226 protein-coding genes, 4 tRNA genes and 2 pseudogenes (1 of these 232 cut by a window edge) are annotated in these 230,686 nt (G+C 43.2%); 164 read left to right on the top strand and 68 right to left on the bottom strand.

Translation table 11 applies throughout. From position 1 onward, the window contains the following. Positions 1–862 carry the 3' portion of a non-homologous end-joining DNA ligase gene (gene ligD / locus BM056_RS09130; protein WP_092470906.1) on the top strand. It extends 95 nt beyond the left edge of the window, so only the last 862 of its 957 coding nucleotides appear in the window; its start codon lies beyond the left edge, outside the window; the stop codon is at positions 860–862. Positions 863–866: 4 nt separating this feature from the next. On the opposite strand, the gene BM056_RS25855 is transcribed toward ligD (BM056_RS09130), so the two are convergent. Then, entirely contained in the window at positions 867–1,151 is a 285-nt protein-coding gene (locus tag BM056_RS25855; RefSeq protein ID WP_131820746.1) for a hypothetical protein, read from the bottom strand. Here BM056_RS25855 and ligD (BM056_RS09125) point away from each other — a divergent pair, their 5' ends adjacent. The 8 genes from ligD (BM056_RS09125) (at position 1,152) to codY (ending at position 10,834) form a co-directional block, all read left to right on the top strand. Then, positions 1,152–2,117, top strand: a complete 966-nt coding sequence (ligD, locus tag BM056_RS09125; protein ID WP_238456378.1) for a non-homologous end-joining DNA ligase — start codon at positions 1,152–1,154, stop codon at positions 2,115–2,117. It begins immediately after the preceding gene. A gap of 84 nt (positions 2,118–2,201) precedes the next feature. After that, complete coding sequence (gene dprA, locus BM056_RS09120) at positions 2,202–3,296, top strand: DNA-processing protein DprA (protein WP_092470904.1); 1,095 nt, start codon at positions 2,202–2,204, stop codon at positions 3,294–3,296. 142 nt (positions 3,297–3,438) lie between these two features. Continuing rightward, positions 3,439–5,586: a type I DNA topoisomerase gene (gene topA, locus BM056_RS09115; protein ID WP_092470902.1), complete on the top strand. Its 2,148-nt coding sequence runs from the start codon at positions 3,439–3,441 to the stop codon at positions 5,584–5,586. 15 nt (positions 5,587–5,601) lie between these two features. After that, on the top strand, positions 5,602–6,924 hold the full coding sequence (gene trmFO / locus BM056_RS09110; RefSeq protein WP_092470901.1) for a methylenetetrahydrofolate--tRNA-(uracil(54)-C(5))-methyltransferase (FADH(2)-oxidizing) TrmFO: 1,323 nt from the start codon (positions 5,602–5,604) through the stop codon (positions 6,922–6,924). A 12-nt stretch (positions 6,925–6,936) separates the two neighbouring features. Then, positions 6,937–7,845, top strand: coding sequence for a tyrosine recombinase XerC (gene xerC / locus BM056_RS09105; protein ID WP_092470899.1), 909 nt, complete (start codon positions 6,937–6,939; stop codon positions 7,843–7,845). A 143-nt stretch (positions 7,846–7,988) separates the two neighbouring features. Beyond that, positions 7,989–8,519: an ATP-dependent protease subunit HslV gene (hslV, locus tag BM056_RS09100; protein ID WP_092470898.1), complete on the top strand. Its 531-nt coding sequence runs from the start codon at positions 7,989–7,991 to the stop codon at positions 8,517–8,519. A gap of 16 nt (positions 8,520–8,535) precedes the next feature. After that, positions 8,536–9,936: an ATP-dependent protease ATPase subunit HslU gene (hslU, locus tag BM056_RS09095; protein WP_092470896.1), complete on the top strand. Its 1,401-nt coding sequence runs from the start codon at positions 8,536–8,538 to the stop codon at positions 9,934–9,936. Between the two features lie 115 nt (positions 9,937–10,051). Then, complete coding sequence (gene codY / locus BM056_RS09090) at positions 10,052–10,834, top strand: GTP-sensing pleiotropic transcriptional regulator CodY (protein WP_092470894.1); 783 nt, start codon at positions 10,052–10,054, stop codon at positions 10,832–10,834. Between the two features lie 42 nt (positions 10,835–10,876). On the opposite strand, the gene BM056_RS25850 is transcribed toward codY, so the two are convergent. Continuing rightward, positions 10,877–11,065: a hypothetical protein gene (locus BM056_RS25850; protein ID WP_131820745.1), complete on the bottom strand. Its 189-nt coding sequence runs from the start codon at positions 11,063–11,065 to the stop codon at positions 10,877–10,879. Positions 11,066–11,290: 225 nt separating this feature from the next. Here BM056_RS25850 and rpsB point away from each other — a divergent pair, with 225 nt between their 5' ends. The 26 genes from rpsB (at position 11,291) to BM056_RS08960 (ending at position 35,337) form a co-directional block, all read left to right on the top strand. After that, positions 11,291–11,989, top strand: coding sequence for a 30S ribosomal protein S2 (gene rpsB, locus BM056_RS09085; protein ID WP_092470892.1), 699 nt, complete (start codon positions 11,291–11,293; stop codon positions 11,987–11,989). Positions 11,990–12,109: 120 nt separating this feature from the next. Next, positions 12,110–12,763, top strand: coding sequence for a translation elongation factor Ts (gene tsf / locus BM056_RS09080; protein ID WP_092470890.1), 654 nt, complete (start codon positions 12,110–12,112; stop codon positions 12,761–12,763). Between the two features lie 65 nt (positions 12,764–12,828). Next, on the top strand, positions 12,829–13,572 hold the full coding sequence (gene pyrH / locus BM056_RS09075; RefSeq protein ID WP_092470888.1) for a UMP kinase: 744 nt from the start codon (positions 12,829–12,831) through the stop codon (positions 13,570–13,572). After that, positions 13,544–14,119: a ribosome recycling factor gene (gene frr, locus BM056_RS09070; RefSeq protein WP_092470886.1), complete on the top strand. Its 576-nt coding sequence runs from the start codon at positions 13,544–13,546 to the stop codon at positions 14,117–14,119. The genes pyrH and frr overlap by 29 nt, the downstream gene beginning before the upstream one ends. Before the next feature lie 209 nt (positions 14,120–14,328). Then, positions 14,329–14,496: a 4Fe-4S ferredoxin gene (fdxA, locus tag BM056_RS09065; protein ID WP_092470884.1), complete on the top strand. Its 168-nt coding sequence runs from the start codon at positions 14,329–14,331 to the stop codon at positions 14,494–14,496. Between the two features lie 132 nt (positions 14,497–14,628). Then, complete coding sequence (gene uppS / locus BM056_RS09060; protein WP_337833498.1) at positions 14,629–15,354, top strand: undecaprenyl pyrophosphate synthase; 726 nt, start codon at positions 14,629–14,631, stop codon at positions 15,352–15,354. Positions 15,355–15,373: 19 nt separating this feature from the next. After that, positions 15,374–16,162 carry a phosphatidate cytidylyltransferase gene (locus BM056_RS09055; protein ID WP_092470880.1) on the top strand — a complete coding sequence of 263 codons (789 nt, stop codon included), beginning with the start codon at positions 15,374–15,376 and terminating at the stop codon, positions 16,160–16,162. Positions 16,163–16,174: 12 nt separating this feature from the next. Next, the gene (gene ytvI / locus BM056_RS09050) at positions 16,175–17,254 is read left to right on the top strand and encodes a sporulation integral membrane protein YtvI (RefSeq protein ID WP_092470878.1); all 1,080 of its coding nucleotides are present in this window, start codon (positions 16,175–16,177) and stop codon (positions 17,252–17,254) included. A 115-nt stretch (positions 17,255–17,369) separates the two neighbouring features. Then, the gene (locus BM056_RS09045) at positions 17,370–18,530 is read left to right on the top strand and encodes a 1-deoxy-D-xylulose-5-phosphate reductoisomerase (protein ID WP_092470876.1); all 1,161 of its coding nucleotides are present in this window, start codon (positions 17,370–17,372) and stop codon (positions 18,528–18,530) included. A 26-nt stretch (positions 18,531–18,556) separates the two neighbouring features. Further along, positions 18,557–19,597: an RIP metalloprotease RseP gene (gene rseP / locus BM056_RS09040; protein WP_092470875.1), complete on the top strand. Its 1,041-nt coding sequence runs from the start codon at positions 18,557–18,559 to the stop codon at positions 19,595–19,597. A gap of 13 nt (positions 19,598–19,610) precedes the next feature. Continuing rightward, the gene (gene ispG / locus BM056_RS09035) at positions 19,611–20,675 is read left to right on the top strand and encodes a flavodoxin-dependent (E)-4-hydroxy-3-methylbut-2-enyl-diphosphate synthase (RefSeq protein WP_092470873.1); all 1,065 of its coding nucleotides are present in this window, start codon (positions 19,611–19,613) and stop codon (positions 20,673–20,675) included. Next, the gene (locus tag BM056_RS09030) at positions 20,675–22,390 is read left to right on the top strand and encodes a proline--tRNA ligase (RefSeq protein ID WP_092470871.1); all 1,716 of its coding nucleotides are present in this window, start codon (positions 20,675–20,677) and stop codon (positions 22,388–22,390) included. The genes ispG and BM056_RS09030 overlap by 1 nt, the downstream gene beginning before the upstream one ends. A 367-nt stretch (positions 22,391–22,757) precedes the next feature. Continuing rightward, positions 22,758–23,252 carry a ribosome maturation factor RimP gene (rimP, locus tag BM056_RS09025; RefSeq protein WP_092470870.1) on the top strand — a complete coding sequence of 165 codons (495 nt, stop codon included), beginning with the start codon at positions 22,758–22,760 and terminating at the stop codon, positions 23,250–23,252. A gap of 202 nt (positions 23,253–23,454) precedes the next feature. Beyond that, positions 23,455–24,537: a transcription termination factor NusA gene (nusA, locus tag BM056_RS09020; protein WP_092470868.1), complete on the top strand. Its 1,083-nt coding sequence runs from the start codon at positions 23,455–23,457 to the stop codon at positions 24,535–24,537. Between the two features lie 12 nt (positions 24,538–24,549). After that, positions 24,550–24,819: an RNase P modulator RnpM gene (gene rnpM, locus BM056_RS09015; protein WP_092470866.1), complete on the top strand. Its 270-nt coding sequence runs from the start codon at positions 24,550–24,552 to the stop codon at positions 24,817–24,819. After that, positions 24,816–25,145: a L7Ae/L30e/S12e/Gadd45 family ribosomal protein gene (locus BM056_RS09010; protein WP_092470864.1), complete on the top strand. Its 330-nt coding sequence runs from the start codon at positions 24,816–24,818 to the stop codon at positions 25,143–25,145. Before rnpM ends, BM056_RS09010 begins: the two co-directional genes overlap by 4 nt. A gap of 16 nt (positions 25,146–25,161) precedes the next feature. After that, complete coding sequence (gene infB, locus BM056_RS09005; protein WP_092470862.1) at positions 25,162–27,873, top strand: translation initiation factor IF-2; 2,712 nt, start codon at positions 25,162–25,164, stop codon at positions 27,871–27,873. A 17-nt stretch (positions 27,874–27,890) separates the two neighbouring features. Further along, on the top strand, positions 27,891–28,241 hold the full coding sequence (gene rbfA, locus BM056_RS09000) for a 30S ribosome-binding factor RbfA (protein ID WP_174549945.1): 351 nt from the start codon (positions 27,891–27,893) through the stop codon (positions 28,239–28,241). Continuing rightward, positions 28,234–29,223 (top strand): DHH family phosphoesterase, encoded by a 990-nt coding sequence (locus BM056_RS08995; RefSeq protein ID WP_092470857.1) that lies wholly within the window; start codon positions 28,234–28,236, stop codon positions 29,221–29,223. The genes rbfA and BM056_RS08995 overlap by 8 nt, the downstream gene beginning before the upstream one ends. Then, positions 29,220–30,143: a tRNA pseudouridine(55) synthase TruB gene (gene truB / locus BM056_RS08990; protein ID WP_092470855.1), complete on the top strand. Its 924-nt coding sequence runs from the start codon at positions 29,220–29,222 to the stop codon at positions 30,141–30,143. Before BM056_RS08995 ends, truB begins: the two co-directional genes overlap by 4 nt. A 23-nt stretch (positions 30,144–30,166) precedes the next feature. Further along, entirely contained in the window at positions 30,167–31,105 is a 939-nt protein-coding gene (locus BM056_RS08985; RefSeq protein WP_092470853.1) for a bifunctional riboflavin kinase/FAD synthetase, read from the top strand. Between the two features lie 119 nt (positions 31,106–31,224). Continuing rightward, the gene (locus BM056_RS08980) at positions 31,225–31,452 is read left to right on the top strand and encodes an SH3 domain-containing protein (protein ID WP_092470851.1); all 228 of its coding nucleotides are present in this window, start codon (positions 31,225–31,227) and stop codon (positions 31,450–31,452) included. 5 nt (positions 31,453–31,457) lie between these two features. After that, on the top strand, positions 31,458–31,685 hold the full coding sequence (locus tag BM056_RS08975; RefSeq protein ID WP_092470849.1) for a hypothetical protein: 228 nt from the start codon (positions 31,458–31,460) through the stop codon (positions 31,683–31,685). Positions 31,686–31,775: 90 nt separating this feature from the next. Then, positions 31,776–32,045, top strand: a complete 270-nt coding sequence (gene rpsO, locus BM056_RS08970) for a 30S ribosomal protein S15 (RefSeq protein WP_092470847.1) — start codon at positions 31,776–31,778, stop codon at positions 32,043–32,045. A gap of 299 nt (positions 32,046–32,344) precedes the next feature. After that, positions 32,345–34,591 (top strand): polyribonucleotide nucleotidyltransferase, encoded by a 2,247-nt coding sequence (locus BM056_RS08965; protein ID WP_092470845.1) that lies wholly within the window; start codon positions 32,345–32,347, stop codon positions 34,589–34,591. Positions 34,592–34,650: 59 nt separating this feature from the next. After that, on the top strand, positions 34,651–35,337 hold the full coding sequence (locus tag BM056_RS08960; RefSeq protein ID WP_092470843.1) for a class I SAM-dependent methyltransferase: 687 nt from the start codon (positions 34,651–34,653) through the stop codon (positions 35,335–35,337). Positions 35,338–35,346: 9 nt separating this feature from the next. On the opposite strand, the gene BM056_RS27635 is transcribed toward BM056_RS08960, so the two are convergent. Further along, a complete protein-coding gene (locus BM056_RS27635) occupies positions 35,347–35,613 on the bottom strand; it encodes a potassium channel family protein (protein ID WP_165613448.1) in 267 nt (88 codons plus the stop codon). 383 nt (positions 35,614–35,996) lie between these two features. On the opposite strand from BM056_RS27635, the gene BM056_RS08950 reads away from it, so the two are divergent. The 47 genes from BM056_RS08950 (at position 35,997) to guaB (ending at position 80,420) form a co-directional block, all read left to right on the top strand. Continuing rightward, complete coding sequence (locus tag BM056_RS08950) at positions 35,997–36,617, top strand: polysaccharide deacetylase family protein (protein WP_238456377.1); 621 nt, start codon at positions 35,997–35,999, stop codon at positions 36,615–36,617. 25 nt (positions 36,618–36,642) lie between these two features. Beyond that, positions 36,643–37,782, top strand: coding sequence for a D-alanyl-D-alanine carboxypeptidase family protein (locus BM056_RS08945; protein WP_092470839.1), 1,140 nt, complete (start codon positions 36,643–36,645; stop codon positions 37,780–37,782). A 68-nt stretch (positions 37,783–37,850) separates the two neighbouring features. Continuing rightward, the gene (locus tag BM056_RS08940; RefSeq protein WP_238456376.1) at positions 37,851–39,107 is read left to right on the top strand and encodes a M16 family metallopeptidase; all 1,257 of its coding nucleotides are present in this window, start codon (positions 37,851–37,853) and stop codon (positions 39,105–39,107) included. Positions 39,108–39,129: 22 nt separating this feature from the next. Beyond that, positions 39,130–39,579, top strand: coding sequence for a dUTP diphosphatase (dut, locus tag BM056_RS08935; RefSeq protein WP_092470837.1), 450 nt, complete (start codon positions 39,130–39,132; stop codon positions 39,577–39,579). A 459-nt stretch (positions 39,580–40,038) separates the two neighbouring features. Continuing rightward, complete coding sequence (locus BM056_RS08930; protein WP_337833497.1) at positions 40,039–40,374, top strand: hypothetical protein; 336 nt, start codon at positions 40,039–40,041, stop codon at positions 40,372–40,374. 30 nt (positions 40,375–40,404) lie between these two features. Beyond that, entirely contained in the window at positions 40,405–40,674 is a 270-nt protein-coding gene (locus BM056_RS08925; protein ID WP_092470833.1) for a YlmC/YmxH family sporulation protein, read from the top strand. 301 nt (positions 40,675–40,975) lie between these two features. Continuing rightward, entirely contained in the window at positions 40,976–41,980 is a 1,005-nt protein-coding gene (locus tag BM056_RS08920; RefSeq protein ID WP_092470831.1) for an SDH family Clp fold serine proteinase, read from the top strand. A gap of 377 nt (positions 41,981–42,357) precedes the next feature. After that, positions 42,358–43,158: a 4-hydroxy-tetrahydrodipicolinate reductase gene (gene dapB, locus BM056_RS08910; protein WP_092470827.1), complete on the top strand. Its 801-nt coding sequence runs from the start codon at positions 42,358–42,360 to the stop codon at positions 43,156–43,158. Between the two features lie 91 nt (positions 43,159–43,249). Continuing rightward, positions 43,250–44,131, top strand: coding sequence for a dipicolinate synthase subunit DpsA (gene dpsA, locus BM056_RS08905; protein ID WP_092470825.1), 882 nt, complete (start codon positions 43,250–43,252; stop codon positions 44,129–44,131). A 28-nt stretch (positions 44,132–44,159) separates the two neighbouring features. Beyond that, complete coding sequence (locus BM056_RS08900; protein WP_092470823.1) at positions 44,160–44,744, top strand: dipicolinate synthase subunit B; 585 nt, start codon at positions 44,160–44,162, stop codon at positions 44,742–44,744. Between the two features lie 51 nt (positions 44,745–44,795). Further along, positions 44,796–45,815: an aspartate-semialdehyde dehydrogenase gene (locus BM056_RS08895; protein ID WP_092470821.1), complete on the top strand. Its 1,020-nt coding sequence runs from the start codon at positions 44,796–44,798 to the stop codon at positions 45,813–45,815. Positions 45,816–45,820: 5 nt separating this feature from the next. Then, positions 45,821–47,047, top strand: a complete 1,227-nt coding sequence (gene dapG, locus BM056_RS08890) for an aspartate kinase (protein WP_092470819.1) — start codon at positions 45,821–45,823, stop codon at positions 47,045–47,047. 36 nt (positions 47,048–47,083) lie between these two features. Further along, a complete protein-coding gene (dapA, locus tag BM056_RS08885; protein ID WP_092470818.1) occupies positions 47,084–47,968 on the top strand; it encodes a 4-hydroxy-tetrahydrodipicolinate synthase in 885 nt (294 codons plus the stop codon). A gap of 248 nt (positions 47,969–48,216) precedes the next feature. Continuing rightward, a complete protein-coding gene (locus tag BM056_RS08880; protein WP_092470816.1) occupies positions 48,217–49,881 on the top strand; it encodes a ribonuclease J in 1,665 nt (554 codons plus the stop codon). A 114-nt stretch (positions 49,882–49,995) separates the two neighbouring features. Beyond that, complete coding sequence (locus BM056_RS08875) at positions 49,996–50,817, top strand: ClpP family protease (protein WP_092470814.1); 822 nt, start codon at positions 49,996–49,998, stop codon at positions 50,815–50,817. Next, on the top strand, positions 50,814–51,038 hold the full coding sequence (locus tag BM056_RS08870; protein WP_092470812.1) for a YlzJ-like family protein: 225 nt from the start codon (positions 50,814–50,816) through the stop codon (positions 51,036–51,038). Before BM056_RS08875 ends, BM056_RS08870 begins: the two co-directional genes overlap by 4 nt. 229 nt (positions 51,039–51,267) lie before the next feature. Then, the gene (locus BM056_RS08865) at positions 51,268–53,508 is read left to right on the top strand and encodes an FtsK/SpoIIIE family DNA translocase (protein WP_092470810.1); all 2,241 of its coding nucleotides are present in this window, start codon (positions 51,268–51,270) and stop codon (positions 53,506–53,508) included. Between the two features lie 21 nt (positions 53,509–53,529). Beyond that, positions 53,530–54,627, top strand: coding sequence for a tRNA 2-selenouridine(34) synthase MnmH (gene mnmH / locus BM056_RS08860; RefSeq protein WP_238456375.1), 1,098 nt, complete (start codon positions 53,530–53,532; stop codon positions 54,625–54,627). Between the two features lie 19 nt (positions 54,628–54,646). Further along, positions 54,647–55,402, top strand: a complete 756-nt coding sequence (locus BM056_RS08855; protein ID WP_092470806.1) for a helix-turn-helix domain-containing protein — start codon at positions 54,647–54,649, stop codon at positions 55,400–55,402. Positions 55,403–55,441: 39 nt separating this feature from the next. Beyond that, positions 55,442–56,773, top strand: coding sequence for a 30S ribosomal protein S12 methylthiotransferase RimO (gene rimO, locus BM056_RS08850; protein WP_092470804.1), 1,332 nt, complete (start codon positions 55,442–55,444; stop codon positions 56,771–56,773). After that, positions 56,770–57,318: a CDP-diacylglycerol--glycerol-3-phosphate 3-phosphatidyltransferase gene (gene pgsA / locus BM056_RS08845; protein WP_092470802.1), complete on the top strand. Its 549-nt coding sequence runs from the start codon at positions 56,770–56,772 to the stop codon at positions 57,316–57,318. Before rimO ends, pgsA begins: the two co-directional genes overlap by 4 nt. A 165-nt stretch (positions 57,319–57,483) precedes the next feature. Beyond that, entirely contained in the window at positions 57,484–58,035 is a 552-nt protein-coding gene (locus BM056_RS08840) for a hypothetical protein (RefSeq protein ID WP_092470800.1), read from the top strand. A gap of 3 nt (positions 58,036–58,038) precedes the next feature. Then, the gene (locus BM056_RS08835; RefSeq protein WP_092470798.1) at positions 58,039–59,538 is read left to right on the top strand and encodes an AAA family ATPase; all 1,500 of its coding nucleotides are present in this window, start codon (positions 58,039–58,041) and stop codon (positions 59,536–59,538) included. 309 nt (positions 59,539–59,847) lie between these two features. Then, on the top strand, positions 59,848–60,381 hold the full coding sequence (locus tag BM056_RS08830; protein ID WP_238456374.1) for a CinA family protein: 534 nt from the start codon (positions 59,848–59,850) through the stop codon (positions 60,379–60,381). 80 nt (positions 60,382–60,461) lie between these two features. Further along, the gene (recA, locus tag BM056_RS08825) at positions 60,462–61,514 is read left to right on the top strand and encodes a recombinase RecA (RefSeq protein WP_092470796.1); all 1,053 of its coding nucleotides are present in this window, start codon (positions 60,462–60,464) and stop codon (positions 61,512–61,514) included. Positions 61,515–61,520: 6 nt separating this feature from the next. Continuing rightward, entirely contained in the window at positions 61,521–61,985 is a 465-nt protein-coding gene (locus BM056_RS08820; RefSeq protein WP_092470794.1) for a regulatory protein RecX, read from the top strand. A gap of 283 nt (positions 61,986–62,268) precedes the next feature. After that, the gene (gene rny, locus BM056_RS08815; protein WP_092470792.1) at positions 62,269–63,807 is read left to right on the top strand and encodes a ribonuclease Y; all 1,539 of its coding nucleotides are present in this window, start codon (positions 62,269–62,271) and stop codon (positions 63,805–63,807) included. Between the two features lie 193 nt (positions 63,808–64,000). Further along, a complete protein-coding gene (locus BM056_RS08810; RefSeq protein ID WP_092470790.1) occupies positions 64,001–64,519 on the top strand; it encodes a hypothetical protein in 519 nt (172 codons plus the stop codon). 15 nt (positions 64,520–64,534) lie between these two features. Continuing rightward, positions 64,535–65,314: a TIGR00282 family metallophosphoesterase gene (locus tag BM056_RS08805; RefSeq protein WP_092471003.1), complete on the top strand. Its 780-nt coding sequence runs from the start codon at positions 64,535–64,537 to the stop codon at positions 65,312–65,314. Between the two features lie 97 nt (positions 65,315–65,411). After that, complete coding sequence (locus tag BM056_RS08800) at positions 65,412–65,672, top strand: stage V sporulation protein S (protein ID WP_027363759.1); 261 nt, start codon at positions 65,412–65,414, stop codon at positions 65,670–65,672. Positions 65,673–65,752: 80 nt separating this feature from the next. Beyond that, positions 65,753–66,700 (top strand): dipeptidase, encoded by a 948-nt coding sequence (locus BM056_RS08795; protein WP_092470788.1) that lies wholly within the window; start codon positions 65,753–65,755, stop codon positions 66,698–66,700. Between the two features lie 84 nt (positions 66,701–66,784). Beyond that, a complete protein-coding gene (locus tag BM056_RS08790; RefSeq protein ID WP_165613446.1) occupies positions 66,785–67,621 on the top strand; it encodes a PHP domain-containing protein in 837 nt (278 codons plus the stop codon). 124 nt (positions 67,622–67,745) lie between these two features. Beyond that, on the top strand, positions 67,746–68,897 hold the full coding sequence (locus BM056_RS08785) for an LL-diaminopimelate aminotransferase (protein ID WP_435050958.1): 1,152 nt from the start codon (positions 67,746–67,748) through the stop codon (positions 68,895–68,897). Positions 68,898–68,984: 87 nt separating this feature from the next. Then, positions 68,985–69,251: a translation initiation factor 2 gene (locus BM056_RS08780; protein WP_092471001.1), complete on the top strand. Its 267-nt coding sequence runs from the start codon at positions 68,985–68,987 to the stop codon at positions 69,249–69,251. A gap of 94 nt (positions 69,252–69,345) precedes the next feature. Beyond that, positions 69,346–69,762 carry a DUF3842 family protein gene (locus BM056_RS08775; protein ID WP_092470782.1) on the top strand — a complete coding sequence of 139 codons (417 nt, stop codon included), beginning with the start codon at positions 69,346–69,348 and terminating at the stop codon, positions 69,760–69,762. A 270-nt stretch (positions 69,763–70,032) separates the two neighbouring features. Beyond that, on the top strand, positions 70,033–70,614 hold the full coding sequence (gene cobU / locus BM056_RS08770) for a bifunctional adenosylcobinamide kinase/adenosylcobinamide-phosphate guanylyltransferase (RefSeq protein WP_092470780.1): 582 nt from the start codon (positions 70,033–70,035) through the stop codon (positions 70,612–70,614). Continuing rightward, positions 70,614–72,146, top strand: coding sequence for a cobyric acid synthase (locus BM056_RS08765; protein ID WP_174549944.1), 1,533 nt, complete (start codon positions 70,614–70,616; stop codon positions 72,144–72,146). The genes cobU and BM056_RS08765 overlap by 1 nt, the downstream gene beginning before the upstream one ends. A 2-nt stretch (positions 72,147–72,148) precedes the next feature. After that, positions 72,149–73,108, top strand: a complete 960-nt coding sequence (gene cbiB / locus BM056_RS08760) for an adenosylcobinamide-phosphate synthase CbiB (protein ID WP_092470778.1) — start codon at positions 72,149–72,151, stop codon at positions 73,106–73,108. A gap of 91 nt (positions 73,109–73,199) precedes the next feature. Then, positions 73,200–74,561: a cobyrinic acid a,c-diamide synthase CobB gene (locus BM056_RS08755; protein WP_238456372.1), complete on the top strand. Its 1,362-nt coding sequence runs from the start codon at positions 73,200–73,202 to the stop codon at positions 74,559–74,561. 3 nt (positions 74,562–74,564) lie between these two features. Further along, complete coding sequence (gene cobS / locus BM056_RS08750; protein ID WP_092470774.1) at positions 74,565–75,338, top strand: adenosylcobinamide-GDP ribazoletransferase; 774 nt, start codon at positions 74,565–74,567, stop codon at positions 75,336–75,338. Positions 75,339–75,350: 12 nt separating this feature from the next. Further along, entirely contained in the window at positions 75,351–76,436 is a 1,086-nt protein-coding gene (cobD, locus tag BM056_RS08745) for a threonine-phosphate decarboxylase CobD (RefSeq protein ID WP_165613445.1), read from the top strand. Between the two features lies 1 nt (position 76,437). After that, entirely contained in the window at positions 76,438–77,055 is a 618-nt protein-coding gene (gene cobC, locus BM056_RS08740) for an alpha-ribazole phosphatase (RefSeq protein WP_092470770.1), read from the top strand. Between the two features lie 59 nt (positions 77,056–77,114). Then, positions 77,115–77,636, top strand: coding sequence for a peptide deformylase (gene def, locus BM056_RS08735; protein ID WP_092470768.1), 522 nt, complete (start codon positions 77,115–77,117; stop codon positions 77,634–77,636). A 162-nt stretch (positions 77,637–77,798) separates the two neighbouring features. Next, positions 77,799–78,125 carry a YtrH family sporulation protein gene (locus BM056_RS08730; RefSeq protein WP_092470766.1) on the top strand — a complete coding sequence of 109 codons (327 nt, stop codon included), beginning with the start codon at positions 77,799–77,801 and terminating at the stop codon, positions 78,123–78,125. Beyond that, a complete protein-coding gene (locus BM056_RS08725; protein WP_092470764.1) occupies positions 78,122–78,598 on the top strand; it encodes a sporulation membrane protein YtrI in 477 nt (158 codons plus the stop codon). Before BM056_RS08730 ends, BM056_RS08725 begins: the two co-directional genes overlap by 4 nt. Positions 78,599–78,646: 48 nt before the next feature. Beyond that, positions 78,647–78,871, top strand: coding sequence for a hypothetical protein (locus BM056_RS08720; RefSeq protein WP_092470762.1), 225 nt, complete (start codon positions 78,647–78,649; stop codon positions 78,869–78,871). Between the two features lie 91 nt (positions 78,872–78,962). Continuing rightward, complete coding sequence (guaB, locus tag BM056_RS08715) at positions 78,963–80,420, top strand: IMP dehydrogenase (RefSeq protein WP_092470997.1); 1,458 nt, start codon at positions 78,963–78,965, stop codon at positions 80,418–80,420. Between the two features lie 40 nt (positions 80,421–80,460). Here guaB and BM056_RS08710 read toward each other — a convergent pair whose 3' ends face one another. Then, positions 80,461–81,057, bottom strand: coding sequence for a GNAT family N-acetyltransferase (locus BM056_RS08710; RefSeq protein WP_092470761.1), 597 nt, complete (start codon positions 81,055–81,057; stop codon positions 80,461–80,463). A gap of 210 nt (positions 81,058–81,267) precedes the next feature. On the opposite strand from BM056_RS08710, the gene BM056_RS08705 reads away from it, so the two are divergent. The 26 genes and pseudogenes from BM056_RS08705 (at position 81,268) to BM056_RS08585 (ending at position 110,757) form a co-directional block, all read left to right on the top strand. Continuing rightward, positions 81,268–82,668, top strand: coding sequence for a phage-shock protein (locus tag BM056_RS08705; protein ID WP_337833496.1), 1,401 nt, complete (start codon positions 81,268–81,270; stop codon positions 82,666–82,668). A gap of 136 nt (positions 82,669–82,804) precedes the next feature. After that, positions 82,805–84,391 (top strand): ASKHA domain-containing protein, encoded by a 1,587-nt coding sequence (locus BM056_RS08700; RefSeq protein ID WP_092470757.1) that lies wholly within the window; start codon positions 82,805–82,807, stop codon positions 84,389–84,391. Positions 84,392–84,890: 499 nt separating this feature from the next. After that, positions 84,891–86,078 (top strand): pyridoxal phosphate-dependent aminotransferase, encoded by a 1,188-nt coding sequence (locus BM056_RS08695; protein WP_092470755.1) that lies wholly within the window; start codon positions 84,891–84,893, stop codon positions 86,076–86,078. Positions 86,079–86,939: 861 nt separating this feature from the next. Beyond that, on the top strand, positions 86,940–87,116 hold the full coding sequence (locus tag BM056_RS08690; RefSeq protein ID WP_165613444.1) for a M20/M25/M40 family metallo-hydrolase: 177 nt from the start codon (positions 86,940–86,942) through the stop codon (positions 87,114–87,116). Between the two features lie 180 nt (positions 87,117–87,296). Then, positions 87,297–88,448, top strand: a complete 1,152-nt coding sequence (locus BM056_RS08685; protein ID WP_092470751.1) for a 4Fe-4S binding protein — start codon at positions 87,297–87,299, stop codon at positions 88,446–88,448. Positions 88,449–88,534: 86 nt separating this feature from the next. Next, entirely contained in the window at positions 88,535–89,404 is an 870-nt protein-coding gene (locus BM056_RS08680; protein ID WP_092470750.1) for an FAD binding domain-containing protein, read from the top strand. Positions 89,405–90,120: 716 nt separating this feature from the next. Further along, positions 90,121–91,359 (top strand): serine hydroxymethyltransferase, encoded by a 1,239-nt coding sequence (gene glyA, locus BM056_RS08675; RefSeq protein ID WP_092470749.1) that lies wholly within the window; start codon positions 90,121–90,123, stop codon positions 91,357–91,359. Positions 91,360–91,407: 48 nt separating this feature from the next. Further along, positions 91,408–92,874, top strand: a complete 1,467-nt coding sequence (locus BM056_RS08670; RefSeq protein WP_092470747.1) for a pyridoxal-phosphate dependent enzyme — start codon at positions 91,408–91,410, stop codon at positions 92,872–92,874. Between the two features lie 91 nt (positions 92,875–92,965). Continuing rightward, entirely contained in the window at positions 92,966–94,228 is a 1,263-nt protein-coding gene (locus BM056_RS08665) for an ArgE/DapE family deacylase (RefSeq protein WP_207648163.1), read from the top strand. Positions 94,229–94,672: 444 nt separating this feature from the next. Further along, positions 94,673–96,334, top strand: a complete 1,662-nt coding sequence (locus tag BM056_RS08660) for a PucR family transcriptional regulator (protein ID WP_092470743.1) — start codon at positions 94,673–94,675, stop codon at positions 96,332–96,334. Between the two features lie 433 nt (positions 96,335–96,767). After that, on the top strand, positions 96,768–97,637 hold the full coding sequence (locus tag BM056_RS08655; protein WP_165613443.1) for an FAD binding domain-containing protein: 870 nt from the start codon (positions 96,768–96,770) through the stop codon (positions 97,635–97,637). Between the two features lies 1 nt (position 97,638). Beyond that, a complete protein-coding gene (locus BM056_RS08650) occupies positions 97,639–98,109 on the top strand; it encodes a (2Fe-2S)-binding protein (protein WP_092470738.1) in 471 nt (156 codons plus the stop codon). Then, complete coding sequence (locus BM056_RS27230; protein ID WP_092470736.1) at positions 98,106–99,383, top strand: xanthine dehydrogenase family protein molybdopterin-binding subunit; 1,278 nt, start codon at positions 98,106–98,108, stop codon at positions 99,381–99,383. The genes BM056_RS08650 and BM056_RS27230 overlap by 4 nt, the downstream gene beginning before the upstream one ends. Beyond that, a complete protein-coding gene (locus BM056_RS27225) occupies positions 99,380–100,372 on the top strand; it encodes a xanthine dehydrogenase family protein molybdopterin-binding subunit (protein ID WP_092470733.1) in 993 nt (330 codons plus the stop codon). The genes BM056_RS27230 and BM056_RS27225 overlap by 4 nt, the downstream gene beginning before the upstream one ends. A gap of 94 nt (positions 100,373–100,466) precedes the next feature. Next, positions 100,467–101,531, top strand: a complete 1,065-nt coding sequence (locus tag BM056_RS08635) for a TRAP transporter substrate-binding protein (RefSeq protein WP_092470731.1) — start codon at positions 100,467–100,469, stop codon at positions 101,529–101,531. 65 nt (positions 101,532–101,596) lie between these two features. Continuing rightward, positions 101,597–102,121, top strand: a complete 525-nt coding sequence (locus tag BM056_RS08630) for a TRAP transporter small permease (RefSeq protein ID WP_092470729.1) — start codon at positions 101,597–101,599, stop codon at positions 102,119–102,121. A 12-nt stretch (positions 102,122–102,133) separates the two neighbouring features. Beyond that, positions 102,134–103,420, top strand: a complete 1,287-nt coding sequence (locus BM056_RS08625) for a TRAP transporter large permease (protein WP_092470727.1) — start codon at positions 102,134–102,136, stop codon at positions 103,418–103,420. 286 nt (positions 103,421–103,706) lie between these two features. Then, a pseudogene (locus tag BM056_RS27630) lies at positions 103,707–103,811 on the top strand (HD domain-containing protein); the annotation flags it as partial. A gap of 79 nt (positions 103,812–103,890) precedes the next feature. Beyond that, positions 103,891–104,697, top strand: a complete 807-nt coding sequence (yqeB, locus tag BM056_RS08620) for a selenium-dependent molybdenum cofactor biosynthesis protein YqeB (protein WP_092470725.1) — start codon at positions 103,891–103,893, stop codon at positions 104,695–104,697. Between the two features lie 35 nt (positions 104,698–104,732). Beyond that, entirely contained in the window at positions 104,733–105,542 is an 810-nt protein-coding gene (locus BM056_RS08615) for an XdhC family protein (RefSeq protein WP_092470723.1), read from the top strand. Further along, positions 105,539–105,844 carry an XdhC family protein gene (locus BM056_RS08610; RefSeq protein ID WP_092470721.1) on the top strand — a complete coding sequence of 102 codons (306 nt, stop codon included), beginning with the start codon at positions 105,539–105,541 and terminating at the stop codon, positions 105,842–105,844. The genes BM056_RS08615 and BM056_RS08610 overlap by 4 nt, the downstream gene beginning before the upstream one ends. Before the next feature lie 24 nt (positions 105,845–105,868). Continuing rightward, the gene (locus BM056_RS08605; protein WP_092470719.1) at positions 105,869–106,891 is read left to right on the top strand and encodes a molybdopterin-binding protein; all 1,023 of its coding nucleotides are present in this window, start codon (positions 105,869–105,871) and stop codon (positions 106,889–106,891) included. 284 nt (positions 106,892–107,175) lie between these two features. Continuing rightward, positions 107,176–107,502, top strand: coding sequence for a winged helix-turn-helix domain-containing protein (locus tag BM056_RS08600; RefSeq protein ID WP_092470717.1), 327 nt, complete (start codon positions 107,176–107,178; stop codon positions 107,500–107,502). 352 nt (positions 107,503–107,854) lie between these two features. Beyond that, the gene (gene yqeC, locus BM056_RS08595; RefSeq protein WP_092470715.1) at positions 107,855–108,634 is read left to right on the top strand and encodes a selenium cofactor biosynthesis protein YqeC; all 780 of its coding nucleotides are present in this window, start codon (positions 107,855–107,857) and stop codon (positions 108,632–108,634) included. After that, positions 108,622–109,239 carry a nucleotidyltransferase family protein gene (locus BM056_RS08590; protein ID WP_092470713.1) on the top strand — a complete coding sequence of 206 codons (618 nt, stop codon included), beginning with the start codon at positions 108,622–108,624 and terminating at the stop codon, positions 109,237–109,239. The genes yqeC and BM056_RS08590 overlap by 13 nt, the downstream gene beginning before the upstream one ends. Positions 109,240–109,581: 342 nt before the next feature. Beyond that, positions 109,582–110,757, top strand: coding sequence for an aminotransferase class V-fold PLP-dependent enzyme (locus BM056_RS08585; RefSeq protein WP_092470711.1), 1,176 nt, complete (start codon positions 109,582–109,584; stop codon positions 110,755–110,757). A gap of 47 nt (positions 110,758–110,804) precedes the next feature. Here the strand turns inward: BM056_RS08585 and icmB are convergent, their stop codons facing one another. The 8 genes from icmB to BM056_RS08545 form a co-directional block, all read right to left on the bottom strand. Next, a complete protein-coding gene (icmB, locus tag BM056_RS08580; RefSeq protein ID WP_092470709.1) occupies positions 110,805–111,206 on the bottom strand; it encodes a coenzyme B12-dependent isobutyryl CoA mutase small subunit in 402 nt (133 codons plus the stop codon). A 15-nt stretch (positions 111,207–111,221) separates the two neighbouring features. After that, on the bottom strand, positions 111,222–112,889 hold the full coding sequence (locus BM056_RS08575; RefSeq protein WP_092470707.1) for an acyl-CoA mutase large subunit family protein: 1,668 nt from the start codon (positions 112,887–112,889) through the stop codon (positions 111,222–111,224). Then, a complete protein-coding gene (meaB, locus tag BM056_RS08570) occupies positions 112,882–113,844 on the bottom strand; it encodes a methylmalonyl Co-A mutase-associated GTPase MeaB (RefSeq protein ID WP_092470705.1) in 963 nt (320 codons plus the stop codon). Before meaB (BM056_RS08570) ends, BM056_RS08575 begins: the two co-directional genes overlap by 8 nt. A 14-nt stretch (positions 113,845–113,858) precedes the next feature. Beyond that, complete coding sequence (gene cobO / locus BM056_RS08565) at positions 113,859–114,398, bottom strand: cob(I)yrinic acid a,c-diamide adenosyltransferase (RefSeq protein ID WP_238456371.1); 540 nt, start codon at positions 114,396–114,398, stop codon at positions 113,859–113,861. A gap of 326 nt (positions 114,399–114,724) precedes the next feature. Beyond that, a complete protein-coding gene (locus BM056_RS08560) occupies positions 114,725–114,937 on the bottom strand; it encodes a hypothetical protein (protein WP_092470701.1) in 213 nt (70 codons plus the stop codon). Further along, positions 114,934–115,905: an acyl-CoA dehydratase activase gene (locus BM056_RS08555; RefSeq protein WP_092470699.1), complete on the bottom strand. Its 972-nt coding sequence runs from the start codon at positions 115,903–115,905 to the stop codon at positions 114,934–114,936. Before BM056_RS08555 ends, BM056_RS08560 begins: the two co-directional genes overlap by 4 nt. Before the next feature lie 37 nt (positions 115,906–115,942). Continuing rightward, complete coding sequence (locus BM056_RS08550; RefSeq protein ID WP_092470697.1) at positions 115,943–117,034, bottom strand: acyl-CoA dehydratase activase-related protein; 1,092 nt, start codon at positions 117,032–117,034, stop codon at positions 115,943–115,945. Then, on the bottom strand, positions 117,035–118,015 hold the full coding sequence (locus tag BM056_RS08545; RefSeq protein ID WP_092470695.1) for an acyl-CoA dehydratase activase-related protein: 981 nt from the start codon (positions 118,013–118,015) through the stop codon (positions 117,035–117,037). 187 nt (positions 118,016–118,202) lie between these two features. Here BM056_RS08545 and BM056_RS08540 point away from each other — a divergent pair, with 187 nt between their 5' ends. Next, on the top strand, positions 118,203–118,805 hold the full coding sequence (locus BM056_RS08540; RefSeq protein WP_238456384.1) for a DUF3786 domain-containing protein: 603 nt from the start codon (positions 118,203–118,205) through the stop codon (positions 118,803–118,805). Positions 118,806–118,815: 10 nt separating this feature from the next. Next, on the top strand, positions 118,816–119,358 hold the full coding sequence (locus tag BM056_RS08535) for an NUDIX domain-containing protein (protein ID WP_092470691.1): 543 nt from the start codon (positions 118,816–118,818) through the stop codon (positions 119,356–119,358). Here BM056_RS08535 and minC read toward each other — a convergent pair. After that, the gene (gene minC, locus BM056_RS08530) at positions 119,327–119,968 is read right to left on the bottom strand and encodes a septum site-determining protein MinC (protein ID WP_165613441.1); all 642 of its coding nucleotides are present in this window, start codon (positions 119,966–119,968) and stop codon (positions 119,327–119,329) included. The two genes, BM056_RS08535 and minC, sit on opposite strands and share 32 nt — an antisense overlap. Positions 119,969–120,257: 289 nt before the next feature. Between minC and BM056_RS08525 the strand changes: the two genes are divergently transcribed. From BM056_RS08525 to BM056_RS08325, 41 genes are all read left to right on the top strand, one after another. Beyond that, a complete protein-coding gene (locus tag BM056_RS08525; RefSeq protein ID WP_165613440.1) occupies positions 120,258–121,670 on the top strand; it encodes a sigma-54 interaction domain-containing protein in 1,413 nt (470 codons plus the stop codon). Between the two features lie 263 nt (positions 121,671–121,933). Then, positions 121,934–123,073, top strand: a complete 1,140-nt coding sequence (locus tag BM056_RS08520; protein WP_092470686.1) for an acyl-CoA dehydrogenase — start codon at positions 121,934–121,936, stop codon at positions 123,071–123,073. 9 nt (positions 123,074–123,082) lie between these two features. Beyond that, entirely contained in the window at positions 123,083–123,427 is a 345-nt protein-coding gene (locus tag BM056_RS08515; RefSeq protein WP_165613439.1) for a hypothetical protein, read from the top strand. 176 nt (positions 123,428–123,603) lie between these two features. Then, positions 123,604–125,226 carry an AMP-binding protein gene (locus BM056_RS08510; protein ID WP_207648166.1) on the top strand — a complete coding sequence of 541 codons (1,623 nt, stop codon included), beginning with the start codon at positions 123,604–123,606 and terminating at the stop codon, positions 125,224–125,226. A gap of 271 nt (positions 125,227–125,497) precedes the next feature. Then, the gene (locus BM056_RS08505; protein WP_092470681.1) at positions 125,498–127,120 is read left to right on the top strand and encodes an AMP-binding protein; all 1,623 of its coding nucleotides are present in this window, start codon (positions 125,498–125,500) and stop codon (positions 127,118–127,120) included. Positions 127,121–127,642: 522 nt separating this feature from the next. Beyond that, complete coding sequence (locus BM056_RS08500) at positions 127,643–128,782, top strand: acyl-CoA dehydrogenase (RefSeq protein ID WP_092470679.1); 1,140 nt, start codon at positions 127,643–127,645, stop codon at positions 128,780–128,782. A 247-nt stretch (positions 128,783–129,029) separates the two neighbouring features. Next, entirely contained in the window at positions 129,030–129,800 is a 771-nt protein-coding gene (locus BM056_RS08495; RefSeq protein WP_092470677.1) for an electron transfer flavoprotein subunit beta/FixA family protein, read from the top strand. A 40-nt stretch (positions 129,801–129,840) separates the two neighbouring features. After that, on the top strand, positions 129,841–130,815 hold the full coding sequence (locus tag BM056_RS08490; RefSeq protein WP_092470675.1) for an electron transfer flavoprotein subunit alpha/FixB family protein: 975 nt from the start codon (positions 129,841–129,843) through the stop codon (positions 130,813–130,815). 188 nt (positions 130,816–131,003) lie between these two features. Then, the gene (locus BM056_RS08485; protein WP_092470674.1) at positions 131,004–132,185 is read left to right on the top strand and encodes an acetyl-CoA C-acetyltransferase; all 1,182 of its coding nucleotides are present in this window, start codon (positions 131,004–131,006) and stop codon (positions 132,183–132,185) included. Positions 132,186–132,206: 21 nt separating this feature from the next. Beyond that, positions 132,207–133,055: a 3-hydroxybutyryl-CoA dehydrogenase gene (locus tag BM056_RS08480; RefSeq protein ID WP_092470672.1), complete on the top strand. Its 849-nt coding sequence runs from the start codon at positions 132,207–132,209 to the stop codon at positions 133,053–133,055. A gap of 28 nt (positions 133,056–133,083) precedes the next feature. Continuing rightward, entirely contained in the window at positions 133,084–133,866 is a 783-nt protein-coding gene (locus BM056_RS08475) for an enoyl-CoA hydratase-related protein (protein ID WP_092470670.1), read from the top strand. 126 nt (positions 133,867–133,992) lie between these two features. Further along, the gene (gene miaB / locus BM056_RS08470) at positions 133,993–135,336 is read left to right on the top strand and encodes a tRNA (N6-isopentenyl adenosine(37)-C2)-methylthiotransferase MiaB (protein WP_092470668.1); all 1,344 of its coding nucleotides are present in this window, start codon (positions 133,993–133,995) and stop codon (positions 135,334–135,336) included. Positions 135,337–135,352: 16 nt separating this feature from the next. Further along, a complete protein-coding gene (locus BM056_RS08465; RefSeq protein WP_092470666.1) occupies positions 135,353–135,733 on the top strand; it encodes a YlbF/YmcA family competence regulator in 381 nt (126 codons plus the stop codon). A gap of 76 nt (positions 135,734–135,809) precedes the next feature. Next, positions 135,810–138,443 carry a DNA mismatch repair protein MutS gene (gene mutS, locus BM056_RS08460; RefSeq protein WP_092470664.1) on the top strand — a complete coding sequence of 878 codons (2,634 nt, stop codon included), beginning with the start codon at positions 135,810–135,812 and terminating at the stop codon, positions 138,441–138,443. Between the two features lie 38 nt (positions 138,444–138,481). Next, positions 138,482–140,164 carry a hydantoinase/oxoprolinase family protein gene (locus tag BM056_RS08455; RefSeq protein ID WP_092470662.1) on the top strand — a complete coding sequence of 561 codons (1,683 nt, stop codon included), beginning with the start codon at positions 138,482–138,484 and terminating at the stop codon, positions 140,162–140,164. After that, positions 140,164–141,516 (top strand): histone deacetylase family protein, encoded by a 1,353-nt coding sequence (locus BM056_RS08450; protein WP_092470660.1) that lies wholly within the window; start codon positions 140,164–140,166, stop codon positions 141,514–141,516. The genes BM056_RS08455 and BM056_RS08450 overlap by 1 nt, the downstream gene beginning before the upstream one ends. A gap of 7 nt (positions 141,517–141,523) precedes the next feature. Continuing rightward, positions 141,524–143,383, top strand: coding sequence for a DNA mismatch repair endonuclease MutL (gene mutL, locus BM056_RS08445; RefSeq protein WP_092470658.1), 1,860 nt, complete (start codon positions 141,524–141,526; stop codon positions 143,381–143,383). 24 nt (positions 143,384–143,407) lie between these two features. Next, positions 143,408–144,211 (top strand): class I SAM-dependent methyltransferase, encoded by an 804-nt coding sequence (locus tag BM056_RS08440; RefSeq protein WP_092470656.1) that lies wholly within the window; start codon positions 143,408–143,410, stop codon positions 144,209–144,211. After that, positions 144,204–145,235: a tRNA (adenosine(37)-N6)-dimethylallyltransferase MiaA gene (gene miaA / locus BM056_RS08435; RefSeq protein ID WP_238456370.1), complete on the top strand. Its 1,032-nt coding sequence runs from the start codon at positions 144,204–144,206 to the stop codon at positions 145,233–145,235. Before BM056_RS08440 ends, miaA begins: the two co-directional genes overlap by 8 nt. Then, positions 145,217–145,459 carry an RNA chaperone Hfq gene (gene hfq, locus BM056_RS08430; RefSeq protein WP_092470652.1) on the top strand — a complete coding sequence of 81 codons (243 nt, stop codon included), beginning with the start codon at positions 145,217–145,219 and terminating at the stop codon, positions 145,457–145,459. The genes miaA and hfq overlap by 19 nt, the downstream gene beginning before the upstream one ends. A gap of 130 nt (positions 145,460–145,589) precedes the next feature. After that, on the top strand, positions 145,590–146,534 hold the full coding sequence (locus BM056_RS08425) for an AAA family ATPase (RefSeq protein WP_238456369.1): 945 nt from the start codon (positions 145,590–145,592) through the stop codon (positions 146,532–146,534). A gap of 19 nt (positions 146,535–146,553) precedes the next feature. Beyond that, complete coding sequence (locus BM056_RS08420) at positions 146,554–147,786, top strand: methionine gamma-lyase family protein (RefSeq protein ID WP_092470650.1); 1,233 nt, start codon at positions 146,554–146,556, stop codon at positions 147,784–147,786. A 6-nt stretch (positions 147,787–147,792) separates the two neighbouring features. Further along, positions 147,793–148,695, top strand: a complete 903-nt coding sequence (locus tag BM056_RS08415) for a selenium metabolism-associated LysR family transcriptional regulator (protein WP_092470648.1) — start codon at positions 147,793–147,795, stop codon at positions 148,693–148,695. 150 nt (positions 148,696–148,845) lie between these two features. Further along, positions 148,846–150,462 carry an ATP-binding protein gene (locus tag BM056_RS08410; RefSeq protein WP_092470646.1) on the top strand — a complete coding sequence of 539 codons (1,617 nt, stop codon included), beginning with the start codon at positions 148,846–148,848 and terminating at the stop codon, positions 150,460–150,462. Further along, on the top strand, positions 150,455–151,147 hold the full coding sequence (locus BM056_RS08405; protein WP_092470644.1) for a response regulator: 693 nt from the start codon (positions 150,455–150,457) through the stop codon (positions 151,145–151,147). Before BM056_RS08410 ends, BM056_RS08405 begins: the two co-directional genes overlap by 8 nt. Next, positions 151,131–152,318, top strand: a complete 1,188-nt coding sequence (locus BM056_RS08400) for a TRAP transporter substrate-binding protein (RefSeq protein WP_337833495.1) — start codon at positions 151,131–151,133, stop codon at positions 152,316–152,318. The genes BM056_RS08405 and BM056_RS08400 overlap by 17 nt, the downstream gene beginning before the upstream one ends. A gap of 32 nt (positions 152,319–152,350) precedes the next feature. Continuing rightward, positions 152,351–153,388, top strand: a complete 1,038-nt coding sequence (locus tag BM056_RS08395) for a TRAP transporter substrate-binding protein (protein WP_435050955.1) — start codon at positions 152,351–152,353, stop codon at positions 153,386–153,388. 130 nt (positions 153,389–153,518) lie between these two features. Further along, positions 153,519–154,052: a TRAP transporter small permease gene (locus BM056_RS08390; RefSeq protein ID WP_092470640.1), complete on the top strand. Its 534-nt coding sequence runs from the start codon at positions 153,519–153,521 to the stop codon at positions 154,050–154,052. Then, positions 154,030–155,310 carry a TRAP transporter large permease gene (locus tag BM056_RS08385; protein ID WP_092470638.1) on the top strand — a complete coding sequence of 427 codons (1,281 nt, stop codon included), beginning with the start codon at positions 154,030–154,032 and terminating at the stop codon, positions 155,308–155,310. Before BM056_RS08390 ends, BM056_RS08385 begins: the two co-directional genes overlap by 23 nt. 278 nt (positions 155,311–155,588) lie before the next feature. Further along, positions 155,589–157,298 (top strand): sigma-54 interaction domain-containing protein, encoded by a 1,710-nt coding sequence (locus tag BM056_RS08380; protein WP_092470636.1) that lies wholly within the window; start codon positions 155,589–155,591, stop codon positions 157,296–157,298. Positions 157,299–157,515: 217 nt separating this feature from the next. Next, the gene (locus tag BM056_RS08375; RefSeq protein ID WP_174549947.1) at positions 157,516–158,358 is read left to right on the top strand and encodes a fumarate hydratase; all 843 of its coding nucleotides are present in this window, start codon (positions 157,516–157,518) and stop codon (positions 158,356–158,358) included. Between the two features lie 24 nt (positions 158,359–158,382). Further along, positions 158,383–158,937: a Fe-S-containing hydro-lyase gene (locus BM056_RS08370; RefSeq protein ID WP_092470632.1), complete on the top strand. Its 555-nt coding sequence runs from the start codon at positions 158,383–158,385 to the stop codon at positions 158,935–158,937. 106 nt (positions 158,938–159,043) lie between these two features. After that, a complete protein-coding gene (gene sucC, locus BM056_RS08365) occupies positions 159,044–160,156 on the top strand; it encodes an ADP-forming succinate--CoA ligase subunit beta (protein WP_092470630.1) in 1,113 nt (370 codons plus the stop codon). Between the two features lie 41 nt (positions 160,157–160,197). Beyond that, a complete protein-coding gene (sucD, locus tag BM056_RS08360) occupies positions 160,198–161,064 on the top strand; it encodes a succinate--CoA ligase subunit alpha (RefSeq protein WP_092470628.1) in 867 nt (288 codons plus the stop codon). A 30-nt stretch (positions 161,065–161,094) separates the two neighbouring features. Then, complete coding sequence (locus BM056_RS08355) at positions 161,095–162,744, top strand: acyl-CoA mutase large subunit family protein (protein ID WP_092470626.1); 1,650 nt, start codon at positions 161,095–161,097, stop codon at positions 162,742–162,744. 18 nt (positions 162,745–162,762) lie between these two features. Then, entirely contained in the window at positions 162,763–163,161 is a 399-nt protein-coding gene (locus BM056_RS08350; RefSeq protein WP_092470624.1) for a cobalamin B12-binding domain-containing protein, read from the top strand. A 90-nt stretch (positions 163,162–163,251) separates the two neighbouring features. Continuing rightward, complete coding sequence (mce, locus tag BM056_RS08345) at positions 163,252–163,653, top strand: methylmalonyl-CoA epimerase (protein WP_092470622.1); 402 nt, start codon at positions 163,252–163,254, stop codon at positions 163,651–163,653. Between the two features lie 14 nt (positions 163,654–163,667). Next, complete coding sequence (locus BM056_RS08340; protein WP_337833494.1) at positions 163,668–165,191, top strand: acyl-CoA carboxylase subunit beta; 1,524 nt, start codon at positions 163,668–163,670, stop codon at positions 165,189–165,191. A gap of 186 nt (positions 165,192–165,377) precedes the next feature. Further along, positions 165,378–166,304 carry a malate dehydrogenase gene (gene mdh, locus BM056_RS08335; protein ID WP_092470621.1) on the top strand — a complete coding sequence of 309 codons (927 nt, stop codon included), beginning with the start codon at positions 165,378–165,380 and terminating at the stop codon, positions 166,302–166,304. A 42-nt stretch (positions 166,305–166,346) separates the two neighbouring features. Beyond that, the gene (locus BM056_RS08330) at positions 166,347–167,693 is read left to right on the top strand and encodes a pyruvate/oxaloacetate carboxyltransferase (RefSeq protein ID WP_092470619.1); all 1,347 of its coding nucleotides are present in this window, start codon (positions 166,347–166,349) and stop codon (positions 167,691–167,693) included. Positions 167,694–168,236: 543 nt separating this feature from the next. Beyond that, positions 168,237–169,844, top strand: a complete 1,608-nt coding sequence (locus tag BM056_RS08325; protein ID WP_274377534.1) for a gamma-glutamyltransferase family protein — start codon at positions 168,237–168,239, stop codon at positions 169,842–169,844. A gap of 134 nt (positions 169,845–169,978) precedes the next feature. On the opposite strand, the gene BM056_RS08320 is transcribed toward BM056_RS08325, so the two are convergent. From BM056_RS08320 to BM056_RS08270, 12 genes are all read right to left on the bottom strand, one after another. Then, complete coding sequence (locus BM056_RS08320; protein ID WP_092470615.1) at positions 169,979–170,530, bottom strand: DsbA family oxidoreductase; 552 nt, start codon at positions 170,528–170,530, stop codon at positions 169,979–169,981. A 208-nt stretch (positions 170,531–170,738) separates the two neighbouring features. Further along, entirely contained in the window at positions 170,739–171,278 is a 540-nt protein-coding gene (locus BM056_RS08315; RefSeq protein WP_092470613.1) for a DUF2179 domain-containing protein, read from the bottom strand. A 38-nt stretch (positions 171,279–171,316) separates the two neighbouring features. Further along, positions 171,317–172,495: a glycosyltransferase family 4 protein gene (locus BM056_RS08310; protein ID WP_238456366.1), complete on the bottom strand. Its 1,179-nt coding sequence runs from the start codon at positions 172,493–172,495 to the stop codon at positions 171,317–171,319. 39 nt (positions 172,496–172,534) lie between these two features. Further along, positions 172,535–173,410, bottom strand: coding sequence for a radical SAM protein (locus BM056_RS08305; RefSeq protein ID WP_092470611.1), 876 nt, complete (start codon positions 173,408–173,410; stop codon positions 172,535–172,537). A gap of 92 nt (positions 173,411–173,502) precedes the next feature. Then, the gene (locus BM056_RS08300; protein ID WP_092470609.1) at positions 173,503–173,775 is read right to left on the bottom strand and encodes a late competence development ComFB family protein; all 273 of its coding nucleotides are present in this window, start codon (positions 173,773–173,775) and stop codon (positions 173,503–173,505) included. A 48-nt stretch (positions 173,776–173,823) separates the two neighbouring features. Then, on the bottom strand, positions 173,824–174,921 hold the full coding sequence (locus tag BM056_RS08295; RefSeq protein WP_092470607.1) for a 6-phosphofructokinase: 1,098 nt from the start codon (positions 174,919–174,921) through the stop codon (positions 173,824–173,826). Then, on the bottom strand, positions 174,918–175,682 hold the full coding sequence (locus tag BM056_RS08290; RefSeq protein WP_238456383.1) for an alpha/beta fold hydrolase: 765 nt from the start codon (positions 175,680–175,682) through the stop codon (positions 174,918–174,920). The genes BM056_RS08295 and BM056_RS08290 overlap by 4 nt, the downstream gene beginning before the upstream one ends. A gap of 197 nt (positions 175,683–175,879) precedes the next feature. Beyond that, entirely contained in the window at positions 175,880–176,026 is a 147-nt protein-coding gene (locus BM056_RS26140) for a hypothetical protein (RefSeq protein WP_165613438.1), read from the bottom strand. 66 nt (positions 176,027–176,092) lie between these two features. Then, entirely contained in the window at positions 176,093–178,828 is a 2,736-nt protein-coding gene (locus BM056_RS08285) for a UPF0182 family membrane protein (RefSeq protein ID WP_092470987.1), read from the bottom strand. Positions 178,829–178,871: 43 nt separating this feature from the next. Next, positions 178,872–179,057, bottom strand: a complete 186-nt coding sequence (locus tag BM056_RS08280) for a hypothetical protein (protein WP_092470603.1) — start codon at positions 179,055–179,057, stop codon at positions 178,872–178,874. A 110-nt stretch (positions 179,058–179,167) separates the two neighbouring features. After that, a complete protein-coding gene (locus BM056_RS08275; RefSeq protein ID WP_092470601.1) occupies positions 179,168–180,193 on the bottom strand; it encodes a hypothetical protein in 1,026 nt (341 codons plus the stop codon). A gap of 60 nt (positions 180,194–180,253) precedes the next feature. Then, positions 180,254–181,186, bottom strand: a complete 933-nt coding sequence (locus BM056_RS08270) for a D-alanine--D-alanine ligase (RefSeq protein ID WP_092470599.1) — start codon at positions 181,184–181,186, stop codon at positions 180,254–180,256. A 148-nt stretch (positions 181,187–181,334) separates the two neighbouring features. Here BM056_RS08270 and BM056_RS08265 point away from each other — a divergent pair. Continuing rightward, positions 181,335–181,410 (top strand) — tRNA-Trp (locus tag BM056_RS08265). A 193-nt stretch (positions 181,411–181,603) separates the two neighbouring features. Beyond that, on the top strand, positions 181,604–182,011 hold the full coding sequence (locus BM056_RS08260) for a hypothetical protein (RefSeq protein ID WP_131820743.1): 408 nt from the start codon (positions 181,604–181,606) through the stop codon (positions 182,009–182,011). A 56-nt stretch (positions 182,012–182,067) separates the two neighbouring features. On the opposite strand, the gene BM056_RS08255 is transcribed toward BM056_RS08260, so the two are convergent. The 3 genes from BM056_RS08255 to fusA all read right to left on the bottom strand — a co-directional run bounded on the left by BM056_RS08255 (position 182,068) and on the right by fusA (position 184,384). Then, a tRNA-Lys gene (locus BM056_RS08255) sits at positions 182,068–182,143 on the bottom strand. A gap of 5 nt (positions 182,144–182,148) precedes the next feature. Beyond that, positions 182,149–182,223 (bottom strand) — tRNA-Gln (locus BM056_RS08250). 136 nt (positions 182,224–182,359) lie between these two features. Further along, on the bottom strand, positions 182,360–184,384 hold the full coding sequence (gene fusA / locus BM056_RS08245; RefSeq protein ID WP_092470595.1) for an elongation factor G: 2,025 nt from the start codon (positions 184,382–184,384) through the stop codon (positions 182,360–182,362). Positions 184,385–184,625: 241 nt separating this feature from the next. Between fusA and spoVB the strand changes: the two genes are divergently transcribed. Next, complete coding sequence (spoVB, locus tag BM056_RS08240; RefSeq protein WP_337833493.1) at positions 184,626–186,191, top strand: stage V sporulation protein B; 1,566 nt, start codon at positions 184,626–184,628, stop codon at positions 186,189–186,191. Here the strand turns inward: spoVB and surE are convergent. From surE to BM056_RS08220, 4 genes are all read right to left on the bottom strand, one after another. Then, positions 186,186–186,968: a 5'/3'-nucleotidase SurE gene (gene surE / locus BM056_RS08235; RefSeq protein WP_092470591.1), complete on the bottom strand. Its 783-nt coding sequence runs from the start codon at positions 186,966–186,968 to the stop codon at positions 186,186–186,188. The genes spoVB and surE overlap by 6 nt on opposite strands. A 20-nt stretch (positions 186,969–186,988) precedes the next feature. Further along, positions 186,989–187,177 carry a YpmA family protein gene (locus BM056_RS08230; protein WP_092470589.1) on the bottom strand — a complete coding sequence of 63 codons (189 nt, stop codon included), beginning with the start codon at positions 187,175–187,177 and terminating at the stop codon, positions 186,989–186,991. Between the two features lie 17 nt (positions 187,178–187,194). Continuing rightward, complete coding sequence (gene folE, locus BM056_RS08225) at positions 187,195–187,755, bottom strand: GTP cyclohydrolase I FolE (RefSeq protein ID WP_092470587.1); 561 nt, start codon at positions 187,753–187,755, stop codon at positions 187,195–187,197. A 149-nt stretch (positions 187,756–187,904) separates the two neighbouring features. After that, complete coding sequence (locus BM056_RS08220; RefSeq protein ID WP_092470585.1) at positions 187,905–188,972, bottom strand: tetratricopeptide repeat protein; 1,068 nt, start codon at positions 188,970–188,972, stop codon at positions 187,905–187,907. A gap of 186 nt (positions 188,973–189,158) precedes the next feature. Here BM056_RS08220 and BM056_RS27220 point away from each other — a divergent pair, with 186 nt between their 5' ends. Together BM056_RS27220 and BM056_RS08215 are read left to right on the top strand one after the other, a co-directional pair. Beyond that, entirely contained in the window at positions 189,159–189,293 is a 135-nt protein-coding gene (locus BM056_RS27220) for a hypothetical protein (protein WP_274377532.1), read from the top strand. 117 nt (positions 189,294–189,410) lie between these two features. Next, the gene (locus BM056_RS08215; RefSeq protein WP_092470583.1) at positions 189,411–189,809 is read left to right on the top strand and encodes a TIGR04086 family membrane protein; all 399 of its coding nucleotides are present in this window, start codon (positions 189,411–189,413) and stop codon (positions 189,807–189,809) included. A 348-nt stretch (positions 189,810–190,157) separates the two neighbouring features. Here the strand turns inward: BM056_RS08215 and BM056_RS08210 are convergent, their stop codons facing one another. Next, on the bottom strand, positions 190,158–192,932 hold the full coding sequence (locus BM056_RS08210) for a helicase C-terminal domain-containing protein (RefSeq protein WP_092470581.1): 2,775 nt from the start codon (positions 192,930–192,932) through the stop codon (positions 190,158–190,160). 80 nt (positions 192,933–193,012) lie between these two features. Here BM056_RS08210 and BM056_RS08205 point away from each other — a divergent pair, with 80 nt between their 5' ends. After that, the gene (locus BM056_RS08205) at positions 193,013–193,777 is read left to right on the top strand and encodes a hypothetical protein (protein WP_092470579.1); all 765 of its coding nucleotides are present in this window, start codon (positions 193,013–193,015) and stop codon (positions 193,775–193,777) included. Positions 193,778–194,049: 272 nt separating this feature from the next. On the opposite strand, the gene BM056_RS08200 is transcribed toward BM056_RS08205, so the two are convergent. From BM056_RS08200 to trxB, 3 genes are all read right to left on the bottom strand, one after another. Then, entirely contained in the window at positions 194,050–194,316 is a 267-nt protein-coding gene (locus BM056_RS08200) for a hypothetical protein (RefSeq protein WP_092470577.1), read from the bottom strand. Between the two features lie 33 nt (positions 194,317–194,349). Then, the gene (meaB, locus tag BM056_RS08195) at positions 194,350–195,300 is read right to left on the bottom strand and encodes a methylmalonyl Co-A mutase-associated GTPase MeaB (RefSeq protein ID WP_092470575.1); all 951 of its coding nucleotides are present in this window, start codon (positions 195,298–195,300) and stop codon (positions 194,350–194,352) included. Positions 195,301–195,593: 293 nt separating this feature from the next. Further along, complete coding sequence (gene trxB / locus BM056_RS08190) at positions 195,594–196,517, bottom strand: thioredoxin-disulfide reductase (protein ID WP_092470573.1); 924 nt, start codon at positions 196,515–196,517, stop codon at positions 195,594–195,596. A gap of 85 nt (positions 196,518–196,602) precedes the next feature. On the opposite strand from trxB, the gene BM056_RS08185 reads away from it, so the two are divergent. After that, complete coding sequence (locus tag BM056_RS08185) at positions 196,603–196,962, top strand: helix-turn-helix domain-containing protein (protein WP_165613436.1); 360 nt, start codon at positions 196,603–196,605, stop codon at positions 196,960–196,962. A gap of 53 nt (positions 196,963–197,015) precedes the next feature. Here the strand turns inward: BM056_RS08185 and BM056_RS08180 are convergent, their stop codons facing one another. The 7 genes from BM056_RS08180 to BM056_RS08150 form a co-directional block, all read right to left on the bottom strand. Next, a complete protein-coding gene (locus tag BM056_RS08180) occupies positions 197,016–197,720 on the bottom strand; it encodes an ABC transporter ATP-binding protein (RefSeq protein ID WP_092470569.1) in 705 nt (234 codons plus the stop codon). Beyond that, complete coding sequence (locus tag BM056_RS08175; RefSeq protein WP_165613435.1) at positions 197,720–198,484, bottom strand: ABC transporter ATP-binding protein; 765 nt, start codon at positions 198,482–198,484, stop codon at positions 197,720–197,722. The genes BM056_RS08180 and BM056_RS08175 overlap by 1 nt, the downstream gene beginning before the upstream one ends. Positions 198,485–198,488: 4 nt before the next feature. Beyond that, entirely contained in the window at positions 198,489–199,406 is a 918-nt protein-coding gene (locus BM056_RS08170; RefSeq protein ID WP_092470565.1) for a branched-chain amino acid ABC transporter permease, read from the bottom strand. A gap of 12 nt (positions 199,407–199,418) precedes the next feature. Next, positions 199,419–200,315 carry a branched-chain amino acid ABC transporter permease gene (locus BM056_RS08165; RefSeq protein WP_092470563.1) on the bottom strand — a complete coding sequence of 299 codons (897 nt, stop codon included), beginning with the start codon at positions 200,313–200,315 and terminating at the stop codon, positions 199,419–199,421. Between the two features lie 68 nt (positions 200,316–200,383). Next, positions 200,384–201,565, bottom strand: coding sequence for an ABC transporter substrate-binding protein (locus BM056_RS08160; protein WP_092470561.1), 1,182 nt, complete (start codon positions 201,563–201,565; stop codon positions 200,384–200,386). A 357-nt stretch (positions 201,566–201,922) separates the two neighbouring features. Continuing rightward, complete coding sequence (locus BM056_RS08155; RefSeq protein WP_238456364.1) at positions 201,923–202,690, bottom strand: class I SAM-dependent DNA methyltransferase; 768 nt, start codon at positions 202,688–202,690, stop codon at positions 201,923–201,925. 144 nt (positions 202,691–202,834) lie between these two features. Beyond that, positions 202,835–203,479: an adenylate kinase gene (locus BM056_RS08150; protein ID WP_092470559.1), complete on the bottom strand. Its 645-nt coding sequence runs from the start codon at positions 203,477–203,479 to the stop codon at positions 202,835–202,837. 230 nt (positions 203,480–203,709) lie between these two features. Here BM056_RS08150 and BM056_RS08145 point away from each other — a divergent pair, with 230 nt between their 5' ends. The 3 genes from BM056_RS08145 (at position 203,710) to BM056_RS08135 (ending at position 206,469) form a co-directional block, all read left to right on the top strand. Beyond that, complete coding sequence (locus tag BM056_RS08145) at positions 203,710–204,126, top strand: hypothetical protein (RefSeq protein WP_131820742.1); 417 nt, start codon at positions 203,710–203,712, stop codon at positions 204,124–204,126. Then, positions 204,113–205,162 (top strand): phosphodiester glycosidase family protein, encoded by a 1,050-nt coding sequence (locus tag BM056_RS08140; RefSeq protein ID WP_092470556.1) that lies wholly within the window; start codon positions 204,113–204,115, stop codon positions 205,160–205,162. Before BM056_RS08145 ends, BM056_RS08140 begins: the two co-directional genes overlap by 14 nt. A gap of 89 nt (positions 205,163–205,251) precedes the next feature. After that, positions 205,252–206,469, top strand: coding sequence for an IS256 family transposase (locus BM056_RS08135; protein WP_092470554.1), 1,218 nt, complete (start codon positions 205,252–205,254; stop codon positions 206,467–206,469). Between the two features lie 324 nt (positions 206,470–206,793). Here BM056_RS08135 and BM056_RS08130 read toward each other — a convergent pair whose 3' ends face one another. The 7 genes from BM056_RS08130 to BM056_RS08100 form a co-directional block, all read right to left on the bottom strand. Next, positions 206,794–207,975 (bottom strand): stalk domain-containing protein, encoded by a 1,182-nt coding sequence (locus tag BM056_RS08130; RefSeq protein WP_092470552.1) that lies wholly within the window; start codon positions 207,973–207,975, stop codon positions 206,794–206,796. A gap of 179 nt (positions 207,976–208,154) precedes the next feature. Next, a complete protein-coding gene (gene hypD, locus BM056_RS08125) occupies positions 208,155–210,515 on the bottom strand; it encodes a trans-4-hydroxy-L-proline dehydratase (RefSeq protein ID WP_092470983.1) in 2,361 nt (786 codons plus the stop codon). A gap of 36 nt (positions 210,516–210,551) precedes the next feature. Continuing rightward, positions 210,552–211,454 carry a glycyl-radical enzyme activating protein gene (locus BM056_RS08120; protein WP_092470550.1) on the bottom strand — a complete coding sequence of 301 codons (903 nt, stop codon included), beginning with the start codon at positions 211,452–211,454 and terminating at the stop codon, positions 210,552–210,554. A gap of 71 nt (positions 211,455–211,525) precedes the next feature. Continuing rightward, positions 211,526–212,548 carry a proline racemase family protein gene (locus BM056_RS08115; protein ID WP_207648162.1) on the bottom strand — a complete coding sequence of 341 codons (1,023 nt, stop codon included), beginning with the start codon at positions 212,546–212,548 and terminating at the stop codon, positions 211,526–211,528. A 69-nt stretch (positions 212,549–212,617) separates the two neighbouring features. Then, positions 212,618–213,895: a TRAP transporter large permease gene (locus BM056_RS08110; RefSeq protein ID WP_092470548.1), complete on the bottom strand. Its 1,278-nt coding sequence runs from the start codon at positions 213,893–213,895 to the stop codon at positions 212,618–212,620. Continuing rightward, positions 213,892–214,428, bottom strand: coding sequence for a TRAP transporter small permease (locus BM056_RS08105; protein WP_092470546.1), 537 nt, complete (start codon positions 214,426–214,428; stop codon positions 213,892–213,894). Before BM056_RS08105 ends, BM056_RS08110 begins: the two co-directional genes overlap by 4 nt. 107 nt (positions 214,429–214,535) lie before the next feature. Then, on the bottom strand, positions 214,536–215,570 hold the full coding sequence (locus tag BM056_RS08100) for a TRAP transporter substrate-binding protein (RefSeq protein ID WP_165613434.1): 1,035 nt from the start codon (positions 215,568–215,570) through the stop codon (positions 214,536–214,538). A 409-nt stretch (positions 215,571–215,979) separates the two neighbouring features. Between BM056_RS08100 and BM056_RS08095 the strand changes: the two genes are divergently transcribed. After that, complete coding sequence (locus BM056_RS08095) at positions 215,980–217,092, top strand: helix-turn-helix transcriptional regulator (protein ID WP_092470542.1); 1,113 nt, start codon at positions 215,980–215,982, stop codon at positions 217,090–217,092. A gap of 236 nt (positions 217,093–217,328) precedes the next feature. On the opposite strand, the gene BM056_RS08090 is transcribed toward BM056_RS08095, so the two are convergent. Then, positions 217,329–217,405 (bottom strand) — tRNA-Pro (locus tag BM056_RS08090). 137 nt (positions 217,406–217,542) lie between these two features. Between BM056_RS08090 and BM056_RS08085 the strand changes: the two genes are divergently transcribed. Next, complete coding sequence (locus BM056_RS08085) at positions 217,543–217,863, top strand: carbohydrate-binding protein (RefSeq protein ID WP_092470541.1); 321 nt, start codon at positions 217,543–217,545, stop codon at positions 217,861–217,863. Between the two features lie 55 nt (positions 217,864–217,918). On the opposite strand, the gene BM056_RS08080 is transcribed toward BM056_RS08085, so the two are convergent. Next, positions 217,919–218,512: a DUF3786 domain-containing protein gene (locus tag BM056_RS08080; protein ID WP_092470539.1), complete on the bottom strand. Its 594-nt coding sequence runs from the start codon at positions 218,510–218,512 to the stop codon at positions 217,919–217,921. 33 nt (positions 218,513–218,545) lie between these two features. After that, positions 218,546–218,977, bottom strand: coding sequence for a hypothetical protein (locus BM056_RS08075; protein WP_092470538.1), 432 nt, complete (start codon positions 218,975–218,977; stop codon positions 218,546–218,548). A gap of 155 nt (positions 218,978–219,132) precedes the next feature. On the opposite strand from BM056_RS08075, the gene BM056_RS08070 reads away from it, so the two are divergent. Further along, entirely contained in the window at positions 219,133–219,960 is an 828-nt protein-coding gene (locus BM056_RS08070; protein ID WP_092470536.1) for an Asp23/Gls24 family envelope stress response protein, read from the top strand. A gap of 25 nt (positions 219,961–219,985) precedes the next feature. On the opposite strand, the gene BM056_RS08065 is transcribed toward BM056_RS08070, so the two are convergent. The 15 genes and pseudogenes from BM056_RS08065 to BM056_RS26815 form a co-directional block, all read right to left on the bottom strand. Beyond that, positions 219,986–220,657 carry a cell wall hydrolase gene (locus BM056_RS08065; RefSeq protein WP_092470534.1) on the bottom strand — a complete coding sequence of 224 codons (672 nt, stop codon included), beginning with the start codon at positions 220,655–220,657 and terminating at the stop codon, positions 219,986–219,988. A gap of 200 nt (positions 220,658–220,857) precedes the next feature. Next, a complete protein-coding gene (locus BM056_RS08060; protein WP_174549943.1) occupies positions 220,858–221,478 on the bottom strand; it encodes a precorrin-8X methylmutase in 621 nt (206 codons plus the stop codon). Then, positions 221,475–221,846: a sirohydrochlorin chelatase gene (locus BM056_RS08055; protein ID WP_092470532.1), complete on the bottom strand. Its 372-nt coding sequence runs from the start codon at positions 221,844–221,846 to the stop codon at positions 221,475–221,477. Before BM056_RS08055 ends, BM056_RS08060 begins: the two co-directional genes overlap by 4 nt. Then, complete coding sequence (gene cobK / locus BM056_RS08050; RefSeq protein WP_092470530.1) at positions 221,843–222,634, bottom strand: precorrin-6A reductase; 792 nt, start codon at positions 222,632–222,634, stop codon at positions 221,843–221,845. The genes BM056_RS08055 and cobK overlap by 4 nt, the downstream gene beginning before the upstream one ends. Further along, positions 222,631–223,320, bottom strand: coding sequence for a precorrin-3B C(17)-methyltransferase (gene cobJ / locus BM056_RS08045; RefSeq protein ID WP_238456363.1), 690 nt, complete (start codon positions 223,318–223,320; stop codon positions 222,631–222,633). The genes cobK and cobJ overlap by 4 nt, the downstream gene beginning before the upstream one ends. A 29-nt stretch (positions 223,321–223,349) precedes the next feature. After that, on the bottom strand, positions 223,350–224,429 hold the full coding sequence (locus tag BM056_RS08040; RefSeq protein WP_092470526.1) for a cobalt-precorrin 5A hydrolase: 1,080 nt from the start codon (positions 224,427–224,429) through the stop codon (positions 223,350–223,352). Next, on the bottom strand, positions 224,426–225,181 hold the full coding sequence (gene cobM, locus BM056_RS08035) for a precorrin-4 C(11)-methyltransferase (RefSeq protein ID WP_092470524.1): 756 nt from the start codon (positions 225,179–225,181) through the stop codon (positions 224,426–224,428). Before cobM ends, BM056_RS08040 begins: the two co-directional genes overlap by 4 nt. A gap of 127 nt (positions 225,182–225,308) precedes the next feature. After that, positions 225,309–226,013 (bottom strand): precorrin-2 C(20)-methyltransferase, encoded by a 705-nt coding sequence (gene cobI / locus BM056_RS08030; RefSeq protein WP_092470522.1) that lies wholly within the window; start codon positions 226,011–226,013, stop codon positions 225,309–225,311. Between the two features lie 31 nt (positions 226,014–226,044). After that, the gene (gene cbiT, locus BM056_RS08025; protein ID WP_207648161.1) at positions 226,045–226,653 is read right to left on the bottom strand and encodes a precorrin-6Y C5,15-methyltransferase (decarboxylating) subunit CbiT; all 609 of its coding nucleotides are present in this window, start codon (positions 226,651–226,653) and stop codon (positions 226,045–226,047) included. Next, positions 226,646–227,278 carry a precorrin-6y C5,15-methyltransferase (decarboxylating) subunit CbiE gene (gene cbiE / locus BM056_RS08020; RefSeq protein WP_092470520.1) on the bottom strand — a complete coding sequence of 211 codons (633 nt, stop codon included), beginning with the start codon at positions 227,276–227,278 and terminating at the stop codon, positions 226,646–226,648. Before cbiE ends, cbiT begins: the two co-directional genes overlap by 8 nt. After that, complete coding sequence (gene cbiD / locus BM056_RS08015; protein WP_092470518.1) at positions 227,266–228,351, bottom strand: cobalt-precorrin-5B (C(1))-methyltransferase CbiD; 1,086 nt, start codon at positions 228,349–228,351, stop codon at positions 227,266–227,268. Before cbiD ends, cbiE begins: the two co-directional genes overlap by 13 nt. Before the next feature lie 22 nt (positions 228,352–228,373). After that, on the bottom strand, positions 228,374–229,102 hold the full coding sequence (locus tag BM056_RS08010) for an ATP-binding protein (protein ID WP_238456362.1): 729 nt from the start codon (positions 229,100–229,102) through the stop codon (positions 228,374–228,376). 16 nt (positions 229,103–229,118) lie between these two features. Beyond that, positions 229,119–229,907, bottom strand: coding sequence for a DnaD domain-containing protein (locus BM056_RS08005; RefSeq protein WP_238456361.1), 789 nt, complete (start codon positions 229,905–229,907; stop codon positions 229,119–229,121). 219 nt (positions 229,908–230,126) lie between these two features. Further along, entirely contained in the window at positions 230,127–230,438 is a 312-nt protein-coding gene (locus BM056_RS08000) for a YbjQ family protein (RefSeq protein ID WP_092470516.1), read from the bottom strand. A 137-nt stretch (positions 230,439–230,575) separates the two neighbouring features. Then, positions 230,576–230,686: pseudogene (locus BM056_RS26815) on the bottom strand (methylenetetrahydrofolate reductase); the annotation flags it as partial.

Here is a 230,686-nt window from a genome sequence, read left to right as displayed (position 1 = left end):
ATATCGATGCCTGGCTTACCTGGAAAAAGGGATAACACGCTTGCTGTCACGTAATCAAAAAGACCTGACCGGTGCATTTCCCGACTTGGCTGATATGCACGCTATGCTGAGTGACCTGCCCCTGGTGCTGGACGGAGAAATCATTGTGATGGCCGGTGGCAAGCCGTCTTTTGATGCGTTGCAGTCCAGGGCAGGATTAAAGGATAGACTTCAAATTAGCCAAGCTGTGTTAAAACTTCCAGCCTTGTTTATGACTTTTGATATTTTATATCATCAAGGCAAGTCCCTGCTTGATCTTCCGCTGCATAAGCGCCGGGAGGTGTTGGAAACAGTAATCAAATCCCCGGGCAAGGTTGTCGTTTCCGAAACTATTACGGAAGATGGCGTGGATTTTTATCATGCCTGTGTGCAACAAGGCCTGGAAGGTATAATGGCCAAACAGATTAACGGCAGGTACCTGCCGGGGAACCGCTCACCCTTATGGAAAAAGATCCGTCATACATTAGAAGCAGACCTGGTTATCTGTGGCTGCCGGGCAGGCAACGGCAGCCGCATCCTGGGTGCTCTGGTTCTGGGAGCGTGGAACGGAAAAAGCTTTATTTATCAGGGCATGGTGGGAACAGGCTTCAGCAAGGTCGAGGAGCGTAGTTTACTGGAAAAAATGCAGCCTTTAAAGACGGACAGGCCGTGGCTGACAGGTGCTGACATACCCGCGCGGTCCGTGTACTGGACTAGACCCGAACTTGTCTGCCAGGTAGAATATCTGACCCTGACCAGAGAAGGATACCTTCGTCATCCTGTTTACAAGTGGTTGCGTACGGATAAAGACCCTACTGATTGCACACCTTTAAAAAACGAATAGACCATCATGCCGCTAAAACGCCACTGATAACAGAATGTGAAATAGATACCGTAGGCAAGGTGATCCGGTGGCTTCCCGGAGTAAGCGGAGCACTGGATGCGGTCAGCAGCCCGTCAAATCCCAAAAACTTGACCCTTAAAGGGCGTAAAGTGGCGTCGGACTGTCTGACGCAAGCGTTATGCACAAGTAATAGAAATGAGCTATAAGGAAAATTGCGCAGCGCGCGGAGGACACCACCGGAGCGCCAGTTACAAGTAACGTAAAAATTGATCAGAAGGAGGGTTGCCAATTGGGCACCGAAATAAGCGAGATGGTAGAAATAGATGGCCATGTTTTAAAATTATCAAATTTGGACAAGGTTTTCTGGCCGGACGAACAAATTACCAAGGCCCGGTTAATCAAATACTACTTTGATATGGCGCCGTTTATATTGCCGATTATCAGAAACCGTCCACTGGTGCTGAAAAGATATCCACATGGTATCGAAGGGGATTTTTTTTATCAGAAGGAATGCCCTTCCTATGCGCCGGAATGGGTGGAAACTTTTCCCATTAAACACAGCCATAAGGTAATCAATTATCTTGTTTGCAATAATACCGCTACGTTAATTTGGATGGCCAACCAGGGCTGCCTGGAAATCCACGGCTGGTTAAGCAGAGTGGAAAACATAGATTCTCCGGATCTTGCAGTTATAGACCTTGACCCGGCCGAAGGGGCTTCCTTTAGAGATGTCCTTAAAGTAGCCCGGATTATTCGTGAAGCACTGGACGCATTTGGGATTAAAGGTTTTCCCAAAACCTCCGGTTCTGCGGGACTGCACATTTTTATACCGCTGAGCAGCGGGTATACTTTTGAAGATATTACCAAAGCTGTCAAATGCCTGGCTGAGATTATTGTTAACACTTACCCGAACGGGGTTACTATTGAAAGAGCAAAATCAAAACGCACCGGTAAGGTTTATCTGGATTACCTGCAAAACGGCAGAGGAAAAACAATGGCTTTCCCTTATAGTTTAAGACCGCTGCCCGGTGCACCCGTTTCCATGCCTGTTTCATGGGAGGAAGTGGAGCAGATGAAGATTGCAGCAGGCGGGTTTAGTTTGTTAAACGCCAGGTCAAGGGTGGTTATAAGTGAAGAATTAACCAAAATATTTTTTCAGGAAAAGCAAAACATTGATGAGTTGTTAAACCTTGGCCCTTCTGCGCCTGCGACAGGGAACACAAAAATGTATCATCTCGATTTGCCTCTAAGTTAAATCAATTTAGTTGGAACAAGCAGGAAATTATTTATTTTTATTGAACCAAACCATATTGCTAAACTTGCCGGATTGGTGAATTAAATGGATGAGAGAGTATTTTGGCTTGCCTGGCATTATATTTTAGCCGGCCAGTCGCAACGGTTTTGGGAAATAATTAATTATTTTGCAAGCCCTGAGGAAGCCTGGTTTGCTGCTGAAAAGGATTTTTTGTTCCTAAAGGGGTTGCACCGCCGCGACGTATCAAATCTGCTCCTGCGCCGGCAGCGAACTGATTTGTCGGAAGTGGCATCCTGGTTGATGGATAATAGATTCAGCGTCTTATTGTTTAATGACTGCCGGTATCCGGAACAGTTGAAAAATATATTTGATCCCCCGCCAGCTCTATACATGCGTGGAGATGCAAGACTGCTGACCGGAGTCTCTGTCGCTCTGGTAGGTTCCAGAAAGGCTACCGGTTACGGCTTGAACGTCGCTGAAAAATTAGCCAGGGAACTGGCCGAAGCGGAAATTAAAGTAATAAGCGGTATGGCCAGGGGAGTAGATACAGCGGCCCACCGTGGTGCGATTTCCGCGAGTGGAGTCACCATAGCCGTACTGGGCTGTGGTATAGATGTTGTTTATCCAAGGGAAAATGAAAAATTAATGTATGGTATAATTGATAACGGCGGCGCCGTGGTCAGTGAATTTCCGCCGGGCTCGCCACCGGAAGCATGGCACTTTCCCGTACGCAACCGGGTAATTAGTGGTCTTAGCAAAGCCGTGGTTGTTGTGGAGGCCGCTGAAAGAAGCGGTGCTTTGATCACCGCCCATGTGGCCCTTGACCAAGGGCGCGAGGTTATGGCTGTTCCAGGAAATATTACCAATAAATTAAGTCAAGGCCCTAATAACTTAATTAAGCAGGGTGCGGTTCCTGTTACCAGTACGAGCGATATTCTGGAGGGACTGGGATTAGGATTAATCTTTGCTCCTGATGCCGGTAGGGGTGAACAAAATTTGTCGCTTTCCGTAAACGAGAAAAAAATTTTTAGTTTAATTGAATATGAACCGGTTTCTTTGGAGATTCTGGTTCAAAAATCGGGTTTGCCCCCGGGCGAAGTTATGACGGGTTTAATGTTTTTAGAAATTAAAGGTTGTGTGAAGCAAATGCCGGGCAAGCTTTATTATCGTACCGGTTGATGATCAGGTATCAGCAGTCGGAAGTCAAAATTAGCATGTCCAGGGACGGTTCTCTCATGCTGACTCCTGACTCCTAAGTAGTTACATACATGCATATAAATAAAAGAAAACGGCAAGCTCCGTACAGTAGAGGTGAAAAAGCGTGGCTAATACCCTGGTAATAGTTGAATCACCGGCCAAAGCCAAAAGTTTGGGAAAGTTTCTAGGTAGAAGATTTATTGTAAAGGCCTCGATGGGACACGTAAGAGATTTGCCCAAAAGCCAGTTCGGCGTGGATGTTCAGGAATCATTTAAGCCTAAGTACATTACAATTCGTGGCAAGGGCGACATTATTAAAGAATTAAAAGCTGCTACTAAAAAAGCAGATAAAATTTTACTGGCGTCCGACCCTGACCGGGAAGGAGAAGCTATAGCCTGGCACTTGGCTAATGTACTGGCTATTGATGAGAAATCACCATGCCGGATTGAATTTAATGAAATCACCAAACAGGCGGTGCAAAAAGCTGTAAAACAACCACGTCCCATAGACCTGCAAAGAGTTGAGGCGCAGCAGGCCAGACGCATTTTAGACAGGCTGGTGGGTTATAACTTAAGCCCGCTGTTATGGCGAAAAGTTAAAAAAGGATTAAGCGCGGGCCGGGTACAGTCTGTGGCCATGCGTTTAATTTCTGATCGCGAGGAAGAAATCCAGTCCTTTGTTTCTGAAGAGTACTGGTCACTGCTGGCAAAGCTGCTCCGAGGCAAGGGGAGTCATTTTGAAGCCAAACTGCATAGGATTAACGGGGAAAAAGCCCATATTCCGGATGAAAAGACCGTAAAAAAAATCATCAGCGACCTGCAGGGCGCAGCTTACCAGGTTTCCAGCGTTAATAAAAAGGAGAAAAAAAGACAACCGGCCCCTCCGTTTACCACGAGCAGCATGCAGCAGGAAGCATATAGAAAGCTTAATTTTACAGCACGTAAGACCATGATGGTGGCGCAGCAGCTGTATGAAGGTTTGGACCTGGGCAAAGAAGGTCCGGTGGGTTTGGTAACCTATATCCGTACTGACTCAACAAGAATTTCGGAGACAGCTGAACAAGAAAGCAGGGAATATATAGAGGAAAAATACGGTAAGGAATACATCCCTGAGGTAGTTCGAAGAGTTGCGCCAAAAGGGCGCGCCCAGGACGCCCACGAAGCTATTCGCCCAACTGCCGTTGGCAGGGAACCGGACAGCATAAAAGATTTCTTGACCAGAGACCAGTATAAATTATACAAACTGATCTGGCTGAGATTTGTTGCCAGCCAGATGAGTCCTGCTCTTATTGATACTACCAGTATTGACATAGAGGCGGGAAGCTACCTCTTCAGGGCCACGGGCTCGATCATTAAATTCCCGGGTTTTATGCAGGTATATATTGAGGGGCGGGATGAGGGAGATGATAACCCTGACAATGCCTCACTTGATGATAATTTGCTGCCGGAGCTGAAGGAAGGAGAAAAAGTTAAGGTTGTATCTCTGGTTCCCAAACAGCATTTTACACAACCGCCACCGCGGTATACCGATGCAACATTAATCAGAACCCTTGAGGAAAAGGGAATTGGCCGTCCCAGCACTTACGCTCCCATTGTAGACACGATTATCAAGCGTGGTTATGTGATTAGAGAGAAGAAAAACTTTTATCCAACGGAATTGGGGCAGGTAGTTGTAGAATTATTAAAACAATATTTTCCAAACATTATTGACGTGGAATTCACCGCAGACCTGGAAAGAAAGCTTGACGATGTGGAAGAGGGGGATATAGACTGGGCCAAGGTGCTTGAAGATTTTTATTATCCATTCAAGGAAACCTTAACCATAGCCGAAAAGGAAATTGAGCATATTCAAGTGGAAGACGAGGTAACGGACGAAATTTGCGAGCAATGCGGGCGCAACCTGGTAATTAAAATGGGTAGATTTGGTAAATTTCTGGCCTGTCCAGGGTTTCCGGAATGTAGAAACACAAAGCCGCTTCTTGAACCGACAGGAGTTTCCTGTCCGAAATGTGCTGGTGAATTGGTATTGCGCAGAAGCAAAAAGGGTAGAAAGTTTTACGGGTGCAGCAATTACCCCGATTGTGATTTTGTTGTCTGGGACCAGCCCACAAACGAAAAGTGTCCTAATTGCGGAAGCCTGATGGTAAAGAAAGAAAACAAAGGTAAAATCGTATATCGCTGCAGCAACAAGGAATGTAAAAATGAGATAAATGACGTTCAAATGGAGAAGCAAACCGTAAACAGCAATGAAACCAGCATTAGTGTTCACTAACAGGAGTTGTGTCTATTGTCTAAACCAGTAACAATAATAGGCGCCGGACTGGCCGGGGCGGAAGCCGCCTGGCAGGTTGCCAGAAGAGGGGTTCCGGTCAAGCTTTTTGAAATGAGGCCGGAAAAGTGCACTCCAGCCCATCATACCGGCTTATTTGCTGAACTTGTATGCAGTAATTCACTACGTGCGCAGGCGTTGGAAAATGCTGTAGGCTTGCTGAAAGAAGAAATGCGCCGGCTTGATTCCATCATCATGCATTGCGCTGATAAACACAGTGTGCCTGCCGGTGGCGCCCTGGCTGTGGACAGGGCGCAGTTTGCCGCTTGCATTACACAAATACTTGAAGAACACCCGCTTGTGGAGATTAAGAGAGAAGAATGTTTACAATTAGATTATGACAGCGGGATTGTTATTGTGGCCTCCGGACCGCTTACTTCACCGGAGCTGTCTAAAAAAATCAGGGAATTTACCGGGCATGATTATTTCTATTTTTATGATGCGGTGGCACCCATAGTTACTCTGGAGTCAATTGATATGGACAAGGCCTTTTGGTCTTCACGCTACGGCAAGGGTGGAGAAGATTATCTCAATTGTCCGATGAATGAACAAGAGTATGAAAAATTCTGGCAAGAGCTGGCGGCAGCTGAACGTGCTCCACGCAAAGAATTTGAGAACGAAAAAAATTTTGAAGGATGCTTGCCTATTGAAATTCTAGCCAGGCGCGGGCAAGACACCATGAGGTATGGTCCAATGAAACCGGTTGGACTGGTTGATCCAGGTACAGGAAAACGTCCCCACGCGGTGGTCCAGCTTCGCAAAGACAATGCCGCCGGATCTTTGCTCAATATAGTGGGATTTCAAACCCACTTGAAATGGAGCGAGCAAAAAAGAGTATTCAGGATGATATCTGGCCTGGAACAGGCTGAATTCGTTCGTTACGGAGTTATGCACCGTAATACATATGTTAATTCACCAAAATTATTATTCCCTACCTATCAAACCAGGGAAAATTTACAATTATTTTTTGCGGGGCAGATTACCGGTGTCGAGGGTTACGTTGAATCAGCGGCTTCAGGCCTTACAGCCGGACTAAACGCATACTTGATGACCAATGGCATGAAGACGGAGACACTGCCACTCGAAACCGCTCACGGAGCGCTGGCTCATTACATAACTTCAGCAGATCCGGGCAATTTTCAACCTATGAATGTAACGTTTGGTTTATTTCCACCCATGGATGTCAGGATTAAGGATAAAAAAAATCGTTATGCTGCCTACGCCGCCAGGGCGCTGGAGAAACTTGAACAATGGAAAGCAGCTTCGGAATGCTTTAATTAAGGGTAGGTTGTTATGTATAGTTATATAGATGGTTTTTTGATTTACCTCCAAACTGAAAAAAATGCCTCCCGGCATACCATAAAAAGCTACCAAAATGATTTATTTGAAGGATTATCTTTTTTTTCGGGTACACTAAAAAAGGATGATTATACCATCCAGCCTGGTGACGTAAATACAATACTGTTTCGCAGTTACCTGGCCTTGATGCGGCAGAAACAAATGTCTGCTGCCACCATAGCCAGAAGGATGTCAGCCTGGCGCTCTTTTTTTAAGTATCTCTGCCGTGAAGGTGTTATTGAAGACAACCCGCTGCATAGAATCAGCATACCAAAGCGGGACAGAAAATTGCCCAGTTTTTTAACTGAAAACGAAGTAAAAAAACTAGTGGAATCTCCCAATACAGAACAAATTTTGGGATGTCGGGATTTAGCTGTGCTCGAAACTCTATACGGTACCGGTATACGGGTTGGTGAACTGGTTGGATCCAATACCGGGGATGTAGATGTAAAAAAGGCGTTATTAAGGGTTACAGGCAAAGGCAACAGGGAAAGGATCGTTCCGCTGGGCACTTATGCTGTTGATGCTTTAAACGCATATCTTCAGCTGGCGCGTCCTGTTCTGTTAAACAAAAGCGCGGCTTGTCCGGACGCCTTGTTTTTAAACAATAAAGGCGGCCGCCTGACCGATCGTGGAGTCCGCTGGTTGCTGAAACGTTATTCATTACGTATGGAATTTAATAAAAAAACAAACCCCCACGCATTTAGACATTCATATGCAACGCACATGTTGGATAACGGGGCTGATTTGCGGGCGGTCCAAGACTTACTCGGGCATGCACGCCTATCCACTACGCAGATATATACTCATTTAAGCAAAGAACGGATTAGACGAATTTATGAAAAAAGTCATCCACGGGCATAACTCAGGAGTCAGTAGGTAGTAGGCAGAAGTTAGGAGTCAGGATACGTCCAAAACGAGGTGTAAGCATAGAAAACAACTTATTCTTTGGTAGTATTCTGAATTCTGAATACTATTATAATGAATCTTAGGAAGGATATGAGAGAATGTTTCACGCGACAACCATAGTGGCTGTAAAAAGGCGGCAAGAGGTGGCAATGGCCGGTGACGGTCAGGTTACTTTTGGGCAAAATACGATATTAAAGCATAACGCCAGAAAACTGCGGCGCCTGCACGGAGGCAAGGTGCTGGCTGGATTTGCCGGTTCGGTGGCTGACGCTATTACACTGTTTGAAAAATTTGAGGGCAAGCTTGAATCATTTCAGGGTAATCTTAAGCGCGCTGCAGTGGAATTAGCCAAGGAATGGCGCACCGATAAATTTTTACGGCGACTTGAAGCACTGCTTGTTGTGGCAGATAAGGAATGCCTGCTGGTGGTCAGTGGCAATGGTGAGGTAATAGAACCTGACGATGGTGTAGTGGCTATAGGGTCGGGCGGGCCTTATGCGCTGGCGGCAGCAAGGGCGCTGATCAAGAAGACGGATTTGGCTGCAGATGCTATAGTACAAGAGGCGCTGGCCATAGCGGCAGATATTTGTGTATATACTAACGACAGAATAACTGTGGAAAAATTATAGCGGGGAGGGCGCGTAGATGGTTTCATTAACTCCAAAAGAAATTGTAAATGAGCTCGATAAATACATTGTTGGCCAGCATGATGCCAAGAGGGCGGTTGCAATTGCCCTGCGCAACAGATATAGAAGAAGTTTGCTGCCTGAAGATTTAATTGATGAAGTTTTACCTAAGAACATATTAATGATAGGGCCGACCGGTGTTGGTAAAACAGAAATAGCCCGCCGGTTGGCCAAACTGGTTAATGCACCTTTTATTAAAATTGAAGCGACAAAATTTACTGAAGTTGGTTATGTGGGCAGAGACGTTGAGTCCATGGTAAGAGATTTATTAGAAACGTCAATTCGGATGGTGCGCCAGGAAAAAATGACCCAGGTGGAAGAAAAGGCCGGGAAGATGGCCGAAGAGCGGATTATTGAATTGCTCGCACCTCTGCCCAGTCAGGATAAAACTATGCGCAACCCTTTGGAAATGCTGTTTGGTGGCGCGCGCCAGCCTGAACAAACTGAGGAAAAACAATATGATCAGATGGCCAGCAGAATCAGGTTTGAAAGGGAAACACTGCGTGAAAAATTGGCCAAAGGAGAATTGGAAAAAGAAACTGTTGAAATTGAAGTTGAAGATAATAAACCCCCCATTATGGAAGTTTTTACTGGATCCGGCGTAGAGGAAATGGGTATTAATATTGGTGACATGATGGGAAACTTATTTCCTAAAAAGAAACACCGCAGAAGAGTTACCGTCAGTGAAGCGCGCAGAATATTAACTCAGCAGGAAGCCCAAAAACTGATTGATATGGAAGAAGTCATAACCAGCGCAGTTTACCAGGCTGAAAATAACGGTATAATTTTTTTGGATGAAATTGATAAAATTGCTGTACGGGAAGGGGGCGGCGGACCGGATGTTTCCCGGGGCGGCGTTCAAAGAGACATTTTACCTATTGTCGAAGGTTCCACGGTTATGACAAAATACGGGCCTGTTAGAACTGATCATATTTTGTTTATTGCCGCGGGTGCCTTTCACATGTCAAAACCCTCTGATTTGATTCCCGAACTGCAAGGCCGTTTTCCGATCAGGGTGGAACTGTCAAATCTGACCAGAGAAGATTTCTTGCAAATTTTAGTCGAACCGAAAAATTCCTTAATTAGGCAATATATCGAATTATTGCGAACAGAAGGCCTTGAGGTCAATTTTTCACAAAACTCACTTGAGAAAATTGCGGAAATAGCTTATACTGTTAATGAGCATACGGAGAATATCGGTGCCAGGAGGCTTCATACTATTATGGAGAAGCTTTTTGAAGAAATATCTTTTAATGCTCCTGATATGAAAGGCAGTGAATTTACCATAGATGAGCAATATGTCACAAATAAACTTGATATGGTGGTAAAAGACAGGGATTTAAGCAGGTATATTTTGTAAGATGTAAAAAGTGCTTTGTGCTTTTTATTTTTTATTTTGGTTTTGACAGCCAACAAAAGTCTTATTACAATACGATGTTATAACGATGTTATAGTGTAAGAAAGAGGCGATGTAGTTGCGTGGATTATTGGAAAAAACTCGTTCAATTAATAAGGTTTTGCAAAAATCAGCTGGTTACCCTGTAGATTTTAAAGAAATTGCAGCAATTTTGAGCGAAAATATTGTGTGTAGTGTTTACATTTTAGACCGCCGCGGTAAAGTATTAGGCTTTACCTATCTAAAAGGCTTTGTCTGTGAAACCATGGAAGACATCGTTGAGTCACCGGCAGGTTTCCCGGTTGATTACAATCAAAATTTATTGACTATCAATGAAACCCATGCCAATATCTGTCAAACATTAAATGCTTGCGCATTTAATCATGACAAACGTTGCGAATACAACAAGATAACCACAGTAGTACCCATTGTCGGTGCCGGCAGCAGACTCGGCACACTGGTATTGGCCAAGTATACCGATAACTTCACTGACGAGGACCTTATCCTGGCGGAATTAGGTGCAACAGTTGTGGGCATGGAGATACTGAAGGCCCGTCAAGACCGGATGGAAGAAGAGGCGCGGAAACGTGCCGCTGTCCAGATTGCTCTGGGAACTCTTTCCTATTCCGAACTAGATGCCGTACGTCACATTTTTAAGCAATTAGAAGGTGATGAAGGCCTGCTGGTGGCAAGTAAAATTGCTGACCGGGTTGGTATTACCAGATCCGTAATCGTAAATGCACTGCGCAAATTTGAAAGCGCCGGTGTTATTGAATCCAAGTCACTGGGGATGAAAGGCACCTATATCAAAGTTTTAAACGATCGCCTGCTGGAAGAATTGGAAAGATTGCAACAACATTAAAAACAACAAACAATGAAAGAACAGCTTTAGGGCTGTTCTTTTTTATGTTTGAAACTCTGATGACATAGGATGAAGAATCGATACCGTTGGCAAGGCGATCCGGCGGCTTCCCGGAGTAAATGAAGCACTGGATGCGTTCCATAGCCCGTCAAATCCAGAAAGCTTGACCCCGGAAGGGCGTAAAGCTACTCCGGGCTGTTTGTTGTAAGCGTTATACACAAGTAGCTTCACGAACTATAAGGAAAATGCGTAGCGCACGGAGGGATCCACCGGAGCGCCAGATATAAGTAACGTAAGAATTATCCTAGCTTCTTGCCTTTGCGCCAAGTATGTGTTAAAATACTTGCTGGTGTTAAATACACACGTTACCTGATTTCAACAGGTGGTCCCCTGCTTGGGGTCCTGTGAAAAAATGACGGTGGCGGAGGAAAAACCGGTGGGGGAGGAGGTGTAGTAATGGCTGTTATTTCAATGAAACAATTATTGGAGGCCGGGGTTCATTTTGGTCACCAGACTCGTAGATGGAATCCCAAAATGGCTCCTTACATTTTTACAGACCGCAATGGCATTTATATCATTGACTTGCAAAAGACTGTCAAAATGGTTGAGGAAGCTTATAATTTTGTTAAATCCGTCGTTCAGGACGGCGGCAGCATTCTTTTTGTCGGCACCAAGAAACAGGCCCAAGAATCCGTTAAGGATGAAGCTGAACGGTGCGGTATGTATTACGTTAATCAGCGCTGGTTGGGAGGTATGCTTACAAACTTCCAAACCATTCGCAGGCGGATAGACAGGCTGCAAGAGCTCGAAAAAATGGAACAAAATGGGACCATGGAAAAACTGCCTAAAAAAGAAGTTGCTGAGCTCCTGCATGAGAAGGAGAGACTAAACAAGTTCTTAGGCGGCATCAAGGATATGCGCAAGCTGCCCCAGGCAATTTTCATCATTGACCCGCGTAAAGAAAGAATTGCCGTGGCAGAAGGTCGTAAATTGGGTATCCCCATTATTGCGATAGTAGATACAAATTGTGATCCCGATGAAGTTGATTATATCATTCCCGGCAACGATGATGCCATCCGGGCGGTTAAACTCTTAACCAGCAAGATGGCAGAAGCGGTTCTCGAGGGAAAACAGGGAGAACAAATGGCTGAATAATAATGGTGGGGGATATGCCCGTTAGGGTAACCCCTGCCTTTTTTCTGTGTTTTTAACCAGGTAAAATAGGTTATAATATTAGATTATCAGGAAATAAATGGCTAAAGGAGGAGATGTTCTGTGGCAGAAATAACTGCTGCTATGGTTAAAGATTTACGGGAAAAAACCGGTGCTGGTATGATGGACTGCAAAAAAGCGCTGGTAGCCACCGGTGGCGATATGGATAAAGCCGTTGATTTCTTACGTGAAAAAGGTCTTTCTGCGGCCGCGAAAAAATCAGGAAGAATAACAGCCGAAGGTTTGGTTGAATCCTACATCCATGCCGGCGGCAAAATTGGCGTTCTTCTTGAAGTCAACTGTGAAACCGATTTTGTGGCCAAAACCGATGAATTTAAGACACTGGTCAGAGATATTGCCATGCAAATAGCTGCTGCCCGTCCGGAATACGTAAACAAGGAAGAGGTCCCCGAGCCGGTTGTGGCCAAGGAAAAAGAAATCTTAGCCGCTCAAGCGGCAAATGAGGGGAAACCGGAAAAAATCATTCAAAAGATGGTTGAGGGGCGTATTGAAAAATTTTATAAGGAAATCTGTTTATTGGAGCAGCCATTCATTAAAGATTCCGATAAGACTGTGAAACAATTGATCACAGAAAAAATCGCCACTATCGGAGAAAATATTTCTGTGCGCAGGTTTGTTCGCTACGAGCTTGGAGAAGGCCTGGAGAAAAGGAAAGATGATTTTGCAGCAGAAGTTATGGCTCAGGCTCAAAAATAAATTAAGTGGAAAAGGATTTAAAATTTTCTTGTTGAATAAAGGTGGAACGGGAGGTTTTTATCCCTATGGATGTGCCCGAACAGGTTCCCAGCTATAAAAGGGTCATATTAAAACTCAGCGGTGAAGCATTGGCTGGTACCATGGGTTATGGTATTGACCCGGAAGTGGTTTACTCTATAGCCGTTCAAATTAAAGAAGTAGTTCAACTAGGTGTTGAAGTTGCCATAGTAGTTGGCGGCGGAAATATTTGGCGGGGAGTTGCAGGCAGCACCAAAGGTATGGACAGGGCTACCGCGGATTACATGGGAATGCTGGCCACGGTAATTAATTCCCTGGCTTTACAGGATGCATTAAGTAAGCACGAAGTTGATACCAGGGTGCAAACAGCCATTGAAATGCGCGAAGTGGCCGAGCCGTACATTCGCAGGCGAGCAATCCGGCATCTGGAAAAGGGACGGGTAGTTATATTTGCTGCGGGTACCGGTAACCCTTATTTTTCAACCGATACCACTGCAGCGCTCCGGGCGGCTGAAGTAGAAGCTGAAGTAATATTAATGGCCAAGCGGGTGGATGGGGTTTATGATTCTGACCCGCTTAAAAACGTCAATGCCAAGAAATTTGGCAATCTTAGTTATATTGACGTTTTGAATAAAGGGCTTGGTGTAATGGATTCTACCGCTACCTCCCTATGTATGGACAATAAAATTCCACTTATAGTCTTCAATTTAAATGAAAATGGGAATATCAAAAAGGCTGTCTTGGGACAAAATGTCGGAACTTATGTTGGAGGTGGTACAATTGGCGAATAACGCGATTTCCGATGCAGAGAAAAATATGATGAAAACGGTTGAAGTGCTTACCAAAGAATTCGCCACAATGCGGGCAGGTAGAGCCACACCGTCTTTGCTGGAAAAGATAATGGTTCAGTATTACGGAACCCCTACTCCAATAAACCAGCTGGCCAATATCAGTGCCCCGGAAGCCAGATTGCTGGTGGTGCAGCCCTGGGATAAAACTGTTCTGCCGGATCTGGAAAAGGCTATATTAAAATCGGATTTGGGTATAACTCCGGCCAGCGACGGAAACGTTATTAGATTGGCCATACCACAGCTTACCCAGGAAAGAAGAACTGAACTGGTTAAGGTAATTAAGAAGAAGGCTGAAGAAGGTCGCGTGGCTGTGCGCAATATTCGCAGAGATGCCAACGACACCTTAAAAAGCCAGCAAAAAAACGGGGAGATTTCAGAGGACGAACAGCGCCGGCTGCAAGATGAAGTTCAAAAGCTTACGGATAAATACATAAAAGAAATCGATGGCCTGCTTGCAGCAAAAGAAAAAGAAATAATGACCGTATAGCATGAAATGTGAGGGACTCCTGGCATTGGAGCTTAATCAAGCGGTAGACTTATGTCGTTCAGCCGGTATGAATGTAAATATAGCATATACAACCCCTCCTAGAGGTGAACCGGGGGGACATTATAGAGTTGTGCGTTGTAAAATGACTGCCGAAAAGGTATTCTTGATAGCAGCCAGGGAAATTGCAATGAAAGGAGGTGTGGTTAGTAGTGGCCTATAAAATTACAGATGAGTGCTTGGCCTGCGGTACCTGTTTAGAATCCTGTCCCAACGAGGCTATTGTTGAAGGAGATACTTATTCAATCGACCCGGACAAATGTGAGAACTGCGGAACATGTATAGAAGAGTGTCCTACCGGAGCAATTATTGAGGAATAAGCGAATAAACCCCCTCGTTTTCCGGAGGGGGTTGTTTTATAAAAGGAGGAGCGGGGTAAATTGTTTAAACGGTTGCGAGGCATCCTCCGCAAAGGAAACGTTAAAGATGGCATAGATAATTCAGAGGATTATTTGGAAAAATTAGATATTGCAAGGCTTCCCGCCCATGTGGCTATAATCATGGACGGCAATGGACGATGGGCAATAAAAAGAGGAATGCCACGATCGTTTGGACATAGAGCCGGTGTCAAAGCTTTGCGTCAAATCGTTGAAGCCAGCGTGGAATTAAAGCTGAAACATTTAACTGTTTATGCATTTTCAACGGAAAACTGGAAAAGACCCCGGGAAGAAGTAAATATACTTATGAATTTATTGGTTGAATACCTTCATAAGGAGATCGAGTCACTTTGTGAAAATAATGTCAAAATTAATCCGATGGGGATTATCTCTGAACTGCCCCAGCACGCTCGCGACGCTGTTGCTATGGCCATTGAAAGAAGCAAGAATAACACAGGATTATGTTTCAATATCGCCTTAAATTACGGTGGTAGGACGGAATTATTGATGGCGGTTAAGGAAATCGGTCAAAAACTACTAAATGGCGAATTGGAATTTGCAAAAATCGATGAACAAGCGATTGCCAATCATCTGTTTACCGCAGGCCAACCAGATCCAGACTTGTTAATCAGGCCATCCGGTGATTACAGAGTAAGTAACTTTTTACTTTGGCAGCTGGCTTATACCGAGTTTTGGTTAACTGATACAATGTGGCCTGATTTTAACAAAACAGAGTTTTTTAAGGCGCTGTTGGATTATCAAAGACGGGAAAGACGTTACGGCGGTTTGTTGCATAAATAAAAACCTGGTTGGTGATTTGGTGCTCTGGCATAGGATTATTAGTGCTTTTATAGGTATACCATTGTTTCTGGCTGCGGTTTGGTACGGAGGATTACCCCTGCTGGTTTTAACCGCAGCATTAATGTTATTGGGGATCTGGGAAATTAGTAGGATCTTTGCGCGAATTGATTTAAAGGTACCTTGTTTATTGGCAATGTCTAGTTGTCTTTTTCTGCTAGTTTTGGCATATCATTATCAAGAGGGCTATTCCGGCGTGGCGGTCGTTGCGATAATAATAGCTGTTTTTCTTGCAATGGTAATGCAATACCCCCGTTTTACACCTATTGATGCAGCTGTGACTTTGCTTAGTATTTTCTATGTTGGACTTATAATTTATTTATTTTTAATCAGTACATATGATAATGGATTTATATGGTTGCTTATATTGTTGGTATGTACGTGGGCCAGCGATACGTTTGCTTATTTAATCGGACGCAAATGGGGCAAACATCCTCTGGCGCCCGCATTAAGCCCTGGTAAAACACTGGAAGGGTCCGTGGGGGGGATTTTGGGGGGGATTATTACGGCATTTGCTGTTACCGTTTTTACAAGGGATTTACCTTTTCTGCCCGTGCTGTTAATAGGATTTATTATAGGTATTACCGCCCAGGCCGGCGATTTGGTGGAATCAGCAATCAAGCGTCAGGCCGGCATCAAGGATTCAGGAAACCTTATTCCCGGACACGGGGGAATATTGGACCGCTTTGACAGCATGCTTTTTACGGCCCCCTTTGTTTTTTATTATGTAGGCAAGGTGATTTTAAACTGAGGTGAATCTTTCGTGCCACGAACGATAAAAAATATACTCTACGTACTGGCAGCTGCAGTAACGATTTTAGCAGGATATTGCGTTATTAAATATGTACTGCCTGAAGCATTAACCTGGTTAAAATTTATCATTTTGGTTTTGTTTCCCTTTTTACTTGCGGCAATTTTCAGCATGCTCATGGAGCCGTTGGTTGAAATCGTGAGCAGAGGGGGCAGGATTCCTCGCCTGCTGTCTGTCCCAATTGCCATGCTGCTTTTTTTCGGAGGCATTGGCACGGTGCTTACATTTTTTGTTTTAAGACTGGTTCAAGAGCTTAATGACCTGTCGCTGGTGCTGCCGGATAAATTAGAAACCATTGAAAATTTTACAGATTTGTGGTTTAAAAAAGGTGTGCTGTTTTACGGCACTTTGCCCAAAAGCGTAACCAGCAATATGCGTGATACTATAGAAAAATTGACCAATTCCTTGCAACAATGGATAAGCGATCTCATTGCTGTATTAATTCATTTAATCAGTGTTGTCCCTGGTGCTATCATGGTACTGCTGATCAGCATAATTGCAACTTATTTTTTCAGCAAAGACCGGGACAAAATTGTGGAATTTTGGTTAAGAATAATTCCTCACCCTTGGGGAGAAAGGACATTGCAAATTAGCCGGCAGGTGGCCGGGGCTTTCCAGGCTTACGTTCGGGCACAGTTTATTCTCATTTCGATAACCACTGTTATAAGCATTGTGGGATTATATTTAATAGGTACTGAATACGCACTTACTTTAGGTTTATTGGTTGGAATATTTGACATGATCCCGGTATTGGGGCCGGGCACTATTTATATACCGTGGGCGATTTGGGCGTTCGTGACCGGTAATGTCGTTTTAGGTTTAAAACTTACTGCTTTGTATCTATTGGTAATGGTGGTGCGGGCGGTCATGGAGGCCAAAGTTGTAGCTGCCAATCTGGGCTTGCATCCACTGGTGGTGCTTCTGGCCATGTATATAGGATTAAAAATGATCGGGGTAATGGGGCTTGTATTGGGTCCGCTGATAGTTATCGGGGTTCAGGCCACCATTACTGCGCTATCGGCTGAAAAATAATTGCTGAGGAGTCAGTAATCAGTAGTCAGAATGAGAGAATAAGTATTCAAATTCTGACTACTGACTCCTGAATTCTGACTACTGATTAATATTAAATTTCTTAATGGGGAGAATTATGAAACAGATTGTCATTTTGGGTAGCACGGGCTCAATTGGCCGGCAGGCGCTGCAGGTGGTGGATCAATTTGCTGAGGAGATCAGGCCGGTAGCATTGGCCGCCGGTAAAAATCGAGATTTGCTGTTACGGCAGGTGTTAAAGTATAAACCCCGACTAGTCTCTTTGTATAGTAAAGAAGACGCGTGCTGGCTCAGGGACAAAATACCGGATACAAAGGGCATTGATATTCTTTTTGGCCGGGAGGGGCTTATGGCTGCGGCCTCCTTGCAGGGTGCAGACACTGTATTAACCGCCATATCTGGTGCCGTCGGCCTGGAGCCTACAGTGGCAGCCATTGAAAATGGTAAAAATATAGCCCTGGCCAATAAAGAAACCCTTGTAGCTGCCGGACAGTTGGTCATGGAAATTGCCCGGCAGCGTGGGGTAAAGATTTTGCCGGTGGACAGTGAACACTCTGCTGTTTGGCAGTGTTTAAACGGAGAAGATTCTTCCGCTCTCGCAACGATATTGCTTACGGCTTCCGGTGGTCCGTTTCGTAAAACGGATGCAGCTCTGATGGCAGATATAACACCTGCAATGGCGCTGAGTCACCCCAACTGGCAGATGGGTCCGAAAATAACGGTTGATTCGGCCACCTTAATGAATAAGGGTCTGGAAGTTATAGAAGCCAGGTGGTTGTTTAATGTACAGTATGATAATATAAATGTTGTGATACACCCGGAAAGCATTATCCATTCTATGGTGGAATTTGTAGACGGTTCGGTTATCGCGCAAATGGGTGTGCCGGACATGAAACTGCCCATTCAATACGCGCTGTTTTATCCCAAACGGCAGGCTGGAGATGTAACCAGATTGCACTGGCCGGTTCGCAACCTGACCTTTGAGGAGCCCGACTACAAACGTTTCCCGGCACTGGCCCTGGCTTACCAGGCAGGCAGAACAGGGGGGACAATGCCTGCTGTAATGAATGCCGCTAATGAAATTGCGGTGGCTGCATTCCTTGCCAATAAGATTAGCTTTACTTCCATCCCCAGGCTTGTGGAAGAAGTAATGAGTAAACACGATTCTCTGACTTATAACTCCGTGGAAGAAGTTTTGGCGATAGATTCTTGGGCCCGTTCTGCGGCTGAAGGATCCTTGCATCGATATTTAATTTAGATTTTTACCGCAAAGGATGAAGATATATGGCTACTTTTTGGGCGTCTATTTTTGTTTTCGGGATACTGATTTTTTTTCACGAGCTGGGACACTTTGCCGTGGCTAAAGCCGTGGGAATAAAGGTTCACGAGTTCAGTTTGGGTTTCGGGCCTAAACTTGTAGGAGTAGCCCGGGGTGAAACTAATTACAACTTGCGTCTTTTTCCTCTTGGCGGGTTTGTCCGGATGGCCGGAATGGACCCTGAGGAAGAGGAAGTGGAAAAAGGAACAGGTTTTGGGGATAAGACTGTTTTACAGCGGGTTTCGGTAATTGTGGCCGGGCCGATTATGAACTTTTTCCTGGCGATTCTATTGCTGGCGTTGATTTTTATGTTTCAGGGCTATCCGGCGCCAAATACAACAATAAAAAGCATACTCCCCGGCCAACCGGCTGAAATTGCCGGCATTAAAGCCGGTGACAGAATAGACATGATCAACGACAAAAAAATGAACACCTGGGATGATATTACTGCGTCCATTAACAGTCATGCTGGAGAAAAAATAAGCGTATTAGTGATCAGGGAGCAAAAACCTGTCGAAATAACAGTTGTGCCTGAGGCAGGTGAAGGTGGCCGCGGGCTTATCGGCATTATGCCCGAACAGGAAATGAAACGATTAAACCCCCTGGCGGCAATTGCCACTGGTTTTAGCTTTACTGTTAAAGTTACAGTGTTAATCCTCAGTTTTATTGGTAAAATGATCACGGGCCAGGCTCCGGCCGATTTAGGCGGCCCGGTAAGGGTAATCTGGGAAATAGATCAGGCTGTGCAAACTGGTATATTTTATTTGCTGCAGTTGGCTGCATTTTTAAGCATCAACCTGGGATTGTTTAACCTGCTTCCGATTCCTGCGTTGGACGGCAGCAGAATTATGTTTCTGGGGTTCGAAGGTTTGAGAGGACGCCCGGTTGATCCTGCCAAAGAAAATTTTATCCACCTTGTTGGATTTGGCTTTTTACTGCTGTTGATAGTTTTTATCACATATAACGATATACTGCAGCTTTTTATTCAAAACCCGCAGGCCCCGTAAGGAGGAATTTTTAGTGATACGCAGGAAAAGCAGGCCGGTAAAAATGGGTAATGTTACGATAGGCGGCGACGCACCGGTTACCGTACAGTCCATGACCAATACAGATACCCGCAATGCTCTAGAGACAAGGAACCAGATTAACAAACTGGTGCAAGCCGGCTGTGAAATAATCAGGGTTGCAGTGCCCGACCTGGAAGCGGCGAGGGCATTGCCGCAAATTAAAAAAGGCCTGGATATTCCTCTGGTAGCAGATATCCATTTTGATTACCGCCTGGCGCTGGCCTCCCTGGAGGCCGGGGTAGAAGGCCTGCGCATTAATCCCGGCAACATCGGGGGCGCAGATAAAGTAGCGGCGGTGGTCAAGGAAGCAAAACGAAGAAACACCCCGATCAGAATCGGCGTTAATGCCGGTTCGCTGGAAAAGGATTTGGCAACCGGTGGTGCAGTTACACCTGAAGCCATGGTCCAAAGTGCCGTAAGGCATATAGCCATGCTGGAAAAGATGGACTTTTATGATATTAAAGTATCTTTAAAAGCATCCGACGTACCCCTGATGTTGGAAGCATACCGGCTGCTGGCAGGCAGGGTCGATTACCCTTTACATATTGGGGTTACAGAAGCGGGAACATTATTCCGGGGCAGCATCAAGTCAGCGGTGGGAATTGGTATTTTGTTATGGGAAGGTATTGGGGATACCGTCAGAGTCTCCCTTACCGGCGATCCTGTCCACGAAGTCAGGGCTGCCTATGAAATTTTAAAGTCTTTGGGGCTCAGACAGCGTGGCGTTGAAATTATATCATGCCCCACCTGCGGAAGGACGCAAATAGATTTAATTACCATTGCTGGTGAGGTGGAGGAGCGCTTGGCGGCGCTGGACAAGCCCCTGAAGGTTGCTGTTATGGGGTGCGTGGTAAATGGCCCGGGCGAGGCAAAGCATGCTGATGTGGGGATAGCAGGGGGCAAAGGGGAAGGACTAATATTCCGCAAGGGTAAGGTTATCCGAAAGGTTAAGGAAGAGTTTCTTGTAGAAGAACTTATTAAGGAAATAGATCAGATTATAGGCGGGAGGAATCTTTAATGAGGGTATCGCAGTTATTAATGCCGACCCTACGGGAGGTGCCGGCCGAAGCAGAAGTAATCAGCCACCAGCTGTTGCTCAGGGCCGGGTTTATTCGAAAGGCCGCTGCAGGTGTATATACTCTTTTACCGCTGGCCTGGCGTGTAGTCCGTAAAATTGAGCAAATAGTCAGGGAGGAAATGGACCGGCAGGGTGGTCAGGAAATTATGATGCCCATTATTCAGCCTGCGGAACTATGGCAGGAATCGGGGCGCTGGGATGTTTACGGACCTGAATTATTCCGGCTCAAAGACAGGCACGGCAGAGATTTTTGCCTTGGCCCCACTCACGAAGAAATAATCACCGCTCTAATTAGGGGTGAGATAAATTCCTATAAACAATTGCCGCTGTTACTGTACCAAATGCAAAATAAATACAGGGATGAGCGCCGCCCCAGGTTTGGCCTGTTAAGGGGCAGGGAATTTATTATGAAGGACCTTTATTCCTTTGACCGGGATGAAGCCGGGCTGGACGTCAGTTATAATAAAATGTATGAAGCCTACACCAATGTTTTTAACCGCTGTGGTTTAAATTTTCGTCCCGTTGTGGCTGATTCAGGTGCCATAGGCGGAAGCGGGTCACATGAATTTGCGGTGCTGGCGGATTCAGGCGAGGTTAACATATTATATTGTTCAGATGAAGAATGCGGTTATGCTGCCAATGAAGAGAGAGCAGAAGCTGTTCCACCGGCAGCGGGTGAAAAGGAGCCGCTGCTGGAGTTGAAAAAAATCCAGACACCAGGCTGCCGGACAATTGAAGAAATCTGTCTGTATCTGAAGTTGACGCCGCAAAAAATGATCAAAACTATCTTATATCAGACTGAAAAAGAAACCGTTGCGGCCATGGTCAGGGGCGACCGGGAAGTTAATGAAATTAAGCTGTATAACGCCTTAGGCTGCGTCCGGTTGGAGATGGCGGATGAAAAAATAGTCAGGGACGCTACCGGTGCTCAAACCGGCTACATGGGGCCGGTTGGCCTGAATGGAATCAAGCTGGTGGCGGATAATGAAGTTATGCTGATGGTTAACGGCATAGCCGGCGCCAATGAAGATGACCATCACCTGGCCAATGTAAATCCGGATCGGGATTTTAAGCCCCATATGGTTAAAGATATCCGACTGGTTAAAGCAGGAGAGCCATGCCCTAATTGCGGGGAGGCTTTGTTGGAAGCCAGGGGTATCGAAGTGGGCCAAATTTTTAAACTTCGTGATAAATACAGTAAAGTGTTGGGCGCAACTTTTCTTGATGAAAACGGTAAAGCCAAACCTTTCGTCATGGGCTGTTACGGCATTGGCGTAACCAGGACCATGGCGGCCGCAGTTGAACAGAATCACGATGATAAAGGCATCATCTGGCCTGTGCAAATCGCTCCTTATCATGTTATTGTGGTGCCCATCAGCAACAAAGATCAGGAACAGGTGCAGACGGCGGAAAAGCTATATCAAGATCTTGTCGCGGCCGGAATTGAAACGGTATTGGATGATAGACCTGACAGGGCCGGGGTGAAATTTAAGGATGCCGACCTGGTGGGCTATCCCTTTCGCATCACTGTGGGGTCTAAAGGCCTGGCCGAAGGCAAGGTGGAATTTTATTCACGCTGTAAGGGAGAAGTAGCAATGGTACCACTGAACAATATTGTGGAAACTGTTAGGTCCTGGTTGCAAGCGGAAGGTTAACAACTGCCAAACCGTTCAGGTAATGCCCGAATATCATTACCTTGCCAAGTTTTTTCTATTATGATATAATTGTTTTTGTTTAGTGATCCGGTATCTATTTTCACCAGAGAGTATTTTTTAAGGAGTGGGTATTACCCACTCTTTCGTCTTATAATAAGGAAAGGGGACACACCCCTTCGGGGAATGTCCCCCGATTCTGAAGTGATTATATCTTCGCACAGCCTGTAAGATCCCGCCCTCTTAGGTCGAGGATTAACAGGCTGTAAGCTCGAAATAAGTGCGACTAAGGTTCAGATGGGGTCAAAAACCCCACCTGAACCAAGTCTTCTTTATTGGATTACTAAATATTTTGCGAGGAGGTTCTTAATTGAGTAAGGGCAACGTTGTAAAAACTATAGAGGAAATTGTTGCTCCGGTAATTTCTGATGTTGGCTTTGAACTTGTGGATGTTCAGTATGTAAAAGAAGGTGGCAATTGGTACCTTAGGATTTTTATAGATAAGCCGGGTGGCATTGGGCTGGCAGATTGTCAATTGGTATCTGAAAGAATAGACCCTTTGCTGGATGAAAAGGACCCCATCCCGCAATCCTATTTGCTGGAAGTATCTTCTCCGGGTCTTGATCGGCCGCTAAAAAAATTGGCTGATTTTGAACGTTTTACCGGAGAAGGGATTAAATTGACCACGTTTGTGCCTGTTGAGGGGAAACGAAAGTTTACGGGTAAGCTTGTGCATGCAAGCAACCATTCGGTTACCCTGGAATCAGAGGGCCTAAATGTGGTCATTCCTATGGATTCTCTAGCTTCGGCGCGCCTGATCTCGTTAACCGCCGCTAAGACTCCCGCCTCTACAGGCGGGAGTTAAGCGGCGATAAACTCGAAATAAGTGCGACTAAGGTTCAGGTGGGGTCAAAACCCCACCTGAACCAAGTCTTCTTTATGGGGGCAGTCTAAAAGAAACTGAGGGCAACTGCCCAGCTGAAGGGAAGCGATTGTCCAAAAAACAATCGATAATTATTAAGCCGCTTTGCTAATAAAGCTTGCGGCTTTGGAGGGAAACGTTAAAAATGAGCACCGAGTTTTTAGATGCGCTCAAAGACCTGGTAAAAGAAAAAGGTATTACAGTTGAAGTTTTGCTTGAAGCAATCGAAGCGGCATTACTTTCCGCTTATAAAAGAAATTTTGGTTCTTTGCAAAACGCTAAAGTATACATTGACCGGGAGACAGGTGAGTGCAAAGTTTTTGCTCAGCGTACCGTAGTAGAACATGTTGAAGACCCCAGATTGGAAATAGCTGTTGAAGAAGCCAAAACAATAGATCCCAGGTATGAAATTGAAGACATGGTTGAAACCGAAGTCACGCCCAAAAACTTCGGCAGAATAGCGGCGCAAACGGCAAAACAGGTGGTGGTTCAGCGTATTCGCGAGGCAGAACGAAACATTATCTATGAGGAATTTGCCAATCGCGATGGAGATATTATTAATGGTATTGTGCAGCGGATTGAACAAAAAAATGTATTCATAGAGCTTGGGAAGACAGAAGCAATACTGACTCCTACTGAGCAGATGCCCGGTGAAAGCTATAACCAGGGCACCAGGATTAAAGCCTACATTGTTGAAGTCAGGAAAACAACCAAGGGACCCCAAATTTTTGTTTCCCGAACTCATCCCGGTTTGCTCAAAAGACTTTTTGAACTTGAAGTGCCTGAACTGCAAGAGGGTGTGGTGGAGCTAAAGTCTGTGGCCAGGGAGGCCGGGCACCGGTCAAAAATAGCTGTATATTCAAGGGATGAAAATGTCGATCCGGTGGGTGCTTGCGTTGGCCCCAAGGGTATGCGTGTGCAAACCATAGTGAACGAATTAAACGGCGAGAAAATAGATATTATTAAGTGGGATAATGATCCTTCCAAGTTTATTGCCAGTTCGTTAAGCCCGGCCAAAGTTGTTGCTGTAGAAGTTTGGGAAGACGAGAAAATTGCCAGGGTTATCGTGCCTGATTATCAACTTTCGCTCGCCATTGGCAAGGAGGGACAAAACGCCCGTTTAGCAGCTAAATTAACAGGTTGGAAAATAGATATTAAGAGTGAAAGCCAAATGGCGGAATTATATCCGGAATATGAAGATCTGTTTGCCGAGGAATTTATGGAATAGGGGGTGTTGCTATTGCCCAAGATTAAAAAAATACCCCAGAGAATGTGCCTCGGCTGCCAGGAGATGAAATCCAAAAGGGAGTTAATCAGGGTAGTCCGGACACCGGAAGAAACCGTGGAAATCGATCCAACCGGTAAGCGTTCAGGAAGAGGGGCTTATGTCTGTCCAAATAATGAATGTCTGGAAAAGGCAATAAAAGGAAAAAGATTGGAGAAAGCATTAAAACAGCCAATTTCAAAGGAGATTAAAGAAAGTCTCTTTGAAAGGATGAACCGCCCATGACCTGCAAGTTGGCGGATATGCTTGGTTTATGCAGACGCGCCGGCAAGGTTATTAGCGGTGATACGGCGGTGCGCAACGGATTGTTGAAGAATGAAGTCAGACTGATAATAATTGCCAATGATGCAGCCATTAAAAGTAAGGATAATTATTTGCTTTTAGCAAAAGAAAATAATATTCCTGCTTTCTGCTACGCTTCAAAGAATGAGTTGGGTATTTTGTTGGGGAAAGCGCCGCGTACCGTGGTAGCGATTACTGATGAACAATTGGCCCGGGGTGTAGCCGGAGCGATGGAAAGGGGAGATAACGGAATATGTATGCCACAATAATTCGGAGGTGATGTGTATGGTTAAAAAAAGGGTCCATGAAGTTGCAAAGGAGCTTAACATAGAAAGTAAGGAAGTTATTCAACAACTAAGTAAAATGGGGGTTAAGGTGAAATCACACATGAGTACCCTGGAAGATAACGAGGCAGAACAAGTCTTAAACCATTTTAAAAGTCAGGAAAAAAGAGTGGATACAGTTAAGGTTCAACAAAGGAACAACGCTACCAGGGAAAGGGATACCTCCTCCAGGCATAGCGGTAATCAGAACAGAAGGAATAGGGCGGACAGAGGTCCCGGCTTAGTAGATCGTGTACCTTCAAGACCCCCCGACCGTAGATTTACGGAAAAACCGGCTCGTGCCAATGGCCCCGGAGGCGGTGCCGCAAATAATGTCGCCAAGCCCAAGCGGAGAGAAGAGTACTCCAGGCCGGTAAAGCAGGCTAATAATGCGCCTCCTCAGCAAAATCAGCAAACTCAGCCAAATCAAGGCCCTCCAAAGCGTACAGGTAACGCTGCCCACGAGCAGCAGCCCAGGCCTTTTGTGAGAAAACAACAGGAGCAGCAGCCAAGACAGGAACAGCAGAGGCCCGGACAACCAAGACAGCCCAGACCTGCTGAGCAAGCTAGGAGAAATGACCGCAATCAGCCTGCCAGGGATAAAGGCTTCAGCGATAAGCCCCAGCGCTTCCAGAAGAGCTTTGGCCAGCAGGGTGCGCCGGCGACCGGTCCCAAAATAAAAGCTGCTGAAAAGGGAAAACCGGATAAAATAAAAGCTCTGGAGAAAACTAAAGCGCAAGAGCGCATTAAACAAGTTGAAAAGCAAGCTTTCAAAGAGAAAGAAGTTAAAGGCAAGTTTGACAAAGGTAACCGTTTTGATAAATTTGACAACCGAAAAGCGGGTGGCAAGGGGCCCAGAAGGAAAAATTTTGCCCAACAAAAGCAGGCTCCTGTTAAAACTCCGGTCAAGGAGAAAAAACCTATTGTTATCGGCGAAAGCATTATCGTCAAATCACTGGCGGAAAAAATGTCTATCAGCGCCGGGGAAGTAATTAAGAAACTGATGGAGTTGGGGATTCTTGCCACCATCAACCAGGAAATCGATGCTGATACCGCAACACTAGTAGCTAATGATTTAGGTTTTCAGGTGGATATCAAAATCGAAGTTGATAAAGAAACAATGTTGGTTCAAGAGCAGGAAGACGCCCCGGATACACTGTTAGCAAGGCCATGTGTGGTTACGATCATGGGACACGTTGACCACGGTAAAACATCACTATTGGATGCCATTCGAAAAAGTAATGTTATAGCTACCGAGGCGGGAGGCATTACCCAGCATATAGGCGCATATCAGGTTGAACATAAAGGTAAAAAAATTACCTTTGTTGATACGCCGGGGCACGAGGCATTTACCGCAATGCGGGCCAGAGGAGCAAAAATTACCGATATAGCAATTCTGGTTGTGGCCGCAGATGACGGGGTTATGCCTCAGACCATTGAGGCAATTAACCACGCCCGGGCAGCAGAAGTTCCGATCATTGTGGCTGTCAATAAAATTGATAAAGAAGATGCCCAACCGGAAAAAGTTAAACGCCAGCTGACAGAGTACAATCTCGTCGCCGAAGAGTGGGGCGGGGAGACGATATTTGTTGAGGTATCTGCCAGGGAAAAGCAGAATCTAAATGAACTGTTGGAAATGATATTGCTGGTAGCCGAAATTGGCGAATATAAAGCTAATCCAAACCGCGCTGCCAGGGGAACTGTCATTGAGGCGGAACTGGATAAGGGCAGAGGGCCGGTGGCTACAGTTCTGGTGCAAAACGGAACCTTAAAGGTCGGTGATTTTATTATTGCCGGTGTTGCTTACGGTAAAGTGCGGGCTATGATGGATCACACCGGACGCAGGGTTAAGAAAGCCGGACCTTCAATGCCCGTTGAAGTGCTGGGTTTTTCGGAAGTACCGCCTGCGGGGGAACTCTTTTATGCGGTGGAAGATGAGAAACTTGGCAAACAGGTGATCGGAGAACGCCAGGTCAAAAAACGTGAGGAAGATCTTAAGGTAACTGCGCCTAAAGTATCCCTGGATGATTTATTTAATCAAATCCAGGAAGGGCAGGTTAAAGAGCTTAATATTATCATCAAGGCAGACGTTCAGGGCTCTGTTGAAGCCGTTAAACAGGCACTTCAGCAAATCAGTACTGAAGAAGTGCGCGTAAACGCGATCCACGGCGGTGTGGGAGCTGTTACTGAAACGGATATTATGCTGGCTTCCGCATCTAATGCAATAATCATTGGATTTAATGTCCGTCCGGATGTCAATGCCAGAAAGGCCCTCGAGGCTGAAAAAGTGGATATACGGCTTTATCGCGTTATTTACGATGCTATTGAGGACATCAAGGCAGCTATGAGCGGCCTGCTGGAACCGGAATATAAGGAAGTAATACTGGGCCGTGTGGAAGTACGTAAAACATTTAAGGTTTCCAAAGTCGGAACAATCGCCGGCTGTTATGTTACCGAGGGTAAAATTACCAGGGATTCCGGGATCAGGGTTATTCGCGACGGTATAGTTATCCACGAAGGAACTCTGGAGTCATTGAAGAGGTTTAAGGACGATGCGCGTGAAGTTAACCAGGGTTATGAGTGCGGCATGACCATAGAAAAATTTAACGACCTGAGAGAGGGAGACCAACTGGAAGCCTTTACCATGGAAGCTGTAAAACGTGAATTAGCATAAACTACAAGGGGGGATAAATGATGTCCCACCGGCCGGAAAGATTAGCCGAGGCAATTAAAAAAGAAGTGTCTGACCTTTTACGGGAAGAATTAAAGGATCCCCGTATAGGTTTTGCCACATTAACCTGGGTGGAAGTTTCTAATGATCTTAAATACGCTAAAATATTTGTCAGTGTATATGGGAACAAAGAAGAACAGAAAGCCACTATGGCTGCTTTGAAAAAAGCGCAAGGGTATGTTCGAACTGAGCTTGGGCGGCGTATCAGGCTAAGGCATGTTCCGGAGGTTTCTTTTAAGCTTGATGACTCAATTGAACACGGCTCCAAGGTAATTAAGCTGCTGGACGGGGTAATCAGGGACAATGAATAGCAAGGAAATTAAAATCGACCAGATTGCACAAGCAATTGCTAGGGTGAAAACAATTGCAATATGCGGGCATGTAATGCCTGACGGTGATAGCCTGGGATCGGAATTGGCCCTAGGTATAGCACTGCGTAAAATGGGCAAGGAAGTCCTGCTGTTTAGTCCCGACCCCGTACCGGAGGCATACACTTTTTTACCGATGGCTTCGGAGGTAAAGCACCAGCTTGAAGATAATAACCAAAAGTTTGACATGTTTATTTCCGTTGACTGTTCAGTTCCGGACAGGCTTGGAGATTTTATCAAACTGATACAGCTATCAGAACAGGTTGTTATAATAGACCATCATGCCGGTTCTACGGTATTCGGTGATTTGTATCTTAATGATCCCGAAGCTGCAGCGGCGGGAGAAATTATTTATGACATTTTAAAAGTTCTTCCTGTGAATATTGACAGCGACATAGCCCAGTGTTTATATGTGGCTATTGTTACCGATACCGGCTCGTTTCGCTATGATAATACCGGCCCTGAAACGCACCTTAGGGTTGCTGAATTACTGAGGGTCGGTATTCCTGCCGCGCGCATTAATAAGCAGTTATATGAAGAAAAGCCCCTGGTTGGTTTAAAAATATTAAAAGAGGCGCTTGATACATTAACACTGAGCGGGTGTGGCAGAATTGCCTGGATGTGCGTAAAAAGAGAGGTTCTGCAAAAATTAGGTGCGCATGATGAACATGTGGATGGAATTATTAATTACCCCAGAATGATCAAGGGCGTTGAATTAGCCCTGTTTTATCGCGAGATGGGCCAGGACAGGTTTAAGATCAGCTTCAGGTCCAAGTATAACCTTGATGTCAATAAATTAGCGGCTTTGTTTGGAGGTGGCGGGCATTCCCGCGCAGCCGGCTGCATTATTGAGGGTGATTTTGAATCTATTCAAAAGAAAATCCTGGAGGCTGCCTTACAGGTGCTGGAGGATGCGGAAAGGTGAACGGCATTTTAAATGTTTTAAAACCAGCAGGTATGACCAGCCATGATGTGGTAAATTTTATTCGGAGATTAACCGGGCAGAAAAAGGCAGGTCATACAGGGACTCTCGATCCAGGCGCTGCCGGTGTGCTGCCTGTATGCCTTGGTAAGGCTACCAGAATAATAGAGTACCTGTACGATAACAAATCATACAGGGCCGAGGCCACTTTGGGAATTTCGACCACAACCCAGGATGCATTTGGTAAGGTAATCCACAGATCTTCCTGGGATAATATAGACTTAACGTACATACAAGGATGTTTAAGTTCTTTTACCGGTAAAATTGAACAAATACCTCCAATGACATCTGCTATCAAGCATCAGGGAAAAAAACTCTACGAGCTTGCCAGGGCAGGTATTGATGTAGAAAGAGAGCCCCGTACGGTTTACATAGATAAAATAAAAATTGTTCATTATTACCCCGGGAAAATTAATTGCCCACCCAGGATAATTTTCGATGTTGGTTGTTCGGCAGGAACTTATATTAGGACATTATGTAATGATTTAGGAGAAAAGCTGGGCTGCGGTGCTTTTATGTCTTATCTGCTGCGCACCAGGGCAGGAGTATTCAGTATAAATGAAACGCTAACTCTGGAAGAGTTAGTTGAACTAAAGGATAATGGCAGATTGGAAAGCGTACTGGTTTCAATGAGCAGCGCTTTATCACATCTACCGGTTGCTGTTGTACAAAACAGCGATATTAAGCTGGTTAGCTGTGGAAACCGGTTAAGATTGCCGGTTAATTCTTTTAATTGTAAGCCGACCGCTGACCTGCGGGTGCGCATCGAATCTAACGCAGGGTTGCTGGCTATAGGTGCCATATCAGTTCCGACGGATTCCCCGGAACATTATCTTTTACAACCTGTTAAGGTTTTGGTATAGCATACTAGTGGAGGTTTGAAACAGTGCAAGTTTATAACAGCTGGTTGGAGTTAAAGGACAGATACGATAAATTGGTATTAGGGCTGGGAAATTTTGACGGCTTGCATCTTGGCCACCAGAAACTGATCAGCAGCTTGGTGCAAAAGGCCCGGACAATTGGAGGCACTCCCGCGGTATTTACCTTTGTTCCTCACCCCATGGCCGTTTTAAGGCCCGAGGAAGCTCCTCCGTTGATACTATCACCGGAAATTAAACAGAAGATGATTGCTGATTTAGGTGTGGAAGTGCTGATCATGATTCCATTTAACATTGAATTTTCCAGAATGGGCCCGGAAGACTTTATAACTATGGTTTTGCACCAGCACCTGGGGGTCCATTCTGTTTTTGTAGGTTATAACTACACTTTTGGCTACAGGGGTATGGGCACCCCCGAGCTATTAAAAGAGTATGGTGAAAAATTGGGCTTTGAAGTTGAGGTAATAAGCCCGGTGGTATATAAAAATAAACCGGTTAGCAGCACATTAATTAGAGCTTTAATCGCTGAGGGGGACATTGCCGGGGCGAGGGAGTTGCTCGGCTATTGCCCGATTATTGATGGAGTGGTCGTTTATGGTGAGCAGAGGGGGAATACCCTTGGTTTCCCAACTGCTAACCTGCAGCCTGGTTCAGATTATATTGTGCCTCCCAACGGTGTCTATTCAGTGAAAGTTAAAGTTAATAACGATTTATTCCTTGGAGTGGCCAATATCGGGGTAAAGCCCACGTTTCATAATAACTCGATCAATCGAACTATAGAAGTTCACCTGCTTGATTATAACGGAAACCTGTACGGACGCAGAATTATGGTCTATTTTATCCGGCGGATGAGAGCAGAAAAGAGATTTAATTCTGCCGGGGAATTAATCGCTCAGATTCAAAAAGATATTAGTGAAGCCCGGCGGGATGCTTCCGGGCAAGTATAAAAATATCTATGGCCTAATATACATCTTATTAAGTTTACTTGTAAGGCAGATTATGCTACAATTACCTAGTACCTTATCAGTAAACGTCCCGAAAACCGTTGAAGGGAGACGTTTAATTAATGGGGGTACCAAAATTCAATTCACCTGAAGAAGAAATTAAAAAGTGGCTGAATCAAATCGCCCTGATATGTTTGAGTGAGGACTTTCAAAAGCTCAAAAAAGAATTAGAAAAACTATATTTGCAATCAAATGTTGAAAATGTACAAATCGTTGCCTTTCAAGATGCATTATATGCTTTTTTAGCGCAGGAAGAGGATGAACTTTCATTCAGGACCGGGACTAATTAAGCATTATGGATAGTAAAGTTATAGTTACGGAACATGCACGCAAACGCCTTAAGGACTTTCGTCAGGATAAGATTACAACGACTGATATAATGTTAGCTGCCAGCAGTATACCAGGGCGTATCCCCACGGCGACAAGGTTTAGAGGTTTTTTTGCCAAGTCCGGGCGAATGTTTGATATTGTGGCCAAAGATATTCCTTCAGGAAGATTGGTTATTACCATAATTGGTAAATAATAGAGTTATGAACTGTTAGCTAGGGAATGCGTTTATCTCCGACGATTAACTTGGCTAGCAGCGATTATAAAACACAAGGAGGTGAGCACCGTGGCATTGTCAATCAATGATAAACATTCCATTATTGAGAGTTTTAAGCTGCACGAAAATGATACCGGTTCGCCCGAGGTGCAAGTGGCGATTTTGACCAACCGGATTAATCACTTGACGGAACATCTTAAGATTCACAAAAAAGACCATCATTCGAGGCGCGGTTTGCTGAAAATGGTTGGACAGCGCAGAGCTATGTTAAATTATCTCAAAAATAATGATTTTAATCGTTATCGTACTCTGATTGAAAAACTAGGATTGCGTAAATAAAAAAGCGGGGAATACCCCGCTTTTTACATTTTTTGTTATCAGAATAAAAGTCCATGTATTTTTTATCTTTTAGGAAGGATATAATACTAAATATGTAGAATGTCATAATTTTGGTGCTGGCTATATTTTTTTGCCTTAGCCAAAGCTTGACTTTAGTTGGGGACATACCTCCGACCTGGAAGCTTAACCCTAAAGAGGAGGTATGTCCCCGTACCTTAATTAAAGAAAGGAGGTACACCCGTTCTTAATTCGGGCAATCCAGAGATTACCGAAATTTTGAGACCGGATGGAAAACCCGTATGCAACAGCAAAACAAATTGATCAAAGAACTTGAAATTGGCGGCAGAATAATGCAGTTAGAAACAGGAAGGGTGGCCAAGCAGGCAGGGGGTGCCGTATTAGTCCGGTATGGAGATACAGTTGTTCTGGTTAATGCCACTATGGCCAAAAAGGCTAGAGAAGGTTTAGACTTTTTCCCGCTCACCTGTGATTACGAGGAGCGTCTTTATGCGGTAGGTAAAATACCGGGTGGTTTTATTAAGAGAGAAGGGCGTCCCAGTGAAAAAGCCATATTAACCTCGCGTTTGATAGATAGGCCTATTCGCCCGCTGTTTCCCAAAGGAATGCGTAACGAAGTGCAGGTTATTGCGGTGGTTATGTCGGTTGATCAGGATAATCCACCGGAAATGGCAGCTATGGTAGGGGCTTCGGCTGCCCTGCATATTTCCAATATTCCCTTTAACGGACCTATTGGTGGCGTAATTGTTGGGAGGGTAGATAATAAATTTATAATTAACCCGGATGTAACAAATGCTGAAAAAAGTGATATGCATCTTGTCGTTGCCGGAACGCATGATGCAGTTATGATGGTTGAGGCAGGGGCCCGTGAAGTACCTGAAGAAACCATGCTTGATGCTATCATGTTTGGTCATGAACAGATTCGGAAGATTGTAGAGTTTATTGAAGATTTTAGGCGTGAAGCACTGGAGCTGGGCTTGGCTAAAGAAAAGTATATTCCTGCATTGGCTGGAATTGAAGAAGACTTGGAAGCGGCAATAACCCCCAAGGCTTTGGAAGAAGTTAAGAACGCTGTTCAGGAATGTATAGCCAAGCAGCTGTCTAAAAAGGACCGGGAAGCACTGCTTGACCAGGTTAAGGAAAACCTATTGCTGGAGTTTGCTGAAACCTATCCCGAGCAGGAACAATCCATAGTCAACATACTTGAAGTTGTGGAAAAGAAAGTGGTACGCAGGTATATTCTTTTTGACCGCGTCAGAATAGACGGCAGGGCACTAAACGAAGTAAGACCAATATCTGTAGAAGTTGGAGTTTTACCACGCACGCACGGTTCAGGTTTGTTCACCAGGGGACAAACGCAGGTTCTTTCCATTGCAACCCTGGGAGCCATCTCTGAAGAGCAGATTCTTGACGGTCTTGGTGTTGAGGAAACCAAACGCTTTATGCATCATTATAATTTCCCGCCTTTTAGCACTGGTGAAACCAAGCCTATGAGATCACCGGGCAGAAGGGAAATCGGGCACGGGGCGCTGGCTGAACGCGCACTGGAACCGGTTATTCCGCCGGAAGAAAAGTTTCCGTACACAATTAGGCTGGTTTCCGAAGTTTTGGAAAGTAACGGCTCGACATCAATGGGCAGTGTTTGTGGCAGTTGCCTGGCGCTGATGGATTCCGGTGTTCCTATTAAGGCACCTGTTGCAGGTGTTGCCATGGGCTTAATCAAGGAAGATAATGAATTTGCCATATTAACGGATATACAAGGTTTGGAAGACCACCTTGGTGATATGGACTTTAAAGTTGCCGGTACAACCAAGGGTGTAACCGCTTTGCAAATGGATATAAAAATTGCGGGCATTGACAGGGATATTCTACAGCAGGCATTAAGACAAGCCACAGAGGGTAGAATGCATATCCTTGGTGAAATGACCAAAGTGCTCGCGCAGCCTAGAGAGGATCTCTCTCCTTATGCACCAAGAATTATTCACACAGTAATTGACCCGGATAAAATTAGAGATGTTATTGGACCGGGCGGAAAAATTATCAAGAAAATCATTGAAGAAACCGGCGTTGACATTGATATTGAAGATGATGGAAGAGTTTTTATTGCTGCGGTTAATCCCGATGCCGGAAAGAATGCTTTAAGTATAATTCAAACACTGACCAAAGAAGTGCAAAGCGGCGAAATTTATCGCGGCAAAGTTGTCAGGGTGACCGATTTCGGCTGTTTTGTGGAGGTAGTTCCCGGAGTTTTGGGTCTGCCGGGTAAAGACGGTTTAGTGCATATTTCTCAACTTGCCCATGAAAGGGTGGACAAGGTTGAGGACGTGGTTAGAGAAGGAGATATTATAGAGGTTAAGGTTATTGGTTATGACAACCAGGGCAGGCTTAAGCTATCAAGGAAAGATGTCATACCGGTACCCGAAGGTTTCGAAAAGGAAAAGCCAAGGGATAGGGACAGGGATAGAGATACCGGTCGCCGCCCCAGAAACCCCAATAACCGTAGGCCAAATAGCAATAGATCAAGCTAATATTTAAATACCCCTTTTAAACATGGGGTTTATTTTTTGTATCATGGGGGAGGGGCCATATGTCTCTGGAGTTATTTGGCTACAAGAGCGTTAAGGAAAAAGTTGACCGGGAAAAGCAATGGGTTAAAAACAATTTTTCAGATTGCCCGATTCATTACGACCCGGAAGCTTCCTGGCGGGAAAACGCAGTTGTTTGCCGGCTTTCAGTTTTGCTGCCGTACTGCAATTATTTTGGTATTTATCAAATTCTTAACCAAGAGTTTAATGACGCACTGGCAGCGGAAATAATAGAAACCGGATTAAGTCCCGTTTTAGCAGTTGGTGCCGGATGCGGGGAGCTTGCCGCTGTTTTGGAAAAAAGAGGTATCGATATTTATGCAGTTGACAATTCCTCTGAATCGCTGCCCCGGAATCTTACCAGGAGCAGAGAACAACCTCTTCAGACGAATTACCGGTCAGCCATTGATAAATTCAAGCCGGAATTAATTATTTGTAGCTGGATGGCGGAAGAATCAGATTGGATCAAGGATTTTACGCTTTCCGGTTCGGTGAAAGCCTGCATATTAATCGGTGAGGATAATAAGAGAACTGATACCGACTTCGCTGGCTGGCCAAGCGAGGTGCTGAAAGGATCAAATAAGTGGTCTCTGTGCAGGTTGGATCATGGGGTTGACTTTGAAAGACCTGAACTTTGGTGGAGACATTCCAAAGTGGTAATTTTTCGAAATGCTTTAGTACAAGGATAACCCGCTTTTTCAACGGGTTATTTTTTTTATGCGCTTTTCTTGCGGTTGGTTATCCGCTTGAAGTTCAGGTAAACAATTGTGGCAATTAATATAAATCCCTATAATAATTTCACTGGTTACTAAGGCTTTGGCAAAAGCCGTGATGGGGTAAACATCCTCGTAACCAGTCGTAGTAAAAGTGATGTAGCTGAAATAAAAGTAATCAAAAAAATGGCTTTGGGGGGCCAGGCCGATAAAAGATCCAGGAGCAATCCAGATTAAAAGCCAATAAAGCAATGAGTAAAAAACGGGTACTATTGAAGTGAAGATTACTGTTTTTCAAAAAATCTTATTAATATCAAATATAACCCCGCTCTCCAATAACTATTGCTTATTGTTAATTATATAACAATTTCATAACATTAGGAAAGCATACCTGGCCATATTTATGGCGAGAGCTAAAGATTAAGGTATAAAAAAGCGCGCATTTAGGGAACTGATTAAAGCACGCTTTTCTTGTCATTGGGGTACGGAACAGGGAATATATTTAAAACAGTTGGCGATTAGAACGCTTTTAATAGGGGGTGGCTGAGATAATTGTTGTATTCAGGCGTAAGCGTATTTTATTAGGGACTTTAATGTTGATATTTGTGTTAACGCTGGGGGCTTTTATTCTCTCAATGGAAGGAAAAACTTCCACAGTTGCCGCAGAGCCCATTTACCAGGGAAATGAAGATTCTAAATCAATGGCGCTTACTTGTAATGTTTTCTGGGGAGAAGAATACATAGGGCGGATGTTGGAAATTTTAGAGGAGAAGGATGTTAAGGTTACTTTTTATATTGGTGGAACTTGGGCGGAAAAATTCCCCGGTCTTATTAAAAAAATAAAAGAAAAAGGTCATGAAATTGGCAGTCATGGCTATTCCCACCCACACCCGGATCAGTTGTCAGTAGATGGAAATAAAAATGATATAGCACGGGCTGAAAAAATTATCCAGGGGATAACCGGAGAAAAGCCGAAACTATATGCTCCGCCTTATGGGGAAAGGGGGGCGACTGTGCTGCAGGCGGCTGGTGATATGGGTTACCGTACTGTTTTGTGGAGTATAGATACTGTTGACTGGCAGCTTCCTGATCCCGGGGTTATTGAGGAAAGGGTCATTGGTAAAGCTCATAATGGAGGAATTGTGCTGATGCACCCTACCGCTCCTACCATTAAAGCTCTGCCGCGAATAATTGATACCCTCAAGGAAAGGGGATATCAAATTATAACAGTAGGTGAAATGTTAAAAAACCCCTAAAACCAAAATGAAAAGGAGATATTGAATGAGTCGGAAAAATATTTGTAGCATGATCATTCTAACGTTGCTGTTGGTTTTTCATTCATGCTTCTCCCCGCAAGCGGCCATTGCCAACGAACCTAAAATTGGTGCTAAATCAGCGGTTTTAATTGATGTATATAACGGCCAGGTGCTTTATGAAAAAGATGCCTTGCAAAAAAGGCCGATGGCCAGCACGACCAAGGTTATGACCGCTGTAGTGGCCCTGGGCGGTTCGGATTTACATAGCAATAGCAGGGTAAGCAAAAATGCTGATCAAGTCGGCGAATCCTCCATGCATTTGGAGGAAGGGGAAATCTTAACTCTGGAACAATTATTATACGGAGCATTGATGCCTTCCGGTAATGATGCCTGTGTAGCAATAGCCGAACACGTGGCCGGTTCGGAAGGTTTTTTTGTTTTATTGATGAACGAAAAAGCTGCACTAATCGGGGCTGTTGATTCTTGTTTTAAAAATACCAACGGTTTGCCGGAAAAAGGGCATTATTCCACTGCACTTGATTTAGCACTAATAACCAGGTATGCGCTGCATAATCCCGTTTTTTGCGATGTTGTCAAAACAAAGTTTAAAGTTGTAAAAGGACCGGATTCTTTAGATCATTATCTTAAAAATACCAACAAGCTGCTTTGGAGTTATCCCTGGGCTGACGGGGTTAAAACCGGTACAACACTGGAAGCCGGACAATGCCTGATTGCATCTGCCAACAAGGGGGAACGCCGGTTGCTGGCGGTAGTGTTAAAAGATAATAACAGGTTTGCTGATGCTGAAACACTGTTTAATTATGGTTTTAATGAATTTAACCTGGTTAGGAAGCTCTATCAGGGAGAAATATATACTAGAGTGCCGGTGGTAAATGGAGCAAGCAAAGAAGTTCCGGTTATGGTTGCCAATAATATAACAATAAATTTAAGAGATTTGGATTTGGAACATTTGGAGCAGAAGGTGCAAATTCCGCGCCTGGTTAATGCGCCGGTGCAGGAGGGCGAGCGTTTGGGTAATATTGAGTATTATTTGGGGGGGCATGAAGTTGGTTCAGCTGAAATCATTGCAGCTTCATCTGTGCAAGAAGCAAGTGTTATCCAAAAGATTAAGAAAAAAACCATTTTGTACTGGAATTTAATCTAATAAACAAGGAATTTAATCTGATAAACAAGAATGTTAACCAGGAAACTGTAGGATTGGGAGGTAACCGTGTGATCAAAATAGCCGAGATGGCTAATGGTATCAAAATATTAACTGAGCATATCCCCCATGTGCGATCAGTTGCAGTAGGAGTTTGGGTTGATGTTGGGTCCAGAGATGAGGGTGACCAACAGGCTGGTATTTCGCATTTTATTGAACATCTGATGTTTAAGGGAACTGCCCGGCGCAGCGCTAAGGACATCGCTGAAGAACTGGATGCTGTGGGCGGGCAGCTCAATGCATTTACAACCAAGGAATATACTTGCTATTACGCAAGGGTTCTTGATGAACACTTTCCGCTGGCCGTTGATTTATTGAGCGATATGCTTTTAAATTCGCGCTTTGACCAGTCTGATATAGACAGAGAGAGAAATGTAATAATTGAAGAAATAAAAATGTACGAAGACACCCCCGACGAATTGGTTCATGACATTTTGGCCAGGATCATTTGGAGCGAGCACTCATTGGGGAGGCCTATTATCGGAAGCGAGCAAACGGTAGGGGGGCTCTCAAAGGATACTCTGCTTGCTTTTTATAAAAAATATTATAGTTCAAGAAATATTGTCATAGCAGTTGCCGGAAATTTGGATCAACAGCAGGTAATGGAAGGCCTTACAGCCATGTTTGGCAAATTAAGCGGCGATAAGAAAGATGGCCTTTATACTGTGCCTAAACCTAATCACCAAGTGGTGTGCCGGACCAAAGATACCGAGCAGGTTCACATTTGCTTGGGTACACCCGGTCTGCCTATTGATCATGATAATATTTATGTTTTTCAGATTGTTAATACTATTTTGGGTGGAGGATTAAGCTCGCGCCTGTTCCAGGAAATTAGGGAACAAAGGGGACTGGTTTATTCCGTATATTCTTACCACAGCTCTTACCATGATTCCGGCCTTTTTTGTGTGTATGCAGGGTTAAGCAAGAAAAATGTGAGGGCTGCCCTGGAATTAATAGTAAAAGAAATTCGTGACATAGAGAAAAACGGTGTAACTCCGGCTGAATTAGCCCGTGTTAAAGAACAGCTTAAGGGTAACTTGCTGCTCAGCCTGGAAAATGTTAATTCTCGCATGAGCAGGTTGGGTAAATCCCAATTGTATCTTGGAAAAGTGATTCCACCTGATGAACTCGTTAAAAAGGTCATGGCCGTGACAGTGGAAGACATTAAGGATTTAACCAAGAATATATTTAAACCTGAAAATTTTTGTGTTGCCAGTATTGGGCCCTGGGAAGATGAGAACATGTTACTGGAATTAATTGCTAAATAGATTAACCACGGGATGTATTAATATGATAATTAAATTTAAAAAAATAAATCCTACGATCGGAGATACAATTCCTTCTCCTTCATATGTCACCACGGGGGCAGCGGGTATAGATTTGGCCGCTGCCATTGTTGAACCGGTAACCGTTGAACCGGGAGAACGTGTGATGATCCCGACAGGATTGGCAGTAGACATACCTACCACTGAAATTGTTGGGCTGGTTTTCCCCAGGAGCGGGTTGGCTGCCAGGCATGGTCTTGCCCTTGCCAACGCAGTAGGTGTGATTGACAGTGATTATAAAGGAGAAATTTTATGTCCGGTTCAAAACAATGGAGAGCAACCATATCAAATTAAACCAGGTGATAGAATAGCTCAGCTTCTTTTCATGCCGGTCCTGAAGGCCCAAATAGAATTTACAGAAGAATTGTCTGAATCAGAGCGGGGCAAAGGAGGCTTCGGATCGACGGGCAGGTAGAATCAATAAAACTTAATTACTCAGCCAATCAGTTAACAAAAAAAGAGCACACCAGGATTTAAGGCGTGTTCTTTTTTTGTTATTGTTAGGTACTACCGGAGCAGCTGAAGGCCTAACCTGAAAAAAGTTTTTAAGTTACTTATATCTGGCGCTCCGGTGGTTCCCTCCGTGCGCTGCGCAATTTTCCTTGTATCTTTTGGTTACCTATAGCTAACGCTTACACCAGACAGCCCAGAGAAAGTTTACGCCCTTATGGGTCAAGCTCTGGGGCTATGACGGGCTATTTTCCGCATCCAGCTCTATGCTTAATCCGGGAACCACCGGATCACCTTGCCTACGGTATCTATTTTTCATCCTCTGCTAGTACCGCGTTCAGCGAAAGTATTTATGGGACAAAATATGTTCTAGTAAGGAATATTTTGCAAATAAAAAAATATAAATTTGTAACGGAGGTGATTAATGATGAGTATAACCCTGTTGCTTTTCGGTTTAATTGTATTGTTGCTGGTTGTTTTATCAATTAGGGAACGAGTTAGATGGCGCACAATGCGGGATAAGAACTGGGATGCTATTGGGGAGGCCAAAACTTCACCGTTGTCTCAGGCTATTGTTAATCTGGTAGGTACTGCGGGTGGAATATATCTCTCCCTTGTATTGCTGCAAACATTTTTAGAAGTCAACATGCCCCGTTCTATTGCTTTAGCCGGCATGGACCTGGAACCACTGGCGTCTATTGCCATCGCGCTGGCTATCATCCAGCCTTTTATCGCCCGTTTTTGGCTTAAGAAAAGATAAACTGAATAAGGGGGGAGGGAGAAAAGGCTGATGAGATTGGGTGAGCTGGCGGGTAAAGAAATAATTAACGTTAGTGACGGTGCACGTTTGGGGGTAGTTGGTGACACTGATTTAAATGTTGATGCTACAACCGGAGCGATTATATCAATAATTTTGCCACGCAAGGGCAATCTTTTAAATCTCTGGGCAGAAAGGCATGAGCTTGTAATACCCTGGGAATCAGTAAAAAAAATAGGTATGGAAGTTATTTTAGTAGAGTTGGATCAGGCAACGCCGAAGTTCGGAAAATATTTAGTTTGAAATCCGTCCTAGTACGGATTTTTTTATCTACCAGACAAGTAGCTATCAAATATAGGGAAGAGACACTTAAGGGTAAAATACATATCAAGCGCACTGATAAAACTGATTTTAGAATGTGTTTTTATTGACTGTAATATAGATAATGTTATAGTGTATGGGCCATAATACTTTTGTAAACCTCCTCCGGGACAGCCCGGAGACTTTCCCACAGAGGTTTCTCCTGTCATAGGAATAGCGCCTGCTAAAGCGCAGGTTTTCAGAGACGATTTGCCATAAAATGTAATATTGCAAGGAGGCAGCAATGGCCCGGCCACAGAGAATTGACATAATGCAAAAAATAAGCAGAAAAAGAGGTTCCGTTGTTTTAACGTATATCACGGGCGACCGTGAAAATGTTAGCACCAGAATAGCACCGGACGTGGTCCGGGTAATCTACAGGCACCTGGAAATGATCGGGCACCGACCGGCGATAGATTTATTTTTGTATACCAGGGGAGGGGATGTATTAACTCCCTGGAGGCTGGTAAATCTTATTCGTGAATATACCGGGCAGTTTTCCGTTTTGATACCGTTCCGGTCCTATAGTGCCGGCACCTTATTGTGCTTGGGCGCAGATGAAATTATCATGGGCAAAATGGGTGAATTGGGTCCTATAGATCCCAGCGTTGTTAACGCCTTTAACCCCCAGGACCCGGCCAACCCTTCCGCCAGGCTGCCGGTTAATATTGAGGATGTATATTCGTATATGGCCCTGATAGCGCAAAATAATGATATTTGCAGGGATGATACTGAGTCACGGGCATTTTTAATGCTTGCTGAAAAAATTCACCCGCTGGCGCTGGGCAACGTGCATAGAAATTGGATGTTAATAAGATCCCTGGCTAAAAAAATGCTGGGTTTGCGTCAGGAGCCCCTGGGTGAAGAGATGAAACAGAATATTGTGGACCATCTTACTGAAAAGCTTTATGCACATAATCACATGATTGTAAGGAGAGAGGCGGTTGAGGAAATTGGCCTGCCGGTTATTTACGCTGATGATGAATTAAACGGGCTAATGTGGGCTCTTTATGAAGATATTGAGGCTGATCTCAAATTATCCGAGCCCTTTAACCCGAGTGATATATTGCACGGTAGCCGTACGGATTTTAAAGTTGCCAGCGGTCTTGTTGAGTCTGAGAGAGGTATTGACTATTTCGTTTTCTCGGGAACAGTTGAAAGAAAAGACTATCCTGATTCGGGCCAGATCAACGTAAATATTAATAAACAGGGTTGGTGCTCTTCAAATTGTCCTGCAAATTTGCTTTAGCCGGAAACAGAGGTGAGTAGCAAGATGGAAAGGTCTAATGATAATAAAACAGATTGGAAAATAAATTTCAGCACCGTTGGCAGGAAATATTATGTATTCAGTGAAAACTCAGGTATGCCTTCAGCTGATTTTTATATTAGGTCAAAAAAGTCCGCCGGTGGTTTAATAGTGCCACACAAAATGGATAGTTCCGCCGATTTGAAGCCTGAAATATAACTAGTAAAGGTTTTATTCTTGACATACGTTACTGGATATAAGAAAATTAATTTTAATTATCACTATTAGCAAATAATGAGTTAATGGTATTAGAGAGGAGGGAAAGCCGGTTATTTTGAGATAAGGAGTTATTTCCGTAATCTAATTGCCGGTAAACAGGTTTGATTAAGGTTGCTATTTCTGGAGTTTCCGGACGAATGGGAAGAGAAGTGCTGAAAACAGTGCTGCAAACAGAAGATACAGAGCTTTGCGCTGCGGTAGATATCCAAGGCGCAGGCCAGGATGCAGGGCTGCTCATTGGCAGTGAGCAGGTGGGCATTAATATTGCCACTAATTTAAAAGAAGCCCTCACTATTTCAGGCGCTGAAGTTTTAGTGGATTTTACCGGACCTCGTTCTGTGCTCAATAACGTTAAAACTGCTTTGGAAGTTGGCGCACGCCCCGTAGTTGGGACAACTGGTTTATCAAGGGAAGATATAGAGGCAATAGCTGCTCTGGCGGGCCAAAAGCGAGTTGGATGTATTATTGCGCCCAACTTTGCTATTGGCGCGCTGTTAATGATAAAATTTGCCAGTGAGGCCGCTAAATATTTCCCTAACGTTGAAATAATTGAAAAACATCACGATCAAAAGCTGGACGCGCCTTCGGGAACAGCGATCAAAACTGCTGAAGCTGTTATTGAGCATCGTGGTGATTATGAGCAGGGGCTTGCCCTGGAAGAGGAAAAAATTCCGTGCTCCAGGGGGGGAAAAATGCCGGGTGGGATACGTATACACAGTGTTAGATTGCCCGGTTTTGTCGCCCAACAGGAGGTTATTTTTGGCGGGGCGGGCCAGACGCTTACAATTAAACATGATTCCATTTCCAGAGAATCTTTTATGCCTGGTGTAATTACTGCGATTCGCGCAGTTATGCGCCTGGAAGGAGTGGTTTATGGTTTAGAAAACCTGATTTTTGAATAAAATTCCCACCAATTACATACAAGCACCTTAAAATCCAACTCTTCATATATTGGTGTAAGTACAAGAGGTTTGAGGAAGGGGTTGGCCGTCCTTGCTGGATCTGAATAATTTATCTGTAGCAATTATGGGCGGGGATGCAAGGGAAATTGTGTTGGCAGAATACTTATCCAATGCTGGTGCAATTGTTAATACCTTCGGTTTACCTGCTCAAGGTAAAAACATTGTTCCATACCGGGATCCCCGGGAATGTATTTTAGGAGTAGACGCCTTGATTCTACCGGTTCCAGGTGTAAATGAGCAAATGCGGTTACATGCTGCCTACCTGGAACAACCTTTAATCATTACCAGAGACCTAATGGAATTATTGCCGCGCGGGACACCAGTATTTGTTGGTTTGGCCAGAAAACCATTGCGTGAATTAGCCAGTGAAATTGGGCTGGAATTAGTGGAATTAATGAGGCTTGATGAGGTAGCTATTCTAAACGCAATTCCGTCAGCTGAAGGGGCATTGCAGATGGCTATGGAAAAAATGCCCATTACTATTCACGGATGTAACGCATTGGTAGTAGGTTTTGGGCGAACTGGCCAAACGCTGGCGCAATTGCTTTTGGCTATGAATGCAAAAACAACGGTAATTGCCAGAAACCCTGCACAGCAGGCCAGAGCAATAGCAATGGGAGCATTAACCGCTGATTTTGCAGAACTGGTTAATTGCTCAAAAAACGTTGATGTAGTTTTTAACACTGTTCCCGCCTTGGTAATTGATCAAAACATTCTTTCAAGGCTACCGGCGAAAACCCTGATTATCGACCTTGCGTCTGCTCCTGGCGGCACTGATTTTGACAAAGCCCGGGAATTGGGAATTGAGGCTGTATTGGCTCCCGGGTTACCCGGTAAAGTTGCTCCCAAAACGGCGGGTATGATTTTGGCCCGGGTAGTGCCGAGGGAATTAGTGCAGAGGGTTATGAAGTAGTTCGGTTTTCCTGGGAGGTGCTTGTATTATGCGGTTAAAAGGTAAAAAAGTTGGGTTTGCTTTTACGGGTTCACATTGTACACTTGAAGAGGCTCTTGTGGAGATGAAAAAGGTTGCCGATGAGGGAGCCATCCTGTATCCTATTATTAGTTGTTCCGTAAATGAAACCGATACTCGATTCGGAACAACTGATTCTTGGAAAGAACGTATTAAGGAAGTAACAGAAGAAAAAATAATTAAAAGTATCGTAGGGGCGGAACCCATTGGTCCGGAAAAATTACTGGATATTTTGGTTGTCGCCCCCTGTACCGGCAATACCCTGGCTAAATTAGCCAACGGCATAACCGATGGGCCGGTATTAATGGCAGTAAAAGCGCATTTGCGCAACCAGCGTCCGGTGGTGCTGGCGATATCCACTAACGACGGACTTAGCATGAACGCCAAAAATATTGGGTTATTGCTAAATTCAAAGAATATTTACATGGTTCCGTTTGGTCAGGATAGTCCGGCCGGCAAGCCAAATTCATTGAAGGCCAAGATTGATTATTTAGTGGAAACCATTGAATATGCATTGCAAGGCAAACAAATGCAACCCATCTTGATCAGTTATTAATGAAGCAGGTAGCCGGCGGGGGCTTTAATAAATATAATGGAGGGATAAGAAATGGCTCAGTATAAAGTAATTGTTGTTGGCGCGTCCGGTGCAGTAGGACAGGAAATATTACAAGTGCTGGAAGAAAAAAAATTTCCTGTAGGAGATCTAAAACTCTGCGCCACTTCCCGTTCCGCCGGCAAGGAAATGCTTTTCAAGGGCAATACGTATAAAGTGGAAGAAACTACCCCGTCTTCATTTGACGGGATGGATATAGCCTTGTTTGCAGGTGGTGCGGCCAGTAAAGAATTTGGGCCGCTTGCCGCCGAAAAAGGTGTTGTGGTCATTGATAACAGCAGTCATTTTCGCTTAGACCCGGAAGTTCCTCTGGTTGTGCCTGAAGTAAATCCGGAGGATGTCAAATGGCATAAAGGTATTATAGCCAATCCCAATTGTTCTACAATAATTATGGTTGTACCACTGAAAGCCATTTATGATGCGGCGGGGATTAAACGTGTTGTTGTTTCAACGTACCAGGCTGTCAGCGGCGCCGGAGCAGAAGGTATTTCCGAATTAACGGAGCATACCAAGGCGGTGCTGGCCGGTGATGAGGTTGTTCCAGCCAAGTTTCAATACCAGATAGCCTTTAACCTGATACCTCATATTGATGTATTCCAGGAAATGGATTACACTAAAGAGGAATGGAAAATGGTTAAAGAAACTTGTAAAATAATGCATGACGATACCATTGGCATAACAGCAACCACGGTCAGGGTGCCGGTTTACAGAAGCCATTCGGAATCGATTAACGTGGAAACTAAGCGGAAGATGACGGCGGCCGAGGCCAGGGAAGTATTGGCAAAGTTTCCCGGAATTATTCTGGAGGACGATCCCTCCAACAAAAAATATCCGATGCCGCTTTTCTCTTCCAACCACGATGAGGTGTTCGTGGGTAGAATCAGGGAAGACAATTCCCTGGATCATGCATTGAATATGTGGGTAGCTGCCGACCAGTTGCGCAAAGGGGCGGCTACCAACGCGGTTCAAATTGCTGAGCTGGTAATCAAATATGGTTGCCTTGGAAAGAGGTAGTTACAATGAAATTTGTGGTGCTTAAGTTCGGCGGGACTTCACTGGTTGATGTCGATCTTAGGGAGAAAGCTGCAAATAAAATAATCGCGGCCAAAGAAGAAGGTCATATGCCCGTTGTGGTCGTTTCGGCCATAGGCCGAAAAGGCGACCCCTATGCCACGGATACGTTGATAAATCTGGTCAGCCAGTCCTATCGTGAGCTGCCAAATCGTGAAATGGATTTGCTGATGTCCTGCGGTGAGATTATATCGGGCATCATCATGGTGGCTGCTTTGCAGAGCATGGGACATCCGGCGGTTCTTTTAACAGGCGCTCAGGCCGGCATTATAACGGACAATAAATATTCCGAGGCTCGAATCTTGAAAGTTCAACCACAAAAAGTAACCAAATTTGCGCAAGAAGGGTATATAGTAGTTGTAGCGGGCTTTCAGGGGGTAACCGAGGATGGTGATATCACCACGCTCGGCCGTGGTGGAAGTGATACAACGGCTGCGGCACTTGGCGTTGCTTTAAATGCTGTTTGTGTTGATATATATACCGATGTGGAAGGTATTATGACCGCTGATCCTCGCATTGTCAAAGAAGCAAAGGCTCTTGATGTAATTACTTATGATGAGATTTGTCATTTGGCTCACGAGGGTGCCAAGGTAGTCCATCCGCGAGCGGTTGAAATCGCTATGCAAAAGGGAATCCCATTACGCGTTCGTTCAACGTTTACCGATTCGCCCGGCACTCTTGTAACCACGTCCGGTGAGGCTTATAAAGGTACAATTGATATTACCAGGGACAGGATTATAACCGGTATAACCTATATATCAGGTATTGCCCAATTTAAAGTAGGCATTGGAACCGGCATTGAGGGTTTAAAGCAACAGCGGCGTGTGTTCAGGGCATTGGCCCTGGCGGGAATAAGTATTGACTTTATTAACCTGCTTCCTGAGTTTGTATTGTTTACAGTGCTGGATAACGTAGCGGATAAAACCGTTAAAGTTCTGGAAAATACAGGCTATGTGCCGGAAATGATAACCGGGTGTGCCAAGGTTTCCGCAGTTGGAGCGGGAATGTCCGGTGTGCCGGGAGTTATTGCAGATATTGTAGAAGCATTAACCAAGGAAGATATACAAATACTGCAATGTAATGATTCGCACACTACGGTTTGGGTGCTGGTCAGGCGTGAGGATATGGAAAAGGCCGTTATAGCTTTGCACAGGCAATTTAAATTAGGCCAGTAGGCGGATACTGTTTGATTAAAAAGGAAGGTGAAAGTATTGGCAATTGATTTTGGGCGAGTTTTAACCGCCATGATAACCCCCTTTAAAAATGACATGACCGTAGATTTTGACCAGGTTAAAAAATTGGCCCACCATCTTGTGCAATCTGGTACCGACGGTCTGGTAGTAGCCGGCACCACCGGCGAGTCACCCACATTAAGCAAAGAAGAAAAAATTGAACTTTTTCGCGTGGTGGTTGAAGAAGTAGGCGGTGACGCTGTAGTGATCGCCGGAACCGGCAGTAATAACACCGCAGACAGCATAGCGCTGACCCAGGCCGCGGAAAAGCTTGGCGCCGATGGTATAATGCTGGTTTGCCCGTATTACAATAAGCCATCACAAGAAGGTTTATACCAGCATTTTAAAGCCATTGCGGAAAGTACCAATTTACCGGTTATGCTTTATAATGTGCCGGGAAGGACAGCAGCTAATCTGCTGCCCCAAATGGTCGTAAGGCTTTCCGCGATAGAGAATATTGTTGCTATTAAAGAGGCATCGGGAAGTCTTGATCAGGTTAGCGAGCTGCGGCGTAATCTACCGGATCATTTTGCCATTTATAGCGGCGACGATTCTTTAACTTTACCGATTCTTGCGCTGGGCGGTAAAGGTATTGTCAGCGTGGCATCGCATATTATCGGCCCCCAGTTGCAGGAGATGATTAACGCTTTTAATTCCGGGAATGTAACAATTGCTACAAAAATTCATTGCAGTTTGTTCCCGGTTTTTAAAACCCTTTTTATCACTTCCAATCCTGTGCCGCTTAAAGCTGCTCTTAATATGCTTGGCTGGCAGGTAGGCGGTCCGAGGTTACCACTGGTTGAGGCAACTCAGGCTGAAAAAGAGATGATTAAGAAAACTCTTTCCGAAGCTAAACTTGTATAGCATTATTTTTTTAGAACAGGTAAATATATTTAATGAGGATGGATTTATGGAGCCAATAAAGGCTCCTTTTGTTTTCCTAAAATAAAGTAATTTTCCATGCTTCTTGTTCAAAAGAATAAGATACAGTATAATGTACTAGCAAGTTTTAGAGCGGATTGCTTTTAAATGAATATTTTCCCGCCTTCTTCTGCTTCTCACCGATTTTAAATAATACTAATCTTTTACAGGCGAATTGAGGGAGGTGTAATATGGCAAGAGAACCCAAGCTTTATCTAATCCCCCTTGGGGGACTTGGTGAGATCGGGAAAAACATGATGGTGGTGAGATACGGGGAAAATATTCTGGTAATTGATTCTGGGCTGATGTTTCCGGAAGAGGATCTACTGGGAATAGATATGGTGATTCCTGATATCACCTATCTTTTAGAGAATAAAAATATTGTCAGGGGAATAGTGCTGACGCATGGTCATGAAGACCATATTGGAGCACTGCCTTATGTGTTGAGGGAGTTAAATGTGCCGGTTTATGGAACCAGGCTGACTCTTGGCATTTTAAAGGAAAAATTACGCGAACGGCAAATGGCCGATGAAGTTAAGCTTCACTGCGCGAAACCCCGGGATATAATTTCCGTAGGGCCGTTTAAAATTGAGTTTATTCGTGTTTCTCACAGCATACCCGACGCCGTGTCACTGGCAATTGAGACTCCTGTGGGGGTTGTTGTGCATACGGGGGACTTTAAATTGGATCAGACACCCGTTGACGGAGAAGTTACGGATTTTAACCGGCTGGCTCAGCTGGGTGAAAAGGGTGTACTGGTGCTGCTGAGTGACAGTACAAATGTGGAGAGACCCGGATATACCCTGTCGGAAAAGGTTGTAGGGCAGACTTTTGACGATAGCTTCAGGCAAGCAAGTGAGAGAATTATCGTGGCGACTTTTGCATCTAACGTCCATAGATTGCAGCAAGCAATAACCACTGCGCATCGATATAAGAGAAAAGTGGCAGTGGTTGGGCGAAGCATGGTTAATGTTGTAAATATTGCCCGGGAACTTGGTTACTTAAGGGTGCCTGAAGATGTTTTGGTTGAGCTGGACGAAGCGGGCAGATTGCCCAGGAACCGGGTGGTTTATCTAACAACCGGGAGCCAGGGTGAACCAATGAGCGCGCTGACACGAATGGCCAACAGAGACCACCGGCAAGTGGAAATTATGCCAGGGGATACAATAATAATATCCGCCACGCCCATACCGGGTAATGAAAAATTGGTGGCCCGGGTTATTGATCAACTCTTTAAGCAGGGTGCAAATGTTATTTATGAGTCGGTATCCGGCATTCACGTCAGCGGGCATCCCAGCCAGGAAGAACTTAAGTTGATGTTTAATTTGGTCAAACCCAAGTTTTTTATCCCGGTGCACGGTGAATACCGGATGCTGATTAAGCATGCCAATTTGGCGCGGGAAATGGGTATTCCCCCAAATAATATATTTGTGGCGGAAAACGGTCAGGTTTTGGAGATTAGCAGGCGCAGTGGACGTTTTGCGGGTAGGGTTACCGCGGGACGGGTACTCGTAGACGGCCTCGGCGTAGGAGATGTCGGCAATATTGTGCTGCGTGACAGGCGTCAGTTGTCTCAGGACGGGATATTGATCGTTGTGGTGACTATCAGCAAGGAAAGCGGGCAGATAATATCTGGACCGGACATTGTATCACGTGGTTTTGTGTACGTTAGAGAATCAGAAGAATTGATGGAAGATGCCAAAGAGAAGGTCAAATTAGCGCTTGATAAATGTTCAGCAAAAAAAATGTCCGAGTGGGCTTCAATTAAGTCTATGGTCAGAGACGATTTAAGTAGGTTCCTTTACGAGAAAACCAGAAGAAGGCCAATGATTCTACCAATCATCATGGAAATATAATTATCAAGAATTACTCACAAAAAATACACGGATTATGAACCGTGTATTTTTTTATTATTTAGATACAATACTAAAAGTCATTAGGCAATATGAAAAGAAACGGAGAGGATAGAAATGTCTTACTACAAATCATTTGACCAGGTGCCGGGTATATTCCCGTATCAACCACCTGCTCAACCCGGTCCGGGAACAAATCCGGAGCATCACGAACAACCCAATCAGGACCCTAATACCGAAAGAACAAGAATAACCGGTAAATCTAAAAATACGCTGGATACAGTAAAAGAAATCGGGGCTACTCAGGTGCCCGAGGTAAAAAGTAATATCCACTGTTTAACTATAGTCGGGCAAATAGAAGGTCATCTCGTGTTGCCGCCCCAGAATAAAACAACCAAGTATGAGCATTTAATTCCCCAGTTGGTGGCCATTGAACAAAGTCCTGAAATTGAAGGTGTATTGATAATTTTAAATACGGTTGGCGGGGATGTCGAGGCCGGCCTGGCCATCGCCGAAATGATAACAAGCTTGTCCAAGCCCACAGTATCAGTAGTGCTCGGTGGTGGCCACAGCATCGGCGTGCCTATTTCAGTGGCTACGGATTATTCGTTTATTGCAGAAACGGCCAGTATGACTATTCACCCCATCAGGCTTAACGGTCTGGTTATCGGGGTACCGCAAACTTATGAATATCTTGATAAAATGCAAGACCGTGTGGTAAGATTTGTTACTCAACATTCTAAGATTAGCCAGGATAAATTCAGGGATTTAATGTTTCGTACCGGTGAACTCGCCAGAGATATCGGCACCGTACTTATTGGCCAGGATGCAGTGGATTGCGGGCTAATCGATGAGGCCGGAGGCATTAGTAAGGCACTGGCAAAACTAAACAGCATGATGGATGAAAGAAAGCATCGAAATGAGGGACCGCTGCAATGATTCTCTACACGCCTATGCAATTAGAACTTGTATTAGCCGGGCTTGATCAAATGGATCATTCATCAGATCGGAAAGTGACAATTGAAGGTGTTCCCGCTATAGTGCGCAAAAACAGTGCCGGGAAAGAAGAAATTGTGCAGCTGCTTAGTACAGACCCTAATGATTATTTGCGCAAAGACCTATCGCCGGGAACGCAAATCATTCCGGATTGTGTGAATTAAATTTAAGACTATCTAATAATACAGCGTAGGCTGGACCTACGCGTTTTCTTTCACTTTAGGAAAGCATGACCGGCCATATTTTCGGCCAAATCAAAGGATTATGTATAAAAAGCGCGCGCTATGGGAATGATTGAGCGCGCCTTTTTATGGGCAAAGGGCTTTTTTTTATTATCGGTGCAGGAATTATATGTAAACAATGGAATATGTATACTGAAGAGGGGGTGCTTCTGTGCCAACAATTAACTCAAAAGATGAAGTTAAATTTGAGATAAGCGGTATTGTTTTACTGTCGGTAGCAATATTAACTCTGCTTAGCGTTTTAAGTCCCGCTTCAGGTTTAGTCGCCAAATATTTAAACAGCTTGTTGATGAAGCTTGCCGGGGAAGGCAGGTATTTAATTCCTGTTTTATTAGCGACTTTTGGGTTCAGATTATTGCTACGGAAAGAAAAAGTCAAGGTGCAAGTTGATTTGCGCGGGGCTTTAATTATTGCGTTGGTGATACTTACATTATTGCATTTTTCTGTGCCAAGGGAATATATCCTAAAAGCCGGATTAACGGGTGACGGCGGTGGAGTTATCGGTGCTGCGGTTTACTTTTTGCTGTTAAAGGCGTTTGGCGTTTTCGGCATGTATATTGTATTGCTAACACTGTTTTTGGTTGGATTATTATTGCTGACAAATCAATCAATAGCGGAGATTGGTAAAAAGATTGTTCAAAAGATTGCTGAAATATTAAAAAAAACAATTATTTTAATAGATAATTTTCTCTTTACTGACGCGGAAGAGGAGCAGGAGACACCAATAATCATTGACAGCAAGGATGGCGACATAGCCGGCAGCGGTAGTCTTGTAATTGAAGAGATCAATGATGATGAACCTGTGCCTGTGGAAAAGAAGAGTAATGTTGTTTATTACAGGCCACCTCACTCTCAATCACACCCCGGCGGGAAAGAAAGCACCCAGGACAGTCAATGTGATGTCGAAACCTCAGTTGAGCCGGCTAAGGCTGAAGAATTATCTAAAGATTCGTATGTTCTCCCGCCGTTATCCCTTTTGACCAGACCAGTTAGAAGCAAGGTCAACAAAAACAATAAGGATATCACTGAAAATGTCAAAAAGTTAGAAGAAACCCTGGGTAGTTTTGGTATTCGGGCAAAGGTTACACGGGTTTCCAGAGGCCCGGCTATAACCAGGTATGAAGTACAGCCGCCGCCGGGAGTTAAAGTCAGCCGCATTGTCGGGTTGGCCGATGACATTGCGTTAAGCATGGCTTCGCCGGATGTTCGAATTGAAGCCCCCATCCCCGGTAAAGCTGTTGTAGGAATTGAGGTTCCTAATAAGGAGATTGCCACTGTATATCTGCGTGAACTGGTGGAGACGGATGAGTTTCAAAATGTGCCATCTCATTTGACAGTTGCTTTGGGTAAAGATATAGCTGGCGTGCCGGTGGTTGACGATTTGACCAGGATGCCGCATCTGCTTATTGCGGGCGCTACCGGAGCGGGAAAAAGTGTATGTTTGAATACGCTGCTGGCTGGAATTCTATTTAAGTCTACTCCCATGCAAACAAAATTTTTAATTATTGATCCCAAAATGGTTGAGTTATCTGTATTTAATGGTATTCCGCATTTAGTTTCACCCGTTGTGACCAACCCTAAAAAAGCAGCGACGTCATTGCGATGGGCTGTTAAAGAAATGGAATATCGCTATGAATTGTTTGCAGCTGCCGGAGTGCGCGATATTGTGAGATACAACAAATATATACGTGAACAAGGAAAAGATGCTCTGCCGCTTTTAGTTGTTGTGATCGACGAGTTGGCCGATCTGATGATGGTCGCTCCGGCGGATGTGGAAGATGCTATCTGCAGGCTTGCCCAAATGGCCAGGGCTGCGGGAATTCACCTGGTGGTGGCCACACAAAGACCTTCGGTAGATATTATAACCGGCCTGATTAAAGCTAATATTCCTTCCAGGGTAAGCTTTGCAGTATCATCACAAATTGATTCCCGAACCATACTAGACATGGGGGGGGCGGAAAAATTATTGGGGCGTGGTGATATGCTGTTTTATCCTGTGGGAGCGACAAAGCCTATCAGGGTTCAGGGGGCATATCTTTCAGACCGGGAGGTTGAATTGCTGGTTCAACACTGGAAAAAACAGGCTGGACCTAAATACGACGAAGGCTTGGACCATCAGGTAAAGCAGATCAGCGAGCCGGCCGATGCTGAGGATGACTTACTCGCTCAAGCTGTTAAAATCTTTTTGGAGACTGGCCATGCATCAATTTCATTATTGCAAAGGCGTTTGCATATTGGCTATGCCAGAGCAGCCAGGCTAATTGATATAATGGAGAAAAAAGGTTACGTGGGCGGTTACGAAGGAAGCCGGCCCAGAGCTGTTTTAATTACGAAGGAAGAATACGACCGCTTTAACGATCAATCTGAAACAAGAGCAGGAAATGATAATTAAAAAAAGGATAAATAAAGGGATGTGTCGAAGGGAATTTTAAATTTAATTATTTTGTCGCTTTTATCGGAGGATACTATGTACCAGGATATCAGTATAGAAGACGCATTGAATAAAATGGCAGAATTACCGGTTGTTGATCTGCGCTCGCCGGGTGAATTCCGGGAAGCGACAATTCCAGGAGCGCTTAATATACCGCTATTGGATAACGTTGAAAGGGCAATTGTCGGCACTGTTTATAAGCACGAAGGACCGGAAAAAGCTAGATATATGGCTATGGAGCTATTATCTCCCAAATTGCCGGCCTTTGTTTATTCTTTTAAAGAAGTTGCTCTTGAAAAAAAAATTGTTATTTTTTGCTGGCGCGGTGGTGAGCGCAGTCATTTTGCCGCTAGCATACTTGACTTAATGGGTTTTAAGGTTTTTCGGATTACCGGCGGTTTTAAAGCCTACCGAAAACATGTATTACAATTCTTTGACAGGGAGATACTGCCGTACCGGGCGGTGGCTTTGCACGGCTTAACAGGGGTTGGCAAAACCGATGTGCTTTTGGAATTAAAGAGCTGGGGGTTTAATGTGCTTGATTTGGAGGGATTAGCCAGGCACAGGGGGTCGGTTTTTGGTAAAATAGGACAACTTCCGTCACCCGGTCAAAAAATGTTTGAATCTTTGATTGAAAGTGAATTCAGGTTGGTTCAAATTAATAGCTATTTTTTGGTAGAATGTGAAAGTAAGAGAATAGGTAAATTAATTATACCCTCAGCAGTTTTCAACACTATGGGCAAAGGAATTAATATATTATTATATGCAAATGTTAAGTCCAGGACCGAGCGAATTAAAAGAGATTATTTGACCGGAAAGGATGGTAATTTGACTGCCCTTAAAGCAGCTATAGAACGTTTGGCCAAATACATTGGTAATCGTAAAGTCACGGAGCTGACAGATTTATTGGGCAGCGGTAAAATAAGCAGCGTAATTGAATTTTTATTGCTTAACTATTATGATCCGTTATATAAATATCCTAGCGGACCAAGTGATGATTATTTTTTATCAGTAAATACCGAAAATTTGGGTATGGCAGTTAAAGAAATTGCCTGCTTTATAGAAGAATTGTCCCTATAATACGGGGAGGTGATCCGCATTGGCTATCGGTGATACCTTGCGCGAAGCAAGGGAAAAAATGGGATTATCCATGGAAGATGTTGAAGAATCCACAAAGATTCGCAGAAAGTATATTCAAGCCCTGGAGGATAATAAATTTGAAATTATCCCCGGTGATGTTTATGTAAGGGGTTTTTTGCGCAGTTACGCCCGCTTCTTAGATGTGGACGGGGAAAAACTTGTTCAGGAATACAACGAAATGAACGATTATCAGATGGAAAATAATGATCCTCCGCAAGAGACTGTAGTTTCCATACCCAAGAAGACAGGAAAACGGAATGGAAAATATTTTGCAGCCGTTGCCGTGGTTGTGCTGGCTGGTTTTATATATGTGTTGGGTTCCTCTAATGCCGGCTTACAGAATAAATTATCGGACGGTGGTGAAAGTCCAAAATCAACTGAGAATCGGCCGTATGATGGGGCTGCACCGGAAGATAAAGGTTTGCCGACACCGGAGGACAATGCTTCTAATGAAGTGCAGGTAACGGGTATGGACGTAGTGTTGCAGGTAACTGATGCGGAGTGCTGGATGAGGATTATCGTAGACGATCAAAATGCCTTTGAGGGCATGGTTGGGCCCGGGAGCGTAAAAACCTTTAAAGGAGAGGAAAGCGTCCAGCTTAAACTAGGTAATGCCGGGGCGGTTAAGGTTATGGTCAACGGTAGGGATTATGGTTTTTTGGGTGCCAACGGACAGGTAATAACGCGGGCATTTCAAGTTGGGAGCACTGGATAACTACTGCCGCAGGACAAGTATATATGCTGGGGATTATAAATGGATAAGAAAATAGGAATGATTAGTCTTGGTTGTGCCAAGAACAGGGTTGACACAGAAATTATGCTGGGTCATTTACAAAAGGCCGGTTATCAATTAACCGGTGAGGCTGAGGAAGCCGAAGTTATTATTATTAATACTTGCGGGTTCATTACTGCAGCCAAGGAAGAATCCATTAACGCTATTTTTGATGCGGTAAGGCTTAAGGAAACAGGCAGGTGTGCCCGCATAGTGGTAACCGGATGCTTGGCGCAAAGATATGCCACCGAGTTGCTGGAAGAGGTGCCTGAAATAGACGGCATCATGGGCACCGGGTCAGTACCGGAAATAGTTTCCACTGTTAATAAAGTCTTAACGGGGGAAAGACCTGTTTTGGTGGGTACGCCAGGGTATATTCACCACGGTAAAGAGCCGCGGATACTAACCACCCCCCGGCACACCGCTTATTTAAAAATTGCTGAAGGCTGTGAAAACCGCTGTTCATATTGTGCTATTCCAACGATCAGGGGGCCGTATCGCAGCAGGCCTATGGAAGAAATTATCGAAGAGGCCAAGGAACTCTGCTTGCGGGGCACGAAGGAATTAATTGTGGTTGCCCAGGAAACCACTCGCTATGGAATAGATTTATATGGCGGTTATCAGCTTGCGAATTTGCTGCAAGGGCTGGAAAGAATAGAAAACTGCCGCTGGATCAGGTTGATGTACTGCTATCCCACTACGATAACCGGGGAGCTGCTTGAACTAATAAAATCTTCACCAAAAATTTGCCGGTACATTGATTTGCCGTTGCAGCATATTAATAATCGCATTTTAAAAATGATGAACAGGCGTGGAAGCAAAGAGCACATTACCTACCTGATTAGTAAGCTGAGGCGCATGATGCCGGGAATTACCTTAAGAACTACGTTTATAGTGGGCTTTCCCGGAGAAACTGAAGCAGAGTTTAATGAATTGCTTAGTTTTATCGAACAAACAAGGTTTGACCGGGCCGGTATATTCGGGTATTCCCCGGAAGAAGGCACTGCGGCGGAAAAGTTGCCTGGTCGAATCAGTGATCCGGAAATTGCTGCCAGAGTTGAAGCAGCCATGGAACTGCAGCAGGATATTTCAGCTCAAAACAATAGAAAATTTATCGACGCGGAAAAAACTGTCCTGGCCGAAGGTTGGGACAATGATGCCAACATGTACTGGGGGCGGTCAGAAGGTGACGCCCCGGAGATTGACGGAAAAGTTTTTTTTGCTTCGGAGGAATTGGTGCGGGCCGGGGATTTTGTTAAAGTTAAAATTCTCGATTCAACTGAATATGATCTGTCAGGAGTACGTACGAAATGAATCTACCAAACAGGCTTACGCTGCTGAGAATTTTAATGGTGCCTGTCTTCTTGGCAATACTTTCTTTGCGCCTTCCACTTGGAGATTATATCGCCGCAGGTGTGTTTGTGCTTGCAGCATGTACCGACGGGCTTGACGGTTATATAGCCCGAAAGAAGAAAATGATTACAGCGCTGGGTAAGCTGCTTGATCCTCTGGCGGACAAATTGTTGGTTTCATCTGCGCTGATTGCGTTAGTGGAAATGGATCGCCTGTCCGGGTGGGTTGCGGTTATTATTATTGGACGTGAGTTTGCAGTTACGGGATTACGCTCCCTGGCCGCTGCCGAAGGGGTAATTATTTCGGCCAGCAGGTTGGGGAAAATTAAAACAATCACCCAAATAGTTGCCATTGTGGCTATGTTTTTAAGGGATTTCCCATTTAATTTGATTAATGTACCATTTGGCAATATAGCGATGTCTGTTGCAGTTATATTTACTATCTGGTCGGGTATGGATTATTTTCAACAAGCTGGTTTTTTGCTGAAATCCAAAAACAATGGATAAAAAGAAAATTAAAGTATTTAAAAGCGCGCTAAAGGAACTGATATAAGCGCGCTTTTTTGGTTTGGGGACAATTCCCTGTCTAAAGTGCTTATTGAGTATGTTATAATAACTCATTGTGAAAGAAAAATGCAAGCCCGGTTCGTAGCCTTAGAGAGGATGGTAAGAATGCACATTAAAGGCATTAAGATCCATGTGGTAATAATCGCGCTGGTTGCTGGGCTGGCTGCCTTCTTAGGCGCGCAGTGGTTGTATAAAGGACTTAACTTTCAAAAACCGCTGATAGCCAAACTGGAAAATAACCCTGTGGTAATTTCATATAAAATTGATGATTCGGCGGATATTTATAAAATTAACCTGGCACTAAGTGAAAGCGTGGATCTAATGAATTCATACCAGCAGATTTTTCATGATGTTAAACAGGTTATGGGTAAGCGCCCTTTTACAATTGAGCTGACAGACCGGCGGAATAATCAATTGGACAATGTGTATGGCAAAGGGAAATTTGCCATCTATGAGGCGCTGCAAAATGGCGATTTCGTGCAAATGGCCAGTAATTTAAACCTTTACGCCAGTGAAGCCGGAATTGAATCCAAGGTGGATATCGATGACCATAACATTTATTGGCAAATGAAGGATGACCAGCACTATTTATATAGTGTTATCCCCAGGGGCAATACTGAAAGCATTTTTGCTTCGGCTGAGACAGGAGGGAGGTAAAGCGTGATCAAGGAAATAAGCTTAGGAATCGGCCTTGCTGGTGTAATTTTTCTGGCCATTTCCGGTTACGACATAGTTCCCATATTGTTTCTGTTTATGGCCGCGGGTATTCTATTTTATGTTGCCCGCTCCCGTGGAATGCTGACTAAGTCCTTTAACGCGACACCTGCCGCCAATGTCTCCAAGGTTAATTTTGAGGATATTGGCGGACAGGCTACGGCTATTAATGAACTAAAAGAGGCCTTGGATTTTATTATCAACCAGGAAAAAATAATTAATTTGGGAATTAGGCCCCTGAAAGGTATTTTACTGACCGGACCACCCGGTACCGGAAAAACGCTAATGGCTAAAGCTGCTGCAGGGTACACTGAATCGGTTTTTGTTGCTTGCAGCGGATCGGAATTTATTGAAATGTATGCAGGGGTTGGAGCACAACGTGTCAGGCAGCTTTTTCAAACTGCCAGGGACACTGCCGCTAAGCTAAAAAAGGATAGCGCCATAATTTTTATTGACGAAATAGATATCCTTGGCGGGAAGAGGGGACAGAATACCAGTCACCATGAATATGACCAGACATTAAACCAAATGCTGGTTGAAATGGACGGGTTAAAAGTGAATGATAAGGTAAGAATACTGGTTATGGCGGCAACCAACAGGGTGGATATGCTGGACCCGGCGCTTTTGCGCCCGGGCCGTTTTGACCGTCAGGTAAAAGTTGATTTGGCGGATAAATCAGGGCGACTGGAAATTTTAAAGCTTCATTGCAGAAATAAACCTTTGTCGGATGACGTCAGCCTCGATGAAATAGCGAAGCAAACTTTTGGTTTTAGCGGAGCCCATCTGGAAAGTTTGGCCAATGAAGCGGCTATTTTGGCCATGCGGGAGGAGTGTACTGAAATAAAGCAGCATCACTTCCTCGAAGCCATTGATAAAGTTATGATGGGAGAAAAATTGGAAAAAAGGCCGCCTAGAGAAGAACTTGAGCGGGTTGCCGTGCACGAAGTGGGACACGCTCTGGTTGGCGAAAAAGTTCGCCCGGGCTCAGTTTCCATGCTGACAATTGCACCCCGCGGGCAAGCACTGGGCTACATGAGACAGACACCTGAAAATGACAGCTATCTATACACAAGGGAATACCTGGAAAACCAGATTCAGGTGTTATTAGCGGGTTCCATAGCCGAAGAGATCGTACTGGGCAACCGAAGCACAGGCGCAGGTAATGATTTTGAGCAAGCAATAAAAACTGCCGGGCAAATCATTAAGTCAGGCATGTCCGAATTGGGCGTTGTAGATCCGGATATTCTGCCGGCTGATCTCAGGTATAAGGTTATTAGCTCGATCATCAAGGAACAGGAAAAAATGGTTAAAGATTTTCTCGGTTCCTTAAAAGGCGCTATCAAACAGGTGGTAAATGTTTTGCTGACCGAGGAAAAAATAAACGGTGATAGCTTTAGGAAGCTGATTAATAGGTTTAATATCGAGGCTACAGATTTAACTGCATAAGTGATTGTTTACAGGAGCCAGTAGCCAGTAGTTGGAATAAGAGAACGGTTTATCATCTCGAAGTGCTCTGAATTCCGACTACTGACTTCTGGCTATTTTTTTCAAACCTACCTAAAATAACACATATAACCATCAGAGCACTGTTTGGGCATCCCTCTGATGCCGCGTATTTTGGCCATACTAATTTCATGCAAGCAAGGGTTTTCATCCAGATAATACAATAATTAAGGTTGGTTAGACTCTATTATTGAATGAGCGGTTATCAGGCAGGGAATATTTTGATATGACTCGAATATAGGGGTAGGTGAGGTGGTGAGAGAAAAAATGGCTTACTGTTCGAATGATATAACCGGTAGGGACGAGGACGGCGAGGTGCTGGAAGACATGGTAGGGAAACTGTTGCTGGCTAAAGGGATGACCGTTACTTTGGCGGAATCATGCACCGGAGGATTGGTGATGAAGCGATTGTCCGATATCCCGGGCAGTTCGGAATACTTCCTGGGTGGTATTGTTTCATACAGCAATGAAATTAAAATAGACCTACTGGGTGTTGCCAAAGAAATAATTGCGGAATTTGGTGCGGTTAGCGAGCAAACCGCCAGGTCTATGGCCAGTGGGATTAAAAAATTGACCGATTCCTCAATTGGAGTTGGAATTACGGGCATAGCAGGGCCGGGTGGGGGGACACCCCAAAAACCGGTTGGGCTGGTTTATATTGCCCTCGCAGCTGCCAATCAGGTTAGATGTGAAAAATTTAATTTTACGGGAGATCGCAACAGAGTTCGTTTGGAAGCAGCTGATGCTGCATTAAATATGATTCGACAATATATGCTGGGACTGTGAAAAAATTTTATATTGACAGTAACCGGTAATAATATATAGAATTACTATATAATCGAACATGTGTTTTAGGAGGGGTCCTTTTGAGCGAAAGACAAAAAGCTCTGGAAAATGCTCTTTTACAAATTGAGAAGCAATTTGGCAAAGGCTCAATCATGAAACTGGGGGAATCGTCGGCGAAAATCACTGTTGAGACCATTTCTACAGGATGTATTGCTCTGGACGTTGCCCTGGGGGTTGGCGGTGTACCAAGAGGCCGGGTAATTGAAATTTTCGGCCCTGAATCCTCGGGCAAAACGACAGTGGCGCTACACATCATTGCCCAGGCTCAAAAAGCAGGGGGCACTGCTGCATTTATTGACGCAGAACATGCTTTGGATGCCAGTTATGCATCCAGGATCGGTGTGGATATTGAGAATCTTTACGTATCACAGCCGGATACAGGGGAGCAAGCGCTGGAAATTGCTGAGCATTTGGTGCGCAGCGGGGCCATTGACGTGGTGGTAATTGACAGTGTGGCCGCTCTTGTGCCGCGGGCTGAAATAGAAGGTGAAATGGGCGATTCACATGTGGGGCTGCAGGCTCGTTTGATGTCCCAGGCTCTTCGTAAACTGACCGGGGTAATTAGCAAATCACGCTGCACGTCCATCTTTATTAATCAGTTAAGGGAAAAAGTCGGGGTCATGTTCGGAAACCCGGAGACTACGCCTGGCGGCCGGGCCCTGAAATTTTACGCTTCGGTCAGGCTTGACGTGCGCAGAATTGAAAGTATTAAGCAGGGTACCGATGTAGTAGGTAACCGCACCAGAGTTAAAGTCGTTAAGAATAAGGTTGCGCCTCCTTTTAAACAGGCTGATTTTGATATTATGTATGGCATGGGTATTTCGATTGAAGGATCTATTCTTGATTTGGCGGTGGACCTTGGGATTGTTAATAAGAGTGGTGCCTGGTATTCGTACCGGGATGAAAGGTTGGGCCAGGGTCGGGAGAATGTAAAGGAATTGCTAAAAGAAAGACCGGAATTAGCCGGGGAATTTGAATATGAAGTGCGGTGCCGGGTAGGATTGGCTAAACCGGTGGACAAACAGGATCAGCAAGAGCAGAATTCCACTGCCCCTGCTGCGAAGGTTAAATAAAATTCCATGTATGATTTAAAAAAAGCTAAGAATAAGTGCTATCGTCTTTTGGCTCTGAGACCGCGGACGGAGTACGAACTAAGGCAAGCTTTAATAAATACGGACATCAGTGAAGAGGTAATCAATGCAATTATCGCCCAGCTGAAGGATCAAAAACTGATTGACGATGAATACTTTGCTGCAAATTGGGTGAGCTGGCGGCTTGCTGCCAAACCCGTGGGAAAAGATTTTTTAAGGTCCGAGCTTAAATATAAGGGAGTCGACAGGAAAATTATAGAAAAATCCTTATCCGGTTATAATGATGATAGGGAACTGGAAATGGCAATGCTTGCTGCCCGGAAAAAGGCTCATCAGCATGACTGCCAAACATGGCGCAAATTGGCAGGTTTTCTTGCCAGGAGGGGTTTTTCAAGCGATGTGATTAGAAAAGTTGGCTCTATGCTGGCAGGCGGAAGCCTGGATATATCTTGACATTGTATTATATAAAAAGTAAAATTAAATTTGGGAGAAAGTAGAATTGGAAATCATCCGGGTATCGGGTTTATATATATTTTTTCAAATTATATAATTTTTATAAATATATCCACGGTGTCTGTTTAACGGCGCCGTTGCATATGTTTCTTTTCACCGTTGCCGGACAAGGTCTTATAAATCCGATTCTTTTTCTTACCGAGTAATGCTCGGTGTTTTTTTTGTTGAACTGAGCAGGTTTATAATATTATATCTAAATCAGGTTAGGAGGTGACACGATACATTGAATACAAGCCTGGCAATCATTATAATTATTGCAGTAATTATTGCCTTTGGGGCCGGATATCTGGTAAGGAAATTAATTGCAGAATCAAAAATTGCTTCTGCCGAGGCATTGGCCAGGAAAATTTCAGAAGAAGCTCAGAAAGATGCTGAAGCTAAAAAGAGAGAAGCAATATTAGAAGCAAAAGAGGAAATACTTAGGCAAAAAAATGAAATGGAGCGTGAAAATAAGGAGCGCCGGTCAGAGCTTCAAAGACTGGATCGCAGGTTGATGCAAAAGGAAGAATTGCTTGAACGTAAAGTTGAAGGCGTTGAAAAAAAGGAAGAGGCATTGACCCGCAAGGAATCGGAAGTTGAGGCACTGAAAAAGGATCTTTCCACCATGTATGGCAAGCAAGTTGTCGAGTTGGAAAGAATATCCGGACTTACATCAGAAGAAGCGCGCCAAATATTACTGGCAGACATTGAAAAAGAAATTCAACATGAAGCCGCTGTAATGATCAAAGAAATTGAAAACAAGGCCAAAGAAGAAGGAGAAAAACGGGCCAGGGAAATAATAACTTCTGCTATTCAAAGGTGTGCTGCCGATCATGTTGCTGAAACCACTGTGGCAGTGATTCCATTGCCAAATGATGAGATGAAGGGACGCATTATCGGTAGGGAAGGCAGAAATATCAGGGCATTTGAAACCGCTACCGGAATTGATTTAATTATTGATGATACTCCCGAGGCGGTTATCCTTTCAGGTTTTGATCCCATCCGCAGGGAAGTTGCCCGCATATCTTTGGAGAAGCTGATTGTGGATGGCCGGATACACCCGGCCAGGATTGAAGAAATGGTTGATAAAGCCCGTAAAGAAGTTGAGCAGCAAATTCGCGAGGCCGGCGAGCAGGCTATTTTTGAAACAGGCATACATGGCTTGCACCCGGAATTGATTAATTTATTAGGCCGGCTTAAATACCGTACAAGTTATGGCCAAAATGTACTAAAACACTCGATTGAGGTTGCGCATCTGGCTGGCTTGATGGCTGCCGAATTGGGTGTGGACATCCAGTTGGCCAAAAGGGCGGGTTTACTGCATGATATAGGTAAGGCGGTGGACCATGAAGTTGAGGGTCCACACGTTACTATCGGGGTTGAATTAGCTCAAAAATACAGGGAAAACAAAGATGTTATACATGCCATAGCCGCGCATCATGGTGATGAAGAACCGAGAACAATAGTTGCGGGGCTGGTTCAAGCGGCAGATGCGGTTTCTGCTGCCAGACCGGGAGCTAGACGTGAAACACTGGAAGCTTACATCAAACGTTTGCAAAAGCTCGAGGAAATTGCAAGTACTTTTGAGGGAGTAGAAAAATCTTACGCTATCCAAGCGGGTCGAGAGATAAGAATTATGGTTAAACCCGACAAAGTTGATGACCTCGGTGCTATTAAATTAGTACATGAAATCGTTAAAAAGATTGAAAATGAACTGGATTACCCCGGACAGATAAAAGTAATTATTATTAGAGAAACAAGGGTTGTTGATTACGCAAAATAGGAAAAACAGGCGATCTCTTTGGATAAACACCGGTTTTGGCTGCCGCCTAAAAGGTGTTGATTCAGGAGATCGTTTTTTAATTTGGAATAATTTTTATGAGAAATTGAATAAGGTCAATGCAGGAATATAAACGATAATCAAGAAGACTTATTAGATTACATAATCGAAGGAGCCGAAAGGTAGGTGGATTCGTTTGCGGGGCAAATATAAGGGTGGAGATGACGTAACCGACAGTATGGGACTTTTAATATCCATACTTGTCCGCTACCCCGAAGTATCCGCCGTAAATTTCGACCCGTGGGAACAGATGATCCGGTTTAGTTTTATTTGCTCTCGCGTAGCTGAAGAAAAAGAACTCAATGAATTTAATATCTATCTTATGGATTGCATTCAGTCCTTCAATTATCTTGAGGGCAAGGATGCCAGTATCATTGATATTTCATATGAGGTCTGCGACAATTTAACATTGTTTGAAATCAAAAGAGATGTCAGTACCCTGGTTCAGGAAGAGATTGCGCTGGTGGTTCAAGTATTTTACCAATATTGGCAAAGGAATTTAGTGCTTGACTTGAATGATGCGTTAATAGAAGAAGAAATGTTGATGCAGGAAGAGATAATCGACCATATGCTGGAGAGTGTCAAAGGCTCTGAAAACGACAAATATCTTTATGCTTTCAGGGAAGAGGGAAAGGTACTTGTTTTTAATAAATAGGTGGTTTTGGCTTTGATACGTTTATTAATGATCGGAGATATTGTAGGACGTCCAGGGCGACGCGCTGTCAAAGATAATCTGCCGGGACTGGTGCAGGAGCAAAGCATTGATTTTGTTATTGCCAACGGGGAAAATGCGGCCGGAGGCAATGGCATAACCAGAGAAATTGCCAGGGAGCTTTTTGCTTGTGGAATTAATGTTATAACAATGGGTAACCATGTTTGGAATAAAAAAGAAATAATTAATTTTATAGATAACGAAATCCGGTTGATTAGGCCTGCCAACTACCCGCCCGGTACACCCGGCAAAGGGTATGGTATTTATAATGTTAATAATAATGTTAGAATTGGCGTATTTAATTTGTCAGGCAGGATTTTTATGCCTGAACTTGATTGTCCATTCCAAAGTGCCGGCGCAATACTGCCATTACTAAAAGAAAAATGCAATATAATACTGCTTGATTTTCATGCTGAGGCAACCTCTGAGAAAATAGCTCTGGCTTACTATCTTGATAATGCTATATCAGCTTTTTGCGGTACACATACTCATGTGCAAACTGCTGATGAACGCATTTTGCCCGGCGGCACGGCCTACATCACTGATGTAGGCATGACGGGGCCTTATGAATCTGTTATTGGAGTAAAAAAAGAATTGGTTATTGAAAAGTTTTTAACTCAGATGCCCAGAAAGTTTGAGGTTGCTGCCGGTTTATACCAGTTTAACGCGGTTAGAATTGATATTGATGAAGAAACGGGCATTGCTGAAAATATAACCAGAATACAAAATTTTGAATAAAATTTTTTAATTAAAAGGAATCTTAAATGAATTGGAGAATATATCTATTTAAGGGATATATGGAGCAGTCTTTCCAGATAAGAAGGAGGTTCGATGAATGGAAGTGTTAAAAGTTTCAGCAAAATCCAATCCAAATTCTGTAGCCGGCGCCCTTGCTGGAGTACTGAGGGAAAGAGGCTGTGCCGAACTTCAAGCCATTGGTGCAGGGGCTTTAAACCAGGCAATTAAAGCAGTTGCTATCGCCAGGGGATTTGTTGCGCCCAGTGGAGTAGATCTAATTTGTATTCCAGCTTTTACAGACATAATTATCGATGGAGAAGAGAGAACAGCAATCAAGTTGATAGTCGAACCCCGATAAGTCTTTTTTAATTGATTAGTATAGAAGCCTGTTTATTCCAACGTGGATAAGCGGGTTTTTTAATTTTGGAGGTGGATATCATGAGGTATAGCCTGGTGGTTGATGGCCATTGCGACACTCTGACAGCTTTAGAGTCTCAGAATCGTATTCTTGGAGAATATGCACAGGCCGGCCAATTGGATTTGCCCCGGATGCGTTCAACCGGTATAAACGTTCAGCTATTCGCAATATTTATCAATCCTAAAGATAGAGAGATGGCTTTAAAAAAGTGCCTCTATTATATTGATAAGTTTTACGGTGAGTTAAATCAAAACTGTGAAATTATTGAGCATGCGTTAAGCGGGGAGGACATTCTTCGTATCACCGGTGACGGTAAAATTGCCGCAGTTCTTTCAATTGAAGGCGGTGAATGTGTATCCGGTGACCTGGCAGTTTTACGTATGCTATACCGGTTGGGCGTCCGTTCTTTGACTTTAACCTGGAATGCGCGTAATGAGCTGGGAGACGGTGTTGGGGAAGGAGATGCGGGTGGCGGGTTAAGTAAGTTCGGACGTTCGGTAGTGCGGGAAATGAATAACCTTGGTATGTTGATTGACGTGGCACATTTATCCCAAAATGGTTTTTGGCATGTGGCTGAGACGTCGGATCAACCTTTTGCTGCTACACATGCCAATTGCCGCTTCATTTGCGATCACCCCAGAAATCTTGACGACAAACAAATCAAATATTTGGCTAAAACGGGTGGTTTAATGGGACTGACCTTGGTGCCTGAATTTATAGACGATAAACAGCCGGGACTTGATACTTTTCTGCGCCACGTGGATCACATAGCATCAATTGCCGGGACTAAGTGTATTGGTTTGGGCAGTGATTTTGACGGTATGGAGATACCGGCGCCGGGTCTTGAAGATGTAACTTGTATACCGGTTATAGCTGAAGCGCTTTTAAAACGAGGTTACAGCAATGATGATATTTCTGATATAATGGGAGGCAACTGGATACGGCTGCTGAAACAAGTTATTAAATAATTTTTTAGAGCCAACAGGATGGAAGAATTTTTGATAAAATAGTATTTATAATTAAGCTAGGGTTTGATGGGGGCAGGTGATTACATGTTTGCGGATTTGCATGTTCATACAAATGTATCAGACGGTGCCAGTTCCCCCGTGGAAGTAGTTCAATATGCGGCACGGATTAACCTTCGTTGTATTGCAATTACGGATCACGATACGATGGACGGCGTGGATACAGCCAGGGTGGAAGCAGAACTTAATGGCGTGGATTTGTTGAGTGGAGTTGAGTTGAGCACTGAATGTGACGGTATGGAAGTTCACATCCTGGGCTATTGCATTAATCAGGAAAATTCAAACTTTAAAAAGCACCTTATTGCTTTTCAAAATGCCAGGCTCAGCCGTGCCCGCAAAATTATCAGCAAGTTGCGGCATCTGGATATCAATATTGAAATAAATCAGGTTATGGAGCTTGCTGGCGCCGGATCAATTGGCAGGCCTCATATTGCCAAGGTGTTGCTGGCAGAGGGAAAAGTCAACAGTGTTGCAGAGGCATTTGAAAAATATATTGGCATAGGAAGGCCGGCCTATGAGCCAAGAATGAAATACCACCCCTTGGAAATGATTAGTTTAATTAAAGAAGCGGGGGGAGTACCGGTACTGGCACACCCGGGTATTTCCTGTGATGAAAAATTGGTCAGGTGCTTGATCGAGGGTGGGTTGCAGGGTATTGAGGTATACCATCCTCAGCATAACAGGGATATGGAAAAAATGTATCTAAAAATTTGCCGTGAACATAACCTGATTGTTTCCGGAGGGTCGGATTTTCATGGCCTGGGCGTGACAAACCATGGTAAGCTGGGAGAATCCGTTGTACCCTATGAAACGGTCAATGAAATAAGATATACAGCATCTAAAAATCAGGCGGAATTAATATAAAGGAGTCAGGAGACAGAATTCAGGAGTCAGAAGAAAAAATAAAGAAGTGCCGTTTCCTTGTGTTTTAACTCCTGAATTCTGAATACTATTGTAAGATTTATTAGTGGGAGTGATAGTATTGTATGTGTCTAATCGAATCAGAGGATTGGATTCGGCTATTTTTAATGAACTGGAAGTAATCAAGCGCCAAGTGGAGCAAAAAGGAATTGAGGTAATTAATTTGGGTGTTGGAAGTCCCGATCAACCTCCCGCACCGCATATCATAGAAGCTATGCACAGGGCCCTTGACAACCCGGGCAACTACCGTTATCCATTGGAGGGCAAGATTGAACTTCGCCGGGCTATGGCAGCGTGGTACCAAAAAAGGTTTGGGGTCGAGCTTGATCCGGTTACAGAGGTGCTGGTCTTAATGGGTTCCCAGGATGGTTTGGCCCATATAGCGCTGGCCTATATTAATCCCGGTGATACGGCGCTTATCCCTGACCCGGGATATCCTATTTATGCCTGCAGTATCTTACTTGCTGAAGGCGTTATTTATCCCATGCCTCTGTTGGAGGGGCATAATTATTTGCCTGACTTGGGTGCAATACCTGCTGATGTAGCCCGGAAGGCCAAGCTAATGTGGGTTAATTACCCCAATAACCCGGTTGCAGCGTCGGCAGATAGAGAGTTTTTCAGCCGTCTGGTGCAATTCGCCAAAGAATATGATATCCTGGTTTGCCATGACATCGCCTATTGTGAACTTGCTTTTGACGGCTATAAACCAGTTAGTTTTTTAGAAACTCCGGGGGCCCGGGATGTGGGCATAGAGTTTTACTCACTTTCTAAAACGTATAATATGGCAGGTTGCAGGATTGGTTTTGCCCTGGGCAATGCCACCGTGTTGGAAGCCCTAGCCCGCATTAAATCAAATATTGATTACGGTGTGTTTAATGTTGTGCAAGAGGCGGGAATAGCAGCACTGGAAGGGCCGCAGGAAAATGTAAAGAAAAACGCCCAAAACTATAGCAGACGGAGGGATATTCTGGTTGACGGGCTTGTCGCGCTGGGCTGGGATATGCCCAAACCCAAAGCTTCCATGTTTGTTTGGGCGCCCATACCCCAAGGGTACGCTTCCTCCCGGGAATTTGCCATGGAACTGCTGCACCGTACGGGTGTGATGGTGATACCCGGAACAGCATTCGGTGCCCAGGGGGAAGGCTATGTGCGGATAGCATTGGTTCAGAAGGACCATGTACTGCAGGAGGCGGTTAACCGAATCGGCCGTTTTCTCTAAGGAATGGAGACACCCCTGGCAATTGAAAATGTCTATTTACGCGCCACCGGACATATAATAAAAAAAATCAGTCAGGGTGGTGGTGCGATGGCGGATTCTTCGGATATGGAATACTTCCAGCGTAGGATTCAGGAGCTTGAAGAAAAAGTAGATCAGCTCCGGCTCAGCCGGAGAGTTTTAATGAATCTGGTAGAAAAGGTTGAGAGAGAAAAAACATTTTTTCTAACCAAGCTGGAAAAGGAAAACCGCAAATTGCACAAGGACAATTACAAGTATGCCAGATGGCTGCTGAAGAAAAATAAACAAATAGTTGAATTGCAGACCAGACTGGATAGACAGTCCGGTTCAAATTAATTCTAAGACCCTTTTGTGGGGTCTTTTTTTGTGAAACTGATTAAGCGCGCGTTTTTTACGAAATGTGGTATAATGCTTTTGAGGTGTTGATCAAATGAAAATTGCCGTCATTGACGGACAGGGCGGGGGGATTGGCAAGCATATAATGGACAGGCTCAGGCGCGAGCTGCCGGATGGATTTGAATTTTTGGCTCTGGGGACAAATGCCCTGGCTACATCAGTTATGCTGCGTGCAGGGGCAAATGAAGGTGCTACAGGGGAGAACGCTGTCATTTACAATGTATCCCGGGTGGATTTAATTACCGGGCCCATAAGCATCATGTTTCCCAACGCCATGTCCGGCGAGCTTTCACCTGCTATGGCCGAGGCTGTTGCAGCCAGTCCGGCACCGAAGGTGCTGCTTCCTCTTACCCGTTCAGGAGTTAACATAATTGGTTTAAAATCCGAACCCTTGCCTCATTTAATAGAAGATCTGGTAAAAAAAGTAAAGGAAGTTTTAGGCCTCCCATAAAGAAGACTTGGTTCAGGTGGGGTTTTTGACCCATACGTTGGGGACATACCTCGACCCAAAAGTTTGGACCCATAAGCAGAGGTGTGTCCCCTGACCGCTAAACCTTAGTCGCATTTATTTCGAGCTTACAGCCTGTTAATCCCCATAAGTTGGGGACATTCCTGTCTCCAGAGAAATACCCAAACTTCAGCAGGTGTGTCCCCTTTCCTTATGCGAGGGCGGGGTTTTCCAGGCTGTGCGAAGATAAACAAGTATCGGGGGAGATAATTATTGGCCGGATGTGAGATAGTATTGGTAATCGGCGGCGCCAGGAGCGGTAAAAGCGCTGTTGCTGAAAGTTATGCTTCAAACTTGGCCAACAAAGTCGTTTATATAGCTACGGCCGGGGTACAGGATGAGGAAATGGCCAGAAGGGTTAAACTGCACCGGGAAAGAAGGCCGGAAAACTGGTCGACGGTTGAGGAAAAACAATGTTTGGGCGCTGCTTTAACTAAGCTGCAGCCAGGTTCAGTTGTCTTAGTAGATTGTTTGACCATTTGGATCACAAATTGGCTGCTTGATCAAACTGTGGAGGAATTATCAGCCGAGGCAAAGGAAACGCGGATTATGCAAGAAGCTGCTAATTTTATCCAAGCTGCCCAAGACAACAAGCTGAAACTTATTATGGTCAGCAATGAGGTTGGCTACGGTTTGGTTCCAGACAATGAGCTTGGGAGGCTCTTCCGTGACATCTCGGGAAGAGTCAACCAGTATGTGGCTGCTGTGGCAGACAAGGTTTTTTTGGTTATATCCGGGATTCCTTTGGAAATTAAGTCGCTGGCCCTACATAATGCTTTTCAGGAGGGAATTTAATGCTGGCTCATACAATAATGGTGCAAGGAACGGCGTCTCATGCCGGCAAAAGCATTTTGGTTGCGGCACTGTGTAGGATATTTTATCAGGATGGTTTTAAAGTTGCACCCTTTAAATCACAAAATATGGCCCTTAATTCTTATGTAACCGCCCATGGTGGTGAAATGGGGCGGGCTCAGGTGGTTCAGGCTGAAGCTGCGGGAATTGCGCCGGAGGTAAATATGAACCCGATATTGCTAAAGCCCACCGGCAATTCCTCATCTCAGGTAATAGTGTTGGGAAGGCCGCTGGATAATTATTCTGCTCAAAGTTATCATAGTAAGGTTGCGTCGGGTTTATGGGAAGTTGTAACTAAAGCATTGGCCCAACTGCGCCGTGAATACAACGTGGTTGTCATTGAGGGAGCAGGCAGTCCGGCTGAGGTCAACCTTGATGATACTGAAATTGTAAATATGCGGGTTGCCCGTGAGGCTGACGCTCCAGTACTTCTGGTGGCAGATATAGACCGGGGTGGCGCTCTGGCGGCGGTCGTCGGGACGCTTGAATTACTACGTACTGATGACCGGGAACGGGTAAAAGGAATAATTATCAATAAATTTAGAGGAGATGTTGGTATTTTTCAGCCTGCTATTGATTTTCTGGAACAAAAAACCGGAATTCCCGTTCTGGGTGTAATTCCGTTTTTTACTGATTTACGCATACAGGATGAAGACTCCGTGGTAATGGAAGAAAAAAAATACCGTGCGGGTGGCGATGATAATAAAATTCAAATTTGTGTAATCCGGCTTCCCCGGCTGTCTAATTTCACGGATTTTGATCCTTTTGAGACCGATGTTGATGTTGAGTTGCGCTATGTGCGCAGGGTTAATGAGCTGGGCCGTCCGGATTTGGTTATCATTCCGGGAAGTAAGAACACCATTGAGGATCTATTGTACCTTAAAGAAACAGGTCTTGCCGGTGAAATTGTCAGGGCGGCTAAAAGCGGCACGCCTGTGGTTGGAATATGCGGCGGCTTTCAAATGCTGGGCAGCGAGCTGCTGGATCCCGAGAAGACAGAATCAAATATTGCACAACTGTCAGGTTTGGGCTTACTTGAAATGAAAACGGTTTTTGCCAAAGATAAAGTAACCAGTCAGGTTACAGCGGTAATTAACGGTGGAGGCGAGTACCTGAACGGTTATGCAGGCGAATTAACCGGGTATGAAATACATATGGGCCGGACGGAACTAGGAGAAACTCTGGGGCATGCCTTTAACATCCAAACAAGGTCAGGCCTGCAAGTCGCTGTAAAGGACGGGGCAGTGTCCCAAAATGGGAATGTCTGGGGAACTTATATGCACGGTATTTTTGACAACGACGGGTTTAGGAGGCACTTGATCCAAGTTCTAAAGCAGAAAAAAGGAATTATTGAAGAACAATCCAGCCAAGTAATCAGTACTCTCGAAAGAAGACAAAGAGATTACGACCGCCTGGCTGATCATGTGCGCTCAAATTTAAATATGAAATTAGTTTATTCAATACTGGGAATTTAGTTATGGATATTATCGTAATACAGGTATTGCTGGGCTATGTTCTGGACCTGGCTATCGGTGACCCGTCTATGATTCCACATCCGGTAGTGATTATAGGCAACTGGATTGCCAGATTGGAAAAACTGTTCAGGAAACGTGTTTTTTCTCCCACAGGTTTAAGAATAGCCGGTATGGCTGTAGCCATTTTGATAACAGCAGGCAGTTATATCGTAGCAAGCTTGATTTTAATAGCTGCGTTAAAGGTTAGCTTTTTTATTTATATGCTGATTGCTTCGTGGCTTATTTCCACTACAATCGCAACCCGGGGGCTGGCCGGCGCAGCTAAAGAAATCAAAGCCATACTCGTGTCAGGCAACTTAGGTCTGGCCAGGGTAAAGGTAAGTTGGATTGTCGGCAGGGATACGAGTGAAATGGAATCGGGTGATGTAACGCGCGCCACAGTGGAAACTGTAGCGGAAAATCTGGTGGATGCCGTTGTTGCTCCAATTTTTTACGCTATTATTGGCGGACCTGCGCTAGCTATGGCCTATCGCGCTGTAAATACATTAGATTCCATGCTGGGCTATAAAAACGAAAAATACATAGACTTCGGCTGGGCTTCCGCCAGGCTTGATGATATTGCTGGTTACCTACCGGCAAGGTTGGCCGGCATCGCTTTATTGATTGCCGCCTGGATAACCAACAGGGATAACAGAGCGGCTCTGGCAGCCTGGCGCAGGGATGCCAAAATGCATCCCAGTCCCAACAGTGGAGTGCCTGAATCCGTTATGGCCGGTGCCCTGGGGATACGGTTGGGCGGAAGAAATTCTTACGGCGGCGTGGTTTCTTTTCGCCATTACATGGGTGATAGCTGTGAAGCCTTAAGGCCTGACCATATTGCCCGTGCTATTGAAATGCTATACGCAGGTTCTTTGATCAGTGTAATGTGCTGTTGTGTTGTAAGGTTATTGGTAACTGTTTAGTTTTAGCATCTATCGCCAGATACAAGTAACGTAAAAACTTTTTCGGATAACCGGAAGGGAATGAAAATTAGTGTTGAATTTGCCGCGCATAATGATAGCCGGTACGCATAGCGGTGTTGGTAAAACAACTGTGGCCCTGGCGGTTATGGCTATGCTTGACAAATACGGCTTACGCGTTCAGCCATTTAAAGTAGGCCCGGATTATATTGATCCGGGTTTTCATCAAATTGCCACCGGGCGCATATCAAGAAACCTGGATACTTTTTTCCTCGGTCCGGAAGGTGTTCAGGAGGTTTTTACCCGTTCGGCGCGCAGCGCGGACATCAGTGTAATCGAGGGTGTCATGGGATTATATGATGGAATCGGAGCGGGAGATGACGGCAGTTCAGCGCGGGTGGCGCAAATATTAAAATGCCCGGTAATTCTTGTTTTGGATGCCCGCTCTATGGCTCACAGCGCTGCAGCACTGGTTTGGGGTTTTTCCAACTTTCCGGGCGGTGTACCCCTGGCGGGTGTAATTATTAATCGCGCGGGCAGTCCGCGTCATTTTAAGATACTAAAAGAAGCAATAGAAGCGAAAACAGGTGTCCCGGTTTTGGGTGGAATTTTGCGGGAGCAGGACCTGCACCTGCCGGAAAGACACCTGGGCCTGGTTCCATCTTTGGAAAACGAAAAAATCGTCAGTGTGATTGACAAAATGGCGCACAGGATCATGGAGGCTATACCAGTAGACAGAATTTTGAGTCTGGCCGGGCGTGCCCCTGCTTTAAGCAGGTTGGAAAATATTTTTGCGGTGCATAAACAAGTAAAAATTAATCTTGGTGTCGTAAGAGACAAGGCTTTCAATTTTTACTACCAGGATGGACTGGATCTGTTGGAGTGTCTGGGGGCAGAAATCTATACCTGCAGTGCGCTTAATGATGCCAAATTACCTGAAGATCTGGACGGGCTGTATATAGGCGGCGGTTTTCCGGAAGTTTTTATTGAACAGCTGGCGGATAATCATATGTTTATCCGGGATTTGCAGCAGAGCGCCGCCGGAGGTATGCCGGTATACGCTGAATGCGGAGGATTAATGTATCTATGCACTTCAATCAAAGATTTTTCCGGGTGTGAATACAAAGGCGCAGGAATTATACCCGCCAGCTGCCAAATGGGGCATAAGCGGGCGGCACTGGGGTATGTGTCCGCTACCGCTATCAGTTCAAACATTCTGGTGGATAAGGGCTCCAAACTAAAGGGGCATGAATTTCACTATTCCAGCATAAACGCAGATAAGCTAAATAGTGCTTATCTGCTGCAAAAGCCCGGTGATGGCAGTAGTCACCGGGATGGACACGCCGACAGCAATATCCTGGCCACCTACTTGCACATCCATTTCGCCGGATCAACTGCTGCAGCACTCGGACTTTTGCGCTCCTGTGCGGCTTACAGGCGTTACAGGAGGATTTAAGCATTGAAAAGTTTCTTTTTTGCTCTTCAGCACCTGTCCAGGATTAGACTTTATAACGGCGAATTTAATGAAATTGCCTTTGGAAAATCACCTGTTTATTTTCCGGCGGTAGGTTTGATTTTGGGTATCGCCCTGCTGCTCGCCAGGCAAATATTTATCCTGGTATTTCCTGTGCCGGTTGTAGCAGCTCTATTAATTGTTACTATGGCGGCACTAACAGGCGGCATCCATCTTGATGGATTTATGGACACTTTTGACGGGATGTTCAGCGGCCGTTCAAAAGAAAGAAAAATGGAAATTATGAGGGATAGCAGGGTTGGCGCCTTTGGCGTCCTTGGCCTCGCGTGTCTGTTTCTCTTAAAATATTCGGCGTTTACAGCTCTACCGGTGGAGATTTTAACTTCCTTAATCATTCTTGCCACTGTTTTGAGCAGGTGGGCAATGGTCTATTTAATTGTCTTTTTCCCTTACGCGCGCAATGAAGGGCTGGGCACGCTTTATTCCTTGTATGCAGGAAAGCGTGAATTTGCTCTGGCCACTTTGGGAGCAGCACTAATAACAATTTTAACCGCCGGGGTGGCGGGCCTTTTAATCTGGTTGACCCTTTTTATAGTGGTTCATTTTGTGGCACAAAAAGTAAAAGCGGAATTGGGCGGCCTTACAGGTGATATTTATGGTGCAACCTGTGAAGGCAGTGAATTAATTGTTTACCTGGCAGCTTTTCCGGCATACAATATATTGCCGCAATTATTCAGCGCCCCGGTTCGTTTTTGGTAGGAGGTATTTATTTTGGAGTATAAACATGGTGGCGATGTTTTCGGATATTCCCGAAAAGCAAGCTGCCCGGTTCAACAAATTTATGATTTTAGTGCCAATATCAACCCGTTGGGACCGTCCCCCGCGGCTATAAAAGCTATACAAGATAATTTGGATTTAATCAGGCATTACCCGGATCCGAGTTGCAGTGAATTGCGCAGCGCACTTTCTGGCTACCTGGAAGTCTCGCCTGAAAATATGATTTTTGGCAACGGGGCGTCGGAATTAATTTATCTAATTGCCCATGCACTAAAATTCAAGACTGCGCTGGTTGCAGCACCAACCTTTATTGAATACGGGGAAGCGATCAACTGTGCCGGGGGAGAAGTCAAAGAAATTATGTTGCAGGAACAAAATGATTTTGCGCTGCCGGCGGCCCGGGTAATCAAAGCTTTACCCGGTAGTGACGTTATATTCATTTGCAACCCCAATAATCCAACCGGCAGGGTGGAAAACAGGTCAATTATTAAATCAATTATCGAGCATGCAAACAACAACGGCGTTTATACAGTGGTGGACGAAGCCTTTATTGACTTTACCGAGTCCGGCAAACAGCTTTCAGTAATGCCCCTGTTAAACAAATATCCCAGGTTACTGGTGCTCTATTCCCTGACCAAATTTTTCGGCATCCCGGGTTTACGCCTTGGAGCGTTGCTTGGCCCTGCTGAAATTGTGCGCCAACTGGAGGCTGGAAAAGATCCGTGGAATGTTAACATACTTGCTCAAATTGCAGGTAAAGCTGCACTGACAGATTTTGACTATATGGATGAGACGATAGAACTTGTTCACCGGGAACGGGAATTTCTCTACCGGTCTATATCGCGAATTCCCGGGTTGAAGGCTTATCCGGGGAATGCCAATTACCTGCTGGTTAAAATTTTAAAGGAAGGCATGACCTCTACACAATTGGTGACATTCTCGGCCCGAAAGGGTGTTCTTGTCCGTGATTGCTCCAATTTCAGCGGGTTAAACAATTGTTTTATCAGGGTTGCAGTCAGGACGCGCAAAGAGAATGTAATCTTGATTGGGGCGCTTACAGAGGCCATGAAAGGAGATTAGCATGGGCTGTAGGATGTTGCTGATCAGGCATGGTGAAACTGTTTGGAATAAAAACGCAAAATTACAAGGGCAAACCGATATTCCCCTTAGCGATCAGGGTGTACAACAGGCTGTGGCTTTAAGTAAACGGCTGTCCGGCCGGAAAATTGAAGCCTTTTATGCCAGCAACCTAACCCGGGCCATAAAAACGGCTAGCATTGTCGCAGAACCACACCACAGGCAGGTTATAATGCTGCCAGGTTTGCAGGAATTAAACTTTGGCGACTGGGAAGGGCTAACTTTTAAAGAGATTCAGCAAAATTATAGTGATCTGTCGCAAACATGGTGGTCGAACCCCCTGGAAACAAGAATCCCTGGCGGAGAGACTCTGAATGAACTGGCAGAACGTTCAAACCAGGCCATTAAAGACATCGTTTTAAAACACAGTGATCAAACGGTGGCTGTAGTGGCGCATGGAGGGACGATCCGGAGCATTGTTGGTACCGTATTGGGTATTGACCTCAATCAATACTGGAAATTGAGGCAGGATAATGCCTCACTGTCCATTGTTTATTTTCATGCTTGGGATAAAAGTATTCTGGAATTGTACAACGATTGCAGCCATTTGGAAACGATTTAAAATTATGGAACTGCATATGATATTCAGGATATCACTTGTTTTAAAGGGGGAGAACTCAAATGGCAGAGCGTGTGATTGGAAAGCTTGGGGACCCAATCCTGCGAAAGAAATGCAAACATGTTGCCGAAATAACTCAATCTATTTTGCAGTTGCTTGATGATATGGCTGATACTCTTAAAGCGTCCTCTAATGGCGCGGCATTGGCAGCTCCGCAAGTAGGGATTTTAAAAAGAATCGTTGTAATAGATGGTGGGGACGGCTTTATAGAATTAATTAACCCTCAAATAATTGAAAAATCAGGCGAGCAAACCGGACCGGAGGGGTGCTTATCATTGCCCGGCGTTTGGGGCGAAGTAACGAGGGCCCAATACGTTAAAGTAAAGGCTATAAGCAGGGCCGGTGAGGAATTTTTAATTGAAGGCGATGGTTTTATAGCCCGCTGTCTGCAACATGAGCTAGAACATTTAGATGGGATCTTATATATTGATCATGTTGCTGCGGGACAAATTTTTAGCGAAAGCACCAACGAACCTTTAGATGTCTATAACTTAATCAAAGTATCAAGACAAATTAATATTTAATAAATGCAGCTGAAATCCGGGGTATTTCCCCGCTTCTTTTATTGTTGGCAAAATGCTTTGAACCAGGCGGAATAAGCTCAAGATATCCCCGTTGTTTTGTTAATTTCTTAATAGATTGAAACATATACTTGGACAAGAAACAATTACACGGGGGAATTTTTGATGGATGCTTTTCCGAACAAAATGGTATTAATATTTTTCACTGCTTTAGGTATTATTATTGGTGCGGCTTTAATCGGCTCCTTTGCCGCTGTACTGTTCAGGGAACCACCTGTGGGTACCATGTTGAAACTGGCCAGGGAAATAAAGGTATGGGCAATTGTAGCCGCCATTGGGGGCACCTTTTCAACAATTGAAATTCTAGAGTCCGGGTTGTTCCAGGGAGAAGTCCGCGCCGTAGTCAAACAGTTAATCTTTATAATCAGCGCTCTGGCCGGTACCCAGGCGGGCTACTATATTTTGCTGATGCTATCCGGTGATAACCAATGAAACGGGTTCTTTTCTTTACCGCTGTATTCTCTCTGGGCATTTTATTGGGAGCCACTTTATCCGGTGTGCTGGTTGGAATACAAATTGACGCGCTTTACATAGAGAATCGCTCATTAAGGGAAAAAATATCCGTTAATGAAAAAGAAATTAAGGAATTAAAAGAAAACAACGCCAGTTACAGAAGAATCATCACCAAGGTTAGTACAAAAGTATCCTTTGACGACAAATGTAAATATACCGATTACGAAAAAAGCACTATTGAGTTGACTGTGGATAAAAAGGTCAGGGAATGGCTAAAGGTAATAACGGGACAAGAGGTGGAAAGTGTTAATTATCAGCTGGTTCCTGGAATAATAGACAATCGGGAGATTGAAGTCGAAGGGAATAAAATTCGAGTTAAGATTACTATGGTTGTTATTGCAGAAAACGTTTTAGTGTACCTGGAAGTTATCCCTATAAAAAATCCATCCTGATAAAGAAATAAAAGCTGGGCAAAATAAACTAAAAAGGAGTGTCCAGCTGTGGAAGAGTATCTTCGTTCAAGGGTACCTTGGAGTACGGAGACAAGTCTGAAATTTAAGACAGAGGAAGTAGGTATAGATTTTGATGATTTTGTTGAGGGAGTCAAGGAAGGAAAATCAGATTTTGAGATGGCGGAAGAATTCGATGTAACAGAAAAATTGATTCATCATCTGCGTGATCATTTTATGCGGCATGGATTGGGTTCAGTAATGGGGCAAGATTAAAATTAAAGGGTAAAAAAGATGTCCCCCTGCGCTATAAGTATGTTAAAATATTAAAATATATTCACTATAAAGAATGAAAGGGGTGGGGGATATCTTTCCTGACAAATTTAAAAAATTTGGCCTGACTTTTGATGATGTATTATTGATGCCAGCAGCATCTGAAATTTTACCCCGCGATGTAAACACAAAAACCAAGCTTACAAAAAAAATTATCCTGAATATTCCCCTGACCAGCGCCGGTATGGATACGGTGACGGAGTCCAGGATGGCAATAGCTATGGCCCGTGAGGGCGGTATTGGGGTTATTCACAAAAATATGTCAATTGAACGCCAGGCAATGGAAGTTGACCGGGTTAAGCGTTCGGAGCATGGTGTCATTTCTGACCCCATTTTCTTATCACCTGATAGTCCTGTCAGTGAGGCTTTGGTACTAATGGAACGATACCGCATTTCCGGCGTTCCGGTTACTGAAAATGGCAAACTGGTGGGTATCTTAACTAATCGTGATTTGCGTTTTGAAAAAAACTTTAACCAGCAAGTCGGCAGTGTTATGACTAAAAACAACCTTATTACTACTCGCGTTGGGACAACATTAGAAGAAGCCAAGGAAATTCTACAGCAGTATAAGGTTGAAAAGTTACCCATCGTGGATGATGATTTTAACCTTAGGGGTTTAATTACCATTAAGGATATTGAAAAAGCCCGCCAGTATCCCATGTCCGCCAAGGATGCCGGCGGTAGGCTGCTGGTTGCCGCAGCAGTGGGAGTCAGTGCCGATACCATGGACAGGTTGGAGGCGCTAATTGAAGCTAAGGCTGATGCTGTTGTTATTGATTCTTCGCACGGGCATTCCCGTGGAGTTTTAGATACTGTTAATAAAATTAAAAGCAAATATCCGGAATTACAGGTTATTGCAGGAAATGTGGCAACTGCTGAAGGGACTAAAGATTTGATCAATGCAGGTGCCGACGCGGTTAAAGTCGGTATAGGTCCGGGTTCCATTTGCACTACCAGAGTGGTTGCCGGAGCTGGAGTTCCTCAAATTACAGCGGTTTACGATTGTGCACAAGAAGCTGCCAAATACGATATCCCAATTATAGCCGATGGCGGTATCAAATACTCCGGTGATATAACCAAGGCTTTGGCAGCCGGGGCAGATGTAGTTATGCTGGGCAGCTTACTGGCCGGCACGGAAGAAAGCCCTGGCGACCTGGAGATATACCAGGGGCGCAGTTATAAGGTATACCGTGGTATGGGCTCCCTAGGAGCCATGAAAGAAGGCAGCAAAGACAGGTACTTCCAGGAAGACCAGAAAAAACTGGTTCCGGAAGGTGTAGAAGGAAGGGTGCCCTACAGAGGTACTCTGGCTGATACTGTTTATCAGTTGATCGGAGGTTTAAGGGCTGGCATGGGTCTCTGCGGCACTGCTTCAATTCAGGAATTAAAGGAGAAGACCAGTTTTATTCGCATTTCCCCTGCCGGATTGAGAGAAAGTCACTCTCATGATGTGGTGATTACCAAAGAAGCTCCCAACTACAGCTTGCGCTAAATAATCTATAAAGCCGGGTAACCGGCTTTTTTTTACGAAATTATTTATAGTTAAATATACTTCCACCGCAGAATTGCATCTCTTCAAATTTTTTAAGATCTTCTTCAGAGACATTTGACCCGAATCGTGCCATTAGAACGTTGGCGATATGTTCCAGTATTTCCGGGTCGTCCGTTGGAATGCGAACTAAACCGACACTTCCAAAAAGCTTGCTCAGCATTTTTTGGTATTTCCATATATCCAGTCCGGTATTGTCAAGATCCCAATGCCAGCAAAACTCTATGGTGATTACAATCTTTTCTTCCATAATCGGATTTGCAAAAGCATATTCCAATAAGCGGCTGCCCAGTTTATGCCCGCGATAATTGGGGCTTACTTCAATTGCGCCAAGTTCCATAATACCAGGATGATTAGACCAGCGGCTATACTTGTCCGGATTATGAAACGTTACATAACCAATTATTGTATTATTATCTCTGATTAAATAAACCATACCGTCATCTGAGCCGGCAATTTCAGCCAATGCTTTCTGCTGCTTGGGCGGTTCTCTGAAAATGCATAAATCCTGAGACATTTCCAGATTCAATATATATGACGGTTCAACAGGCCCTTCTATCAAAAATTCTGAACTATTCATTCGTTCACCTCTTAAATAACTTAATCTTATTCAGAACATTATCAGATCTTATTTTAATTATATGGTAGTAAAACGGTATTAAACAAGATAATAATCAGAAATAATTTTTTTTAATAAAAAAGATAAAAAATAAAAAATTACCAATTACAGGAAGGATATTGGGTTTGAATAGGGAAATATATAAATACAAAATATGGAAAATGTAAAGAGGTGGGAATTTTGGGCGGCAAATTAAATTCACTTACAGATGTGCTCAAAAAAACATTGTTTTTCTTTGAATCCTTGTCAGTTGCCGAATTGACTAATTATGTCCATAGACAAATGTTGAAGGATTATGCTTCGGAACAAGTGGAAGAAAAAGTTCGTTTGTGTCTGGAACAACACACTTGCTTTACCAATGATCAAAAGCATTCCTGGACTTTGAATTTAGAAGGACAAAAAGATAACGATCAGTTTTATACTATTTTACTAAAAAAGCAAAAACCACTCAGCTTTGCAGATATGACTAAAAGTAATAAAAAGAAAAAAGGCAAGTCTGTTTCTGAACAAGTTGGATTGATCAACGACGGCAGGTTTATACAACTGGCAAACGGTTACTGGGGTTTGACGGAATGGGAAGTAGAAACAGGTCAATACTCACTTAAGCAACTGGTTACCAAAGCGCTGATAATGAACCCAACCGGTTTGTCGCTGGCGCAGCTAAATGAAGTGGTAGGAACATGGAGAGCTACTGATAAAAATGAAATTGAGGGGGTTTTGAGGAAGTTTCCTTATTTTGAGGAAATAGGCAAAGGAGTATGGTGCTATAACCAGGAAGCCAGGGTTATTTACGATAAAATTTTAAAAAGATATCTGCTGGCGCTAAAGCGTCAACGAGATCGGTGGATTATAGACCGGGAAAGATGGACAGAGCGTGCAACAAGCTTGCAAAAGCAGCTTGCTGAGGTTGAATCGGCACATAAGGAAGCTGCTGCAGCTTTAGCACTGCGTCAGAATGATCTAAACAGGTTTGAACAACTAAACACCCAAATGGCAGAGAAGGATTTGCTCCTGGCATTAAGGAAAAAAGAGATTTACCGCTATAAAGAGCACCTTCAGAAGTTGGAATCCAAGGCCAACAGTATCTTGTATCAATGCCGCCTTTGGGTAAAAAGGGCTAGAGATCATGAGCTTGAAAACCAGCAGATAAGAGAGGCTCTGAATAAGAATCAATCTGGGTTGGAAACCATGTTCAGTAAATTGCAGCAATATAAAGAGCGTGACCGGGAGAACAAAACGAAATTACTGGAAATTAAGGAATTACACGCTGAACGGGTTGCTGAATTACAGACGGAAATTGTTAATTTGAAGCAAAGAATAGAAAGACTAAATGAGACCAGGGAGCACGAAGAAAAGATTTGGCGAGAAGAAATAAATACTTTAAGCACAGATCTAAAGCATGCCATGTCTGAAGGGGAAAGGCTGAACAAGTCTCTGCGTTTGTCCCAGCAGGAAATGGCCAAAATTAAAAATGAATACAAATTGTTGGAAAAAACAATGGCGCACCCATTGGTAAGGTTTGTGGCCAAACTGTTTTGCAGATTTAAAAAGACCCCCCAACAGGTAATATAGAGATACCGCAAGGTATCTCTTTTTTACTGCACGCGCGCTTAGGAAACTAATTAAACGGCCGGTTTTTAATGTTTCGTAAATCAACTTACTGTGATATATTAAAAATATTGAATAGATTAAAAAGAGGTGTGCATTTTTGTCTGTAACCGGCACTAATAATACAATTTTACAAAACCGTGTTCTGGTGGATGTAGATATAAAGCCTATTACGCGAAAATTCCATCTTCAGCTTGAACCACCCAGCCTGTTAAACAACCTTGCCGATGTTGACAGGTTGAAGGATAAACTGCCTGAAGGTTTCCACAACGCGTATATGCCATTACCTATTCTAAATAAAGTCAGTGAAGTGCTTTGGGGTGCTAATTGGCAGGTAACCGTCACATTAGCCCAATTTAACGGTATCTGGCAGGTCATTGACGTTGAACCCGGGGACACCAGTTCCCGCCATTACGGAATTGCGGTTGATATCGGAACCACAACAGTGGTGGGCTATCTGGTGGACTTAACTACCGGCAAAACGCTTGGTTCTGCCGCCGATTACAATGGACAGGTTCAATACGGAGAAGATATTTTAACCAGAATATATTTGGCCGCTGATGAGGGCGGAAGAAAAAAATTTCAACAGGCAATTGTTCAAACGTTAAACAGCTTAATTTCACGCCTGATAAATGAATTTAAAATTTCCAAGCATGAGATCAGCGCTGTCACGGTAGGCGCCAATACCACCATGGTGCATTTATTGCTTGGGCTTGATCCCTCCAGAATTTGTATGTTGCCTTATATTCCGGTAGTGAATCACCCCGGGTTTATCAACGCTGCCAGCCTGGGACTGGATATTAACCCACTGGCGTCTCTTTACTGTTTGCCCGGTGTGGGGAGTTACGTGGGGGGAGATATAATCAGTGGTATTTTGGCCAGCGGCATGCATAAGAAAACTGACCTGGCTTTATTTGTAGATATAGGGACCAATGGGGAAATGGTTTTGGGCAATTCCGAATGGCTGACCGCCTGCGCCGGAGCTGCCGGTCCCGCCCTGGAAGGTGGTGTGGCCCGGCATGGCATGCGGGCCGAGCCGGGAGCGGTGTATGAGGTGCGCATAGATGAACAAACGGGTGCAGTGCATTACAAAACCGTTGCCTCTCAAAAGCCTTGCGGTATCTGCGGCTCCGGATTGGTTGACTGCCTGGCCGAATTATTACTAGCGGGAGTTATCAACAGAGCGGGAAAATTTAAAGACAGTAATAAAGAGTTTACTGTTGTTCCGGCTTCGGAAGCAGAAAACAACACTGCCATAACCTTTACTCAAACGGACATTGACAATATCATGCGCACCAAAGGTGCGGTCAACGCCGCCCTGGAATATTTACTGGAAAGTGTGGGCTGCAGATTTGAAGAGATTGAGACCTTTTACGCCGCCGGGGCCTTTGGGCAATACCTGGACCTGGAATCTGCCGTAACCATTGGGTTATACCCGGATCTCCAGCGCGACCGGATGATCAGGTTGGGCAACAGTTCCGGGGAAGGTGCAAGACTGGCGCTGATATCGGAAGATTGCCTGCGTGAAGCCGAGGAAATATCACGCTCCATAACTTATTTTGAACTAAACGCCAGTGAGGTTTTTATGAATAAATTTGTTGGGAGCAGATTTCTACCCCATACTAATTTAGACTATTACCCCACGGTTAAAAAGAAAATGCTTGCGAGAGGCCTTCTGGTGGATTAGAAACAGAACCCCGGGTACATGGGAGTGCACATATCCGGGGCTTTTCTATTCCGAAAAAGTTTTTAGTTACTTGTATCTGGCGCTCCGGTGGTTCCCTCCGTGCGCTGCGCAATTTTCCTTGTATCTTTTATAGTTACCTATAGCTAACGCTTACATCAGACAGCCCGGTGAAACTTTACGCCCTTACGGGGTCAAACTTTGGGGATTTGACGAGCTATAGATCGCGTCCAGTGCTACGCTTACTCCGGGAACCAACGGATCACCTTGCCTACGGTATCTATTTTTCATCCTCTGATGGTGCCGCACTAGCGGCATGAACGTCTAATTGTAACTTTAAATTATCCCCCAAGAGGATACAGTCCCTGCTAAGGCATAAAGATTTTAGCTATTTTCTAATAATATGGGAAGGAAAAATAGACTATTAAACGTAATTAATAATATACTGGTACGACCAAGGTATGAACAATTTAATTATGTTGAAAAGAAAGGTGAAAAAATGATGTCTATAAGCCAAAAAATAACTGAAGATCTTTCTAAACCTTCATGGTTAAGAAAATTGTTTGAAGAAGGGGAGCGTCTAAAAAGTATCTATGGGGAAGACAAAGTTTATAATTTTACTATTGGTAACCCGGGAGTTGAACCTCCTGCCGCTTTTCACGAAGAATTAAAAAGAATAGCTTTAAACCCTACACCGGGCATGCACCGTTATATGAGCAACGCCGGCTATTTAGAAACAAGGGAGGCTATAGCACAAGTATTGCAAGAAAACTGCGGTTTGGATTTCAGTCCCAACCATATCGTAATGTCATGTGGTGCAGGCGGCGGGTTAAATATTCTGTTGAAAACTATCCTCAACCCCGGCGAAGAGGTAATAGTTTTGGTTCCCTATTTTCCTTTATACAGGGCCTATATCGATAACTACGGTGGTGTAATCAAGAAAGTTAAAACAAATGCTGATTTCCAGTTAAATCTAGAATTATTGGCTGAAAATATTACCGCTAAAACCAAGGCCATTATTATAAATTCACCCAATAACCCTACGGGTGTTATTTATCCCGAAAAAAGTATTAAAGAATTGGGACAACTGCTGCGGGCTAAAGAGGAAGAATTTAATAATACCATTTATCTTATTTCCGACGAACCTTATTCCAAGCTGGTTTTTGATGGATTAACTGTACCAAGTATTTTTAAACATGTGCGCAACAGTTTTGTAGTAACTTCTCATAGTAAGGACTTGGCCCTGCCTGGTGAGCGAATAGGTTATGTTGCGATGCATCCTGAGATCAAGGATGCGGATTTAATATTTAAGGGTTTAAATTTTTGTAACAGGGCGCTGGGGTTTGTAAATGCACCGGCATTAATGCAAAGGCTTGTTACAAATTTGCAGAGGGAAGAAGCGGATATAGAAGGGTATTTAGAAAAAAGAAATATGTTATATAACCATTTAACCAGTTTAGGTTTTGATGTTGTTAAACCGGCAGGCACATTTTATCTTTTCCCGCGTTCACCTATGCCCGACGATATTGAATTTATTAAATTTGCTCTCAAATATAACATAGTGGTGGTGCCAGGTATAGATTTTGATATGCCCGGTTATTTTAGGCTTTCCTTCAGTGTATCGTTGGATACTGTGATGAATTCTTTACCTGCATTTACTAAACTGGCCCAAGACCTGAGGCTTAAGTGAACTCGTTCAGCTAAAGCTGAACATCGAGGTCGGAAATGCTTGTACTGCTAAAGCCTTTTACCTTTGCTCTAATAACTCCCTCCGAGCTTGCTTAGAGCTCTTAAAATACCTGGGCTGGGCACCATCCCATCTGCAATTCTATGTCAGACGGTTTTTAAATAACCTAAACCGAATTAAAGTAGGCCTGCGCCAACTTATCCCCGGCATTAGCCTATCACCAGACAAAGACGACAAAAGAAAAGGAGTCAAAGAAGTACTGCGCATTGTAACAACCGGATTCCCCCAAATCCGAACCTTCGCGACAAGGTATTATACACAATGCAGGTACTCATTCATGGCTCAGTGCAGATATCGACTTAATCATGAATTGCAAAAGGCTTTCGCGATAAAGGTGAGAGCCTTTTGACGTATTCACGATGTGATGTTTGGTGCAACTGCTATTTTGTTATTGTGGAACGTAAGCTATTGGTACAAAAATAACAAAAGTACTTTGTGTTTATAATCCAAAGGTTATATGTCGGCCAACGCGAAATGTTAGAGGGCAGTCGGTTCAATGAGGAGGGGGAACCTATGGACCACAGTCAGCTGATGAACCAATAATGGATCGAACGAAATCAGACAACCATCGTTGGCTTTCTCCAGGATCTGATTCGGGTTCCGAGCGTAACTGGAGAGGAGGGGCCAACCAGCAGTTGATTGCCGGCAGCTTAAAGGAAACGGGTCTAACCGTTGACGTTTTTGAGCCCTCCCTGGACGCCTTGTGGAAACATCCCGCTTTCGTAGAAGTCTCCCGCGGGTACGAGGGGCGCCCTAATGTAGTGGGAATCCTTCAAGGCGTGGGGGGGAGGAAAGTCTCTGCTCTTGAACGGCCATGTGGACGTAATCCCGGCGGGTGCGCAGGAAAGCGGGCGGCACGGCAGTTGGTCCGGTGATCTTGCGGATGGCCGTCTCTATGGTCGTGGAGCTTCGGACATGAAGTCGGGGCTTGCGGCCATGACCATGGCTGTAAAGGCAATTTTGGAGTCTGATCTTGTATAATTGCAACAGAAAATTAGACTGCGGTTTAGGTTGTTGGTCCAAAGGATGATGTGCCGGAAAGAGAGAATTAGTCGACATTAGAAATTCTGGTTGCATGGCGTCGTAAGAACCGGATGGCGTGTGGGAACTACAAGAGAACCCAAAAATCACGCGATAATAACAGTTGAAAGGTGGAAAATTATGGCTAACTTAAAAGTGAATTTTGCAGGCGTGGAATTTAAAAACCCGCTGGTTTTGGCTTCTGCCGCACCGAGTTGGGATGGCGAAGGAATGAGGATTGCCGGCTTGGCGGGAATCGGCGGTGTAGTTCCTAAAACGATCGGACCGATTCAAGATTGGGCGGCACATCCGCGTAACGGACGTTTTCAGATTATCCGGCATGGTGGTAAACCCATTGGTATGGTTAATTTAGAGTTGTTCACAACCAAAACCAGAGAAGCCTGGATTAAAGAAGACCTGGCGGTAGCCAAAGAAGGGGGAGCTGTCATTCAGGCCAGTATCCTCGCTATGCCCAATCCAGACGACACCGCTGTATTGGTAGATGAGATTCAAGCTACCGGCATGGTTGACGTCTTGGAACTCAATGTTTCATGCCCCATGCCGGCGCAAGGCGTCGGCATGCATATCGGCAAGAGCCCGGAATTGACATTTAAACAAGCTAAAGCAGCCAAAAGTGCCGCCAAGATTCCGTTGACGGTTAAACTAACTCCCACCGTCTTTGACATGGTTGAAGTAGCGATGGCCGTTAAAGAAGCAGGTGCCGAGGGGGTAACCATCAGCAATTCGATTCGTTCTTTCGCGGGCGTCGACATTGAGACTGGTAAACCTCTCTTACGCGCGTACGGTGGTTATTCCGGTCCGGCCATCAAACCGATTGTTATGCGGCATCTATCGGAAGTAGCCCGTAAGGTCGATCTCCCCATCTCGGCTATCGGCGGAGTGATGAGTTTTAAGGAAATTGTGGAATACATTATGCTTGGCGCCACCACGGTGCAAACCGCAACTGCGATCATGTGGAACGGCTATGGCATAATCGGTAAATGGCTGAAGGACCTTGAAGAATGGATGGATCTGAAAGGTTATCAATCACTCGACGAAATCCGGGGTATCGCTTTGCCATATATCACAACGACGGAAGAATTGGCCAAGTTACCGCCGATGTTTGCCAATATTGATGAAGATAAATGCACCAACTGCGGCATTTGTCAAAAGGTCTGCATGTACCGTGCTATTTCCAGTAATGGAAACGTTTGCCGGGTAAGCAAGTCGGATTGTGACGGCTGCGGCGCATGTGTGCAGTGGTGCCCGAGTGGTTCGGCGGCATTAGCCTAGGTCCCCAACAATACATGTGATCCTTCGATTAAATGTTTTAGGAGGGTGAAATGATATGCTGATTGGAGGGATAAGGAGGGAGCATCATGCGGGTAATGGATTACTATCAGCCGGCGATTGTGGCTGAGGCTGCCGGATATTTGAGTCAAGCTCCACATACAACCAAGATCCTGGCCGGTGGCACGGATCTGATTATTCAACTAAGGGAGGGTGCCATAAAACCGGACTATATCCTGGACTTAGGCTATATCCCAGAGCTGCGGGGGATTACCGAGGATGATGATCGCCTAGTCATCGGCAGTATGACTACTTTTACGCAGATTGAACAGAATCCGTTAATCCGAAAGTACTTGCCCGTATTAGCTCAGGCAGCAAGTTCAGTGGGTTCCCCGCAAATCCGTAATACGGGAACGCTTGGGGGAAATTTGGTTAACGCTGCACCGGCCGCTGATACGGTCATCGCCTTGTTGGCCCTTGATGCCCAAGCAGTTTTGACCAGCAGCCGGGGAGACCGGGAAGTGGCTGTGGTCGACCTGTTGGCCGGCATCAACAAAACGCATGTTGCCAGCGATGAAATCGTTAGCTACATGGTGCTGCCAATCCCTACCCCATCTACCTATAGTACTTTTGTCAAACTGGGAAGACGTAAAGCCCTGGCCATTGCCCGGTTAAACTTAGGTCTGGTGGTCAGCCTGGAGGACAACGGCGAAATTGGCAAGGTTGTTTTGGCTCTGGGGGCTGTCGGAACTACAGCCTACCGTGTCCGCCAAGTTGAAGAGTTTCTCACCGGGAAGCAACCTCAGCCGGAAGTGTTTGCTGCTGCCGGCGAGATAATCAGTCAAGTAGTTGCTGAGAAATTGGGCGCCAGGCCTACGGCCAACTACAAGCGCGCAATTGCCAAAGCCGCTCTTAACCGGGCCTTGGCCCAGATCGGTACAGAGAGCGGGAGGTGGTAAGGTGAGCGCGCCAAGCGAAGCTTGGCAGTTCTTGCACCAATATGTAAAGGAGAAAGGAAACATATGCTGTCTGCTAAGGCAGGGAAGGTTGTATCCGCCGAGGTACAATTTGATATGGTGTTGCTGCTCAGTTTCCATGTCGGGAAATGAGTGGTTTTTTCTTGCCAAGGAAGGCGGTAATCTGAGACAATAATTGACGTGTGCAACTAAAGGCTGCACTGACAATCATTATCTCAGGAGCAGCGAGACCGGAAAAATAAAAAGGAAGACGTTAAGGGCTGCCACCCCGTCTTCCTTTTTCCTATCCGGCTTTCACCTATGAAAATGGTATCGGAAAAGAAGCAGAATGTAAAGCCCAAAAATCTTCATCATGACTTAGTAAGGTTTCTGGATATAGAATTATGGCCAAATTTTTGTTTTATTAGTACAAAGGAAGCTATTTAAAAGTGTTATATATTATTAATCAAATAAAGTTTCCGGTAATATTTCTTTTATCGTGTCATTATATCAGGAGCTAAAGCCAATTGAAATAATAAGGGGGCTTTCAGGAGAAGGAAATATGTAGCTATTATGGCCATTTGGCTGTCTGAGTATGCAAATTATGCAGAACTTATTGAAGTTGATTGTAGATTCCTAATTTAGTGGTGCCCCAAAAAGATTTGCACTGAAAAGCAGGTAGCTTATTAAATCTTTATTGAAGGAGGAAAAGTAAAAGTATGAGTAGTAGGATTAAAGAAACATTCCCGGAACTTTATCAAGCAATAGAAGCGGAAAAGGTCCGTCAAACAAATAAAATCGAGCTGATTGCTTCTGAAAACATTGTCAGCCCGGCAGTGTTGGAGGCAGCCGGCTCAGTATTAACCAATAAATATGCGGAAGGATATCCCGGAAAAAGGTATTACGGCGGTTGTGAGTGTGTTGATGTTGTAGAAGATTTAGCTAGAGATTTGGTGAAAAAAATATATGGAGCGGACCACGCCAATGTGCAGCCCCACTCCGGCTCATCTGCCAACTTGGGTGTATATTTTGCCGCAGTTCCGGTGGGAGCCACAATTTTAGGCTTTGACCTTTCCCATGGAGGACATTTAACCCATGGTAGTCCGGTAAGTATTTCCGGTAAGTATTTTAATTTTGTTCATTATGGGGTTAATAAGGAAAGCGAAAGGATAGATTTTGACCAGGTCAGAACGTTAGCCCATAAACATCGACCAAAGTTAATTGTGGCAGGAGCAAGTTCTTACCCTCGTATTATTGATTTTAATAAATTCCGGGAGATTTGTGATGAAGTAGATGCCTTGTTTTTTGTAGATATGGCTCATATTGCCGGCTTAGTAGCAGCCGGTATTCATCCAAGTCCCGTGCCGTTTGCGGAATTTGTCACATCTACTACTCATAAGACTTTGCGAGGGCCGCGTGGCGGATTAATTCTTTGCCGGGAAAAGTATTCCCGAGACATAGATAAGGCAATTTTCCCCGGAATCCAAGGGGGGCCGTTAATGCATATTATTGCGGCAAAAGCCATGGCGTTTCAAGAAGCATTATTGCCGGAGTTTAAGGAATACCAACAGCAGGTGGTGAAAAATGCCAAGATCTTGGCTGACTCATTGGCTAATTTTGGATTTCATTTGGTATCCGCAGGCACTGACAATCACATGATGCTAATAAACCTTTCCAATATGGGAGTTACCGGGAAAGAAGCGGAAACAGCATTAGATGAAGTGGGTATTACAGTGAATAAGAATACGGTACCTTTTGAGGAGCTAAGCCCCATGATCACCAGCGGGATTAGAATTGGTACACCTGCCATGACTACTAGAGGCATGAAGGAAGTGGAGATGAAAACCATTGCAGATTTAATTTTCCGTACAATCAAAAATCGGAATGATAGTAATAGAATGAAAAAGATCGGTGGTGAAGTGAGAGAACTCTGCAGCATGTTTCCTTTTAAAGATTAAATACTTTCACATATCAATAATTTTTTGAAAAATAGGAGAGAAGAAATTATGATTGATTTAACCGTTAACGAAAAACAATTGCAAAGAACAATAGAAAGAGCAAGAAAAAGAAACATTATCGTGCCAACTTTTAAAGAGATGAAAAACCCGGAACTAATTCCAGAAAAAATTAAGGAAAAGTTAAAGAATATCGGACTTTGGGATATTAATTCATACAACTTATTCCGCATTACCTGGAAAAACCAACCTGTTAAAGAAGGAGGGGTTTTTGGGGCAGTTAATTATTTGGAATTACCCAAAGAACTGACAGGAACAAATGCCAGGATTATTGCCCTGGTGGGCAAGTGGTTTCCCACCGGCTGCCACAAAGTAGGAGCTACTTTTGGGTGTTTGGTGCCTAGGCTGGTAACCGGCCAATTTGATCCCACCTTTCATAAGGCGGTTTGGCCTTCGACGGGAAACTTTTGCCGGGGAGGGGCATATAATGCGGAACTTTTGTCCTGCCAGTCTATTGCTATTTTACCAAAAGAAATGAGTCAAGAAAGGTTTTCCTGGCTATCTCAAGTAGCAGGAGAGGTAATTGCTACTCCAGGTTGTGAAAGCAATGTGAAAGAGATTTTTGATAAAACCTGGGAATTAAGAAATAGCCGGGACAATGTGGTGATTTTTAACCAGTTTGAGGAATTGGGAAATTATTTGTGGCATTATGAAGTAACGGGTCATGCTATCGAAGAAGTACTGAATGGGATTATGGGTACGGAAGACAGGTTTGCCGGGGCGATATTTACCTCCGGATCTGCCGGTACCATGGCATGTGGTGATTATTTAAAAGAAAAGTATCCGTTAAGCAAATTAGCAGTGGGAGAAGCTCTGCAGTGCCCCACCCTTCTGGAGAATGGATTCGGTGGGCATAGAATTGAAGGGATCGGAGATAAGCATGTGCCCTGGATCCATAATGTAAAAAATACTGATCTGGCAGTAGCTGTTGATGATGAGGACAGCATTGGCTTAATAAGGTTGTTTAATGAACCGGCAGGTAAAAAATACTTGGTGGAAGAACAGAGAGTGTCTAAGGAACTGGTCGAAAAATTATCATACCTGGGTATATCGAGTATTGCTAATGTGTTGGGTGCCATTAAGTTTGCCAAATATTATGAACTGACGGAAAGGGATATCGTGGTAACTGTACTTACGGATTCAATGGAGCTTTATCATTCGAGAATGGAAGAACTAAGAGAGAAAAATGGAGAATACAAAGAAATAAATGCAGCGGTAGATTATTACCGTCATTTGATTTCCTTGACAACAGACAATATGCAGGAACTAACCTATACCGATAGGAGAAGAATTCATAACCTTAAGTATTATACTTGGATTGAGCAACAGGGTAAAGAGCTGGACGAGTTAAATGCCCAGTGGTACGATTACGATAATTACTGGGGCAGCATCCGTAAACAAACAGATACGATAGACCAATTAATTAATGAATTTAACGAAAGAACAGGCTTGCTATAGATTATTGGGAGAGCTTTGAACCGTATCGGGTTTACTTTAAACAGTTAAGATGTCAGAGGGATGTGGAGATATTGAAAGGGGAGACTGGTTAATGGATTATAGTCAGCGCATAAATAGATGGATTGAACAAAACCAAACAACCATCATTAGCTTTCTCCAGGATCTAATCCGAGTTCCCAGCGTTACTGGAGAGGAAGGACCAATACAGCAATTTATTGCCGGTCAACTGCAGGAAATGGGTTTGGAAGTTGATGTTTTTGAGCCATCCTTGGATACATTACGGAAACACCCTGCTTTTGTGGAAGTATCACGTGGCTTTGAGGGGCGGCCTAATGTTGTGGGAATTCTAAAAGGCACGGGAGGGGGAAAATCGTTACTTTTCAACGGACACGTAGATGTAATTCCGGCAGGCGCAACGGAAAGCTGGCAGCATGGCAGTTGGTCCGGCGATATTGCGGAGGGACGTCTTTATGGACGAGGGGCATCCGATATGAAATCGGGACTTGCGGCTATGACGATGGCAGTGAAGGCAATTTTAGAATCCGGTATCCGGTTAAAAGGGGATATAATCTTAGAATACACAGTTGATGAGGAACTTTCCGGTAACGGGACTTTGGCTTGTGTGATAAAAGGATATCAGGCTGATGGAGGAATTTGCTGTGAAACTTCCAGTATGCGGGTGCAACCCGGCTCCATCGGACGCATTTGGTTTGAGATTAAGGTCCAAGGTATGGCAGCCGGTATTCAGCGCCGGTGGGAGGGAGTCAACGCTATTGAGAAGGGCTACCTGGTTACCCAGGCTGTAGCCGACTTCGAACGTATCCGGGTTAAGCGGTTGAGTCATCCCTTGTATCCGGACATTCTCGGTGCCATCCCTTGCATGGTGGGAGTATTTGAGAGCGGCTCTTATCACAGTGCCTTTCCGGATAGCTGTTTACTAAAGGGATCTATGGCTACAGTTCCCGGAGAGGATTCAAGCGCGGTCAAGGCGGAGTTTGTTGAGTTTATTCGCGAAAAGGTTGCCGGCGACCCCTGGCTTAAGGAGCATCCTCCTGAAGTTATCTTTACCGGGTACTTCGCCGAACCATCGGAAATCCCTGTGGACAGTGCTATAGTCCGGACTCTCAACCGGAATTTTATTAAGGTTATGGGCAAAGAACCGGTTATCACCGGTCGTGAAGGGGCCGCCGATATTCGTTTTATGAATAAGTACGGCAATACGCCGACAGTTATTTTTGGTCCGGGTCTGACCGAGCAGATGCATGCCAATAACGAATGGGTCAACATAGAAGACCTGATTCAAAGTACAAAGATTTTGGCACATACCATTCTTGAATGGTGTCAAGCGGATTAAATCGAGGAAAATTCTAAGAAAAGACAATAATATTTATAAACCTCCGTGAGAGCGGTAAAAGAAATCTTGGTACGAGGGTTGGATTTCGCACACAAAGAGGGTTATCCTCATAAAAATATAATTGTTGCTGTAGACGTAGAACCCCTTAATATGATGTAGAATAATATGGATGAAAAAAATCACCGCTGAGTTACAGCGGTTTTTTGTTGTGCAAAAATAGGAGTTAAACCATGTATTATTTGTTCACTGAATACAAATAAAATTAAAATATTATGTAACAAAGTAACAAAGGATTATTACCAAATATGTTAAATGGGTTAATAATGAATGTAAAATTAAATAGATGTAAAATTAAATAGATGTAAAATTAAATATATGTAAAATTAGTTAAACTCATTAATAGATCTTATTGGTTAAGTATCAAATTTAATAAGGAGATAGAATATGGGACTAACAGTTCGACAAGCATTAGAAATCGGGAAACTGCAAGAGGCAGTAGTAGTGGCTGGGTGCCAGGGTTTAGACAATCAGATATTCTTTGTAAACATTATGGAGGTCCCGGAGGTCACTAAGTGGATGAAAGGTGGAGAACTGCTGGTTTCGGCAGGGTTTGCATTTAAAAATAATCTGGATTTAAGAAAAAGATTGATTTATGACTTAGCTAAAAAGAAGGTGGCAGCTTTTGGCATTAAACCGGGGCAATATTTTTCTAAAGTCCCTAAAGATATGATTAAATATGCCGATGATGTAGGTTTGCCATTGCTTCAACTGCCGACAGATGTACCATATATGGAGTTTATGCTGCCAATTTTTGAAATTTTAATTAATGATCAACTTTGCCAGTTGAAACGTCATGAACAGATCCACAACTGCATGTTAGAGGCACTTTTGTCAGGCGGCGGTTTCTTAAGTATCTGTCAGGCATTATACAATTTATTAGGAAAGCCAATTTATATGCTAGACCAAGCAGGAAATATTATAAATTGTGTTTTAGGGGTAAAGTCTAAACAATGCTTTTCTTCTGAAGAATTAACAGAAGCTTGGCACCAGTTGCAGAACAGTTTATTGCTTTGTAATTCTAACCGGGTGAACCGGATGACGTTAACATTGAATGAAAAAAATCAAGATATTCAACTGGTGCCGATTCAAATAGATAATCATGTTGCCGGATATTTGCTGGTGCAAGAAACCGGAAAAAGTTTAGACGAGCAAGATTTGCTGGCAATTGAATATGCAGGGACAATTTCCACGTTGGAATTCACTAAAGAAAAAGCGGTATATGAAACAGAGAGAAAAGTTAGAGGCGAATTATTGGAAGATTTGATTTCGGGGAATTTTTCCGTGGAAGAAACAGTAATTCGAAGGGCAAGTTATTTGAATTTTAATTTGAACGCCAAACTGGCTGTTTTTATTATTAATCTTGATCATTTTGAAAATTATGTTATTTATCAGGCAAATCATCGTGAGAATCATATCCAAGAGATAAAAAACCAAACTTTCGAAAACACTCATCATGCATTTTTAAGTCATCCCGGCGGTGTGATGATGCATATTAAAAGTAATAGTATTATCGGACTAATTGGAATGGACGGCGATATTAATGAAAAAAAACTTAGAGAAAAGTTTCAAGAAATTTGTTCCAAAATTAAAAAAAGATTTCCCAAAATAAATATTTCTGTGAGTATGGGCAAGTTCTATAAAGGAGTGCGTAATGTAAAGAAATCTTATGAAGAAGCAGAAATATCTTTGAGAGTTAATCGGTATATGAATGGTGGAGATAAGGTAGTATCTTTCCAGGAATTAGGCCCCTACCGTTTTCTCTATGAGCTAAAAGGATCAGAATCCATGGAGGCCTTTTACGGAGAAATTCTAGGGAAATTAAAGCAATACGATATACAAAATAATGCTATCTTAATAAATACTTTAAGCAGCTATTTTAAAAATGATTGCAGTCTTAAACACACTGCAGAAGAGATGTTCATTCATAAAAACTCAGTAATTTACAGAATTCGCAAAGTAGAAGAAATTACCGGGCTAAAATTAAGTAATCCTGAGGATAGGTTTAATTTACAGTTATGTGTGAAACTCCAATATTTACTCGATTAGAACTTTAGGTTAAAAAACAGTATATTAAACTGCCATAGTATTTTAGAATACAAAATATTTTAGAAATTTTTGTAATTTCAGTCTAAGGGACATTATATTGGAAGCGGAGAATGTAAGTCTCAAGAGATAGGTAAACAAGATAATAATACCGGCAGTCGATGCTCTTTTCATGATCCAATTAATCCAAGCTTATTAAATTAGGGTTTTAAAAGAAGTGGCAAAATTCAGAGAGGTGATTAACTATGGCAAATTTAAGTTAAGGGTGAACTTTGCAGGAGTAGAATTTATAAACCCGTTGGTTTTAGCGTCTGCAACACCAGGTTAGGACGGAGAAGGATTGAAAAAGGCCGGATTAGCCGGTAAAGCTAATCAATGGTGCCCTACAGGAGCAATCCAATTAGAGGAAGGTAAAAATAGTAAGGAGGTGTTGTTATTGCGAGTATTGGACTATTTTCAACCTTTGGCATTAGAAGCTGCGTTTAGTTGCTTGCAGAAATCTCCTGGCACAACTAAACTTTTAGCCGGAGGGACGGATCTGATCATTCAAATGAAAGAAAGGTCTGTTGAAGCAGATTACATCGTTGATTTGGCAAATATCCTTGAACTAAAGGGGATTGTGCAGGATGGTGATAATCTGGTTATTGGCAGTATGGTAACATTCAGCGAAATAGAGCATAATCACTTGATTAACAAGTATATTCCGTTGTTAGCTAAAGCGGCCGGAACTGTAGGGTCGCCCCAAATCAGAAATACCGCCACTATTGGGGGCAATATAGCCAATGCTGCTGTAGCCGCAGATAGTTTACCGGCTCTTCTCGCTTTGGAGGCCAAAGTGAGGCTGCAAAAAATTAATGCCCAGAAGGATGTAGCTATTGAAGATATTTTAGTTGGCGCTAACAAGACATGTATTGCGCCTGATGAAATATTGACGAAAATTATTATCCCAATTCCCCAAGCTAATACTGCCATGACTTTTATCAAGATAGGAAGGCGAAAGGCTTTAGCCATTGCCCGGCTGAATCTGGGTTTGACCTTAAGCATGGATATGGGGAGAAAAACCAAAAAAGCTAGCCTAGCACTTGGGGCAGTAGGAGTAACTGCTTACCGCGTGCCCCAGGTTGAGGAACTATTGATGGGGAAAGCCATAAATGAAGATACCATAACTGCTGCGTGCAACTTAATATCGGAAGTAGTATCGGAGAAGCTGGGGACAAGATCTACGGCATCTTACAAGATGGCAGTTGCCAAAGCAGCATTGTCTAAAGCTTTGGAGAATGTTAAAGCGGAATTGGAGGGGGATTAAAATGCAGAGAATTAGTTTTACTATAAATGGGATAGCACAAGAGGTTGAAGTTTCTCCCACCATGCGTCTACTGGATGTAATTCGTGATGTATTGGGTTTAACCGGAACAAAAGAAGGCTGCAGTGAAGGGGAATGCGGTGCTTGTACAGTTCTCGTGGATGGTAAACCGGTTAATTCTTGCTTAGTTTTGGCAGGGCAGGTACAAGGCAAGACAATTACCACTATTGAAGGCTTAAGCAAGGGACAGGAACCGCACCCTTTACAAAAAGCTTTTATTGAGGCAGGTGCTATTCAATGCGGTTATTGTACTCCGGGCATGGTTTTGTCGGCAAAAGCTTTATTAGACAGTAACCCTAATCCTAGCGCAAAGGAAATTCGTCGTGGTATGTCGGGTAACTTATGTCGCTGTACAGGCTACAAAAAGATAATAGAGGCGGTTCAACTTGCTTGCTCTGGGGGTGATAAGTCATGAATGAATTTCCTGTAGTGGGTCAAGAACTGCAAAGAAAGGATACAGAGGCAAAAGCTATGGGGGAAGCAGTATATACCGGGGATATGAAGTTCCCAGGTTTGCTTCACGGCAAAGCTCTGCGTAGTGCTTATCCCCATGCCAGGATTATTAGCATAGATACTGCCGCCGCCCAAGCAATGCCGGGTGTTCATGCAGTATTAACAGCCAAAGACATTCCCGGGATTAATATCTTTGGTCTGGCAATTCAGGATCAGCCGGTTTTAGCCCAAGATAAGGTAAGGATGATGGGAGATGCGGTAGCCCTTGTTGCTGCTGATTCAGATGATTTAGCAGAAGAGGCACTAGGGAAAATTAAGGTGGAGTATGAAGAATTACCGGGTGTTTTTACAATTGAAGATGCCCTACGAGAAGAGGCGCCAAAAGTTCACGAGAAAGGAAACCTTTTGCAGCATACCCGGTTGAGAAAAGGAAATATAGAGGAAGGTTTTGCTAAAAGTGATTTAGTTGTGGAAAATGTCTATGAGACGCAAAGAGTAGAACATGCCTATATCGAACCGGAAACATCAGTGGCCTATCTGGGCTATGATGGAATATTAAATGTTTGGACTTCCACCCAGTATGTTTTCCGGGATAGACGCCAGATAGCGCCTGTAGTTAATATGCCGGTGAATAAAGTAAGGGTAATTCAAATGGCTACTGGTGGTGCTTTCGGAGGTAAAGACGATATAACCACCGAGATCCAAGCAGCATTGCTGGCCATTAAAACCGGCAGACCTGTAAAAGTTGTGTGGTCAAGACGCGAGTCCATGATCTGTTCCACAAAAAGACATCCCATGAGGATGTTGATTAAAACCGGAGCTACAAAAGACGGTATGTTAATGGCCATGGAAGGAACAGTATATAGTGATAAAGGAGCCTATTGTTCTATCGGACATTTTATCACCAAGAAAACGGGTTTGCATTTGGCCGGACCTTACTACGTACCTAATGTAGCTGTTGATACCTATGCAGTTTATACCAATAACACCATATGTGGACCTTACCGGGGTTTTGGTATTCTGCAGGCATCTTTCGCTCATGAGTCTCAGATGGACATCTTGGCAGAAAAGTTGGGTATCAGTCCTTTGGAGATTCGGATGAAAAATGCTTTGAAACATGGATTAACTAATGCAACCGGTCAATCATTTGAGCATGGAGTAGGTTTTTATGACACCCTTTTAAAAGCAAAAGAACATATGGAGGCTTATGACTTAGAGGAGGTGTCAGGTAGGTGAAAAAAAGAGGCCGAGGGATAGGAAGCTACCTTTATGGAGTAGGTTATGGTTTTAACCGTCCGGACCACTCTGCTGCCTATGTTGAAGTTGCTGATGACGGAACAGTTACTGTCTTAAGCGGAGCGTGTGACTTGGGGCAAGGATCTGATACGGTACTCTGCCAGATTGCTGCGGAAGAACTGGGGATCAGTTACAAAGATGTTCGGATCATTAGCGGTGACACGGCGGTAACCCCTGATGCACTGGCTAGTACAGCCAGCCGTCAAACATATGTTTCGGGAAATGCGGTCAAAAGAGCAGCTGCAGATGTTAAAGAGCACTTTCTTGATTTAGCTGCGGAGATACTCAGATGTGAGCGGGCGGATATGGTAATTATGAACGGTGTAGTAAACTGTAAAACGGATGAAAGTAAAACACTAAAATTCTCTGATCTGGCGCGACAAATGCACCAACGGGGAAAACAATCTATTGGATTTGCCTTTTATGACAATACCACTGCAGATGTTGACCCGGACACAAACCAAGGGGATGCTTATTCTCACTATATTTACGGTACCCAAGTTGCAGATGTGGAAGTAGATACTGATACCGGCGAAGTAACAGTACTTAGGATTGGAGCTGCTCATGACTGCGGAAAGGCAATTAATCCCAAGAATGTTGAGCAGCAGATTGAAGGTGGGGTTGTGCAAGGGATGGGTTATGCCATTATGGAAGAAATGATCCTGAAAGAAGGTAAAACTCTTAATCCTTCTTTTTCCAAGTTTCTCATACCCACATTCCAGGACGCGCCTGAAATAGTAACTTACATTGTTGAAGATCGCGATCCTAGAGGGCCATTTGGGGCCAAGGGGCTTGGCGAAGGGCCCATTATTCCTACTGCACCTGCTATTGTGAATGCTGTTTATGATGCTATTGGGGTTAGAATCACTAGTTTGCCTATTACGCCGGAAAAGATTCTGGCAGAATTAAAAAAACAAACTATATCATAAACCTAATGAAGTAATTTATTAATTAGCAAAGGGGGAGTTTCTGGAAAAGTTTAGTTTCTTATCTATTTTTAGAAAAAAAGGGGGGGCTTTAAGGATGAAAATAGGTTGGTTTAAAAAAGTTTGTATGGTAATAATGTGCATTTTTGTTTTAGGTGTCTTTGCCGGTTGTGGAAATTCCAATGCCCCGGCTCCAGGTGAAAACCAGGAGGGCACTGATACGGCAGTGAATTCAGAGAAGAAGATTGTGCTAAAATTGGGGCATGATCATATGGTAAGTTCTCCGTTCCAAAAGTCGGCAGAGAAATTTAAAGAGTTAGTGGAAGAAAGATCAAATGGAAGAATAGAAGTACAAATTTACCCTGCCCAGCAACTTGGCAGTTCCAGAGAAATGATTGAAGGTATGCAGATGGGGACAGTGGAAATGACCTTGTTGCCCACAGCAAAATTTGGCGGTTTTGACGAAAGATTAACTCTTGTTGACCTGCCGTTTCTATTTCCAAATGAAGATGTTCTTTGGAAAGTCTTAGACGGGGATATTGGAAAAGAGATTATGAGTGGTTTGGACCCGATTGGGATAAAAGGGCTTGCCTTCTATGCAGAAGGGTTTAAAGCTTTAACTGCGAACAAACCTATTCACAAACCTGATGATCTCAAAGGGATGAAAATTCGTACCATGGAAGCCCCGGTAATTATGGGTCAATTTAAAGCCTGGGGAGCGAATCCGGTACCAATTGATTTCGCTGAGGTTTATAATTCTCTTCAACAGAATGTTGTTGATGGACAAGAAAATCCTTTGCTCAGTATTCATGATATGAAGTTTTATGAAGTCCAAAAATATATGATTATGAGTGATCACGCTTATCTTTCGTATATTATGACTGTAAGTAAAAAGTGGTTTGACGGGCTGCCGGAAGATCTGCAAAGTATAATTTCTGAAACTGCGATTGAAGTTGCACAGAATCACAAGCAATTAATGAAAGATGCCAATGACACTTATCTAAAGAATATTAAAGATTTTGGGACTGAAGTTTATTCGCTGACTCCGGAAGAAAAAGAATTATTTAGAAAAGCAAGTGAGCCGGTATATACAGAATTCAGAGACGCCATTGGAGGAGAACTAATAGATAAGACTGTTAAATTTATTGAAGAGAATGAGTAGTATTATTAAGGGGAGTAAGATATACTCTTACTCCCCTCTACTTTTGGGGCAGGAGGAAAATATTAATGGGGAATTTGGATAAAGTGATGACGTCTGTTGAAGAGACAATCAACGGTTCTCTTTTGCTACTTGCAACCGCCGTGCTCTTTGTGAATGTTATACTACGCTATGTATTTCATAACTCAACAACCTGGGCAGAAGAAGCAATTCGTTATTCCATTGTATGGGTCACGTTTTTTGGAGGCAGTATGTGTGCACGTAATAAAATGCATGTGGGTATTGATATTTTTGTTCAAATGGCTCCACCGCTAATTAGAAAAATCTTGATGATACTGGCGCAGCTTAGCGCTGCCTTTTTTACAGCAATGATTACCTACTTTGGGTGGGTATCTACTCATCTGGTTATTGAAAGTGCCCAGAAAAGCCCTGCTATGATGATGCCGATCTGGATTGTATATATCGCCATGCCCCTGGGTAGTGCATTAATGACGATTAGGTTTTTAGCAGCTGCATATGCAATTTTAAAAGATAAGACATTTGGAGTTGAGATGGTTGAAAAAAATGGTTCTGTAGATATTTCCAGACTGTAGGAGGTGACACTGATGATCACATTATTATTTATACTACTTTTTGCCCTCTTGTTTTTGAGCTCTCCGGTTTTTACTGCTTTAAGCTTATCCGCGCTGTTGGCCTTTCTATTATATACTGATATGCCTTTAATGGTTGTTGCACAAAGAATGTTCGGCGGTATTGACAAATTTGCCCTAATGTCAATTCCTTTCTTTATTTTGGGAGCTAATGTCATGAAATTTGGGGGAATAGCCAAGAGAATTCTTGATTGGGCACATACGTTAGTAGGAGGTTTTAAAGGTGGTCTGGCCCTAACTACAGAAGTGGCGTGCATGTTTTTCGGAGCAGTCTCAGGATCTTCACCGGCAACCGTCGTGGCTATAGGCGGGTTAATGCATCCGGCGTTAAAAGAAAAACAGTATGACGGAGGTTTTTCTGTTGGTTTAATAACAGCCAGCGGCTCTGTAGCCCTGTTGATTCCCCCCAGCATTAGTGCCATTATTTATGGTGCTGTCACCGGTGTTTCTGTGGGTGCCCTTTTTATGGCAGGCTTAGGTGCCGGTATTTTATATGGTTTGGTTTACCTTGTCTATTGTTACTGGTATGCACGTAAAGCCGGTGTTCCTGTCGATAAGAAAGCTACTTTTTCCGATAAAATGAAAGCAACTAAAGAAGCCAGCTGGGCTTTAGGCATACCGGCAATCATCATGGGCGGAATTTACCTGGGAGTATTTACTCCTACGGAAGCATCCGGAATTGCCGCAGTTTACGCTATTTTTGTGAGTATGTTCATTTATAAAGAAATGGACTTAAAATCTTTGTTTAAAACCTGTGTTGTCTCTGCCGAATCTACTGCTCAAGTTATGATTTTATTGGCAGCAGCCTCCGTTTTTGCATGGATACTCACTGTTGGTCAGGTTCCCCAAAATCTTGCTAATTTTATTGTCGATGCTCATTTTGGGCCGGTCGCTTTCCTGCTGATGATAAATGTGATCTTAGTCATTGCCGGCATGTTTATCGATGGGTCCTCAGCCATCATTATTATTGCACCATTGGTATACCCTATTGCTATGCAGCTGGGTATCAATCCTATTCATTTAGGAATAATTATGGTAGCCAATGCGTCAATTGGTATGTTCACTCCTCCGTTCGGACTAAACCTTTTTGTAGCCCAACCGGCTACCGGTGAAAATATGACAAGCATTGTCAGAGGTGTTGTTCCATTTGTAATTATTAGCTTACTTGCATTAATCCTAATAACTTATTTGCCGGATATAAGTTTGTTTATCCCTCGGATGGTCTATGGGCCGACAATTTAATGCCGGAGTAATCTGGCGATGGGTGGGGATTTATGATTTAAACGAAAAGAAATTATTAATTTGCCCAGGATAAATGGCTGTTTTTTAATAAAATGGCCATTTATTCATTTATTTTTAAAAATATCCCTTGGTAGGTGATGAGTACAGAATTTTGCCAAAAACTTTGTTTTATTAGTACAAAGGAAATAGTATTAAAATTGTTAAATATTAATCAAATAAGATATCAGGGGGAATATGTCAGGGATGAAATATGAACGGTTAAAAAGACAAATCGAATTCATTAGGGAAACTTATTTTGGTACATGATTTGGTAGAGATTGATGCAGGAGATGTCTATTGTTATGATAAGCGATGGTTTGTGTTGAAATACAGGCATTTAAAAGTCGGTTGAACATTTGACTTGAAAACTTTTTTTATTACATTTCGTTATATATGGTAATGTATAACGCATAAAAAGGAGCGATTACAATATGAATGAGCCTGAATTTGTAATTATTAAAGGAGCCGGGGATTTGGCTAGCGGTGTTGCTTATGTTTTAAAATCAGAAGGATACAACGTAATTATGACCGAAATTGAAAAACCAACTTGTGTACGAAGAAAAGTTTCTTTTGCAGAAGCCGTATATGAAGGTAAAATTTATGTACAGGGAATATGTGGTAAATTAGCTAAAAATGTTGAAGAAGTAAGTGAAATTTTATTGAAAGGAGATATTGCAGTAATTGTTGATCCCTGTTTTGAAGTAAGAAAAGATTTAAGCCCATCAATCCTTATCGACGCAACAATGGCTAAAGTGAATCTAGGCACTAAAAGGAGTGAAGCAAATATAGTAATAGCACTTGGACCGGGTTTTGAGGCTGGAATAGATGCTCATGCAGTAATAGAAACGCATAGGGATGCAAATCCTGGAACCCCCATATTTAGTGGAACGGCTACGCCTAATACCGGTATCCCCGGTAGCGTATTGGGGTACAAGATTGAACGACTTCTTCGTTCACCTGTTGAGGGAACTTTTAAACCTAAACTTGAAATTGGTGATTATGTGGAAAAAGGTGATACTGTAGCAACTGTAAATGGTTTACCGGTTAAAGCTCTAATTGGGGGAGTTGTTCGGGGTTTAATAAAAAGTGGGCTGCCGGTGTACAAGAACATGAAGGTTGGGGATATTCATCCTGAAAAAAATAAAAATGTTTGTTATGTCATAACAGATAAAGCATTAGCCGTTGGTAAAGGGGTGCTAAGTGCACTGCAGATACTAAAGGAACAGACTATAGCTTGAACAGCATTTAATAGAAAAAGGGAGCGAGGTTAAAATTGATTCGAAAGAATGAAATATTTGATAAATTATTCAATGCTATGGAAAAAGGTATCCCGGCTATCCTTTACACACTGATTGATATAGGAGAATATCCCGGATTAGAAGAGGAGTCTCGTTTACTTATAGTCATGGGTGAAGGGCATTATGGCTCACTGGGATTAGCTGAGCTGGATGAATATGTGGAGTCCAGAGTTTCAAATATTTTTAACGGGGCCCTACCCAATACTGGTATTATACAAATTAACCTTCAGAAGCAAACCGGTCACCATTGCATAAAGATTTTAGAAGATCCTTTCTTGCCACAGAAAAAATTACTTGTGTTTGGTGCTGGGCATGTAGCCCAACCTCTCGTAGAAATCGCCTCTATACTGGGATTTAAAATTATAGTGGTTGATGATAGGCCGGAGTTTGTCGACCCAAAGCGATTTCCTGGAGCCAGTGGATTAATCTGCATAGATTACCGGGAAAGGCTACCTCTTGATGAAATTGATTCCTCAACCTGCATTATAATTATTACACGGGGTCATAAGTATGATCAGTCATGTTTATCAGCAGTGCTTGACAGCGGGGCTTTTTATATTGGCATGATTGGTAGTTCCAGTAAGGTAAGGCTTACCTTTCAGCAGCTTTTAAATCAGGGTATTGAAAAAAAAGAATTAGAAAAGGTGTCTGCACCTATTGGCCTGGATCTTGGAGGGCAAAAGCCTGCTGAAATTGCCTTGAGTATTATGGCCGAGATAGTTGCTAAAGTAAACAACGGTAGTTGCAGGCCTTTAAAAGAAATAAAGGCAGGGATGCCGGCATGAACAAGAAAATCCTGGAGAACATCGTTAATATTCTGAAAAATAATAAGAAAGCAGCGCTAATAACACTGTGCCAAACGAGCGGTTCAACCCCTCGTAAGGCAGGTGCCAAAATGCTGGTGTTTCCAAATGGTAAAACAATTGGCACCATCGGAGGTGGACAATTAGAATATCTGGCTGTTCAAAAGGCAAGAGAAGTTATAGATAAAAAAAAGCCAATACTTTTTGAACGTGATTTAGTGGATGAGGGCATGATTTGCGGTGGTAACGGAGTAATCTACATCGAATTTATAGGTAGGCTTTAAAAATTTAGTAGAGAGGGATTTAAAATGAAAGCAATACCTGTAGCAGATAGCGTTGGCATGGTTTTAAGTCACGATTTAACTAAAATAGTTTCGGGAAAATTTAAAGGGCCGGCATTTAAAAAAGGTCATGTGATTCAACCAGAAGATATCCCCGTATTGTTGTCTATGGGTAAAGACCATATATATATTTGGGAACCTCCCGAAGGTCATATCCATGAAAATGATGCCGCTTATAGAATAGCAAAAACAGTAATCGGAAACGGCATTGTCCATACAGAGCCACATGAAGGCAAAATCAGTTTTAAAGCAGATTACGATGGGTTATTCAAAGTAAATAAAAATGCCATTAACCGAATAAATTCAATATTAAATATGTGTTTTAGCACCTTACACAATAACTTTCCGGTCAATCAGGGAAAAACAGTAGCTGCAACCAGAGTAATACCTTTGACAATAGAAGAAAAAGCGGTTATCGAGGTAGAATCTTTAGCCAGGGAATATGAGTGGATTATTAAGGTAACAAAGTTTAAGCCGTTAAAAATTGGGGCTGTAATAACGGGCAATGAGGTTTATTACAAACGTATTGAAGACGCATTTGGGCCGGCTTTAAAGAAAAAACTGGATTCCTTTGGATATAGTATAGAGGAACAAATATATATGCCGGACGATATAAATAGAATTACTGATACAATTTTACAATTAAAGGAAAATGGAAAAGAATTAATTTTAGTTGCTGGTGGTATGTCAGTTGATCCAGACGATAGAACTCCGGGTGCAATTAAAAACACAGGTGCAAGCATAATAACTTACGGTTCTCCTGTACTGCCTGGTGCTATGTTTATGGCTGCAGAACTGGAGGGAACTATAATTCTGGGACTTCCAGCCTGTGTTATATACTCACCGTCAACTATACTAGACATTGTGCTACCACGTATACTTGCTGGTGAATTAATTAATAGAGAAGATATAATCCAATTGGGTGTAGGAGGCCTATGCCAAAACTGTGAAATATGCTTTTACCCGAATTGCGGATTTGGAAAGGGATAATTAATTATATTTAATTAAACTTTTCAGATTGTAGGGGTATTTCCTTATTTAGACAGTAAATATTATCTTATTTGATAAATAGAATTGAAGTTACCCATTACTGGACTAGCCCAAGTGCTTACTGGTCCCCTGATGAATGTGGTAGGGTAGGTTTATATACAACCCATTATTCAGCATCAAGTGCTGCTGTAAGTCAGGTTGATATTCATACAGGTAAATTGAATTGTTGAATTATGTACCTGTTTTTGAAATAATATTATTATGAATAGAGTTGAGGACATTTTATGAACTTCAAATGTAAAATATGGCTTTATAATAACGGTAAAGCTTTTGGTGAAGGACCTTACGATATCCTTAAAAGGATCAATAGGTTAAAATCTTTGAATAAAGCAGCTGCTGAAATACATATGTCTTATAGTCAGGCGTGGAACCTAATAAATACTATGGAAAAGCGATTAAACATCAAACTGATTAGACGTAAAACTGGAGGTAATTCAGGGGGAGGTTCTTATTTGACCCCGGAAGCTAAGGACCTGATGTTGAAATATGGAAATTTTATAGGAGAAGCTGATGAAATATTAAATAATTTGTTTAACAAGCATTTTGGTTAAAAGCTTTGTAGGAGTATATAAGTATGAAAAAATTAACTATTAGCATTACCTTATTGCTTATATTACTTATCAATACTGCATGCGGCAACATTAATAAACAAAGGCACGATGAAACAACCTTATGGAAACTTCTAAAATAGGCTATGCTTAGTTTAAAGTATTTATTTTTTAATAAAAATATTAGTTGTATTAATGATTAAATGTAGAGAATTGTTAACATGGCTTACATTTCTAAACAATTAATTCAAAGCATTGTCTATAGCGTTTGCTGGTTACACTTGAGATATGAAACTAGGTTTTCGCTGTAGACTTGTTTTGTTTATAACGTTCTATCTTTTGGGAGTTGATATAATTGAAGATTAGTGAAGCTCTTGATCTACATAAAGGAGATACGGTTACCGCCGTTGGTGGGGGCGGGAAAACAACTATTATTATCAAACTCGCAGAAGAGTTGGCCGGGGTGGGTTACAAAGTTGCAATTACAACAACGGTTAAAATGTACCTCCCTGAATCACTGATGGTTGTTCTGTCGGGGGAAGAAACTGATTTAAAGGTGGCTGTTGAATCACAACTTGGTTTGTTTAATTGTGTGGTCGTTGGTGGAGAAGTTAATAAAGAAGGAAAACTAACTGCTCTGACTGAAAATGAATTGGCACAGATCAGGTCAATAACAAAGTTGGATTATCTGCTTATTGAAGGCGACGGGTCTAAAGGAAAGCCCTTCAAAGCACCGCGTTGCCATGAACCTGTGGTTCCTGAATTCTCAACCTTAGTTTTGGTTGTTATTGGTGCTGAATGCATTGATCAACCGCTGTCTGAAAAATATTTTCACGCTTTGGAACAAATAAAATTATTGACAGGTTTAGATATGGGAGAAGTTGTTACAGAGAGAACTATTCTGAGGATTATGCTGCATAGCTTAGGTTATAAAAAAAATGTACCTGACAGTGCCCGGTGGACAGTCTTTATTAACAAAGTAGAGAATCAGAAAGACTTAAATAAGTCGTTCAGCCTAGCAGCTAAATTGGAAGCACAAGGTGTTAACAATGTTATTATCGGGGCCGCAGGTAAAAAACCTCCAAAAATTTATTATACATCATCGAAGAGGGTGTTAGATAAATGCTTAGAATAGATGCCATTGTATTGGCGGCAGGCTTATCGAGCAGAATTAGCCAAAATAAGTTGATGCTGGACTTATCAGGCCGCACCGTACTACAGCGCACCCTTGAATCAATTATGGCTTCTAATATAGCGGGGATAATCGTTGTCCTAGGAAACCAAAAAGAAATGATAATAGATACCCTAGCTAATTACAATGTAAAAACTGTTTATAATCCGGATTATACCATGGGAATCAGTTCCTCCCTAAAAAAAGGGATTGCTCACTTGCTCTTTCTTTACCCTGAAACCAGAGCTGCGGCTATCTTTCTGGGGGATATGCCTTTTATTAAAGTTTCAACAATTAATCAAATTATAGCTAAGTATAGTAGCTCAAATGGCCTAATAATCGCGCCGTCCTGCGAGGGGCAAAGCGGGCACCCAGTCCTTTTTGATAAGGCTTTATTTGATCGGTTGCTAAAACTTACGGGGGATATAGGGGCTAAAAAAATATTAAAAGAATATAGTGACGCTACTTACATGGTCGAAGTTGATGATACAGGAATATTCACTGACCTTGATACTTGGCAAGACTACCTAAAACATAAACATCTTATGTATGGAATACCGCCATTTTAACTAACTATACTGAAAAACTTTAAATCGTTAAAAAACTAATTAACCTGAGCTATCCGTTCTTTGTTAAAAGCTCGAAAGCTAAACCTTATATGCAATTAGTTTAATCGTTGAAATGTAGATAATTAGATTTTCAAACACATTTTTCTATTGATTATACTTGATATTGCCCAAAAATGCACTTTTCCACATGGATAAAACATAAATTAGAGCTTTGAATAGCCATGTTTCTGCAATAATAGAGCCAAAATCCTTTTGAACAGTTTTCTTATATACGAGGTATATTAATACCGGTTTCATACATGCTTAAGTATATGTGAAACAGATTCATTGGGAGGGGTTTATGTGATATATTTTGACAATGCTGCCACCACCTGGCCTAAGCCTCCGGAAGTACTGGACGCCATGCGCTATTGTCTTGAAGAAGCCGGAGCCAACCCTGGCCGGTCGGGTCATAAGCTGTCACTGGTTGCTGGAAAACTGGTTGATCGTACAAGACAGGCCATTGCCGATTTATTTAATATTTCTGATCCGGACAGGGTTATCTTTACCCTTAACGCCACAGACTCACTAAACATGGCGATACAGGGAATAACTGAGGCTGGGGACCATATTATTACCAGTTCTATGGAGCATAATTCAGTAACCCGGCCCTTGCACTGCCTTGGAAATAATATTGAAGTTACCAAAATACCATGTAACCAACAGGGATTAATTAACATGGAGGAACTGTCCAGGGCGATACGCTCTAATACCAAAGCGATAGTCATAACTCATGCCTCTAACGTTACCGGTACGATCATGCCCATTAAACTAATCGGAGAATTGGTGCGGGAAGCGGGTAAAATTTTGATTGTTGATGCTGCTCAAACAGCAGGGATTTTGGATATTGACGTTGAGGGAATGAAAATTGATTTATTAGCTATGCCCGGCCATAAAGGGTTGATGGGGCCTACAGGTACCGGCGTGCTTTACGTTGGCGAGCGGGCGGCATTTTTAAAACCGTTCCGCATGGGGGGGACCGGGAGTAAATCAGCGGTGGCCGGCCAGCCTGATATTTTGCCGGAAAAATATGAGAGCGGCACCTTAAATGCCGTTGGTATTGCCGGACTGGGTGCCGGCGTCGATTTTATCAAAAAAACCGGCCTGCAGCGGATAAGGGAGCATGAAAACCGGCTGACGAAGGCATTTATCGAAGGGGCTTCTAAAATTCAGGGCTGGAAAATGTATGGGACCTCAAAAGATGAGGTCAAGGCGCCGGTGGTTTCTTTTTTAATCGAGGGCAAAGACACCGCCGCTCTAGGCGGTGCATTGGACAAGTGGCATGATATTGCCTGCCGGGCAGGTTTGCACTGCGCGCCCGACGCCCACAGGACGATAGGTACATTTGAAACCAAGCTGGTTAGATTTAGCTTTTCATATTTTAATAAAATTGAAGAAGTAGATTATGCGCTCAAGTGCCTGAGCGATTTAAAAGAAAGGGACCTGTCGGAATTTAAGGGGGCAGGCTGCAGCTGTTAAAAAAAGGTCAGGGGACACCCCCCCTTCGGGGAGTGTCCCCAACGTACTCAATCTACTTTAACGTTGGCGTTGATCCAGTCAACTATGGTTTCGATAGTTGTTCCCGGGGTGAACAGCTCAGCTGCCCAACCGCCTTGCTTTAACGCCTTGACGTCAGCTTCGGGAATTGTTCCGCCGCCCATGACCATAATATCTTCGGCGCCATTTTCCTTCAGTAATTCACAGATTCTGGGGAACAAAGTCATATGGGCACCGCTAAGAATTGAAAGACCTACAACATCAACATCTTCTTGAATTGCCGCTTCCACGATTTGCTCCGGGGTTTGATGCAGTCCCGTGTAGACAACCTCCATACCGGCATCCCGGAGTGCCCTGGCAATTACTCTGGCCCCGCGGTCATGACCGTCCAAACCTGGTTTTGCCACTAAAACCCTTATTCTTCTTGCCATCTTAAATTCACCTCACTAGAAAGTCGGTTTTTCTTTATATTCGCCAAATACTTCCCGCAATGTTTGTACTATCTCGCCTTCCGTTGCGTAAGATCTTACACTTTCAAGAATATATGGAATTAGGTTTTCAGTTCCCTGGGCCGCCTTTTTCAGTGCGTCAAGGTTATCCTGAACCGTCAGGTTATTGCGTTCACGGCGTAATTTCTGCACATTTTCAATTTGCTTGCGCTCTATTTCCGGGTCAATGGTCAGGATTTCAAAATCTTCCAGATTTTCATCCGGATCTATAAATTCATTTACTCCAACTTGAATGCGCTGTTTTTTATCAATTGCCCGTTGATATTGATAAGCTGCATCAGCAATTTCCTGCTGGAAGAAGTTTTGATCAATGGCAGCCAGAACACCGCCACGGCGGTCAATTTCCTCGAAATAATTTTCTGCTTCCTCTTCCATTTTATTGGTTAACGCCTCAACAAAATACGATCCCGCCAGAGGGTCCATCACATTGGCGACCCCTGTCTCATAGGCTATGATCTGCTGGGTTCTTAAAGCAATATGAACTGCTTTTTCCGTTGGCAGAGCAAGAACCTCATCCATTGAGTTGGTGTGCAAAGATTGAGTTCCGCCCAAAACTGCAGCTAAAGCCTCATAGGCCGTGCGGACGATATTGTTTTCCGGTTGCTGAGCGGTTAAACTGCACCCGGCTGTTTGGGTGTGGAAGCGTAAAAGCCATGATTTGGGGTTCTTGGCTCCGTATTTTTCTTTCATCCTCCGGGCCCAGATGCGCCTGGCCGCCCGGTATTTGGCTATTTCCTCGAAGAAGTCAATATGTGAGTTGAAGAAGTAAGATAGCCTGGGGGCAAAATCATCGACATCGAGGCCTGCCTCTATACCTGCTTCAACGTAAGCAAAACCGTCGGCCAGGGTGAAAGCGAGCTCCTGAACCGCTGTTGATCCGGCTTCCCTAATATGGTAGCCACTAATGCTGACAGTGTTCCACTTGGGGACTTTTTTTGAGGCATATTCAAAAATATTGGTAATTAGTCTCATTGATGGTTCAGGAGGGAAGATCCATGATTTTTGGGCGATATATTCCTTTAAAATATCATTTTGTATTGTCCCGGTTAATTTTTCCGATGGCACGCCTTGTTTTTCGCCGGTGGCGATATACAGACACCATAAAATTGAGGCCGGGGCGTTGGTGGTCATAGAAGTGCTTACTTTGTCAAGTGGAATACCGTTAAATAATGTTTCCATGTCGGCAAGACTGTCAATGGCTACGCCAACCCTTCCCACTTCACCAAAGGAGCGCGGGTGGTCACTGTCATAGCCCATAATTGTCGGCATATCAAAGGCTACGCTTAAACCTGTTTGCCCTTTTTCCAAAAGAAACCTATAGCGTTGATTGGATTCCTCCGCTGTGGCAAACCCGGCGAACTGGCGCATGGTCCACAAACGTCCCCGGTACATATTAGGCTGGACACCCCTGGTAAAGGGATATTCTCCCGGGAAACCCAGGTCATTAAAATAATCAAAGTCTTTAATGTCTTCCGGGGTGTAAATATCATTTAGCTCCATACCGGAAACTGTTTCAAATTTTACGTCCCGGTCTTTGCGTTTAGATCTGGCAGCCTGCCATTTTTCTTTAGCGGCTCCTATTTCGTTAATATACTTTTCAGACATTAACATTGCTCCTTTCTGTCAAAAATTTTTGAAAAATCCGGTTGGCCTCCGTATATGGATCGATCTTCCGGTCGACCAAATCATCCAGCATTTGCTCTATACCGCCGTTTTGAGTTAATGAATCCCATAAGTAGTTGCTTAGATTTTCTTCGATCATTTCCATTACTTCAGCTTTTAGGCGCTCGCGAACATTAACCCGCAGTTCACCGCTGGCCCGGGAAGCTTCCAGATGTTGCTGAATCAAGGACCATAGCTCTTCTATACCCAGGCCGGCAAGCGTACTTGTTTCCACTACCGGCGGGCGCCATTTGCCATGGTAGCGCGGACTCATATCCAGCATTTGCTCAATATCAGTAACAATTTTTTTGGTATTGCCCAGGTCTGACTTATTGATAACAAAAATATCCGCAATCTCCATAATACCTGCTTTAATCGTCTGGATGTGATCGCCTGCCCCGGGAGTAAGAACAACCAGTGTTGTGTCGGCGTAATGCATAATGTCCAGTTCGCTTTGCCCAACACCTACAGTTTCAATGATGATAATGTCACACCCGTAAGCATCAAGAACCTTAACCACATCTTTAGAGGCGCGGGCCAGGCCGCCCAGGCAGCCTCTTGTGCCCATGCTGCGGATAAAAACGTTTTTGTCCAAAGCATGCTCCTGCATGCGGATTCGGTCACCAAGCAGTGCCCCGCCGGATATCGGGGAAGTTGGATCTACGGCGATAACACCAACCTTTAATTCGTTATTTCGTGCCTGCTTAATTAATACATCGGTCAGTGAACTTTTGCCCGCTCCCGGCGAACCGGTGATGCCGATGACGTGTGCGTTGCCTGTGTGCGGGTAAATCTTGCTTAAAAGTTCACGCTTACCTTCTCCTTCATTTTCAATCAGAGAAATCATTTTTGCTGCTGTACGCTTATTCCCCTGAATTAGTTTACTGACCTCCAACATATTTTTCACCCGCTTTAATATTCAATGCCTTTCCTGGCGGCAACCCCTTGGTAATAAGGATGCTTAATAAGGGAAACCTCACTTACTAGGTCGGCATGATCGAGTATTTTTTTAGGAACATATCTGCCGGTTAATATCAACTCAACATGGTCCGGCTTGGTCTTAATCATTTCTAATACATCATCCAGATCAATAAGATTAAAATCAAGGGCTACGTTGATTTCATCCAGAATCACCAGATCATAATGGCCTTCCTCTATAACTTTTCGCGCAGTAGCCAAACCCTGTTTGGCCAGATCTATGTCGGCCTGTGATGGGTTCTCTTTGCTGACAAACGTCTCAAGGCCGCTTTGTATAATGATCAGGTTGGGTAAATATTTTTCCGCAGTCTGTATTTCTCCATAATCCTTACTGCCTTTCATAAATTGAAGCATAAAGACTTTATATCCATGACCAATAGCCCGTACAGCCTGGCCGAGTGAAGCGGTCGTTTTGCCTTTGCCGTTACCAGTGTAAACTTGAACCAAACCCTTATTTAACCGGGGTCGGGACACGCCGAACACCTCCCTCCATGCTACTTTAAAAAATATATTTATAGAATAAGCAAAAAACATGCCTTAAAAAAAGAGTATTATAAATAATAAAAAACCCTTAATGAAGATAAAAAGGGTTTTGAATTCAGGTATGTCCTTTAAGAGTTTAGGGTCCGGGATTGCCACGTCGCTTCGTTCCTCGCAATGACATTTACGGAGCCCCCAGGCCTTAAACCACAAATATTACAGGTATATATCTTGTAAGTGATCGTTGACAGGTGTCATCATTCAGTATATCCAGACCACCGGAAAACAAATAGCGTATGAGTATATAATTCTTCTAACCGTTAGGATTTGTAAAACCTTTTTTTGAAAAATACATAAAAGATAGGACCAACTACCAGGAACCAGCCAGCAAAGAAGCCCCACATTAATGCTTCAGCTTTATTTCGACCATTCCTGTATGCGTCAAGTCCCACCCAGATACCTGATACAACCATGGCAATAATTATCACTCCATTAAAAAAAACAGCCAGAATTTTTAAATCGTGCTCCGTCAATGCTTTTCCTCCTGAATAATATCCCACCTGGGGCATCTCGCTCCCCAGCGGCCGATGACCTTTTCTTCCTCGTAAATTTCAGCAATTTCGCATGCATTGGGGCATCCGTTGCATTCAAAGCTACCGGTGCGGTAATTAAGGTCTGAGATTAAAAAGCCTTTAAACATTGTTTTTTTATTGGTGGATTGGATTTCTTCACTAGCCAACATGGCTGCTCCTATAGCCCCCATTACATCGTAATGGGGCGGCACCATAACCTTCATGCCCAAGGCCCTTTCAAAAGCGGCCTTAATGCCTGCGTTGGCGGCAACACCGCCCTGAAAAATAACCGGAGACAGTATATCTTTACCTTTCCCCACATTGTTTAAATAATTGCGCACCAGTGCTTCACATAAGCCGTTAATTATATCCTGCAGCGGGTGTCCCATTTGTTGCTTATGGATCATGTCCGATTCCGCGAAAACAGTACAGCGCCCGGCAATTCGCACTGGATTGGTGGAACGCAGGGCGAGTGATCCGAATTCAGCAATAGGTATGCCCAGACGGGAAGCCTGTTGATCCAGAAATGAACCGGTTCCGGCAGCGCAAACGGTATTCATGGCAAAATCAACGACTATACCGTTGCGAAGGATAATTATTTTGGAATCTTGCCCACCGATTTCAAAAACGGTTTGAACTCCGGGCACAAAAAAAGATGCAGCAACGGCATGGGCTGTAATTTCATTTTTAATTACATCCGCCCCTACCATTACTCCCGCAAGATAGCGGCCACTGCCTGTGGTTCCGACACCGCAAATTTCTACATTATCAGTAAGACTTTTGGTGATTTCTTTAAGTCCGTATTGTATGGTCTGAACAGGCCGACCTTTGGTGCGTAAATATAAGTTGGCCAGTACATCTCCATTTTCATCCTGTACGACGACATTAGTGCTAACAGAACCAACGTCAATTCCAAGATAGGCTTTCATAACGTCACTTCCTTGTAGGCTTTCAGATGATCATTGGTCATGAGCTGCTCGCCAAGAGCAATTTTTTTCTTTTCATTAAATCTACAAATGCTTCAAGGCGGGTAACCATTCCTGCTTTTCCTGTTTGCTCGTCCAGGAAAAAAGTTAATACAGGGATGTTATATTCTTTACTAACAGATGTTAATATGGTCCGGGCTACTATTTCAGGAATACAGGTAAACGGGGCCATTTGAATTACTCCGTCAAAATTTCTTTTGGCATAAAGAATAGTATTGCCAATCGAATCCCTGCCATGTCCCCCGACCAGTTCGGGCAGGTAAGGTTCCGCAGCTTCTTTTACGGTCATTCCTTCGACCGTTTCCTTCCAGGTATTGTCCCTGGTCCACCCGGTTAAAAACATGGATCTTTCAACTTCTACTCCCAAATTGCCCAGTGTTTCCTCAATTTCAAGATTGCTGGCCGGTTCAAGCAAAACATAAATTTCGCCCACTATCCCGACTTTTAAAACAATACGCTCCGGATTTTGCGGTACTTTACTTAAATCATCTAACGCGGCTTTTTCAGCTTCAACTATTTGATTGGTTGTATAAGCTTCATCAACCCATTCCAGAACCTTTTTATAGGTTTTAGTCGTGGCCCCAAAATGAGTTTCCCGGGGGCGGATAATATGTGTGGCCTTTTCCAGATTATCCAGAGCTTGCAGCTTGCGCCACGCTCTTTTAATGCATTCAATTATTGCCTTGATAGACAGCCTGGCAGGATTAAGTTTATAAACGTTACGGATGAAATTAAAAGGATATAATCTGGGCGGTTCAAAAACGATCATTTCAATATTATAACCAAGATCATGAAGAATTTTTTTGTGCAGCTCTGCATAAAGGCCGGCTCTGCACGGTCCTACGCCACCTGAAGTGACGATCATATTGGCACCCATTTCAATGGTTTCCAAATAAGTACCCATAAGAATTTTTAGTGGGAAACAAGCAAACTCAGGGGTGTGCTGAACCCCCAGGTTTAAGGTTTTTCTGCTGGGGCGGGGAGGCAGTATTACCTCATTGCCCAAGTCGTTTAACAGCATTTTAAAAGTGCGATATGATTCTCCCATGTGAGGAAAAGTGACGCGACGCATTTATCGTTCACTCCTTTTTTTGCGCCTGACCATATCAACAAAAGCTTCAAGCCTTGTTCCCATGCCTGCTTCGCCGCTGTGTTCGTCTATGGAGAGGCTCATAAAGGGAATACCGTTGGTACCGTTGTCAAATTGGATAAATTTATCTACAATGGAGTCCGGTCCGCAGCCAAAAGCTGTTAAGTGGATAATACCATCCAATTTATTTTTCTGTTTGGAAAAATAACGGGCAGCTCGCAGCGTCCTTTCACTAAAAGTCCAGAACAATCTCTTGCCTGTATTGCAGCGCTGAAGTTTTAGAGTGAGGGATGAAAGATTGTCCGAAGTAACTACATTAACTCCCATACGCCTTAATTTATTTACGATATCAACACTGATATAGAGGTCATGAATTATATATGGATATCCTACAATGGCAAAATTAAGTTGTCCGGGCTGCGATACAAGCATGGGCTTCTTATTATTAAAAATCAAATCAATAGCTTCCGGTGGCTGTAGTCCTTTGCGTAAATATTCTTGATATATCTTTTGAATACGCTTGGCCTTAAAATATGCTTTTATTATCTGTCCCGGTTTTTTATTAAACAGTTGGCCCACAGAGTAATAAGCTGAAAATATTGCATGTAATTTTTTTCTGGTATCAATACGAACGTCAATGACAGTGGGCATGTTTTCCATGCCAAAACGGATCATATCCGGAAGACCCAAAAATTTGGGACAAAATACGGTTTTTTTGTTTAAACAAACAATACGGGGGATAAACAAAAAATCCACTTTGTCTTTTAATGACAAGGCATGACCAAAAAAGACCTTAACGGGAACGCATGCATCCGCCAATGCTTCCCGCACACCGCCGTCCAATAGTTTTTTTGTTGTTTTGCCTGAAGTTACAACCTGTAAACCCAGTTCTTCGAAAAAAACCTTCCACATGGGGAAGTAAACATAATAAAAAAGGGCATTAGGTATACCAACGCGAATCAATTAATATCTCTCCAAATTTATAAATTATGAAAGGATAGGTGTTATTTTTAATATATTCATTTTCTATATTCTTTTTCCATGAAAAAAATCCTTTTGTGAATATTCAAACTACGCAGGGCGTTGCATTTTGCTGTGGTATGATTTATTTTAAGATATATTTGGCTAAGGAGGTTATAACGTGGCTTTTATGAATCTGAAGCCTGCTCATCAAACAGCTTTAAAGGAATTTTACAATATTGTTCCGGAAGCCGTTGCCGAAAAAGCGCTGGTGGAATTTGATGCTGTTGAATTATTTTTTAAAGTACCTTATTTGGGGAAAAAGTATAAAGTATATCATCCTGAAGGACAAGTAGTATGTGAGAACGGAGGGGAAGTGCAGGTTACAGACCAGATTGTTTTGCTGCATTACTTGACTCATTGCAGCAACAGGGTGCTGGAAGGATCAAAAATTGCATTTCAGGAGCTGACCAGTGGTTCGATTTATATTGGCCCATTTACCAATAGGTCTGTAAGGCCGTTGGTTGCAATATTTGGTGAAAATCAAGAGAAGATAGTAGAAGCTGCTAAATTATTGGGCGGCTGGAAAGAAGATCTTGGTGACGTTGCTGTTACGGTGCCGGTATTGCCCAAAATTCCAATTACTTTTGTATTATGGGAAGGTGATGATGAATTTCCACCTTCGGGCAATGTTTTATTTGATGCTTCAGCTTCCAGTCATCTTCATACAGAGGATTATGCTTTATTGCCTGGGTTGGCCTTATGGGAAATGAAGAAGTTAGTTAAAATGTGAGGTGCCATAAATGCAAGAAAAAAAACTTTCATCTGAAAATATTTATGCCGGCAAAATTATGACGGTTAAAAAAGATCAGGTAATGCTGCCGGACGGGCGTCAAGGGTTTAGAGAAATTGTTGAGTTAAGTGATGCGGTGGCGGTCTTGGCGCTTAACGATAACAATGAGGTGCTGATGGTAAGGCAGTTCCGTTACCCTACCGGAGAGAATCTGTTGGAGATTCCGGCCGGCAAGGTAGAAAAGGGTGAACAACCTTTGGATTGCGCCAAGCGGGAACTGGAGGAGGAAACCGGCTGCCGTGCTGCAGTTTGGAAGGAATTATGCTATTTCTTTACTTCTCCCGGTTTTTGCACGGAAAAAATATATTTATATTTAGCCGGTGAACTTTCAATGCATGAGACTAAATTTGATCAAGATGAGTTTATTGAGATTGAAACGGTTAACGTAAATGATGCTTTGGAAATGATAAGAAATGGTAGCATTAAAGATGCTAAGACAATTATAGGTATTTTATTTTTATCTAACCAGGCCGGTCAAGTTTGTAATAAATGATTTTATTGTCTTCAATGCGGGCTACATAAGGCCCGTTGTGCAGATGTTCAGGAGTTTTGAACAGCACTTTGTCGTCGATCCTGATTTGGGCGTTATGTAAACCCAGGGTAATTATATAAGATTTGCGGTTGTTATTTACTCCCGCATGGATAAAACCTGAACAATTACCCATAATAATTATGTTGCCACCGGCCACGACTTCCGCTCCGGGATTAACATCCCCGAGAATAGTGATATGCCCTTCATAAGCAACTCTTTGTCCCGAACGCAAGGTTCGTTTAACAAGTAACGCCAGTTCTCCTGCCACAGGCATGTTGGTAGATTTTATGGGGGATTCTGGCGTTTTTGTGTTATATCGTTCCCTGGGCGATGGCACATCGGCGGAAGGGATCAGGCCGTAGCCCTGACAAATTGCCTCTAGTTGGCTTTTTTCTTCTGGATAAAGGTTCTTAACACCATGCAGGGTAAACTTGGCACCAGAGAAAAAACCACTGGCTTTTTCCATCTTAAAAATTAATTCGGATTTCATTTCATCAAAATTTTTATTAGGGTCAAGTAAAATGGCCAGACCCTGTCTTGTCCCCTTGATATTGATTGCTTCTTTCGCCAAAAGAACTACCCCTTTTCCAAAATCTGCATACTTATTTCGATATGAGGGACTAATTTTCCTCCTTTTTCTTACAAGAAAACTAAATCTTAAACCGGTAAAGATTTTTACGTTTGCAACAAAAGTGTATCCGAATGTGACATTAATGTAAAAAATGAATTAATTAAGACTATCTGTGACTTCATTTATATTTTTAAACAAATTCAGGGCTGTACAGCTTGTTTTAGACTTGTTAAAATATTTTTACAAGTCTAAAAATTTTGAGGTGATGTGGGTGTTTTATCCGGAGGACATGCCAGAAGGTAATTATTCGCCTGAAAAAATTTTAAAAACAATTTTTGAGAATAGTAATGAGGGGCTTTTAGTTATAGGTGAAAATGGTAAAGTATTGCAAATTAATGATTCACTTGCTTTAACATTAAAATCTTCTCCGGATAAAATGATTGGTAAACCACTGACAGACGTATGTAAGCATAGTGGTTTACGAAAATTGATTAAGATTATTAAAAATGGTGTTCCTGAGCTTGGAAAAATAGATAGTATCGACGGCCGAAGTTTTTTAGCTGATTACTTACCTATAAGGAATAATCAGCATATTCAGGGAGCACTGGCTAAAATTAAATTTTTAAACCCCGAGCGTAACGAGAATCAGGATCTAGATGAACATACCACCAAAGCCAAAGCCACAAAAAAGCAAGCTGCAGTTTTTTATTCTGTTGACCAGATCATAGGCAGCAGCCCTCAGTTAATGGATCTAAAGGAAACTTTACTAAAGGTTGCGCCACGTAATTCAAACATTTTAATTACGGGTGAAAGCGGCACCGGAAAGGAACTATTTGCCCAGGCCGTTCATACTGCCAGTTTGAGGCGGTCCGGACCTTTTATAAAAATAAATTGTGCCGCTATACCAGACACACTATTGGAATCGGAATTTTTTGGTTATGAAGAAGGTGCTTTCACCGGTGGTAAAAAAGGCGGGCAGGTCGGTAAACTGGAGCTGGCCAACAGCGGAACTGTTTTCTTGGACGAGATAGGAGATTTGTCCTTTGCCTTGCAAGCAAAACTGCTTAGATTTATACAGGAAAAAGAAATTCAAAAACTTGGTGCCGGTGATGCAAAGATATCAGATGTACGGGTTGTTGTGGCTACAAATGTCAATTTAGAACAAATGGTAAAATATAAAAAATTCCGCGAAGATTTATATTACCGGCTGAACGTTGTTAATTTCTCCATTCCGCCGCTTAGGGAAAGGAAAGAGGAAATATTTGAACTTGTAGAGTGCTTTCTTGAAAAATTCAACCGCTTGTTTGGGTTTCAGGTTACAGCTATTTCGGAAGAAGTTGAGGCAGTGTTTTTAAAATATTCCTGGCCGGGAAATGTTCGTGAATTAGAAAATGTTATCGAGCGTGCATTTAATGTAATCGAAGGTAACGTTATAGAAAAGCAACATTTACCGTCACATTTGATTACTTTATTGGAAAGTGATAACCAGGGGACAGGAAAATCTGTTTTTCAGCAGGAAAATGATTTGGGAATAACTTTTTCCGAAGGGCAAACGCTTGAGGAAATCATGAACCGAACTGAAAAACTAATTATTATCCAGGCTTTAAAAAACAGTAAGGGAAACAAGGCCAAAGCTTCTCAGATGCTTGGTATTTCGAGGCCTGGTCTCTATAAAAAACTGGTTAAATATAATCTGGCATAAACAAAAATAATTCAAAAAGCTTACACGCTTAGTGTAAGCTTTTTTCTTTTTTTAACAATTAAAAGCAGCAAATTGTAAAAACAAGTTAACGCTTTAAGAAAACGAAAAGAAATTCAGAAGTTAAGTTAACCCGTTTAAACCCGTATACGGCATTTCGGATCGGATATTTTACCGCTCGGGGGGTTGAATTGAGCGTTTGCCTGCTAATTGCAACCAAAATTGATTAAACAATAAGAATATTCGGCCAAAAGGAGGGGGAAGACGTGGACTTTTACTTAACTAAAGACCAAAAAATGATCAGAGATGTTGTAAGGGATTTTGCAGAACAAGAAATTGTCCCGCGGGCTTCAGAAATTGATAAATCAGGACAATTCCCTTTAGATATTGTAAATAAAATGGCAGAGATGGATCTTATGGGGTTGCCTTTTCCGGAGGAGTACGGGGGAGCAGGTGCTGATTATACAAGTTACTGTTTGGCAGTGGAAGAAATCACTCGCGGATGCGGTTCAACCGGACTAACATATGAAGCTCATATATCCCTGGGCTGCATGCCAATTTTTCTTTTCGGTACGGAGGAGCAAAAGAAAGAGTATTTAGCTCCACTGTGCCGGGGAGAATGTCTTGGTTCTTTTGGACTTACAGAACCGGAGGCCGGGTCAGATGCAGGAGGTACAAAAACGACCGCAGAGCTGGATGGAGATGAATGGGTAATTAATGGCAGCAAGTGTTTTATTACTAATGCAAGCTACGCCAAGTATGTCACTATAACAGCATTAACTGATAAAACAAAAGGTAAAAAAGGGATCACGGCCGTAATTGTTCCTACAGATACTGCCGGTTTTACAATTAGAGCAGGCTACGAAAAAATGGGTTTACATGGCTCAAATACAACGGAGCTTTTCTTTGATAATGTTCGTGTACCTAAAAACAATTTAGTTGGAAAAATCAACGAGGGTTTTAAACAATTCTTGAAGGTGCTTGATGGAGGAAGGATTGCCATAGCCGCGATGGCAGTCGGATTGGCGCAGGCAAGCCTTGATGCTTCTGTGAAATATGCACAGGAACGGGTGCAGTTTGGGAGAAGTATTTCAAAATTTCAAGCTATCCAGTTTAAGCTTGCCGATATGGCAACTAATATAGAATTAGCGAGATTAATCTACTTAAAAGCGGCATGGCTAAAGGATCATGATCAGCCTTACAGTAAAGAAGCAGCAATGGCTAAGCTATTTGCATCTGAAATGGCTACCAGGGCGGCGTTAGAAGCGATTCAGATACACGGCGGATATGGTTATATGAGGGAGTTTCCAGTGGAAAGGTATATGCGGGACGCCAAACTACTGGAAATTGGAGAGGGAACCTCTGAAGTTCAAAGATTGGTTATAGCCAGGCAATTAGGCTGTTAACACGTACTGTTGAAATTTATGGAACACCGGCCCTCGAAGCACAATTTTCAGGGTAGTTGCGGCACCGGAACTCATAACCAGTGCCGCCCAACCCGACATACGGCAGGTGATAAAATGGGTGGAATCCGCAAACATAAGGAAAACTACATACCTTTAACGGGGATTCTCAGCCGGAGTCAAAAAAATTTAGCCCAAGAGGCAATTGTGTGGTTGCTATCAAAACGTATGCATACTTTGGCCGGCATTGCTGAACATTTTGGTATGCCTTTGGAGGTTGTTGCCGGAATAGTAAATGAAATGGAAAAAAGAGGCAGGGTTTGCAAAGAAGAGCAAGGTTTTAAGCTTCTAAGGTAGGGGTGATGTGCTTAAAAATTAAAGAAAGAATTGGACAAAAAAAAGGTTTTTCAAAAATATTTCAGAATATTATAAACAGACAGATTATTCTAAATCAAATAAATAAAGGAGGTCACTTAGTGAAAGCGCCAGATTATGAAATAGGGAAAGTTACTATTGGGCAGCTTGTAAATTTAATGGCAGATAATCTTGGAGACATGCCGGCGGTTATGTATCCTCAAAAAGAGATCAACTTGAATTACAAACAATTTAAAGATGTTTGCAACCAGGTTGCCAAGGGATTAATGGCTTTGGGTATCCAAAAAGGTGAAAATATTTCGATCTGGGCCAACAATGTTCCGGAATGGATTTATGCCCAATTCGGCAGCGCTAAAATGGGTGCTGTGCTGGTTACGGTTAATACAAATTATCGCTCTTTTGAGCTTGAATATTTATTAAAACAATCAGATTCAACCACAATTATTCTGGTTAATGGTATCAAACAACCAAATGAGTATGTTGATATAATGTACGAACTATGTCCGGAATTAAACAACTGTGAACCAGGTAAATTAAATTCAGCAAAACTGCCCAAGTTAAAAAATGTTATTTACATTGGCAGTGAGAAGCTGCCCGGAATGTACAACTGGGATGATTTGGCGGAGTTGAGCAAGGCAACCAAGGATGAAAAATTATTTGGCAGGGAATCGTCTTTACACCCCGATGATGTTATTAATATGCAGTATACATCCGGCACTACGGGTTTTCCCAAGGGTGTCATGCTTACTCATACCAATATTATTGGCAACGCGCAAAGCATGGCGGAATGTCAAAATTTCACCCCAAATGACTGCCTTTGCATTCCGGTACCATTTTTCCATTGTTTTGGCTGCGTAATAGGCACGTTGGTTTGCCTTGTTTCAGGTGCAACTATGGCACCAGTGGAATCATTTAACGCTAAAGCAGTGTTAAATACGATACAGGAGTGTAAGTGTACGGCTGTTCATGGAGTGCCCACCATGTTTATAGCTGAATTGGAGGAAATGGAAAAAAATACTTATGATACCTCTACTTTGCGTACGGGGGTTATGGCCGGCGCCCCTTGCCCCATTGAAATTATGAAGGCAGTTGTAAACAAAATGGGGGCAAGCGAGATTTGCATTACTTACGGCCAAACGGAAGCTTCTCCGGGTATTACCATGACCAGGTCCTCCGATCCCATTGAATTGAGGGTTAGTACTGTAGGCAGGGCATTATCCAATGTTGAAGTTAAAATTGTTAACCCGGAAACAGGAGAAGATCTGCCGTTTGGTGTTCAGGGAGAGTTGTGCACCCGGGGATACCACGTTATGAAAGGATATTACAATATGCCGGAAGCCACTGCCCAGGCGATTGACAACGATCAATGGCTGCATACGGGGGACCTGGCTGTTATGGATGAAAACGGTTACTGTAAGATAACCGGCAGGTTAAAGGACATGATTATTCGTGGCGGTGAAAACATCTATCCGCGCGAGGTTGAAGAATTTTTATATACCCATCCACAGATAAAAGATGTGCAGGTGGTCGGTGTTCCAAGCAGGAAATATGGTGAGGAAGTAATGGCTTTTATCCAAATTAAACCTGGCGAAACAATCAGTGAAGATGATATTAAAGAGTTTTGCAAGGGTAAAATTGCCAGACATAAAATTCCTGCGTTTATAATGTTTATTAATGAGTACCCTACTACAGCCAGTGGTAAAATTCAGAAATATAAACTGCGCGATATAGCGATTAAGGAACTTGGCCGGGAAGAAGACGCAGAAATTGAAACAGCTTAATGGTTTTTATGTCAACATATAAACAATTGTTTACACTTTTTGCGTTTTTGATTATTGCTTAATTATTTATAAACTAAATGTATTTTTCGTAAACATTAGCTTTGTATAACAATATAAAATGGCTTTGGCGAGGCTCCATGTATGCGGTAATTGCTGACTTTTGTAGTTTTCTGAATAGTGGCTAATTTTTTGCAATAGAGACAATAGCGAAAAGAGGGAATATAAAAACTATGTTCTCAGTATTAAATCTACTATTAAAAGGAGGATAATCATGGGAAATATGCTGGATTATGATAAGACTTACGCGGAATTTAAGTGGGATGTACCCGAATATTTCAATTTCTCCAGAGATGTCCTGGACAAGTGGGCACAAGACTCCGATAAGCTTGCTATCTGGTGGGTTGATGATAATGATAATGAAGTTAAGCAGACATACGCCGGCCTATGTCAAAGGTCCCGCCAATTATGTAACGTTCTGGCTGAACAAGGGGTTAAAAAGGGTGATGTTGTTGTAGTAGTAATGCCCAGGTTGCTTGAATGGTGGGAAATTAATGCCGCTTGCCTGCGGATGGGTGCCGTAATTAGCCCCGGGACCACTCAATTAACGGCTAAAGACTTAAAGTACCGGTTTGAATCTTCTGAGGCGGTTTGTGTAATAACCGACGAGGATATCGCCCCCAAAGTGGACGAGGTACGCAATGAATGCCCTAGTGTGAAAAGCTTTATTTTGGTTGGTTCCAACAGGGAAGGCTGGAGTAATTACGAAGATCTTATTAGTGGTGCTTCAGATCAGTTTGAAGCTGCGAATACGCGCTCAGACGATAACGCTATTTTATATTTTACTTCCGGGACTACAGGGTATCCCAAAATGACTGTACACACCCAGGCCAGCTACGGGATTGGGCACCAGATTACCGGTAAATACTGGCTTGATTTAACTCCGGATGATTTGCACTGGAATCTTTCCGATACCGGTTGGGCTAAAGCTGCCTGGAGTAGCGTTTTCGGACCTTTTAATTGTGGTGCTGCGTTATTTGTTCATCACACTCCGCGGTTCGATATTAAGAAAACTCTTACAAATTTAGAGAAATACCCAGTAACAACACTTTGTGGTCCTCCTACGGCATACCGTATGTTTGTCCTGGAAGATTTGTCCAAGTATCAATTTAAAGCATTGCGCCATGTTGTAGCCGCCGGGGAACCGCTAAATCCTGAAATCATTGATACCTGGGAAAAGTTTACTGGTTTAAAAATCAGGGATGGCTATGGACAAACCGAAACTGTATGTCTATGTGGTACGTTCCCGTGCTTGGAAGTAAGAGCCGGTTCGATGGGCAAACCGTCTCCCGGCTTTATAATTGAAGTTGTTGACGATGAAGGTAACATTCTGCCCAGAGGTCAGGAAGGCGATATCGCTATTAAAGTAGTACCTGAAAGGCCTGTTGGTTTGTTTAAGGAATATTGGAAAAATCCCGATAAAACAGCTTCATCTTACAGAGGTAACTGGTATATAACCGGTGACCGTGCCGTTAAAGATGAGGATGGCTATATGTGGTTCGTTGGCCGCGCTGACGATGTAATTCTCGCGTCCGGCTATCGTATCGGGCCTTTTGAAGTTGAAAGCGCATTGATTGAACACCCGGCTGTTGCTGAGTCAGCCGTTGTATCCAGCCCGGATGAAGTTCGTGGTGAAGTGGTTAAGGCATTTGTAATTCTGGCACCGGGTTACCAGGGCTCGGATGAGTTAGTTAAAGAACTGCAGGATTATGTTAAGAAAGTTACTGCACCATATAAGTACCCGCGTAAAATTGAATTTGTTGAAGCTCTCCCTAAAACAATCAGTGGTAAGATCCGCCGCATTGAGTTGCGCGAAAAAGAATGGGCTAAGAAATAAACGTCGTCATATTAAAGGCTGCTGTTTAATAAAACAGCAGCCTTTTTCTATGTATGCAGGCATGTTTGCCGGGCCGATGGGTTGAAAGAAGTTCTGTCTTGTAACGTTAAAATTTTCAGGAGAGACAACCAGCAGCCAAGGGATAAGTGGGAGCACTGAAATTTTTAGCAAATGAAAATTTTTAAGCAAAAAGTATTGACGATAATCCAAAGTTGAAATAACTTAATAATATAAACTGACTGAACGTTCAATCAGTTTTGGGGTGGCGAATGTCGAAGAAAAGAACGAAGGGGTGATGCCCCCGTACACTTGTCCATTATTGTAGACATATAAAAGTAGCGGGATGGGTTCCCGTATTAAAAGGCCCGGTCTTAAAGCTTGTTAAAAAACTTATTCCGCTGTTTACAGAATTAGTTGCAGGTTGGTATGTTTTTTGCAAAATCATGTGATAAAATTGATGGGGATGTTTCACTTGTTTTTAAGATAATACAAACCCCAGCCAACTAAAAGGAGGAGTAAGTTTTGATTTTTAAATTATCAGAAGAACAGGAAATGATTCGCAAAACAGTACGGGATTTTGCGGAAAAGGAAGTTGCTCCCAAAGCTGGGCCGATGGATGAAGCCGAGGAATTTGATTATTCTTTATGGGATCAGATGGCCGAAATGGGTCTTACCGGTATTCCATTTCCAGAGGAATACGGCGGAGCCGGGATGGACAATCTTTCTTATGCTATAGCTGTTGAAGAATTATCCAGGGTATGTGCATCTACAGGCGTGTTGATTTCAGCCCATACCTCTTTGTGTTCCTGGCCGATTTATTATTTTGGTACAGAGGAGCAAAAGCATAAATATATTGAGCCTCTTGCCAATGGTGAAAAAATTGGAGCACTTGGTTTAACTGAACCCGCAGCTGGATCTGATGCCGGCTCTGTAAAAACAACCGCTGTGCCCGACGGTGATGAATATATTTTAAACGGAAGTAAAATCTTTATTACCAATGGGGAAAAGGCTGACATATATGTGGTTATCGCTTGTACTGATAAGACCAAAGGCAGTAAAGGAACTTCTGCATTTATCGTAGAAAAGGGGACTCCTGGATTTACCTTTGGTAAAAAAGAACACAAAATGGGAATCAGGGCTTCTTCAACTTATGAGCTGGTATTTGAAAACTGCCGGGTGCCTAAGGAAAACATGCTTGGGGAAGACGGCAAAGGTTTTAAAATTGCTTTAATGACACTGGATGGCGGAAGAATAGGGATTGCCTCCCAGGCGTTGGGAATTGCGCAAGGAGCCTTTGACGAAGCGGTTAAATACAGCAAAATCAGGGAGCAGTTTGGTAAATCAATTAGTTCCTTTCAGGGTATACAATGGATGTTGGCTGATATGGCTACCCGTATTGATGCTGCCAGACTTCTTGTTTATCGCGCAGCTTATTTGAAAGATAACGGCCAGCCTTACAGTAAAGAATCGGCGATGGCTAAATTATATGCCTCAGAATGTGCGATGTGGGTAACAACCAAGGCTGTGCAGATATTTGGTGGTTATGGTTATACCAGGGAATACCCGGTGGAACGTATGATGCGCGACGCAAAAATAACGGAGATTTATGAAGGTACCAGTGAAGTGCAGCGCATTGTTATAGCGGCAAATGTTTTAAAATAACAATAAAACCAAAGTCATGTCAGGTGCATATTGGATAAAAGGGATTTAGGCATCAATAAAGAAATGTTACAGACGGTATGGCGGCTTGGCTCCTGCAGAAGCGATATGTTATGCCGAATTTGTGAAGAAAAACAGTTAAACAAAGGGGAAAAGCTCTAATCGCCATTGTCCACCCAGATTTCCGGGCTGAATTACCAAAGAAGCCCGTAAATTAAATCTAATATAATTACAGCAAAGGAGGAAGCGTATGAAAATCCTAGTTTGCCTAAAACAAACGTTTGACACGGAAGCTAAGATTACACTGGACAGCAACGGTAAAATCGAAAGTAAAGGGGTTAGTATGATTATGAACCCCTATGATGAATTTGCTGTTGAAGAAGCTTTACGGATTAAGGAAAAAGGAGAAGGCGAAGTAACTGTAGTTAGCGTAGGGGGGCAGCAAACCCAGGATGCGCTAAGACAAGCGCTGGCGATGGGCGCCGATAAAGCAGTATTGGTTGATCCCGGTGCAGGTGAAATGGATGAGTATTCAACTGCAACCGTACTTGCTAAGGCTATCGGCGGCATGGAGTATGATATTATTTTAGGTGGTTTTAGGGCTGTTGACGACGGTTCCGCTCAGGTAGTCGGCAGGGTTGCCGAATTATTAAACATTCCGGTGGTTAATGTTATTACCAAGTTGGAAATTGAGGGCGGAAATGCTCTTGCCACCCGGGAAGTTGAAGGTGGTAGCGAGGTAATTGAGGTTGCACTGCCGGCTGCTTTTACAGCCCAAAAAGGCCTTAATGAACCACGTTATCCTTCTATGAAAGGGATTATGAAAGCCAAGAAAAAGCCCATGGATAAAAAGACGCTGGCTGATGTTGGTTTGGATGAAAGCCAAATTGCTGCTAAAGTGAAGGCACTTTCCTTCTCGCTGCCGGAAGCGCGTCAGGCGGGCAAGGTTATTCCCGGTGAAGCTGCAGAAGCTGCCAAAGAACTTGCCAGGCTCTTGCGTGAAGAGGCAAAAGTCATCTAAGCAAAAACAGTACTCATATTGAAGGAGGGAATAGATAATTATGGCTAAAGGCATTTGGGTATTTGCCGAACAGCGTGAAGGACAAGTTAAAAAAGTTTCTTTTGAATTGCTTAGTGAGGGACGTAAAGTCGCTGATCAACTAGGTGAAGAATTATGTGCGGTTTTAGTTGGGAAAAATGTGTCCGGTTTAACTGAAGCTATCAGCGCGTACGGCCCTGATAAGATTTATGTTGTTGATAACGATGCGCTTGAAAACTATACCACAGACGGGTATACTAATGCGGTTTCCGATCTGGTTAAAAAATATGAACCCAGTGCGTTATTGTTGGGTTGCACAGTTACTGGCCGTGATTTGTCGGCACAGGTTGCCCAGCGGTTAGAAACCGGCCTAATGACGGATTGCACGGGAATGGAAGTTGCAGATGGACAATTGGTTTTCACCCGTCCTATTTATGCCGGTAAAACTATTGTCAAGGCTGCCTGCCCTGAAGCGCGCCCCACGATGGCAACTATCCGCCCGAACACCTTTGCTGCAGTGGAAAATGCCAAACAGGCTGAAGTTATTAGTGTTGAGTCAGGTGCTGGTGATATTCGCCAGGTAATTAAGGATATCATTCGCCAGGTATCCGAGCGTCCTGAACTTACCGAGGCCGACATAATTGTCAGTGGTGGCCGGGGTATGAAAGGGCCGGAAAACTTTAAGCTTCTCGAAGATTTAGCCGATGTAGTTGGCGCTGCCGTTGGTGCTTCCAGGGCGGCAGTTGACGCCGGTTGGGTTTCCCACAGCTTCCAGGTTGGCCAGACCGGTAAAACAGTTTCACCTGTGCTTTACATTGCCTGCGGTATTTCAGGCGCCATCCAACACCTTGCCGGTATGAGCTCTGCCAAGTGCATTGTTGCCATTAATAAAGATGAAGAGGCTAATATCTTTAAAGTTGCCGATTATGGTATCGTCGGTGATTTGTTTGAAGTGGTTCCCATTTTAACTGAAGAACTAAAGAAAGTTATGGCTTAACTAAAACTAAATATTACCTGTGGAGTGCGGTGGTTGCCGCACTCCAATCATATTAATTAGCTATTTAGATATAAGAAAAGCGTTAAGATCGGTATAAGCGCCGGTTTTGATATTAACTTTAAAACGGGTGGTGCTTGGAGGGAAAGTATTGCCTGCTTTTGCCATTTATTAATTAAGGAGGAATTTTTATGCGTGAAGCCGTTATTGTCAGCTCGGTACGTACTGCAGTGGGTAAATACGGCGGCTCATTGACAGCCATTCCTGCCGCTCAATTGGGAGCAAAGGTTATTGCCGAAGCTCTAAGCAGGGCCGCTGTAGAACCAGGTCAGGTTGAAGAAGTTATCATGGGTAACGTTTTACAAGCGGGATTGGGGCAGAACCCTGCACGCCAGGCATCTATCATGGCCGGCCTTCCCCATGAAGTTCCGGCCTGGACTTTAAATAAGGTTTGTGGATCAGGGCTGAAGACAGTTGGTTTAGCAGCTCAACTGGTAGCCGCGGGTGAAGCTGATGTTATTGTTGCCGGAGGCTTTGAAAACATGTCGGCAGCGCCTTACGTAATTGAAAAAGGTCGCTGGGGCTACAGAATGGGTGATTCCAAACTTGTAGATGCTATGATTAAGGACGGCTTATGGTGTGCATTTAATGATGTACATATGGGAATAACCGCTGAAAATATAGCAGAGAAATATGGTATTACCCGTGAAGAGCAGGACATTTTTGCGGCCGGCAGCCAGCAAAAGGCCGTCGCGGCAATTGATGAAGGTCGTTTTAAGGAAGAGATATTGCCCATCGAATTGCCGTCCAAAAAAGGCGAGCCGGTATACTTTGATACGGATGAGTTTCCCCGTCGCGGGACAACTGTTGAGGCGCTGGCCAAATTGAAGCCTGCCTTTAAAAAAGACGGTACGGTTACTGCAGGTAATGCTTCCGGCATTAATGACGCTGCGGCTGCCGTAGTTGTAATGTCGGCTGATAAAGCCAAGGAACTGGGGTTAAAACCTTTATTCACAATCAGGGCTGCTGCGTCAGCAGGTGTCGATCCTGCTTATATGGGATTAGGCCCCATCCCTGCCACTAAAAAGGCGCTGGCCAAGGCAGGACTTACCGTGGCGGATTTAAACCTGATTGAGGCTAATGAGGCATTTGCAGCCCAGGCCCTGGCGGTAGTGAAACAACTGGAACTTCCGACAGAGATAACCAATGTCAATGGTGGAGCAATTGCAATTGGTCACCCGATTGGCTGCAGCGGCACCAGGATACTTGTGACGTTGTTGCACGAGATGAAACGTCGCAACAGCAAATATGGTCTGGCCACCCTTTGCATCGGTGGAGGACAGGGTACGGCCTTAGTAGTTGAAAATATATAAATAGAGATGGAGGGGTAACAGGTGGAAGTTAAAAAAATTATGGTTATTGGGGCCGGTCAAATGGGCTCCGGTATTGCTCAGGTGGCGGCAGTGGCCGGTATTCAGGTAGTACTGAATGATATTAAAGACGAGTTTGTAAGCCGTGGCCTGGGTATTATTGAAAAAAACTTAAGCCGTGATGTCAGCAAAGGGCGTATTGATGAGGTTAAAAAGGATAGCATTTTGAAATTAATCACTCCCTCAACCAGTTTGCAGGACGCAGGGGATGTGGATCTCGTAGTAGAAGCAGCAATTGAAAATATGGAAATTAAAGGCAGAATATTTAAAGATTTAGATAATATTTGCCCTGAGCACGCTATTTTGGCGACTAATACATCATCACTGCCGATTACTGAAATTGCCGCAGTGACCAAACGTCCGGGAAAAGTTATCGGCATGCATTTTATGAATCCGGTTCCGGTAATGAAGCTGGTGGAAATTATCAGGGGTCTGGCTACAAATGACGAAACGTATAACACTGTCAAGGAACTGAGCGAACAAATGAGCAAGGTACCGGTAGAAGTTAACGACGCCCCCGGGTTTGTCAGTAACCGTGTGCTGATCCCAATGATTAATGAGGCGATTTATTGCGTTTATGAGGGCATTGCGACACCTGAGGCAGTTGACCAGGTAATGAAATTGGGTATGAACCATCCAATGGGGCCCCTGGCTTTGGCCGACTTAATTGGTCTTGATACCTGCCTTTATATCATGGAAGTGCTTTATGAGGGCTTTGGTGACAGTAAATATCGCCCGTGCCCGCTGCTTCGCAAATATGTTGCCGCCGGCTGGTATGGCAGAAAGTCCGGTAGAGGCTTTTACGTTTATTAGTTCTAGTAGCAGAATTAGGAGGGATATCATGTCTTTTGAAAATATTTTGCTAGAAAAAGACGGTAATATCGCTATCTTGACCATAAACAGGCCCAAGGTACTCAACGCATTGAATGGCGACACTTTAAAAGAAATTGATGCGGCTATGGAACAGCTAAGTGCAGATGGCGAAGTAAGAGTTGTCATTATAACAGGCGCGGGCGATAAAGCTTTTGTTGCCGGTGCCGACATAGCTTTCATGCAGACTTTGAAGCCGCTTGAAGCCAGAAACTTTGCCCGTCTGGGCCAGAAAGTCTTCAGTAAAATAGAGAATTTGAACAAACCCGTTATTGCCGCCGTCAATGGTTTTGCTTTGGGAGGCGGCTGCGAGCTTTCCATGGCTTGTGATATTCGCGTTGCATCAGAAAATGCCAAATTGGGACAGCCCGAGGTGGGGTTGGGCATTATTGCAGGCTTTGGCGGAACACAAAGACTTACCAGACTGGTTAATCCCGGCCTGGCCAAAGAAATTTTATTTACAGCCGATATCTATGATGCAGCAGCCGCGCAGCGCATTGGTCTGGTCAACCACGTTGTTCCTGCGGCTGAGCTGATTGATTTTTGTAAAAGCATGGCCAAGCGGATAGCTGCTAAAGGTCCCATAGCGGTTCAATTAACCAAAGAGGCTGTCAACGAAGGATTGGAAATGGATATAGAAAAAGCATTCATTCATGAAGCAGATTTATTTGCCGTTTCATTTGCCACAGATGACAGGGGTGAAGGCATTAGCGCATTTCTGGGCAAAAAGAAACCCGAATTTAAGGGGCAATAAAGTTTCTTATAAAGAAAAACCGGGCATTTGCCCGGTTTTTCTTTTAAAACGGGTCTCAGATTTGTTTCTATTATATATTTGCGCTATAATTAAGAAGATTTTGGGTTGAATGGAGCGAAACTTTACATGAGTACGGAAAAAATTAAGAATAAAAAGTACCTTATTATTACCTTCGGTTGCCAAATGAATGAACATGATTCTGAACGAATTGCCGGTATCCTGGAGAATAACGGTTATAATCCTGTACAAGACATTAACGAGGCAGATTTAATCATTATTAATACGTGCTGTGTCAGAGAAACTGCTGAAAACAAGGTATACGGATTATTGGGCCGGCTGGGGAAAATTAAAAAAAACAAGCCCGATTTAATTATTGGTGTTGGTGGTTGCATGAGTCAGCAGGAGCATGTAGGTAAGCGGCTTAAACAAAGGTTCCCTTATGTTGATGTTGTTTTTGGCACCTTTAATTTACATACACTGGGAGATTTGCTCACCAGGGCACGGGAAACAAAACAGCAGGTTATTGATGTTTGGCAGGAAGCTGGCATGGAAGAATGTGATTTTACAGTTAAGAGGGTGCCCGGTGTTAGGGCATGGGTAAATATTATGCTGGGCTGCAATAATTTTTGCACTTACTGTATTGTGCCATACGTCAGGGGCCGGGAAAGAAGCAGAAGCCAGGAAACAATTATTAATGAGATTACTAAACTTGGACAAGAGGGCTACAAAGACATTACTTTGCTTGGTCAGAATGTTAATTCATTCGGCAAGGACATAAAAGGAGGTATAGACTTTGCAGACCTCCTAACAAGGGTCAACTCAATTGACAGCGTTGACAGAATTCGTTACATGACATCACATCCAAGAGACTTTAATGACAAGCTCATAGTTACTATTGCCGGCTTGTCCAAAGTGTGTGAACATATTCATTTACCAGTGCAGGCCGGCAGCAACAAAATTCTTAAAAAAATGAATCGTGGTTACTCCCGTGAAGATTATTTTAATCTGGTAGCAAGAATAAGGGCAGCGATTCCTGATGTCTCTTTGACCACAGATGTGATGGTTGGTTTTCCAGGTGAAACCGATGCTGATTTTAGAGATACTTTTGAGTTGATGCAAGAAATAAAATTTGACAGTGCTTTTACTTTTGTTTATAACAAGAGAGAGGGGACACCCGCTGCCAAGATGGAGGAGCAAATACCTGATGAGGTCAAAAGTAAACGCATTCAAGAAATTATACAGTTACAGAATCAGATTAGTTTAGGAAAAAATAAGTTAGATGTCGGCAAAGTGCTGGAATGCCTGGTTGAAGGTCCCAGTAAAACAAATTCTGAGCTGCTGAGTGCCAGAACCAGAACGAATAAAATCGTAGTTTTTAAGGGCGAAAAAGATGTAATAGGGAAAATACTTCCTTTGAAAATTACTGGTTACAGCTTAACACATCTTGAAGGTGAGGGTAATGCCCTTTAAATAAAGGAGGTATAAAATGTCTATTTTGGAGAAGGCCTATGAACTTGGGCAAGAAATTTCAACATCAAAAGAATTGACCGAAATGAAAAATGCGGAGATGGCAATGATGCAGGATAACGAGGCTCAGCAAATTATTAATGAGTTCAACGAAAAGCAAAAAGTGTATATGGATATTCAGAGGAAAGGTGAACAGCTTACAGACAGCCAAAAGGAAGATGTACAAGTTCTGGAGAAGAAAATGTTGAACAACCCCTTAATTTATCAATTTTTCGCCGCCCAGCAGAATTTCGAAAAGATTTTAGAAGAAATTAATAACATTATAGCCAAGGCAATTTCCGGTAATGATCATTCTTGTTCCGACGATTGCTGTTCAAGTTGTAGCGGTTGCGGTAATTAAGCAACTAAAACCCGGCCTAAGGTCGGGTTTAGTTCTTTTTAACGCTGTGTTATAATGACTCCAGGAGGGAGCATTCGTGTCATTTACCCCAATGATTCAGCAGTACTTGCAAATTAAACAGCAGTATAAAGACAGTATTTTATTTTTTCGTATGGGTGATTTTTATGAAATGTTTTTTGAGGATGCTGTAAATGCCTCTAAATTATTGGAAATCACCCTTACGGCAAGAGATGGCGGTGCTGGAAAAAAAGTACCCATGTGCGGTGTGCCTCACCATGCTGCGGAAACCTACATTGCCCGACTGATCAGTAAAGGTTGCAAGGTAGCGGTCTGTGAGCAAGTTGAAGACCCCAAAGAGGTCAAGGGACTTGTTAAAAGAGAGGTTATCAGGGTTATTACTCCGGGAACTGTTATAGAAGGCCAGTGTTTGGAAGATAAACAAAACAACTATTTGGCATCCGTCTTAGGTGAAAGCGGGTGTTTTGGGTTAGCGTATACTGATGTTTCCACCGGCTTATTTATGTTTACAGAATACACCGGTGAAAATGCTGTGACTGAAGTAATGGATGAAGTTTTCAGACTGCAGCCGTCTGAATTTTTAGCTCCAGGCAGTAGTTCCGGTTTTATAACTAATTATTTGGGTCAAAACAAAAACGCCGTTATTACAACAATTGATGAAGAGAATTATAAGTATGAGAATTGCCTTAAACTAATTAAAGACCAATTTGGAGCTGATTGGGTCCAGGAAGAATCTGTTAGCCTTAAACTAGGGGTCCGTGCTGCAGGTGCTATCCTAAATTATTTGCTGGAAACTCAAAAAAGGACTTTGCAGCAATTAGCTGCTCCCAAAGTGTATTTTTCCAATCAATATCTAAAAATTGATTCCTCATCGCGTCGCAACCTCGAATTAACCAAGTCAATTAAGGATGGCACAAGATGGGGAACGCTAATTTGGGTGCTTGATTATACCAGTACGGCAATGGGGGGCAGATTATTAAAGCTCTGGGTTGAGCAGCCGCTGGTAAATGTTCATGAGATTAATATGCGCCTTGATGCTGTGGAGGAACTGTCCAAAAATCTTTTATTGCGCAAAAGAATTAAGGACTACCTAAAGGATGTATATGACCTTGAACGGCTTGCCAGTAAAGTTTCTTATGGTACAGCCAATGCAAGGGATCTACTTGCCTTAAAGAAATCTTTTTATCTACTTCCATCAATAAAGATGGCTCTTGTCAGTTGTGAAGCTGAGTTAATCGTTAAAATAGAACAGTCCTTGGACGAGATGAAAGATTTAATGAATATTTTAAGCCGGGCGATTGCTGATGAACCTCCAGTTTCAGTAAGAGATGGGGGCATTATTCGGGGTGGCTACCATCCGGAAGTTGACCGGCTGAGGGAGGCCAGCCGCAGCGGTAAAGACTGGTTGGCCAGAATAGAGTCGGAAGAACGTGAAAAAACAGGTATTAAAACCCTGAAAGTTGGTTACAATAAGGTCTTTGGATATTATATAGAAGTGACTAAATCTAATCTTAACCTGGTACCGGAATATTATACCAGGCGGCAAACCCTTGTGAACGCGGAAAGATTTATTACACCTCAAATTAAAGAATATGAAGAACTAATCATGGGGGCTGAAGATCGTTTAACTCAATTGGAATATGATTTGTTTACCGAGTTGAGACAAAAAGTTTGTGCAGAAGTTCCCATGATCCAGCAGCTGGCAAATAAATTGGCGGTGTTGGACGTGCTTATTTCTCTGGCAGAAGCTGCGCAAAGTTTAAATTATGTCCGGCCTCTGGTTAATAACAGCAATAGAATTATTATCAACGAAGGACGACACCCGGTGGTAGAACGGGTCATGGGAGCCGGTGAATTTGTGCCTAACGAAGCCAGGTTGGACCGGGAAAATAGATTGATTTTATTAACTGGGCCGAACATGGCCGGTAAGAGCACCTATATGCGTCAGGTTGCCTTAATTACATTAATGGCCCAGATTGGAAGTTTTGTTCCTGCCAGCAGTGCGGAAATCGGCATTGTCGACCAAATTTTTACCCGCATTGGCGCGGCTGACGACTTGGCCGGCGGTCGCAGCACATTTATGGTTGAAATGAGTGAATGTACTGAGATAGTCAAGAAAGCCACCTCCGAAAGCCTAATAATTATGGATGAAGTAGGCAGGGGCACGAGCACTTACGATGGGATAAGCATCGCCAGGGCACTAGTTGAATACATACATAATACAATTAAAGCAAGAACACTATTTTCCACTCATTACCACGAACTGACAGATCTTGAAGAGCTGCCGGGAATATGCAACTACACCATAGATGTTAGGGAAAAAGATGAAACAATTATTTTTTTGCGCAAAGTGCTGCCGGGTAAGGTTGATAGAAGTTATGGCATTCAGGTTGCTAAGCTCGCCGGACTGCCGGAATTAGTTTTAAGCAGAGCAAAGAATTTTCTAATAGAGCTTGAAGAAAATAAAACGCATAACAGCCATAAAAAAGTTATTTCTGCCGGGCAGGATCAAAAATCTTGCAAAAACTGCAGTTCTAAAGCTATTGTTGAAGAATTATCCCGGATAGATCCAGTTAGAATGACACCGATGGAAGCTTTGAATCGTATAGCGTCCTGGAAGGAAAAATTAGAAAATCAGCATGGTATAGAAAACAAGTTATTGAAGGATATTAATATATTCTCGAAGAATTAAAATATTTATGAATGTTTAAATGGTCTGGGGGTGAGTTGATGTATATCGGTATCGATGTTGGGGGGACCTGCACTGATGCTGTATTGCTGGATAATGGATTAGTTCGGGCAACCGCAAAGGTGCCTACTGGCAGCAATGATATACTTACTTCTCTGCTAAGTGCACTGGATCAAATTTTGAAAGGTGTTCCTGCAGAATTAATTGATCGGGTGGTTTTTAGCACAACATTAATTACTAATCTTATCGTAGAGAGAAAATATGACCCCGTAGGCCTTATTTTAATCCCCGGACCAGGGTTGAGCCATGTTCACTATCAGTATAAAACCGATACTCATATAATTTCCGGTGCCATAGATTACAGGGGACGGGAGATTATGCCATTACGATTCGATGAAATAGAAAACGCTGTAGTGGATTTGCTTAACAAGGATTATAAGAAGGTAGCAGTGGTAGGGAAATTTTCAGTACGTAATAATAAGCATGAAGTTGAAGTTGTGGAAGTACTTAAAAAGTATTGCCCTGAATGTCATATTGAGATGGGACATCAAGTAGCGGGACAGCTGAGTTTTCCGCGGCGTGTCATCTCTACTATGTTGACTTGTGCCACCAGAGATAAATATTCGTATTTTGTAGATTCGGTCAAGGAAGCAATGGTCAGGCGCGGTATCACCGGTTCAGTTTTTATCCTTAAAGCTGACGGCGGCACAATGCCGCTTGGCAAAGAAACAGGTATCCCCATAGAAACAATCTTTAGTGGTCCTGCAGCCAGCACCCTTGGTGTGCAGGCATTAATTCCTCCCGGGGAAACATCTGTCGTTGTTGATATCGGTGGTACCACCACTGATTTAGCTCTTATTTTAAGCGGCCAGCCGTTACTGGCAGCCAAGGGAGCTCCCGTTTACGATCAGCTGACTCAGGTACGGGCGTTGGCGGTAAAGTCTGTGCCCGTAGGTGGTGACAGTATAGTTGAACGGGTTGGCAAAGAGATTGTTGTTTATTCTGAAAGATTGGGTGCACCATACTGCCTTGGCGGGCCCATGCCTACTCCTACGGATGCATTGAGGGTGCTTGGCCTGACCAGCGTTGGAAATGAGGATAAGGCGCGGGATGTTATGGAATCCTTGGGCAAACCGCTGGGGATGAGCTGTTACGATGTGGCCAATCACATTACTAATCTGGTTATTGATATAATTATCAAGGAAATTGATGCAATGTTCCTGCAATGGGAGCAGGAGCCTGCATATAGAGTATGGGAAGTATTACAAAAAAGAAAAGAACGTCCCCGTATAGTGGTTGGAGTAGGTGGCGGTGCAGCGGGTTTTATCACTAAAATAGCGGCAAAAATAGGCTGTTATCCCGTAATTCCACCGTATGCGCCAGTAGCTAACGCCATTGGGGCGGCTGTGGCTTTACCGACCTTACAGGTAAGTTTAAGAGCAGATACGGAGCAGGGGTACTATACCATTGAAGAAGAGGGTTTCCAGGGCCAAATTGCCCAAAAGCGTTTTACTGAAGAAGACGCGTTGACGCTGGCTAATGACTGGATTAAAAAACGGGCGGAAAAGTATGAGCTTAAAAAGAATATTGAAAAAACCGAAGTAACTCGTAGAGATGTTTTTACTATGGTTCGTAACTGGGTAACTACCGGAAGAATATATGACATTTGCGTGCAGACTCCAAGGGGCATAATGGGACATATTGGGTCAAGGGGTGAATTTTAATGGAAAAAACCGGGCTAATATTTTTCCCTGCGTTTGACTGGGCCATATCACCAACCCACCCTGAAAGGGAAGAAAGGTTATTGTACACCCGTGACCAAATATTTGAAGAAGGTGTAATGGATTTACCCCAAATCAAAGAGTTTGCGCCACGACTGGCCACCTTGCACGATATTGCCAGGACACATTTTTGTGTGCCGCGGGTACAAAGTCAAGTAACCGAGGCCCATCTTATAGCTGCTGGTTCCACTTTGCAAATGGGAGATAGTTTAGTTAACAAGGAAATTAAAAATGGGTTTGCTTTAGTGCGTCCTCCCGGTCATCACGCTATGCGTGTGGTTCATGGGAACCGGGGTTTCTGCAGTATCAATAATGAAGCCATTTTAGTAGAATACCTGCGGCGGCGCCACGGGATCAAGAGAGTTGCCATTGTAGATTCGGATGCCCATCATGGCGATGGAACTCAGGATATTTTTTACCATGACCCGGATGTGTTATTTATATCATTCCACCAGGATGGCAGAACTATTTTCCCCGGAACCGGTTTTATTCATGAATTAGGTGGTCCAGGGGCTTACGCCAGGACATTGAATGTGCCGCTGCCGCCTGGCACATCAGATGAGACTTTTTTATACGTTGTAGATAATTTAATCTTACCGGTTCTAAATGATTTTAAACCGGATATAATTATCAACTCAGCAGGTCAGGACAACCACTATACCGATCCGCTGGGCAGTATGCGTTTTACAGCCAGAGCTTATGCTGATTTTACCAGTAAGTTAAAGCCGGATCTTGCTGTTCTGGAAGGTGGTTACGCCATTGAATCAGCGTTACCTTACGTCAATTTGGCCATCATATTAGCTCTGGCAGGCGAAGATTATTCATACGTAATGGAGCCTGACTACTGGCCGGGCAGGTTTAAGGAAAATCAGGATAGAATGGCGCAGGTTAAAAAAATGGTTGACAAACTTTTGGAAACCTGGGAAAACAAAAATAAAGCAGATATTCAAAAGATATTTGGCAATGGAAAATACTATCAAAAGAAAAAATTTATCTATTACGACACCGATTATATAGAAGAGGAACAGTTTGAAAAAGTTCGTGTTTGTCCGGATTGCCCGGGGTATATTATTATTGAGTCACGGGGCGACAGGGGCTATAAACAACCGGTTAGAATTTTTGCGGTTTCAGTACCTTTCCAAGCTTGTAATGCATGCCAAAATGAAGCCTATGAAGTATATGAAGAGGCAAAAAGCAAAAAAGATTTTGATTATATCTATATGCAGGATAAATCTACTGACACATGCATCTCTTTCGATAAGAAAAAGGGTCAAGAGTGGGTAACGGAAGGATAGAAAAGTAATGCCAAGAATTATTGTTTTGGATGAAAACACCGCCTGCAGAATTGCCGCCGGTGAAGTTGTTGAAAGACCTGTATCAGTGGTCAAAGAACTGGTGGAAAATTCATTGGATGCAGATGCCGGCAACATTACTGTTGCTATCGCCGGCGGGGGGTTAGAATCCATTACAGTGGTCGATAACGGTTATGGTATTAGCCAGGAGGATGCCCCCCTGGCTTTTCAGCGTCATGCCACCAGTAAAATAAAGACGGCAGGGGACTTATACCAAATTGGAACATTAGGATTTAGGGGGGAGGCACTTCCAAGTATTGCCGCTGTTTCAGATTTATTAATAAAAACAAGAATACGGGAAAACAATGAGGGTTATTGCCTAAATATACGTGGTGGTAAGTTAATTGAAGAAGGTCCTGTTGGATGCCGGATAGGAACGATGGTTACAGTTAGAGAATTATTCTTTAATACGCCAGCCCGGCTAAAACACTTAAAATCTAAAGCAACTGAAATTGGCTTGGTTAATGAACTACTTTATAAAATGGCATTAATCAACCCTGGTGTTGGTTTTCTTTTGACCCATAACGGGCGTCAGGTATTTCAGTCACCTGGTTCAGCCAAGCTTTTGGAAACAGTTGCCGCAGTTTATGGGGTTAATGTTGCCTCTGTAATGATACCGCTGGAATATGAAGACAACGAGATTAAAATAGAAGGCTATATTGGTAAACCGGAATTAAGCCGAAGCTCAAAGCAGCAAATAACAACTGCAGTTAACGGGCGGATAGTTAGGAACTTAGCTATACATGCCGCAATAGAAGAGGGCTATCGCGGGCTTTTGACCGTGGGGCGGTACCCGGTAGCGGTGCTTTTGCTGAAAATGCCGCCAGGTATGCTGGATGTTAATGTGCACCCCGCAAAGATGGAAATAAAAATTGAAACTGAAGAAAAGGTTTTATCGATTATTACTTCCACAGTTCGCAAAGCACTGGGAGAGGTTAATCTGATACCCGGATTTAGCCGGGTTGTGCCTGGAAAGGTTAGCCTGCCGCCGTCGGAAGAACCCTATCATTTAGATTTAAGCCCTGTTATCAAAGCAAAGCCGGAGACAAAGCCAATATCTCATTTAATCGCTTCCAGCGGATCAGGTAATCTCAGTAAAGCTGAAGAGTTAAAAAATCGCTCCGATTATAAACAGGATAGTATAAAAGTTGTGGAAAAACCTGTGCAGCCGGCACAACAGGATAACGGGGAACAGCAAGTAGCTGAAGCAGTTCTAAATTACCAAAGCAGCAACTTTCCCGAATTGCGTGTAGTGGGTCAAGTTATTAACATGTATATTATTGCCGGCAGTGATGCAACATTGTACATTATTGATCAGCATGCTGCCCATGAACGGGTTTTATTTGAGAAATATTTTAGCAATTTACAGGAAGGGAATGCTGAAGTTCAATATTTGCTGGCTCCCGTTAATATTAATTTAAAATACTACGAGTTGGAATTATTATCGCAGCACAGCCGGACACTTAAAGCACTGGGCTTTGTTTTGGAAGAGTTTGGCAGAGATGCCGTGCTGCTGCGCGGCATCCCGGCAGATTGTTCCGCAGCTGAGGCCCAGCAAATTATTATGGATATGATAGATGTATTGGTTGAAACCGGAAAACTGGGAACTGCTGAATTAAACTATAAAATCGCGTCTTTATTGGCGTGTAAGGCGGCTATCAAAGGCGGGGACAGTTTATCTATTCAATCCATGCAGGTGCTAATTGATCTGTTAGCCAAGTCAAAAGAACCGTATACTTGCCCTCATGGCAGACCGACCGTAGTTTCCTTTTCCCGGCAAGAACTGGATACAATGTTTAAACGTACTTAGCGGAAGGATGCTTGAAAAGCACATATGGTTAATTCCGAAAGAAATTTTATTATTACTACGTCTTTAGGTGCACGATCAAATCAACATGAATTGGCGGCCCGTATAAGCGTTGAAACAGGCATACCTTATATTGCCAGGGATACCAAAACGATTGGTGAGCTTAAAGAAAATTGGCAGCCTGACGGCATTGTTGTGGTGGAACCCCTTAGGATAGTATGTATCATCGGGGAAAGTGAATTTTTTTTTCACCCGGCAATGGCTGTTATTCGCATAAAGGAAATAAAATCTGGAAAAAATGATCAGATGATTAAAGCAATGGATTTGTGTCAGGGGCAGTGCTTGCTGGACTGCACTTTGGGTTTGGCAACTGATGCAATAGTTGCAAGTTATATTGTGGGACCGGAAGGTTTTGTTTTGGGGATTGAAAATTCGCCCTTGGTGGCTTCCATTGTACGGGTCGGACTTCAAAAAAGATACAAAAAGACAGGTCATGCTGTATTAAGAGCAATGAACCGGATTACGGTTTTGCGGGGTGACCACAGGGTTATTTTGCAGGACCTGCCGGATAATAGCTTTGAAGTGGTTTATTTCGACCCGATGTTTAGAGTGCCAAGATCTAAATCGAGTGGTATTAATGCCTTAAGACCACTTGCGGACCACAGGCCAATTACGCAAGAAGTGCTTGCTGCAGCTCTGAGAATCGCAAAAAAAAGGGTTGTTGTAAAGGAAAACAGGTGGGGCTATGAATTAAAAAAACTGGGTTTTGATTTGATTCAAGGGGGCGCAAACAGCTCGGTGAGATACGGAATTAAGATTAAGGATGGTTGAGTTAACTCGGATGGAACAAAACTCTAAAATACCTCTTTTGATCATAACTGGCCCAACTGCCTCCGGCAAAACATCGGTAGCAGTAAAAGTTGCCAAAAAGCTAAACGGTGAAATTATTTCAGCTGATTCTATGCTGATTTATCGTTACATGAATATTGGGACCGCAAAGCCAACCCCTGAAGAAATGGGGGGAGTACCTCATTATTTAATTGATATTATCGACCCGGATGATAAGTTTTCGGTACAAATCTTTCAAAGACTTGCCAGGGAGGCAATCAAGCATATACATGGCAGGGGGAAAATTCCGATCTTAACAGGCGGGACCGGTTTTTACATTGACTCGGTGATATATAATTATGACTTTGGATTTGCTGAAATCGACCATGAGTACAGAAATTACCTGCATCAGATAGCAGAAGAAAAAGGTAAAGAAACAGTGCATAATATGCTTAAACAGGCTGACCCCGAGGCCTCGGAGCGTATTCACCCCAATAATTTGAAACGGGTAATCAGAGCTTTGGAAATTGTTCATCAAGCAGGTAGAACCGGTTCCGTAGCCAGAAGTGAATATAAAAATGAATATGAATCATATGATATGTTACTAACTGGTTTATATTACGACCGTGATAAATTATACAAAAGAATAGAAATGCGTGTGGATGAAATGATAGCCCAGGGCCTTTTAGCGGAGGTTTCGAACCTTTTAAAGGCCGGTTATCCAAAAGAACTAACGTCTATGCAGGGTTTGGGCTATAAAGAGATTATAGGTTTTTTACTAAACGAGTATTCGCTGGAGGAAGCGGTTAAGATTTTAAAAAGAAACACGCGGCGATTTGCTAAGCGACAGTTGACTTGGTTTAAACGATATAGTAATATCAATTGGATAGATATGGAGAATTATGATACAATAGACCAGACGGCGGATGATATAGTTAAACTTTTTTGGGGTAGTACGGTTGGGGCAGAAATACAGAAAAAAGAAAAAATGCCAACGGAGGGAAACATATGTCAAAGACCCAAATAAATTTACAGGACGCTTTTTTAAACCAGGTAAGGAAGGATAATATTCCTGTTACTATTTTTTTGGTTAATGGCTTTCAGTTAAAGGGAATGGTTAAAGGATTTGATAATTTTACGGTAATCATGGAAAGCGATGGCAAGCAAATGATGGTTTATAAACATGCTATTTCCACAGTCAGTCCTATGAAGCCGGTAAATACTTCTTTTTCTGAACCTAAAATAGGTTAAGCCTTTTCATACAACTCACGGTCTATCAAAATGAAGGTCTCTCTTTAGAGAGACTTTCATTTTTAAGGCAGTTTAACCAGGCCGGGTGCATAAACATTTAAGTATAAATGCCCGGTGAGGTGATCTTTAGTTGGTAAAAGTCCGAATGTGGCAATCTTCCGAAGTTAAAAATTCAACCGCGCAGCAACCAATAAATCGGGCATTGTCCGCAAAAGATAGGACAAAGTCTAATCACTCAAATGAACCCGAGGATAAAATAGCGGCAATAAAACTGGAATTGGAAGCCCTGGTTGGGTTAAATAATGTGAAAAAACATATCGATGAAATATATGCTTTTGCTGAAATACAAAAGAGACGGTCAAAGGAGAAGCTGCATACAGAAGCTCAGGCCTTACATATGGTATTCAAGGGCAACCCCGGAACGGGGAAGACAACTGTGGCCAGAATACTTGGTAAATTATTTAGGGAAGCAGGTATTTTGCCCAAAGGTCACCTGCAAGAAGTGGAAAGAGCGGACCTGGTGGGAGAGTACATAGGACATACTGCTCAAAAAACAAGGGAACAGATCAAGAAGTCATTAGGTGGAATTCTGTTCATCGACGAGGCTTATTCATTAGCCAGGGGTGGAGAGAAGGATTTTGGCAAAGAAGCTATAGACACTATCGTTAAGGGCATGGAAGATAATAAAGATAATTTGATTATCATTTTGGCCGGGTATAAGTATGAGATGGAAAAGTTTATGGAGACAAACCCTGGCCTGAGGTCACGTTTTCCAATCCACATTACATTTCCCGACTATTCAACAGGCGAGCTGACGGATATCGCGGATTTGATGCTGCAGCAAAGACAGTATACCCTATCCGGCGGCGCCAGGGAAGAACTGATTATGATTTTAGAGTCAATCAAAAGATTACATGAGCATAATGGTAATGCCAGGCTGGTCAGGAATCTGATCGAAAGGGCGATGAGGATTCAAGCGGTTAGGCTGGTTAAAATGAATGATATCACCAGGGAGGACCTGATGATAATTAACAGGCAGGACATGTTGGCTGCCAGAGAATCAATTGATAATTGACATACAAGGAGTGCGGAACTTGAAAGACTTAGCGCTGGTCACAGAAGATGTAAACAGGAAAGTTGTTGAGATATATCGTTCTATAGAACCTATTGAATTATCAAATCATAAAAAAGTCATTAACGCTTTTAGAGAATCCAAGGTTAGTGCATTTCATCTGGGAGGATCAACCGGATATGGCTATGACGACGCCGGTCGGGAAAAACTGGAAGAGGTTTTTAGTAGAGTTTTTCAAACGGAAGATGCACTTGTTAGAGGGCAAATAGTCAGCGGTACGCATGCTATTGCCCTGTGCTTGTACGGTATCTTAAAAAACGGCGATCTGCTATTGACGGTACAGGGAAAGCCTTACGATACTCTGGAAAAAATTATTGGCTATCGTTCTAGTAATGAAGGATCTTTGGCAAGCATGGGGGTGCGTTGCCGTCAAATTGACCTGCTTGATGATGGTACTTTGGACTGGGAAAGGATCGACCGGGAATTAAGGCAGCCTGTAAAAATGGTTTTAATTCAGCGTTCTTGTGGTTATAGTTTAAGGCCGTCTCTAAATATGGCGGAGTTAAGTAAACTATGCAGCTTTATCAAAGCCAGACAATCTGATACCATAATATTTGTGGATAATTGCTATGGCGAATTTGTCGAGGAATCGGAACCACCGGAAAACGGAGCTGACATTATAGCAGGTTCCTTAATTAAAAATCCTGGAGGAGGACTGGCTCCTACGGGAGGATATGTTGCCGGGAAGAAGAAATTAGTTGAGATGGCGGCAAACAGGTTGACTGCTCCGGGCATTGGTGCTGAGGTAGGACCCACTTTGGGCTGGCAGCGTCTTTTTTTCCAGGGTTTTTATTTGGCTCCGCATCTGGTGATGGAGGCTTTGCGCGGAGCTATCTGGGCGGCTATGTTTTTTGAGGAATTAGGATTTGAGGTCTTTCCGTTGCCCAATGATATGCGGACTGATATTGTTCAGGCGGTAATTTTAAAAACACCTGAACGTATGGAGGCTTTTTGTCGTGGTATACAGGGGGCGTCTCCCGTGGACAACCATGTCACGCCTGTTCCTTCACCCCTGCCGGGATACGAGCATCAGGTAATAATGGCGGCGGGTACTTTCGTCCAAGGAGCTTCTCTTGAATTTACAGCAGATGCCCCGGTGCGAGAACCATATACTGTTTACTTTCAAGGAGGCCTTTCGCATGCTTATACTAAAATTGGCCTAATTGAAGCTGCCAGAGAAGTTTTACGGTGGTGATAAACCATGAATTTTAAACAGCTTGAGGCTTTTGTTCGGGTGACCGAGTTACAAAGCTTTACGCGCGCAGCTAAACAGCTTTATATGAGCCAGCCGGCTATTAGTTTTCAAATCAAAGCCCTGGAGGAAGATTTAAAAGTTACTTTGTTTCAGCGTAATGAAAAGAAAGTCACCCTTACGGAAGCCGGTCAGCTGCTTTATCCGGAAGCAAAAACAATGCTTGGGCATTATCATAAGATAAAAGCGGGTCTGGATGCAATTCGGGGACTTAAGGCCGGACGTTTGTCCATTGGTGCCAGCACTATTCCGGGGGAGTATCTGTTACCCGGATATATTGGCAAATTCAGGCGTAAATATTCGGGGATTAATATCAGTCTACGGGTTGCCGGTAGCGGAGAAGTAATCTCCTGGGTGCAGGATCGGGATATAGATATTGGTGTAGTAGGAAAAATAGTTAAAAAAGAGAATCTAAATTTCACAAAATGGGTTGATGATGAGCTGGTTGTAATTACTCCCCCGGGTCATCGTTGGTCAGGAAAAGTTATTGCTGCACAAGAGCTGTTGACTGAAAAACTAATTCTCCGTGAGGAAGGTTCAGGGACTCGCCAATCCATGTGGGAAATTTTAGATAAACACGGGGTTGATTGTCAGCAAATTAAGGCTGAAATGGAACTGGGCAGTACCAGAGCGGTAATAAGCGCGGTTCAATCCGGTATTGGTATTGGCTTTGTTTCCCGCTTTGCTGCTGCTGATGTATTGGATGCGGGGAGAGTTCAAGAGATCAAGCTTTTGGGTGTTGACATGAACAGGAGTTTTTTTCTTGTTCGGTATTCACCTGAAATAATAAACTATGCCACAGATGCCTTCCAGGAATTACTGTTAAAGAATATAGGTAACTATTCAGTCTAGAGTCGTAGGGGCGGGCGCCCCTGTCCGCCCGCGGGGGCCTGACCGCTGTAGTGACGAGATTCTAAAAAAAGCCATGCTTTTGCGCAAGGCTTTTTTGTTCTTATAGCAGAATAAATTATATTAAGCAATATATTAGATGGGGATAAAAATATGCCTTTACAGATTAAGCCTTTTACAATTAGGTTAAAAATGGCTATCTTTGCTTTTTTGCTGGTCTTTGCAGCTGTTTTAGTCGGAGGATTCTTATTTATTAACAGATTTAACGTGATGTTTGAAGAGGAAATGGGACTGCGCGCTATTGCCATTGCCAGAACTTTGGCTCAAATGGATGAAATTAAAAATAATGTCGGCAGCAGCCGGGGGTGGGAGGTTATTCAGCCTATTGCTGAGAAAACCAGGCTGGCAACCGGGGTGGCCTATATTGTGGTTCTTGACATGGATAAAATACGGTATTCTCACCCTGTCAGTGACCGGATAGGTAAAAAGTTTACCGATAGTGATATTGGAGCAGCTTTGGCCGATCATGAATATGTATCAAGGGCTGAGGGAGTTTTAGGACCGTCCGTCAGGGCCTTTGTGCCAATTAAAGTAGAAGAAGGGACACTTCAGGTAGGAGTTGTTGTCGTTGGAGTGCTAACTCCAACCCTGGTCCAGATATTACGCAGCGTCCATGTACAGATTTATTCATTTTTGGCTGTGGGCTTGATCATTGGAATTATAGGGTCTTTTTTTATGGCTTGGAACATTAAAAAAGCAACGTTTAGTATGGAACCTGGGGAAATCGCCAGGATGCTGCAGGAAAGAGTTGCAATATTTCAAGCTATGGGTGAGGGGGTGGTTGCTATTGACACCAACTACTGCATAACGGTGCTGAATGATGAGGCAAGACGGTTACTTGGAGTTTCAGAAGATGTTATTGGAAAGAGCATATTTAAAGTAATAGCTAATACAAGCTTGCCCGCGGTGATTAAAACAGGAAAATCACAACATAATCAAGTTAAAGCAATTAATAATACTGCTATAATAAGCAACCGTGTTCCCGTAAAGGTTAACGGTGTGATTGTGGGGGCAGTGGCAACTTTCAAAGATAAGACCGAGGTTAATGCACTGGCGGAAGAATTAACTGGTGTTAAATCATATGTCGAGGCATTAAGGGTACAAAATCATGAGTATATGAACAAGCTCCATACTATTGCTGGTTTAATTCAATTAAAACGTTATGATCAAGCCATTGATTATATTTTTGATATTACCGAAGAACAACATAAAATTACCAGTTTAATAAGCAAAAGGATTAAGGACTACAGGTTGGCGGGCATGCTGCTGGGCAAATTCGCAAGATCGAAAGAGCTAAAAATCAAGTTTGTTATAAATATCAATAGTTTTTTAAGGGAACTTCCTAATAGCATTAGCAGTAATTCACTGGTGGTTATCGCAGGTAATTTAATAGAAAACGCTTTTGAATCTGTGCGTTCCCAAAACAGTGCTGAAAAATTGGTAAACTTTTCAATTTACGAAGAGGCGGATAAGATTATAATGATAGTTCAAGATAACGGCCCGGGGATTGAAAAGGGATTAGAAGAAAAAATATTTGAACATGGATACTCCACCAAGGGTGAACGTAGGGGTATCGGGCTTTACCTGGTACAGCAAACACTTAATAGCCTAAACGGAAAAATTAAAATTTCCCGCCCGTCTGAGGGGGGGCTTAAAATGGTTGTTGAAATTCCTGTATTCAGAGAGTTAGGAGGTGTTACTGGTGACTAATATCAATGTTTTAATTGTTGAAGACGACCCGATGGTTGTTCAGGTTAATAAGGAATTTGTCAGCAGTGTACCCGGTTTTCAAGTAGTAGATGTTGCCAGAACCGGCTATGAAGCTCTAAATATTATCAAAATCAAAAAAATTGACCTTGTTTTGCTTGACATCTACCTGCCTGATTTAGATGGTTTTCAAGTGTTAAAGGAAATAAGGACAACCGGTGTTCCCGTTGACGTAATCATGGTAACCGCGGTTCAAGACGCGGAGACAATACAAAATGTTTTCAGGTATGGTGCCGTGGATTATATAATTAAACCTTTTAAACTTGGCAGATTGCAAAGTGCGTTAAAAACTTTTGCTACTATGTTTAATTGCTACGGTAAAAATTCGGTGCTTAACCAATCGGAGCTGGACAGTTTGGCTTTAAATCGTAATGTTGAGGACCAGGTAAAAGAATTTTTGCCCAAGGGTTTAAACGAAATTACGTTAAAGCAGGTGATACTTAGTTTAATTAAGCAAGCAAAACCGGTTTCCGCTGAAGAAGTGGCGATTGAACTTGGACTTGCCAGAGTTACCGCCAGACGTTACCTGGAGTACCTTGAGAGTATTAATAAAGCGGTAGCGCGGTTTAAATACGGATCCGTGGGGAGGCCCATAAAGGAGTATCGGCTTGATGTTGCAGATCAGTGAACATAAAGAACAAAATCAACAAAATGGACGAATTGTTGTTAATAGTGCTTATACAAAATATAATAAATTAATAAAATTTTCAAAAAACATTACTGACGCCTTGGGAGGTGTGAGACTGAACAAGTTTATTCTGGCAGTGGCTTTTTTCCTTTTTATGGTAATAAATACAGGTTGTTCACCCAGGGTTGTTGATAAAGAACAAGTAAGCCCGGAACAGAAAATAGTAATAAAATTTTCTCACGTAGTTGCCGAAAACTCTCCGAAAGGGTTAGCAGCTAAATATTTTTCAAGATTGGTGAATGAAAAATCCGGCGGGAAAATTGAGGTACAAGTTTTTGCAAATTCAACTCTCTATGCTGATGGCGAGGAAATGCAAGCGTTGCAGGAAGGGGCAGTACAGTTAATTGCTCCGGCTACATCCAAGCTTGGCAGCATGTTTCCTTACTGGCAACTACTGGATTTGCCTTATGCCTTTTCAGATATTGAGTCTGTACATCTTGCCATTGAAGGACCAATAGGTGAAAAATTAACAGATAGTTTAGAAAAAGAGGGCTATGTAGCGCTTGCTTTTTGGGATAATGGTTTTAAGCAGCTGACAAATGATGTTCATCCTATTGGCAGACCAGGTGATTTAAAGGGTTTGAAATTTAGGGTTATGATAAACAGCTCTGTTCTGGAAGAACAATTTAAGCTGTTGGGTGCTCAAGCTATCCCGCTGCCCTTTAACAGTGTTTACCGTTCATTGGAAAAAAATGAGGTATGTGGCCAGGAAAATACGATTTCTAACATTTATTCAAAAAAGTTTTACCAGGTGCAGAAGTATATGACTGTAACAAATCATGGATATCTGGGTTATGTCGTGCTGGCCCAAAAAGATTACTGGGATGGGCTGCCCGAGGATGTTAGAAAAATATTGGAAGAATCAATGGTAGAAGTAACAGACTGGGAGCGTACGATGGCGGCAAAAATTAATGAAGCTAATTATAATGAGTTAGTTAATAATAAGGACATCGAGATAACAACTTTGTCGAATGAGGAAAGGCGGCTTTGGGAAGAATCTTTGAGTCCGGTATATAGCTTTTTTGAAAAAAAAATTAGTGCTGAACTAGTTAACAACCTGGCAATCCAAAAAAGCGCTATGACCGATTTTGCACCGGGAGGTGATGATTAAGTTTTTGTCTCATTAAAACAAATAATAGGAGGATGGTTATGTTTGGAAAAGTCAAAAAATTAACATTATTCTTGACTGCAGTTATTGCTTTGGCACTTATTACTTCAGGATGCGGTGGCAGTAAAGAGGGCGCATCTGAACAGGGCGAGCAAAAAGACAAGATTGTAGTAAAATTTACCCACGTTGTTGCCGAGTCAACTCCTAAAGGACAGGCTGCATTGAAGTTTAAAGAAGTGCTGGAGGAAAAATCAGGGGGCCAATTTGAAGTGCAGGTTTATCCTTCGTCTCAGCTTTACGGTGATAAGGAAGAACAAGAACAGCTTCTGGCCAATAACGTACAATTTATAGCTCCCTCGGTAACGAAGCTGATTACATTTAACCCTTCATTTCAATTAGTTGATATGCCTTTCCTATTTAAAGATAATAATGCGGCATACAAATTCTTTGACGGGGAACAGGGACAGAAGTTGCTGAAATCTCTGGAACCAAATGGCATCCTTGGTCTGGCCTGGTGGGCTAATGGAATGAAACAATTTACAGATTCCAAGCACCCACTGAAATCTCCCGAAGATTTTAAAGGGTTAAAATTCCGTACCCAAAGCGGTGGAGTTCTGGATGAGCAATTTAAAGCGCTGGGAGCCGGCTCACAAACATTAGCTTTTGCAGAAGTATACCAGGCTCTGCAAAACGGCACCGTTGACGGGCAAGAAAACACTTTTAACAACATTGACACTCAAAAATATGTCGAAGTTCAAAAATATTTAACTATCTCTAATCACGGACGTCTTGATTATGTTGTATTAACAAACACTACTTTCTGGAGCTCGCTCACTCCTGAACAGCAACAGATGGTCACTGAAGCCATGAATGAAGCAACTGCGTATGAACGTCAATTGGCTGATGAATTAGATGCAACTTCCTTTGAAAATATCAAAAATAGTGGTAAAGTAGAAATTTATGAGCTTACCGACGAAGACCGTGCTAAATTTATAGAAGCTTTAAAACCACTTTATGACAAATATGCAGAGTCCATTGGTCAGGAATACATTGACGCCGCTAGGAATTCTTAAATGATTAAAGAGGGGGTAGGTTGCCGCCGCCCCCTCTTTGCTTTAACCTTAACCAAGTCTTCTTTATTATGCCTGCCATAAATACACTAATTATCAATATTGCAGAGTTCTGCAGGACAAGGAGGCGGAAATGGAAACTATTAAGAAGGTCTATAAAGGCTTTGAGGATTATTTTGCCGGTGGCATGCTTTTTACCGGCCTTACTTTGGTCTTTATAAATGTAGTATTAAGATACGTTTGGGGCCGCCCTAAATCAATATTTGATGAGTTTTCCGTTTATTTCATTGTCTGGGGCACGCTGGCCGGTATTGCCGTGGCTTTACGCAATGATCACCATATCAAAGTCGATATGCTTTATAACTTTTTATCAACATTTTGGAAACATAAAGTCAGTATTTTTGCCTGTACTCTGGGGTTTGCTTTTTGTATTTTTTATACGTTTTATGGTATTCAACTTGAAATGAATTACCTGCAAAACGGTATGCGCTCACCCGATAGCAGGTTTCCAATGTGGATAGTTTATTTAATTGTTCCCATCAGCGGGGTAATGTTTGGAATTCGTTTTATTGATAAACTTGTGGGCTTGCTGAAGAACGGCGGCAAGGACTGGATGGAGTCTACAATGAGAGGGGTTAAGGATAATGTCGACCGTCCTTCTGTTTAGTATTTTTGTAGTTTTATTCTTACTTAATGTTCCTATTGCCATCAGCCTGTCTATTGCTGCCTTAATCATCCTTGGTTTAACCACTGATTTTACCATGCATATGCTTGTGCAGCGTATGTTTGCCTCATTGCTTTCCCCCACCCTTATGGCTATACCTGCTTTTATTTTTGCTGGGGTGCTGATGTCCCACGGTGGGATTTCCAAATACCTGATCAGGTCGTTAAGAGCATGGTTCGGTCATTTGCCCGGCGGGTTGGCTGTAGTTACCATTTTGGCCTGCGCTATATTCGCCGCGATTTCCGGATCCAGTCCGGCTACCGCTGCTGCTATCGGGGCGATTATGTATCCTGCTCTGGTTGAAGGGGGATATCCTAAAAAATACGCCATGGGTTTGATTGCAGCTTCCGGGACATTGGGAATATTAATTCCTCCCAGTGTGACAATGGTGGTATTTGGTGTAACAGCGGAGGAGTCGATTGGCAAGCTTTTTATGGCAGGCTTAATCCCCGGACTAATACTGGCCCTGATATTAATCATCAGCGCTATATTTTATGCCAAAGCTCAGAAATTGGAAATGCAAGCAAAGGCGTCCTGGGGGGAACGGTGGAGTTCAAGTATAAAAGCTGCCCCCGGTGCATTTTTACCATTTTTTATACTGGGCAGCATCTATGCAGGAATCGTTACACCGACAGAAGCGGCTGTCCTTTCAGTTTTTTATACACTGGCAGTATCATTTTTGATCTACCGGGAGTTAAAACTCAAAGAGATGCGCAAAATCTTTGTTGAATCAATAAACATTTCTTCCATGGTATTTTTAATTATATCCGCCGCCATGGTATTTGCGCTGTTTCTGACCGTTAACCAGGTTCCTCAAAATCTGGCCCAATGGATTTCAGAAAACAACCTGAATAAGTACATGTTCTTCCTGGCTACCAATATAATGTTCTTTATAATGGGCACTTTTCTTGAAGCAGTTTCAATTACCCTGATTACATTACCGCTGCTGCTGCCGATGATTCACGCACTGGGCATTGACATTATGCAGTTTGCGGTGGTGATGACGGTTAATATGGAGCTGGCTATGATTACACCCCCTGTAGGTCTGAACCTGTTTGTGGTTAGTGCTATGGCTAAAGAACGCCTGGAAAGTGTAATTAGAGGGGTAGTTCCTTTTATTGTTTTGATGGTTTTGGCATTGGTGCTTTTTGTTCTTTGCCCAGATGTTTCCACGTATATCCCAAGGGTATTAATGGATTAAATTCAGCAAAATTAACTCCTGTAACCAACCATTTGCCGGTTAACAGGAGTTTTTGTGCACTTTAGGAAAGTAGACCTTGCCATATATATGGCAAGGTCTAAGGAATAAAGTATTAAAACGCGCGCGCTAAAGGAACTGATTTAGCGCACGTTTTTTATTAGTGTACGGGGTTAGATCCCAAATTTACTCAGAAACATTTTTATATTTTAGAAGGATAAATTAAAAAATAGTCGAATTAATCAGAAGAATAAAAATTTACCCTGGGTGAGAAGGTGTAAATGTTGAATAATAGGATTAAGGTGGCTATTATTGGTATTGGTGATGATGCTATATCCGTTTATAACCTGCTAAAAAACCTAAAGGATATAGAGGTTGCTTCATTTTTTAATATTTACGATGAAATTCTGCCTTCGAATTTATTAAAGGAGAATAATATTGTTTTTCATAACTCCCTCGATAAAATTTTTAGAATTAACGGCTTGGACATAGTTATTAATGCTGTCAAAGATACCAAAGTTGAAGAAAAGCTTAAACAAATCAGGGGTAATGTGTCAATAATCGAAACAGGTTCAGTAAATTTAATGGTTCGCCTTTTTCAGGAAAAACAAGAATTACTTAAAATAAAAGGTATTCAGGGCGAGTTATCAACCATTTTAAATTCAATCCAGGAAGCTGTAGAAGTTGCCGGTAAGGATGGGGTAATTAAATATTTAAATCCCGCTTTTGTCAGGGTAACAGGAATACCTGCTGAAGAAAGAATAGGTAAAAATGTTTTGGAGGCTTCTCCTGACGGGGCACTGGCAATGGCTTTAAGAACGGGTAAAAATGTTTTCGGACACAGGACCAAAGTTGGGGGAAGTAATGCTGAGGTAATCAGCAATGCTTCTCCAATTATTATTGATGGCAGCTTGGAGGGAGCTGTTGTAGTTTTTCAGCACTTCACAGATGTAATGAAATTAATGGATGAATTAAAACAGCGAACCAGTCAAATTGAAAATCTTTCGGACAAGTTTGGTCAGGTTACAACTTGTAAATATGGTTTTTCCGATATTATTGGTGAAAGCAATGAACTAAAAAAATGCATGCAGCTTGCAGAGAAATCCGCTCGCAGCAATACAACCGTTTTGCTGCTGGGGGAAAGCGGAACCGGGAAGGAACTGTTCGCACATGCTATTCATCATGTTAGCTCCAGGCGGGAGAAGCCTTTTATTAAAGTAAATTGTGCTGCAATACCCGAAAACTTGCTAGAAAGTGAATTTTTTGGGTATGCTAAAGGAGCTTTTACAGGTGCTGTAAAATCAAAGATCGGCAAGTTTGAACTGGCCAACGGAGGAACAATCTTTCTAGATGAAATAGGAGATATGAACCTGGCGTTGCAGGGAAAATTATTAAGAGTACTTCAGGAAATGGAATTTGAAAAAGTCGGCGGCAATCAGACTATACACGTTGATGTAAGAGTAGTTGCAGCCACTAATAGAAACCTCAGGGAGATGATCAGAAACGGTAACTTCAGAGAAGATCTTTACTACAGATTGAATGTTGTTGAGATTACAATTCCTCCTTTAAGGCTGCGCAAGGATGATTTACCCGAGCTGGTTGATAACCTAATTGTCAAATTAAATCGTAAATTAGGCAAGAAGGTGCAGGGCATATCCAAAGATGCTGAAGAGATACTTTACAGCTATGACTGGCCGGGAAATGTCAGGGAGCTTGAAAATGTGGTGGAACGAGTGATGGTGACTGTTGATGATGAAGTGCTTAAGAAAAAACATTTTGTTCAGCACGTGAGCCAATTTAAAGCGCTTCCGGAGAAGGATATAGATCTGATGCCGATAGAGCAGATGGAACAATTACTGATTAAAAAGGCGCTATCCAAATTCGGCAATACCGTAGAGGGTAAAAGACGTGCCGCCCAGGCACTGAATATTTCGCTGGCGACGCTTTATAACAAGCTTAAAAAAGCTAAATTTGAAAATTCAAACATTTAGAAAAGATTAAAAAAATTAGATATTTTAATGTGACTAAAAAGCATTAAAATTTCTATTTTTTTTATTATTGTTTCTAAAAACTAAAATTTTTTTAGTAAAATCAACTGTTTTTGTATTTTTTATAAATAAGATATGTTAGAATTTTTAAGAAATGTTTAGTGGCACAATAATTGCGTATGTAATTTTGGTAAGCATTACTTTTTAGGGGGGGATTAAAATTAAAACAATAAATGTTGAAGAGATCTCAAATGCGACTGCAAAATTATGTATGGAGGCCAATTTTTTTCTTGGTAAGGATTTGATAGATGCTTTTAATGATGCTTATGAGAAGGAGCTTTCCCTAACGGGTAAAGAAATTATTGAACAATTAATCAAAAATGCTGAGATTGCCCGTACAGAAGAAGTGCCGATGTGTCAGGACACTGGTTTTGCTGTGGTGTTTGTTGAATTGGGACAGGAAGTTCATATATTAGGAGGCGCTTTGGAAGATGCTATCAATGAAGGGGTGCGGCGGGGTTATACTGAAGGTTATTTAAGGAAATCCATAGTTGGTCATCCTTTGGAACGCATTAACACGGGTGACAACACTCCATGTGTGTTGCACTTAAAGCTGGTTCCTGGTGATAAGTTAAAAATAACGGTAGCCCCAAAGGGGGGCGGTAGCGAAAACATGAGTGCCATTAAAATGCTAAAACCTGCTGAAGGGGTAGAAGGGGTTAAAAAATTCGTTTTGGATACAGTAAAAACGGCCGGTCCTAACCCTTGCCCACCGATTATTGTTGGCGTGGGTATTGGGGGCACATTTGAAAAATCTGCTATACTCGCTAAAGAAGCATTGTTAAGAAGTGTGGGTTCACCCAGTCCCAGACCTGAAATTGCATGTTTAGAAAAAGAATTGCTTGATGAAATCAATAAAACAGGAATCGGACCTCAGGGGCTCGGTGGTCGTTACACGGCACTTGCTGTTCATGTTGAAATCTACCCCGCCCACATAGCAAGCTTACCTGTTGCGGTAAATCTCAATTGCCATGCCGGCAGGCATAAAGAAATAATTTTATAAATTGCGGGAGGGGGGATTTACGTGATGACCAAAATTAAGCTTACAACACCTTTAACTGATGAAATGGTGGAGAAGCTCCGTATAGGGCAACGTGTGCTCTTAAACGGCGTTATTTATACCGGTAGGGACGCTGCTCATAAAAAGCTTATAGAATTATTGGATGCAGGCAAGGAATTGCCCATCGATGTAAAAGGTCAGGTCATATATTATGTTGGGCCTTCACCGGCCAAGCCCGGGCAAGTTATTGGTTCCGCCGGTCCCACCACCAGCGGCAGGATGGATGCTTACGCGCCAAGATTACTTGAAATTGGTTTGAAGGGAATGGTTGGCAAGGGAAAGCGTCTGCCTGAAGTTATCAAATCGATGAAACAAAATAAAGCTGTATATTTTACAGCTGTTGGAGGCGCCGCAGCATTAATAAGCAAGTGTATCAAAGAGTGTGAGGTTGTGGCTTATCCAGAACTGGGTCCGGAGGCAATTCACAGACTTGTTGTTGAGAATTTCCCTGTAATTGTGGTAAACGATACCTTGGGTGGAGATTTATATGAAGAAGGAAGTAAAATATATGCTACAACTTAAATAAACGGGAGGTGATAAAAGGAAAAAACACATTTCTAAGTAAGTATACTTGACCTTTGATTAATTGGACTTATAGAAATTATAAATGGCAAGAGGGGGAAATGCGGTGAAATTATTTGAGTATATGGGTAAAGAAATTTTTGCATCATACGGTATAAACGTACCTAAGGGGAAAATGGCTGAAACCTCCGAAGATGCAGCTAAAATAGCCAATGAAATAAACAGTGCTGTTGTGGTTAAGTCCCAGATCTTAGCCGGTAAAAGAGGAAAAGGCGGGGGTATCAAATTCGCGGATACATCTGAAGAAGCCGCCAAGGTTGCCGGTGAAATTCTTTCCATGACTGTTCAGGGACATAAAGTGGAAAAAGTGCTGGTAGAAGAAAAAATTAAAATTGATAAAGAGTTATACCTGGCAATTACTATTGACGGCGCGGCTAAAAAACCGGTGATTATCGCCTCGGCCCAAGGGGGCATGGATATTGAAGAGGTTGATGACGAGTATATAGCCAAGCAGCACGTAGATATATCATTAGGTGTACATCCATATCTTGGCCGGGAAATTTGCCGGCGTATCGGATTAACAGGTGCTGTCAGCAAAGAATTCAATCGTTTGTTAGGTTTACTTTATAAAATCTTTAGAGAAAAGGATGCTGAACTGGTTGAGATTAACCCGCTGGTTATCAGTGGTGATACACTAATCGCGGCCGACTCCAAAATGACCATTGATGATGATGCTTTATTCAGACAAAAGGGGATACCTTATGTTGAAGACCGCACATCAATTGAGAAAAAAGCCCATGATTTAGGACTGGCTTTCGTTGAGTTGGGGGGCAATATTGCAGTAATGGCAAATGGAGCCGGTATGTCCATGGGCAGCCTGGATACATTGGTTCATTACGGCGGAAAACCGGCTAACTTCCTGGATGCCGGAGGCGGTACGGGTATTGATGGTACCACTAAAGCCATTGAATTGTTATTAGAGACAAACCCCAGGGTCATATTTATTAATATTTTTGGTGGAATTACCAGGTGCGATGATGTTGCCAATGCCTTAATTACTGTTAAAAAGAATAAGGAGATTCCTGTTCCTGTGGTGATTAGATTGGTTGGCACCAACGAGGAAGAAGGAGTGAAAATTATCCAGGAAAACGGCATGGAAGCTTACAAGGTTATGCAGGAAGCTGCGGCCAAAGCTGTGGAAATAGCTAACGCCGGTTAAACCTTTCATTTTCCAGACAGAGAAAAAGGAGTGTTTTAATAGTGGCTATTATTATTAATGAGAATACAAATGTTATTGTTCAGGGCATGACCGGGAACCAGGGTAAGTTCCATACCAGGCAAATGCTGGCTTACGGCACTAAAATTGTTGGGGGTGTTTCACCTGGTAAAGGCGGGCAAGAGGTAGATGGAGTGCCCGTATTTGACACCGTTTATGCGGCCATGGAGCAAGAGCGGGTTGATGCCTCCGTATTATTTATACCGGCTCCTTTTGCCAAAGATGCTGCTTTTGAAGCAATAACTGCCGGAGTAAAAGTGCTTGTTGTTGTAACTGAACACATTCCTGTGCACGATGAGATGGATATCATAGAGCTGGCCCGTAAAAAAGGGACTACAGTGGTGGGACCAAATACGTTTGGCATTGTATCCTCGGGTAAATGTAAAATTGGTATTCCTCCGAACCAATTTTTTGTTCCAGGTTCCATTGGCGTAGTTGCCCGAAGTGGGACCTTAACCTATGAAATCGTTGGTAATTTAACCGCTAATGGTTTTGGACAAACCACTGTTGTTGGACTTGGTGGCGACAGAGTCGTCGGTTTATCTTTTGTGGATGTTCTGGAAAAATTTGAAAAAGACCCAGAAACTGAAGCAGTGGTTTTAGTAGGTGAGATTGGCGGAAACGCGGAAGAGGAAGCGTCCCTTTTTGTTAAAAAGATGAGCAAACCCGTAGTTGCTTACATTGCCGGTAAGAGCGCACCTCCTGGCAAACGTATGGGCCATGCCGGCGCGATTATCGAAAGAGGAAAGGGAACATTTAGTGCGAAAGTAGAAGCCCTGACGGCTGCGGGAGCAAGTGTTGCCACTCTGCCGTTTGAAGTTCCTGAGTTGCTTCGTGCTAAATTGAAGTAACGTAAAAGGATTGTGAGAGGAGGAGATAGCTTGTTTGACAAGGATTTATTGCAAAAATATAACGAGAAACTAGATAAACTTAAGTCTAAGCGTCCGGAACGCCATCCTCAGTTTGTCACCGATTCAGGAATTGAAGTTGATACTTTATATACTCCTGAAGATATTGAACGTTTAAGTTATGAAAATGACTTGGGTTACCCGGGAAGCTTCCCATATACCAGAGGTGTTCAGCCCAATATGTACAGGGGCAGATACTGGACCATGCGCCAGTATGCCGGTTTTGGCACGGCCGAGGAAACCAATAAAAGGTTCCGGTACTTGCTGGAACAGGGACAAACAGGATTAAGTGTGGCTTTTGACCTGCCTACCCAAATAGGTTATGATTCTGATCACCAGCTTTCCATGGGCGAAGTTGGCAAGGTTGGCGTGGCCATTGATTCTTTGCTGGATATGGAAACTTTATTCGACCAGATTCCTCTCGATAAAGTAAGCACTTCTATGACGATTAATTCCCCGGCTGCTATTTTACTGGCCATGTATATCGCCGTGGCGGAAAAACAGGGAGTCAAGGCGGGGCAGCTTAAAGGCACGATTCAAAATGACATATTGAAAGAGTATATCGCCAGGGGGACTTATATTTTCCCGCCGGATCACTCCATGCGCTTAATAACCGATATTTTTGAATACTGCGCCAAAGAAGTTCCCAGTTGGAACACCATCAGTATCAGCGGCTATCACATTAGGGAAGCCGGGTCTACTGCCGTTCAGGAGGTTGCCTTTACACTGGCGGACGGCGTTGCCTATGTGCAAGCCGCTATTAAAGCCGGCCTGGATGTTGATGCTTTTGCTCCCAGGCTTAGCTTTTTCTTTAACGCTCACCTCAATTTCTTTGAGGAAGTAGCCAAGTTCAGAGCTGCGCGCCGTCTATGGGCCAGGGTAATGAAGGAGCGCTTTGGGGCCAAGGAACCTAAATCGCTGATGCTGCGTTTCCACACCCAAACGGCTGGCTGCACCTTAACTGCCCAGCAGCCCGATGTAAATATCATGCGTGTGGCTTTCCAAGCATTAAGCGCTGTTTTAGGCGGAACACAGTCCCTGCATACCAATTCACGGGATGAAGCCCTGGCGCTGCCCAGTGAAAATTCAGTTTTGATTGCTCTTCGGACACAGCAAGTTATTGGTTACGAAATTGGTGTTGCAGATACCGTAGACCCGCTGGGAGGATCTTATTTTATAGAAAAACTTACAGATGAAATAGAAAAGAAAGCAATGGATTATATCAATAAGATTGATGATATTGGTGGTGCGCCTAAAGCCATTGATTTCATGCAAAAAGAGATTCAAAAGAGTGCTTACAGGTACCAGCAGGATATAGAGAGCGGCAATAAAGTAGTTATTGGAGTAAATAAATTCCAATTGGATACAGAAAAACCGAAAGATCTGCTGAAAGTAGATCCGGAAGTAGGCAAGCGCCAGGAGGCCAAGTTGGCCAAATTAAAATCCGAAAGGGATAACGAAAAAGTACAGAGCCTGTTAAATCAGATTAAGCAGGCAGCTCAAACCAGTGAAAATCTAATGCCTTACTTTATTGAAGCCGTAAAGAGTTATGCGACCCTGGGAGAAATCTGCGGCGTACTAAGAGAAGTCTACGGCGAATACCAGCAGCAAATCGTTTTTTAGTCGAGGAGGAATGCTTGGATGAGTGGAAAACCAATCAGGGTGCTGGTTGCAAAACCGGGACTGGACGGACATGACAGGGGGGCCAAAGTTATTGCTCAGGCTCTGCGTGATGCCGGTATGGAAGTTATCTATACCGGTTTGCGACAGACTCCGGACCAGATAGTAGGGGCGGCGTTGCAGGAAGACGTCGACGTAGTTGCATTAAGCTGCTTGTCCGGGGCCCACATGCACTTATTTCCTGCTGTAGTTAAGGGACTTAGGCAACAAAATGCAGGTGATATTTTGGTGTTGGGTGGTGGAATTATACCGGAAGAAGATATTCCGGATTTGAAAGAAAAGGGAATCGCTGAAATTTTTACGCCCGGTACCAGCACGGTAAGCGTTGTTAATTACATCAAGGGAAAAATAGCTCAATAATAAGTAACCATGAGGTTGTAAGTAAATAAAACATATTATATAAATATATGGAAATAATGGTTTTTAGTTTTATTTGGGGAGGTGTACCACATGATCAGAAAAATTGACCACATAGGGATTGCGGTTAAAGATTTGGCTGCGACCAAAGAATTTTATGAAAAAGTTTTGGGACTTTCAGTTACTGAGGAAGAAGTGGTGGAAGATCAAAAAGTAAAAGTAGCCTTTATCCCGACTGGAGACAGTGAAGTGGAGTTGCTGGAAAGCACAACTCCGGACGGGCCCATTGCCAAATATATTGAGAAGAATGGTGAGGGAATTCAACATATAGCTTTTAAAGTAGACAACCTTGAAGAAAAACTTGCTCAACTGAAAGCCGCCGGCGTAAGGCTTATTGATGAAAAACCCAGACGCGGGGCCGGTGGCGCTAAGATTGCATTTTTACACCCCAAAGCCACTTATGGTACTTTAGTGGAATTATGCGAACGTGATTAGGGAGGTTTTGCGTTTTGAGTATGCAGGAAAAGCTTGAGCAATTAAATGCGCTGCGGGCTAAAGTACAGGCCGGTGGCGGCGAAAAGCGAATTGAAAAACAACATGCCGCTGGAAAGAAAACTGCCCGTGAGCGGATCGATTATCTTTTTGACTCAGGTACCTTCAGAGAGATTGATGTATTTGCCGGAGACCCGGATAAAAATCCGGGCGAGGGAGTTATTACCGGGTATGGAATGGTTGAAGGAAGAAAAGTATTTATTTACGCTCAAGACTTTACGGTAACCGGTGGGTCACTTGGTAAAATACATGCTCAAAAAATTTGCAAGGTATTGGACCTGGCCATGCGAACAGGCGCACCGGTAATCGGCTTAAATGATTCCGGAGGTGCGCGGATTCAGGAAGGCGTAGATGCCTTAAATGGTTATGGTGAGATCTTTTTCAGGAATACCGTTGCATCAGGGGTGATTCCACAGCTTTCAGTAATAATGGGACCGTGTGCCGGCGGTGCTGTTTATTCCCCTGCATTAATGGACTTCATCTTTATGGTCAAGGAAACCAGTCAGATGTTTATCACCGGGCCACAGGTAATAACGGCTGTGACCGGTGAAAAAGTTTCAATGGAACAACTGGGCGGGGCGATGACTCATAACCAGACCAGCGGCGTTTCTCACTTTGCCGCTGATAATGAAGAGCACTGTCTGGATTTGGTAAAAAAATTGCTTGGCTTTTTACCCTCCAGCAATTTGGAAAAGTCCCCGGTTTGTGAACCCAAAGAACCTGCAGTAGGCAGAGAAGAACTAATTAATATCGTTCCCGCTCAGCCGATACTGCCCTATGATGTTAAAAAGGTTATAGCTGCAGTCATAGATAGTGGTGAGTTTTTAGAGGTTCTACCGTATTACGCCAAAAACGCCGTGATTGGCTTTGCCAGAATTGACGGGCAACCAGTCGGCATCATCGCCAACCAGCCGGATCACCTGGCTGGCTGCCTGGACATTAACGCTTCTGATAAAATCAGCCGGTTTATCAGATTCTGTGATGCCTTCAATATTCCGTTAGTAACATTTATGGACGTACCTGGTTTTCTGCCGGGAACAGCTCAGGAATTTGGCGGCATTATCAGGCACGGTGCCAAAATGCTTTACGCCTATTCCGAGGCAACTGTCCCCAAAATTACAATAATATTGCGTAAGGCTTATGGTGGAGCTTACCTGGCCATGTGCAGCAGTTCATTGCGGGCTGATATGGTATATGCCTGGCCAACTGCGGAAATAGCTGTTATGGGCCCTGAAGGAGCTGTTAACATAATAAACCGCAATGAAATTGCCAATGCGGAAAACCAGGCCCAAGAAAGAGCACGCCTAGTGCAGGAATACCGTGATAAGTTTGCCAATCCTTACATTGCCAGTTCCAGGGGTTTTGTGGACGATGTTATTGATCCCAGGGACACCAGGAATAAGATCATTGACGCACTAAAAATACTGGACACCAAAGAGGAAGAAAGACCTTATAAAAAGCATGGCAACTTGCCTGTTTAGTTAGGAGTCAGAGGGTCAGTAGTAAGTAGCCAGAATGAGAGATTGGCCAAGGGATTCTGTATTACGACTACTGAATTCTGGTTACGAATAGTAACAATTCCAAATTAAAACATTTACAGGAAAAGAAAAGGAAATGGGGCATACCTCCATTGGAGGGATGTCCTAAACAAATGGAGGCATGATTCAATGAAGAGAAACAAGATAACCGTGGTAGGTTCGGGAAACGTGGGCGCTACCTGCGCACACTGGGCTGCAGTGAAAGAACTCGGTGATATTGTATTGATTGACGTAGTGGAAGGAGTGCCCCAGGGTAAAGGCCTTGACCTGCAGGAAGCGGCTCCTATTGAAGGTTATGATATTAACATTATCGGCACTAATAATTACGAGGATACAGCCGGATCAGACGTAATTATCATTACTGCCGGTATTGCCCGTAAACCGGGTATGAGCAGGGACGATCTGGTTAACACCAATGTTAAAATAGTTAAATCGGTTGCTGAGCAGGCTGCCAAGTATTCGCCAAATGCATTTATTGTTGTGGTGACGAATCCACTTGATGTCATGGTTTACGCAGCGTATAAAGCAAGCGGCTTCCCGGCCAACAGGGTTATAGGTATGGCGGGAGTGCTGGATTCTGCAAGGTTCCGCACCTTCCTGGCGCAAGAGTTAGGGGTTTCATATAAGGATGTAAGTGCTTTCGTATTAGGTGGTCATGGCGACGACATGGTACCTTTGGTGCGTTACAGCTATGCTGGCGGAATACCTATTGAAAAACTCATTCCCCAGGATAGAATTGAGGCCATTGTTGATAGAACCAGAAAAGGCGGCGCTGAGATTGTTAATTATCTTAAAACCGGAAGTGCTTTTTATGCGCCTGGTGCTTCGGTAATTGAAATGGTTGAAGCCATTCTTAAAGATAAAAAACGTATTCTGCCGGTTGCTGCCTACCTGCAGGGTGAGTATGGCGCAAAAGACATGTATTTAGGGGTTCCGGCTATTATTGGCGGTAATGGAGTAGAAAAGATTATAGAAGTCGATTTAACAGAGACAGAAAAAGAGGCTTTACAAAAATCAATAGAGTCCGTAAAAAATGTGATGGCTTTTGTAGATTAAGTAAGAGCTTAATAAAATAAATTCATTCTGGAGGGGTAAATAATGACTGAGCCTAAAAAGGTTTTGATTTGTGATACTACAATGCGGGATGGCCATCAATCTTTGTTGGCCACCCGTATGCGCACAGAGCATATGCTTCCTATTGCTGAAAAGGTTGAACAGGTTGGATTTCATTCAGTGGAGATTTGGGGTGGAGCAACTTTTGATACCTGCATGCGTTTCTGCAATGAGGATCCCTGGGAAAGACTACGCACAGTACGGAAATACTTCAAAAATAGTAAACTGCAAATGTTACTGCGCGGTCAGAATGTTGTTGGGTATAAGCACTATGCTGACGATGTTTTAGAGGAATTCGTTAAACGAACAGTTGATAATGGACTGGATATCTTCCGTATTTTTGACGCGCTGAACGATGTTAGAAATATGGAAAAAGCTATTGAGTATGTTAAGCGGGAAGGGGCACACGCCCAAGGGACTGTTGTTTATACAATAAGCCCGGTTCATGACTATGATTTTTATATGCGCATGGGCAAAGAATTGAAGGAATTGGGTGTTGATTCACTTTGTCTTAAAGACATGGCAGGAATACTGGCACCCACGCCTGCCTATGAAATTATTAAGGGTTGGAAAGAAAACCTGGGACTTATGGTGCAATTACACTGCCATTACACCAGCGGCATGGCCTCCATGACCTATTTGAAGGCGGTAGAGGCCGGCGTAGACGTGTTGGATTGCGCTGTATCTTCAATGGCTTTACAGAGTTCCCAGCCTGCCACTGAAAGCATGGTTGCTGCTCTTAAAGATACTCCGTATGACACTGGTTTAGATCTTGAATTGCTAACCGAGATTTCAAAGTACTTTAAAGAAGTACGTGCAGATTATGCTGATTTTGATAACGCCAGCTGCAGTCCGGATACTAACGTATTGACCTACCAAATTCCAGGCGGCATGATTTCCAACTTTATTTCCCAGTTAAAAGAGCAAAATGCCCTGCATAAGCTACCGGAAGTATTAGCTGAAGTACCCAGGGTCAGGGAGGATTTCGGGTATCCCCCGCTGGTTACTCCATCCAGCCAGATTGTCGGTTCTCAAGCCGCTTTAAACGTGGTTCTTGGACAGCGGTATATGATAGCGACTGACGAAGTTAAGAATTACATGCGCGGGTATTATGGGCGTCCTCCGGCACCAGTTAACGAAGAAATCAGAAAGAAGATTATCGGCAATGAACAACCAATTGACTGCCGTCCGGCTGATTTAATCGAACCTGAACTTCCCAAAGCCCGGGAAGAGTGCGAACCATACAAGCGCCAGGAAGAAGATGTTGTTTCAATGGCAATATTCCCGCAGGTTGCCAAAGCATTTTTCGAAGCTCGCAACGGTAAGGAATAATAGAATAATAATAGAAGGGTATTTTAAGATATGGGTGCAGGCAGCTGCTTGCACCCATATCCTTTTAAAATTTAACTTCCGATAATAGATATTATGTAAACTCCGACCTTTTTTGGGAGGAGGGAGGCGGGCCGCCCTTGACATCAGAGCGCGAGTTTACCGGACTGTTTTGCTGTTCAGGATTATGATCTCACTAACAGTCAGGATAATTATTACCCGGCGGCTCTGATGTCAAGAGTCTCCAGCTGACGCCTGCGCTAAACAGCCCTGGTTTATTGTACTGTCAGCACCAGAACCTTACTTTGCCATATGGCTCTGTTTAGGTTGTGCAAGCCTGGTGGCTGTTGTCTGGCAGGTATTGCATAATACTTGCTCGTATATTATCGTTAAATTGTAGCCGACTTATGCAGATTATTGTTCAATAACCTAGTCGAGGGTTTCTCGGTGGCTGAGCCAGAGATCAAGGCGTCCTTGTTTTTTCTAAAGGATCAAAAGCAAAATGTAATCATTAATAATTAGACAATTGGAGGGGGATACTTCTTGGTGGATTATGATCCGTTAGAGTACCCATATGGATCAAGAAGAATGGTCATGTACGCCCGCAATGGTATGGTGGCCACATCGCAACCCCTGGCGGCCGGAGCAGGGCTGGAGGTTCTGCGACGGGGTGGTAACGCCATTGATGCCGCCGTTGCCGCCGCGGCCTGCCTGACGGTTGTTGAGCCGACCTCGAACGGGATAGGGAGCGATGCCTTTGCCCTGGTCTGGACGGGTGGAAGGCTGTACGGATTGAACTCGAGCGGCCCAGCGCCTCAGGGGATTTCCATTGAGACACTCCGGGCTGCCGGGCACGACGAGATGCCGCGGTACGGGCTGGCTCCCGTAAATGTGCCGGGTGCACCTGGGGCCTGGGTGGCGCTGTCGGAGCGATTTGGTAGGGTTAAGCTTAGCGATGCCCTTGAGCCGGCGGCGGAGTATGCGGAGAAGGGCTACCCCCTCTCGCCGGTGCTGGCCACCGCCTGGAGCCAGGCGTTTCAGTATTATCGCACCGTCCTCAAGGGGGATGAGTTTGAGGGCTGGTTTTACACCTTCGCCCCGGGCGGCAATCCCCCGCAGGTGGGAGAGCTGTGGCGCTCGCCGGGCCATGCCAGAACCCTCCGGCTAATCGGTGAGACGAATGGTGCCGCCTTCTACCAAGGCGAACTCGCGGACCGCATCGATGCCTTTTCACGTAAGCATGGCGGATACATCCGGAAGGCGGACCTCGAGGCCTACAGGCCGGACTGGGTAGAGCCCATTTCAGTGAATTACCGCGGCTACGACGTCTGGGAGATCCCGCCCAACGGGCAGGGTCTGGTGGCCCTCATCGCCCTCAATATCCTAAAAGGCTTTGAGTTTACTGCCAAGGAGGCCCTCGACACCTACCACAAGCAGATTGAGGCCCTGAAGCTCGCCTTTGCTGATGGCAAGAAATACATTACCGACCCCCGCCATATGAGCGTTGCCGTGGCGGACTTGCTCTCTGAAGATTATGCAGCCAAGCGGCGCCTGCTAATCGGTGAGCGTGCCCTTGAGCCCGAGCCGGGCACACCGCCGAGAGGCGGCACCGTCTACCTGGCCACCGCTGATGGCGAGGGCAACATGGTGTCCTTCATCCAAAGCAACTACATGGGTTTTGGTTCCGGTATCGTCATTCCGGAAACGGGGATCAGCCTCCAGAATCGCGGGCACAACTTTTCCCTGGACCCTGAACACGATAACAGGTTGGAACCGGGAAAACGTACATATCACACCATCATCCCCGGTTTTCTGACGCGCGGGGAACGGGCCATTGGGCCCTTCGGTGTCATGGGCGGGTTCATGCAGCCTCAGGGCCACGTCCAAGTCATTATGAACACGGTGGATTTCGGGTTGAACCCACAGGCTGCCCTTGATGCGCCCCGCTGGCTGTGGGACCAGGGGAAGACCGTTTCCTTAGAACACAGCCTACCCCCGCACATCGCCCAGGGGCTTGCGCGACGGGGCCACAATATCCAGTGGGCCCTGGATTCCGGTGGTTTTGGCCGCGGCCAGATCATCTGGCGGCAGGAGAACGGTGTGCTTGCCGGCGGCACCGAACCTCGAACTGACGGTGCTATTGCCGCCTGGTAGAAGCTCATCGCTCCTGCTTCACTAAGGGACCATCCCTCAACCAGCCAGATTGTTTTTAGACGAAAATAAAACCCAAGTAAACCTTTGGGTTTTATTTTGCTTTTTTTAAAGTACTTTTTAGTATTAATACTTGTTTATGGTTTTATGATTTCCTCCAAAGCCTTTTGGAATCTGCTATATGGATTAGCCCCCGTTATACGAATTTTATCTGCTATTATAAAGGTTGGTATAGCTGTGACATTATTTTTTACAGCTGCGGTACGGTTCTGTTCAACTACTTCAGCATAAGTATGGTTGTTTAAATCTTCTTCTAATTTTGCTTTATCCAGACCTATTTCCTGGGCTAAATTTAAAAGTACCATTATATTTCCTATATCCTGTCCTTCAGTAAAATAAGCTTTAAATGTACGGTCATGAAATTCAGTAAATTTATTATAGGCACGTGCAAATTCACTGGCTTCCAGGGCCAACCTGGTATTGGGCAGAAAATCATTGCGCTTGAAGCTAACGCCGTATGAATTACCATTTGCATTTAAATTACGGTTCATTAAATCAAGGTCAATTTCAGGCAACAATTCTGCGATCTTGACCCCACTTGCGGGTGTTTCAGGATGCAGCTCAAAACCTATCCATTTTTCCACGATAGTGTAATCAGACTTTAACTTTTCGACAATACCTTTGCCGATAAAGCAAAAGGGTCAGGCATAATCGGAAAATATTGTTATGTTAACTGGTTTCATCTTAGTGGCCCCTTTTTTAATATATTTTCTTTTATTGATATAAATATTCCTATCACAACCATATGATAGTTATGTAAACTAGATTTATGTAAACATACATTTTCATGGAGAAACATTAACTGTAAAATTATTGTTCCCCCATGAAAATGTTCAGTTATTTTCCTTTTTTTACTGGGAAAATCCCACCTTGGATTCTTTTGGCGTCGGATACATTAAAAAAGGCCTCAGGGCACGTATTATTTATAATATTAAGCGCCTTTTTAAGGTCTTTTCTTTTAATTAGCACAAAGAGAATCATTCTTTCCCCATCTCTTCCACAGCCAGTGACACAGGTAACTCCAAAACCTTCATTTCGAAACAGTTCAGTAAAATGGTTAACTAGATTTAGTGGTGGAAAGATTTGAATTGACAGGTAACCCATGGCAAGTCTTTCTTCAATAAGGCTTCCAATATAATTACCTGTGGCGAATCCCCCGGCATACGCAATTATTTTGCCCGGATCATTAAGACCACCCTTTAAAACCTCATTTAGAGCCAGTACAAATACAGAAACCTCAAAAAAGCCGATAATGGCCGCAGATAACCTGCGATCCCGCATCAACATCAAAATCCGCAAGACATCCAGGGACATGTCAATGACTCTTGCGAAAAAGATAAATAAATAGCCATATACTATTGGCAACCAGACTTCCACATTAACCCTCCATTAATTCTGATATGGTTAGTGTAATTTTAAATTGTTGAATTGGAAAATTTAGATTTATGATTATTTGTTTCAATAATGTCGTAATAACACTGTAATAATAAATTAGCACAGTTTTTTGATGAAATCTTTTCTGCATTTATTTTAGCATTTTTACTCAGTATTTGTCTTAATTCTTCATCGGTTAAAATTTTTATAACTTTTTCAATAAACTTATCCGTGTCTAAATCAGTGAGAAAACCATCAATATCATTTTCCACCATTTCCGAGATACCAAAAGCCTTCACGGCAACTACCGGCAGCCCTGCTGCCTTGGCTTCACCTACAACTAAGCCCTGAGTTTCTGTAACTGATGCAAATACAAATAAATGTGCACTGTTATAGGCTTTAACCATCTCTTCTTTGGTTAATGTTCCAGTAAAAATCACTTTATCCTTTAATCCTAATTTTTCACATTGGTTAGATAGTACTTCCTTTTCCGGGCCGTTCCCAACAATAACTAATCTTGTGTTAGGAAAATGATCATAAATGTGTTTATAGCTGTTAATTAAGAATGAGAAGTTTTTTTCCTTACCAAGTCTACCTACGCTTATCAGTAGTTTACAGGACGGGTCAATATTAAATTTTTGAAAAAGCCAATCTTTTTGAGTGATCATAAATTCACTGACATTAATGCCTGTTGGAACTGGTTTGATTTTAGTTTTTACACCCCAATGAATAAGTCTTTCACCAACAACCGCTGTCGGCACAATTATGAGATCACAGTTATTACAAAAATCCGCACAAAATTTTTTAGTAATCTCTCTGGTAATATTTTGACCAATAGGGATGTAATGGACGTACTGATCATACAGGGTATGAAAAGTGAAAACCAGTGGAACATTAAGTTTTCTTGCATACTTTGCTCCCAAACGGCCAAGTAAAAACGGTGAGTGTACATGAATAATATCCAGGTCTAATTTTTTTAGGGTCGGACGAAGCCGAATTGAAAAAGGCACAGCCAATGCATATTCATGATTTGTTGGCGCCGGTATTGATGAAAACCTAAAAACACCATATTCTTTTTGACAGTTTTGGTAGTCGGGCGCAAAGATATATGTTTTGTGACCTTGAGCTCGGTATTCTTCAGTAAAAGTTTCGATTGAACGTACTACACCACTGGTGTATGGCCGATAACTATCGGTAAATATTCCGATTTTCAGGCCCAACGAATCTCACCATCCCTTTAGAGGTAGCCTTATATGATATTATAATCCTCTTATATAATCAGGTCTGAGCGGGATCTTTTCCGGTTCAGTAATAGCCTTGTCTAATATTCTTAAAATGGTAGCCTTGTCCCGGTTTAAAACACCGCGCAGCGGTAGATAATTAGAGGCATGATTGGTTCTAAAAACACTGTTCGTTGCATTGATGTTTTCTATTAATAACTGCAGTTCTTTTAATATTCCCCTGGAATCGGGTATTACAAACGTACCTTGCTGTACTTTTTTATATAAAGGAGTATTTGGCACAACCATTAGTGTTAGAGCCCCTATATATGTTGGGTCAATGTTGGTCAACACTTTGCCTGTTTCGCAAGCATGCTCCTGCCATAACTCGGTTCCGCCAAGGCCGTTAATAACCGTAACAGATAGTTCAAAGCCGGCCTGAAGCGCTTTTCTTCCAGCCTCTATCATTTGCTGTGAAGTAACTCCTTTACATACAGCATTTAAAATTTGGTCACTACCGCTTTCAACCCCCAAATACAAAAGTTTTATACCGGAGGAGCGAATTTCTTTTAGCTCATCAAAGGATTTTCCTAAAATATCTTTGGGGCCGGCGTACATGCTTATTCTATCTAAGCCCGGAAACATTCCAGAGAGGTAACTGGCGGTATCTTGAATAAGCTCCGTTGGTGCTGCAAGCGCATCTCCGTCTGCCAAAAAGATGCGGTTGATATCCTTTAGTTGCTCTACACAGGTGTCAATATCATTTTTTATTTCTTCCCAGGATTTAATGCGAAACTTTTTATCCCTGTACATCCCGCAAAAGGTGCATGCGTTGTGACGGCACCCCAGGGAGAGTTGCAGAATTAAACTAAACGCTTCGCTTGGTGGTCTAAACACAGGCGGCTCAAGGTGCATGTCCAAAACCTCCGTTAAGTAAAAAACTAGCAATCGATAGTTAATGTTTTTTGTATTTATATGCTTGCTTATAATATTTATTAACTCAAATATTAATGTCTGGGGTTTTTTTGTACTTTTTGGATGGCAGCTGTTATTGCTGCAATTACTTGTGCTTTGCCCCCGATCTGGTCGTAAATTGCTTTCGTATATATACGACCATGATCTGTCACCACGTACTTGGCAGGTAGGTTGTTTAGCGCTAACGCCATTATATCGTTGCGGCACCTCTCACATTTGCAAGTATCAGAGTATTTTAAACTGTAGCTATTAAGAACTTCATCTATAAGCTCCTTAACGGCTAATTCCGGATAATTAACAATCATTTTTTCTTTACCTCCTCAATCAAGGCCGCAAGATGGCATAAATATAGGCTAATCGCCCAAACATATACCTAATTGCCTTGCAACCTTAACCAATTCTCCGTTGATCGGAACATTATGAAGCTCGCCAATTGCTTCTCCTAATGGTACATCTTCAATGTTTTGCCCTTTCAAACATACCATCCGCCCAAATTTTCCTTCAGCCAGTAGGTTGACTGCGCCGGTTCCGTAGCGAGTAGCCAGGATTCGGTCAAAGGCTGTTGGAGATCCGCCCCTCTGCAGATGTCCCAAAACAGTAACCCTGGTCTCTTTTCCGGTAAGAGATTCTACTTGTTGAGCAACAACATTGCCTACGCCGCCCAGTCGTACGGGGTCAAAGCTATCTTCAACACGCTTATTTACAACCATTTCGCCCCCTATAGACTTAGCGCCTTCAGCAACCACGATGATACTAAACTTTTTCTTTTCCTGGCTCCGAGCATTAATTTTTTCAGCTACTATATCAATATTATAGGGTATCTCTGGAACTAGAATAACATCCGCTCCGCCTGCAAGTCCGGAGGCCAACGCAATCCATCCTGCATAACGTCCCATAACTTCCAGTACCATAACGCGGTGGTGCGATTCCGCTGTGGTATGTAATTTGTCAATAGCTTCAGTTGCGGTGGTCAGCGCGGTATCAAATCCAAAAGTTTGGTCTGTTGCCGACAAGTCATTGTCAATAGTTTTAGGAACGCCTACAACTTTCAAACCCTTGTCATAAAGTTCCTTGCCTATGGCAAGGCTGCCGTCTCCTCCAATTACTATTACTGCTTCGATTCCATGAATGCTAACGTTTTCAAAAATTCTATCTGAAACGTCAACAAAGACTTTTTCGTTACCTCTAACTACCGGGTAATGAAAGGGGTTGTCTCTGTTAGTTGTTCCGAGAATTGTCCCACCTCTGGGCAAAATACCAACTACATTGTTTTCTGTAAGTTCCCTGACCTGGTTTTTGATTAAACCTCCAAAGCCGTTTTCAAAACCCAAAACTGTCATGCCATATTCTCGAATGGCTGTTTTTACGACAGCTCTGATTACAGCGTTCAGTCCGGGGGCATCGCCCCCGCCAGTTAAAACTCCAATTCTTCTTACTGCCGTTTTATTCATTGAAGTTCACTTCTTTCTGTAATAAATTGTTCGATTTTTATGTTAACTTCTTGATGCCTTTCCAGCATCATCATGTGTCCAGCATTATCAATTATATCAACTTTTGAATTTTGGATCTTCTCGGCCAGGTATAAACTATATTTTGCCGGAGTCAATTTGTCTTCTGAGGCCCCAAGGATAAGACAGGGGCTCTTTAACAAATGCAAACGGTCCATTATATCAAAATTATCGCAGGCCTGAAAATCTTTGTAATAAACTTGCGCATCCGTTGCTTCCATTTCTTGTTTTGCTATTTCTAACGTTTTTTGAGATGCTCCGTTGCCGTATGCAAAGTCAATCATCTGGGGAAACTTTTTTCCTGAAGCAAAGGTTTGCAGCATAGCAGGGGCAACCCGTAACCTTGCTCCTGTACCGATGAGTATGATCCCTTGTAAATCTTCAGCATAGTTAAGAGCAAAATCCATAGTTATGGCCCCGCCCATAGAGTGGCCTGCCAGATAAAATCCGGTGCCAAGTACATGTCTACAGAAATTATAAACAAAATCTGTGTATTCTTCCAGTTTATCAGTAGCGGCTCCACCAGATTTACCATGTCCTGGCAAATCCAGAGCCAGGGCTAAATACCTGTCACCTAGTCCCTCCACCTGATAAAACCAATGCTTATGGCTGCCTCCCGCACCGTGAACAAAAACTATCGCACATTCTGGATCCTTTTTTGGCAGTTTAACAGAATAATGATAAACGGCACCATCAATAACCACATTTGGCAAGGTAATCCCTCCTGCTTAAAAAAAACTACCGGTTTACTACCGGTAGTAAGGTTGACTTTAGAACTGGGTAACCGGTTTGCTAGTGTTATTGTGTAATGTGTAATTATTATGTTCAATCACTAGCAGTGTTACAATGAAATTATACAAAACTATAAATCAAGCAAAGACAAAGGAACAATATATTTGGTTTAATGATGAGAATCACATGACTGCTTTGGTGTTTCATTCCCTTCGTATTTCTTCCACGTTTTGGCAAAAGCAGCACTAACAGCCAGCATGCCAACGGTAGTAACAATACCAAAAACTATGGCTTGCCACCAGGTTTCAAAAAACATTAAACTCATCTCCTTTCCCTTTCCCTTTCCCTTTCCCTTTCCCTTTTCCTTATAAAAATTATCTATTTATTGTTTTACAGATTCAGACATGGCTCCCAAAGTTTCTTTTAGCTTGCTTATTGCTTCGCCATAGCCTGCCCAATCTCCGTTCTTTAATCTATCCTGGGCGTGGTTATATAAGTCATTGGCCTGGCTTATCAATTCTTGTATTGTATTTGTTTGATTATCGGTATTGGGCTCTGTTGCAATTGGTTCTTGTTCTGTCTTAATAGCTGTGCCAAAAATTCTATTAAGGGCCAAATCAAGCGTAGGTTCCATTACTATTTTATCTCCATGAGCTACTATAACCCGCCGCAATTCAGGCATTTTACTTTGTTCTGCTTGCAAGTATAGTGGTTCTACGTAAAGCAAAGAATCTTTAATTGGTATAACTAACAGATTTCCCCTAATAACTGATGACCCTCTTTGATTCCATAAGGTTAGCTGCTGAGAAATTGTTGTATCCTGATCAATTCGGGCTTCGATTTGCATCGGTCCGTAGACCAGCTGTTGTTTAGGAAACTCATACACCAATACATCTCCGTAGTTGGGGGCATCTGATCTGGCAGCCATCCAGGCAATCATATTGGTTTTATTTTTAGGTGTAAAAGGTAAAATTAAAACGTACTCCGGCTTTGTATCGTCGGGCAGCCTGGTAATGGTGTAATAGGGCTCCATACTTTCTTCCTGATCAATAACCTTTTCAGTAGGAAGATTCCACTTATCTTCCTGGTTATAAAACATTTCAGTGTCTGTCATGTGATAAACAGCATATTTTGTTGCCTGAATGTTAAACAAATCAACCGGATACCTGATATGTTTTTTTAAGTCATCCGGCATTTGTTCAATGGGTTTAAAAACGCCGGGAAAAATTTTCTCATATGTTTTAATTACCGGGTCTGTTTCATCGCTAATGTAAAAGTCAACTTGCCCGGTGTAAGCGTTTATAATTATTTTAACAGAATTGCGAATGTAATTGCCACGATTACTGAAGGGCTCTGAATATGGGAACATATCTGAAGTTGTATAAGCATCCCACATCCAGTGGAGGTTTCCGGCATCATCCAAAACGATGTAGGGGTCGCTATCAAAGCTAAGGAACGGCGCTAATTTGGGAACTCTTTCTTTGATGTTGCGGTTAAATAGTATTTGACTTGAATTCTGCAGGTCACTGGCGAGCAATATTTTGTAATCGGCAAAAGCCAGGGCAAAAATTGCTCTTCTTAATAATCCTCCGGTTTCTACCCCATAGTTGCCTTGATACATGGAATATGCATTTTCATTCCCACCAACCGGATAATCAAATTCCTTTGTTTTTGTATTAACGATAACGTAATTGTCTGTTAATTCACCAAAATATATTTCAGGCCGATCTACCTTTTGATTAATACTACTGGCCGGGGGGATGTTTTTGATAAAGAAATTGGGCAGTCCTTCACTGGTCATTTCATTTACTGGATTCATGGCAATGCCATAGCCGTGAGTATACTTTAAACGCATGTTGATCCAAGTCTGAGTCTGTTCCGACAATTGTTTCTGGTCGAGCTCCCTGGCAGCCAACATTACCTGCCGATATTGATTGTCAATTGTATAGCGGTCGATATCAATATTTTTTAAAGCATAATATGTTCTCATTTCTTGTAATTGCCCGTATGTTTGGGATAGTGGCCTCCAGTCCCAAAGTCTGATATTGTTAATGCTCTCCTGATTGTTTTCAATATCCTGACTGGATAAAACATTTCCTGCAGGGAACGGTTTGGTTGTAACTCTATCCAATCCGTATGCTAATCTTGTATACTTAATTGCATTGGCAATATAAGGTGATTCCCTGTTTAGTTCGTTGGGTTTAACCAATAAGTTCTGGATAAGTGCCGGGTAAACTCCGCCAAGTATTATTGATACTAAAAATAAAACACCTATACTGTAAATAACTAATTTAAATTTGCGCATAAACAAATTGATTAAAATAATAATAGCAACAGCAATAGCAATAAAAAACAATACTTTATAGGCAACTAACCTGGCGTGTATGTCGGTATAACCTGGTCCAAAAACAACGCCTGTGTTTGAATATAAAAGCATATACTGTTCCAAACGGAATCCCCAGGCGCGGGCAAGGAAAAACAAAACTGCCAGGAAAGAAAAATGGACCCGGGCCCCGATAGAATTAAATAACTTACTGAGGCCGTTTCTACCGGTTTCAGAGATAAAATAAACTAAGCCAATACAGAGTGCGGCTAAAACTATGAACCAGGTTATTAATCTGTAAATAAACTGGTAAAAAGGCAGTTTAAAAACATACTCGCTAATGTCTTTATTAAAAATGGGATCGTTTAAACCAAAAGGTGTTCCGTTGATAAACTTTTGAATTATCACCCATTCGCCGGTTACAGCAGTGCTGATAAAAAGGCCGAGTACTGCGCTTACAACCAGATAGGTAACTGTTAACAGCCTTGGGGTTAAGTATTTATTAACCGGCGTTTGATACAAGTTAATAACGTCTTCGCTCTCAAAATATTGTCGTGAAGAAATAGCTTGTAAAACATACTTTTTGGTAAACAATAAATTTATAAAAATAAACAGAAAGGCGCTTAATCCGACTAAAACTCTTAGACCTATTTCAGATAATAAGATTGTTTTAAAAATGATTGCATAACCCAGTGAACCAAACCACAGCCAGTCAAGGTAAAGATTGGCAAACCATCTTGCCATTAATAAAAATATAACCAATACCGATATTATTACAATGGTTAACCACTTCATCCCTTTCTGCACAGGAAACCTCCTTTAAAATATAACCTCATTTTTACATAGGTTTGGGGGCCTTTTTCGAATCGTCAGCCTCATGTCTGATTTTGGCCTCGCATAACTGGCAAAAAGACGGGGTTTTCTTGGGGATATCTTCATCTTCGAGGTAAGGATTTTTATTACTTTCCGCAACCTGATCAGGGTCAAATAATCTACCACACATAATACATTTTTTTTCTGCCATTTTACCTACCTCCGGAATTAATGTTTAGTTAGTTGACACTCTAATTTGAAATATTCTTCGCCGAACAAGGGTATTCCTGCAAATGAAATATGGTACTTTTGTCACAGTGATCAAAAATATTTTTTTAGCCCTTCTGCAATTGATTCGGGCAATGCAACTGTCCACGGGTCATCGTGCAATACTTGCATGTGAGTAATGTCACTGCCAACAAGAGGGAATATTGTAAACCTGCCTATAATTCTTGCGTGGATACTATAACCGGTATCTTCAGCTCCTGCGAAATAAATTGCTGCATTAAAGGATACGATGTTAATACTATGATAGTAGTTGATTATGTTTTTTAAACCTGCTGCAAAGCCGGCTAAGTCTGTTTCAGTAAGTTCATTAATAGTTTGCTTGCCCGGCAAGATTCCTATAACCTCTCCTACATGTCGCGGTGCAAATGCGCTTACCCAATGGACTCCTCCTGTTTGCCCCAGGTATCTATCGCCATTATTTTTTTCGGCAGTTATCAGGTCCGACCAATAATTACCGTGCTCAGTTTGATAATATTTAGCGGAAGAATCTAATAATTGCTTATCAAAGGTGCATGGCTCGGCTCCCGCCAAAACTTGCAAGTGCGGGTGAACCAAAGATCCTCCTGAATAAGGCATATAGTTCCAGTTAATTGATGAGTAGGCTGCTCCTGCGGGGTCATAGGATAAGGCTTTTTGCAGGTAGATCAGGCTGGCCTGCATACTATCTACCATTAACTTAACGTCTATTTCTTCCATGGGTATATAGTGGCGAGAAGACATAACTACCACTGAAGCGTATTTTTCATATGGGTTTAAATTTGGAATGGCAACAGCGTCACCTACTTTTATACGCCCTTCGGGGGCAAAATCCGGAGTGAACTTGGGGGTTACAGTTTCTAATACGTCAGGACAAAAAGGACAAAACCTTTTTTTTGATTCCTCGACAAACGGAGTCCAGTCGTGACGGTGCAAAATTAAATTTCTAAACGGAAATATCCTGGATATTTTACCTGTTAAGGGGTCCCAGCGGATTTCAGTTTCAACTGTTTGGGGTTCAAATTTTTTCCTTGGATCTAAATAGGAAGATTTATTGACAACCTTTTTAAATTCAATCGACATAGCAATTACCTCCTGCCTGTCCATTTGGTTTTTATAAAACGGAATCTGCTTGGATTCCGTTTATTTGGGGACAGCTAAATCGACGAGCTTTTTAACTAACGCTTCAAAGGAAATTCCGGCGGCTTTTGCTGCATCAGGAAACAGACTGGTCTCAGTCATGCCGGGGATGGTATTGACCTCTAATGCATATGCTTTTCCAGACGCATCAACCATGAAGTCCACCCTGGCTAACCCCCTACACCCCACAGCTTGATAAGTCCTAATTGCCAGCGTTTTTATCTTTTCTTGTAATTCATTATTAATTCTAGGGGGGATAATGTGGTCGCTTAAACCTACTGTATACTTGGCTTTATAATCATATATCCCTGTGGCTGATACAATTTCAATAAGTGGAAGTGCTTGTGGGCTTTCGTTACCAAGTACGGATGCAGTAATTTCGATTCCGTCGATCATTTTTTCCACCAAGACATTATCATCATATTTAAATGCATCTTCAAAAGCGTTGCTTATTTGTTCTTTTGTGTTGACAAAAGATATGCCTATTGTTGACCCCTGAGTTGCCGCTTTAACGACCACTGGCAGACCAAGTTTTTCAATTTGGGAGGCAATCGAACCGGGGTTGTTGGTATATTCCCACCGTGAAACTGCAAAATAGCCGGGAGTTGGAATCCCTTCATAAGCCATAACTTTTTTAGTCGCAATTTTATTAATGGCCGTTGCACTGGCTAAAACATCAGAACCGGTATAAGGTATACCTAAAATTTCCAAAAGACCCTGGATAGTACCGTCTTCTCCGTATTTTCCGTGTAAAGCCACAAAGGCTAATTCAATGTTATTTATTTTTAAGTTCTCTGCAATGTTTTTATCTACGTCAATTTTAACAGCATTATATTTATTCTTTAAAAGAGCTTTATAAATAGCCTCGCCTGTTTTTAATGAAACTTCTCTTTCTGCAGAAAGACCACCACATAAAACGCCTATTTTGGGGCCCATTTAGCCACCTCCCAAAAATAATAAGCTATCTATAGTTAAATATATTCGTTTAGGTTCCCAAAAATCCTTTATGGACCACATATTTCCCTTGACTGAGTTAAAATATTAATTTATAATATCTTTGCTGTGCTAATTATAATTATATTATAGGGGAGTAGCTCAATTGGTAGAGCGTCGGTCTCCAAAACCGAATGCTGCGGGTTCAAGTCCTGTCTCCCCTGCCAGAGAGAAACAAGAAGCGTTGCAAGTCATTGCAACGCTTCTTGCTTCTTGTATTTTAGGAAAGCATCCCAAATGATTTTAATATAACACTAGATGTGGTAAAATTTTTCAAGAGGCGTAAATTACCTCTGCAGAAGCCGAAGAAGCGATTAGATCAGGATGGAAAGAGAACCAAAATGAAGGGATGTGAGATACGTGACCAATGAGGAGTTTCAAGGCTTGGTTTTAAAGCAACTTCAAGCGCTTACAGAAGGGCAAAAGAATTTAGTTGAAGAACAACGGAATTTAGCTGAAGGACAAAAAGATTTAGTTGAAGGGCAAAGGAATTTAGCTGAAGGACAAGCCCGTATTGAGTCTCGTATGGATAAAATTGAGTCCCGTATGGATAAGTTGGAATCAAAAGTCGATCAGCTGGAAATACGTATTGAGGATGAAGTTATTAATAAAATCAGAGTCTTATTTGATGCAAACCGGCTTCAAGATGATAGGTACAACCAGGTTATGTTGAAACTATCCGACATGGACGATAAATTGGATTATGTACTGCTTAAAGTTGTCAAACATGATGTGCAACTGCTGGCCCAAAAGAAATTAGCACGCTAAAAAAGCTAAACTAGTTAAAAACTGGGCTTAAAAAGCCCAGTTTTAAGGTTATATTATGGTGGGCCATGAAGGAATCGAACCTTCAACCTGACGATTAAGAGTCGCCTGCTCTGCCAATTGAGCTAATGGCCCTTTTCTGGCTGGGGCGGTTGGATTTGAACCAACGAATGGCGGAGTCAGAGTCCGGTGCCTTACCGCTTGGCTACGCCCCAATTGTGAAAGCAAACCTGTTTTTGATGCAATAAAAATTCTAACATAAAAAAACTTAATATGCAAGTTGTAATATTTTTATTATTAACCAAAATTAATATAGAGTCAAGGGCTGGACATATATCCAGCCCTTGATGATTATTTTCCTTCAGCTTCAGCTTCCGCCTTAGCTTTTTTAATTATATCCTCGGCAAGCTTGGCGGGAACTTCTTCATAGCTATAAAACTCCATTTTGAACTGGCCGCGGCCCTGAGTCATAGACTTTAGGTCATTGGCGTATTTGAACATTTCAGATTGGGGAACATGGGCCTTGATAACCGTTCCATCTTCAACCTGATCGGTACCAAGAACACGTCCGCGTTTGGTGTTAAAGTCGCTGATTATATCGCCCATAAACTCGTCGGGAACTGTTACTTCCACGTAGTTAATGGGCTCTAGCAGAGCAGGCTTGGCATTAGGTACTGCCTTTTTAAATGCCAGTGATGCAGCTATTTTAAATGCCATTTCCGAAGAGTCAACATTGTGATAAGATCCGTCATAAAGCGTGGCTTTTAAGCCAACAGTGGGATAGCCGGCGAGGACACCTTCCAGTAGGGATTCTCTTAAACCTTTTTCTACAGCCGGGAAATAGTTGCGCGGCACAGCACCGCCAAACACTTCCTCATGAAATTCAAAATCTCCTTCAGCCAGTGGCTCAAAACGAATCCAAACGTGCCCGTACTGCCCGCGACCGCCGGATTGTTTCTTATGCTTACCTTCCACTTCCACTTTGGAGCGTATTGTCTCGCGATAGGGAACCTTGGGTTCTTCCACGGTTACATCTACACCGTAACGGCGTTTAAGATTGCTAATGGCGATGTTAACGTGAGCTTCCCCAATTCCAGTTAAAATGGTTTGCTTGGTTACGACATTCTTGTCAACTTTTAGAGAAGGATCTTCTTCCAAAAGCTTATTTACTGCATCTCCTAATTTGTCTTCGTCGTTTTTACTCTTAGGCGCAATAGCCAGTGTATAGTTGGGTACCGGGAAATCGATACCATCAAGTTTTTCCTTTTTATCCTTATCGCAAAGTGTGTCGCCGGAAGCTGTATCTGTTAGTTTTACAACTACAGCCAAATCTCCACATGGCACTGCCGGGGTTTGCTCGGAATTCTTGCCGCGCACATAAAGTATCTGGCCGATTTTTTCATTCTTTTCTTTGATAATGTTATATACTTGTGAGTCTGCCTTTAAGGTGCCCCGGAATACACGGATGAAATTCATTCTGCCCACATAGGGGTCAGCTAGGGTTTTAAATACCAAGGCGGCTAATGGCCCTTCTTCACATTTAGGTGCGGGTAAGTATTGGGCTAAAAATATCATTAGGTCATTTATGGCCATATTTTTGGTTGCAGAACCACAAAGGACAGGAACGACTTTGGCGTCGGCAATACTTTTTTGTAAGCCGTTGACAATCTCTTCCGGTGTCAATTCTTCCCCTTCCAGGTATTTCATGGTCAGGTCATCGTCGCCCTCGGCGGCTGCTTCAATTAGCTTTTCCCGGTACTCTTCCAGCTGGTCCTGCAGGTTATCAGGGATTGCTACTTCTTTAGCTTTGCCATCACCGTCATACTCATAAGCTTTTTGAGTAAGAACATCAACTGTTCCCTTAAATTCAAGGCCATCACCAATGGGGAAATTAATTGGTGTAAAAATGGCACCAAATTTAGCGTTTAAATCATCCATTAATTTGCTGAAGCTTGCATTTTCCCGATCCATTTTATTGATAAAAGCAACCTTGGGCATATTGGCCTTCTGGGCGGATTTCCAAATTAATTCATGCTGTACTTGTACCCCGTCAACTGCTGAAAGAACAAACATGGCGGTATCGGCTACTCGAAGTGCCCCCCTGACCTCGCCAATAAAGTCGGAAAAGCCCGGGGTATCCATTAAATTTAATTTAGTGTTATTTATTTCAATGGGGATCAAACTGGTGTGAACGGTGGATTGACGCTGTGCTTCCTCAGGATGGTAATCAGCAACGGTTGTCCCGTCTTCAACCCGGCCAATTCTATTTATAACCCCAGTATTAAAAAGCATAGTTTCAACCAGAGATGTTTTTCCCACGCCACCATGGCCAACAATGCAAATATTACGCAGCTGTTCGGTACTATAATTCTTCAAGATACTTGCCTCCTTTTGTAAATAATGGTTTCCCTCCAACCCTTTTTCTATACTTTATCTGCTGCAAAAAATTCCTTAAATTGGTTTTAGACACAAAAATAGCCCACAAGGGCTCCCTGGCCGCAGCAAATACGGGTTTCTACTAACTTTTACTTTTTCTACGAACTGTTTTTAAATTCCTGTGTAGTTTGAAAAATATTTTAATTGTAACCCACATAAACATAATTTAGTAAATTTTGGGGTGGTTGACTTGGCTAATAGTTCTTTCTTAAAGGGTGCTATGGTATTACTCGCTGCAGGTTTAATTAACCGTTTGGTTGGTTTCCTCTACCAAATTGGGATGATGCGCTTAATCGGCCCTGAGGGTGTTGGGCTGTTTAATATGGTTTTCCCTGTATATATTATGGTTCTTGTTTTGGCAACTGCCGGTATACCACTGGCTATTTCAAAGTTGGTTGCCGAAGAAGTGGCTAAAAAAAATCTATCCGGTGCTTACCGGATTTTTAAAATATCGTTTTTATTACTTGCGGGTTCAAGTATTTTTTTTACCACCCTGCTGCTTGTTGGTGCTCCCTTTTTTAAAAATCATATTTTCGCCAACCCCAAAGTGTATAATTGTTTTTTATGCTTGATTCCCGGTGTATTAATAGTATCTATAAGTTCTGCGTTTCGGGGGTTCTTTCAGGGGTTGCAGCAAATGGGGCCAACAGCTGTTACACAGACTATAGAACAATTAGTCAGAGTTTGTATCGGTTTGTTTTTTGCCTCACTAATGCTCCCTCGTGGAATTGAATATGCCGCTGTGGGGTTGTCTTTGGGAGTAGTAGTTGGAGAATTGACCGGGTTAATTTTTATGCTGAGTATATATTCAAGACACAGGCCGCGGTTAATGTTTGGGAATTCAGTCAGCTTTGGTTTAAAAGATATGCTGACCAGAATTTTTAACCTGGCCATACCGGTCACGCTCACCCGTTTTGTGGCAACGGCACTGATGTCAGTGCAGGCTGTAATGATTCCGCAAAGGCTCTATGTTTCAGGTCTGTCACTATCACAAGCAACAAAGGAATATGGTCAATTGGTTGGCATAGCAGAATCATTACTATTTATTCCCGGCGTAGTAACAATAGCTCTGGCTACGGCTTTGGTACCGGCAATGTCCGATGCTGTGGCTTTAAAAAATCTTAGCTTGGTAAGGATCAGGATTATAGATGCCGTTCGTATTGTCATGCAGGTTGGTGTACCTGCAGCAGTTTTCTTTCTTATTCTTGCGGACGAGCTATGTGGTGTTTTATTTGGTTATCCCATGGCAGGAGCCAGTTTAAAGATATTGGCGTTGTCAGGTCCTTTTTTATATTTGCAGCAGGCCATAACCGGCATACTACAGGGAATTGGCAGGGCAGATATACCTTTTAAAAATTTGCTTTTATCCTCCACGGTTAGTATAACTGGGATTTATTTTCTTACAGCTATACCTGAACTTTGTATTAAGGGGAGTGCTATAGCCATAGGAACAAGCTTTATTATTATGGCAGTATTAAATACGCTCAGCCTGCAAAGAATAACGGGCTTTTCTATAGGCTTGCGGGATAATGTAATCAAACCGGTAACCTGTTCCATGGGTATGTATGCTGTAATAAATTACGTTAAGGTTTTTTTAAACACCTGCGGTATGAGTGAAGGTTTTATTTTATTTGCCTCTCTTTTTTTAGGCAGCGGTGTTTACATGGTTTTAATGCTTATTAGCGGTGGAATTAATAATCAAGATAAGGAGAAATTTAAAAAAATTTTTAGATTTAAGAATCTATAACAAAGGCTCTCCCATTAAGCCAATTATTTTTTCCATTTCCCCTATGCCATTAAAGTAAGTCAAATCAAAATGCAATGGTGTTACTGAAATGAAACCATTATTAACGGCATCAAAATCTGTATCTGCGTCAAGTATCGGTTTTTCCGGTATCATGTCTTTAGGCTCACCGGCCATCCAGTAATAAACTCCTCCCCGCGGGTCAATTCTTTTATGGAATACATTTTCGTAGCGTCTGTTGCCTAAGCGTGTCACCTTGACACCCTTAGGTGAGCCCTGGGGGATATTAATATTGATTAAAGAGCATCCACTTTGCAGCTTATTTTTCGATAGTATGGATACTACTCTGGCGGCGAACCGGGCTGCATACTTAAAATCTTTATTTTCGTATGTTGCCAGAGAGATTGCTACCGAGGGAATGCCGTTAATTATACCTTCAATTGCAGCGGAAACGGTGCCGGAATATAAAACGTCAGTACCTAAATTGGCGCCCCGGTTTATACCCGATATAACAATATCCGGCGTCTTGTCCAGCAGCGCTTCAATAGCCAGCTTAACACAGTCGGCCGGGGTGCCGTTGACGGACCAGCCAGTTGTACCGTCGTTAAAATTAACCTGCTTGGGCCTTAAGGGTTTATGAACCGTTATACCGTGACCTGTCCCGCTTCTTTCGCGGTCAGGGGCAACGACAAGAACTTCGCCCAAGGGGTCTAGAGCTTGCTTAAGCTTTATAAGCCCCTCGGCCTGAATTCCATCGTCATTGCTAATAAGGATGCGCATTTTTTACCTCCGAGTGAAATCTAAAATTCATAAATAGTTATTACCATAGAACCGTCTTTATTATTTTTGGTAAGACCAAACATTATATTATATTTCTCTTTCAAAGTTTTATTTAAGAAATCTACAATTCTGTACATTTCTTCATAAGAAGCAAATGATCTTTGTGCAATTGGAATTAATTTGTCTTGTTTAAAATCTTCATTACCCATGTTAATGTTCCTCCCCGCTATTTCCCGATTAATGAAAAAGCTTCAGCTCTTGTAGCCTCACTGCGTTGAAACTGTCCGCGGACCGCTGATGTAATTGTTTTTGATCCCGGTTTTTTAACGCCGCGCAAGGTCATACACATATGCTCAGCTTCAATGACAACAATGACACCATGCGGGTTGAGCTTTTTCATAATTGTGTCCGCAATTTGGCTGGTTAATCTTTCCTGTAATTGAGGTCGCTTGGCAAACCCTTCTACAACACGCGCTAATTTAGATAAGCCTGTCACATTTCCTTTGCGGGGGATATAGGCCACGTGGGCTTTACCATAAAAAGGAAGTAAATGATGTTCACACATTGAATAGATAGGAATGTCTTTAACTAAAACCATTTCCTCATGTTCTTCAGAGAACATTTTGGACAAATGTGTTTGTGGATCTTCCCAAAGTCCACAGAAAATTTCACTGTACATTCTTGCGACCCGGGCCGGCGTTTCCCTTAGACCTTCCCTTTCGGGATCTTCGCCAATGGCTTCTAAAATCATTTTTACTGCAACTTCAACTTTTTCCCTGTCAACCATATGTCTAAACTCGCTCCTTCCAAAAAAATAACATATATTGTTTTAAACTATTATAACTCGACATTAATACTTTGAATATTTCTATATTTTTGCGGTTCGTCCTGCTTAAAAGAATAAACAAAAAACGGGTGCTTTTTCGCACCCGTTTCTTAACCTACCAAACCCAACGCTTTTCGATAGCTTTCAGCAGCCTCACCGGTCCTTCCCAACTCATTCAACAAGTCTGCTTGAATTCCCCAGATCTCATTGTCATCGTACTTTGACAAAATTAATTCACAAAGCTCCAATGCTTCTTCGTATCTATTAAGTTTTATCAGACAATGAATTTTATTTTTTAATATTCTGTTTTTATTACCTATATCTCTCTCAATTGAATAAGCCTTTTCATATTGTCTTATGGCCTCTTTGGACTTGCCGTAAATATCTAAACACATGGCTAAATTGTTAATTAAAAGAGCATCGCCGGGATTATTTCTGACAGCAGCAATAAAGCAACTCTCAGCTTTGTCTAATTGTTTTGTTTTAACATAACAGGCTGCCAAATTATTTAATACGATATAATCATTGGGAGCAAGACCGCGAGCTAGTTCGTAACAAGTTTGCGCTTCCTCAAATCTGTTTAAACAAAATAAACTATACCCTTTATTATTTAGCAGTTCAAGGCTGTTTAACCCTGCTCTCTGGGCTTTAATATAATATTCTAACGCTATAGCGTGATCGTCCAGCTTACTATAAGCCAAGGCGGTGTTAAACAATAGATAAGCATCATTTTTACTGGTTTTAAGATCTTGCAAGAATATTTGCAGTGCTTCTCTAATGTAGCCTCGCTCAAGTAATCCCAATCCGACATCATTTAATACCGGCTGTTTTACCGGCCATTTTCTAACTACACCTGCCAAATCATCCCATGGATTATTGTTTTTTAGGTTATGATCAGGCGTTGCCTGGCCAATTCTACTGGTTTTTTTGGTTTTGTCCAACCAGTACAAGAAACTGCCTATATTTTCGGGTCCTGCAGCTTTTTTCCAATGTGTTACCGCCTTGTCGACCTGTCCTCCTTTGAGATTTAATCTACTTGCTTTTAGATTTAATTCTTTATTGTGGGGGTCTTTAGCCAATGCTTTGTTAACAATTTTCATCGCACTTTTGTTAGTACCCAATGTTTCCAAGATAAATGCCAAACTGCAAAGAAAAACTACGCTGCCTTTAAAATTCACCCCAAACTACACCCCTTTCATGTTTGGATATAAATAATTTCTATTTTGTTAATCCCAAACCCTACCAATAAATCCATAAAATAATAAACATATTGTGAATAGAACTGACAAATTACAAAAAAATAGGGTGTAAAGAAAGTAGATTCATATTTCATGTTGGATAAATTCCTCAGGAGGTAGCATCTAATGGCAGAAAAAAAGAAGAAAAAAAATTTTAATGAGGAGATTGAATCCTTTGTGGAAGAACCAACCGGTTCTGCAACCATGATTAATCTGGATGGACGTTGGGACAAGGATTTTACAGATCACGAAGAAGATTAAAAAACTGAATAAAGTATAAAAACACGCGCGCTAAGGGAACTGATATGGCGCGCGTTTTTATTGGTATAATATTCAGTTTGGTACATAAAAATGATGATAAACGGGAGGTGACTGGGCATGGCTGCCATGCGGGAACAAAAGACAGGGGCATTGTTAAACACTAGTGCTGTTTTAAAAGGTTTAACTGCAGCCCTGGTAATAACAGTAACAGGATGTGCCTTGATGGGCACAGTTTATCATTTGACATCCTTGTCTGAGGAATCTTTACCACAGACGTCTGCTTCACTGTTTTATCTGAGCATTTTCGCCGGAAGTATTGTTGCATCCAGGGAAGCAGCTTATAAAGGGCTATTGCATGGAATAATGGTGGCTTTGATGTGTGTACTGGTTAGCTGGTTGGTAGCAAAATTTTTTATGGGCCATGGGGTAAGTTTTATCTATACCATCCAGAAAGCTTTAATATCAATAGTTTCAGGGGCCATAGGGGGAATTTTGGGGGTTGGACTGTCCAGGTAAATGATCTAACCTCTATGATTTCAATAATGATAGAACATATAAAATAGCCCCGGCGATAATGGTTAATATTCCGATGATTAAACGGAGATTAATTTTGCGAGTCATATTTTCACCTCCGTAGTATCGGTATAATATTATATGTTTAAGTTAGCGTTATTTGATTGAAATGAGTGTAAAAAAGAGAAGCAGGTTTTTACCTGCTTCTTGCTACTTGATAACTTTCATTAACCAATTGCGTAAAAAAGAAGGAAGGCGCACAAAATATACCCTCAAAACTTTCACTCTCCTTCGCGTTTTATATTAATATATTGGTGTAAGCGTTAGGATGTGCTTTGAATTATTAAATGGCTAATTTACCCACAAAGATAACTGTTTTATAACTATATCCAGGTCACCCGACAAATATGATTTTATGGGTAAAGAGTTTAAAAAAACTTTTCCGTATTTTTTTGAAGTGATCCGTCCATCAAGCACAACCACCAGTCCCTGATCCTCTTCACTCCTGATTAACCTGCCAAAACCTTGTTTAAAACGAATAACAGCCCGTGGTAAGCTCAGCTCATAAAAGCCATTAAATCCGGGTTGGTTCATTATTTCCATTTTAGCTTGCATTATTGGATCATTGGGAGGGCTAAACGGGAGCTTGACAATAATGACTTGGGCTAACGAATTACCTGGTATGTCCAGGCCCTCCCAAAAACTCGAGGCGCCAAATAAAACATTATTCTTGCCTTTTTTAAATTCACGAACTAACCTGGTCCTGCCACCGTCTATTTTGTGTCCCAGCAAGCAGATACCGGCGTCATCAAATAAAGGTTTGGTTCGACTGTATATTGCTTTTAACATGGAATGTGATGTAAACAAAACCAGTGTCCTGCCCCCTAAACGTTCTGTTAATGAAAAAATTGCTTGAGTAACTGCTTCTGTATATTGTTTTTCTTCTGTATTATACTGTGGCAGGTTTTCTACTATAGATAAAAAGCACTGTTTATCAAAATTAAAGGGCGAATTCACGATCACAGTTTCCAATTGGTTGGGGGGCAGACTTTCCAGCCCCCACTGTTTAATTAGATGATCAAATTTATGGTTTACCGATAATGTGGCAGAGGTAAATATTACGCCTTTTGCTTTATTAAATAGTTTTTCGTTTAAAAGGTGGCCAATATCAATGGGTGTAGCATAAAATACACAATTTATTTCGGAGTTTATGGTACCGCCGGATATTTCCGCCCAACAAACGTGGTTATCTGGTGCGTTTTCCCAAACTAATGATAAATCTTCCAGATAGTTATCTAATTTATTAAGAATATTGCGCAAATCAGTGGGTTTACAATCTTCCGGCCTTTGCTCTGAAGAAGTTTGGCAACCACACTCAGTGCTTACAGCCTTAATTTGAGATTTTAAATTTTTTAAGTAAAAAATTAAATTTAAGTAATCCGCATGGTTTGTCTGGACTATTTCGGAGTCTTGCTTGAGACGGAACTTTATTAAGCCAATTCCTGCTCTATGACCGAAATACTCTGTACTTTTTCCAATAAAGTGTTGAACAAATGTGTTGATAGCTGCCAGTAATTCTTTTATGGCATTATAAGTTTCCAAATGTAATTTTTTAAGTTGATTATCAGCGCTGGCAAAGGCAGTAGATGCCTTTTGAAAATATTTGCCGGTTGATAATAACCAGTGTTTTAATTCCATAAATGAAATCTTTTTCCCTAAATAAATATTTGCCGCTTCTTCAAGATGGTGCGCTTCATCGATAACAAGAGCACAATAAGACGGAAGTATTTTAACATCAGCCACCAGGTCTGAAAATAGTAAGGAATGATTGGTAATTACAACTGGTGAATTTTCAGCCTGCTGCCTTGCCCGGGAAATGAAACAATTGCTTTGCCACATACATGAATTACCAGTGCATGATTCCGCATCGGTACAAATTCGTAACCAATAATAGTTTTCCGGCCCTGTGATATTTAATTCACTTTTATCACCGTTTTTTGTATCCAGCAGCCAAATCAAAACCCGCGCGAAAAATAGATAAGCATTAGGGGCATTCGTACTAATATTTGAAATAATGTTCAAGAAACGTTTAAGACAAATATAGTTTTGCCTGCCCTTTAAAAATGCAAAACCAAAGTCAAGGTTAAGCATGCTGTGCAATAAAGGTATATCTTGGTGCTTGATTTGTTCCTGAAGGTTAATTGTATTGGTAGATATCACTGCCTGCTGTTTCGTTTTTAAGGCCCATAATAAGGTTGGCAGTAAATAAGCTATTGTTTTTCCTGTTCCCGTCCCGGCTTCAATAAAACACACTTTTTTTTCTTCTAAAGCAGTCTCTACAACCTTGGCCATCTTAACCTGACCCGGCCTTAATCTGTAATTGGGCAATTGTTTAGATAATTGTCCCTCCTGGCCGAGATAATATTCAATATTAATATCCGGCAACCGCACGTTGCGATTTTTTTTAAATTCATGATTAATACTTATTGCAAAAAAACTATTTTCTAACAGCGTTCTATCATTTTCAGATATAGCGGCAGGTAATTCCTCTAAAATCTCAGACCATGGGGAATTACCTGCCCTCAAAAGCATTATAAGGTGTTTTAAAACGGCGGAATCCAGCTTGCCGGCTCGTTCTAATAATGCGGAGAGTAATTCAACGGCAGCTATGGTGTCATCCATTGCTCTGTGGCAAGGCCGGTGATTAAAATTAAGTTGATTTGCCAGTCCGGAGAGGCTGTAATCATTAAAATGCGGAAACAATATTTTGGTAAGTTCATATGTATCTAGATAAGTTGAGAATGGTAGATGGCCAAGTAAAGAGGCTAAAAAGGATCTGTCAAATTCAACATTATGGCCAACCATTGGAATACCTTCCATAAAATTAATAATGTCAGGTAAAATTTCGTTGATAGTTGGACTGGCTGCAAGCTCAGTGTCACTAATTCCCGTTAACCGGGTAATTCTAAAAGGTAGTTTTATTCCCGGGTTAATTAAGGTTTGATAAGCTTCAACGATGCTGTAGTCTTTAACTTTAATCATAGCAATTTCAATAATTTTGTCTTTTTGGGGGTCAAGCCCGGAGGTTTCAAGGTCGCAAACAATATAGTTTTTCAAATTTTTCACTTCCTGATTCTATCCGTATGTTGTATTATTCTTGGAAGACGCTAGTTATCCTTTAGTATTTATGAACGGAGGAAGAATCGATGAGGGAAATATTTATGGCTGACGCCATAAAGTATTTTGAAAGCATTATGGGGAGAACCTGGTTGGAGGAAAATTTAAAACTAATTAAATCAGGAAATGGTGGTGGGGTCGCATTTGGCAGGTGCATTGAATCCTCAATTAAAGTTCCTTTATCCGCGTACTACTGGTATAAAGCCCGGGAAGAAATTGCCTACGGGGAAATCACCGGTGAAGCTAAATTTAGCAGTAATTCACTAATTACCGCAGCCACGGGCGCGGACCTTCAATTATTAGAACAAGAAGAAGGATTTCCCCTTATGATTCAAGACCTTAAAAGTTATGATCGCCCTATTACAGCTCATGGACAACTATGTATTGCTTCCGGTTACGCCAGGGAAAAGTATAAAGTTACTGTTAAAAAAGAATATTCCATTGCAGCTCGCGGTGAACAGCAAACTTTTTATACTGTAAGGCAGGTGGATGACTTAATTGATGATGCAGTTCCCCGGTGCGTTGAGAATTCTGTTATTTATTGTTTTATCGGGAATTGGGAACAGGATGTAAATAAGCTGTTGTTAAGTTGGTCACCGTCACGTTCCCTGCTGGAGGCGGCATCAAAAAACAATGCTTGCTTGGTCGTCTGTGGTATGTGGATTGAAACAGTAAACAACCGGCCTGTTTTGGTCAGAAAAGGCCGGTTGTTGGATAAATATACCAGCAAGGGTATAAATAGTTTAGTTTATATTCCAAATGAAAAAATATACATCAATGCCACTACTCAGTAAAAATACGAGGGTCAAAAATAGATATCGTAGGCAAGGTGATCCGGTGGATTCCCGGAGCAAGCGGGGCACTGGATGCGGTCCATGGCCCGTCAAATCCCAAAAGCTTGCCCCCGAAAGGGCGTAAAGTATCACAGGGCTATCTGTTGTAAGCGTTATGCAGAAATAACTACACGAACTACAAGGAAAATTGCGAAGCGCGCGGAGCGGAACCACCGGAGCGCCAGATAAAGTAACGTGAAAACGATTTTCTGGGTTATCTTTGTGTTAAAGCTTTAGTCCCGGCAATCACATTTATGTTCAGTTATTACCGGGCGCAAAATTAATGCAGCTTTTTCTCCCCAATTTCCCGGACCGGGGTAAAGTGTTCTTAATGCAATAGCTAATCCAGAGATTTGGCCGTGTAAAAAAGCGCAATAGTTTTCCGGTTGATGATTATTTCTCGCCCTATCTAATTCTTCAACCATGTCGGTAAGAAATTGTATGATGGTTTCTGGCGTGCAAGTTGAGATATCCATTGGTTGCTCCTGATTAAAACTCATGTTATTCTCCCTGACATATTTAACGCGTTATGATTAGGTGGTTTTTTTGGCAACATAATCTAATATGGAATAGGCTGCGGTATATGGGTCGATTTGTTTTTGGGTTACCTGATCCAGCAGTTCATTAACCTTACCGGGCAAGCTTAACTGCTTGTATACTTTTTTCTGCCATTTATAATTGACAATGTCCAGGGTTTCAGACCTAATTCTTTCGGAACGTATCTTGTTTATTAAATCATTTACCTCCATATTAGACCGGTGTTCCATAATTGCTTCCAATAATTCATTTATTCCCTGTCCGGTTAACGAGGATACCAGTTTTACTGGAGGTCTCCATTTATTTTGATCACACTGGTGATCTAGCATAATTTCAACTTCAGCAGCTACCCTGTCGGCACCTGGCAAATCAGCTTTATTTATGGCAAATACATCGGCGATTTCCATAATCCCCGCTTTAATTGTTTGAATGGAATCACCGGCCCCGGGTGTTAAAACTACGATTGTCGTATCTGCTACATTAATTATATCGTACTCCGCCTGACCCACACCTACTGTTTCGACGATGACCCAATCAAAGCCAAATGCATCCATGGCTTTGACTACATCTTTAGTTGTTTTAGCCAGTCCCCCCAGACTGCCCCTGGTGCCCATGCTCCTAATAAAAACCCCTTTATCCAGAGCATGTTCCTGCATTCTGATGCGGTCGCCCAAAAGGGCGCCACCTGTAAATGGGCTGGTGGGGTCTACTGCGATTATGCCTACAGTTTGATTTTGCTGGCGAATTTTTCTTACTATTTGATCCACAAGCGAACTTTTACCGGCTCCAGGTGAACCGGTGAAACCGATAACGTAAGCCCGACCTGTTTGCTGAAAAATTTTTTTTAGAATTTCTTCGTGGTTCGGGTCTTCGTTTTCGAGCAGTGAGATCAGGCGGGCAAGTGCCCTGGTTTCTTTAATCTTAAAGCGATCGAGTAAATCCTTCATAAGGAGCCTCCTGATCAAATATTCTAAACCTTTTAAATATATAAATTCGTCGGCCAAAGGTTAAATTCCTGTCTGAACAGTTGTTTTTAAAAAATAAAAGCCTTCCATAGTGCACGGAAGGCGTTATAGAACCAATATGTAGGGCTATTTTCCATTAACGTCTTAATTTTGGCCATTTAAGAGATAATTGTTTGAAATATCGGCTTTTCCAAATAAAATAAAACTATCAAATTGTTAATAACCTAATCTCCTCTCCCTTTCTCCGCTGTATCCAAGGATACAGCTATTCTTTTTTAGGGCTTGAGGTCTTCAAGATATTTTTCAGCAGATACGGCGGCAATTGCTCCGTCTGCAACGGCGGTTACAACCTGCCTTAGCGATTTTTTTCTAACGTCTCCTGCTGCGAAGATGCCTGACTTGGAAGTACACATGTTTTCGTCTGTTAATATATAGTTTCGTTCGTCAAGATCAATTAAATCTTTTAATATCTCAGTCACTGGGCGGGTACCGACATAAATAAATACGCCGTCCACCTGGAGTGAATTCTTTTCACAATTGCGGACATCTTTGGTGATAATTTCCTTAACCGTTGCTTCGCCGTTAATTTGTTCAACCACTGTATTCCAAAGGAAAGAGATCTTGTCATTATCCTTGGCCCTTTGTTGCAGAATTTTAGTTGCCCTTAATTCATCCCTGCGATGTATAATGTAAACTTTTTGGGCAAATTTGGTCAGATAAAGAGCCTCTTCCACAGCGGAGTCGCCGCCTCCGACTACTGCTACAATTTTGTCTTTAAAAAATGCGCCGTCGCACGTTGCACAATAGGAAACACCACGTCCGTGAAATTTATTTTCTCCGGGAATCGCTAATTTCTGTGGCTGTGCCCCGGTTGCTACAATAACGGTTCTAGTAATTATCTCTTCGTCATCTGTTTTAATGCTAAACCCGGCATTTGCTGAAATTATCATCTCAACATTGGCTGATTTTACTTCCAATCCAAATTTACGGGCTTGCGCATCCATTTGCATTGCCAGTTCCGGTCCGCCAATGCCTTGGGCAAACCCCGGGTAATTTTCTATCATTTCTGTACTTGCAGCCAGACCACCGGGCATACCTTTTTCAATTAAAACTGTTTTTAAGGCAGCCCTTGATGTATAAATTCCTGCGGCCAGCCCGGCGGGGCCGCCTCCTATTATGGCAACATCAAACTTATCCATACTATTACCTCCGGTGGTAAATTTGCTTAATTATAATATCGTAATTATATGTTTTTGTCAAATATTTAATCGGGGAGGGATGGCTGTGAAACCGCAAGACAGGGAAATTTTGGGGAAAAGGATTAAGGAAATACGCTTAAAATTAGGTTTAACCCAGGATGGTTTAGGAAAACGTGCCAATTTACATTACAGTTACATAGGTCAAGTTGAGCGGGGCAACAAAGTTCCATCTGTTAAAACACTAAAGAGAATAGCGGTGGCGTTAAATATAAGTTTGGAATCGCTTTTATATGAGGAATCAGGTTTTGAAATTAATGATGAAGATATTCTGGTCAGGGAATTGATTAATGCTGTAAAAGGTTGTTCGCCTCAGGAATTGAAGCTGTATATAAACATTATTGATCAGGTAAAACAATATTTAAAAGATAAGGACTCTTTGGATTAGATAGGAAAAATAGAAGGTAAACAAAAAAGCGCTGATGCGCTTTTTGTGATGTTTTAGTGACCAAGATATGCTTTTTGTACCGCTTCGTTTTCAGCCAGTTCCTTGGCAAGCCCTGACATTACCAAAGAGCCTGTTTCCAAAACATAAGCCCGGTGGGCGATAGAGAGCGCCATTCTGGCATTTTGTTCTACTAGTAAAATTGTTGTACCTGTTTGGTTTATTTCTTTGACAATATTAAATATTTCCTGAACCAACATTGGCGCCAGCCCCATTGATGGTTCATCCATTAATAACAGTTTTGGCTTGGACATTAGTGCCCGGCCAATTGCAAGCATTTGCTGCTCGCCTCCGCTTAAAGTGCCTGCCGGCTGCTGCTTACGCTCTTCCAAACGGGGGAATCTTAAAAAGATGTTATTTATATCTTCCTTAATGCCAGCTCGATCTTTTCTGGTAAATGCGCCCAATTCCAGGTTTTCCAGCACTGTCATCAGGGGAAAAACCCTTCTTCCTTCCGGGACTTGGGAAATCCCTATTTCAACCACTTTGTGCGGGGGAAAATTTTGAATTTCTTGTCCTTCAAATATTATTTTGCCGCTTTGTGGTTTTACCAGTCCCGATATGGAACGTAATGTTGTGCTTTTCCCTGCTCCGTTAGCCCCAATTAAAGCCACTATTTCTCCCTCATTGACCTCCAGGGAAACTTGCACCAACGCCCTGATTGCTCCATAATTAACATCGATGTTTTCTATATTAAGCACTAGATCACTTCCTTTCCCAGGTACGCAGCAATCACTTCGGGATTTTTTTGTACTGCGTCAGGAGGACCGTCAGCAATCTTTTTACCATAATCAAGAACTGCTACTCTATCTGATATACCCATGACAAATTTCATATCATGCTCAACTAAAAAAATAGTAAGCCCCATTTCCCTGATCTTTTTAATTTTTTCAACCAGGACCATTTTCTCTTGCGGGTTCATGCCGGCTGCAGGTTCATCAAGCAGTAGTATTTCCGGGTCTGAAGCCATCGCCCTGGCGATTTCAAGACGTCGCTGTTCACCATAGGGAAGATTTCTGGCCAGTTCTTCCGCTTTATCTCCCAGATCCATTAACCTGAGGCATTCTAATGACCTTTGTTCAATCTCTTTTTCCTCGCGTTTAACCGAAGGCGGTTGAATTATGCCACCAAAAGGACCAGCCTTACTCCTGCAATGACGTCCAATTTTTACATTATCAAGAACAGTAAGCTCGTTGAACAAACGAATATTCTGGAAAGTGCGGGCTATACCAAGTTTTGTTATATTGTACGGCTTTTTACCATTAATTGTCTGGCCTTTAAAGCTAATTGTACCGCTGGTGGGGGGGTAAATACCGGTTACCAGATTAAAGACGGTACTTTTACCGGCTCCGTTAGGTCCGATTAAAGCTTGAATTTGACCTTTTTCTATTGTTAAATCCACGCTGTCCACTGCTATCAAACCGCCAAATTTAATGGTTACTTCATTAAGCTCTAGTAACGGCAAATTTTCACCCCTCCATTCCTGATTTTTTATTTTTCTGTTCCTTGTCGGCGCCGGCATTAAACCGTTTAAAAGTACGTTTGACCAGAGTGTTAAAATTCATATTTCCCATCAGACCATGAGGTCTGAAAATCATCATGATTACCAATAAAGCACCGTATATTATCATGCGGTATTCAGACGAAAAACGTAGAATTTCCGGTATGGCTGTCAGTAGGGTTGCCCCTAGAATCGTTCCCGGTATGCTTCCAAGGCCGCCCAGAACAACCATGTTCAGTATTTCAATAGATTTCATGAAGCCGAAATCCCTTGGCTGCAGAACCATAATTTTATGTGCCCAAAGGGCTCCGCCTAAACCTGCGGTAAAGGTGCCGATGGCAAACATTTGCAGTTTATATTTGAAAGCATCAATCCCCATACATTCGGAAGCAATTTCATCTTCTCTGATAGCCACTAAAGACCTGCCAAACCTGGAACGCTCCATTCTGATCATAACAATGATAACTAATAACGCTATTATAACCGTGTTCAGCAGCGTTGTTTTGGGTGGTATGCCTGCCATGCCCATGGCTCCACCTACATAAGGCATATTAAAAAGTACAGATTTTAATATTTCACCAAAACCCAGTGTACAAATCGCCAGGTAGTCACCTGTCAGTCTTAGTACCGGAAATCCGATGAGAACACCAAAAAGTGCTGAAACCACACCCGCGCATAAAAGTGCTACTATGAACGGCAGACCAAACTTCATTGTAACAATTGCGGAAGTATAGGCACCTATACACAGGTAGGCTGCGTGTCCCAGAGAAAGCTGACCGGTGACGCCGGTAATTAAATTCAAGCCAAGGGCAAGGATAATATATATGCCGACGGTAATTATAATTGATTCATAATAAGCAGGTAATAACCCATCGAGAAATGCCATATAGTTTGCCACCTACACTTTCTTCTGAATTTCTGTACCAAATAACCCGGTGGGCTTTACAAGTAAAACTAAAATTAAGATACCGAAAGCAATAGCATCCCGATAGGAGGAGAGGCCAATTGCAACTGCAAACATTTCCCCAACACCAAGAGCAATTCCCCCGAACATCGCGCCGGGAATGCTGCCGATGCCACCCAGGACCGCAGCTGTAAAAGCCTTGAGACCTATCAGCATACCCATGTTATATTTAACTACCCCAAAATAAATGCCTACCAGAACCCCCCCCGCGGCAGCAAGGGATGAACCGATTGCAAATGTGTAGGAGATAATTCTGTTGACGTTTATACCCATTAACGCTGCGGTGTCGTAGTCCTGGGAAGTGGCTCTCATTGCTTTACCGATTCTGGTATTTTTTATAAAGTATTGCAGAATAATCATTAATACAGCCGACGTGGCAATAATTAAGATTTGCAAGTTGGTAACCTGGGCCCCGGCAAAGAGCTCAAAGGACTTTAATGGAAACAGGATTTCTTCGGTTGGAGGATACGAAGTGGGACTTGCGCCAAAAATGAGGTTGGCCAGGTTTGATAAGAAAATAGAAACACCGATGGCGCTGATTAATGCTGCGAGCCGGGTTGACCTGCGCAGAGGTTTATAGGCGATTTTTTCGATAATTACACCCATGATCATGCAAAAAAGCATAGCGCCCAGGAATGCAATAACGATATGAACGTGAAACACTGTGACCAATATAAGGCCTACAAAGGCACCTGACATAAAAATTTCACCGTGAGCAAAGTTAATCAGTAAAATAATCCCATAAACCATGGTGTAACCCAGGGCAATAAGGGCATACGTGGAACCTAATGCTATTCCGTTCATTAGTTGCACAAAAAAATTGCTTAACATGTCTGCCCTCCTTGGAAATTCATAAATAAGGGCCTGCCACCTTTAGGCGGAGGCCCTTATTATAATATTTAATCCATATCAACCGGGACTTTCTTCAGCAGGCTCCATTTTTGATCTTTAACCTGCAGCAGGTAAACAGGACTCTTGATGGGTTCGCGGTTTTCACGGAAGGTAGTTATACCGGAAACACCCGGGAAATCTTTGGTTTGGGCCATAGCATCACGGAATACCTTGGGATCTGCGCTTTGAGCTTTTTCCATAGCCGCCGCGATGATTTTTACAGCGTCATAACCCTGGGCATGGAACAGGTCGGGATCCTTGCTGTATTTAGCCTTGAAATCTTCAATAAACTTGGCGGTTTCATCAGTAGGCTGCTCGGGAGAAAAACCACAGTAGGAAATGCTGCCTTCAACTGCTTGGCCGCCCAGTTCCCAGAATGTCGGGGACTGCAGGCCGTCGCCGCCTACCATGACGATGTCATTCATGCCCTGCTTGCGAACTTCCTTCATAATTAAGCCGCCCTCGGTATAATAACCGGAGAATACGATAAAGTCAGGATTTTTGCCTTTAATATTACTTACCTGGCCGCTGAAATCGGTGTCGCCGTCCTGTACGCTTTCTTCAATGACTATGTTACCGCCGTTGGCCAGAATGGCGTCTTTAAAGATCTTGGACAGGCCTACGCTGAAATCGTTGTTAACCGAGGTTATCAGTGCAACATTTTTCCATCCCAACTCGTTAATTGCATAATCCATAGTTGCCGGACCGCCTACGGCGTCAAGCAGAGTGTTACGGAAAATATAGGGGCCGATTTCAACAACTTCAGGACCGGTAGAGCCGGCGGAAATCTGCACAACTTCACCCTGGTTGGAGATCGGGGCGGTTGCCTTGGTTATACCGGTGGTTGGGTCGCCGACGATGGCAGAAACTTTGTCCTCATTAATGAATTTTTGAACGATATTGGCTGCTTCGGCCTTATCATAGCGGTGGTCGGCCTCAACAATTTTAATCTGTTTACCTAAAACGCCGTCAGCATTGAGTTCTTCCGCCGCCATCTTCATGCCTTCCAATGTATTTTTGCCGTAAGAAGCTGTATCGCCGGTCAGGTCACCCAGGAATCCAATTTTGATAACGTCGGAAGCTGCCGTTTGCTCGCCGCCATTTTCAGCGGATTGGCCGCCACAGCCTGCAACCAGGAAGGCGACCGTTAATAACGCCAAAAGAACAAATAATGGCTTGTGTTTAAACATTTTTCAAATCCCCCTCAGAAATATTTTGCCGACAAGATTTCACCAGCGCGGCTATTTTGTTATGTAACGCTAGTGGAACAATATACTCCGCTATGATTCACCTCCCCTGCAGGTGATTTTGGATTTCCGGCTATGATTCAGCCATAAACTATAAAAGCTAAATATTAAAACTATTGCAACAAAGAAGAAGTTGTAAATTTATTATTAGATTTGTTAATTAAGTTAAAATTATAAATTCGTAATAAAAACGATTTTTCCTGCAGGCTAAATTTTTAATAGTATAAAAATTTTTCTATTCTATAACTGTAATTTAGTTTAGAGTAAAATTTTATTAATTTATTTAGATGCTGCCAATTATTAATTACTATTGTATTTTTGGGCTACGTAAAAAATACGTATACTCTGTTCATGAGCCGGCGCCAGCTTGAAGGCATCAAAACTTCCCAAGAGAGTAAAGCCTGCCTCGCTTAGGCACGATTTAATCTCTTCCTGACTGTAGGCTTTTTCCTGATGTGTTTCAGAAAATTTTTTATAGTGGCTTCCCTCTTTAAAAAAACCAGTTAAATTAATACTCCAGATGTTGCTGTGTTGATGGTAACTGGTTTGCCAGATTAATGTAATATCATTTTCGTCAACGAAATTCACACTTTCATCAGCGTTAGAGAGCCAAAGCACAGAATTGAGGTCAAAAATAAAAGAACCATTTTTGTTTAAATTTTTATAAACAGTTTTAAAGGTTTTAATCATGTCTTGCATATCAGTTAGATAATTTAAGCCGTCATGAAAACATGTTGCCAAGTCAACTTTTTCAACTAAAGAAAATTGGCGCATATCCTGTTTTGAAAAATTAATGTCAACATTTTCCAATGCTGCCTGATTACGAGCTAGACCAAGCATTTCTTCAGAAATGTCAACGCCATAAGCTTTATATCCTCTTTTAGCGAAAGGAATAGTTGTTTTGCCTGTACCACAAGCTATATCGACTACGCTCCCGGCATTAAGTCCAAAATGCTTTAACAATAGCTCTGCATAATCTATCCAGCCTTCAAAATCAACGCTTGAAACGAGGTAGTCGTATACGCAGGAAAGACCACTGTATTGCTTCATTTTTAGATCAACCCTCATGAGTATAAAGCCTCCGGTTTTAGTCTAACCGGAGGCTTTTGTAGTACTTTTAGGATAGTATACTGGCCATATATATGGCCAGTGTTAAGGAAAAAAGTACTGAAAAGCGCTCGCTATGGGAACTGATTTACCGCGCTTTTCATGTTATTTTTTCAGGCTTGATAAAATGTCGTCAAGTACTTTTTTGATATCCTGATCTCCATTGATATTAAGTAACAGTCCCTGGGCCTTATAATAGTCGATCAGTGGTTGGGTTTGAGCTTCATATACGTCCAGGCGGTTGCCAACAGCCTCTTCATTATCATCACTGCGCTGGTAAAGCTCGCCGCCACAGCTGTTGCATTTGCCTTCAACCTGCGGTTGATTAAATAAAACGTGGTAACTGGCCCCGCAGCCGCGGCAGACCCTTCGACCGGTTAAGCGTGCCATTAGTTTTTCCCGGGGCACCGCAATGTTGATAACACCGTCAAGTTTAATGTTCATAGCTTGTAGCGTGGCATCAAGCGATTTAGCTTGTTCAAGGGTCCTGGGAAATCCGTCAAGCAAAAAGCCATCAGCGCAGTCAGGCTTGGAGAGCCTGTCCTTGACCATGCCAACGACTACTTCATCAGGTACGAGGGCACCCTTATCCATATACTCTTTGGCTTTTTTACCCATTTCGGTTCCTTCTTTGATTGCCGCCCGGAACATGTCACCAGTGGAAATATGGGTAATGTTCAATTCTTTAACCAGTACTTCCGCTTGTGTCCCCTTACCGGCTCCTGGCGGTCCCATAATTAAGAGCTTCAAAAAAAATCCCCCTCCTCAATTTTACAAAATAATCAACTTGTACACATTATAGCATGTATTATCGGCAGGTGAAAATATAAAAACGATAAATCAGCTTAACCATGGTGCGACACTATTCCCAAAGGTTTTTTGTTTTTCTGACAACGCTGTTGTCTGCTAACTTTATATACATTAAATTAAGTAATTGTTATAATAGCTATATTGTAAAAAACTACATTGAGGTGAGGCTGATGGAAACTAATATAGTTGATCAGGAGGAAAATAAATATCAAGCTGATCGATTAAAAAGAAAAAAAGAAAGAAATAAAAGTAATTTGCAAGTTGGGCCAGGGGTAGTATTAGTTTTTTTGTGGTTGGGCTTAGCTTGTGCTGGTTATTGGTATCAAGATAAAAGCATTAAGGAAGCGATAAATACGATACAGGCTGATAATACAAAAAATGTACAGGAATTGGAAAATAAAATAGAATCATTGGAAACAGAGGTTCAAGAGATACAGAGTGCTTTAGCTAATACAGACACAAAATTAACCAGTACCAGTTCGGTTAGTGATGAAGTGAATAAAAGAATAACAGAATTGGATGGCCAACTAAAAGCATTGGAAAAAAGTTTAAAAATATTACAGGAGACTGGAAATGAGGATTATTAATGTTTTTATATTGGCACTAATCCTGCCAATATTGGTTTTGGTTGGGCATGCCTCATATTCCTTTTATAACATTACAAATTCAGCATCATTAGATCTGAAAAGATTAGATCAAAAGGTTAATGCACTAAATACATCAATAATCTCTGTGCAGGAAAAAACTTTGGCTATAAAGAAGACAGCATCTAAACAAGAAGAAAAATTAGCTCAACAAAGTAAGGCACTAAACAGCTTGACTAAAGAGAGCAGTAAGCAAACTAAGTTGTCTGACAACGCTTATGAGCAAAAAATTGTTTCAAGACTGGGTAAACCAATTGATACATATCAATCCCCAAAAGTTAAAATTGAGGTTTTTTCATTACAAGGGATTGGCTTTAGAGGTTATATAGCCAAGGTAAAGTTATATGAGCCCAAGGCATTTAAAGTTCTGCTTGGCAATGATAAAATTGGTGGAAGTGAAACAACCAGTGCGGCTGTAAAAAGAACAGGCGCAATATTTGGAATAAATGCCGGAGGTTTTTATAATACAACCGTCGACGGAAAGAATGTAAAATGGCCGCTGGGTAATACCGTTATTGATGGAAAGCTTTTAGGTGGGTTTACTCCTACCTATAAAGACCTCTTTTTTGCCGGCGTGGACAGCAGTGGTGAGTTGTTGGGCGGGAAATTTACTGACGAAAAGCAGCTGATGGTTCACGAACCTGTGGCTGGAGTAAGCTTTGTGCCAATGTTAATAAAAGATAGAAAGGCACTAACAATTCCCACACAATGGGCTAATCAGAAAAATCCCAGAACAATTATTGGCGAGTATGGAAATGATGACTTAATTTTTATTGTTGTGGACGGCAGACAATCAGATTGGAGTAATGGGGTTACCTTGGAATACTTGCAGCAAGAGTTATTGGATTTTGGAGTTGTTGAAGCCTATAATCTTGATGGCGGTGGTTCCAGTTCTTTTGTATTTAAAGGAAAAGTTCTCAATAAACCGTCAGATGGGCGGGAACGTACTGTAACAACCAATATTGTTATTATGCCATAGAGAAAGCTGAGTTAATGTACCCAGCTTTCGAGAACGTAAAAAGTTTTGTGTAAATGGAAATAACTAACAATAAAGGAGTTGATCCATTTATGCAAAACATGCAAGACAAAACTATTAAAGAATTAGCGAAAGATTGCCATACCGTAGAAGATGTTCATGATTTATTAAAGGACCTTTTTAAAGACACATTACAGCAATTACTTGAAGCTGAAATGGACGGACATTTAGGTTACTCTAAGCATAGTGTAGAAGGCAATAATAGCGGCAATAGCCGTAATGGTTACAGCCACAAAACAATTCAAACTAAGTTTGGTAAAGCTGAAATAGAGTTGCCCAGGGACCGTAATGGCGAATTTGAGCCAAGGGTTGTTGGTAAATACGAAAAAACATCCAATCAGCTTGAAGAACAAATTATAGCTATGTACGCTAAAGGCATGTCCACCCGAGATATCGAAGACCATATGCGAGATATCTATGGTATTGATGTTTCCCCCACTATGGTCAGTAAGATTACCGATAAAATACTGCCAATGATCGCAGAATGGCAGTCAAGACCACTAGAGAGAGTATATCCAATTATTTACCTTGATGCCATCCATTTCAAGGTACGTAAGGAAAATAGAATTATTAACAAAGCTGCTTACAGCGTGTTGGGCGTTAATATGGCCGGTAATAAGGACATACTTGGTATTTGGGTTGGAGAAAATGAAAGTGCCAGCTTTTGGCTAGGCGTGTGTACTGACCTTAAAAACCGGGGTGTGGAAGATATTCTAATTGCCTGTAAAAACGGGCTTTCCGGCTTTAGTGAAGCTATAAATAGCGTATTCCCTCAAACCCAGATACAGCTTTGTGTTATCCATCAGATCCGTAATTCATTAAAGTATGTGCCATATAAAGAGCGGAAAGCTTTAATGGCTGATTTAAAGCAAGTTTACCAGGCACTTACACTGGAAGAAGCAGAATTTGCTTTTGAAATGTTTAAGGAAAAGTGGGATCGTAAGTATCCAATTATAACTCGATCCTGGGAGAAGAACTGGCTTGAATTAACGACTTATTTCAGTTATCCATACGAATTACGTAAAATTATTTATACTACAAATATTATCGAAGGCTATCACCGACAATTAAGAAAGGTAACTAAAACCAAAACAGCGTATCCATCTGATGAGGCTTTAAAGAAGATTATTTACCTTGCTACTGCTCAAGCATCTAAAAAATGGACCATGTCAATCAGGGATTGGAGGAAATGCATCTCGCAATTTGCTATCTATTTCGGTGATAGGTTACAATCAGAGTTAGCTATTTAAAAAGGTGATAGTTTATGGTCGCCCTTGACATGGAGCCTCTAGGCCTATGTTTCTAAAAGGCCAGCGGCAGACCCAGCTGCACTTAGGGGGCTTTCCGCTACAAGGCACAACTATTGATATTAGGCCCCATATTCCTTGTAAAGGGCAGCCAGCGTTACGAGCCCTGCGTTTGCTTGGGCCTTTCGCCGCAGTAGGCTAACATAGGCCTCCTCCACGTAAAGGGCGACCAGATACTTGTAGTGTTTCAATGTATAATCAAAACATAGGAATTAGCCATTTACACAAACTTTATTGCACTCCCCAGCTTTCTCTATGGTTCACAGCTTATGAAGCTTGCTGGGTTATTAATTTTAAAAAGTTTTCATTAAGGTTCGGTTTTAAAAAGTTCAAGGGAATTTTAATTTCCGGCATGCCGGCCACATATGGCGCGATCTCGTATTCGCCAAAGCAAATCACCAAGTTATCCCCGTCAATATAAAAATTTTGGTTATCGGAGATGGACTTAAAGCCCATGTCTCCTTCAAAGTAAATATTATCACCCTTTTGCCTGCTTAACTGGATTTGTCTATTAATCTCCTGATTAATGATCGATTTGTATTCGACATTTTCTTTAAATAAATCTTGCAAAGTTAATAGCCTGTTATTTTGGGTATCAATGATATAATAATCCTTCCAGGCCATGCCGTGTGCGCCCCCGGTAAATTCGTAAGTTTCCACCGCTAAAGATAAGACATTGCCGGTGCTCACTTGATTATAGCTGATATACAATTCCAAAGGTATTAATGGCCTATCCGTGCCTTTCACGTATTCTTCATAATTCTGTACATTTTTAGCCATATCCTCTCTGGCACGGTCAACTTTGTCCATAATCTGCTGATTTAATTGCTTTTGCCAGGCAATATCTTGGAGACCGGAGATAACGGGAATTTGCATGGTGGTGTTCAATACATCGCTGGTTGATTTTATTTCTTGGGTTGTAATTTGGGGTAAAGGAGCCGACTGTACACCACCGGGGCTATAAACCAAAACACATTGAGCAGGCTCATTCCACTCCACAGTATATCCTAAAGCCTCCGCCACCCAACGCGCCGGCAAGTAATAACGGCCATTCTTTAACAGCGGCGCAACGTCCATAGCAATGGACTTATTACTTTCAATGCCGCTGGTTCCCGGGCTGTTGGTTACTGTGAGGGATCTGTCCCCGGCTTTCATACTGATGCTGATAGTATGGTCATGATGATATGTTAATATGGCTATTCCGGAGTCTTTATCCCATTGTATATCTTTATCTTCCACACCCAGAGCCTGAGCCAAAAATCTTATAGGTATGTAAGTCCTGCCATCGTCAATAAACGGGGAGGCATCCATAGCGAACACCTGGTCATTTACTTTATATTTGGTGCTGTCCAGTTGAAAAACCGCAGTGTTTTTTGCAGCAGCCATGGAGCCACCGGCTAAACATAAACTAAGACAACCGGTGATAAAGGTTACCAATACTCTTTTCATTAAACTTCTCCTTCACATTGATGTTAATGTTATTCTACTAATAATTTTGTTGGATGTCACGTTTCATTCAACAAGCCTTACGCAGGGAAACCATTGTCTACTACCCGTATAATATAAGAAACCCGCGGGGCCTTGCTTTTAAGGCCTTACGGGTTTCAATGTGTTCATTAGAAGCTTTATTAGAACCCCTGCTGCTCGGTGCGGAGAATGATCTCGTTCTGCAGCTCGGCGGTGAGGTTATTGAAGTAATCGCTGTAACCGGCCACGCGGACAATGAGATCATTGTAATTCTCCGGATGATGCTGGGCGTCCCGGAGCATATCGCTGTCCACCACGTTGAACTGGATGTGATGGCCGTCCATGCGGAAGTAAGCTCGGATCAGGTCCTTCAGGCATTCCAGACCGGTCTCGCCTTCCAGCACGGCGGGGGTGAACTTCTGGTTCAGCAGCGCGCCGCCGGTGCGGAGCTGGTCCAGCTTGGCAGCGGATTTGATGACTGCGGTGGGGCCACATTTGTCCGCGCCCTGCACCGGAGAGATGCCTTCGGAGAGGGCTACGCCGGCTTTTCGGCCGTCCGGGGTGGCGCCGATGACGGAGCCGAAGTATACGTGGCAGGTGGTGGGCAGCATTTCCACCCGGTACTGACCGCCGTTGGGGGTCGGTCTGCCGTTGACCAGGCCGTAGATAATTTCAAACATACCCATGATTAGGCTGTCTGCTTCATCGTCGTCATTGCCGTATTTGGGCGTCTTGTTCAGAAAGATCTGGCGTTCCTTCTCGAAGCCTTTGAAGTTCGCGTCCAGCACGGCCAGCAGCTTATCTATGGTCAGAGTCCGATCATCGAAGACGTGCTTTTTGATGGAGCTGAAGCAGTCGGTAATGGAGCCCAGACCCACGAACTGGATGTAGCGGCTGTTGTAGCGGGCGCCGCCGGCGTTGTAGTCCCTGCCCCTGGTAATGCAGTCTTCGGTGATGACGCTCAGGAAGGGAGAAGGCATATATTGGGCATACATCTTTTCGATGACATTGTTGCCGCGGATGTCCACGTCGATGAAGTAGGCGATCTGTTGCTTAAAGGCTGCCATCAGGTCGTCCATGCTTTGGAAGCTCCGGGGATCGCCGGTCTCCAGGCCGATCCGCTTGCCGGTCCGCGGATCGACGCCGTTGTGCAGGGTGATCTCCAGCACCTTCACCATGTTGAAGTAACCGGTGAGGATATAGGCTTCCTTGCCGAAGGCGCCTACTTCCACACAGCCGGAGGTGCCGCCCTGGCGGGCGTCTTCCAGACTCTTGCCCTGGCGCAGCAGCTCCTGCACCACGGCGTCATGGTTGAACACAGATGGGAAGCCCATGCCTTCCCGGATGACCCGGCCGGCTTCGATGACGAATTTATCCGGGTTCTTTTTACTGATCTGCACGTTGGTGGACGGCTGCAGGATGCGCATATCCTTGATCACGTCCAGCAGGAGATAGGAGACGTCGCACACGCCGTCGGTACCGTCCGCCTTCATACCGCCGATGTTGATGTTGCAAAAATCGGTGTAGGTGGCGCTTTCCTTTAGGGTGATACCCACCTTGGGCGGCGCGGGCTGGTTGTTGAACTTCACCCAGAAGCTTTCCAGCAGCTCCATGGCGCTTTCCCGGGTGAGGGTGCCGGCTGCGATCTCTCGCTGATAGAAGGGATTCAGATGCTGGTCCAGATGGCCGGGGCAGTAGGCATCCCAGGTGTTCAGCTCGGTGATGACGCCCAGATGGACGAACCAGTACATCTGCAACGCTTCATGGAAGGTGTGCGGCGCGTGGGCCGGAACCCATTCGCAGTTCTCCGCGATCCGGATCAGTTCGGCTTTCCGCTGCTCATCCCGGCATTCCGCAGCCATTGCACGGGCCTTTTCCGCATAGCGCCCGGCAAAGATCATCAGCGCGTCGCAGGCGATGTCCATGCCCTTTAGTTCTTCCTGCTTATCATAGGCCGCGAAGTCGTTGACAAAGTCAAGCTGATCAAGCTGTTCCTTGATCTCGGCCTTGAAATCCAGCATACCCTTGCGATAGATTTTATCGTCACAAACGGTGTGACCGGGGGCTCGCTGTTCCATAAATTCGGTGTAGATGCCGGCCTCATAGCAGTCATGCCATTCCGGGGTCATCTGATCCATAATCAGGTCGCGGATGGCTTTGCCCTTCCAGAAGGGGATGATGGTCTCTTTCTGGATCTTCTTGGACTCGGGGCTGACCCTGAAGAAGATCTTTTCACGCTGGTCCATAATCTCGAAGTCTTCGACACTATGACAGCACAGTTCGGGATAAGTGGGCGCGGACTGGGGTTGGGGGCCGCGTTCGCCCACGATCAGTTCCCCATCCAAAATGACCACGGTCTTGTTGGCGCAAAGATGTTTGAACGACAGCGCCCGCAGCACCGGGATGGAGACCTTGCCCTGATACTTCTGATACGCTTCTGTGATTAGAACGGCACGTTCGATGGAGATGATGGGCACGGTGCTGACGCTCTGCTGACGCAATTTCCGGATACGCTCATTCATACCAAGGTTCTTGGTAGTTTCGGTAGCCATGATAATCTAACCTCCTATATGGACATTCAAACCCTGCCTGGACAGGATTTCCGCCAGTTCCTGCAGCTGCTCCGCCGCAGGCACCGCAATGTGGGAGATGGTGTACGGCAGGCGCAGGCGATGGTACTTCGCCTCTGCCATTTTGTGATAAGGCAGCAAATAGATTTCTGTCGATCCCAGATCGCGCATCAGAGCGCCGATGCGCCGGATATGTTCGGGCGCATCGTTAACGGTGGGCACCAGGGGCACACGAATCCACACATTGGCGCCTTTCTCCACGATATGGCGCAGATTGCGCTGAATGAGCGCGACCGGTACCTTCGTGTACTTCCGGTGTACATCATCATCCAGATGTTTGATATCGTAGAGGAACAGGTTTGTATAAGGCAGCACCGCGTCAAAAACATGCTCCGGCACAAAGCCGCTGGTATCTACCGTGGTGTGATAGCCCCGCTCCCGGCAGCGTTTCAGAAATTCCACCGCGAACTCCTTGTGACATAGGGGTTCGCCGCCGCTCAGGGTCACGCCGCCGCGGCTCTGTTCATAGAAGACGGTGTCTTTACCCACCTCTGCCAGCACCTGCTCCACGGTCATTTCTTTACCCAATCTTTCCATGGCCAGAGTAGGGCAAACGTCGGCACATATACCGCAGCGGACGCAGCGCTCCATATCAATGACGATGCCCTGCTCCCTACCTTTCAGGGCTTGATGGGGGCAGGCTTCCGCGCAGGACATGCATCCGATGCATTTCTCGCCGTACCACACGATTTCCGGCTGGAAGACTTGGGACTCCGGGTTATGGCACCATGCGCAAAGCAGCGGGCAACCCTTCAAAAAGACGGTGCTGCGGATGCCCGGCCCGTCGTGAATGGAATACTTTTGGATGTTGTTGACCAACGCAGTTGTCACAGCAACGCCTCCCTAATAAATATATTAACAAAATGGGAACAGGCTGAAAATATCTTGCTCCCGGATAAACATCAGCTAAGTTCAAAACCGTCTGCCAGAGGGTCTTCCGGGTCTATCATAAACGTACTCATGCCGGTAATAAAGGCGCGGCCGCTGATTTCCGGCACAATTGCCCGCATACCCGCTATTTCCGTCTCTTCAATGATCCGGCAGGTGAATATGCTTCCGAGCAGGCTCTCGTGAACAAAGGTCTCATTGAGCTTCAGTTCGCCTTTTGCATGCAACAGCGCCATTTTCGCAGAGGTACCGGTACCGCAGGGAGATCTGTCAATGGCGGCGGAAGTAATGATGACGGCGTTCCGGGCGGAAACACCGGGTGTATCGGAAGGAGCGGAAAACTCGATGTGTGTAACCCTGTCCACGAAGGTGAGCAAGGGATGGCGGACCTGAATCTGTTCATTGATGTAGTTTCTCAGCAAAACTCCCTTGGCCACAATTTCTTTGGAGCGTCCCGGCACCAGCTCCAAACCAAGAGCGGCCGCCGGCAGGATTGCATACATATTTCCGCCATAGGCTACGTCAAAGGTAACACGGCCGAATTCGGGTGTGTCGACGTAGTAGTCACGACCAATCACCAGGGCGGGTGCATTCACGAACGTAACGCTCTTCGCGCTTTGATCCTCTACTTTTACACGGGCTTTCACAACGCCGTTAGGCGTATCCAAAACAATGTCAGTAAAGGGTTCTTGCACTTCCACCATGCCGGTTTCCACCAAAGCCGTGGCAACGCCGATGGTGTCATGTCCGCACATGGGAAGCCAGCCGCCGGTTTCATAATAGATTACACCGATATCTGTCCCGGGGGTGCAGGGGGGCGTTAAGAACGCGCCGGACATAACTTCATTGCCACGAGGTTCCAAACTCAAGACCTTGCGCATCCAGTCATGATGCGTCTGCATGTAAATGAATTTTTCTTGCATGGTCGAACCGGGAATCACCGGCACACCACCAACCACGGTTCTGGTGGGTTCCCCACCGGTATGCGTATCTACTGTTTGAAAAGTTCTACAAATTTTCACAGTGTGCCAGCCCATCAAATGCAATGGGCCCTCCTTTCGTATATCAGTTGAATTTTCTTGCTGTTGGACCGGGTAGCCAAAATCTTATTTGCCCAGCAGAATAAAGGGGATACGCGTGACGAACGGGACATAGGTGATGAGCAGTAAAGCCAACATGCACGCACAGGTAAATGGTAACGACGATTTTATAGTCTCCCCAAAGGAACACTTGGCAATGTTGGTGGCGGAATAGAGGCAAACGCCTACCGGCGGCGTGCCGAGGCCGATTACCAGGTTGATGCAGATGATCATGCCCACTTGGACGGGGTCCATGCCGAGGCTTACCATGGCCGGCGCCAAAATTGGCGCTACCAGCATGATGGCCGGCGCGCTGTCCATAAACATACCTACCACCAGCAAAGCCATATTGATGAGAATCAGTTTCACCACAAGTGAGACGGGCATGGCGACCAACGCTTCCGTCAGATGCACGGTCAGACGTTCATTGGAAATGACCCAGCCAAACAGGTAGCAGCCGCCTACTATCAGCATGACGGTGCCGCTATCGATAGCGCTGTCCACCAGCGCTTTCCATAAACCTTTCAGGTTAATGGTTCTATAGACGAGGCCGGACAAAACTAAAGCGTATACAACAGCTGCGGCGGCTGCTTCCGTGGGGGTGAACCAGCCGCAGATGATGCCGCCAATGACCACTGCCGGCAAGCCCAAACAGGGCAACGCAGAAAATGTGGCTTTTAGACGGTCCTTCATTGGCACACGTTCCATCTTCCGATAGTTCCGCTTCACGGCAAAGAAATAGACAACGATCATCATAAACAAACCCATCATAATGCCGGGCACCACGCCGGCAATGAACATATCGCCAACGGAGACCTTGGCCGCGGCGCCGTAGATGACGAAGGCCAGACTGGGCGGGATTACCGGACAACAGGTGGAAGCCGCAGCGGTCAGACCGGCGGTAAAGGGTGCGTCATATCCTTCCTTTTTCATGGAGGGGATCATCAGCGAACCCACCGCCGCCGTACCGGCCACTGCGGAACCGGAAACCGTACCGAACATCATGCACACCAGCACGTCCACCATAGCCAGACCGCCGCGGATATGGCCTACGAAAGCCTGAGCGAAATTGACCAGACGCTGGGTGATGCCGCCCTGATTCATGATATTGCCCGCTAAAACAAAGAAAGGCAGGCATAGCATCGTAAAGCTGTTGACCCCGTAAATGATGCGCTGAGGGATCAGAAACCAGGATACTTCACCGATACTTAACGCATAAGCTACGGTGGAAATAATCAGTACGAAAGCAATGGGCACCCCCAATGCCAAAAACAGAAAAAATGAGGCGAACAAAACAATACTCATGCCGGCACCCCCGATCCTTTCTTATCACCGGCAAGTGGAATAGGGGTTGCTTTGCCGAAGCAGATAATCTCCAGCAACTGGACAAAGGTATGATAGATCATCAGAATTCCACAGATGGGAAGGGACACATAAAACCAGGACATGGAGATTTTTATAGCTATCCCCACATGTGCCATCTGCGCAGCCGTGTATTGCCAGCTGGTAAACGTAAAAATAATCAATGCAATTAAAAGAATAGTATGAGAAAAAATCATCATTATTTTTTTTGCTATACCATGAAAACAATTAATGATGGCGTCCACACCGATGTGCAGCATATGTTTACTGGCTACCGCACAGCCCAGCATTGTTGTCCAGACAAAAATATAACAGGAAAACTCCGTGGCCCAACTAATGGAGGCGCCAAACCATCGAAGCACCAGCTGCATGATAACAGCGATGCATAAGGCCGCGCTCATTACACCCAGCGCGACACGGGAAACGGTATTGATCCCATCGCCGATCCGCTGGAGCCGGAAAATCACTTTTCCCATAAAGATTCCCCTTTCTGTTATTCAGCGTGGAACCGAGCCTATTCGGGCTCGGTTCCATGTTCAAAATATGGGTGAGAAAGCGGATCACGTCGATAATCCGAAGGTAGTTACTTTTTGACGCTATCGATAATCGCAATCAGTTCTTTCCATTCGGGATGTGCGGCAAGCTGTTTGTCATACACGGGCTGGACGGCTTCCCGCCAGGCATCCCGGTCTTCCGGATAAGTAATGGTAAAGCCTTTGGCTTTGTACTCGTCGATTAGGGCCTCATCGCTTTCCAGGAACCATGCGCGCTGGGCGGCGCCGGCTTCTTGGGCGGCGGTCTGAATCAGTTGCTGGTCTTCCGGAGTCAGTTCGGACCACCAGGTATCGTTGCAAACCACAAGGCCGCTAGAATAGAAGTGATGGATGATGCAGGCGGAGTTCACTGCTTCGATGTAACCATCGGCCACAGCATACAGGAAGCTGTTATCCTCACCGGAAACCACGTTGGTCTGCAGGCTGGTGTAGATTTCGCCGGAAGATACGGAGATGGGGACAGCGCCCAGAGCTTTGTACATATCCATGCAGACTTCGTTCATCATGCTTCTCATGCGAACACCCTTCATATCCTCCACGCTGTTGATCACAACATCCTTGGTAAGTATGTTACGCCAACCGTCTTCATGGAAAGCAATGGCTTCTAAATCGTCCACCGCAGAGACTTCTTTCAGAATCCGCGTGCCGAATTCGCTGGCAAGGGCTCTTTCCACGTGCTCGCGATCATCAAACAGGAAAGGCATTTCGAAGATGGACAGGTTGGGCACAAAACCGCCGAGACTGCCGGTGGAGCACCACATGATCTCCAGGTTGCCGGACTGGGCCATTTCCACGCCTTCGATCTCATCGGTGGTCAGATCGCCGGCATGTACATTCACGGTGACGCGTCCATTGCTGCGTTCTTCTACCAATTTTTTGAAATACTGCGCGCCGTAATCAAAGGGTGAGCCAGCTCCGCACACATGGGCCACACGAATGGTGTAGCTCGGCGCTTCTGATGTTGCCCCGTCAGAACCGGCAGGGGGTTCCGCTTTGTTGCCGCAGCCTGCTACCAGCACTACGGTCAAAATCATGATAACCATCAACATTAACAGCTTTTTCATTTTTCCTCCTCCTCTTTTTTTATAATAGCCTCCCGGCATTCACCGAGTCAGATGGCACCAAGCTTTGCTTGAACCATCGTTATTAAAATCCTCCTTTTTTCGTAGGGGGGATTTTCGTAAAAATTATGATAACTGCAACATAAATCATCTAAACACGATAATAACAAAATTCTCTCAATAATCTAATATACTTAAGGATGCTTTTTGTTTGTTTAATTTTAAAAAATAAAACCAAAACATATCCTAAAGTACACCCTTGCGGACCTGGCGCTTTTCCCCGGAACTTGGCCCATTTTCGTAAATATCACCCTGTTTTTTTATTAATATCAATGATATACTTTAAAAATAATATTTGGTGTATTCTAGACTATTGGCATGTGCATAACGATTTAGCATAGGAGATGAGCATATGGATCTCAATGATAACTATAAGCTTTTGATGCCTTCGACGTTTCAAACGATCAACGAAATGATCGCGGAGCTATACGATGATACCAAAACCATCGCCGACCGCATGCAAAAATTTGCTAAATCGCTCTATAATATCATCTATTTTGAGAAAGCCAACGTTTTGTTTTATGAAAGACTGAATGAAACCTACAAAACCCACTCCTCTTTTGTGGTTAATTGGGATAAACAAAGCTGGCAGAGCTACAATGAATGGTACTGCCACTTCGATGATGTTTTGCCTATTCTGGATTCCAACAACTACGTTTTATTCCGTACCAGTGATATGTTCAATGACCAGATGCGGCAAAAGACCGACTATTACCGGGAATTCCTTGATCCGGAGAATTTGCACGACTCCATTGAGGCCAATTTCAAAATTCAAAGTAAAAGTGCGCTGCGGGGTATCTTTTCGATTCATCGCCCCAGAGACAAGCGGGCGTTCAGCACCAGTGAGCTGGAGATTGTCAAGATGTTCCAGCCGCATTTTACAAATGTGTTGCGCAACTACGGCTCGGAAGCCAGCTTGTTCAGCTTTCTGCATTTGATTGAGAAGCAAAACTGTGTCGGCATATGCCTCTTTGATAAAGAACTTAAACTGGTAGGCTACAATGCCACATTTGAAACATTTCTCAATGAGCATGACGAATCGGATTATCTGAATAATATCTTTATCACCACCGCGCGGGCAGTGTGCAAACAGCTGGATGAAGAGCATCTGCGTAATGGCATGAGGCCGAACCCCGTGGAATATAAGTTTAAAGACCGGCCTGTTTTTATGGAGGTAAACAAAGCATATCTGGACCCCGCGAAAACGAAAGAATACTATTGCTGCATGCTTTACGACCTCTCCCGGATTCTGGGCAAGACGCTGGAACAGATCAAACATCAGTATGACCTGACGCCAAGAGAATTTGAAATCGTAAACCGCCTACTGCGGGGGTATTCCAACGACATGATCGCCAAAGAGCTTTTCATCAGCATCCCCACCGTGAAAAAGCATCTGGCCTCGCTCTATTGTAAAATGGATATCAACGGGCAAAAACAGATTATGGAAAAGATCAAGTTTCTCTAATACAGGTATTTTTTAATTATTTATATAGTAAACAAATAACCACCGAAGTAATATAAAATCCTCGGTGGTTACTTGTTTTTATGCCTATGTACTTGCCTGCTAATTTGCCTGCGAAACTACTGAAACTTGCGGGAATTAAGGGATTGTTAAAAGGAGTTGACCCAACCCCGCTAATAAATTAAAAACCCGCAAATCCTTAATATATAAGGCATTGCGGGTTTCTTAAAGTGGTTAACTGGTCGGGATGACACGATTTGAACGTGCGACCTCACGGTCCCGAACCGTGCGCTCTACCAAACTGAGCCACATCCCGATAATTAAAATTACAGCGACAAATAATATATTAACCTAAAATGCCTCTGTTGTCAATTTGAAAACCTCGCAATTAAAGCTAATAATTAACTCTTTTTTGTTTAAACTATACCTAACACATATAAATGGAGGTGCAAAATGAGTAGCCTTAGTCCATTTACTTTCTCAACTGCAATTCAAGGCGTTCAAGTAAAGCCGTTAACGCAGGACGGGCAACAGATACGTGTCAGGTATAATGGTTTGCTGGATCAAAGCGGCGCCAATCAAGTATGGATCCACGGCGGTTTAGGTGACCTAAATGAATGGAGAGATATTAAAGACTATGTTATGGACAAAACCGGTGAAGGCTGGGAGCAAACAATAGAATTAAACGACAAACAATTTAATTTTTGTTTTCGCGATAGCAACCAAAACTGGGATAATAACAGCGGGGCAAATTGGATTTACAGAATAACGTAAGATACGTGGCTGGCTTAATTGCCGGCCACAGTTCTTTATCTGACGTTGCATAAAGTTAAGATATTAGTTTTTTGGTTAATTCACATCCCAGTACCCAAAGCGCAGCTGTTGACAATTGCTGGGGAGCTATAGCGTCAAAAAGTATGGTGGCTTTGGGTGGAAACTCATCATCTCCTTCCCACATTACAACTACCAGCGGTAACTTTGGAAAAGCCGGAATTATTACGGAACAGTCGCCCAGTGATGCAGGTATCCCACCCAATAGTTTGGACCTTGCTAATAGTTTTTCAGGCTGATTTCCAAATTCACGGCTAATCGGGTTGCAGGCATCATTTAAAAAAGGTACGTAATGATGTATTCCATCAGGCAATTCCAAAAAAGAAATCCATCTTCCCCTTGGTGGCAGTCCGCTGCACTGGATAATATATTGGAGTATCAGTGTGGCATCGTTAAGGGCTACTTGATCTCCAGATGCTGTGGTAACTTCGCCACTTTGCACTGATACATAGTGTTTGCGGTTATAATAATCAATAATCAAATGATTATGGTCTTTGGAAAAAAATGCGCCACTTGTTAAGATTATTTCTTCCAGGTTGGAGTTGATAAAATCATTAACGGCAGCAGAATGAGCAGTAAGTTCGTTACACATTAATATACCTCCCCAACTAAATAAGCCAGCACATTATTTGGCAAGCAAATATAGGATAATTGCGGTGATTCCACCAACCAGCATGATAACGGTTCCTATGCCTCCAAAATTAGCCAGCAGGTTTAACTTTAATCCCTCATTTTCAGCTTTTTCGCGCATGCGGTTATAAACCGGTATTCTGCCTGCAACGCCCATGGCCATAGAATCTGCAATATCCGGTTCGCCGCCTTTTGCCAGCAAGCTGTTAACTGTGATTTCGATAAAATCGGTTTTTTGCTCCGGCTCAAGGGATTGATAATATGCACTAAGATATTCTTTATATATTTTTTCTTTGGGCTTCATACTTTTAAAAAAATACTTGCGGTCTTCTCTGGTTAATCGCCGCATAGTCTTACCCATTAAATTAATTTCTGCTTCATTCAGATCAAACTTTTTTTTAAGAAGATTAATAAATTCTTCGGCCAAATCGATCCCACCCGATTTTTTAGGTCTATAAAAACATCAATTTGATAATATATAATAATACAAGACGATTATAACATCAAATCAGTTGGAAAGCCCGTGCCCGCTAAGAAAAATTATAATTTAGAAACGGATGCGGTTTTTGAATGGAGGATAATATGGATGTATATGCTCTTGTAGGGCCAAGCGGTACCGGGAAGAGCCATAGGGCAGTTTTACTTGCTAATAAATTAGGTGCCGAGGTAATTATTGATGATGGTTTGGTTATCACCGGAAGTCAAATTGTTGCCGGAGTCTCCGCCAAAAAGCAACCAACCAGGATAGGCGCTATTAAAACCGCGCTTTTTACTGAAGTAGAACACATGAAAACAGTTATAGAATACATCAACAGAATCAAGCCGGCTAAAATATTACTCCTTGGCACTTCTACAAGAATGGTGGATAAAATAGCCGAAAGGTTAATACTGCCTGTAATAACAGAATACGTATATATAGAACAAATTGCCTCAGAAAAGGAAATTCGGAAAGCAAGAAGAATGCGAACACAGCACAGTAAACATGTTATACCGGCTCCCACCATTGAAGTGCGAAAAAGTTTACCTGAAACAATTATTAACCCACTTCAGGTTTTCTTGCGCCGTAAGGGTTACCAGGGTAATAAGGGTTGGTTGGAACAATCAATTGTCAGGCCGACCTTCACAATGTATGGTAAATTATCTATTTCTCAGGGCGCGTTAAGGGCTATTGCCACCCACGCCGCAGCTGCTGTTCCCGGTGTGGCCGAAGTTAAGCGATTAAACATAATTAGAAGCGAACAGGAAGTAAGCGTTGAAATTGAAGTTATCCTTGATTTAACAAGCAAAATTAACGAGACCAGCAGAGATATCCAGTTCAGGATCAAAGAATATATTGAAACAATGACCGGTCTGACGATTAAGAGTATTAATGTGACCGTTGCCGGTGTTAAGGTGCAGGAAATAGTATAAGCAGGGAGAGATGCTCCCTGCTTTTTTATGCTTTGGTCGCAAAAACATGTTTTCCTATTTTAGTTAATACAGGCAAGGTTTTGATCCAGTTATCAGTGGAGATGTGCGGGTTATAAAAAAACAACGCGCCTCCCGTTGGATCATAACCTTCCAGGGCTTTTACCGCTGCCTGCACTGCCGCTTCGTCCGGTTTAAGGTTAATGGTGCCGTTGGAAACCGGGGTAAATTGACAAATACGTTCATTACGTTGTAGGATAACTTCCCTGATCGAATCGGGAAAGTAAGGGCTTTCCGTCCTATTTAAAATGACTGCGCCAATTGCAACCTGACCGTCAAAGCTTTCACCTCTGGCTTCAGCATATATAGCTCTTGTGAGGAGCAGGAAATCCTCTCTTGTTATGCTGCCGCGTGAGGTTGCTATTGTTTCGATGTCTCCGGACGGTATATTAAGGACCTGGTATTGTTTTATTACCGTTGTTTTCAGGTTGTTGGCCCGCATCAATAGGTTTAAATCGATGTTAAAAGTTTGTGCTATCTTTGACAGCGTGTCTCCTGGTTGAACGATATAGCTCACTGAGCCGTCATATAACCCTCCCGTTTCTTTTTCGACATCAGCATAAACATTAGCGGCAAATAAGCAGAGCAAGCATATTACTACAAGTAACAAGCCTGTAATTTTGGAAAAATGATTAAACATTTTCCCCTCCTTTCTGAACAAAAATTAGCTTAGACAATTTATATATATTTTATACATGCAAAATTATCCATAAAAACAAAAAAATCCCGTAAGGGATTTTTTTGTTTAGAAGTCAGGAGTCAGGAGTCAGAATTCAGAATGTGTACAGCCGGCCAGTTTTTTTTATTCTGACTCCTGGCTACTGGCTCCTGACTTCTGTTTTATATCTGTAAAAGCAATGCATTTATAATTGATGCTGCAATGGTACTTCCTCCCCGGGTACTTAAAATTGTTACATAGGGAACTTTATTCAGAGCAACCAATAAATCCTTCGATTCTGCGGCGCCCACAAAACCAACCGGTGTCCCGACTACCAGTGCCGGTTTAACTTTACCGCTTTCAATCATCTCGCATAGTGTAAATAACGCTGTAGGCGCATTACCGATAACTACTATGTCACCGGATAGAGTTCCTGCTCTTTGCATGGCAACCATTGCCCTTGTTTGCCCGGTTGCGGCGGCCTCTTTAATTACTAGCGGATCATTGATCAGGCAGTATGATTCCACATTTAAAGAATTTAGCTTATTTTTATTTAATCCCGCCAGTACCATATTAACGTCTGATATAAGTTTACAGCCATTGCGCAGGGCGTTTAGCCCGTTTCCAACAGCTTCAGGGTGTATCCGAACCAGGCTGGCAATATTAAAATCACCGGTGGTATGAATAATTCTTTTGGTTATAGCTTTTTCTCCCACAGGCAGATTCATTAATTCGGGAACGTTTTTTTCTATTATAGCCATACTTTCCCGTTCAATTGCCTGTGGATCTATACAATACTTCAACTGGATACCCCCCTGACCCGATTCATGATTATATCCAGTAGGAGCGGGTCTGTGCCGATATGCTCGGACATGTTGATGCTGACACCCGGATAAATTATTTTTTCTTTGGCCAGTATCTCCGGTATATCACGCTGCATATGCAGGCCAAGATAGAGGAATAAAGGAACTACGATAATTTTTGTGGCCCCCTGTTTAACCACTTTGGCTATCGAAGCTGGCAAATCCGGTTGGTTAAACTGTAACGCTGCTCCTTCAACTATAAAATCTTCAGTTATATTGGAAGATACCATGGTTTTAATCTTTTGCAGCGTAGCTTGCGCTTCAGGAAGCCTGCTTCCATGACTAAGTAAAACTATTGCAGTCTTCAAATATAATCATTCCTCTCAAGATCCAGAATTTTAGTAAGCAATTGTTCAGTAGTACCAACAGAACTAGAAACAGAGCCATGAACAGAAATGGGTCGCTCAATCAGCACCACCGGAATTGACAGTGACAATGCAGCCTCAATTTTAGCCACGGTGCCTCCGATAGCACCGCTATCCTTTGTAACAAGGACATCAGCTCTAAAATCATTAAGTAAAGCTTTGTTTAAGGCAATGGAAAAAGGGCCTTGCATTGCAATAATGTCAACCGGCGATATACCCAAATCCAAGCAAAGTTTTAGCCCGTCCAGGTCGGGTAAAATCCTTGCCACAACACGCTTACCCCGGCTCTGTGCTGCATGGCAAAAAACAGACAGTGTCTTCGTGCCGGTAGTTGTGAAAACAGTCTCGCCGGCTAATTCTACAGCCTTTTTAGCGGCATCAGTATATCCCGGCACACGATGGATTAGTGTATGCTCAGGAATAATACAACCAGGCCGTTCATACCTGATGTAAATGATCCCTGTTTGCCGGCAAGCGCTTTGGGCATTGGCTGTAACCAGTTCAGCAAAAGGATGTGTTGCATCGATCAGTAGTTGTATGCCCCTGGTTTGGATTAAATCAATTATCTCTCTTGTACCCAGACGCTGCTGAATAACCTCATTAGCACCCGCTTCTTTAAGTAAAGAGCCTCCGTATGGAGTCGCGGCGCAGACTATTACCTGGTAGCCTTCCCGGACAAGCGCTGTCGTAATTTCTTTACTTTCGCTGGTGCCGCCCAGGATTAAAATCATACAGTATACCCCCGCGGGGTTATTATAAACCCTCCCGCTGCCTTGGTGGATTTATTGCCGATTATTACAGTGGTGAGCATATCAACAGGATAAATTAGCATGTTTTCCAGATCAGTTATATAAATTTCCTCTTGCCGGCGTGCGGTGTTTTTTACTATTCCCACCGGAGTTGAAGGTGCTTTATATTTAAGCATAATATCCCTGGCGCTTTTTAGCTGCCAGTTTCTTTTGTTGCTTGCCGGATTATACAGAACGATTACAAAATCGGCGTTAGCCGATGCTTCCAGACGTTTCTCAATAATTTCCCATGGTGTTAAAAGGTCACTGAGACTGATCACTGCAAAATCGTGCATGAGCGGAGCACCCAAACGGGCTGCAGCAGATGTGGCAGAGGTTATGCCGGGAATGATGTCCACAGGAATATTATTTAGTTCCCCTTTTTTCTCCAGTAATTCAAGTATCAGCCCTGCCATACCGTAAACCCCCGGGTCCCCACTGCTGATAACGGCAACTTTACGACCCGACAAGGCCTGGTCAATAGCTGCCGCACCGCGTTCAATTTCCCTGGTCATGCCTGTGCTGATTATTTCTTGATTAACTATGATGTTCTTTATGAGTTCTACATATGTTTTATACCCCACAATTACTTCAGCATGCTTAAGCGCAGTTAAAGCCCTGCTGCTCAAGTCCTCGATTGCGCCTGGCCCGGTGCCTATTACTGCAATGGATCCTCTGCCACTGCCACTGTTATGCCCGGGAATTTTTGTTTCGGTAATAGCAGCTCACCCTTTCCTGTTGCCATAAGTGCTGCTGGTTCACAAACAGCTGGCACACCAACATTTTTTTGAACGAAATCAGAATGCTGTATACACACATTGGTTTCATTGATAAAGCAATTAATCTCATCAGCTGAAAATGTCAAAACCGGAATCTTTAAGGCAGCGGCGGTTTGAATTAAACCGGGTTCCGCAGCTTTTAATTGAATGGTAGCTATTGCCCGCAGGCTCAAAGGAGACCGGTTGCATATTTCCAGTGAAGTATTGATGGCATCCAATAACTTGTCCGCAGACGTTCCAGAACGACAGCCAATTCCGACCACCAGGTTGCGCGGACGTAAAAACAGCGTATTGGCAAGGCGGTTAGGAATAATTTCGTTGGTAATAATCACATTGAAGTCCGCCGACCTGTGGCGGTTTGGATAATCGGATAAAGCTAAAAAGTTTAATGATGTGTCCCCGGCAATTTTTAATTTTTTACTACCGTAAAAGTAAACCATTCCTCCATTGACAATAGCGCTGTTAACAGCTTTGACGGCTGATACAGGATCTAACGCATAATTATATTCCCTGGCCAAATCATCAACCGCGGGTAAACCCTGAACATCTGTGGCCGTAGTAATTACAGGTTTGGCGCCAATTAACTCTGCAATATGCCTGGTTAATTTATTTGCTCCGCCGAGATGACCTGAAAGCACACTGATTACGTTATTGCCGTTCTCGTCAATTACGAGCACAGCGGGGTCAGTGGTTTTGCTCTTGACCAGACTTGCGATAACCCGAACAACTATGCCAAGGGCCATAATAAAGATAATCTGGCGATATAATGGAAATATTTCCCTTACAAGGCCGGACAGGCTTTTAAAATAAATAGTATCATCAGCTCTGGCGGAAGATCTGTCAGAGCCCTGGTTAAATAAATAAAGGTCGGTCTCACTGCCGTTTTGTCCAAGCTTTCTTTTAATCTGTGAACCTAAATTATAACTTCGCCTGGTAATGCAGATAACGGCGGTTTTCACTGCTTGCCTCTCCGATAAGAATGACTAAAATCAGCATCGTAAAGACGTGATGGCAGGTAACCTGCCTGAAATGCCTGACTGACGATAATCATGGCTGTTTTGGTTATCCCTGCTTCCTTAACCTTTCCTGAAATGTTTTCCAGGTTGCCGGTCACAATCCGCTCATCAGGCCATGATGCTTTTTCAATAACAGCTACCGGGGTGGTTTGGCTAAAACCTCCGGCGATAAGTTCAGCAGACAACTCTTCCAGCAAATGAACGCTTAAAAATATACACATAGTGGATTTATGAGCAGCCAGTGATCGTAATGTTTCCGTTTCCGGCACTGGTGTACGTCCTTCCATCCTGGTTAGGATAACCGTTTGAGTGATGCCCGGTAAAGTAAGCTCGTGGGGGATGGCTGCCGCTGCTGCCAGAAAGGAACTGACACCAGGTATTACACAAAACGGCACAGACTCCTTGCGCAATACATCCATTTGCTCCTGAATTGCGCCGTATAAAGAAGGATCTCCGGTATGAAGGCGAACAACTTCCAGACCTTTACGGTGTCCCTCTATCATTAATTGAGTAATTTGCTCAAGGGTCATTCCCGCGCTATTATATATTTCGGCGTTTCGGTCGCATATTGTTAATAGCTCTTTGTTAACAAGCGAACCGGCGTAAATAACAATTTTAGCCCGGGCTAAAACCTTGGCCCCTTTAACGGTAATTAAATCGGGATCACCGGGACCCGCGCCCACAAAATAAATCATTAAAAATCCCTCCGCTTTTTAATACTTTAGGACAGTATACATGGCCATTTTGCGGTCAGGGGACACACCTCTTTGAGGAATGTCCCCAATTTATGCCAGAGTTAAGACGCGCACTAAGGGAAGTGAATTAGCGCGCTTTTTTAACAATCATTAAGGACATGTAGTCCAGGTTTTTACCTTCAATTTCCTCAAGCTTGCTTGTCGAGAATTCATCAGGATATCCACAGCGGCTGACATAATATGTTTCAACATTGTCAATTTCTTTAAAAAAATTAATCAATTCGGGTAGACGCTTGTTAACTTTCATCAATACTACTGAGTCAAAAAGGTCTAAAACTGAACGTAAATCGTCAAGATTATAAGCTGCTGGAATGATCGCCAGTTTCTCTTCCCTTTCTACCAGTGGCTCTTGGATAAAAGCAGAACATGCGGATATTGATGTAATGCCCGGAATTGTTGAAGTAATTATTTCCGAATGTGCTTCCCTGATATATCTAAGCAGGTAACCGTAAGTACTGTATAAGGTTGGATCACCGATGGTAATAAAAGCGACATTTTTGCCTGATAGTAGCTCTGCTGCAACCTGAGCGCCTGCTTCTCTCCAACATTTTTCCAACAGTTTCTGGTCCCGGGACATGGGAAACTCCAGTTCCAGTATTTTATACTCCCTGGCTACCGCGTTTTTTACTACGGTTAAGGCCAAACTGTCCTTTTCCATACGTGACTTGGGAACACATAATACATCAATATCGGATAGAATCCTTTGAGCTTTTATCGTGAGCAATTCCGGGTCGCCCGGACCAACTCCAATCCCATAAAAAATTCCAGTCAATGCGTACTCACCTTTCTTGTTTGGTATTGGTCTATTCTGACTCCTGGCTTCTGACTCCTGTCTCCTGGTATGTAATTATGTAAACTGGATTTAATGCCCGCCACATTCGGTAGTTTCCGTATGGGACGGCGCGGGAAATATTAACCTGGATGATATCACAATTTTTCCCTGTCAGAGCTGCAGTACAAAGAGTCAGGGTTTCCATTGTTACGGCGTTAATTACCAGCCGTCCTTTAGACTTTAGTCTACTCATGGCAACTTGCAGCACCTGAGATAGACAACCGCCACTGCCTCCTATGATAACCCGGTCCGGATCGGGAAGTTTTTCTAAAACGCCGGGCGCCTCACCCTGGATAAAAATTATGTTATCGACTCCTATTTTATTGGCGTTTTCACGGCATAACCCTATACCCAGTGTGTTTTTTTCAATGGCATAAACAGTGCCCCCGGGCGTTAGCAGTGCCGCCTCTATGGATAAAGAGCCGGTTCCCGAGCCAATGTCCCATACCACCTGTCCTGGCGCCAATCTGGTTTTTGCCAGTGTTAACACCCTGACTTCTTCTTTAGTCATGGGCACCTGGTCACGTATGAAGATATCGTCCGGTATGCCCGGGGTCGAGAATGGCCAAAATTTACTCACTATAGATCACCATCACACAATTGGTAAAATCACTTTGGTTTAAAGAGGAAAGTTTCTTTAAGTCCGTGCTTATTATTACTTCATCCTGATAGGAAAGATTGCAGGCTATATATACAGATTTGTTTATGGCACCGCCTTCCAGCAGAGCCCGGGCAATTTCAGTGGGATTTTGCTTGGGACCGGTCAGTGTTATAACTTTATTGTATTTTTTTACCGCTGCTACCAGCGGTAAAATGTCACGTCCGTGGCAGCTGGTTAAAACAGCGTCATCCCAGGTTATTCCTATTTTGGCGCACGCAACTTGCACCGATGATATGCCGGGAATGACATTTACGTTTAAATCCGGCAAATATTTGTTAATAGTACCCAGAATTCCATAAAAACCAGGGTCGCCGGAAGACAGGACGACAACTTTTTCCCCGTTAAGGGCTTTGCTCCTAATTAATTGTAAAACAGGTCCAAGCTCTGCGGTAATGGCAATTTTTTCCGCAGGCAGGGATCTGAACATTTCTAATTGTCTATGGCCGCCGATTAAAACATCGGCATGATCAATTGCGGTCTCGGCGGCCCGGGTCAGGTATTCCTTACTTCCCGGCCCTACACCAACAATGGTTATATTCGCCATCCCAATTTACCACCTATCAAACGGGCTCGTTGATCAGCCGCTAATATTTTTCCGTTCATGGCCAGGAACGCCGTTCCTATTTTTAAGCTGCCCCTGACATATTGTTCAGCTCTTGAGCTGGCCCTTTCTGCTGCTATGCTAATAATTTCAGTTAAATTATTTTTAATCAGAATCTCCAAGATCGCTTCTGTGGTTAAGCTCTCCATTATGGCTAATACCGTTTCTTTTGCAGCGCCGTGTGCAGCGGCCAGGGCAGCGTAAGTTTCCTGTCTGGCATCAGCCACCTTGCTATGGGTATGAAAGATACCTGCAGCTATTTTTATTAATTTACCGTGATGTCCCCATAGCAACACTTGCTCTATACCTCTGTCCACGCATTTCTCCAGCATAAAGCCCACGAAATTGCTCATCTCTACCACGGCCTTTTCCGGCATTCCGTGAGCTGCGGCCCATTTGGCACCGAGCCGGCCGGGTGTCAGGACAACGCTTTTCAAGCCGGCAGCTACCGCCACATCGATCAAAGGTACTAAAGAATCTTTATAGGCTTCCTCAGACATTGGTAAAACTATACCGGTAGTGCCAAGAATAGATATTCCTCCGGTGATGCCCAGTCGCGGGTTTAATGTTCTTCTGGCTACTTTTTCTCCGTCCGGAACGCTTATTGTTACAAGACACCCCTGGCCGTCCGGTAAAGCCTCTTTTAATGCAGTTTCGATCATCCACTGCGGAACAGGGTTAATGGCGGGTTGGCCTACCGGCACCTGGAGTCCTGGTTTAGTTACCGTGCCAACCCCTTGTCCGCCTAAAATAATTATATTACTGTCTGTCGACAGAACTACTTCAGCCATTATTTCCAGGCCGTGGGTGATATCAGGGTCGTCTCCGCCATCTTTTAGCACAACCGCACCTTTACCGTTCAATACGTCGAAGTACCGGCGTATAGACACTTTGATCGTCTTACCGTCCGGATTTATGACAGCTGTTTCAGAGGGGGTACGATTGGTAAGCAAAGATATAGCAGCAGCCTTAGCTGCGGCTGCTGCCGATGCTCCGGTTGTTATTCCTGTTCTCATACTTGCTTCTCCTTAGAAGCTTTTATTTACCGGCTGTAGCAAGCTGTACACGAATGTCATCGTCTACAAGTAACCGGTACGGCTTACACATTTGCACAATACGTGAAGTTGTTCTTTCTCCAAGGTGTTCTTCCAGATCTTCCAGATTAATATTACTGGTTATTACAGTTGGCAGAAGATAATTTAGCCGGTAATTAATAATAGAAAAAATTTTATTGCGTGTCCAATCGGTATAATTATGAGCTCCCAAATCGTCTAAAATCAGCATGGGTACCTCACGTGCCGTGTCCAGCAGGTCTGATTCCGTAACCGTATTTGATCTGTTGGGTCCGTAGGTTGCCTTGATCTGGTCCAGTAAGTCAGGAACTACAACAAACAGAATTTTTTTATTCCTGGATAAAAGCTCGTTGGCTATGCAGCAGGCCAAAAAAGTTTTACCGCTTCCGACAGGACCGGTTAGCAGCAGTCCTTCGGTAGGCGAGTTAATAAGCATATTATTTACAAAACTTTTGGCAGCAAGCAAAGTACTTGCTGCAATATCCCGTAATGATTTATTCCTTCCCGGATCTACGCAGCTTTTGGAGTAAAAGCCCATGTTAAATTTTTCAAAGGTATAGCCTTGAAACTTAGGAGGTATTTGTGAAGCAATAATTTTATAAGTTATAGCTCGCTGTGTATAACATGAACATTGTTCCACAAAGTCGTCATGTACGATCAAACCGCTGTCGTTGCATTTATGGCAAAAAACCAATGTTGGACAACCTTTCTCAATTCATATAAAGTGATTTGATCAAACTTTTTTTGCTTTGCTTATGATCTTCCTTCTTGGTATCTTGCGGCTTTTTTTTAGCAGGATGTTTATTTTTAAATCTCCTGTCATATTCTTCAATGTCACCGGCTGAGGTTATGTTGTTTTTTTCCCATTCAAGCAAGATGCTGTCAATATATTTAAAATTATGCTTTCCCAGCAGTACGGCTCGCCTCAATGCTTCCAGCACCAAAAACGGTTGAATTCTTCGGGACCATGAATTAATTTGATCAATTTCCATTGGCGATAACGGCCTGCCAAATTCTGATTCAAAATTTTTAAATAGATTAATCGAATCCTGTTGAAATTGTTCTGCCTCAATAAAGTTTCTTATATTTTGATTTTCCTGTACCTTGGCACAGGCCCACAATTCAGAAAGTTTTTCGAACAGGGGTTCAAAGTCAAAACCTTTAAAAACTACTTCTCTTTGAGCATCAAAAAAATCAGATACCTTAATCAATTCTTGATGAAGTAAGCTGTTCAGGTTATTTTCAATCTGTTCTTCACTACCTGAAAGAAAAGGATATAATGCTTCCAGTGAGGGAAAAAAATTTTTATCTTCAGTACGCAGTCTGATTAATTGAATAAGCAGCATCATTTCTGAATCACTTATGCCAAGCTGATTGTAAAACTTCAAAAGTAAATTAGGAATTGCAGTAGAGCCTTGCAGGAAAAGATCACTGCCAAAAGCGGCAGTAATATTTCCTGTTTTATATTTCTTTGCAGTTTTAGATCCTGTGATTCCCATTCCAATCTCTCCTCCAATTTATTTTATGGCAGAGTGTTGGGTTTGTCCACCATTAAAATTGGTCTGGTTTTCTTCCTGAATAAGTGGTTTTCTGCAGTAAAATTCTGTTAGATGCTTTTAGCTTGGTTTAGGCCCGGTCTAAGCTCTTTGACGGAATGGGCATCTGATGCGAGTGATTACTGGAGGATGTCCCCCATTATTCATTTTTTAGGGTTTAGTTTAGAGCTTGACGGCGGTTCCGCTTGTGGTAACCATCAGCATACCTTCACGGACAACCTCGTAATCAAGGTCTATTCCCACAACAGCGTTGGCACCAAGTCTTTTAGCCTTGGCGGCCATTTCTTCCATAGCAATGTCACGGGCCTGGGCTAACTTTGCCTCATATGCTCCCGACCTTCCCCCAACAATATCGGTTATCGTGGCAAATAAGTCCCGGACTACATTTGCTCCCATAATAGCTTCACCACATACTATTCCCAGGTAACTTTCTATCGTTTTTCCCTCAACAGTTGGTGTTGTAGTCAATATCATTATTAATTCCTCCCATAATTTAGTTAATATAAATTATTTACGTCAATGTATCAAACAATCCTCCCTAACAGCCGATAAAAAGAAAATAAAAAATCCGCACATTTTAGTTTGTGCGGATTTTTTAAAACTATTAATGACTAGATTTTAGGCCTGGGATATAGTCCGCTTCTTTCAACTATTTCAGGCACAACTTCTTCCCAGGCGATGGCCATTACGTGTACACCGTGCACGCCCTTAATGTTTTCCTT

Source organism: Desulfotruncus arcticus DSM 17038 (assembly GCF_900113335.1).
Lineage (GTDB): Bacteria > Bacillota > Desulfotomaculia > Desulfotomaculales > Desulfallaceae > Desulfotruncus > Desulfotruncus arcticus.
Note: the sequence above shows the minus strand (reverse complement) of the source record. Positions and strands in the feature narration are given on the sequence as shown.

Bases quoted from the DNA above. Each gene is read 5' to 3' on its own strand.
- dprA (WP_092470904.1), top strand. From the start codon at position 2,202: ATGGATGAGAGAGTATTTTGGCTTGCCTGGCATTATATTTTAGCCGGC.
- xerC (WP_092470899.1), top strand. From the start codon at position 6,937: ATGTATAGTTATATAGATGGTTTTTTGATTTACCTCCAAACTGAAAAA.
- hslV (WP_092470898.1), top strand. From the start codon at position 7,989: ATGTTTCACGCGACAACCATAGTGGCTGTAAAAAGGCGGCAAGAGGTG.
- hslU (WP_092470896.1), top strand. From the start codon at position 8,536: ATGGTTTCATTAACTCCAAAAGAAATTGTAAATGAGCTCGATAAATAC.
- rpsB (WP_092470892.1), top strand. From the start codon at position 11,291: ATGGCTGTTATTTCAATGAAACAATTATTGGAGGCCGGGGTTCATTTT.
- pyrH (WP_092470888.1), top strand. From the start codon at position 12,829: ATGGATGTGCCCGAACAGGTTCCCAGCTATAAAAGGGTCATATTAAAA.
- frr (WP_092470886.1), top strand. From the start codon at position 13,544: ATGTTGGAGGTGGTACAATTGGCGAATAACGCGATTTCCGATGCAGAG.
- BM056_RS09045 (WP_092470876.1), top strand. From the start codon at position 17,370: ATGAAACAGATTGTCATTTTGGGTAGCACGGGCTCAATTGGCCGGCAG.
- rseP (WP_092470875.1), top strand. From the start codon at position 18,557: ATGGCTACTTTTTGGGCGTCTATTTTTGTTTTCGGGATACTGATTTTT.
- BM056_RS09030 (WP_092470871.1), top strand. From the start codon at position 20,675: ATGAGGGTATCGCAGTTATTAATGCCGACCCTACGGGAGGTGCCGGCC.
- nusA (WP_092470868.1), top strand. From the start codon at position 23,455: ATGAGCACCGAGTTTTTAGATGCGCTCAAAGACCTGGTAAAAGAAAAA.
- BM056_RS09010 (WP_092470864.1), top strand. From the start codon at position 24,816: ATGACCTGCAAGTTGGCGGATATGCTTGGTTTATGCAGACGCGCCGGC.
- infB (WP_092470862.1), top strand. From the start codon at position 25,162: ATGGTTAAAAAAAGGGTCCATGAAGTTGCAAAGGAGCTTAACATAGAA.
- rbfA (WP_174549945.1), top strand. From the start codon at position 27,891: ATGATGTCCCACCGGCCGGAAAGATTAGCCGAGGCAATTAAAAAAGAA.
- BM056_RS08995 (WP_092470857.1), top strand. From the start codon at position 28,234: ATGAATAGCAAGGAAATTAAAATCGACCAGATTGCACAAGCAATTGCT.
- BM056_RS08980 (WP_092470851.1), top strand. From the start codon at position 31,225: ATGGGGGTACCAAAATTCAATTCACCTGAAGAAGAAATTAAAAAGTGG.
- BM056_RS08975 (WP_092470849.1), top strand. From the start codon at position 31,458: ATGGATAGTAAAGTTATAGTTACGGAACATGCACGCAAACGCCTTAAG.
- BM056_RS08965 (WP_092470845.1), top strand. From the start codon at position 32,345: ATGCAACAGCAAAACAAATTGATCAAAGAACTTGAAATTGGCGGCAGA.
- BM056_RS08960 (WP_092470843.1), top strand. From the start codon at position 34,651: ATGTCTCTGGAGTTATTTGGCTACAAGAGCGTTAAGGAAAAAGTTGAC.
- BM056_RS08950 (WP_238456377.1), top strand. From the start codon at position 35,997: ATGGAAGGAAAAACTTCCACAGTTGCCGCAGAGCCCATTTACCAGGGA.
- BM056_RS08945 (WP_092470839.1), top strand. From the start codon at position 36,643: ATGAGTCGGAAAAATATTTGTAGCATGATCATTCTAACGTTGCTGTTG.
- dut (WP_092470837.1), top strand. From the start codon at position 39,130: ATGATAATTAAATTTAAAAAAATAAATCCTACGATCGGAGATACAATT.
- BM056_RS08930 (WP_337833497.1), top strand. From the start codon at position 40,039: ATGATGAGTATAACCCTGTTGCTTTTCGGTTTAATTGTATTGTTGCTG.
- BM056_RS08925 (WP_092470833.1), top strand. From the start codon at position 40,405: ATGAGATTGGGTGAGCTGGCGGGTAAAGAAATAATTAACGTTAGTGAC.
- BM056_RS08920 (WP_092470831.1), top strand. From the start codon at position 40,976: ATGGCCCGGCCACAGAGAATTGACATAATGCAAAAAATAAGCAGAAAA.
- BM056_RS08900 (WP_092470823.1), top strand. From the start codon at position 44,160: ATGCGGTTAAAAGGTAAAAAAGTTGGGTTTGCTTTTACGGGTTCACAT.
- BM056_RS08895 (WP_092470821.1), top strand. From the start codon at position 44,796: ATGGCTCAGTATAAAGTAATTGTTGTTGGCGCGTCCGGTGCAGTAGGA.
- dapG (WP_092470819.1), top strand. From the start codon at position 45,821: ATGAAATTTGTGGTGCTTAAGTTCGGCGGGACTTCACTGGTTGATGTC.
- BM056_RS08880 (WP_092470816.1), top strand. From the start codon at position 48,217: ATGGCAAGAGAACCCAAGCTTTATCTAATCCCCCTTGGGGGACTTGGT.
- BM056_RS08875 (WP_092470814.1), top strand. From the start codon at position 49,996: ATGTCTTACTACAAATCATTTGACCAGGTGCCGGGTATATTCCCGTAT.
- BM056_RS08870 (WP_092470812.1), top strand. From the start codon at position 50,814: ATGATTCTCTACACGCCTATGCAATTAGAACTTGTATTAGCCGGGCTT.
- rimO (WP_092470804.1), top strand. From the start codon at position 55,442: ATGGATAAGAAAATAGGAATGATTAGTCTTGGTTGTGCCAAGAACAGG.
- pgsA (WP_092470802.1), top strand. From the start codon at position 56,770: ATGAATCTACCAAACAGGCTTACGCTGCTGAGAATTTTAATGGTGCCT.
- BM056_RS08840 (WP_092470800.1), top strand. From the start codon at position 57,484: ATGCACATTAAAGGCATTAAGATCCATGTGGTAATAATCGCGCTGGTT.
- BM056_RS08820 (WP_092470794.1), top strand. From the start codon at position 61,521: ATGTATGATTTAAAAAAAGCTAAGAATAAGTGCTATCGTCTTTTGGCT.
- BM056_RS08800 (WP_027363759.1), top strand. From the start codon at position 65,412: ATGGAAGTGTTAAAAGTTTCAGCAAAATCCAATCCAAATTCTGTAGCC.
- BM056_RS08795 (WP_092470788.1), top strand. From the start codon at position 65,753: ATGAGGTATAGCCTGGTGGTTGATGGCCATTGCGACACTCTGACAGCT.
- BM056_RS08790 (WP_165613446.1), top strand. From the start codon at position 66,785: ATGTTTGCGGATTTGCATGTTCATACAAATGTATCAGACGGTGCCAGT.
- BM056_RS08780 (WP_092471001.1), top strand. From the start codon at position 68,985: ATGGCGGATTCTTCGGATATGGAATACTTCCAGCGTAGGATTCAGGAG.
- BM056_RS08775 (WP_092470782.1), top strand. From the start codon at position 69,346: ATGAAAATTGCCGTCATTGACGGACAGGGCGGGGGGATTGGCAAGCAT.
- BM056_RS08765 (WP_174549944.1), top strand. From the start codon at position 70,614: ATGCTGGCTCATACAATAATGGTGCAAGGAACGGCGTCTCATGCCGGC.
- cbiB (WP_092470778.1), top strand. From the start codon at position 72,149: ATGGATATTATCGTAATACAGGTATTGCTGGGCTATGTTCTGGACCTG.
- BM056_RS08755 (WP_238456372.1), top strand. From the start codon at position 73,200: ATGATAGCCGGTACGCATAGCGGTGTTGGTAAAACAACTGTGGCCCTG.
- cobC (WP_092470770.1), top strand. From the start codon at position 76,438: ATGGGCTGTAGGATGTTGCTGATCAGGCATGGTGAAACTGTTTGGAAT.
- def (WP_092470768.1), top strand. From the start codon at position 77,115: ATGGCAGAGCGTGTGATTGGAAAGCTTGGGGACCCAATCCTGCGAAAG.
- BM056_RS08730 (WP_092470766.1), top strand. From the start codon at position 77,799: ATGGATGCTTTTCCGAACAAAATGGTATTAATATTTTTCACTGCTTTA.
- BM056_RS08725 (WP_092470764.1), top strand. From the start codon at position 78,122: ATGAAACGGGTTCTTTTCTTTACCGCTGTATTCTCTCTGGGCATTTTA.
- BM056_RS08710 (WP_092470761.1), bottom strand. From the start codon at position 81,057: ATGAATAGTTCAGAATTTTTGATAGAAGGGCCTGTTGAACCGTCATAT.
- BM056_RS08695 (WP_092470755.1), top strand. From the start codon at position 84,891: ATGTCTATAAGCCAAAAAATAACTGAAGATCTTTCTAAACCTTCATGG.
- BM056_RS08685 (WP_092470751.1), top strand. From the start codon at position 87,297: ATGGCTAACTTAAAAGTGAATTTTGCAGGCGTGGAATTTAAAAACCCG.
- BM056_RS08680 (WP_092470750.1), top strand. From the start codon at position 88,535: ATGCGGGTAATGGATTACTATCAGCCGGCGATTGTGGCTGAGGCTGCC.
- glyA (WP_092470749.1), top strand. From the start codon at position 90,121: ATGAGTAGTAGGATTAAAGAAACATTCCCGGAACTTTATCAAGCAATA.
- BM056_RS08670 (WP_092470747.1), top strand. From the start codon at position 91,408: ATGATTGATTTAACCGTTAACGAAAAACAATTGCAAAGAACAATAGAA.
- BM056_RS08665 (WP_207648163.1), top strand. From the start codon at position 92,966: ATGGATTATAGTCAGCGCATAAATAGATGGATTGAACAAAACCAAACA.
- BM056_RS08660 (WP_092470743.1), top strand. From the start codon at position 94,673: ATGGGACTAACAGTTCGACAAGCATTAGAAATCGGGAAACTGCAAGAG.
- BM056_RS08650 (WP_092470738.1), top strand. From the start codon at position 97,639: ATGCAGAGAATTAGTTTTACTATAAATGGGATAGCACAAGAGGTTGAA.
- BM056_RS27230 (WP_092470736.1), top strand. From the start codon at position 98,106: ATGAATGAATTTCCTGTAGTGGGTCAAGAACTGCAAAGAAAGGATACA.
- BM056_RS08635 (WP_092470731.1), top strand. From the start codon at position 100,467: ATGAAAATAGGTTGGTTTAAAAAAGTTTGTATGGTAATAATGTGCATT.
- BM056_RS08630 (WP_092470729.1), top strand. From the start codon at position 101,597: ATGGGGAATTTGGATAAAGTGATGACGTCTGTTGAAGAGACAATCAAC.
- BM056_RS08625 (WP_092470727.1), top strand. From the start codon at position 102,134: ATGATCACATTATTATTTATACTACTTTTTGCCCTCTTGTTTTTGAGC.
- yqeB (WP_092470725.1), top strand. From the start codon at position 103,891: ATGAATGAGCCTGAATTTGTAATTATTAAAGGAGCCGGGGATTTGGCT.
- BM056_RS08610 (WP_092470721.1), top strand. From the start codon at position 105,539: ATGAACAAGAAAATCCTGGAGAACATCGTTAATATTCTGAAAAATAAT.
- BM056_RS08605 (WP_092470719.1), top strand. From the start codon at position 105,869: ATGAAAGCAATACCTGTAGCAGATAGCGTTGGCATGGTTTTAAGTCAC.
- BM056_RS08600 (WP_092470717.1), top strand. From the start codon at position 107,176: ATGAACTTCAAATGTAAAATATGGCTTTATAATAACGGTAAAGCTTTT.
- BM056_RS08590 (WP_092470713.1), top strand. From the start codon at position 108,622: ATGCTTAGAATAGATGCCATTGTATTGGCGGCAGGCTTATCGAGCAGA.
- icmB (WP_092470709.1), bottom strand. From the start codon at position 111,206: ATGGCAAGAAGAATAAGGGTTTTAGTGGCAAAACCAGGTTTGGACGGT.
- BM056_RS08575 (WP_092470707.1), bottom strand. From the start codon at position 112,889: ATGTCTGAAAAGTATATTAACGAAATAGGAGCCGCTAAAGAAAAATGG.
- meaB (WP_092470705.1), bottom strand. From the start codon at position 113,844: ATGTTGGAGGTCAGTAAACTAATTCAGGGGAATAAGCGTACAGCAGCA.
- BM056_RS08555 (WP_092470699.1), bottom strand. From the start codon at position 115,905: ATGAAAGCCTATCTTGGAATTGACGTTGGTTCTGTTAGCACTAATGTC.
- BM056_RS08550 (WP_092470697.1), bottom strand. From the start codon at position 117,034: ATGCGTCGCGTCACTTTTCCTCACATGGGAGAATCATATCGCACTTTT.
- BM056_RS08540 (WP_238456384.1), top strand. From the start codon at position 118,203: ATGAATCTGAAGCCTGCTCATCAAACAGCTTTAAAGGAATTTTACAAT.
- BM056_RS08535 (WP_092470691.1), top strand. From the start codon at position 118,816: ATGCAAGAAAAAAAACTTTCATCTGAAAATATTTATGCCGGCAAAATT.
- BM056_RS08525 (WP_165613440.1), top strand. From the start codon at position 120,258: ATGCCAGAAGGTAATTATTCGCCTGAAAAAATTTTAAAAACAATTTTT.
- BM056_RS08510 (WP_207648166.1), top strand. From the start codon at position 123,604: ATGGCAGATAATCTTGGAGACATGCCGGCGGTTATGTATCCTCAAAAA.
- BM056_RS08505 (WP_092470681.1), top strand. From the start codon at position 125,498: ATGGGAAATATGCTGGATTATGATAAGACTTACGCGGAATTTAAGTGG.
- BM056_RS08495 (WP_092470677.1), top strand. From the start codon at position 129,030: ATGAAAATCCTAGTTTGCCTAAAACAAACGTTTGACACGGAAGCTAAG.
- BM056_RS08490 (WP_092470675.1), top strand. From the start codon at position 129,841: ATGGCTAAAGGCATTTGGGTATTTGCCGAACAGCGTGAAGGACAAGTT.
- BM056_RS08485 (WP_092470674.1), top strand. From the start codon at position 131,004: ATGCGTGAAGCCGTTATTGTCAGCTCGGTACGTACTGCAGTGGGTAAA.
- BM056_RS08475 (WP_092470670.1), top strand. From the start codon at position 133,084: ATGTCTTTTGAAAATATTTTGCTAGAAAAAGACGGTAATATCGCTATC.
- miaB (WP_092470668.1), top strand. From the start codon at position 133,993: ATGAGTACGGAAAAAATTAAGAATAAAAAGTACCTTATTATTACCTTC.
- BM056_RS08465 (WP_092470666.1), top strand. From the start codon at position 135,353: ATGTCTATTTTGGAGAAGGCCTATGAACTTGGGCAAGAAATTTCAACA.
- BM056_RS08455 (WP_092470662.1), top strand. From the start codon at position 138,482: ATGTATATCGGTATCGATGTTGGGGGGACCTGCACTGATGCTGTATTG.
- BM056_RS08450 (WP_092470660.1), top strand. From the start codon at position 140,164: ATGGAAAAAACCGGGCTAATATTTTTCCCTGCGTTTGACTGGGCCATA.
- mutL (WP_092470658.1), top strand. From the start codon at position 141,524: ATGCCAAGAATTATTGTTTTGGATGAAAACACCGCCTGCAGAATTGCC.
- BM056_RS08440 (WP_092470656.1), top strand. From the start codon at position 143,408: ATGGTTAATTCCGAAAGAAATTTTATTATTACTACGTCTTTAGGTGCA.
- miaA (WP_238456370.1), top strand. From the start codon at position 144,204: ATGGTTGAGTTAACTCGGATGGAACAAAACTCTAAAATACCTCTTTTG.
- hfq (WP_092470652.1), top strand. From the start codon at position 145,217: ATGTCAAAGACCCAAATAAATTTACAGGACGCTTTTTTAAACCAGGTA.
- BM056_RS08415 (WP_092470648.1), top strand. From the start codon at position 147,793: ATGAATTTTAAACAGCTTGAGGCTTTTGTTCGGGTGACCGAGTTACAA.
- BM056_RS08410 (WP_092470646.1), top strand. From the start codon at position 148,846: ATGCCTTTACAGATTAAGCCTTTTACAATTAGGTTAAAAATGGCTATC.
- BM056_RS08400 (WP_337833495.1), top strand. From the start codon at position 151,131: ATGTTGCAGATCAGTGAACATAAAGAACAAAATCAACAAAATGGACGA.
- BM056_RS08395 (WP_435050955.1), top strand. From the start codon at position 152,351: ATGGTTATGTTTGGAAAAGTCAAAAAATTAACATTATTCTTGACTGCA.
- BM056_RS08390 (WP_092470640.1), top strand. From the start codon at position 153,519: ATGGAAACTATTAAGAAGGTCTATAAAGGCTTTGAGGATTATTTTGCC.
- BM056_RS08385 (WP_092470638.1), top strand. From the start codon at position 154,030: ATGTCGACCGTCCTTCTGTTTAGTATTTTTGTAGTTTTATTCTTACTT.
- BM056_RS08380 (WP_092470636.1), top strand. From the start codon at position 155,589: ATGTTGAATAATAGGATTAAGGTGGCTATTATTGGTATTGGTGATGAT.
- BM056_RS08370 (WP_092470632.1), top strand. From the start codon at position 158,383: ATGACCAAAATTAAGCTTACAACACCTTTAACTGATGAAATGGTGGAG.
- BM056_RS08350 (WP_092470624.1), top strand. From the start codon at position 162,763: ATGAGTGGAAAACCAATCAGGGTGCTGGTTGCAAAACCGGGACTGGAC.
- mce (WP_092470622.1), top strand. From the start codon at position 163,252: ATGATCAGAAAAATTGACCACATAGGGATTGCGGTTAAAGATTTGGCT.
- mdh (WP_092470621.1), top strand. From the start codon at position 165,378: ATGAAGAGAAACAAGATAACCGTGGTAGGTTCGGGAAACGTGGGCGCT.
- BM056_RS08330 (WP_092470619.1), top strand. From the start codon at position 166,347: ATGACTGAGCCTAAAAAGGTTTTGATTTGTGATACTACAATGCGGGAT.
- BM056_RS08305 (WP_092470611.1), bottom strand. From the start codon at position 173,410: ATGCACCTTGAGCCGCCTGTGTTTAGACCACCAAGCGAAGCGTTTAGT.
- BM056_RS08300 (WP_092470609.1), bottom strand. From the start codon at position 173,775: ATGATTGTTAATTATCCGGAATTAGCCGTTAAGGAGCTTATAGATGAA.
- BM056_RS08295 (WP_092470607.1), bottom strand. From the start codon at position 174,921: ATGAATAAAACGGCAGTAAGAAGAATTGGAGTTTTAACTGGCGGGGGC.
- BM056_RS26140 (WP_165613438.1), bottom strand. From the start codon at position 176,026: ATGTTTTTTGAAACCTGGTGGCAAGCCATAGTTTTTGGTATTGTTACT.
- BM056_RS08285 (WP_092470987.1), bottom strand. From the start codon at position 178,828: ATGAAGTGGTTAACCATTGTAATAATATCGGTATTGGTTATATTTTTA.
- BM056_RS08280 (WP_092470603.1), bottom strand. From the start codon at position 179,057: ATGGCAGAAAAAAAATGTATTATGTGTGGTAGATTATTTGACCCTGAT.
- BM056_RS08275 (WP_092470601.1), bottom strand. From the start codon at position 180,193: ATGTCGATTGAATTTAAAAAGGTTGTCAATAAATCTTCCTATTTAGAT.
- BM056_RS08270 (WP_092470599.1), bottom strand. From the start codon at position 181,186: ATGGGCCCCAAAATAGGCGTTTTATGTGGTGGTCTTTCTGCAGAAAGA.
- surE (WP_092470591.1), bottom strand. From the start codon at position 186,968: ATGCGCATCCTTATTAGCAATGACGATGGAATTCAGGCCGAGGGGCTT.
- BM056_RS08230 (WP_092470589.1), bottom strand. From the start codon at position 187,177: ATGGGTAATGAAGATTTTAAACAAGACAAATTAATTCCAATTGCACAA.
- folE (WP_092470587.1), bottom strand. From the start codon at position 187,755: ATGGTTGACAGGGAAAAAGTTGAAGTTGCAGTAAAAATGATTTTAGAA.
- BM056_RS27220 (WP_274377532.1), top strand. From the start codon at position 189,159: ATGGCAGAAAAAAAGAAGAAAAAAAATTTTAATGAGGAGATTGAATCC.
- BM056_RS08215 (WP_092470583.1), top strand. From the start codon at position 189,411: ATGGCTGCCATGCGGGAACAAAAGACAGGGGCATTGTTAAACACTAGT.
- BM056_RS08205 (WP_092470579.1), top strand. From the start codon at position 193,013: ATGAGGGAAATATTTATGGCTGACGCCATAAAGTATTTTGAAAGCATT.
- BM056_RS08200 (WP_092470577.1), bottom strand. From the start codon at position 194,316: ATGAGTTTTAATCAGGAGCAACCAATGGATATCTCAACTTGCACGCCA.
- meaB (WP_092470575.1), bottom strand. From the start codon at position 195,300: ATGAAGGATTTACTCGATCGCTTTAAGATTAAAGAAACCAGGGCACTT.
- trxB (WP_092470573.1), bottom strand. From the start codon at position 196,517: ATGGATAAGTTTGATGTTGCCATAATAGGAGGCGGCCCCGCCGGGCTG.
- BM056_RS08170 (WP_092470565.1), bottom strand. From the start codon at position 199,406: ATGGCATTTCTCGATGGGTTATTACCTGCTTATTATGAATCAATTATA.
- BM056_RS08165 (WP_092470563.1), bottom strand. From the start codon at position 200,315: ATGTTAAGCAATTTTTTTGTGCAACTAATGAACGGAATAGCATTAGGT.
- BM056_RS08160 (WP_092470561.1), bottom strand. From the start codon at position 201,565: ATGTTTAAACACAAGCCATTATTTGTTCTTTTGGCGTTATTAACGGTC.
- BM056_RS08155 (WP_238456364.1), bottom strand. From the start codon at position 202,690: ATGAGGGTTGATCTAAAAATGAAGCAATACAGTGGTCTTTCCTGCGTA.
- BM056_RS08145 (WP_131820742.1), top strand. From the start codon at position 203,710: ATGGAAACTAATATAGTTGATCAGGAGGAAAATAAATATCAAGCTGAT.
- BM056_RS08140 (WP_092470556.1), top strand. From the start codon at position 204,113: ATGAGGATTATTAATGTTTTTATATTGGCACTAATCCTGCCAATATTG.
- BM056_RS08135 (WP_092470554.1), top strand. From the start codon at position 205,252: ATGCAAAACATGCAAGACAAAACTATTAAAGAATTAGCGAAAGATTGC.
- BM056_RS08130 (WP_092470552.1), bottom strand. From the start codon at position 207,975: ATGAAAAGAGTATTGGTAACCTTTATCACCGGTTGTCTTAGTTTATGT.
- hypD (WP_092470983.1), bottom strand. From the start codon at position 210,515: ATGAATGAGCGTATCCGGAAATTGCGTCAGCAGAGCGTCAGCACCGTG.
- BM056_RS08115 (WP_207648162.1), bottom strand. From the start codon at position 212,548: ATGGGCTGGCACACTGTGAAAATTTGTAGAACTTTTCAAACAGTAGAT.
- BM056_RS08110 (WP_092470548.1), bottom strand. From the start codon at position 213,895: ATGAGTATTGTTTTGTTCGCCTCATTTTTTCTGTTTTTGGCATTGGGG.
- BM056_RS08105 (WP_092470546.1), bottom strand. From the start codon at position 214,428: ATGGGAAAAGTGATTTTCCGGCTCCAGCGGATCGGCGATGGGATCAAT.
- BM056_RS08100 (WP_165613434.1), bottom strand. From the start codon at position 215,570: ATGAAAAAGCTGTTAATGTTGATGGTTATCATGATTTTGACCGTAGTG.
- BM056_RS08095 (WP_092470542.1), top strand. From the start codon at position 215,980: ATGGATCTCAATGATAACTATAAGCTTTTGATGCCTTCGACGTTTCAA.
- BM056_RS08085 (WP_092470541.1), top strand. From the start codon at position 217,543: ATGAGTAGCCTTAGTCCATTTACTTTCTCAACTGCAATTCAAGGCGTT.
- BM056_RS08080 (WP_092470539.1), bottom strand. From the start codon at position 218,512: ATGTGTAACGAACTTACTGCTCATTCTGCTGCCGTTAATGATTTTATC.
- BM056_RS08070 (WP_092470536.1), top strand. From the start codon at position 219,133: ATGGATGTATATGCTCTTGTAGGGCCAAGCGGTACCGGGAAGAGCCAT.
- BM056_RS08065 (WP_092470534.1), bottom strand. From the start codon at position 220,657: ATGTTTAATCATTTTTCCAAAATTACAGGCTTGTTACTTGTAGTAATA.
- cobK (WP_092470530.1), bottom strand. From the start codon at position 222,634: ATGATTTTAATCCTGGGCGGCACCAGCGAAAGTAAAGAAATTACGACA.
- cobM (WP_092470524.1), bottom strand. From the start codon at position 225,181: ATGATTTATTTTGTGGGCGCGGGTCCCGGTGATCCCGATTTAATTACC.
- cbiE (WP_092470520.1), bottom strand. From the start codon at position 227,278: ATGGCGAATATAACCATTGTTGGTGTAGGGCCGGGAAGTAAGGAATAC.
- cbiD (WP_092470518.1), bottom strand. From the start codon at position 228,351: ATGAGAACAGGAATAACAACCGGAGCATCGGCAGCAGCCGCAGCTAAG.
- BM056_RS08005 (WP_238456361.1), bottom strand. From the start codon at position 229,907: ATGGGAATCACAGGATCTAAAACTGCAAAGAAATATAAAACAGGAAAT.
- BM056_RS08000 (WP_092470516.1), bottom strand. From the start codon at position 230,438: ATGATATTGACTACAACACCAACTGTTGAGGGAAAAACGATAGAAAGT.